This window comes from Salinispora sp. CH2A1_6 (genome assembly GCF_056820975.1).
This window is the reverse complement of the sequence record NZ_JBXEDG010000016.1, coordinates 507988-686979: the sequence shown is the minus strand read 5'-3', so window position 1 is coordinate 686979 and position 178992 is coordinate 507988. Positions and strand designations below refer to the sequence as shown.

Annotated in this window: 147 protein-coding genes, 1 tRNA gene and 6 pseudogenes (1 of these 154 only partly in view); 57 read left to right on the top strand and 97 right to left on the bottom strand. The window is 69.8% G+C overall.

The window, feature by feature from the left end:
• A pseudogene (locus AC1UKG_RS24185) lies at positions 1 to 735 on the top strand (hypothetical protein); the annotation flags it as partial.
• Between the two features lies 1 nt (position 736).
• Positions 737 to 1408 carry a class F sortase gene (locus AC1UKG_RS24180; protein WP_018815053.1) on the top strand — a complete coding sequence of 224 codons (672 nt, stop codon included), beginning with the start codon at positions 737 to 739 and terminating at the stop codon, positions 1406 to 1408.
• A gap of 54 nt (positions 1409 to 1462) precedes the next feature.
• Here AC1UKG_RS24180 and AC1UKG_RS24175 read toward each other — a convergent pair whose 3' ends face one another.
• From AC1UKG_RS24175 to AC1UKG_RS24150, 6 genes are all read right to left on the bottom strand, one after another.
• The gene (locus AC1UKG_RS24175; protein WP_482642354.1) at positions 1463 to 6520 is read right to left on the bottom strand and encodes an NAD-glutamate dehydrogenase; all 5058 of its coding nucleotides are present in this window, start codon (positions 6518 to 6520) and stop codon (positions 1463 to 1465) included.
• 294 nt (positions 6521 to 6814) lie between these two features.
• Entirely contained in the window at positions 6815 to 7996 is a 1182-nt protein-coding gene (locus AC1UKG_RS24170) for an arginase family protein (protein ID WP_026271651.1), read from the bottom strand.
• Between the two features lie 63 nt (positions 7997 to 8059).
• Positions 8060 to 8962 (bottom strand): tetratricopeptide repeat protein, encoded by a 903-nt coding sequence (locus tag AC1UKG_RS24165; protein WP_018745753.1) that lies wholly within the window; start codon positions 8960 to 8962, stop codon positions 8060 to 8062.
• A 113-nt stretch (positions 8963 to 9075) separates the two neighbouring features.
• Positions 9076 to 10764, bottom strand: a complete 1689-nt coding sequence (icmA, locus tag AC1UKG_RS24160) for a coenzyme B12-dependent isobutyryl-CoA mutase large subunit (RefSeq protein WP_018745754.1) — start codon at positions 10762 to 10764, stop codon at positions 9076 to 9078.
• Between the two features lie 63 nt (positions 10765 to 10827).
• Positions 10828 to 11865, bottom strand: coding sequence for a methylmalonyl Co-A mutase-associated GTPase MeaB (gene meaB / locus AC1UKG_RS24155; protein WP_018745755.1), 1038 nt, complete (start codon positions 11863 to 11865; stop codon positions 10828 to 10830).
• Positions 11866 to 11905: 40 nt separating this feature from the next.
• Entirely contained in the window at positions 11906 to 13105 is a 1200-nt protein-coding gene (locus AC1UKG_RS24150) for an acetyl-CoA C-acetyltransferase (protein ID WP_018745756.1), read from the bottom strand.
• A gap of 416 nt (positions 13106 to 13521) precedes the next feature.
• Between AC1UKG_RS24150 and mce the strand changes: the two genes are divergently transcribed.
• The 5 genes from mce to AC1UKG_RS24125 all read left to right on the top strand — a co-directional run bounded on the left by mce (position 13522) and on the right by AC1UKG_RS24125 (position 20793).
• Positions 13522 to 13995: a methylmalonyl-CoA epimerase gene (gene mce / locus AC1UKG_RS24145; RefSeq protein WP_018815055.1), complete on the top strand. Its 474-nt coding sequence runs from the start codon at positions 13522 to 13524 to the stop codon at positions 13993 to 13995.
• Positions 13996 to 14225: 230 nt separating this feature from the next.
• Positions 14226 to 15581 (top strand): crotonyl-CoA carboxylase/reductase, encoded by a 1356-nt coding sequence (gene ccrA, locus AC1UKG_RS24140; protein ID WP_018815056.1) that lies wholly within the window; start codon positions 14226 to 14228, stop codon positions 15579 to 15581.
• 298 nt (positions 15582 to 15879) lie between these two features.
• A complete protein-coding gene (locus tag AC1UKG_RS24135; RefSeq protein WP_018745759.1) occupies positions 15880 to 17166 on the top strand; it encodes a DivIVA domain-containing protein in 1287 nt (428 codons plus the stop codon).
• 161 nt (positions 17167 to 17327) lie between these two features.
• Complete coding sequence (locus AC1UKG_RS24130) at positions 17328 to 19592, top strand: coiled-coil domain-containing protein (RefSeq protein ID WP_482642355.1); 2265 nt, start codon at positions 17328 to 17330, stop codon at positions 19590 to 19592.
• Between the two features lie 103 nt (positions 19593 to 19695).
• Positions 19696 to 20793 carry an AI-2E family transporter gene (locus AC1UKG_RS24125; RefSeq protein WP_018745761.1) on the top strand — a complete coding sequence of 366 codons (1098 nt, stop codon included), beginning with the start codon at positions 19696 to 19698 and terminating at the stop codon, positions 20791 to 20793.
• Here AC1UKG_RS24125 and AC1UKG_RS24120 read toward each other — a convergent pair.
• The 3 genes from AC1UKG_RS24120 to AC1UKG_RS24110 all read right to left on the bottom strand — a co-directional run bounded on the left by AC1UKG_RS24120 (position 20790) and on the right by AC1UKG_RS24110 (position 23858).
• The gene (locus tag AC1UKG_RS24120) at positions 20790 to 21590 is read right to left on the bottom strand and encodes an alpha/beta hydrolase (RefSeq protein WP_029124122.1); all 801 of its coding nucleotides are present in this window, start codon (positions 21588 to 21590) and stop codon (positions 20790 to 20792) included. The two genes, AC1UKG_RS24125 and AC1UKG_RS24120, sit on opposite strands and share 4 nt — an antisense overlap.
• A 71-nt stretch (positions 21591 to 21661) precedes the next feature.
• Positions 21662 to 21949: a hypothetical protein gene (locus AC1UKG_RS24115; protein WP_018745763.1), complete on the bottom strand. Its 288-nt coding sequence runs from the start codon at positions 21947 to 21949 to the stop codon at positions 21662 to 21664.
• A 118-nt stretch (positions 21950 to 22067) separates the two neighbouring features.
• Complete coding sequence (locus tag AC1UKG_RS24110) at positions 22068 to 23858, bottom strand: 3-hydroxybutyryl-CoA dehydrogenase (protein ID WP_018745764.1); 1791 nt, start codon at positions 23856 to 23858, stop codon at positions 22068 to 22070.
• A 170-nt stretch (positions 23859 to 24028) separates the two neighbouring features.
• Here AC1UKG_RS24110 and AC1UKG_RS24105 point away from each other — a divergent pair, with 170 nt between their 5' ends.
• Positions 24029 to 25525, top strand: coding sequence for an aldehyde dehydrogenase family protein (locus AC1UKG_RS24105; protein WP_026271652.1), 1497 nt, complete (start codon positions 24029 to 24031; stop codon positions 25523 to 25525).
• Between the two features lie 69 nt (positions 25526 to 25594).
• Here the strand turns inward: AC1UKG_RS24105 and nucS are convergent, their stop codons facing one another.
• Together nucS and AC1UKG_RS24095 are read right to left on the bottom strand one after the other, a co-directional pair.
• Positions 25595 to 26254, bottom strand: coding sequence for an endonuclease NucS (nucS, locus tag AC1UKG_RS24100; RefSeq protein WP_018815061.1), 660 nt, complete (start codon positions 26252 to 26254; stop codon positions 25595 to 25597).
• A gap of 18 nt (positions 26255 to 26272) precedes the next feature.
• Entirely contained in the window at positions 26273 to 28285 is a 2013-nt protein-coding gene (locus AC1UKG_RS24095) for a protein meaA (RefSeq protein WP_482642356.1), read from the bottom strand.
• A gap of 106 nt (positions 28286 to 28391) precedes the next feature.
• Between AC1UKG_RS24095 and AC1UKG_RS24090 the strand changes: the two genes are divergently transcribed.
• Both AC1UKG_RS24090 and AC1UKG_RS24085 read left to right on the top strand, forming a co-directional pair.
• Positions 28392 to 29240, top strand: coding sequence for an ABC transporter ATP-binding protein (locus AC1UKG_RS24090; protein WP_018745768.1), 849 nt, complete (start codon positions 28392 to 28394; stop codon positions 29238 to 29240).
• A complete protein-coding gene (locus tag AC1UKG_RS24085) occupies positions 29237 to 30079 on the top strand; it encodes an ABC transporter permease (RefSeq protein ID WP_018745769.1) in 843 nt (280 codons plus the stop codon). Before AC1UKG_RS24090 ends, AC1UKG_RS24085 begins: the two co-directional genes overlap by 4 nt.
• 92 nt (positions 30080 to 30171) lie before the next feature.
• Here AC1UKG_RS24085 and AC1UKG_RS24080 read toward each other — a convergent pair whose 3' ends face one another.
• Both AC1UKG_RS24080 and murA read right to left on the bottom strand, forming a co-directional pair.
• Positions 30172 to 31023 carry a 3-hydroxyacyl-CoA dehydrogenase family protein gene (locus AC1UKG_RS24080; protein ID WP_018815062.1) on the bottom strand — a complete coding sequence of 284 codons (852 nt, stop codon included), beginning with the start codon at positions 31021 to 31023 and terminating at the stop codon, positions 30172 to 30174.
• A 112-nt stretch (positions 31024 to 31135) separates the two neighbouring features.
• The gene (murA, locus tag AC1UKG_RS24075; RefSeq protein WP_482642357.1) at positions 31136 to 32563 is read right to left on the bottom strand and encodes a UDP-N-acetylglucosamine 1-carboxyvinyltransferase; all 1428 of its coding nucleotides are present in this window, start codon (positions 32561 to 32563) and stop codon (positions 31136 to 31138) included.
• Between murA and AC1UKG_RS24070 the strand changes: the two genes are divergently transcribed.
• Positions 32562 to 33134: a cob(I)yrinic acid a,c-diamide adenosyltransferase gene (locus AC1UKG_RS24070; protein WP_018745772.1), complete on the top strand. Its 573-nt coding sequence runs from the start codon at positions 32562 to 32564 to the stop codon at positions 33132 to 33134. The genes murA and AC1UKG_RS24070 overlap by 2 nt on opposite strands.
• Before the next feature lie 196 nt (positions 33135 to 33330).
• On the opposite strand, the gene AC1UKG_RS24065 is transcribed toward AC1UKG_RS24070, so the two are convergent.
• From AC1UKG_RS24065 to prmC, 16 genes are all read right to left on the bottom strand, one after another.
• Positions 33331 to 33786: a DUF2550 domain-containing protein gene (locus AC1UKG_RS24065; protein WP_018745774.1), complete on the bottom strand. Its 456-nt coding sequence runs from the start codon at positions 33784 to 33786 to the stop codon at positions 33331 to 33333.
• A gap of 13 nt (positions 33787 to 33799) precedes the next feature.
• On the bottom strand, positions 33800 to 34084 hold the full coding sequence (locus tag AC1UKG_RS24060; protein ID WP_018745775.1) for a F0F1 ATP synthase subunit epsilon: 285 nt from the start codon (positions 34082 to 34084) through the stop codon (positions 33800 to 33802).
• 114 nt (positions 34085 to 34198) lie between these two features.
• Positions 34199 to 35341: an LCP family protein gene (locus AC1UKG_RS24055; protein WP_018745776.1), complete on the bottom strand. Its 1143-nt coding sequence runs from the start codon at positions 35339 to 35341 to the stop codon at positions 34199 to 34201.
• Positions 35342 to 35582: 241 nt separating this feature from the next.
• On the bottom strand, positions 35583 to 37040 hold the full coding sequence (gene atpD / locus AC1UKG_RS24050) for a F0F1 ATP synthase subunit beta (RefSeq protein WP_018745777.1): 1458 nt from the start codon (positions 37038 to 37040) through the stop codon (positions 35583 to 35585).
• On the bottom strand, positions 37040 to 37969 hold the full coding sequence (locus AC1UKG_RS24045; RefSeq protein ID WP_018745778.1) for a F0F1 ATP synthase subunit gamma: 930 nt from the start codon (positions 37967 to 37969) through the stop codon (positions 37040 to 37042). Before AC1UKG_RS24045 ends, atpD begins: the two co-directional genes overlap by 1 nt.
• 3 nt (positions 37970 to 37972) lie before the next feature.
• Positions 37973 to 39625, bottom strand: coding sequence for a F0F1 ATP synthase subunit alpha (gene atpA / locus AC1UKG_RS24040; RefSeq protein ID WP_018745779.1), 1653 nt, complete (start codon positions 39623 to 39625; stop codon positions 37973 to 37975).
• Positions 39626 to 39716: 91 nt separating this feature from the next.
• The gene (locus AC1UKG_RS24035; RefSeq protein WP_482643233.1) at positions 39717 to 40541 is read right to left on the bottom strand and encodes a F0F1 ATP synthase subunit delta; all 825 of its coding nucleotides are present in this window, start codon (positions 40539 to 40541) and stop codon (positions 39717 to 39719) included.
• Complete coding sequence (locus AC1UKG_RS24030) at positions 40541 to 41068, bottom strand: F0F1 ATP synthase subunit B (RefSeq protein ID WP_018815064.1); 528 nt, start codon at positions 41066 to 41068, stop codon at positions 40541 to 40543. The genes AC1UKG_RS24035 and AC1UKG_RS24030 overlap by 1 nt, the downstream gene beginning before the upstream one ends.
• Before the next feature lie 31 nt (positions 41069 to 41099).
• Complete coding sequence (gene atpE / locus AC1UKG_RS24025; protein ID WP_018815065.1) at positions 41100 to 41321, bottom strand: ATP synthase F0 subunit C; 222 nt, start codon at positions 41319 to 41321, stop codon at positions 41100 to 41102.
• Positions 41322 to 41416: 95 nt separating this feature from the next.
• Positions 41417 to 42238, bottom strand: a complete 822-nt coding sequence (gene atpB, locus AC1UKG_RS24020; protein WP_482642358.1) for a F0F1 ATP synthase subunit A — start codon at positions 42236 to 42238, stop codon at positions 41417 to 41419.
• A complete protein-coding gene (locus AC1UKG_RS24015; RefSeq protein ID WP_018216786.1) occupies positions 42239 to 42460 on the bottom strand; it encodes an MATE family efflux transporter in 222 nt (73 codons plus the stop codon).
• A 188-nt stretch (positions 42461 to 42648) separates the two neighbouring features.
• Complete coding sequence (locus AC1UKG_RS24010) at positions 42649 to 43137, bottom strand: hypothetical protein (protein WP_018745784.1); 489 nt, start codon at positions 43135 to 43137, stop codon at positions 42649 to 42651.
• A gap of 123 nt (positions 43138 to 43260) precedes the next feature.
• Complete coding sequence (locus tag AC1UKG_RS24005; protein WP_018745785.1) at positions 43261 to 45372, bottom strand: transglycosylase domain-containing protein; 2112 nt, start codon at positions 45370 to 45372, stop codon at positions 43261 to 43263.
• Between the two features lie 93 nt (positions 45373 to 45465).
• Positions 45466 to 46080, bottom strand: a complete 615-nt coding sequence (locus AC1UKG_RS24000) for an arsenate reductase/protein-tyrosine-phosphatase family protein (protein WP_482642359.1) — start codon at positions 46078 to 46080, stop codon at positions 45466 to 45468.
• 1 nt (position 46081) lies between these two features.
• Positions 46082 to 46726: an L-threonylcarbamoyladenylate synthase gene (locus tag AC1UKG_RS23995; protein ID WP_018745787.1), complete on the bottom strand. Its 645-nt coding sequence runs from the start codon at positions 46724 to 46726 to the stop codon at positions 46082 to 46084.
• Positions 46727 to 46832: 106 nt separating this feature from the next.
• Entirely contained in the window at positions 46833 to 47771 is a 939-nt protein-coding gene (prmC, locus tag AC1UKG_RS23990; protein WP_482642360.1) for a peptide chain release factor N(5)-glutamine methyltransferase, read from the bottom strand.
• Positions 47772 to 47844: 73 nt separating this feature from the next.
• Here prmC and AC1UKG_RS23985 point away from each other — a divergent pair, with 73 nt between their 5' ends.
• Complete coding sequence (locus AC1UKG_RS23985; protein WP_018745789.1) at positions 47845 to 49395, top strand: GGDEF domain-containing protein; 1551 nt, start codon at positions 47845 to 47847, stop codon at positions 49393 to 49395.
• A gap of 49 nt (positions 49396 to 49444) precedes the next feature.
• Here the strand turns inward: AC1UKG_RS23985 and prfA are convergent, their stop codons facing one another.
• From prfA to argS, 10 genes are all read right to left on the bottom strand, one after another.
• A complete protein-coding gene (gene prfA / locus AC1UKG_RS23980; protein ID WP_018745790.1) occupies positions 49445 to 50533 on the bottom strand; it encodes a peptide chain release factor 1 in 1089 nt (362 codons plus the stop codon).
• A gap of 111 nt (positions 50534 to 50644) precedes the next feature.
• Positions 50645 to 50869, bottom strand: coding sequence for a 50S ribosomal protein L31 (gene rpmE, locus AC1UKG_RS23975; protein ID WP_018745791.1), 225 nt, complete (start codon positions 50867 to 50869; stop codon positions 50645 to 50647).
• Between the two features lie 307 nt (positions 50870 to 51176).
• Positions 51177 to 53291: a transcription termination factor Rho gene (gene rho, locus AC1UKG_RS23970; RefSeq protein WP_482642361.1), complete on the bottom strand. Its 2115-nt coding sequence runs from the start codon at positions 53289 to 53291 to the stop codon at positions 51177 to 51179.
• Between the two features lie 293 nt (positions 53292 to 53584).
• Positions 53585 to 54529 (bottom strand): homoserine kinase, encoded by a 945-nt coding sequence (thrB, locus tag AC1UKG_RS23965; protein ID WP_482642362.1) that lies wholly within the window; start codon positions 54527 to 54529, stop codon positions 53585 to 53587.
• An 89-nt stretch (positions 54530 to 54618) separates the two neighbouring features.
• Positions 54619 to 55860: an MFS transporter gene (locus tag AC1UKG_RS23960; RefSeq protein ID WP_018745794.1), complete on the bottom strand. Its 1242-nt coding sequence runs from the start codon at positions 55858 to 55860 to the stop codon at positions 54619 to 54621.
• A gap of 113 nt (positions 55861 to 55973) precedes the next feature.
• The gene (locus AC1UKG_RS23955) at positions 55974 to 59288 is read right to left on the bottom strand and encodes an efflux RND transporter permease subunit (RefSeq protein WP_018815069.1); all 3315 of its coding nucleotides are present in this window, start codon (positions 59286 to 59288) and stop codon (positions 55974 to 55976) included.
• A gap of 122 nt (positions 59289 to 59410) precedes the next feature.
• Positions 59411 to 60460 carry a threonine synthase gene (gene thrC / locus AC1UKG_RS23950; RefSeq protein WP_018745796.1) on the bottom strand — a complete coding sequence of 350 codons (1050 nt, stop codon included), beginning with the start codon at positions 60458 to 60460 and terminating at the stop codon, positions 59411 to 59413.
• Positions 60461 to 60643: 183 nt separating this feature from the next.
• Entirely contained in the window at positions 60644 to 61957 is a 1314-nt protein-coding gene (locus tag AC1UKG_RS23945; protein ID WP_018815071.1) for a homoserine dehydrogenase, read from the bottom strand.
• 8 nt (positions 61958 to 61965) lie between these two features.
• The gene (gene lysA, locus AC1UKG_RS23940) at positions 61966 to 63378 is read right to left on the bottom strand and encodes a diaminopimelate decarboxylase (protein WP_482642363.1); all 1413 of its coding nucleotides are present in this window, start codon (positions 63376 to 63378) and stop codon (positions 61966 to 61968) included.
• Between the two features lie 110 nt (positions 63379 to 63488).
• On the bottom strand, positions 63489 to 65153 hold the full coding sequence (gene argS / locus AC1UKG_RS23935; RefSeq protein ID WP_018815072.1) for an arginine--tRNA ligase: 1665 nt from the start codon (positions 65151 to 65153) through the stop codon (positions 63489 to 63491).
• Between the two features lie 100 nt (positions 65154 to 65253).
• Between argS and AC1UKG_RS23930 the strand changes: the two genes are divergently transcribed.
• The 4 genes from AC1UKG_RS23930 to AC1UKG_RS23915 all read left to right on the top strand — a co-directional run bounded on the left by AC1UKG_RS23930 (position 65254) and on the right by AC1UKG_RS23915 (position 67871).
• Entirely contained in the window at positions 65254 to 66075 is an 822-nt protein-coding gene (locus AC1UKG_RS23930; protein ID WP_018745800.1) for a DUF3105 domain-containing protein, read from the top strand.
• A 13-nt stretch (positions 66076 to 66088) separates the two neighbouring features.
• On the top strand, positions 66089 to 66754 hold the full coding sequence (locus AC1UKG_RS23925) for a DUF305 domain-containing protein (RefSeq protein WP_475889046.1): 666 nt from the start codon (positions 66089 to 66091) through the stop codon (positions 66752 to 66754).
• Positions 66755 to 67011: 257 nt separating this feature from the next.
• Positions 67012 to 67704: a winged helix-turn-helix domain-containing protein gene (locus tag AC1UKG_RS23920; protein WP_033662927.1), complete on the top strand. Its 693-nt coding sequence runs from the start codon at positions 67012 to 67014 to the stop codon at positions 67702 to 67704.
• A 95-nt stretch (positions 67705 to 67799) separates the two neighbouring features.
• Positions 67800 to 67871: transfer RNA gene (locus tag AC1UKG_RS23915), tRNA-Arg, on the top strand.
• Between the two features lie 150 nt (positions 67872 to 68021).
• On the opposite strand, the gene AC1UKG_RS23910 is transcribed toward AC1UKG_RS23915, so the two are convergent.
• From AC1UKG_RS23910 to AC1UKG_RS23855, 12 genes are all read right to left on the bottom strand, one after another.
• Positions 68022 to 69389 (bottom strand): tyrosine-type recombinase/integrase, encoded by a 1368-nt coding sequence (locus AC1UKG_RS23910; protein ID WP_482642364.1) that lies wholly within the window; start codon positions 69387 to 69389, stop codon positions 68022 to 68024.
• Positions 69386 to 69607: a helix-turn-helix transcriptional regulator gene (locus tag AC1UKG_RS23905; RefSeq protein WP_482642365.1), complete on the bottom strand. Its 222-nt coding sequence runs from the start codon at positions 69605 to 69607 to the stop codon at positions 69386 to 69388. Before AC1UKG_RS23905 ends, AC1UKG_RS23910 begins: the two co-directional genes overlap by 4 nt.
• Positions 69608 to 70115: 508 nt before the next feature.
• The gene (locus AC1UKG_RS23900; protein ID WP_482642366.1) at positions 70116 to 71714 is read right to left on the bottom strand and encodes a DUF3987 domain-containing protein; all 1599 of its coding nucleotides are present in this window, start codon (positions 71712 to 71714) and stop codon (positions 70116 to 70118) included.
• The gene (locus tag AC1UKG_RS23895) at positions 71711 to 72622 is read right to left on the bottom strand and encodes a bifunctional DNA primase/polymerase (protein WP_482642367.1); all 912 of its coding nucleotides are present in this window, start codon (positions 72620 to 72622) and stop codon (positions 71711 to 71713) included. Before AC1UKG_RS23895 ends, AC1UKG_RS23900 begins: the two co-directional genes overlap by 4 nt.
• Positions 72623 to 72801: 179 nt before the next feature.
• Positions 72802 to 73095: a hypothetical protein gene (locus tag AC1UKG_RS23890; RefSeq protein ID WP_482642368.1), complete on the bottom strand. Its 294-nt coding sequence runs from the start codon at positions 73093 to 73095 to the stop codon at positions 72802 to 72804.
• Positions 73092 to 73340 (bottom strand): hypothetical protein, encoded by a 249-nt coding sequence (locus tag AC1UKG_RS23885; RefSeq protein ID WP_482642369.1) that lies wholly within the window; start codon positions 73338 to 73340, stop codon positions 73092 to 73094. The genes AC1UKG_RS23890 and AC1UKG_RS23885 overlap by 4 nt, the downstream gene beginning before the upstream one ends.
• 141 nt (positions 73341 to 73481) lie before the next feature.
• Positions 73482 to 75701 (bottom strand): P-loop NTPase family protein, encoded by a 2220-nt coding sequence (locus AC1UKG_RS23880; protein WP_482642370.1) that lies wholly within the window; start codon positions 75699 to 75701, stop codon positions 73482 to 73484.
• On the bottom strand, positions 75698 to 76027 hold the full coding sequence (locus AC1UKG_RS23875; RefSeq protein ID WP_482642371.1) for a hypothetical protein: 330 nt from the start codon (positions 76025 to 76027) through the stop codon (positions 75698 to 75700). The genes AC1UKG_RS23880 and AC1UKG_RS23875 overlap by 4 nt, the downstream gene beginning before the upstream one ends.
• 89 nt (positions 76028 to 76116) lie before the next feature.
• Entirely contained in the window at positions 76117 to 77004 is an 888-nt protein-coding gene (locus tag AC1UKG_RS23870) for an ABC transporter permease (protein ID WP_482642372.1), read from the bottom strand.
• Positions 77001 to 77675: an NUDIX domain-containing protein gene (locus AC1UKG_RS23865; protein ID WP_482642373.1), complete on the bottom strand. Its 675-nt coding sequence runs from the start codon at positions 77673 to 77675 to the stop codon at positions 77001 to 77003. Before AC1UKG_RS23865 ends, AC1UKG_RS23870 begins: the two co-directional genes overlap by 4 nt.
• Positions 77672 to 78046 carry an RRQRL motif-containing zinc-binding protein gene (locus AC1UKG_RS23860; RefSeq protein WP_482642374.1) on the bottom strand — a complete coding sequence of 125 codons (375 nt, stop codon included), beginning with the start codon at positions 78044 to 78046 and terminating at the stop codon, positions 77672 to 77674. The genes AC1UKG_RS23865 and AC1UKG_RS23860 overlap by 4 nt, the downstream gene beginning before the upstream one ends.
• Positions 78046 to 78297 carry a DUF6284 family protein gene (locus tag AC1UKG_RS23855; protein WP_482642375.1) on the bottom strand — a complete coding sequence of 84 codons (252 nt, stop codon included), beginning with the start codon at positions 78295 to 78297 and terminating at the stop codon, positions 78046 to 78048. Before AC1UKG_RS23855 ends, AC1UKG_RS23860 begins: the two co-directional genes overlap by 1 nt.
• A 355-nt stretch (positions 78298 to 78652) precedes the next feature.
• On the opposite strand from AC1UKG_RS23855, the gene AC1UKG_RS23850 reads away from it, so the two are divergent.
• Positions 78653 to 79531: a GntR family transcriptional regulator gene (locus tag AC1UKG_RS23850; protein ID WP_482642376.1), complete on the top strand. Its 879-nt coding sequence runs from the start codon at positions 78653 to 78655 to the stop codon at positions 79529 to 79531.
• Positions 79532 to 80055: 524 nt separating this feature from the next.
• Here AC1UKG_RS23850 and AC1UKG_RS23845 read toward each other — a convergent pair.
• A complete protein-coding gene (locus AC1UKG_RS23845) occupies positions 80056 to 80577 on the bottom strand; it encodes a hypothetical protein (protein WP_482642377.1) in 522 nt (173 codons plus the stop codon).
• A gap of 730 nt (positions 80578 to 81307) precedes the next feature.
• Between AC1UKG_RS23845 and AC1UKG_RS23840 the strand changes: the two genes are divergently transcribed.
• The 6 genes from AC1UKG_RS23840 to AC1UKG_RS23815 are packed head-to-tail and all read left to right on the top strand — an operon-like array spanning position 81308 to position 96758.
• Positions 81308 to 86473: a DEAD/DEAH box helicase gene (locus AC1UKG_RS23840; protein ID WP_482642378.1), complete on the top strand. Its 5166-nt coding sequence runs from the start codon at positions 81308 to 81310 to the stop codon at positions 86471 to 86473.
• The gene (locus AC1UKG_RS23835; protein ID WP_482642379.1) at positions 86470 to 89361 is read left to right on the top strand and encodes a helicase-related protein; all 2892 of its coding nucleotides are present in this window, start codon (positions 86470 to 86472) and stop codon (positions 89359 to 89361) included. The genes AC1UKG_RS23840 and AC1UKG_RS23835 overlap by 4 nt, the downstream gene beginning before the upstream one ends.
• Positions 89358 to 91028 (top strand): hypothetical protein, encoded by a 1671-nt coding sequence (locus AC1UKG_RS23830; RefSeq protein ID WP_482642380.1) that lies wholly within the window; start codon positions 89358 to 89360, stop codon positions 91026 to 91028. The genes AC1UKG_RS23835 and AC1UKG_RS23830 overlap by 4 nt, the downstream gene beginning before the upstream one ends.
• On the top strand, positions 90929 to 93301 hold the full coding sequence (locus tag AC1UKG_RS23825; RefSeq protein ID WP_482642421.1) for a hypothetical protein: 2373 nt from the start codon (positions 90929 to 90931) through the stop codon (positions 93299 to 93301). The genes AC1UKG_RS23830 and AC1UKG_RS23825 overlap by 100 nt, the downstream gene beginning before the upstream one ends.
• Positions 93298 to 95553, top strand: a complete 2256-nt coding sequence (locus tag AC1UKG_RS23820; RefSeq protein ID WP_482642381.1) for an McrB family protein — start codon at positions 93298 to 93300, stop codon at positions 95551 to 95553. Before AC1UKG_RS23825 ends, AC1UKG_RS23820 begins: the two co-directional genes overlap by 4 nt.
• Positions 95550 to 96758 (top strand): McrC family protein, encoded by a 1209-nt coding sequence (locus AC1UKG_RS23815; protein ID WP_482642382.1) that lies wholly within the window; start codon positions 95550 to 95552, stop codon positions 96756 to 96758. Before AC1UKG_RS23820 ends, AC1UKG_RS23815 begins: the two co-directional genes overlap by 4 nt.
• Before the next feature lie 206 nt (positions 96759 to 96964).
• Here the strand turns inward: AC1UKG_RS23815 and AC1UKG_RS23810 are convergent, their stop codons facing one another.
• From AC1UKG_RS23810 to AC1UKG_RS23740, 15 genes are all read right to left on the bottom strand, one after another.
• Positions 96965 to 97336, bottom strand: coding sequence for a hypothetical protein (locus AC1UKG_RS23810; RefSeq protein ID WP_482642383.1), 372 nt, complete (start codon positions 97334 to 97336; stop codon positions 96965 to 96967).
• A 21-nt stretch (positions 97337 to 97357) separates the two neighbouring features.
• The gene (locus tag AC1UKG_RS23805; protein ID WP_482642384.1) at positions 97358 to 98695 is read right to left on the bottom strand and encodes an NsdA family TPR-like regulatory protein; all 1338 of its coding nucleotides are present in this window, start codon (positions 98693 to 98695) and stop codon (positions 97358 to 97360) included.
• Between the two features lie 321 nt (positions 98696 to 99016).
• The gene (locus tag AC1UKG_RS23800) at positions 99017 to 99790 is read right to left on the bottom strand and encodes a thiopeptide-type bacteriocin biosynthesis protein (protein WP_482642385.1); all 774 of its coding nucleotides are present in this window, start codon (positions 99788 to 99790) and stop codon (positions 99017 to 99019) included.
• A 14-nt stretch (positions 99791 to 99804) separates the two neighbouring features.
• Positions 99805 to 100881 carry a lanthionine synthetase C family protein gene (locus AC1UKG_RS23795; protein WP_482642386.1) on the bottom strand — a complete coding sequence of 359 codons (1077 nt, stop codon included), beginning with the start codon at positions 100879 to 100881 and terminating at the stop codon, positions 99805 to 99807.
• The gene (locus AC1UKG_RS23790; protein WP_482643232.1) at positions 100878 to 103628 is read right to left on the bottom strand and encodes a lantibiotic dehydratase; all 2751 of its coding nucleotides are present in this window, start codon (positions 103626 to 103628) and stop codon (positions 100878 to 100880) included. Before AC1UKG_RS23790 ends, AC1UKG_RS23795 begins: the two co-directional genes overlap by 4 nt.
• Positions 103629 to 103697: 69 nt before the next feature.
• Positions 103698 to 103853, bottom strand: coding sequence for an FxLD family lanthipeptide (locus tag AC1UKG_RS23785; protein ID WP_018820508.1), 156 nt, complete (start codon positions 103851 to 103853; stop codon positions 103698 to 103700).
• 12 nt (positions 103854 to 103865) lie between these two features.
• Positions 103866 to 105107, bottom strand: coding sequence for a methyltransferase, FxLD system (gene fxlM, locus AC1UKG_RS23780; protein ID WP_018820507.1), 1242 nt, complete (start codon positions 105105 to 105107; stop codon positions 103866 to 103868).
• A 141-nt stretch (positions 105108 to 105248) separates the two neighbouring features.
• Positions 105249 to 105923: a 3'-5' exonuclease gene (locus tag AC1UKG_RS23775; protein WP_026272902.1), complete on the bottom strand. Its 675-nt coding sequence runs from the start codon at positions 105921 to 105923 to the stop codon at positions 105249 to 105251.
• Positions 105910 to 107157: a hypothetical protein gene (locus AC1UKG_RS23770; RefSeq protein ID WP_482642388.1), complete on the bottom strand. Its 1248-nt coding sequence runs from the start codon at positions 107155 to 107157 to the stop codon at positions 105910 to 105912. The genes AC1UKG_RS23775 and AC1UKG_RS23770 overlap by 14 nt, the downstream gene beginning before the upstream one ends.
• Positions 107154 to 107723, bottom strand: a complete 570-nt coding sequence (locus AC1UKG_RS23765; RefSeq protein ID WP_482642389.1) for a nucleoside-diphosphate kinase — start codon at positions 107721 to 107723, stop codon at positions 107154 to 107156. The genes AC1UKG_RS23770 and AC1UKG_RS23765 overlap by 4 nt, the downstream gene beginning before the upstream one ends.
• Positions 107675 to 108700, bottom strand: a complete 1026-nt coding sequence (locus AC1UKG_RS23760) for a thymidylate synthase (protein ID WP_482642390.1) — start codon at positions 108698 to 108700, stop codon at positions 107675 to 107677. The genes AC1UKG_RS23765 and AC1UKG_RS23760 overlap by 49 nt, the downstream gene beginning before the upstream one ends.
• Positions 108701 to 108702: 2 nt before the next feature.
• A complete protein-coding gene (locus tag AC1UKG_RS23755; protein ID WP_482642391.1) occupies positions 108703 to 109740 on the bottom strand; it encodes a CgeB family protein in 1038 nt (345 codons plus the stop codon).
• Positions 109737 to 110363 (bottom strand): GNAT family N-acetyltransferase, encoded by a 627-nt coding sequence (locus AC1UKG_RS23750; RefSeq protein ID WP_482642392.1) that lies wholly within the window; start codon positions 110361 to 110363, stop codon positions 109737 to 109739. The genes AC1UKG_RS23755 and AC1UKG_RS23750 overlap by 4 nt, the downstream gene beginning before the upstream one ends.
• Positions 110357 to 111886: an APC family permease gene (locus AC1UKG_RS23745; protein ID WP_482642393.1), complete on the bottom strand. Its 1530-nt coding sequence runs from the start codon at positions 111884 to 111886 to the stop codon at positions 110357 to 110359. Before AC1UKG_RS23745 ends, AC1UKG_RS23750 begins: the two co-directional genes overlap by 7 nt.
• A gap of 27 nt (positions 111887 to 111913) precedes the next feature.
• The gene (locus tag AC1UKG_RS23740) at positions 111914 to 112519 is read right to left on the bottom strand and encodes a GOLPH3/VPS74 family protein (RefSeq protein ID WP_482642422.1); all 606 of its coding nucleotides are present in this window, start codon (positions 112517 to 112519) and stop codon (positions 111914 to 111916) included.
• Between the two features lie 637 nt (positions 112520 to 113156).
• Here AC1UKG_RS23740 and AC1UKG_RS23735 point away from each other — a divergent pair.
• Entirely contained in the window at positions 113157 to 114008 is an 852-nt protein-coding gene (locus AC1UKG_RS23735; protein ID WP_482642394.1) for a helix-turn-helix domain-containing protein, read from the top strand.
• Between the two features lie 664 nt (positions 114009 to 114672).
• On the opposite strand, the gene AC1UKG_RS23730 is transcribed toward AC1UKG_RS23735, so the two are convergent.
• From AC1UKG_RS23730 to AC1UKG_RS23720, 3 genes are read right to left on the bottom strand one after another with little or no spacing between them, the layout of a single operon-like run.
• Positions 114673 to 116040, bottom strand: a complete 1368-nt coding sequence (locus AC1UKG_RS23730) for a hypothetical protein (RefSeq protein ID WP_482642395.1) — start codon at positions 116038 to 116040, stop codon at positions 114673 to 114675.
• A gap of 44 nt (positions 116041 to 116084) precedes the next feature.
• Entirely contained in the window at positions 116085 to 117863 is a 1779-nt protein-coding gene (locus AC1UKG_RS23725) for a VirB4 family type IV secretion system protein (RefSeq protein WP_482642396.1), read from the bottom strand.
• Positions 117860 to 118810 (bottom strand): PrgI family mobile element protein, encoded by a 951-nt coding sequence (locus tag AC1UKG_RS23720; RefSeq protein WP_482642397.1) that lies wholly within the window; start codon positions 118808 to 118810, stop codon positions 117860 to 117862. Before AC1UKG_RS23720 ends, AC1UKG_RS23725 begins: the two co-directional genes overlap by 4 nt.
• Here AC1UKG_RS23720 and AC1UKG_RS23715 point away from each other — a divergent pair.
• The 3 genes from AC1UKG_RS23715 (at position 118768) to AC1UKG_RS23705 (ending at position 121868) form a co-directional block, all read left to right on the top strand.
• On the top strand, positions 118768 to 119190 hold the full coding sequence (locus AC1UKG_RS23715; protein ID WP_420329464.1) for a DUF5372 family protein: 423 nt from the start codon (positions 118768 to 118770) through the stop codon (positions 119188 to 119190). The genes AC1UKG_RS23720 and AC1UKG_RS23715 overlap by 43 nt on opposite strands.
• On the top strand, positions 119187 to 121223 hold the full coding sequence (locus AC1UKG_RS23710; RefSeq protein WP_482642398.1) for a recombinase family protein: 2037 nt from the start codon (positions 119187 to 119189) through the stop codon (positions 121221 to 121223). Before AC1UKG_RS23715 ends, AC1UKG_RS23710 begins: the two co-directional genes overlap by 4 nt.
• A gap of 66 nt (positions 121224 to 121289) precedes the next feature.
• Positions 121290 to 121868 carry a GNAT family N-acetyltransferase gene (locus AC1UKG_RS23705; protein WP_050592854.1) on the top strand — a complete coding sequence of 193 codons (579 nt, stop codon included), beginning with the start codon at positions 121290 to 121292 and terminating at the stop codon, positions 121866 to 121868.
• Positions 121869 to 121975: 107 nt separating this feature from the next.
• Here AC1UKG_RS23705 and AC1UKG_RS23700 read toward each other — a convergent pair whose 3' ends face one another.
• The 3 genes from AC1UKG_RS23700 to AC1UKG_RS23690 all read right to left on the bottom strand — a co-directional run bounded on the left by AC1UKG_RS23700 (position 121976) and on the right by AC1UKG_RS23690 (position 125428).
• Positions 121976 to 123961: a TrbL/VirB6 family protein gene (locus AC1UKG_RS23700; RefSeq protein WP_482642399.1), complete on the bottom strand. Its 1986-nt coding sequence runs from the start codon at positions 123959 to 123961 to the stop codon at positions 121976 to 121978.
• Positions 123961 to 124356: a pilin gene (locus AC1UKG_RS23695; protein WP_482642400.1), complete on the bottom strand. Its 396-nt coding sequence runs from the start codon at positions 124354 to 124356 to the stop codon at positions 123961 to 123963. Before AC1UKG_RS23695 ends, AC1UKG_RS23700 begins: the two co-directional genes overlap by 1 nt.
• Before the next feature lie 259 nt (positions 124357 to 124615).
• On the bottom strand, positions 124616 to 125428 hold the full coding sequence (locus tag AC1UKG_RS23690) for a hypothetical protein (protein WP_482642401.1): 813 nt from the start codon (positions 125426 to 125428) through the stop codon (positions 124616 to 124618).
• A 695-nt stretch (positions 125429 to 126123) separates the two neighbouring features.
• Here AC1UKG_RS23690 and AC1UKG_RS23685 point away from each other — a divergent pair.
• The 6 genes from AC1UKG_RS23685 to AC1UKG_RS23660 all read left to right on the top strand — a co-directional run bounded on the left by AC1UKG_RS23685 (position 126124) and on the right by AC1UKG_RS23660 (position 130968).
• Positions 126124 to 126813 (top strand): hypothetical protein, encoded by a 690-nt coding sequence (locus AC1UKG_RS23685; RefSeq protein WP_482642402.1) that lies wholly within the window; start codon positions 126124 to 126126, stop codon positions 126811 to 126813.
• Entirely contained in the window at positions 126806 to 127708 is a 903-nt protein-coding gene (locus AC1UKG_RS23680; RefSeq protein WP_482642403.1) for a TRM11 family SAM-dependent methyltransferase, read from the top strand. The genes AC1UKG_RS23685 and AC1UKG_RS23680 overlap by 8 nt, the downstream gene beginning before the upstream one ends.
• Complete coding sequence (locus tag AC1UKG_RS23675; RefSeq protein ID WP_482642404.1) at positions 127701 to 127979, top strand: hypothetical protein; 279 nt, start codon at positions 127701 to 127703, stop codon at positions 127977 to 127979. Before AC1UKG_RS23680 ends, AC1UKG_RS23675 begins: the two co-directional genes overlap by 8 nt.
• Before the next feature lie 162 nt (positions 127980 to 128141).
• Positions 128142 to 128567 carry a hypothetical protein gene (locus AC1UKG_RS23670; RefSeq protein ID WP_482642405.1) on the top strand — a complete coding sequence of 142 codons (426 nt, stop codon included), beginning with the start codon at positions 128142 to 128144 and terminating at the stop codon, positions 128565 to 128567.
• Entirely contained in the window at positions 128564 to 129073 is a 510-nt protein-coding gene (locus AC1UKG_RS23665; protein ID WP_482642406.1) for a hypothetical protein, read from the top strand. The genes AC1UKG_RS23670 and AC1UKG_RS23665 overlap by 4 nt, the downstream gene beginning before the upstream one ends.
• Entirely contained in the window at positions 129070 to 130968 is a 1899-nt protein-coding gene (locus AC1UKG_RS23660; RefSeq protein WP_482642407.1) for a recombinase family protein, read from the top strand. Before AC1UKG_RS23665 ends, AC1UKG_RS23660 begins: the two co-directional genes overlap by 4 nt.
• 186 nt (positions 130969 to 131154) lie before the next feature.
• Here AC1UKG_RS23660 and AC1UKG_RS23655 read toward each other — a convergent pair whose 3' ends face one another.
• Positions 131155 to 131298 carry a hypothetical protein gene (locus tag AC1UKG_RS23655; protein ID WP_482642408.1) on the bottom strand — a complete coding sequence of 48 codons (144 nt, stop codon included), beginning with the start codon at positions 131296 to 131298 and terminating at the stop codon, positions 131155 to 131157.
• Between the two features lie 27 nt (positions 131299 to 131325).
• On the opposite strand from AC1UKG_RS23655, the pseudogene AC1UKG_RS23650 reads away from it, so the two are divergent.
• The 3 genes and pseudogenes from AC1UKG_RS23650 to AC1UKG_RS23640 form a co-directional block, all read left to right on the top strand.
• Positions 131326 to 132392: pseudogene (locus tag AC1UKG_RS23650) on the top strand (transposase); the annotation flags it as partial.
• Positions 132393 to 132696: 304 nt separating this feature from the next.
• Positions 132697 to 133593: a sigma-70 family RNA polymerase sigma factor gene (locus tag AC1UKG_RS23645; protein ID WP_018745803.1), complete on the top strand. Its 897-nt coding sequence runs from the start codon at positions 132697 to 132699 to the stop codon at positions 133591 to 133593.
• Between the two features lie 47 nt (positions 133594 to 133640).
• The gene (locus AC1UKG_RS23640; RefSeq protein ID WP_018745804.1) at positions 133641 to 134234 is read left to right on the top strand and encodes a flavodoxin family protein; all 594 of its coding nucleotides are present in this window, start codon (positions 133641 to 133643) and stop codon (positions 134232 to 134234) included.
• Positions 134235 to 134327: 93 nt separating this feature from the next.
• Here the strand turns inward: AC1UKG_RS23640 and AC1UKG_RS23635 are convergent, their stop codons facing one another.
• On the bottom strand, positions 134328 to 134618 hold the full coding sequence (locus tag AC1UKG_RS23635) for a histidine phosphatase family protein (protein ID WP_482642409.1): 291 nt from the start codon (positions 134616 to 134618) through the stop codon (positions 134328 to 134330).
• Positions 134619 to 134836: 218 nt separating this feature from the next.
• On the bottom strand, positions 134837 to 135898 hold the full coding sequence (locus AC1UKG_RS23630; RefSeq protein ID WP_482642410.1) for an FAD-dependent oxidoreductase: 1062 nt from the start codon (positions 135896 to 135898) through the stop codon (positions 134837 to 134839).
• A 54-nt stretch (positions 135899 to 135952) separates the two neighbouring features.
• Between AC1UKG_RS23630 and AC1UKG_RS23625 the strand changes: the two genes are divergently transcribed.
• From AC1UKG_RS23625 to AC1UKG_RS23615, 3 genes are all read left to right on the top strand, one after another.
• Positions 135953 to 136519: a TetR family transcriptional regulator gene (locus AC1UKG_RS23625; protein ID WP_018745806.1), complete on the top strand. Its 567-nt coding sequence runs from the start codon at positions 135953 to 135955 to the stop codon at positions 136517 to 136519.
• Between the two features lie 160 nt (positions 136520 to 136679).
• Complete coding sequence (locus AC1UKG_RS23620) at positions 136680 to 136985, top strand: hypothetical protein (RefSeq protein ID WP_482642411.1); 306 nt, start codon at positions 136680 to 136682, stop codon at positions 136983 to 136985.
• A 536-nt stretch (positions 136986 to 137521) separates the two neighbouring features.
• Positions 137522 to 138349, top strand: coding sequence for an ETX/MTX2 family pore-forming toxin (locus tag AC1UKG_RS23615; RefSeq protein ID WP_482642412.1), 828 nt, complete (start codon positions 137522 to 137524; stop codon positions 138347 to 138349).
• A 138-nt stretch (positions 138350 to 138487) separates the two neighbouring features.
• Here AC1UKG_RS23615 and AC1UKG_RS23610 read toward each other — a convergent pair.
• Positions 138488 to 138880 (bottom strand): annotated as a pseudogene (locus AC1UKG_RS23610) (WYL domain-containing protein); the annotation flags it as partial.
• Between the two features lie 396 nt (positions 138881 to 139276).
• Between AC1UKG_RS23610 and AC1UKG_RS23605 the strand changes: the two are divergent.
• Positions 139277 to 140104 (top strand): ETX/MTX2 family pore-forming toxin, encoded by an 828-nt coding sequence (locus tag AC1UKG_RS23605; protein WP_482642413.1) that lies wholly within the window; start codon positions 139277 to 139279, stop codon positions 140102 to 140104.
• A 515-nt stretch (positions 140105 to 140619) separates the two neighbouring features.
• Here AC1UKG_RS23605 and AC1UKG_RS23600 read toward each other — a convergent pair.
• Positions 140620 to 140760, bottom strand: a pseudogene (locus AC1UKG_RS23600) (transcriptional regulator); the annotation flags it as partial.
• Positions 140761 to 140763: 3 nt separating this feature from the next.
• On the opposite strand from AC1UKG_RS23600, the pseudogene AC1UKG_RS23595 reads away from it, so the two are divergent.
• Positions 140764 to 141492 (top strand): annotated as a pseudogene (locus AC1UKG_RS23595) (alpha/beta fold hydrolase); the annotation flags it as partial.
• Positions 141493 to 141516: 24 nt separating this feature from the next.
• Here the strand turns inward: AC1UKG_RS23595 and AC1UKG_RS23590 are convergent.
• Positions 141517 to 142476 (bottom strand): DNA polymerase domain-containing protein, encoded by a 960-nt coding sequence (locus tag AC1UKG_RS23590; protein ID WP_482642423.1) that lies wholly within the window; start codon positions 142474 to 142476, stop codon positions 141517 to 141519.
• A gap of 222 nt (positions 142477 to 142698) precedes the next feature.
• Between AC1UKG_RS23590 and AC1UKG_RS23585 the strand changes: the two genes are divergently transcribed.
• The gene (locus tag AC1UKG_RS23585; protein ID WP_018744061.1) at positions 142699 to 143247 is read left to right on the top strand and encodes a TetR/AcrR family transcriptional regulator; all 549 of its coding nucleotides are present in this window, start codon (positions 142699 to 142701) and stop codon (positions 143245 to 143247) included.
• Positions 143248 to 143278: 31 nt separating this feature from the next.
• Positions 143279 to 145486, top strand: a complete 2208-nt coding sequence (locus tag AC1UKG_RS23580; protein ID WP_029124683.1) for an MMPL family transporter — start codon at positions 143279 to 143281, stop codon at positions 145484 to 145486.
• A 98-nt stretch (positions 145487 to 145584) separates the two neighbouring features.
• Here AC1UKG_RS23580 and AC1UKG_RS23575 read toward each other — a convergent pair whose 3' ends face one another.
• On the bottom strand, positions 145585 to 146841 hold the full coding sequence (locus AC1UKG_RS23575) for an erythromycin esterase family protein (protein WP_018744063.1): 1257 nt from the start codon (positions 146839 to 146841) through the stop codon (positions 145585 to 145587).
• Between the two features lie 71 nt (positions 146842 to 146912).
• On the opposite strand from AC1UKG_RS23575, the gene AC1UKG_RS23570 reads away from it, so the two are divergent.
• The gene (locus AC1UKG_RS23570; protein WP_018744064.1) at positions 146913 to 147104 is read left to right on the top strand and encodes a DUF2795 domain-containing protein; all 192 of its coding nucleotides are present in this window, start codon (positions 146913 to 146915) and stop codon (positions 147102 to 147104) included.
• 134 nt (positions 147105 to 147238) lie between these two features.
• Here AC1UKG_RS23570 and erm read toward each other — a convergent pair whose 3' ends face one another.
• The gene (gene erm / locus AC1UKG_RS23565; RefSeq protein ID WP_026271313.1) at positions 147239 to 148036 is read right to left on the bottom strand and encodes an ErmE/ErmH/ErmO/ErmR family 23S rRNA (adenine(2058)-N(6))-methyltransferase; all 798 of its coding nucleotides are present in this window, start codon (positions 148034 to 148036) and stop codon (positions 147239 to 147241) included.
• Positions 148037 to 148373: 337 nt separating this feature from the next.
• Positions 148374 to 149279, bottom strand: a complete 906-nt coding sequence (locus AC1UKG_RS23560) for a Gfo/Idh/MocA family protein (RefSeq protein WP_018744067.1) — start codon at positions 149277 to 149279, stop codon at positions 148374 to 148376.
• A 105-nt stretch (positions 149280 to 149384) separates the two neighbouring features.
• On the opposite strand from AC1UKG_RS23560, the gene AC1UKG_RS23555 reads away from it, so the two are divergent.
• Both AC1UKG_RS23555 and AC1UKG_RS23550 read left to right on the top strand, forming a co-directional pair.
• Entirely contained in the window at positions 149385 to 149801 is a 417-nt protein-coding gene (locus tag AC1UKG_RS23555) for a hypothetical protein (protein WP_018813950.1), read from the top strand.
• The gene (locus AC1UKG_RS23550; RefSeq protein WP_018744069.1) at positions 149794 to 150318 is read left to right on the top strand and encodes a hypothetical protein; all 525 of its coding nucleotides are present in this window, start codon (positions 149794 to 149796) and stop codon (positions 150316 to 150318) included. The genes AC1UKG_RS23555 and AC1UKG_RS23550 overlap by 8 nt, the downstream gene beginning before the upstream one ends.
• Here AC1UKG_RS23550 and fabG read toward each other — a convergent pair.
• Positions 150291 to 151046, bottom strand: a complete 756-nt coding sequence (fabG, locus tag AC1UKG_RS23545; RefSeq protein WP_018744070.1) for a 3-oxoacyl-ACP reductase FabG — start codon at positions 151044 to 151046, stop codon at positions 150291 to 150293. The genes AC1UKG_RS23550 and fabG overlap by 28 nt on opposite strands.
• Before the next feature lie 183 nt (positions 151047 to 151229).
• The gene (locus AC1UKG_RS23540) at positions 151230 to 152669 is read right to left on the bottom strand and encodes a carbohydrate-binding protein (RefSeq protein ID WP_482642414.1); all 1440 of its coding nucleotides are present in this window, start codon (positions 152667 to 152669) and stop codon (positions 151230 to 151232) included.
• 139 nt (positions 152670 to 152808) lie between these two features.
• On the opposite strand from AC1UKG_RS23540, the gene AC1UKG_RS23535 reads away from it, so the two are divergent.
• The 3 genes from AC1UKG_RS23535 (at position 152809) to rocD (ending at position 156430) form a co-directional block, all read left to right on the top strand.
• Positions 152809 to 154179 carry an FAD-dependent oxidoreductase gene (locus AC1UKG_RS23535; RefSeq protein WP_482642415.1) on the top strand — a complete coding sequence of 457 codons (1371 nt, stop codon included), beginning with the start codon at positions 152809 to 152811 and terminating at the stop codon, positions 154177 to 154179.
• A 226-nt stretch (positions 154180 to 154405) separates the two neighbouring features.
• On the top strand, positions 154406 to 155215 hold the full coding sequence (ddaH, locus tag AC1UKG_RS23530; protein WP_026325310.1) for a dimethylargininase: 810 nt from the start codon (positions 154406 to 154408) through the stop codon (positions 155213 to 155215).
• Positions 155216 to 156430: an ornithine--oxo-acid transaminase gene (gene rocD / locus AC1UKG_RS23525; protein ID WP_018744074.1), complete on the top strand. Its 1215-nt coding sequence runs from the start codon at positions 155216 to 155218 to the stop codon at positions 156428 to 156430.
• A gap of 56 nt (positions 156431 to 156486) precedes the next feature.
• Here rocD and AC1UKG_RS23520 read toward each other — a convergent pair whose 3' ends face one another.
• The 9 genes from AC1UKG_RS23520 to AC1UKG_RS23480 all read right to left on the bottom strand — a co-directional run bounded on the left by AC1UKG_RS23520 (position 156487) and on the right by AC1UKG_RS23480 (position 166602).
• Entirely contained in the window at positions 156487 to 157638 is a 1152-nt protein-coding gene (locus AC1UKG_RS23520) for an FHA domain-containing protein (RefSeq protein ID WP_018744075.1), read from the bottom strand.
• 127 nt (positions 157639 to 157765) lie between these two features.
• The gene (locus AC1UKG_RS23515; protein WP_482642424.1) at positions 157766 to 158809 is read right to left on the bottom strand and encodes a fatty acid desaturase family protein; all 1044 of its coding nucleotides are present in this window, start codon (positions 158807 to 158809) and stop codon (positions 157766 to 157768) included.
• A gap of 130 nt (positions 158810 to 158939) precedes the next feature.
• The gene (gene cutA, locus AC1UKG_RS23510) at positions 158940 to 159257 is read right to left on the bottom strand and encodes a divalent-cation tolerance protein CutA (RefSeq protein WP_018744077.1); all 318 of its coding nucleotides are present in this window, start codon (positions 159255 to 159257) and stop codon (positions 158940 to 158942) included.
• A gap of 9 nt (positions 159258 to 159266) precedes the next feature.
• Complete coding sequence (locus AC1UKG_RS23505) at positions 159267 to 160283, bottom strand: 1-acyl-sn-glycerol-3-phosphate acyltransferase (RefSeq protein ID WP_482642416.1); 1017 nt, start codon at positions 160281 to 160283, stop codon at positions 159267 to 159269.
• Entirely contained in the window at positions 160283 to 161113 is an 831-nt protein-coding gene (locus AC1UKG_RS23500) for a patatin-like phospholipase family protein (RefSeq protein WP_018744079.1), read from the bottom strand. Before AC1UKG_RS23500 ends, AC1UKG_RS23505 begins: the two co-directional genes overlap by 1 nt.
• Positions 161114 to 161256: 143 nt before the next feature.
• Entirely contained in the window at positions 161257 to 162363 is a 1107-nt protein-coding gene (locus tag AC1UKG_RS23495) for a glycosyltransferase family 4 protein (RefSeq protein ID WP_018813955.1), read from the bottom strand.
• 321 nt (positions 162364 to 162684) lie between these two features.
• Complete coding sequence (locus AC1UKG_RS23490; RefSeq protein ID WP_018813956.1) at positions 162685 to 164292, bottom strand: trypsin-like peptidase domain-containing protein; 1608 nt, start codon at positions 164290 to 164292, stop codon at positions 162685 to 162687.
• A 61-nt stretch (positions 164293 to 164353) separates the two neighbouring features.
• Positions 164354 to 165904 (bottom strand): sensor histidine kinase, encoded by a 1551-nt coding sequence (locus AC1UKG_RS23485; protein ID WP_018744082.1) that lies wholly within the window; start codon positions 165902 to 165904, stop codon positions 164354 to 164356.
• A complete protein-coding gene (locus tag AC1UKG_RS23480; RefSeq protein ID WP_018744083.1) occupies positions 165901 to 166602 on the bottom strand; it encodes a response regulator transcription factor in 702 nt (233 codons plus the stop codon). Before AC1UKG_RS23480 ends, AC1UKG_RS23485 begins: the two co-directional genes overlap by 4 nt.
• 158 nt (positions 166603 to 166760) lie before the next feature.
• On the opposite strand from AC1UKG_RS23480, the gene AC1UKG_RS23475 reads away from it, so the two are divergent.
• The 6 genes and pseudogenes from AC1UKG_RS23475 (at position 166761) to AC1UKG_RS23450 (ending at position 175147) form a co-directional block, all read left to right on the top strand.
• Positions 166761 to 167459 carry a hypothetical protein gene (locus tag AC1UKG_RS23475; RefSeq protein ID WP_018744084.1) on the top strand — a complete coding sequence of 233 codons (699 nt, stop codon included), beginning with the start codon at positions 166761 to 166763 and terminating at the stop codon, positions 167457 to 167459.
• Positions 167460 to 167554: 95 nt separating this feature from the next.
• Positions 167555 to 167682: pseudogene (locus AC1UKG_RS23470) on the top strand (ABC transporter ATP-binding protein); the annotation flags it as partial.
• 180 nt (positions 167683 to 167862) lie between these two features.
• Complete coding sequence (locus tag AC1UKG_RS23465; protein ID WP_018744085.1) at positions 167863 to 171612, top strand: multifunctional oxoglutarate decarboxylase/oxoglutarate dehydrogenase thiamine pyrophosphate-binding subunit/dihydrolipoyllysine-residue succinyltransferase subunit; 3750 nt, start codon at positions 167863 to 167865, stop codon at positions 171610 to 171612.
• A gap of 62 nt (positions 171613 to 171674) precedes the next feature.
• Positions 171675 to 171869: a DUF6104 family protein gene (locus tag AC1UKG_RS23460; protein WP_018726034.1), complete on the top strand. Its 195-nt coding sequence runs from the start codon at positions 171675 to 171677 to the stop codon at positions 171867 to 171869.
• Between the two features lie 90 nt (positions 171870 to 171959).
• On the top strand, positions 171960 to 174035 hold the full coding sequence (pta, locus tag AC1UKG_RS23455) for a phosphate acetyltransferase (protein WP_018744086.1): 2076 nt from the start codon (positions 171960 to 171962) through the stop codon (positions 174033 to 174035).
• Positions 174032 to 175147 carry an acetate/propionate family kinase gene (locus AC1UKG_RS23450; RefSeq protein ID WP_482643019.1) on the top strand — a complete coding sequence of 372 codons (1116 nt, stop codon included), beginning with the start codon at positions 174032 to 174034 and terminating at the stop codon, positions 175145 to 175147. The genes pta and AC1UKG_RS23450 overlap by 4 nt, the downstream gene beginning before the upstream one ends.
• A gap of 6 nt (positions 175148 to 175153) precedes the next feature.
• Here AC1UKG_RS23450 and AC1UKG_RS23445 read toward each other — a convergent pair whose 3' ends face one another.
• The 3 genes from AC1UKG_RS23445 to AC1UKG_RS23435 form a co-directional block, all read right to left on the bottom strand.
• Positions 175154 to 176116, bottom strand: a complete 963-nt coding sequence (locus AC1UKG_RS23445; RefSeq protein ID WP_018813959.1) for a zinc-binding dehydrogenase — start codon at positions 176114 to 176116, stop codon at positions 175154 to 175156.
• 94 nt (positions 176117 to 176210) lie between these two features.
• On the bottom strand, positions 176211 to 177386 hold the full coding sequence (locus AC1UKG_RS23440; RefSeq protein ID WP_482643020.1) for an NAD(P)-dependent malic enzyme: 1176 nt from the start codon (positions 177384 to 177386) through the stop codon (positions 176211 to 176213).
• 142 nt (positions 177387 to 177528) lie between these two features.
• The gene (locus tag AC1UKG_RS23435) at positions 177529 to 177918 is read right to left on the bottom strand and encodes a S24/S26 family peptidase (RefSeq protein ID WP_018744090.1); all 390 of its coding nucleotides are present in this window, start codon (positions 177916 to 177918) and stop codon (positions 177529 to 177531) included.
• A 24-nt stretch (positions 177919 to 177942) separates the two neighbouring features.
• Between AC1UKG_RS23435 and sodN the strand changes: the two genes are divergently transcribed.
• Both sodN and AC1UKG_RS23425 read left to right on the top strand, forming a co-directional pair.
• The gene (sodN, locus tag AC1UKG_RS23430) at positions 177943 to 178347 is read left to right on the top strand and encodes a superoxide dismutase, Ni (protein WP_018216841.1); all 405 of its coding nucleotides are present in this window, start codon (positions 177943 to 177945) and stop codon (positions 178345 to 178347) included.
• 139 nt (positions 178348 to 178486) lie between these two features.
• Positions 178487 to 178888, top strand: a complete 402-nt coding sequence (locus AC1UKG_RS23425; protein ID WP_018744092.1) for an ATP-binding protein — start codon at positions 178487 to 178489, stop codon at positions 178886 to 178888.
• Positions 178889 to 178936: 48 nt separating this feature from the next.
• Here the strand turns inward: AC1UKG_RS23425 and AC1UKG_RS23420 are convergent, their stop codons facing one another.
• Positions 178937 to 178992, bottom strand: the final stretch of a protein-coding gene (locus AC1UKG_RS23420; RefSeq protein ID WP_018744093.1) for a hypothetical protein. It continues 334 nt past the right edge of the window; the window shows 56 of its 390 coding nt (coding positions 335-390); the start codon falls outside the window, past its right edge; the stop codon is at positions 178937 to 178939.

Genomic DNA, 178992 nt, shown 5'->3' with positions numbered 1-178992 from the left:
GTGACGCCCGGCGATGAACGATTCGCAGCTCGGCTGCAAGGGAGCAGCGAAGGCCACGACTACAAGCGCCACGAGTCAAAGGGCCACGACTACAAGGGCCACGACTACAAGCGCCACGACTACAAGGGCCACGAGTCCGAAGGCGGCTGGGGCAGCGAAGCCCGCGAAGGCAGCGAGTCCGAAGGCGGCTGGGGCAGCGAAGGCCACGACTACAAGCGCCACGAGTCAAAGGGCCACGACTACAAGGGCTACGACTACAAGCGCCACGACTACAAGGGCCACGACTACAAGGGCCACGAGTCCGAAGGCGGCTGGGGCAGCGAAGGCCACGACTACAAGCGCCACGAGTCAAAGGGCCACGACTACAAGGGCTACGACTACAAGCGCCACGAGTCAAAGGGCCACGACTACAAGGGCTACGACTACAAGAGCAACCAGGCGGCCGGAGACCACGGTGACCGGGGCGGGGACCGCTGGGAGCACAAGCGGGACTACGTCTACTACGGCGAAGCCATGGTTGACAGGAACGCCAAGCCGGGCACCTACAAACTTGAGGGCTCGTGTGGCGAGGGTGAACTGGTCGTCCTGCCGCGGGGTGGTGTCGACGGTGGTGACGGCGGCGTGAGCGCCGGCACCAACCTGGGCCTCGCCGCAGGTGGGGCTGGCCTGGTCGGCGCGGCCGCCTTGGGCGGTCTGGTACTGCTTCGCCGTCGGACCAATGGTTCCCTGGTCTGAGGTGACGACGACCCGGGCCGGTGGCCGCCACGGACTCCCGTGGCGCGCCGCCGGCTCCGTCGTCGTTCTGCTCGCCCTGGCCGGCTTCGGCCTGATCGGGGCAGCGTTTACGGAGAGTCCCACGGCCCCTCCTCCGCAGCCTCCCCCGCTGGCCGAATCTCCAGTCGGGGCAGCGGCCACCAGCCCGAAAGTCGCCCAGCCTGCCCTCTCCGGCCGCCCCCGCTCCGCTCCAAGCCAGATCGTCATCCCCAAGATCGGTGTTCACGCATCGATCATGAAGATCGGGACAAATCCGGACGGAACAGTCGAGGTACCCCCGCTCGATCAGGCGCAGCTGGCCGGCTGGTACGAGCCGGGAGCGAGCCCAGGCGAAGTCGGTAACGCCGTGATTGTCGGACACGTCGACTCGGCGGAACTCGGTCCCGCGGTCTTCTTCTCCCTCGGTGACCTGCGACCCGGCGACACTGTTGGCGTGCTCCGGGAGGACGGTGAGCAGGTCGACTTCACCGTCGAGTCGGTGAAGTCCTATCCGAAGACCGAATTCCCGACCGAACTGGTCTACGGCCCCACGGACGAGATCGCACTACGGGTGGTGACCTGTGGCGGCGTCTTCGACGAGGCGGCCGGCGACTACCCGGACAACATCGTCGTGTTTGCCACCCAGGCCCGATGACTCCGGGATCGGATGTCCCGGCGGCCGAATCCTGGCCGCCGGGACACCCCCGGGTCAGGACGCCGCCGAGGTCCGCACCAGGGTTCGGATCTGACGCAGCAGCACCGACAGGGCGGCCAGGTCGGCCCGGGACTCGTCGAACTCCCCCATCGCCCGCTGCGCACGATGAATCGAGGTGGCGTTCGACTGCTCCCACTGCTGTACCCGTTCCACCGGTGGCAGGTTACCTGGGGTACCCCCCAACACCTCGGTGGTCAGCGCGGCGAGAGCGGCGTACAGGTCGTACCGCAACGCCATCCGGGCCAGTGTCTGCCACCGGTCCTCTCGCGGCAGCAGCGAGATCTTCGACAGCAACGAGTCCACCCGGAACCGGTCCGACAGGACGAAGTAGACCGATGCCACTTCGGACACGTCCCGCCCGCTACTCGCCGCAGTCTCGACCACATCGAGCAGGCCGAAGCTGTACATCAACCGGACCGTCTGCTGTGCCAGGTCCCGCGGCAGTCCCTTGGCGACCATCGACTCGATGTGCGCCGCGATCGCCTCCCGCTCGCTGCCGTAGAAGAGCGTCTCCATCTGCGGTAGGAGGTGGGCGACACCGTCGCGCAGCCGCGCGACCTCCGCCGGCACGTCGATCGGAGAGCGGCGGTTGGTCACCAGCCACCGCACCGCCCGGTCCAGCAGGCGCCGGAAGTCCAGGTAGACGTCGGTCTGCAGGTCAGGGGCGACTCGATTGTCCAACTCCTCGACGGCGTTCCAGATCTGACGCAGCCCGAACACCTCGCGGACCACCACGTACGCGCGGAGCACGTCGGCGGCGCTCGCCCCGGTCTCCTCGACCACCCGGTAGACGAACGAGATACCGCCCCGGTTGATCGTCTCGTTCACCAGCATGGTGGTGACGATGTCCCGACGCAGCCGGTGGCGGGACATCCGGTCGGCGAACCGCTCCCGCATCGGCGTCGGGAAGTAGTTGACCAGCAGTTCGGTCGTCCACTCCTCGTCGGCCAGGCCTTCCGCCAGGATCTCCTTCTCAAGCACGATCTTGACGTACGCGAGAAGCACCGCGAACTCCGGCGCCGTCATCCCGGACTCCATCCGGACGGCCAGTTCCTCGTCCGGTGGCAGCGCCTCCAACGCCCGGTCCAGGGCACCGGAGCGCTCCAGGTCAACGATCATCCGCCGGTGCACCGGCAACAGCGACGGCGCCTGGGCCTGTGCGTTGCTGATCGCCCGCGCCTGGTCGTAGTTGTCCCGCAGTACCAACTCGGCGACCTCGTCGGTCATCTCGGCGAGCAACTCGTCCCGCTCACCAACGGTCAGTTCTCCGTCGGCGACCGCCGTGTTGAGCAGGATCTTGATGTTCACCTCGTGGTCCGAGCAGTCCACCCCGGCCGCGTTGTCGATGAAGTCGGTGTAGATCCGACCACCCGCCTCGGCGTACTCGATCCGGCCGAGCTGGGTGCAACCCAGGTTGCCCCCCTCACCGACAACCCGGCAGCGCAGGTCCTTGCCGTCAACCCGGATCGCGTCGTTGGACTTGTCCCCCACCTCGACGTTGGTCTGACTCGAGGCCTTGATGTACGTGCCGATGCCGCCGTTCCAGAACAGGTCGACCGAGGCGGTGAGGATCGCCTTCATCAACTCCTGCGGGCTGAGCTGGGACACGCCGTCCTCGATGCCGAGCGCCGCCCGCACCTCAGGCGAGATCGGCACCGACTTCGCGGTACGGAGGAACACGCCGCCTCCCTCGGAGATCAACTCCGGGTTGTACTCCTCCCACGTCGAACGGGACAGGTCGAACAGCCGCTTTCGCTCCACCCAGGAGGTGGCGGCGTCCGGATTCGGATCGAGGAAGATGTGCCGGTGGTCGAAGGCGGCCACGAGCCGGATGTGCCGCGACAGCAACATCCCGTTGCCGAAGACGTCACCGGACATGTCGCCGACGCCGACCACCGTGAATTCCTGGGTCTGGGTGTCGTGCCCCAACTCACGGAAATGCCGTTTCACCGATTCCCAGGCGCCGCGGGCGGTGATCCCCATCTTCTTGTGGTCGTAGCCCGCCGATCCACCGGAGGCGAACGCGTCGCCGAGCCAGAAGTTGTGGGCCGTGGAGATCTCGTTGGCGATGTCGGAGAAGGTGGCGGTGCCCTTGTCCGCCGCGACAACCATGTACGGGTCGTCCCCGTCGTGGCGAACCACATCCGGCGGCGGCACGATCTCGCCGCTGACAATGTTGTCGGTAGCGTCCAGCAGCGCGGAGATGAACTCCTTGTAACAGGCCACGGCTTCGTCCCGGTCGCCCGGCTTCTGCTTGAGCACGAAGCCGCCCTTAGCGCCGACCGGGACGATCACGGCGTTCTTCACCATCTGCGCCTTGACCAGACCGAGCACTTCGGTACGGAAATCCTCCCGCCGGTCGGACCAGCGCAACCCGCCGCGGGCCACCGGCCCGAAACGCAGGTGCACACCCTCAAACCGGGGCGAGTACACGAAAATCTCGAACCGGGGCCGCGGCGCCGGCAGGTCCGGTATCGCCTGCGGATCCAGCTTCAGGGCAACATACGGCTTCGGTCGCCCGTCAACGCGCTTCTGGTAGAAGCTCGTCCGCAGGGTGGCCTGGATCAGGGTCAGGTAGGACCGGAGGATCCGATCCTGGTCCAGGCTGGCCACGTCGTCGAGTGCGGCACGTAGCTCGGCGACCAGCTCCCGGCTCTGCTGCTGGCGTTGCTCGGAGCTCGTTGAGCCCGGCGCGAACCGGGCCTCGAAGAGCCGCACCAGCAGGGCCGCGATCCGCGGGTACGCGATGAACGTCGACTCCATGTAGTCCTGGGAGAAGACCGTGCCCGCCTGACGCAGGTACTTGGCGTACGCCCGCAACACGACCACCTGCCGCCAGGTGAGGCCGGCACGCAGGACCAGCGCGTTGAAGCCGTCCACCTCAGCCTCGCCCCGCCACGCGGCCGCGAAGGCGTTCTCCACGTGCGGGCGAACCTCGACCAGCTCCTGGTGCCCCTCCGGCAACCGCAGGCCGAAGTCGTACAGCCAGATCCGACCGTCAATACGCTCTACCTCGTACGGGTGCTCGTCGACCGCCTTCACCCCGAGCGAGTGCAGCACCGGCAACACCGCCGAGAGCATCATTGGCTCGCCGTACCGGTAGACCTTGAACCGGACGTCCATCGACTCGTCGCCGCCGGCCACCCGGTTCGCCGCACGAGGCGCCAGCTGCTTCCGGAACAGGTGCATCTCCAGCTGCCCGGGCTCCTCCAGCAGCTCCAGCTTCGCCAGGTCCTTCATCGCCTCGTACGGCGTGTGCCCGTCCTTGTACCCCTCCGGGAAGGCGTCGGCGTACCGGGAGAAGAGGTGCTTGGCCTGCTCGTCGCCGAGCTTACGCTCCAGCACCAGCCGGTAGTCGTCGTCCCAGAGGCGGGTGGCGTCGGCCAGCTCCTCGGCGAGCAGGTCGGCGTCGATCTCCCCCGGCGGCTTGGTCGGGTCGGTACGCACGATGAAGTGCACCCGGGCCAACATCGACTCGGTGACCCGGGTGGTGTAGTCGACCCCGACCCCGTTCAGCTCCCGCAGCAGGATGTCCTGCATCCGCAGCCGGTTCTGGGTGGTGAACCGGTCCCGCGGCAGATAGATCAGGCAGGAGATGAAGCGTCCGTACGCGTCCCGGCGCAGAAACACCCGCAGTTGCCGGCGGCCCGCCATCCGCAGTACACCGATCACCGCGTGGTACAGGTCATCGGTCTTGATCTGGAACAGTTCGTCGCGCGGATAGGTCTCCAGGATCTGGAGTAGATCCTTGCCGGAGTGGCTGCGCAGGCTCAGACCGGACCGGTCGACCACCTCCGCCACCTTGCGCCGCACCACCGGCAGCTCCTGCACGCTGGTGCGGTACGCGGCGGTGGCGAACAGCCCAATGAACCGACGTTCCCCGACCACCTCGCCGGCCTCGTTGAAGACCTTGAAGCCGATGTAGTCCAGGTACGCGGACCGGTGCACGGTAGCCCGTGAGTTCGCCTTGGTGATGACCAGCAGGCGCTTCTCGGTGACCCGCTCGTGCGCCTCGGGCGTCATCGACGACAACGCCCGGGACTCCGTGGAATCCGAGCGCAGAATCCCGAGACCGGTGCCGAGCACCGCACGCAGGGCCTTGCCGCCCGCCTCTCCCTCGGCGTCCACCAGGCGATACTCCCGGTAGCCGAGGAAGGTGAAGTGGTCGTGGGCGAGCCAGCGCAGCAGCTCGACCGAGTCGGTGATGTCCTTCTCCGGCACCGGCGGCCGACTCTCGCTGTTCCGCGCGGCCGCCAGCTCGTCGGCGAGCGTCAGCGCCTGCTGGCGCATTCTGGGCCAGTCCTCGACCGCCTCCCGCACGTCGGTGAGCACCCGTTGCAGCTCCCGACGCAGGTTGTCCCGGTCCGCCGCGTCCCGGACCGGGTCGATCTCGATCCGCATCCAGCTCTCGATCAGACCACCGGTGGTCACCTCGTCCGGCTCCACATCGGCGGCCACCTCGATCAGCCGGCCGAGCGGCTCACGCCGAATCACCAACAACGGATGGACCAGTAGGTGCACATCCAGGTGATGCGAATTGAGCAGGGCGGTCACCGAGTCCACCAGGAAGGGCATGTCGTCGGTGACGATCTCGACCACCGAGTGGTGCTGGTCGGCATCCGGCTCCTGGATGCGCAGTTTGAGTTCGCCCGGTACCCGCTGCTCGGCCAACTCCCGGTGGGTACGCACGGAGTCGAGCATCTCCTCGGCGGTGAAGCCGATCAGCTCCTCATCTGGTGCGAACCGCCAGTAGCGGCGAACCAGCGACGCCGAGTCGCGGTCGTCGCTGGCGAGCGCGATGGCCTGCGCCACCAAGCGCTCCGCGTTGGGTACCGTCTCGTCGAGGTCCGAATCCTCGGCGTCCTCCCCCAAAGCGTTGGCGGGTAGGCCCAAGTCGTAGATCGAGTCGATGCTCGAACCGGTCAGGCCGGTCACACCAGTCTCGACGTCACCGAACCCGTCGGAATCGGTCGCCGAATCGAAGTTGTCGTCCCGGCCGGTATCAACCTGCCGGAGGTCGGGTCCCGGTTTGGTAGCCGGACGCCGGTCCATCGGTGCCACTCCCCTCGACCCACCGCGTCGTGGGTCACTCTGCGCCCAGCCTAGGCCTGCCTATCCGCGCCTTGGTCGGCGGACCATCATCCGGACGTCCGGTTCGGGACTGCCGTCGTTCACCTGCTGCGATGGGGGTCGACCCACCCCGGTTTACCCCGCCTCCGGATGTTCATCACCCAGTCGGGGCCTGTCTTCGGCGTCTCGACCTCCAGCCGGGCGACAAACGGGCCGACACAGCTGTATTACGGTGCAGAAAGGCCAGGAATATGGGGCACTGACGACCAACCGGCGTCAGCTGACTGGTCGCCTCCGGCTGGACGGGGGCCGGGCGTCCGAGGGCTCCACCGCCTCAGCGGGCTTCCCGGTCGGCGGCTCCGGGGGCTGCTCCACACCGGCCGACCCGCCCTCGTTGACGAGGAGGACCGGCGGCTCCGGGAGTTGCGCCACGCCGGCCGCCCCGCCCTGGTTGACGAGGAGGACCGGTTGCTCCCGGCTCCGGCGGCGCTCCGGCCCACGGCGCGGCGGGGCAGCGGTCGGCAGCCGAGGTGGGACCGATCCCGGCGCAGTGACCGGGCGGAGGCCCCCGACCAGAGTGTTAACGATCTCGGCGGCGTATGACCCGTCGGGGTCGTAGTCCGGGTCAAAGACGGTCAGCTCGACGCCGAGGCAGTGCGGGGTATCGACCAGTCCGGCGAGCAGACTCTCCAACTCGGCAAAGGCGATTCCGCCCGGGTCGGGAGCGTCAACGGCGGGCATCACGGCCGGGTCCAGCACGTCCACGTCAACATGCAGCCAGTAGCCGGCGCAGTGGGTGAGCTGGTCATGCGCCCACTGCGCGGTCCGTGCCGCACCCTCCGCGCGCAACGCCGGCACCGGTCGGGTGGTAATCCCGGCGGCCTGGAGGTCGAGCCGATAGTTGTCCTGCGCCCGGATCCCCAGCACTACCACGTCGATATCCCGAAAGTACGGCCGCCGACCCTCAATCGCGGTCAGGTCGAGCTGACCGCGGCCGGTGACCAGGGCCAGCCCCTCACCGGCCGCCGCGCCCACGTAAGAGGCGTTACCGGGGTGCCGGAAATCCGAGTGCCCGTCCACGAAGACGAGCCCGACCCGACCACCCACCGCCGCACCGAGCCGGTGCATGGCCAGTGCCGAGCCGAGCACAACCGAGCAGTCCCCGCCGAGCACCAGCGGAAACTCGCCTCGGTCAATAACCGCTCCGATTCGGTCGGCGAGCGCCACCGAGTAGTTGGCGATCTCATACGCGTGACATACGCCATCGCCAGGTCGCCAGTCGCCCGGGTCATACCGGGACGGGGTCAGACAGCCGGCGTCCCGGGCCTGAAGCCGGCCGAGCAGGCCCTGGTCGCGCAGGGCACCAGGAGCCTTCCCGCAGCCCGGCACCGAGGTGGCGGTGGGCGGGCGCAGCCCGAGGTTGGTGGGCGCGTCGAGGACGGCGATCCGGCGCATCAGGGGCTCCCGTCCTCAAGCTCGTGCGGGCCGGTCGGCACACCGGCCCGCACCGATGTGACTGGATCAGAACAGGGCGCTGGCCAGTGCCCGACGGGCCAGCGCCACCGCGGAATCGTCGGGACCGGCGATGGTGAAGAGGCCGACCAGGTGCTGACGCACCTTCTCGCGGTCCTCACCGGCGGTACGGCGAACCAGCCCGACCAGACGTTGGTAGGCCTCCTCCGCCATCCCGCCGAGCACCTCGACATCGGCGGCGAGCAGCTGGGCGTCGATGTCGTCGGCGGCTGCGGCCGCCGCGGCGAGCACCGCCTGCGGGTCGGCACCGGCGACCCGACGGGCAAGCCCGACCTGCGCCAGCCCCGCCTCCGCCGCGGCGTCCGACGGCGCCTCGGCCAGGATCTTGCGGTACGCCTGCTCCGCCGCGTCCAGGTCCCCACTGAGCAGGGACTCGTCGGCCTCGTCCAACCGTGGGTCGGCCGTCTCGGCCACGCTCGCGCCACCAGCCTTGAGAACCGCCTGGATCCACTGCCGCAGCTGCGCCTCGGGCACCACGCCGGAGAAGGCGTCGACCGGCTGGCCGCCGACCACCGCGTAGACCATCGGGATGCCCTGCACCCGGAACATCTGCGCCAGCCGAGGGTTGGCGTCCACGTCGACCTTGGCCAGGACCCAGGCACCGCCGCCCTCGACGGCGAGCCGCTCCAACACTGGCGAAAGCTGCTTACAGGGCTCGCACCACTCGGCCCAGAAGTCGACGACCACCGGCGTGCTGAGCGACCGTTCAAGGACCTCGGCCTGGAAGGTCGCCTCGGTGACTTCAATGACGGCGGCTGCGCTCCCGGCGCCGTCATCGGACGGGCCGGTCTGGGCAGGCGCGGGGGCCGGGGAGGGTGCGGGGGTGCGCAGCGCGCTGAGGTCTACCGCGCCGCGGGTAAAGATCGACGGGGTGATCCGTGGGTCGCTCATGGTTACCTAGTCTCGCACGGGTGACGCCAATCTCCGCCCTTCGGCGACGCCGAAGGTCACGGTTCTCACGCAGGTCACCACACCTCCCCGCCGCGTCTGCGGGTTACCGGCGGTCAGAAGCGGGCCGGTTCGCGGTAGACGCCCCACTCGAGGCGCAGCACGTCACAGATCTCGCCCAGGGTCGCCTCGGCACGGACCGCGTCGAGCATCGCCGGGATCATGTTCCCGCCGGTCCGGCTGACCTCGACCATCCGCTCCAACGCCGCACGGACCTCGGCGTCATCCCGGGCTGCCTTCCGCTCGCCGAGCGTGCGCCGCTGTTCCAGCTCGACCTCGTGCGAGATCCGCAGGATCTCCAGGTCCTTGGCGACCGTACCGGTGTGGCAGTTGACCCCGACGATCTTCTTTTCGCCCTTCTCCAGCGCCCGCTGGTAGGCGAACGCCGCCTCGGCGATGTGCCCGGTGAACCAGCCGTCCTCAATGCCCCGCAGGATTCCCGAGGTCATCGGGCCGATCTCGTGCGGCCCCTCGCCACCGAGCTGCCGGATCCGGGCGAAGATCTCCTCTGCCTCGGCCTCGATCTTGTCGGTGAGCGCCTCGACGTACCAGGAGCCGCCCAGCGGGTCGGCCACGTTGGTCACCCCGGTCTCCTCCATCAACACCTGCTGGGTGCGCAGGGCGATCTCGGCCGACTCGTCGGTGGGCAACGCAAGCGTCTCGTCGAGGGCGTTGGTGTGCAGCGAGTTGGTGCCACCGAGCACGGCCGCCAGGGCCTCCACCGCCGTCCGGACCACGTTGTTGACCGGCTGCTGTGCAGTCAGCGAGACCCCGGCGGTCTGGGTGTGGAAGCGCAGCCACTGCGCCTTCTCACTGGTGGCGCCGTAGACGTCGCGCATCCATCGGGCCCAGATCCGGCGGGCGGCACGGAACTTCGCGACCTCCTCGAAAAAATCCACATGGGAGTCGAAGAAGAAGCTGAGACCCGGGGCGAAGACGTTCACGTCGAGGCCGCGGGAGAGACCCAGCTCGACGTAGCCGAAGCCGTCAGCGAGGGTGTACGCCAGCTCCTGCGCGGCCGTCGAGCCCGCCTCCCGGATGTGGTAGCCGGAGACGGAGAGTGGTTTGTACCGAGGAATCTCCCGGGCGCAGTACTCCATCAGATCGCCGATGAGACGTAGGTGCGGCTCCGGGTCGAAGAGCCACTCCTTCTGCGCGATGTACTCCTTGAAGATGTCCGTCTGCAGGGTGCCGTCCAGGTGGGAGAGGTCCGCGCCCTGCCGCTCGGCGGCGATCAGATACATGCAGAAGACTGGCACAGCCGGGCCGGAGATGGTCATGCTCGTCGTCACACCAGCCAGGTCGATGCCGTCGAAGAGCACCTCCATGTCGGCGGCGCTGTCCACCGCGACCCCGCAGTGGCCGACCTCGCCGAGCGACTGTGGGTCATCCGAGTCACGGCCCATCAGCGTGGGCATGTCGAAGGCGACGGAGAGCCCGCCACCCCCCGCGCCCAGAATCATCTTGTAGCGCTCGTTGGTCTGCCGGGCGTTGCCGAAGCCGGCGAACTGCCGAATGGTCCAGGCCCGTCCCCGGTAACCGGTCGGATGTAGACCACGGGTGTACGGGAACTCCCCCGGCCAGCCGATCCGCTCAAAGCCGGGGTGGTCCGCCCCCTCCGGCGGCCCGTACACCGGGGCGACAGACATCCCGGAGAGCGTGGTGAAGTCGGCGTCCCGTTTGCGCGCGGCATCGTAGCGGTCCTGCCAGCGTCTGCGTCCAGCGGCGATCTCGTCGGCGTTCATCCGCGGGCTCCTCCTCGGGTCTGCGACTCCACCTCCGAGTGTAGATCCTGGCCTGAACGATCGCTAAGGACGTTCGTACCGGTCGGTAGGGGTTGCGGCGCTGTCGCCGGCGATCTGGGCGAGGAGCTGATCAGCCGCCGCGTACGGGTCAAGGGAACCGGCGGCCACCCGGGCAGCGAGCGTCGACAGCTCGGTACCATCCCGCAGCGAACCGATTCGGGCCCGAAGTGCGCCCAGCGCGATCGCCTCCACTTCAGCGGCGGCCCGTACCTCCTGCCGACGGCGGAGTTCACCCCGCTCGACCAGCCAACCCCGATGCTTGTCGATGGCCGCGGCGACGTCGTCGATCCCCTCGCCACGTACGGCGACCGCGCGTACCACGGCTGGCCGCCACTGCCCCGGCCCCCGTTCGCCCAGCGCGATCATGCCCTGGATGTCCCGGACCGTGGCATCGGCACCGTCCCGGTCGGCCTTGTTGACCACGAACACGTCGGCGATCTCCAGGATGCCGGCCTTGACCGCCTGGATCGCGTCCCCCATCCCGGGCGCGAGCAGCACGAGCGTGGTGTCCGCGAGCGAGGCGACCTCCACCTCCGCCTGCCCCACACCGACGGTCTCCACCAGAACCACGTCGCAGCCGGCGCCCTCCAGCACCCGGACCGCCTGCGGCGTTGCCGCGGAAAGGCCGCCGAGGTGCCCACGACTGGACATGGAGCGGATATAGACGCCGGGGTCGGTGGCGTGATCCTGCATCCGGACCCGATCGCCGAGGATCGCCCCACCGGTGAAGGGGCTGGACGGGTCGATGGCCAGCACACCGACCCGGCGCCCCCGGGAACGCAGCGCTCGCACCAGCTCGTTGGTGGTGGTCGACTTGCCCACTCCGGGCGACCCGGTCAGGCCGACCACCTGGGCCTGGCCGGCGTACGGGGCGAAAGCCGCCGCGATCCGGGGCAGTGTCTCATCCCCGGATTCGACCAACGTGATGAGCCGGGCGACCGCGCGGGGGTCACCCGCACGGGCCCGCTCGACGAGCATGGGAATGTCCCGGCTGCGGCGCACCGGCGGCGCGGCCGGGACATTGTTGACGGCGTCAGTCATGGTGCCCTTCGTTCCCGACCACGGGACTCGCCGATCTGGCTCACCCCTGACTCTCGGCCTCCGCTGGGACGTGGATGATCAGCGCGTCGCCCTGGCCACCACCGCCGCAGAGCGCCGCCGCACCGGTGCCGCCACCGCGCCGCTTGAGCTCCAGCGCCAGGGTCAGGACCAGCCGGGCACCGGACATACCGATCGGATGTCCCAGGGCGATCGCACCGCCATTGACGTTGACCTTGTCCGGGCTGATCCCGAGGTCACGGGTTGACTGAATGCCCACCTGCGCAAACGCCTCGTTGATCTCGATTAGATCCAGATCATTGATGGTGAGGCCCGCCTTCCGGAGCGCGTGGCCGATCGCATTGGACGGCTGCGAGTGCAGCGAGTTGTCCGGACCGGCGACGTTGCCGTGCGCACCGATCTCGGCCAGCCAGGTCAGCCCCAGTTCCTTGGCCTTGGCCTTACTCATCACCACGACGGCGGCAGCCCCGTCGGAGATCGGCGACGAACTGCCGGCGGTGATACTGCCCTGCGGGGCGAAGGCCGGGCGCAGCTTCGCCAGCGATTCCGCGGTGGCGTCCGGACGAATGCCCTCGTCCTCACTGATCACCAGCGGCTCGCCCTTGCGCTGCGGGAGAACGACCGGGGCGATCTCTTCGGTGAAGTGCCCATTCTTCTGGGCTGCGGCGGCCCGCTGGTGGCTTCCCGCGGCGAAGGCGTCCTGCTCTGCGCGGCTGATCCCCTTGGTACTGCCGTGCCGCTCGGTCGACTCCCCCATCGAGCAGCAGTCCCAGGCGTCGGTGAGCCCGTCGAGGGCCATGTGATCCTTGATCACCACGTCGCCGTACTTGTAGCCACCCCGCTGGCCCAACAGCAGATGCGGGGCGTTGGTCATCGACTCCATGCCGCCAGCCACGACGATGTCGAACTCCCCAGCCCTGATCAACTGGTCAGCCAGGGCGATCGCGTCCAGCCCGGAGAGGCAGACCTTGTTGATGGTCAGCGCCGGAACGGAGAGCGGGATGCCCGCCTCGGCGGCTGCCTGCCGGGCCGGAATCTGACCGGCGCCCGCCTGAAGCACCTGCCCCATGATCACGTACTGGACCTGGTCCGGGGCGACCTCGGCACGCTCCAGCGCCGCCTTGATCGCCACGCCACCAAGCCGGGTCGCGGAAAGATCCTTGAGATTTCCCAGCAGTCGCCCCATCGGGGTTCGAGCGCCGCTGACGATCACCGAAGCCATACCTGCCTCCGAGGGTCCCGACCTGTACGCCTTAACGATTGTTAGGACGCACCTTAGCTTCTGGGAACAGATCGGCGACGGTGACCCCGCGCACATCGACGACGCGCGGTGGGGCCAGCCCGGTGCACGGCCACTCGTCGCCCGCCGGTTGCGGGGAACGACACTTCTCAGCGACCGCCCGGACAGCGTAGCGGTTCGCGCCCAGTCACGCGCGCACCGACCGCCACCCCGGCACCCCGGGCCCCGCCGCCACCGGTCCACCGGCACGGGTGACCGCGGGACGGCCCTCCCGCGGCGTGGGGTCGACACCTGCTGGCGGTGGGCCCGCTGCCGAACCGGCCGAAGAAGTTCTCGCCTTCCGTGAGATAGCCAACCGGCCACGCTCCCCGCGCACGCGTTTCGGCCAGACTGACCTCATGGCCGAGAATCCACCCGTCGAGTCCGCTGCGGACTACGGCACAGACATCGGACTACGTCGCATCGACCACGTCGGTATCGCCGTACCCGACCTGGACGAGGCGATCGACTTCTACCAGCGCGCCTTCGGCATGCGGTGCGTACACACCGAGACCAACGAGGAGCAGGGCGTCCGCGAGGCGATGCTGGCGGTCGGCCCGACCGCCGCCGGCGGCTGCGTGCAGTTGCTCGCCCCACTCTCGCCGGCGTCCACAATCGCGCGGTTCCTCGACCGACAGGGTCCGGGCGTGCAGCAGGTCGCGTACACGGTCGCCGACATCGACGTAGCTTGCGCGAAGCTGCGCGAGCGGGGTCTCCGCCTGCTGTTTGAGCAGCCGAGGCGGGGCACCGCGAACTCCCGGATCAATTTCGTCCACCCGAAGGACGCCGGTGGCGTCCTGGTCGAACTGGTCGAGCCCGCGGCGGACCACTGAGCCCGGGTGGGCCCGCCCCTGCTCCCCGCCGGGAGGGCCCACCCCGCCAATCGATGCACTTTTTCACAGAGCACTTCCGAGCATAGCTACCGTTCAGTAACGTCCGCCTCCACAACAGCGCGGTCGATGTCGGATGCGTCGATACCGAGACGGGTGACCGACACGCCGGGCGCCGACGATGGCACACACCCCTGCCGGCGACGGGCGGGGCAGACGAACGGGAGGTCGAAGTGCAGGACATCCTCGAAACGATCATGGCCGCGGAGGGTTCGGCGCAGCCCGAACGTGAACTCACTGGTGTTGCCCGGCTCCCGATTCCAGAGTCCTACCGAGGCGTCGTCGTACGCGCCGAAGAAACACAGATCTTCGACGGAATGGCCACCCGGGACAAAGACCCGCGCAAGGCGCTACACGTCCAGGAGGTGCCGACCCCGCAACCTGGTCCGGGCGAGGCACTGGTCGCGGTGATGGCCAGCGCCATCAACTACAACACGGTGTGGACGAGCATTTTCGAACCACTGCCGACCTTCAAGTTCCTCCAGCGCTACGGCCGACTCTCCGAGGAGACCAGGCGACACGACCTGCCGTACCACGTGGTCGGTTCGGATGCGGCCGGCGTCGTGCTGCGCACCGGCCCCGGGGTTACCCGGTGGCAGGCCGGTGACGAGGTCGTCGCCCACTGCCTCTCGGTGGAACTGGAGGAGGCCGCCGGTCACGACGACACCATGCTCGACCCACAGCAGCGGATCTGGGGCTTCGAGACCAACTTCGGCGGTCTGGCCGAGCTGGCGATCGTCAAGGCCAACCAGCTCATGCCGAAGCCCCGCCACCTCAGCTGGGAGGAGGCGGCGAGCCCGGGGCTGGTCAACTCCACCGCGTACCGACAGCTCGTCTCCCACCACGGCGCCAACATGAAGCAGGGGGATGTCGTGCTGATCTGGGGGGCCTCCGGGGGCCTGGGCAGCTACGCCACCCAGATGGCACTCACCGGCGGAGCGATTCCGGTCTGCGTGGTCTCCTCGCCGGAAAAGGCGGAGCTGTGCCGACGGATGGGCGCGGAGCTGGTGATCGACCGAGCCGCCGAAGGCTTTCGGTTCTGGCAGGACGAGCAGACTCAGGACCCGGGCGAGTGGCGCCGCTTCGGTGAGCGCATTCGCGAGCTGACCGGCGGCGAGGACCCCGACATCGTCTTCGAGCACCCGGGGCGGGAGACCTTCGGAGCGAGCGTCTTCGTCACCAAACGCGGTGGCACCGTGGTCACCTGCGCCTCGACGAGCGGCTACCAACACCAGTACGACAACCGCTACCTCTGGATGCACCTCAAGCGGATCGTCGGCAGCCACTTCGCGAACTACCGCGAGGCGTGGGAAGCGAACCGGCTGATCGCGCTCGGCAAGATCCACCCAACCGTGTCAAAGACCTACAGCCTGGAGCAGACCGGCCAGGCCGCGTATGAGGTGCACCGGAATGCGCACCAGGGAAAGGTCGGGGTCCGCTGCCTTGCTCCGGCCGACGGCCTCGGTGTGCGCGACCCCGAGTTCCGCGGGCGGCACGAGGCAGCGATCAACCGGTTCCGCGGTCACTGATCAGACGGGCAAGGGTCGCCACCAATGTGGCGGCTGGATTGCCTTTCCTTTCGCTGGCCTGGACGCCCATTCGAACGATACCGGATACCCCGATACCGGCTCAGAACGGAATGGGGCCGCGGATCCTTGCTCACGGCCCCATTTCCAGAGCCCACTTCAGACTGTCACGGCGCCGGGAGCTGCCAAGATCGCCGATTGCTCCGGTGACTGTGCCCCACCCGGGCTGACCCTGTAATGAGGATGGCAAAGGTCGGGGCGCTCTTGCGAAGGCCCCCAGGTCGTCTGCCAGTATGTCCCAATGCCCCAGCAGCAGTCCTCCCCTCTTGCGTTCTTCGATAACGCGAACACCCAGCCGGACTTCACGGTCGGCCTACGCGGCTACAACACCGGGCAGGTTGACGACTTCCTTGGTCGGATGAGCGCCGCGCTGACCCAGTCCGAGCAGGCCCGCGCCGAGGCCGAGCAGCGGATGAACGACGCGCAGCGCCGGCTCCGCCAGGCCGAGCAGCGGATGACCGCCCTCGAGCAGAAGCTCTCCGAGGCCAGCAAGCAACTCGAAGAGAACAATCGGCCGACCCTCTCCGGCATCGGCACCCGCGTTGAGCAGATCCTCCGGCTCGCCGAGGAGCACGCCAACGACCACCGCAACGAGGCGAAGCGGGAGTCCGAGGGCATTCTCTCCGCCGCCCGCCTCGAGGCACGGGAGATCACTGACAAGGCTCGGGCCGAGGTGGCGGCGATGAAGGCCACCGCGGAGCGGGAGGCGGGCAACGTCCGGACCGCCGCGGAGCGGGAGGCGGCCGAGGTCCGGGTCCAGGCCCGCCGCGAGGCCGACACGCTGCGGGCCGATGCCGACCGGGAGACCAAGCAGCTGCGCACGGTCACCGCGCACGAGGTCGCCGAGCTGAAATCCACCGTCGAGCGGGAGGTGTCCACCCTCCGCGCGACCGCGGAGCGGGAGATCACCCAACAGCGGGCGAAGGCCGCCCGCGAAGCCGAGGAGAAGCGCGCCGAGGCGACGAAGCTCCTCACCGACGCGCGGGACAAGCGCGACAAGGACCTGCAGGCCCTTGAGCTGCAGCTGGCCGAGCGGCGGGAGAAGGCCGAGCGCGAGGAGTCGGAGCGGCACGCCACCCAGGTCGCCCAGACCCAGAAGCTGGTCAATGAGGCCGAGGAGCGGGCCCGGGCCGCCCAGGAGCGGGCCAAGGAGATCGAGCAGCGCGCCGAAGCGCGGCGGGTCGAGTCGGAACGCACCGCCCACGACACGGTCGAAGAAGCCAAGTCGGTCGCCGAGAAGAGCCTGAACGAGGCGAAGACCGAGGCAGAGCGCCTGCTCACCGAGGCCCGCACCGAGGCCGACCTGGCTACTCAGACGGCCCGCCGCGAGGTCGAGGATCTGACCCGCCAGAAGGACGCGGTCACCTCCCAGCTCGGCCAGATGCTCTCCGGGCTCGCCGGCATCGTCCCGGGTACCGGCCCGGACGCCGCGGCGGCGGCGGCCTCCGCTGTGGCCGCCGCCACGGAGGCAAAGTCGGAGGCCACCGTGGAGGCGAAGCAGAGCGAGAGCACCGAATCCTCCAGCTGACCAACTCAGCTGGGGCCTGTTCCACCGCGCGGGGCGACGCTGGACATCCGGTGTCGCCCCGCGCCGTACGTCGTTCCAAGTCCGGATCGCACCGGTTAAACCGCTGCATCCGACGAGTCCGTATCGCCCCAAGAGGGCCAATTGCGTGTGAGGATGGGGGCATGTCGAACGGCGAGGAACTGTTCGCTCTCGGCGGGGATGTGACCACGGAGCCCAGCTTCGAGGCCGGCCTGCGGGGGTACGTGAAGGGGCAGGTCGATCGGTACGTCGCTCGCGCCGAGCACGAGATCGCCACCCTGACCGCCGAGCGAGAGCAGGCCTACACCCAAATCCATAAGCTGGCCGGCCAGGTGGAGGTGCTCCAGCGGGATCTCGCCCAGGTGCGCAAGCAGGTTGGCTTGGTGGACCGCGCCTCCTTCCGGCACCTTGGACCCCGCGTCGAGCAGGTCCTCACCCTCGCCGAGGAACAGGCCGAAGAGATCCTCGCCGCGGCGAACAAGGAGATCGACTCCCGTCGAGCAGTCGCCGAGCACCTCATCGACGAGGCGCGGGCGGAGGCAGCCAAAGCCCTCGAGGACTTCAAGCTGGCGCTGGCCGCTCGCCGCGCCGAGGAGGAGCGGCACACCGCGGCTCGGAAGGCGGAGGCAGACGCCGCCGTCAAAGCCGCGACCGCGCAGGCCGATGCGGCGGTAAAGGCCGCGACCGAGGAGGCCGACGCCCGGGTCAAGGCCGCAGCCGAACAGGCAGACGTCACGGTCAAAACCGCAACCGAGCAGGCAGACGCCGCGGTCAGAGCCGCGACCGAGGAGGCCGCCCGGCTACGCGAGACCGCGCAGGAGGCGCTGACGAAGGCCCAGCAGGAAGCTACCCAGTTGCGGGACACCGCGAAAGAGGTGCACACGCGGGCCCAGCAGGAGGCGACGAAGCTGCGCGAGGCGGCCCGCGAGGCGCAGGCCAAGGCTCAGCAGGACGCGACCGAGCTGCGGGAGGCCGCCAAGGAGGTGCAAGCCAAGGCGCAGGAGGAGGCCGGACGCCTCGTGGAGCAGGCGACCGAGGCGAGCCGGGTTACCCACGCCAAGGCCCAGCAGGAGGCCAAGCAGATCCTCGACGACGCCAGCACCGCCGGCCGCGCCACCCACACAAAGGCCCGTCAGGAGGCGGAGCTGCTCGCCAAACAGGCCGCCGACGCGGCGAAGCGGCAGCGGACCGAGGCCGAGGCATTCGCGCAGCAGACGCGCACCGAGACCGAGGAGTATGCCCGGCAAACCCGAGCCCAGACACAGCAGGAGCTGGGAGCCTGGCGGGCGGGGGTGGAGAAGGAGGTCAACAACCGCCGGGCGGCGGCAGACCGCGAGTTGGCCCAGCGCCGGGCCGCCGATGACCAGGAGTTCGCCAGCCGCCGCGACGAGTTGGAGCAGCGGCACGAGTCCCGGCATGCCGAGTTGGAGCAGCAGTACACGAGCCGACAGCAGGAGCTGGAGTCCGGGTTCACGACCCGACAGCAGGAGCTGGAAACCGAGTTCACGACCCGACAGCAGGAGCTGGAAACCGAGTTCACGACCCGACAGCAGGAGCTGGAAACCGAGTTCACCTCGCGCAAAACCGAGTTGGAGTCCACGTACACGGCCCGCCGAGACGAGATCGAGGGTGCCGCCGAGCGCATCCGGCGGACCGCCGAGCAGGATGCCCAGGCCCTACGCGAGCGTGCGGACCAGGAAGCATCGGCGCTGCTGAGCCAGGCCGAGGAGGCGGCGGCCGAGCAACGCCGTACCGCCGACGAGTACGCCGCCACCTCCCGACGCCAGTTCGAGGAGTACGCCGCTACCACCCAGCAGGCCCTGGCCACCACCCAACAGCACCTGGCGGCGACGCAGCAGGAGGCGGCGACCGGCCGGCAGCAGCTCGCCCAGGTGATGCTGGAAATCGCGCAGGCGCAGCAGCAGCTCGCTGATCTGCGGCAGGAGACCTGGCGATCCCGCCAGGAGTCCGACGACCTGCAGCGACAGGTGGCAGAACTGCGGCTGGAGTTGACCGGTGCGGCGAAGCCCACGCCGGTCGGACCCGCCGGCAGCGAATCCGACAACGGTCGGGCCCCCACGGCCGCACCGGCGCCACCCGCCGGCGCCCGGGCCGGAGTGGGGAAGGTCGAACCGGCGGACGCCGGTCAGCCGGCCCACGGGCGGATCGAGCCGGCTGGTGACGAGTCCGCGAAGGGTAGCGTGAAGTCGGTCACCACGAAGGACGGTGATGAGGCCAGCGCCGGGGTGGACGGTGAGCCGACCGTCGCGGCCGTGCCGGGGGAAGGGGGTCGGGCAGCCTCCCCCACAAAGATCACCAGCACCGGCGAGAACAACAACCGACCGGCGAAGCCCACCACCGACGAGCGCAGTTCCAAGCCGAGCAAGGTCGTCGTTGACAAGGACTGAGCCGGCCGGCTGGAGGGCGCTTCCGGGCCAGGCTCGCCGCTGTCGACGACGGAGCGAGCCGTGGCGGGCCGGCCACGGCGCTGGGCGGGCGGCCTGACCTCCGGTGGCACCGGGCGAGCCGGAGTCGCAGCAGCACCGCGCCGACCAGGGGTCCGGGCGGTTCGGCGTGCCGGGGCTGCCCCTGCGGCGCAGCAGCTTCCTCGTCGGCTTCACCGGCGGGCTCGGCGCGCTGCTGGCCTACGCCCTCTTCCTCGGCCTGCGCAACGGTGCCGGCCTCCTCGTCCCCGTCGTGATCGCGCTCTTCCTCGCCGTCGGGCTCTATCCGGCGGTGGCGCGGCTACGCCGACTCGGGCTGCCCCACGGGCTGGCGGTCGCGGTCGTCATGCTGACCCTGTTCCTCCTGCTGTGCAGCGGCGCGGTCGCCCTGGTGCCACCGATCATCACGCAGTCCAACGAGTTCATCGAGCAGTTCCCCGGCTACCTGGAGACGCTGCGGCGCAATGAGACCATCAACGAGCTGGTCGAGCGGTACGACCTGGTGGAAAGGGCACAGCAGGTCGCGGAGAGCGGCACCCTCGGCTCGGCACTCGGCGGAGTACTCGGCGGCGCCCAGCTCATCTTCGGCACCGCCTTCCGGACCCTGACCGTGCTCGTACTCACCATCTACTTCCTGGCGTACTTCAACCAGCTGCGGTCGCTCGGGTACGCGCTCGTCCCCCGGTCCCGTCGGGATCGGGTACGCCTCATCGGCGACGAAATCATCGCCAAGGTCGGCGCGTACATCGTCGGAGCGCTCATCATCGCCCTCCTCGCCGGTACCACCACCTTCGTCTTCGCGTTGATCACCGAGTTGCCGTACCCGTTCGCCCTGGCCGTCGTGGTGGCGGTGACCGACCTGATCCCGCAGATCGGTGCCACGCTCGGGGCGGTGATCGTGAGCCTGGTCGGCTTCGCCACCGACCTACCGGTGGGGATCGCCTGCGTGCTGTTCTTCCTCATCTACCAGCAGGTGGAGAACTACCTGATCTACCCCAAGGTGATGCGCCGATCGGTGCAGGTCAACGAGGTAGCCGCCTTGGTGGCGGCGCTGCTCGGAGTTGCCCTGATCGGCGTGGTGGGCGCCCTCATCGCGATCCCCACCGTCGCGGCGTTCCAGCTGATCCTGCGCGAGGTGGTTATCCCGCGCCAGGACTCCCGCTAGTCGGCTGCGGGGCCCGGCACCGGCCGGTCGGCGAAGGCCGCCACCGTGCGATCGGCGTAGGCGCTGGCATCGCCGGTCTCCACCGGGCCGTCCCAGGTGCTCGGCAGCGGCACGGAGACGGTGGGATTGACCCGCCGGACAATCTCGTCGAGGACGGTCTCGGCGTCACCGACCCAGAGGTGTTTGGCGCCCGGCACCCCGACCACCTCCGCCTGCGGCACGGCCGCGAAGCGCTCCCGCGCCGCCTCGGGCCGCAGGTAGTCGTCGAACTCCGGCACCAGCGCCGTGATCGGCTTACCGGCGGCGGCCCAACTCGCCAGGTCCTCGGGCCCGGAGAACCGCAGCGGCGGGGAGAGCAGGAGGGCACCCGCCACCGCCGGGTCGCAGCCGTACCGCAGGGCCAGGTCAGTGCCGAACGACCAACCCAGCAGCCAGATCTCCGGCAGCTCCTCGAACTCCGCGTACTCGATGGCGGCGGCGACGTCGTACCGCTCGCCGACCGCGTTGTCGAACGTCCCCGCGCTGGTACCGCGCATGCTGGTCGTGCCCCGGGTGTTGAAACGCAGCACCGCCAGGTCCGCCAGGGCCGGCAGGCGCCAGGCGGCCTTGCGGAACACGTGGCTGTCCATCATCCCGCCGTGGGTGGGCAGCGGATGCAGGCAAACCAGCGTGGCGACCGGCGCACGGTCGGCCGGGCGGGCCAGCTCACCGACGAGCCGCAGCCCGTCAGCGGTGTGTAGCTCGATCTCCTCCCGGCGACCGGGCAGAATCGACGAGGCGCGGATGGGTGTGCTCACCCGCCCAGTCTCCCCCGTCACCGGGCCGACAACCCGGGCGGGGTCAGGAAGACGGCGATCCAGATCACGCCTCAGCCGTGGCGGGGCGCACCGCGGCCCCGTTGCACGATCGGTGCCCGCCGGTCCCGGGCCCGCCAACAGCCGCTGTGCCAGTGCCGGCGGTCGGTCAGGTCCCCCCACCCCTGGGCGGGCCACGCCACGACGTGCGCCACACCGGGCCGGATCTCCTGGTCACAGCCGGGGCAACGGTAGGTCTTCACCGACGCGCCGCCGCTGATCAACCGCACCTGCCAGTCGCCGTCCCGCCACTGCTGCACCGACTCGACCCCCTGCCGGAGCCGCGCGGAATCAGGCTGCACGCTCTCATCCCGGCGGGATCGGTTACGACGAGGGCTCACACCCTCCAGCGTACGGCGGGACGACGCCCTACGGCGTCGGCGGGCCGGCGACCCGGCCCGCCCGCGCCTGCCCCGCCGCTCAGCGGCGAGTGTGATCGCGGAAGCCGCGGCCCGTCTTCCGGCCCAGATAGCCGGCGGTGACCAGGTGCTCCAGCAGCGGCGCGGGAGCGAACCCCGGCTCGCGCAGTTCCAGGTACAACTCCCGCTGAATAGCCAGGGACACGTCGAGGCCGACCACGTCCAGCAGGTCGAACGGACCCATCGGGTATCCGCAGCCGAGCTTCATCGCATGATCGATGTCGTCGGCGGTCGAGTAGCTCGCCTCCAGCATCTTCACCGCGTCGTTGAGGTAGGGGAAGAGCAGCGCATTGACGATGAAACCGGAGCGGTCACCGCAGACCACACCAGTCTTGCCCAGCTCCCCGCAGACCGCCTTCGCGGTCGCGGTGGTCTCCACCGACGTGCGGATGGTCTGCACGATCTCCACCAGCGACATGACCGGCGCCGGGTTGAAGAAGTGCAGGCCGACCACGTCCGCCGGACGCTGGGTGGCCATCGCAACATCGATCACCGGCAGCGACGAGGTGGTGGTGGCGAGAACGACACCGGGCTTGCAGATCTCGTCGAGGCTGGCGAAGAGCGCCTTCTTGACACTCAGCTCCTCAACGACCGCCTCGACCACCAGGTCGACGTCGGCGAGGTGCTCCAACGTCGCGGACCAGGTGATTCGGCCCAGCGTGGCGTCCCGGTCGGCCTCGCCCAGCTTGCCCCGCACCACGCCCTTGTTGAGCGAGGTCTTGACCGCCTCGAAGAGTTTGGCGGACTTCTCCGCCCCACGGGTCACCGAGACCACCTCGTAGCCAGCCTTGGCGAAGACTTCGATGATGCCGGTCGCCATCGTCCCGGAACCGACCACCCCCACCTTCGCGATGCCCCGCGCGCGGGCCTCGAGCGTCGACTCCTCACTCACCGGCGTCTGGTCGTCCGGTACGACCACCGGCGAACCGGGCCGCTCGTAGGTGTAGAAGCCGCGCCCCGACTTCCGACCGAGCAACCCGGCGGTGACCATCTGTTTGATCAGCGGCACCGGGGCGTGTCGCCGGTCCCGGCCGCCCCGCCGGTACATCGTGTCCAGAATCTCGTACGCGGTGTCCAGGCCGATCAGATCCATCAACGCCAACGGGCCCATCGGCAGACCGCAGCCGAGTTTCATCGCCGCGTCGATGTCCTCCCGGCTGGCGTACCGCGTCTCGAGCAGGCTGACCGCATGGTTGAGGTAGCCGAAGAGGAGGGCGTTGGCGATGAAGCCAGCTCGGTCGCTGATCGTCACATCGACCTTGCCCAACCGTGCGCAGAGCCCTTCCACGTCGGCAACGACCTCGGCCGAGGTGACCACCGTCCGGACGATCTCCACCAGCTTCATGACCGGCGCCGGGTTGAAGAAGTGGATGCCGATGACCTGGTTGGGGCGGGTCGTGGCCACCGAGATCTCGGTAACCGACAGCGACGAGGTATTGGTGGCCAGAACCGTCTCGGGCTTGCAGACCCGATCCAGCTCCGCAAAGATTCGCTGCTTCAGTTCGAGCTGCTCGGGAACGGCCTCGATCACCAGGTCGACCGCGTGCAGGGCCGCCAGCCCGACCTGCCAGTCAACGCGGGCCAGGAGCGCGTCCCGGTCGGCCGCCGCGAGCTTGCCCTTGGCGACCGCCCGGTCGGTCGAGCCGGTCAGGGTGGCCCGGCCGCGCTCCAGCGCTGTCTCGGTCACCTCGACGGCGACGACATCGATGCCGTTTCGGGCGAAGACTTCGACGATGCCGGCACCCATGGTGCCCAGACCCACCACACCCACACTGGCGAACTCGCGCGTCACGCCAAGCCTCCCTGGTCAGCTCCATGCAGCCGGCGTTAACGGCCGCTAAGGTATGCGCGCGAGTCTGCCACGTGCCGCAGGGTTGTCGAGATGCCGTGGGGTATGTCACGACAGTAAGCGGGCACCGCCTGCCCTACCGGCGAGTAGCAAGCCGGGTCTAAACTTCCGCCATGACGGCTGTACATGTTCCGGGCACGCCGGTGATCGAGGACGGTCGACTCGTGTCGACGAACCCGGCGACCGGCGCGGAGGCCGGGCGCCTGCTGGTCGCGTCCCCCGCCGATGTCGAAGCAACCGTCGCCCAGGCCCGTGCCGCCGGCGGGTGGTGGGCCGGGCTCGGCGTCGCCGGCCGACGGGAGCGGCTGCTTCGCTGGCGGAGCCGGCTGGCGTCCCGGATCGAGGAACTCGCCGAGCTGGTGCACGCCGAGGGCGGCAAGCCGGTTGCCGAGGCCGTCGTCGAGGTGGTCACCGCCGTCGAACACATCGACTGGGCCGCGCGCAACGCCAAGCGGGTGCTCGGCCCCCGCCGGGTACGGTCCCGGCTGATGCTGGCCGAGTTCTCCGCCCACCTGGAATACCAGCCGTACGGGGTGGTCGGCGTGATCGGCCCGTGGAACTACCCCGTGTTCACCCCGATCGGCTCCATCGCCTACGCCCTCGCCGCGGGCAACGCCGTAGTCCTCAAGCCCAGCGAGTACACCCCGGCCGTCGGCCAATGGCTGGTGGACAGCTTCGCCGAGGTCGTCACCGAGGAGCCGGTGTTCGCCGCGGTGCACGGCCTCGGTGACGTCGGCGCGGCGCTGTGCCGATCCGGGGTCGACAAGGTGGCCTTCACCGGGTCCACCGCTACTGGTCGAAAGGTGATGGCCGCCTGCGCCGAGTCCCTGACCCCCGTGCTCATCGAGGCCGGCGGGAAGGACGCGATGATCGTCGACAGCGACGCCGACCTGGACGCCGCGGCCGCGGCAGCGGTCTGGGGCGGTCTCACCAACGCCGGCCAAACCTGCATCGGCATCGAGCGGGTCTACGCCGTCGAGGGGGTCTTCGACCGCTTCGTTGACCGGGTGGTCGAGCGGGCCGGACGACTCACCGTGGGCACCGACGGCACCGATATCGGCCCGATCACCATGCCGAGCCAGCTGGAGGTGATCCGTCGGCACATCGACGACGCGCTGGCGCGCGGCGGCCGGGCGGTGCTCGGCGGGGCAGACGCGGTGCAGCCGCCGTACGTACGACCGACCGTGCTGGTGGACGTGCCGGAGGACTCCGCCGCCGTACGTGAGGAGACCTTCGGCCCGACCCTGACTATCAACCGGGTCCGCGACGTGGACGAGGCGGTCGCCCGGACCAACGCGCTGCGCTACGGGCTCGGGGGCTCGGTCTTCGGCCGGCGTCGGGCCATGGCGGTCGCGCGGCGGCTGCGTTCCGGAATGGCCTCGGTGAACTCGGCCCTGACCTTCGCCGGGATGTCCACCCTGCCCTTCGGCGGCGTGGGCGACTCCGGTTTCGGACGGATCCACGGCGCGGACGGGCTGCGGGAGTTCGCCCGCCCCAAGGCCATCACCCGGCGCCGGGCCCGGTCGCTGCTGCCCGCAACGACCTTCGACCGCACCGACGCGGACGTCGCCCGGGTGGTCAAGCTCACCAAGCGCTTCTACGGCCGCTGACCCGCCCCCGGCCGCCCTGCCTTCGCGCTGGGCGCAGCCCCTGCCCTCGGGCCGTGAGCTGCGGACGACTCAGAACAGGGTCAGCTCGTCCCGCTCGATGCCGCGCAGCTTGTCGTAGTCCACGACCACGCAGCGGATCCCCCGGTCGGTGGCGAGCACCCGCGCCTGCGGCTTGATCTCCTGCGCGGCGAAGACGCCCCGCACCGGCGCGAGCAGTGGGTCCCGATTGAGCAGTTCCAGGTAGCGGGTGAGCTGCTCCACACCGTCGATCTCACCGCGGCGCTTCACCTCGACCGCCACGGCGCCCTGCGCCGCGTCCCGGCACAACAGGTCCACCGGACCGATCGCCGTCATGTACTCCCGGCGCACCAGCGTGAAACCCTCACCCAACGTCTCCGGGCTCGCCGCCAGTAGCTCCTGAAGGTGCGCCTCCACGCCGTCCTTCCGCAGGCCCGGGTCGACACCCAGCTCGTACGCGGTGTCCTGGAAGACCTCCTCCAGGGTGATCCGCAGCTCCTCACCGGCCTTGTTGACCACCCGCCAGACGCCCGGGGCCTCCTCCAGCCGGCACGGGGGGCTCATCCAGTTCAGCGGCTTGTAGGCCCGGTCGTCGGCGTGGATCGACACCGACCCGTCCGCCTTCACCATCACCAGACGGGTGGCTGGCGGCAGGTGGGCCGAGAGCCGTCCAACATAGTCCACAGAGCACTTCGCAATCACCAACCGCACCCGACGAGGGTAGCGGAGCTACTGCTCCGGTAGGCCGTTGGCGTGGCGAACCACGGTCACCAACTCGTTGATCACCCCGGTGAGCGCGAAATCCTTCGGCGTGAAGACCCGGACGACCCCGGCATCCCGAAGGGTCTGCGTGTCCGCCTCCGGGATGATGCCGCCGACCACGACGGGCAGATCGCCTCGACCGGCGGCGCGCAGCCCTGCCAGGACGGCTGGCACAGCCGCCAGGTGCGAGCCGGAGAGGACCGAGAGGCCGACCAGGTCCACGTCCTCCTCCACGGCGGCGGCCACGATCTGCCCGGCGGTCAGCCGGATGCCTTGATAGACCACCTCGAAGCCAGCGTCTCGGGCCCGGACCGCGATCTGCTCGGCACCGTTGGAGTGCCCGTCCAGACCGGGCTTGCCGACCAGCAGCCGCAGCCGTCCACTGCCCAGTTGCCGCGCGGTGGCGGCGACCCGGGCCCGGACCGCCGACAGCGGGCCGTCCGCGCCGGAACCGACCGCCGCGGACAGGCCGGTGGGGGCCCGATACTCCCCGAAGACCTCCCGCAGCGCGCCCGCCCACTCACCGGTGGTCACGCCGACGCCTACGCAGTCAAGCGTGGCCGACATCAGGTTCGTGGTGGACGCGGCGTCCGCGCGGAGCCGGGCGAGCGCGGCGTCCACGGCCGCGGCGTCCCGGTTGGCCCGCCAGTGACGTACGGCCGTCGTGGCGGCTGCCTCCACCGCCGGGTCGACCTGTTCGATCGCCGTGGCGCCGGCCGCGGTCAGTGGGGAGGGCTCGGTCTCGGTGAACCGGTTGACGCCGACCACCACATCGGTGCCGGCCTCCATCCGGCGACGCCGGTCGGCGAGCGAGGCGACCAGGGCGCTCTTCAGGTAGCCGGTCTCGACCGCGGCGACCACTCCCCCCATCTCCAGCACCTTCTCCAGCTCGGTCCGGGCTCCGGAGACGATGTCGTCAACCAGTGCCGTCATCAGGTGCGAGCCGTCGAACAGGTCGGGGTACTCCAGCAGGTCCGACTCGTACGCGAGCACCTGCTGCATTCGCAGCGACCACTGCTGGTCCCACGGGCGGGGCAGGCCAAGGGCCTCGTTCCAGGCGGGGAGCTGCACCGCCCGGGCCCGGGCACTCTGGGAGAGGGTCACGCCGAGCATCTCCAGCACGATGCGTGGGACGTTGTTCTCCGGCTGCGCCTCGGTCAGCCCCAGCGAGTTGACCTGGACGCCGTAGCGGAACCGGCGCTGCTTCGGGTTCGCCACGCCGTACCGATCGCGGGTTATCTCGTCCCAGAGCGCACCGAAGGCACGCATCTTGGCGATCTCCTCGACGAAGCGCACCCCGGCGTTGACGAAGAAGCTGATCCGCTGGACCACATCTCCCATCCGCTCGGCTGGTACCTGGGCCGAGTCACGGACGGCATCAAGGACAGCGACCGCGGTGGCGAGCGCGAAGCCGACCTCCTGGACCGGGGTGGCGCCGGCCTCCTGAAGGTGGTAGGAGCAGATGTTGACCGGATTCCACCGGGGCATCTCCCCGAGCGTGTACGCGACGAGGTCGGCGGTCAGCCGCAGGGACGCTGCCGGCGGGAAGATGTACGTCCCGCGGGACAGGTACTCCTTGATGATGTCGTTCTGGGTCGTGCCGGCGCAGCGGTCGAGTCGCGCCCCCTGCTCGGTGGCGACGGTGCTGTAGAGGCCGAGCAGCCACATCGCGGGCGCGTTGATGGTCATCGAGGTATTCATCTCGGCCAGGGGAATGCCCTGGAAGAGAGCCCGCAGGTCGTCGAGGTGCGCCACCGGCACCCCCACCCGGCCGACCTCTCCGGCGGCGAGTTCGTGATCGGGGTCGTACCCGGTCTGGGTCGGCAGGTCGAAGGCGACCGAGAGCCCGGTCTGCCCCTTCGCCAGGTTGCGGCGAAAGAGCGCGTTGGTCGCCGCGGCCGAGCTGTGCCCGGCATAGGTTCGCATCACCCACGGACGGTCCCGCTCGGGCAGCCGACCTGGGGGGGCCTTCTCGTCCATGGCGGGAGTCTAAGTTACTGACGGGTAGAGCGGGCTGTGGAAAATTCCACAGCGACCACCACACCCCGGAGCTCGACCGGTTGCGCGGGGGCAGCACACTTGTTGCATGGACAACGAGCTCGCGATCGTCGCGCGGGGGCTACGCAAGGCGTACGGAAAGAACGTGGCCGTGGCCGGGGTGGACCTGGAGGTCCGCCGGGGTGAGGTGTTCGCCCTCCTCGGCCCGAACGGCGCCGGCAAGACGACCACCGTGGAAATCCTGGAGGGCTACCGGCGACGTGACGCCGGGGAGGTCTCGGTGCTCGGCAGCGACCCGGCGACCCCCGCCGCGGACTGGCGCAACCGGATCGGCATCGTCCTCCAGGGCGTCGGTGAGTTCGACGAGCTCAGCGTCTCCGAACTGGTCCACCACTTCGCCGGCTTCTACGCCGACGCCGACGATCCGGAGAAGGTGATCGCCCGGGTCGGGCTGGCCGGCAAGGCCCAGGCCCGCACCCACACCCTCTCCGGCGGGCAGAAGCGCCGCCTGGACGTGGCGCTCGGCATCATCGGCCGACCTGAGTTGCTCTTCCTCGACGAACCGACCACCGGCTTCGACCCGGAGGCGCGGCGCGAGTTCTGGCAGCTGATTCGGGATCTGGCGGCGGCCGGGACGACGATCGTGCTGACCACGCACTACCTCGATGAAGCGGAGGCGCTCGCCGACCGGGTGGGGGTGATCGCCGGCGGCCGACTGGTCGAGGTAGCCGCCCCCGAACACCTGGGCGACCGGCAGCAGGCGCACGCGACCGTCTCCTGGCGTACGCCCGAGGGGATCACCGAGAGCGCGGAGAGCGCGACGCCCACCGAGCTGGTGACGGAGTTGGCCGCACGCTTCGACGGTGAGGTGCCCGGGCTCACGGTTACCCGGCCAACCCTCGAGGACATCTACCTGCAGATGATCGGACACCGATGACCACGACGTTGAAGCCCGCCACGGCCGCCCGAGCAGCCGGCCACCAGCCCGGCCCACTCGCCCTCGCGCTGCGGCAGGGCCGGCTGGAGCTCACCCAGTTTCTGCGCAGCCGGGAGTCCGTCGTGTTCACGATGGGATTCCCGATCATCATGATCCTGATCTTCGCCGCGGTCTTCGACGGCGAGATCGCGCCCGGAGTGAGCTTTCCCCAGTACTTCATCACCGGCATGATCGCCGCCGGTCTGATGACGGTGAGCTTCCAGAACCTCGGCATCTGGATTCCGATCGAACGAGACCGCGGCGTGCTCAAGCGCTACCGCGGCACGCCGATGCCGAAGTGGGTGTATTTCGCCGGCAAGGTGATCATGGTCGTGGTGATCGGCGTCATCGAGACCGCGCTGCTGCTCGCCGTCTCGGTCGCCGCGTTCGACCTACAACTGCCGGGCACCGCCACGAAGTGGCTGACCTTCGGCTGGGTCTCCGTCCTCGGCATCACCGCCTGCACGCTCTGCGGCATCGCGATCTCCTCGTTGGCGCGGACGGCCCGCAGCGGTTCGGCGGTGGTCACCCCGGTCGCCCTCATCCTCCAGTTCACCTCCGGGGTGTTCTTCGTCTTCACCCAGTTGCCGAGCTGGATGCAGCAGGTGGCCGCGCTCTTCCCGCTCAAGTGGATGTGTCAGGGGCTCCGCTCGGTCTTCCTGCCGGAGACCTTCGCCGGGCAGGAGCCGGGGGGCTCGTACGAGCTGGGTCGGGTCGCCCTGGTGCTGGCCGCCTGGTGTGTGATCGGGCTTCTGCTCTGCCTCGGCACCTTCCGCTGGACGACCCGCCGCGACGGTTGAGGGGCGCCCACAAGACCAGGTCAGCCCTGCGATGGTGAAGGGCTCCTTCGGACCGCTGTCTCGAAGGGGCCCTTCACTGCCGGTCGGGCGGGCTAGTCGTACGAGTAGAAGCCCTGGCCGGTCTTGCGGCCCAGGTCACCGGCGGTGGCCATCCGCTGGAGCAGCTCCGGGGGGAAGAACTTCTCGTCGGCGGTGTCGGTGTAGATGTTGCGGGTGGCGTTGAGCAGCACATCCACCCCGGTCAGATCCACCGTCGCCAACGGGCCCATGGCGTGGCCGAAGCCCAGCTTGCAGGCGTTGTCCAGATCCTCGGCGGAGATCACGCCGGATTCGACCAGGCTGACCGCCTCCATCGCCAACGCGCAGATCAGCCGGGTGGTCACGAAGCCGGCGGTGTCCCGGTTGACGACCACGACCGTCTTGCCGATCTCCTCGGCAAATGCCCTCGCCGTGGCGATGGCGGCATCGCTGGTCTTGTAGCCGCGGACCAACTCGCACAGCTTCATCATCGGCACCGGAGAGAAGAAGTGGGTACCGACCACCGACTCGGGACGGTCGGTGGCGGTGGCGATCTGGGTGACCGGGATCGCCGAGGTGTTGGTGGCGAGCACCGCATCCGCCTTGCAGATCTTGTCCAACGCGCGGAAGACCTCGTGCTTGAGCTCGAGCTTCTCAAAGACCGCCTCGACGACGATGTCCGCGTCGGCGGCAGCCGCAAGGTCGGTGGTGGGGGTGATCCGGCCGAGTGCCGCCTCGGCGTCGGCCGACGAGATCTTCCCCTTCTCGGCGAACTTCTCCAGCGACCGCTGGATGCCCGCCAGGCCCCGCTTCGTGGCTGTGTCGTCCAGGTCCCGCAACGTCACCTGCCAGCCCGCCTGCGCCGCGACCTGGGCGATTCCCGAGCCCATCAGGCCAGCACCGACGACCGCGAGTCGACCCGCCATCTGTTTACTCCCTCACTGCGATTGGTGTCTGCCTGCACCCTAGTCGGCAGACCTGAACGCAGCTTAAGGGCAGGGCGACGGCCGGTGAGGGCCCGCGAGCCCACCGACGCCCTCACCGGCCGAGGGAGATACCCCCGTCGGCAGTTCCACCCCGCTCCACCTCGACGCCGAGGGCCCGCAGGTCCGCCACGAAGTCCGGGTAGCCCCGGTCCACATGGTGCACCTGGGAGACCTCGGTGACCCCTTCAGCGCAGAGCCCCGCGATCAGGAGACCCGCTCCGGCGCGGATGTCGGTTGCCCGCACCAGCGCCCCGGAGAGCCGCTGTCGCCCCCGGACCACGGCGTGATGGCCGTCGGTCTGAATGTCCGCGCCGAGTCGCATCATCTCGTTGGCGAACATGAACCGGCCGTCGAAGATGTTCTCGGTGATCAGGGAGGCACCGTCGCTGACCGCTGCCAGCCCGATCGCCATCGGTAGCAGATCGGTGGCGAAACCGGGGTAGGGCAGGGTGACCACGTCCACCGCACGGGGTCGGTCCACCATCCGGATCCGGAAGGCGTCCCGCCGTGTCTCCACCAGCGCACCGGCGGAGACCAGCTTGTCCAGGGCGATGTCGAGGAAGGTCGGGGAGGCGCCGGTCACCGTCACGTCGCCCCGAGTCATCGCCGCGCCGAACGCCCACGTACCTGCAACGATCCGGTCCCCCACCGTGGCGTGCCGCACCGGATGCAGCCCGGGCACGCCGACGACGGTCAACGTCGAGGTACCGGCACCGTCGATGAGCGCACCCATCTGCTGGAGCATCGTGCAGATGTCCACGATCTCCGGTTCGCGGGCGGCGTTGTCGATGACCGTGGTGCCCTGGGCGAGCACCGCCGCCATCACCAGGTTCTCGGTGGCGCCGACGCTCGGGAAGTCCAACACGATCTCGGTGCCGCGCAGCCCGTGTGGGGCCGTGGCGACCACGCAGCCGCGCTCACCGGAGATCTCGGCGCCCATCCGGGTGAGCCCGGCGATGTGCATGTCCAACCCACGCGAGCCGATCGCGTCGCCGCCCGGATGGGCCACCCGAACAGATCCCCGACGCGCCAGCAGGGGGCCGAGCACGCAGATCGACGCCCGCAGCCGGCGCACCAGATCGCAGTCCGCGTCGATGCCGGGGTTCTCCGGCACATCAATGGTCACCGACCGGGAGCGGGGAACCCCGCCGTACGCCACCATCGGGTCCACCGGTTCGTCCGCGTCGAACCGAACCCCGCACCCGAGTCGGCGCAGCACCTCTCCCATGATCGCGATATCGGTGATTCGTGGGACGTTGGTGATGACGCTACGGCCCGGCGCCAGCAGCGCCGCCGCCATGAGCTTCAGGGCTGAGTTCTTGGCGCCCACCACATGCACGGTGCCGGTCATCCGGGTGCCACCCCGTACCCGAATAGCGTCGTCAACCTCCGCGCCGCCGGCATCGCCCGGACTGCTCAGCCAGGCGGGATCCGGCCGGTCCGGGATCATCAGATCCGGTGTCCGTAGGCTGTGCGTCATGGCCGTCCACCTCACGCGCATCTACACCAAGGCCGGCGACGCCGGCACGACCAGGCTGAGCAACAACGAGCAGGTTCCGAAGACCGATCCCCGGATCGCCGCGTACGCGGACGTAGACGAGTGCAACGCGGCGATTGGCGTGGCGCTTGCTCTCGGGCAACTCGACGAAGAGCTGCGCACGATACTGGGGTCGATCCAGAACGATATGTTCGACGTGGGGGCCGACCTGGCCACGCCGGTCGAGCCGAACCCGAAGTACCCGCCGCTGCGGGTCACCGAGGCATACATCGAGCGCCTTGAGGCCTGGTGCGACACGTACAACGCACGCCTGAGCAAGCTCGACTCCTTCACCCTCCCCGGCGGCACCGCTGGCGCGGCGCTCCTGCACGTTGCGCGGACGGTAGCCCGGCGCGCCGAGCGTGCGGCCTGGGCCCTGATCACCCACGACCCCGACCGCACCAGCACGCTCCCGGCAAAGTATCTCAACCGGCTCTCCGATCTACTCTTTATCCTGTCAAGGACGGCAAATCCGGCCGGAGATGTGCTATGGGTACCCGGCGGCAAGCACTGACCGATCGACCATCCGGTGCGCCGGTGTGGGAACCGGCGCGCCGCACCACGCCGAGGTCTGCATACCCGACCTGCCGGCTACCATCCGCGTCTACGAGCAGCAGCTCGGCGAGGTGAAGCAGCAGGATTGATGGGCGGGGGGTTCCTCAGACCACTGGGCCGACGGGCCCGCGCCAGCCCGCGACTGGCCGGCGGCCTCAGGCCGCCGGCCAGTCCTGGGCGGTCAGATTCGGCGAGGCCACCCCCGGAGGGGCGGCCTCAAGCCAGGAGAGAAACCCGGTGACGGTCGCGCGCGCCATAGCTATCTCGACCGGGGCGTGGTGACTGGTACAGCGGAGGATGATCCAGTCGGCGGGCATCGAGAACCGTTCCTGCCCTTCGGGCAGCCGACGGCGTTCCACTGCGAGGCCCTTACGGGAGAGCGTCCGCCGTGGGCGGAGGGCGAAACTGAACATTCGGTAGAGGCGAAGCTCGTCCCCTACGAAACGGCCGAAGCCGGGCGCCCAACCCCGGCCGTCGAGGATCGTGGAGGTCCGGACGTTGAGCCGGATAATTCCTCCGCTGCGAGTGACCAAACCCCGCCGGACAAAGAGAGCTAGAAGCACGCCAACGACGACGGCAATGCCGATCCCGACCCCTTCGACGATCCCCATCGCCGGATGGCGCTCAGCTACCCTGCGCGGCCGGGACCGGGCTGGCGCTCTCGGCCAGGACGGTGACACCCTTGTCGCTCACGGAGAGGAAACCGCCAGCCACCTCGTAGGAGAGCTGGTCACCTCCGGCAACCTTGATCCGAACCTGGCCGGACTCCGCGAGCTGGCCGAGCAGAGGGGCGTGCCCTGGCATCACGCCAAGCTCACCCTCGGTCGTCCGGGCCATGACCATCTCGGCCTCGCCGGACCATACCGTCTCGTCGACGGCTACGAGCTCGACGTGAAGCTGCTGTGCCACGCTGTCTCCTTGCTGCGGCGGCGGATTGCCAAAATTCTAGTCTCGCTATCGGAGCGCCGGTAACGCGGGTGGCGAGAGGTACGCCACTCGGGTCGGGATTCAACCCCCGACCGGTCAGAGCTCGTTCTGGAAGTCGGGATGCTCCAGCAGGAACGCATCGAGCTGCTCGTCCCGCAGCGCCCGGAAGAAGTCCTGAACGGCCGGCTCGAAGCGCTCGCCGCGGTATTTCCCGCCGTCCGTGATGCCGCCACCCGGCAACTTGATCATCTGGATGTTGCCCGGCCGAAGGTCCTTCAGGGCGAGGCCGAAGTCAATCACACTGTGCCCCCGGCCGTTGAAGACCAACGACTCACCGGCCGCCCGAAGCACCGAGTCCAGCTTGAGTGGGTTAGTCACCACGTCAGCGCTGAGGGCCTGACTCGCCATCGCCTTGACGAACTGCTGCTGGTGCCGCTGGCGGCCGTAGTCACCGTCCGGCACACCGTTCCTGGGGTAACGCTGACGGACATAGTCCAGCGCCTGCCATCCCTCGAGGAGTTGCTCCCCCTCCGGGTAGACCGCCTGCTCACCGAGGTACCCCCCACCGCCGGGGCGAAGCTCACGGTGGGTGCCGTCGGGGTGGCGATGCTCCGAGCGCACCTCACGCTCGATGTCCATCGTGACGCCACCCATCGCGTCCACGATGTTGATGAAGCCACCGAAGTTGATGATCGCCCCGGCGTCGAACCGCGGGATCCCGGTGATCGACTGGACCGTCTTGGCGAGCAGTTCGAAGCCCTGCGCCGCGCTGGGGTTCTCGCCCTGCACCCGGCTGCCGTAGGACATCGCCGCGTTGAGCTTGTCCGCACCGCCATTGAACCCGGCCTTGTCGAAAGCGGGAATCTCGACGTAAAGATCCCGGGGCATCGAGAAGAGGTAGGCCTGGTCGAGCCCTTCCGGCACGTGCAACACCATGATCGAGTCAGCCAGCGGTAACTGCTCCTCCTTGCGGGGGTCAACGCCGACGAGCAGGATGTTGAGCGGGCCCTTGATGTCGCTCGTGCGCTCACTGGCTCCCGCCGCCTGGTCCCCGAACAGGTCCGCCTTGCCCACTGCGCCCTCGTACCGTGCCACCAGCGCCTCGACGCCAACCAAGGCCACGCCGCTGACGAACATCAAGACAGCGCCGAAGACGGTGCACACCTGGGCCCACCGCGGCACGCCCGCCCACACCGACGGCTTCTTCTTGCCGCCTTTGCCGGCCTTACCCACGATCATCTCCGTTCGTCAACGTCTATCGGGACGGGCGTACGTCAGCGAATGATTACACGAACGCGCGCACAGTCAGCGCGACGCGCGTGAAACGGTACCTCGCCACCTGTCAAGATCACCGACCGGCGAAAGGGAGCCCGCGACCCGAGTGGCGTCGACGGATGCACGGAAAGGCCGCCCCGGCGTACACCAGGACGGCCTTTCGTCGCTGCTTGCGCGGCCTGCGGCGGTAGCCGCAGCGGGGCACTCAGCCCTCCGCCATCAGCTCCTTGGCCTTGTTCTCCAGGTCGTCCAGGCCACCGCACATGAAGAAGGCCTGCTCGGGGAAGTGGTCGTACTCACCCTCACTGATCTTCTTGAACGCCTCGATGGTCTCCTTGATCGGGACCGTCGAGCCCTTCATGCCGGTGAACTGCTCAGCGGCGTAGGTGTTCTGCGACAGGAAGCGCTCGATCCGGCGCGCCCGGCCGACCGTGAGCTTGTCCTCCTCGGAAAGCTCCTCAATACCCAGGATCGCGATGATGTCCTGCAGGTCCTTGTACCGCTGCAGGATCCGCTTCACCTCGGTGGCCACCGTGAAGTGCTCCTGGCCAACGAACTCCGGGGCGAGGATCCGAGACGAGGACGCCAGCGGGTCCACCGCCGGGTAGATGCCCTTGTCGGAGATCGAACGCTCCAGGTTGGTGGTCGCGTCCAGGTGGGCGAAGGTGGTGGCCGGCGCCGGGTCGGTGTAGTCGTCGGCGGGCACGTAGATCGCCTGCAGCGAGGTGATCGCCTGGCCCCGGACCGAGGTGATCCGCTCCTGGAGCTCACCCATCTCGTCGGCGAGCGTCGGCTGGTAACCCACGGCGCTCGGCATCCGGCCGAGCAGCGTGGAGACCTCGGAACCGGCCTGGGTGAACCGGAAGATGTTGTCGATGAAGAGCAACACCTCCTGCTTCTGCACGTCCCGGAAGTACTCCGCCATGGTCAGCGCGGAGAGGGCGACGCGGAGACGGGTGCCCGGCGGCTCGTCCATCTGGCCGTAGACCAGCGCGGTCTTGTCGATCACGCCGGACTCGGTCATCTCGGCGATCAGGTCGTTACCCTCGCGGGTACGCTCACCCACCCCGGCGAAGACCGAGGTACCACCGAAGTTCCGGGCGACCCGGGTGATCATCTCCTGGATCAGGACCGTCTTACCCACGCCGGCGCCGCCGAACAGACCGATCTTGCCGCCCTTGACGTACGGGGCGAGCAGGTCGATGACCTTGATGCCGGTCTCCAGCATCTCCGTCTTCGGCTCCAGGTCCGCGAAGGCCGGGGCCTTGCGGTGGATCTGCCAGTGGTCGTCCGGGCTGAGCGTCTCGCCCGGCTCCAGGTTGAGGCACTCGCCGATCGCGTTGAACACGTGGCCCTTGACCGTGTCACCGACGGGCACCGTGATCGGCGATCCGGTGTCCCGCACCTCCACCCCGCGGACCAGGCCGTCGGTCGGCTGCATGGAGATGGCACGGACCAGGTTGTCCCCCAGGTGCTGGGCGACCTCCAGGGTCAGCGTCTTCTCGCCGCCGGAGAGGGTCACGTCAACGTGCATGGCGCTGAACAGGTCCGGCATCGCGTCGCGCGGGAACTCGGCGTCGACGACCGGGCCGATGACCCGGACCACGCGACCGGTGGCCGCGTTGGTGCCGGCCGGCCCATCAGCAGTAGCGGAAACAGTCATCACACTTCACTTCCCGACGCGGCCAGCGCGTTCGCGCCGCCGACGATCTCGCTGATCTCCTGGGTGATCCCGGCCTGGCGGGCCGAGTTCATCTCGCGGGTGTACTTCTCGATCATCTCTTCGGCGTTGTCGGTGGCGCTCTTCATCGCCCGCCGCCGCGACGCCGACTCGCTCGCCGCCGACTCGACCAACGCCGCGTAGATCCGCGTGTTGATGTACTTCGGCAGCAGCGCGTCGAGGAGCGCCTCCGCCTCCGGCTCGAATTCGTAGGCCGGCAGCGCACCCTCGGAACGGGGCCGGTCCTCGATCTCCATCGGTCCGAGGATCCGCGGTACCGGCACCTGGGTCATCAGAGACTTGAACTCGGTGGAGACGATGTGCAGCTCGTCCACACCGAAGACCCCGTCCGGCCCCGGGTCCCCGTCGCTGTCGTCCACGCCGGCGGTGAACGCCTTGATCAGCGTCTCACCCACCTCCCGGGCGTCGGCGAAGGTCGGCTGCTCCGAGAAGCCCGTCCAGCACGCCGTCATCGGCCGGTTGCGGAACCGGTAGTACTGCACGCCCTTGCGACCGATGACGTAGAGCGAGGGCTCCTTGCCGTCGGCGCGCAGCCGGGCGAGCAGTGACTCCGCCGTCTTGATGGCGTTGGAGCTGTAGCCGCCGGCCAGGCCCCGGTCACTGGTGACCAGCAGCACACCGGCCCGCCGCACCCGCTCCCGGGGAGTGAGGAGCGGGTGGTCGATCCGCGTGTTGGACGCCAGTGCCGTGAGCACCTCGGTGATAGCCCGGGAGTAGGGCAGGGAGGCCGCCACCTGCTCCTGGGCCTTGGCGATGCGGCTCGTCGCGACGAGCTCCATCGCCTTGGTGATCTTCTTCATCGACTTCGCCGCGCGGATGCGTTGGCGGAGTACGCGTACCTGGGCGGCCATCGGTCAGCTTCCAGCCGGACGGTCGGTCGGCTCGTCCTGGAACCGGGTAACCGTCTCCCGGTCCTCCGCACCAGCCAGCGGCTCGGCGGCCGGCTCGTTGATCCGCCGCTCGTCCTCCTTGCCCAGGAAGAGCTTCTTGAAGTCGCTGATCGCCGCGTCCAGGGAGGCGATGACGTCGTCGCCCCAGGTGCCGCCCGCGATCTGCGCGAGGATCCCCTCGTGCTTGTGCCGCAGGTACTGCAGGAACTCCGACTCGAAGCGACGGATCTCGCCGACCGGGATGTCGTCCAGCTTGCCCTCGACACCGGCCCAGACCGAGACGACCTGATCCTGCACCGGGAAGGGCGAGTAGTTCGACTGCTTGAGCAGCTCGACCAGGCGGGAGCCCCGCTCCAGCTGGGCGCGGGAGGCCTTGTCCAGGTCCGAGGCGAAGGCGGCGAACGCCTCCAGCTCACGGAACTGGGCCAGGCTCAGCCGCAGCGAGCCGGCGACCTTCTTCATCGGCTTCACCTGCGCGGCGCCGCCGACCCGGGAGACCGAGGTGCCGACGTTGATCGCCGGCCGGACGCCCTGGTTGAACAGGTCCGTCTCCAGGAAGATCTGGCCGTCGGTGATGGAGATGACGTTGGTCGGGATGAACGCCGAGATGTCGTTCGCCTTGGTCTCGATGATCGGCAGACCGGTCATCGAGCCGCCGCCCATCTCGTCGGAGAGCTTCGCGCAGCGCTCCAGCAGCCGGGAGTGCAGGTAGAAGACGTCACCCGGGTACGCCTCGCGGCCCGGCGGGCGACGCAGCAGCAGCGACACCGCTCGGTAGGCCTCGGCCTGCTTGCTCAGGTCGTCGAAGACGATGAGGACGTGCTTGCCGCCGTACATCCAGTGCTGCCCGATCGACGAGCCGGTGTACGGGGCGAGGTACTTGAAGCCGGCCGGGTCGGAGGCCGGGGAGGCCACGATGGTGGTGTACTCCATCGCGCCCGCCTCCTCCAGCACGCCCTTGATCGAGGCGATCGTGGAGGCCTTCTGGCCGACGGCGACGTAGATGCAGCGGACCTGCTTCTGCGGGTCGCCGGAGCGCCAGTTGTCCCGCTGGTTGAGGATGGTGTCCAGGGCGACGGTGGTCTTACCGGTCTTCCGGTCACCGATGATCAGCTGGCGCTGGCCCCGGCCGATCGGCGTCATCGCGTCGATGGCCTTGATACCGGTCTGCAGCGGCTCGTCAACCGACTTCCGGGACATCACGTTCGGGGCCTGGAGCTCCAGCTCCCGGAAGCCCTCGTTCGGGATGTCGCCGAGGCCGTCGATCGGCTCGCCGAGCGCGTTGACCACCCGGCCGAGGAAGGCGTCGCCGACCGGGGCCGAGAGCACCCGGCCGGTGCGCTTGACGCGCTGCCCCTCCTCGATGCCGGCGAAGTCGCCGAGGACGACGACACCGATCTCCCGGACGTCGAGGTTCAGCGCCACCCCGATCGTGCCGTCTTCGAACTCGAGCAGCTCGTTGGTCATGGTCGAGGGCAGGCCCTCGACGTGGGCGATGCCGTCGCCGGCGTCAGCGACGGTGCCGACCTCCTCGCGGGACACGTCGGCGCGGTAGGAGGAGACGTAGCGCTCCAGCGCGCCGCGGATCTCCTCCGTCGAGATGGTCAGCTCGGCCATCCTCTGCTTCCTTAAGTATCAGGGGCCCGGGATACCTAGTACCGACCGGTCCGAATGACGTCTGGTCAGGCGCTGGCGCGGCGGTTCCGGCTCAGCGCTTAGCGAGCGCGTTACGGGATTCGTTGAGGCGACGCAGGACGGTGCCGTCGTACAGGTCGGAGCCGACCTGGACGCTGACCCCACCGAGGACCTCGGGGTTGACCGACTGCTTGACGGTCACCTCGCGACCGTAGATGGCAGAGAGGCGGGCGACCAGGCGCTGCTCCTCCTCCGCACCCAACGGGGCCGCGACGGTCACGTACGCCACCTGCCGGTCCCGCTGGTCGGCGGCGAGCTCGACCAACCGGGTGAGCGCCCCGACAAAGGAGCGCCCGCCGAACCCGCCGAGCGCCACCTCGACCAGCCGGACGGTGACCGGGCGGGCCTTACCGGCGAGCAGCTCACCGGCGAGGGTGGCCCGCTGCGCGGTCGGGGCCGCCGGGTCCGACAGTATGTTGGAGAGCGCCGACTGACCGGCCACGACCTGACCGAAACGGAACAGCTCGTCCTCGACCTCGCCGAGGTCGCCCGCCTTGTCGGCGGCGGCCAGCAGCGCGGCCACGCCGAGCCGCTCGGCACCGTCGAGGAGTTCCGACGGGGCCGACCAGCGGTGGGAGACCAGGCTGGTCAGTAGGTCGAGCGCGTCCCCGCCGACCTTCCCGCGGAGGATTCCGGCGAGCAGGTCGGCCCGGTCCGCACCGGAGCGGGCCGGGTCAACGAGGGCCCGGCGCAGCCGTGGCTCGCGCCGGAGCAGGTCGGCGACGGAGAGAAGGTCCTCGGCGGTGGCGGCCACCGCCGAAGACTCCGCGCCCCGGACGTACGCGTCGAGGCGGTCGGCCGCGATCTTGTACGACTCCCGGCTGGTGGCGGCCTGCATCAGCGGGCCCCCGCGCTCTCGAGACCGTCCAGGAACCGGTCGACCGTGCCGGCGCGGCGCGCCTCGTCGGCGAGCGACTCACCGACAATCTTGCCGGCCAGGTCCACCGCGAGCGTGCCGACCTCGGTACGCAGCTCGCGCACGATCGTGGTCCGCTCGGCGACGAGCTGCTCCTTGCCCGCGGCGATGATCCGGTCGGACTCCTCCCGCGCCTTGGCGAGGATGTCCTGCCGGATGCCCTCCGCGTCGGCCCGGGCGTCGTCGCGGATCCGGGCCGCCTCGGTGCGCACCTCGGCCAGCTGGGCCCGGTACTGCTCGAGCAGCTGGTTGGCCTCGGCCTGGGCCGCCTCGGCGCGCTTGAGGCCACCCTCGATCGCGTCCACCCGCGCCTGGTACATCGCCTCCATGCGCGGCATGACGAACTTCAGCAGCACGAAGACGAGTAGGGCGAAGGCGATGGTCCCGACGACAAGCTCCTGCCAGATCGGCAGGATCGGATTGTGCCCACCTTCGGCGGCGAGATACATGTCAGACCTCCGGGTCGGGGAAGGGTACTCGTCAGCCGATGGCGAAGGCGAGCACCAGGCCGAAGAGGGCGAGCGCCTCGACCAGGGCGAAGCCCAGGACCAGCCAGGTGCGGTTGAAGCCGGCGGACTCCGGCTGACGGGCGCTGGCCTGGATGTAGGCCGCGAAGACCAGCGCGACACCGATACCGGGGCCAATGGCGGCGAGGCCGTAGCCGACGGTGTTGATGCTGCCTTCGAGGGCGAGAACGTCCATTGCGGGTATTCCTCCTAGCTCACACGTGCGGTTTCACGTGTTCGGGGTTTGTACCAGAAAGCTTGGTCGGGCCGGGCAGCCCGCCGAGCGGGATCTCAGTGCTCCTCGGCGAGCGAGGTGCCGACGTAGTTGGCGGTCAGCGTGACGAAGACGTACGCCTGCAGCACGGCCACCAGCGCCTCGAAGAAGGCCATCACGATCGCCATCGCGAAGGAGAAGACCGAGGTCACCTGAACGAAGAGGTTGTCCGCGGACAGCATCACGAAGCCACCGACGGTGAAGACCAGCAGGAGCAGGTGACCGGCGAACATGTTGGCGAAGAGTCGGAGGGCCAGGGTAACCGGCCGCACGACGAAGTTCTGCAGGAACTCGATCGGGACCAGCAGGAAGTGCATCGGCCACGGCACGCCCGGCAGGACCAGGCTCATCTTGAGGTACTTGACGAGACCGTGCTTGCGGATCCCGACAGCGAGGTAGAGCACGTAGGAGATCGCGGAGAGCACGATCGGGAAGGCGATGTGCGAGTTCGGCGAGATCTGCAGCCCGGGAACGATACTGAAGATATTGGTGATCAGAATGAAGCTGAACAGCACCGTGAAGTAGGGGGCGAACCGGATGCCGGCATTACCCATCTGTTCCCGGGCGATGTTGTCCCGCACCAGCCCGTAGACCGACTCGGCCAGCCACTGCCCCTTGCTGGGGACCAGCTTCGGGTTCCGGTAGGCGGCCATGTAGAAGATGATCACCAGCCCGACGGCCAGCCAGACCATGAGGGTGAACTTCGTGACCCACGGGCCAGCCACCGCTGGGGGGTAGAAGTCATTGACGCTGGGGGGCCAGGGAAGGTCCTGGGCGACGACCAGCTGTCCGCTCACCGTGTCATCCTCCACACTCGACAGACCGGCGCGTGCCGACACTCAGGCACCGAGCCTCTTCATGATCAGGTAGATCGCTGCGGCTGCGCCGAGCATCATGCCGACGGCGATCCCCACGCCGGCCGGCACGCCGAGGAAGCCCTCTGCCAACCAGCCGAGAAATCCCCAGACCAGGATGCCGGCGAGGAGGTAGCCAAGCACGGCACCCGCCACACCCTCCGACGAGTGCGCGTCGGACGGTTCGCGGTCTGGGTTGTCGGCCATTACGACGCGTACATTAGCAGCCGGAACACGCAGGAGTGTGCGGCACCCCCCGCACTGCAGGACGGCGTGCGGGCGGCGGCTGGCGCATCAATCCGGGCCAGCCTACTCCTGTCCGACACGCGGCACCGGACATCAAAGGTGGGGTAGCCGCCAGTCATCCGCCGAGGGCGGTCCGACCGCCCGCCTCCTCAGTTCCGCGACGACGGGCCGACTGTGGGTAATGGAGCGCGGAGCGCCCAGGTCAGGTGGGCCGCCGTCCAGACCACCACAGCGACGATGATGGCCACCCCCAGGTCCGGTAGCCCGGCCCAGCCGGTCGCGGCGACCGCCGCCATCACCACGCCCAGCACGACGATCTTCGTGACGTAGGTGACCAGCCCAACCGACATGATCAGCTGCGGGCTGACCGCGTCCGCCCAGGCCACCGAGAGACCGGAGACCAGATAGCTCACGACAACGAGCGCGATCCCCGCCGCCACCGCGATCGCGGAGGTGCTACCCCGGACGGCCGCGGCGACCGGTACCGCGGCGACCGCGAGGAGGGCACACGAGGCCAGGGGCAGCCGCAGGTACGGCAGCCGCGCGCGAATCGCGCCCGGCTCGCCCGCGGCCGGATCGGTCCGCCGCGGTTGGTCCTCGTCCCGCCCCTGGGAGGTCGGCGTCGTCTCGGTGTTCACAACACCACAGTCTATTGGTCGGCGTGCCGGTGGCCGCGCGGCGCCAGGTAGCCGGTGCGACGGGGCACACCGGCCGGTATCTCCCGCCCCACCGGCGAGAACGCCCGCGCCCGGTGCGGGCCGCTACTCTCCGGTCCGGGCACGGGTGACGGTGAAGGCGGTTACCTCGCTCGGCGGGACGAAGTCCCGAACCGGCTGCCCCCGCAGCGCGGCGGACATCAGCTCCGCCACCCCGTCGGCCATCCGCGCCTGGACCGCGTGCCCCACCGCATCGCGCGGGTCATCCGGGTTGGTAGCGATCGCCGCCACCGCGAGCTGCGGCGTGACCGCGACGAAGGACTCCGTGCCGTACCCCTCCGAGCTACCAGTCTTGCCGGCGACCGGACGTCCCAGCTGGGAGCGAAACTCCTCTGCGGTCCCCCCCTCGCAGCCCCGGTACATCGACTGATCCCCGACCGGGCACCGCGCGGCGTCCACCGCGGCCCGGGCCACATCCCGGGCCACGACCTGCCGGCAGTCCGGCGAGCCGGCCGCGACCACCCGCCCGGCCGCATCGGTGATCCGCACCACCGGTAGCGGCGCGCACCACCGCCCGTCGGCCGCGATGGTGGCGTAGGCGTTCGCCAGATCCAACGGAGTCGTGGCCGACACACCCAGCGTGAACGGGCCCCACGCCTGAGCACCGTGCCGGGCCAACCGCTCGTCGCTGGGGGCACGGAACACGATGCCCAGCCGCTCGGCCATCTCCACCACGCGATCCGCGCCGACCTCCTGGGTCAACCAGGCGAAGTACGTGTTGACCGACTTACCGAACGCGCCCCACATGGTGTGCTCGCCCTTGACCAGCGGGCTGGCGTTGCGGGGGCACCACTTCCCGTCGCAGCTCACCGGACCGCTGACCGGGAAACCGGTAACGATCCGGTCGGGCGCGTCAAACACGGTGTTCAACGGCAGCCCCGCCTCCACCGCGGCCAGCACGGTGAACAGTTTGAACGTGCTCCCGCCCTGGTAGCCCTGGATCGTGCCGCCGCCGGCGACCAGCTGGTTGACCGTGTTCGGGCGGTTCTTCCACCCGTCCGGGTTCGACTGCACGCCGTAGGTGCGGTTGACCGCCATGGCGAGCACCCGGCCGGTACCGGGCTGGACCACGGCGGTCGGCAGTGCGTGCGGATGGTTCGCCGAGTAGATCTGCCGCACCTGCTCGGTCGCGGCCTGCTGCACCGCCGGGTCCAGGGAGGCCACAATCTCGTAGCCGCCCCGACGCAGGGCGAGCTGCCGCTCGTCAACCGTCGACCCGAACGCCTCCTGGGAATTCCACCAGCGGGTGAACCAGTCGCAGAAGAAGCCCCAGTCGTTCTGCTTTGCCGGCACCGCCGCGCAGTCGTTCGGCGTCTCGGTGGGGCGCAGCCGCAGTGGTTCGGCCGCCACCCGGGCCGCCTCATCCGCCGCGAGCTGGCCGGCCTCGACCATCTGCTCCAGCACATACGCCCGACGTTGCCACGCGGCATCGGCGTCCCCGTTGAGCGGATCGTCCGTGTGTGGGGACTGGACCAGCCCGGCGAGCAACGCCGCCTCGGCCAGGGTCAGGTCCGCCGGCGATTTGGTGAAGTAGCGCTTACTCGCGGCCGCCACCCCATACGCGCCGGCACCGAAGTACGCGATGTTGAGGTAGCGGGCGAGGATCTCGTCCTTGCTCAGCTCCCGCTCCAGCGCCAACGCGTACCGCACCTCCTGCACCTTGCGCGCGGAGGTGACCTCGGTGGCGGCCCGACGCTGCTCCTCGGTCAGGCGCGGGTCGCTGGACAGAACGTTGCGGACGTACTGCATGGTCAGTGTGGAGGCCCCCTGCCGAACCTCACCGCCACGCTGGTTGGCGGTGAACGCCCGGACCACGCCGCGCAGGTCCACCCCCCGGTGCTGGTAGAAGCGGGCGTCCTCGGCAGCGAGGATCGCCTGACGCATCACCGGGGCCACCTCGTGCAGCGGCACATCCACCCGGTCCTCCTGGTAGAAGGAGGTGATCAACGTACTGCCGTCGTTGGCGTACAGGTTGGACCGCTGCGGGGTTGGCGGCGTCCGCAGGGTGTTCGGCAGCTCCGTGTAGGGCGCGGCGAGCGCCGAGAAGCCGACTCCGTACACCAGCGCGGCGGGCAAGGCCGCCACCGCGAGCCCGAGACCGGCCAGCAGGCCGGCGAGCAGGACTGTCATTAGCTTGTTCAGGTGTGCCCGGGTCATCAGCTCTCCCCGCAGGAGCCGGCAAGACCCGTCCAGAATGACCCGAATGCGCCTCTTGTCCGCCTCGTTCCGCTGATGGGTAACCCGGGTGGGTTACGGCAACAACACCGCCGCCAGCGGACGCACCGTCTCCTCGACTTCGTCCGCGACCCGGCCGAAACACTGGTCGCCCCGGCCCCACGGGTCGTCGAGGTCGTCCCCGGGGAGCGGGCCGCCCCCCGCCCGCACGGCGTCAACCGCCTCAACCAGCGCCACACCGCGCGCGTACACGGCGGTGGGGCTCACTCCAGCCGCCGGCAGACCTGCCAGGTCCACCGCCGGCAGCAGGCGGCCGAACTCACCCAACACGAAGGTGCGGGAACCCGCGTCCGGACGCAACACCGACACGAACTCCTGCTGGTCGGCGGTCGCCGTGAGCACCAGGTCAGCGCCGTCGATGTGCTCCGAACGCAGCTTGCGGGCCGCGAAACCGTCGATGCCACCGCCCCGCCTGGTCACCTGTCGGGCCGCCGGCGGATTCATCTCCTCACCGGCGTGCCAGCCACCGGTGCCGGCGCTGTGACTGTGCAGCAGCTCGTCGGCGACCCCCGGTGCGGCCTCGCCGCGCCGGGCCAACTGCTCCTGGACAGCCAGGACCAGCAGCCGCTCCGCCATCGGAGAACGACAGATGTTGCCCATACAAACGTGGAGAACGGTAAACGGCGGCACTTCAGGCCACCCGGTTCGCGACGATGTCCGGCACCACATCCCGCAGTCGGTCCAGCGCGATCGCACCGGCGCGGAGCAGCTGGGGCACCGCCCCGGTCAGGTCCACGATCGTGCTCGGCACCGGATCAACCGCCGGCCCCGCCTCCAGGTACGTGCGCACCGAGTAGGCGAGCTGCCCCCGGGCCGCCTCCGCGGTGGTGGCCGCCGGCAAACCAGCCGTGTTCGCCGACGCCACCGCCATCGGGCCGGTCTCCCGGAGGACCTCCAGCGCGACCGGATGCAACGGCATCCGCACCGCGACCCGACCCGAGGTCTCCCCCAGATCCCAGCGAAGGCTGGGCGAGTGCTCCACCACGATGGTCAGCGCGCCCGGCCAGAAGGCCGCCACCAGGTCGCGGGCCGCGCTGGGCAACGAGAAGACCAGACCATCCAGGGTGTGCCGGGAGCCGATCAGCACCGGTGGCGGCACCGGCTGGCCGCCCTTGGCGTCGAGCAGGGCCTTGACCGCGTGCGGAGTGAACGCGTCCGCCCCGATCCCATAGACCGTGTCGGTCGGCAGGACGACCAACTCGCCGTCGCGGATCGCCTTGATGGCTGCCGCGATGCCGCGGTCCCGGTCGGCGGGCGACCGGCAGTCGTAGAGCATCACGAGCAGCAGTCTGCCACGCCCGAGTCCGGGCGGTGTGCCGGCCGTACCCGGGCGGCGGACACGCGCGCCCCGCCCCCGCCCCGGAGGTGGGCGAGTTCACCGGCTACTCGCCAACGCCACCGGGCTCTCCCGGGTCCACGGCGTCCCGACGCCGGACCGCCGTAGCGAATCGGGGCCGGCCAGCGAGGTCGGCGTGTTCGGCGATCACGTCGAACCGGCCGTCCCCGGCCAGCAGCCCGGGTACCGCCGCGCCCTGGGTGTCGTCGTGCTCGATCCCGAGCCGCCCCCCGGACCGTAACAGCAGCGCGGCCCGCGGCACCACCGGCCGGATCACGGCCAACCCGTCCGCGCCGGCGAAGACCGCAGGCGCCGGATCGTGCCGGCCGACCTCCGGCGGCACCACCACATCCGCCGGCACGTACGGCGGATTGCACAGCAGCACGTCCACCCGGCCCAGAAGGTCGTCGAGCAGATCCGGCGCCGTGACGTCGGCGACCACCACCTCAACCGGCCGATCACCGGCGGCGGCCCGGCTGGCGACGTTGCGCCGCAGCCACGACAGCGCCGCCGGGGAACGCTCCACCGCGACCACCCGGGCCGCCGGGACCTCCTGCGCCACCGCCAGGGCGATCGCACCCGAGCCGCTGCACAGATCCACGACCAACGGCGCCGCCTCCCGGCGTGCCTGCTCGACGCCCCACCCGGCGAGCAGCTCCGTCTCCGGACGAGGCACGAAGACACCCGGGCCGACCGCCAGGTCGAGATGCCGAAAGGGGGCGCTGCCGGTGAGATGCTGCAACGGTTCCCGGCCGGCCCGCCGGGCCACCAACGCGTCGAACCGGCGACGCTGGTCCGGGCTTAGCCCGTCAGCCAGCGCCAGCCGTCCCCGCGGCACCCCCAGCACGTACGCGGCCAGCACCTCCGCCTCCCCCCGGGGCCCCGCCACCCCGGCGTCGGCCAGCACCCGGGCGGCCCGGACGACCGCCCGGGTAGGTCGCTCCCGATTCGTTCCTTCGGACGGCTGTTGCGACAAAGTGCTCACGCCATAATCATGAGGCGTCGCGTCACCGGCCACGAGCCGGTGCGGTCAGGCGCACACAGACAGGAGGTCGTGGGTGGGTTGGTTGGACCAAGTCGGCGACCAGGTTGACACCCTGACCCGGGCCCGCGGGCTACAGGAGTCGAGCCGCTCCGCCGAGGCGTACCGCATCCTCTCGGAGGTGCTCGCCACCACCAACGACCGGTACGCCCGGGCCGACGCCCTGGTGCAACGTCTCTCCGCGGTGGTCAACCTGGGCCGCACCGCGGAGTACACCCGGGCCATCGAGGAGGCCACCACCGCCGTCCGGGACCTCGCCGAGCCGTACCCGCATGGGCACCTCCACGCGCTCGCCGCGCTCGCCGCCCACCACCAGGGTGCCCAGGACCGCTGCGTCATGCACCTGGTACGCGCCGCTCGCGCGCTGGGTGCCGTCGAGGACCCCGACCGGGACACCGCCTGGGGCTGGCACGACCTCGCGATGGCCTACTCCTACCTCAGCTTCCACGGGTACGCGCTGGGCGCGATCGAGCGGGCACGACAGCTCGGGCTCGCCGCCGGGATCCCGGCGGAGACCTTCGCCACCCCCGGCATCCGACTGCGCAACGCCGTCGCGCTGGACCACACCGGCGACAGCGACGGCTGTCTGCGGGTGCTCCGCGACATCGCCAGCGACCTGGCACAGTTCCTGCACGCCGGACACGCCGGGCGGCTCCGCCCGAGCAGCCTCGCCGCGTACGGCTACGCCGCAGCGCGGCAGGCCGCCCTGGGTGACCGGCTGGAGGTGGAAACAGACGCCGCCCCGGCCCGGCTGCTGGGTCATGGCGGCGACAGTGCCCGGGCGCGAGACATGCGCCAACTCGGCGAGGTCTGCCTGGCCATCGCGGCCGACCGTCCGATCGAGGCGGTCGCCCGACTGGACACCATCCAGGTCTCCACCGAGACCCTGGGCGCGGCCGAGCCCGATCGGCTCCGCAGTATCGCGCTCGGGCGGGCCGGTGAACACGTCGCCGCGCACCGGGTCGACCGGCGAGCGTTCCGGCTCGCCGCGCAGCGCAACGATCGACTTCGGGACGTCTACATCGACGGAATCGCCGCCCGGATCGACCACGAGGAGATGCGCCGCGAGGCGGCCCGCTTCGAGGGAGAGGCACTCACCGACCCGTTGACCGGGCTACCCAACCGCCGCCGGCTGGAACGGCACATCGCCACCGTGATGGCACAGGGAACACGGGTGGTGATCGGCGTCTGCGACCTGGACGGGTTCAAGGCGGTGAACACGTACCACGGGCACCACTCCGGCGACCTGGTCCTGCAGCGCGTCGCCGGGGTGGTCAACCGGGTGATGCGGCGCAACGACTTCGTGGCCCGCTACGGCGGCGACGAGTTCGTCGTGGTGCTACCCGGGACGAACATGGCCGAGGCGGAGGAGGTGGCGCGCCGGATCAGGTCCGCCGTCCGGACCGAGGACTGGGAGTCCCTCGTCCCCGGCACTCCGGTCGGGGTCAGCATCGGCTTCGCCGAGGTAGCCGCCACCGGCCCCGACGTACAGGATGCCCTGAGCGTCGCCTTCGAGACCGCCGACCGGGAGATGCTGCGCGCCAAGATCCGCCCCCGCGCCTCCTGACGGCCTCGGGGCCGGGCCCGCAGACCGTCTACCCGGGCGAGCCGGGGTGTCAGCGGCGGCCCAGATCCGTGTTGCCCGCCAACCGGGCTGCCCGGTCGGCCTCAGCGAGCGCCACCAGCACGCCGTCCAACTCGCCGGCGAGGGCCAGGTCCAGGTTGTACGCCGTGTACCCGATTCGGTGGTCGGTGATCCGGTTCTGCGGAAAGTTGTAGGTGCGGATCCGCTCCGAACGGTCCACCGTCCGTACCTGCGCCTTACGCGCGTCGGAGGCGGCGGCGTCGGCCTGCTCCTGCGCCACCGCCAAGAGTCGGGCCCGCAGGATCCGCATCGCCTGCTCGCGGTTCTGTAGCTGGGACTTCTCGTTCTGGCAGGAGACGACGATGCCGGTCGGCAGGTGGGTGATCCGGACCGCGGAATCGGTGGTGTTCACCGACTGACCACCGGGACCGGACGACCGGAACACATCGATCCGAAGCTCGTTCGGATCGATCGTCACATCGATCTCCTCGGCCTCCGGCAGCATCAGCACGCCGGCCGCGCTGGTGTGGATGCGTCCCTGCGACTCGGTGACCGGCACCCGCTGCACGCGGTGCACACCGCCCTCCCACTTGAGTCGGGACCACACCCCGTTGCCGCCTTCCGGCACTCCCTTGCTCTTGATGGCCAGCGAGACGTCCTTCACCCCGCCCAGGTCGGAATCCTGCGCATCGATCACCTCGACCAGCCAGCCACAGCGCTCGGCGTACCGGGTGTACATCCGCAGCAGATCACCGGCGAAGAGCGCCGACTCCTCGCCCCCCTCCCCCGCCTTGATCTCGACGATGACGTCCTTGGCGTCGTGCGGGTCCCGCGGGATCAACAACTCAGCGAGGCACTCCTCCAGCGCCGGCAGGGTCACCGCGATCGCCTCAGCCTCGGCGGCGAAGGCAGGGTCCTCGGCCGCCAGCTCCTTCGCTGCCGACAGGTCGGCTCGGGCCTGCGCCAGCTCCGTGGCGGCCTTGTGCAGCGGTGCCAGCTCCGCGTACCGGCGACCGACTCGGCGAGCCAGGTTCTGGTCGGCGTGAATCGCCGGGTCGGCCAGCCGCTCTTCCAACTCCGCGTACTCGTCCAGAAGGGTGGCCAGACGCTCGCTACTCATGGACAGCTACTCCTTCGACAACGGCGCTGGGCGGCTTGCCCCGAAGCGGGGCGGAATACGGACGGCGCCCGCGCCCGGACAGGAAACCGGACACGGGCGCCGAGTGGGGCGTTACTTGCCCTTCTTGGCCTGAACCTTGGCGTACTTCTGCTGGAACTTGGCCACCCGGCCGGCAGTGTCCAGAACGCGCTGCTTACCGGTGTAGAACGGGTGGCAGGCGCTGCACGTCTCTACGTGGATGGAACCGCCCTTGGCGGTGCTGCGGGTGGTGAAGGTGTTACCACAGGAGCAGACGACCTCCGTGGTCGAGTACTCCGGGTGGGCGTTGGGCTTCATGTCGCCTCGGTCCTCTCGTTGGTGGTCGCCGGGTCGCCCAGCCGCGTGTGCAACGGATTGGGCGTGAACCGGAACCGGTGGCCGACTAACCAGTCTGCCACGGGGGTGGGTTGGCGCGGCAGGCGGGCCATACCGCGGCACTGCCAGCGCAAACGTCGGCCCGTACCACCGCATTCCCCGATCCGCCGCCGAGCATTCGCCCCCGGCGGCTCCGTTTCCGGCGCGGGGACGGTCCGCCGCGGTGTGCCGAGTTACCCGGCGCCGGGGCACGACAAGACGCGGCCGTGCCCCGGGCCGAGCTGGGGGCTCACTCCCCCGGCGTCGACTTCGCAATCTGCATCAGGAACTCGATGTTGGTCCGCGACTGCTTGAGCCGGTCCAGCAGCAGGTCCAGCGCGGCCTGCGAGTCCAGCGCGTGCAGCACCTTCCGGAGCTTGTGGACAATGGCCAGCTCCTCCGGCGCAAGCAGGATCTCCTCCTTACGCGTGCCGGACGGGTGGATGTCGATAGCCGGGAAGGTCCGCTTGTCGGCGATCTTCCGGTCCAGCTTCAACTCCGCGTTGCCGGTGCCCTTGAACTCCTCGAAAATGACCGTGTCCGCTGTCGAACCGGTCTCCACCAGCGCGGTGGCGAGGATGGTCAGCGAACCGCCGTTCTCGATGTTGCGGGCCGCACCGAGGAACCGCTTGGGCGGGTACAGCGCGGTGGAGTCGATACCACCCGACATGATCCGGCCGCTGGCCGGCGCGGCCAGGTTGTACGACCGGCCGAGCCGCGTCACCGAGTCCAGCAGCACGACCACGTCGTGGCCCAACTCGACCAGCCGCTTCGCCCGCTCGATCGCCAACTCGGCGACGGTGGTGTGGTCCTGCGGCGGGCGGTCGAAGGTGGCCGCGACGACCTCACCCTTCACCGACCGCTGCATGTCGGTGACCTCTTCTGGGCGCTCGTCCACCAACACCACCATCAGGTGGCACTCCGGATTGTTATGGGTGATCGCATTAGCGATCGCCTGCAACACCATCGTCTTACCGGCCTTGGGCGGCGAAACGATGAGTGCCCGCTGCCCCTTGCCGATCGGCATCACCAGGTCGATCACCCGAGTGGTGAGGATGTGCGGCTCGCTCTCCAACCGCAGTCGCTCCTGCGGGTAGAGCGGGGTCAGGCGATAGAACTCCGGCCGGCGCTTCGCCTCCTCCGGCTCCATCCCGTTGATGGTGTCCAGCCGGACCAGCGGGTTGTACTTGTCCCGCCGCTGCTCGCCCTCCCGCGTCGCACGGACGGCGCCAGTGATCGCGTCACCGCGCCGCAGACCGTACCGCTTGATCTGGGACATAGAGACGTAAACATCGTTCGGCCCGGCCAGATAGCCGGTAGTCCGGACGAAAGCGTAATTGTCGAGCACATCGATGATGCCGGCCACCGGGACAAGGACGTCGTCCTCGGTAACCTGGGGCTCCCGGCCGCCATCGCCGTCCCGGTCGCCACGGCCGCGCCGACGGTCCCGGAAACGGCTGCGCCGGCCACGCCGACCGCCGCCCTCGTTCTCCTCCTCGCCGTCGTTGTCACGCTGGCCCCGCTCGTTCCGGTCGCCCCGGTCGTTCCGCTCCGCACGGTCACCACGCTCGGCCCGCTCCGCACGGTCGTTCCGGTCGCCCCGCTCAGCCCGGTCGTTCCGGTCGCTCCGCTCGGCACGGTCGCTCCGCTCGGCACGCTCGCCCCGCTCGGCACGCTCGCCCCGCTCGGCACGGTCGCCCCGCTCGGCACGCTCGCCCCGCTCGCCCCGCTCGGCACGGTCGCCCCGCTCGGCACGCTCGGCACGGTCGCCCCGCTCGGCACGCTCGGCACGCTCGGCACGCTCGCCCCGCTCGGCACGCTCGCCCCGCTCGGCACGCTCGCCCCGCTCGGCACGCTCAGCGCGGTCCCGGGCACCGCGGCCCTCACCCCGCTCCCGGCGTTCGCCGGCCTCGGCCCCCTCCGGTCGCGTCTCGGCGCGGGCCTCACCGGCCTCGCTGACCGCCCGGCCACGTCGGCCACGGGCGCGGCCGGTGGTCGCCGTGGTCGGCGTGGTTGTAGACGGCTCGGCGGGACGCGACTCGGTCTCCGGCCGCTCACCCGACTCCCGAACCTCCGCGTGAACCTCCCCCCGGGCGGGGGCCGCAGCAGCCGCAACCTCGGCCCGCGGTCGAGGGGTTCCGGTGGCTGCCCCGCCACTCTGGCGCTCGGTGATGGCGCTGATCAGCTCACCCTTGCGCATGCGAGCCGTGCCCGAGATGCCGAGCGACGCGGCCAGGCTCTGAAGCTCCGGCAGCAGCATCGCCGACAGGCCTGTGCCGCTACGCCGACGACGGGTGGGAGCAGCGGTCGTGGCATCGCCAGCGACGTTGGAAACATCCGACGTCACGTCGGTGGTGTCGCTCAATGGAATCCTTCCCTCGATAGGCCGGGACTGCCCGGGATCGACATACAGGTGGCCGGGCGGCCTCGGTGCACCCGCCTCGCATTGACGCGTCGCGGGAGATGGTGACACAGCAGCCGGTCGCCTTCCCGACTCACCGAGGTGATGAGGACAGGCTCGCCGTCTGCCGCGACCGGTGCGCACTGCGGTGCGGCGTGTCTAGGCAGGGGTGACGGGCAGACCGCCGATAGCTTCGGGGGTGCGCCGACCCGCAGGAAAATCGCGTGCTTCGCGGCTGTGCTAAGTCTAGAGCGTAATCAACTCTTCCGACCTGCGGCAACAGGATCCCGCTCCGCGTGTCCCAGTCTACCCCGCCCGATCCGGGCGCCGTGCACCTCTACCGGCAAAGACCAAACCTGCCAGTCCGGCCCCGCTACCAGGCCGGCCGGGGGATCGCGCAGCGCCAACACGGTCGGGCCGGCCCCAGACACCACCGCTGGCACATCCGCCGCGCGTAGCTCGGCAACCAGCGCGGCCGTCGCCGGCATGCTCTCGGCCCGATAGTCCTGGTGCAACCGGTCAACCGTGGCCGGCAGCAACAGCTCCGGCGCGACGCTGAGCGCATGGACCAGCAGTGCGGCCCGGCCAGCGTTGTGCGCCGCATCCTGGTGCGGCACGGTAGCCGGCAGGGCGGCCCGGGCGGCAGCCGTGAGCCCCCGCTTCGTCGGCACGAACACCGTCGGCCGAACCTCGGTGGCGACCGGAAGCGACACCGCACGGGCGCCCTCCGGCTCGGTCCACGCGACGGTGAACCCACCCAGCAGGCAGGGCGCCACGTTGTCCGGGTGGCCCTCGAGCCGGGCCGCGAGACGGAGCACGGCTGCGTCGTCCAGCCGCTGCTGCCCGTCGAGCACCAACGCGCGGGCCAACAGCACCCCGGCTACGATCGCCGCCGAGGACGAACCGAGGCCACGCGCCTGGGGGATCCGGTTGACGCACTCCACCGCCAGCCCCGCCGGTTGGCCGCCACACTCGGCGAAGGTGGCCCGCATCGCGCCCACCACGAGGTGCCGCTCGTCGCTCGGTAGGTCACCGGCGCCCTCGCCGACCACCTGCACCGTGACACCGCCATCGGTAACCTCGGCGCAGACATCGTCATAGAGTCCGAGGGCGAGCCCGACGGCGTCGAAACCGGGCCCCAGATTGGCGCTCGTGGCAGCGACTCGCACCCGAACGGGGCCGGGCATGAAGTTGGTGGACACGCGCTCATGCTAGGACCGCGCACCGATGTTGCGAACCACCGCCCCCGTCCGACTGCCGGTGAGATAGCGGGCGGGGTGCCCCCGGCAGGTCAGCGCAGCGCGGACTCCGACTCGGCGGCCGGTCCGGTCAGCGAGAGGCGGCGGGTCGCCACCCGCCAGCCGATCGCGTAGACCAGGGTGACCAGACCGCCACCGGCCAGCACCACCCGTTCGTCCACCACGTCGATCACCGATGCCACCACCAACTGGCTCACCGAGATGGCGAGGGTCGCCAGCATCATGTCGGTGGCGAAGACCCGCCCCCGTAACCGGTCCGGGACCTCGCCCTGGAGGGCGTAGTTGGACATGACCCAGTTACTACCCCCGGCGAAGTGCGCCACAAAGACCAACACGAGCACCAGCGGGAACCAGTTCACCGCCGAGGTGCCCAGATAGGCCAGCCCATACAGCGACATCGACAGGGCCAGGCCCGGCAGCAGCCAGGCGCGGTTACCCAGAACCCGTCGCATCAGGATCGGACCGACCAGGGCCCCCGCCCCACGTACCGCGAAGAGCAGACCGGCGCCGATCGGGCCGACCCCATAGGTCACTGCCAACAGGGGAAAGACCGTCAACACACCGTTGCCGAGACCGACCGCCGACTTCACCGTCACCAACGCCAGCACCCGGGGCCGGTGGCCGATGTAGCCAAGCGCCTCCCGGACAGCTGCCCACGTGGGCTGTACCGGCCGGTCCCGCTCGCGGGGAGCCTGCAGGGGCCGACGGATCAGCCCGGCCAGGACCGCTGCCAGGACCAAGCCACCGGCGGCTACCCAGAAGGCGACGTACGGTCCGGTGGCGCTGCTCAGCACCCCGCCCAGCGACGCCCCGACAATCGTCATCGTGCCCCACGCCGAACCCGCGACCGCATTACCCGCTGCCAACTCGTCCCGGTCCAGCACGTTCGGCAGGGCGGCCTGCGCAGCCGGCGAGTAGAACGCCTTGGCTACCGCCACCACCCCGATCCCGACCAACGCCAGCCAGGCGGTGCCGGCATCGCGTACGCCGAGGAGCAGCAGGACGCCGACCAGCGCGGCGATGTTGGCCCCGATCATGATCCGGCGACGGTCGAACCGGTCCGCCACCGCCCCGGCGTACGGCAGCAGCAGCGCCACGATGCCGGTCTCCATGGCCAGCAGCAGCGCACCCCACACGCCGCTGCCGGTCAACGCCGGCAGGAGCACCAGCAACGGCACCATGACGAACCAGTCGACCCCGAAGACCATCAGCTCGGCCAAGAGCAGTTTGCGGAAGTTCTGGTTACGACGCAGGACCGAGAGGACGGACGGCATCACCGAACCCTATCCACCGCGATGCCGACCTTGGGTCGTCGTGCGGACAGCCGGGTCCGGAAACGGCGCGGACGCCCTCGACCAGCCGTCGAGGACGTCCGCGGGCCCGGGTCCTACTCCGTCGGTGGAAGCGGCGAGGTACGACTCCTGGGCAGTCGCAACACCTCGAACTGGTCAGTTCCCTCCACCAGCGCCGGCGGGGGCGTCGGTTGGTCGGACGCCTTCCCGGTGGCGGTGGCGGTGGTGGTGGCGCCCGGACCCGCAGGCTCGGCCGCACCGGGCTCGGTGGCCGCGGCAGAGGCCGCACCGGGCCCGCTGGCCGCCGGCTCGGCCGAGGTGGACGTGGCGACCGAGGTCTCGGCCACGGCCGGCGTCCCCCGCCGACCGGCCCGCCAGTCCCGGATCGACTCCTTGGCGTGCTCGACCATGACGTACAGGGTCGGAACCAGCACCAGGGTGAGCAACGTCGAGCTGAGCAGACCACCAATCACCACGATCGCCAGCGGCTCCGAGATGAATCCGCCCTCGCCGGTGAGGCCAAGGGCCATCGGCAACAGCGCGAAGATGGTCGCGACCGCGGTCATCAGAATCGGGCGCAGCCGGCGCCGGCCGCCCTCCACAACCGCCTCCCGGGCCCCCAGGCCCTGCGCCCGGTACTGGTTGACCAGGTCGAGCAGGACGATCGCGTTCGTCACCACGATGCCGACCAGCATGAGAACACCGATCAACGCCGGCACGCCCAGTGGGGTACCGGTAGCCAGCAGCAGCCCGATTGCGCCGGTCGCCGCGAACGGCACAGAGACCAGCAGGATCAGCGCCTGAGACAGGCTACGGAACGTCACAACCATGATCAGGAAGACGATCGCGATCGCGGCGAGCACCGCCAGACCCAGATCAGCGAAGGCCTCCTCCTGGTCCGCGCTGACCCCGCCGATGACGAAGGTGGCGCCGGGGACGTCGATCGCGTCCAGCCGCTCCTGCAGCTCCTGGCTGGTCGCACCGAGGTCGGAGCCGGTGGCCGTGCCGGTCACCGAGACGCTGCGCTCACCGTCGATCCGAGTGATCTGCTGGGGGCCGAGAACCTCACTGACCTCAGCGATGGCGCCCAGCGTGACCGCGCCGACCGGCAGCGCCCGTAGCTGCTCGGTCGACAGCGGAGGCGGGGCGGTTCGCAGCACCACGTCCCGCTGCTGGCCCTCGATCGTCAACTGCCCCAGCGGAGCGCCCCGGAATGCCTGCGCGACCAACTGCCCGACCGTCGCCTCGGTGAGCCCGACCGCCGCGGCCTTAGCCCGATCGACCGTGACCGCGACCTGCCCGATCTGGGTGGCCACGCTGGTGGTCACGTCTTCAACGCCGGGCAGCCCAGCCATCGCCGCCGACGCCTCGTCGATCGCCTGGGTCCGGGTCGCCGAATCGGTGGCCTGAACGATCACCTCAAGCTGGTTCGCGGCAGCGCCGCCCTGCCCGGCCCCGAACCGGAACTCTCCCGCCTCGGCGCCGAACTCGTCGAACTTCTCCCGCAGAGTGGCCCGCATCTGCTCGGCGTCAGTGTCCACCAGGGTGAGTGACCAGGTCGCCATGTTGTTGCCGCCGGCACCGGCCCACGGGTTACCCCCCGCCCCGGCCGTCACCTGATAGGTCTCGATGCCCTCGGTGTCGGCCAGCACCTCCTCGACCCGCTGCGCGGCCGCGTCCGTGCCGGCCAGGCCGGTGCCCGCCGGTAGTTCCTGGGTGATGGTCATCGTGTCCTGGCCGGAGTCGTCGAGGAAGTTCGTCTCCAGCTGGCGAGACAGGCCGAACGTGCCGAAGAGGACCAGGACACCGAGGCCGAGGGTGATCCACCGGGTGGACCGTTCCCGGGTGGCGAAACCGATGACCGGCAGGTACGCGCGCTGCAGCGGGTTACGCAGCTCCTTCTGCTCCGCCGCCCGGCGCACCGCCGCCTCGTCCGCCGGCTGACCGGCCGGCTGGAGGAACCAGTACGCCAGCACCGGAATGAGAGTCAGCGACACCAGCAGCGAGGCGAGCAACGCCACCGTCACGGTGATCGCGAACGGCGCGAAGAGCTGCCCGATAAATCCACCGACCAGCGCGATCGGGGCGAAGACGGCGACCGTGGTGAGGGTGGAGGCGGTCACCGCCCCGGCGACCTCGCGGACCGCGGTCCGGATGGCGTCCTGCTTGGACTCACCGTACTCGAGATGTCGTTTGATGTTCTCCAGCACCACGATCGAGTCGTCGACGACGCGCCCGACCGCGATGGTCAACGCGCCGAGGGTGAGCAGGTTGAGCGAGTAGTCACCGATCCAGAGCGCGATGAGCGCTACCAGCACCGACAACGGGATGGAGACCGCGGTAACAACGGTGGAGCGCACCGAGAGGAGGAAGACCAGGATCACCAACGCGGCCATCACGAGGCCGATCAGGCCCTTGGTGGCGAGGCCTTTGATCGACTTCTCGACGAAGGGAGCCTGGTCGAAGACGACGGTCAACTCCGCGCCCGAGGCGGCGCGCAGCTCCGCCAGCCGCTCCCGGATCTCCTGGGAGATCTCCACCGCGTTCCCGTCCGGGGTCGCGGTCACGGCGATACCCAGGCTCTCCTGGCCGTTGGTACGCGTGATCGCGGTGACCGGCGTGAGCTGCTCCTCAACCGTCGCCACGTCGCCGAGGCGTACCGGGGCCGCCGGCGCCACCTTGAGGATGACGTCACGTAGTTCGTCAAGGGTGCCCAGCGGGGTGCCGACCTGCACCGGAAGCGTCTGCTCGCCATCGGCGACCGCGCCGGCCGGGATGGCCACGCCATTGGCCCGCAACGCCCCGCCGAAAGCACTGGGCTGAATCCCCGCGGCGGTGAGTTTCGCCACATCTGGGGTGATGACCAGTACCTCGTCCCGGGTGCCCGTCAGATCGACCGTACGGACGCCCTCGATCGCGGCCAGCTCCGGCAGGACCGTGCCGCGCAACTGCTCACCGAGCACCCGCTGATCGTCGCCACCGGAGGCGGCGAGCACCACCGCTGGGAGGTCATCCGTGCCACCGGCGATGACCTGAGGGTCGACCCCCTCTGGCAGTCCGGCGATCCGGTTGAGCGCGGCCTGCATCTGGTTGACCGCGTCGTCCACATCGGTGCCGAACTCGTACTCGACCTGGATGGTCGCCGCTCCCTCACGCGAGGTTGAGGTGATCTTCTCCAGTCCGGCGATGCCCTGCAGGCTGTTCTCGATCGGCTCGGTGACCTGCGACTCGACCGCCTCCGGACCGGCACCCGGATAGGGCGCCACGATGAAGGCGGCCGGGAACTCCAGCGACGGGAGGAGTTGCTGCTTCAGCGACGGTACGGCGAACGCTCCGAACACCGTGGTGACCACCGCGACAAGGGCTATCAGCCCTCTATTGGCGAGACTGAATCTGGCGAGCAGCGACATCAGCTGGGCTCACTCCTGAAACGGGAGACTTGGGTACGGGTGAGTCGAGTGTCCCGTACTGTTTCCACGCCGGTGCGCCGGGGTTGACTCGTCGGCGTGGCGGGGGAGACCTGTCCCGGCGCTCAGGCCAGATCAAGAGAACGGGCCGCGGCCAAGGGGTCATTGGCGATGGTCTCCGGCGCGGGGGCGGTCGAGATCGCCCACTCGGGATCCTTCAGACCATGCCCGGTAACCGTGCAAACAACCGTCGAACCCGCCGGCACCGTACCCGCGGCGGCCTGCTGGAGCAGTCCCGCGACGCTCGCGGCGCTGCCCAACTCGACGAAGACCCCGACATCGCGAGCGAGCAGCCGGTACGCGGTCAGGATCTCCCGGTCGGTGACTGCGGCGATCAGGCCCCCCGATGCGTCCCGGGCGTCCAACGCTCTCGACCAGCTCGCCGGATTGCCGATCCGGATCGCGGTGGCGATCGTGGCTGGTTCTCGCACCGCCTGGCCGGTTACGATCGGCGCGGCGCCAGCGGCCTGGAAACCGTAGAGTTTCGGTGCCCGGGTGATGTTTCCGGCCGCCTGTTCCTCCGAGTAGCCGAGCCAGTAGGCGGAGATGTTTCCCGCGTTACCGACCGGCATGCAGTGGATATCCGGTGCCGCGCCGAGGGCCTCGACAATCTCGAACGCGGCGGTCTTCTGGCCGTGCAGACGATCGGTGTTCACCGAGTTCACCAGGGCGACCGGATAGTCCTGGGCGAGCTTGGCCGCCAACGAGAGGCAGTCGTCGAAATTGCCGCTGACCTGGAGCAGGCGGGCGCCGTGCACCAACGCCTGGGCGAGCTTGCCCAACGCGATCTTGCCCTGTGGCACCAGCACCGCGCAGATCAGGCCGGCGCGCGCCGCATAGGCTGCGGCCGAGGCGCTGGTGTTGCCGGTCGAGGCGCAGATGATCACCTTGTTTCCGGCCTCGACTGCTCTGGAGACCGCGACAGTCATCCCCCGGTCCTTGAAGGAACCGGTCGGGTTAGCGCCCTCAACCTTCAGAAAGACCTCGCACCCGGTCCGCGCCGACAGCACCGGCGCCGGCAGCAGCGGGGTGTTCCCCTCGTGCAGGGTGACGACCGGGGTGGTCGCCGTGACCGGCAGCCGATCTCGGTACGCGTCGATAAGACCCCGCCACATATCGTCTCCTCCGCCTCTCCTGGCCCCGACTCTCCGGCCTCCGCCGCCTGGCCCGGGCCCAATCCGCCGGGGTCCAGCCTGGACCAGCCGGCCAATCGGACTACAGCGCACCCGGCCCGCGACCCACCAGGCGAGACGCGATCCGGAGCACGCCGGACCGGGCCTGGTTGAACCCGGCCTGAGCTATGCGCTGCCCTCGACCCGCAGCACGCTGGCTACTGACCGGACCGCGTCCAGCCCCCGCAACGCCTGGACCGTCGCGGCGAGCGCGGCGTCCGGCGCGACATGGGTGACGATCACCAGGTCGGCGTCCTCGTCCCGGCCGGCCACGCCGCTGCCCGCAGCGCCCTGCCGAACGGTGGCGATCGAAACCTCGTGCTGCGCGAACACTCCGGCCACCGCCGCCAACACCCCGGGACGGTCGGTCACGTCGAGGCTGATGTGGTAGCGGGTGAGCGCCTCCCCCATCGGCCGCACCGGCAGATCGGCGTAGGCGGACTCACTGGCCGCCCGGACCCCGGCGAGCCGGTTACGGGAGACGGCCACCACGTCGCCGAGCACCGCGCTGGCGGTCGGCGCCCCGCCCGCGCCCGGCCCGTAGAACATCAACTGCCCCGCCGCCTCGGCCTCCACGAACACCGCGTTGAAGGCGTCACCCACGCTGGCGAGGGGATGGGCGAGCGGAATCATCGCCGGATGGACCCGCACGCTGACGGTCTCCCGACCATCCGCGGCGGTGCCCCGCGCCGCGATGCAGAGCAGCTTGATGGTGCAGCCCATCGCCTTGGCGCTGGCGACATCGGCAGCGGTCACCTCGGTGATGCCCTCCCGATGCACATCCGCCGCGCCGACCCGGGTGTGGAACGCCAGTGAGGCGAGGATCGCCGCCTTGGCCGCCGCGTCGAACCCCTCCACGTCGGCCGTCGGATCAGCCTCGGCGTACCCGAGATCAGTCGCCTCGGCCAACGCCTCGGCGAAGCCGGCACCAGTGCTGTCCATGGCAGAGAGGATGAAGTTGGTGGTGCCGTTCACGATGCCGGTCACCTGGGTTACCCGGTCCCCGTGCAGCGACTCCCGCAGCGGGCGCAGCAGCGGGATCGCACCGGCCACGGCCGCCTCGTAGTAGAGGTCGCCCCCGCCCTGCGCCGCCGCGTCGTGCAGCGCCCCGCCGTCCTCGGCGAGCAGCGCCTTGTTCGCCGTTACCACGCTCTTACCCGTCCGCAGCGCCTCCACCAGCCAGCTCCGGGCCGGTTCGATACCGCCGACACACTCGACCACCACGTCGATGTCGTCCCGTTTGACCAGGTCGAGCGGGTCAGAGGTGAAGACGGCCGGATCGACCGGCAGCTCACCCCGGTCCCGGCCGATCCGGCGGACGGCGATGCCGGCGATCTCCAGCGGGGCACCGATCCGGGCGGCGAGATCGGCGGACTGCGAGTGCAGCAGCCGAACCACCTCGCTGCCGACCGTGCCACAGCCGAGCAGCGCCACGCGCACAGGTGATGTCATCCCACATCCAAAGCGAGCAGGTCCTCTTCGGTCTCCCGGCGGACGATCAGGCGAGCCCGGCCGTCGCGCACCGCGACCACCGGGGGGCGCGGCACGTGGTTGTAGTTGCTGGCCATGCTTCGGCAGTACGCACCCGTGCCGGGCACGGCGACAAGATCTCCAGGCTGCACGTCGGCGGGCAGGAATTCATCCTTCACCACGATGTCCCCGGACTCACAGTGCTTTCCCACAACGCGGGCAAGCACCGGCTCGGCAACGCTCGCCCGAGACGCCAGGGTCGCCGAGTACGACGCGTCGTAGAGCGCGGTTCGGATGTTGTCGCTCATGCCGCCGTCCACACTCACATAACAACGACGCGCGTCGGCCGCGTCACCACCGGCGCCGACCGGCACCGACTTGACCGTGCCCACCTCGTAGAGCGTGAACATGGCCGGGCCGACGATCGCCCGGCCCGGCTCGATCGACAGGTGCGGCACCGTCAGCCGCTCGGCGGCACACTCCCCGTCAACAATCTTGCGCAGCCGCTTCGCCAGGTCGGCCGGCGTGGCCGGGTCGTCCTGCGAGGTGTACGCGATGCCGAAACCGCCGCCCAGATCCAGCTCCGGTAACTGCACCCCCCGCGCGTCGCGGATCTGCGCCTGGAGCGCCAGCACCCGGCGGGCGGAGACCTCGAAACCGCTCGCATCGAAGATCTGCGAACCGATGTGCGAGTGCAGACCGCGCAGCTCCAGCACGTCCTCGTCGAGGATGCGCAGCACGGCGGCGATCGCCGCGCCATCCGCCAGCGAGAAGCCGAACTTTTGGTCCTCGTGCGCGGTGGCGATGAACTCGTGGGTGTGCGCCTCCACGCCGACAGTGACCCGCACCAGCACACGCGGGCGGACGCCCCGCTCGCGGGCCAACGCGGTGAGCCGGTCGATCTCGTGGGATGAGTCGACGATAATCCGCCCTACCCCCGCCTCCAACGCCCGGCTCAGCTCGGCGGTCGACTTGTTGTTGCCGTGGAAGCCGATCCGCTCCGGCGGCATCCCGGCCGCCAGCGCGGTAGCCAACTCGCCACCGCTGCACACATCCAGGTGCAGGCCCTCCTCGGCGACCATTCGGACGACCGCCCGGCAGAGGAACGCCTTACCGGCGTAGTAGACATCCTCGGTCGGGAAGGCGGCCCGGAAATCTCGACAGCGGCTTCGCAGGTCCTCCTCGTCCAGGAGGTACACCGCGGTGCCGAACTCGGCCGCGAGATCCCGCACCGAACAGCCCGCGACAGCGAGCGCGCCATCCGCCGCCCGGCTGACGCTACGCGGCCACAGCGCGGGTATCAGGGCGTTCACGTCCCGCGGGGCACGTAGCCACGCCGCCCCCTGGCTGCCGATCTCCCCGTGCAGGGCACCGGCCTCATGTGCTCGCATTACTTACCGCTTCCCGACTGCGGGGCTCGCAAGCTCACTCCTCGCGCTCGCACTACTGGTCTCCGCTTCCCGACTGCGGGGCTCGCAAGCTCACTCCTCGCGCTCGCATGTCACATCCGTTCCGGGGCCGTGACACCGAGCAGCCGCAGGCCGTTGGCGATGACCACCCGGGTGGCGTCGTTGAGCCAGAGCCGGGCGCGGTGCAGGTCGGTGATCTCCTCATCGCCCCGCGGCAGCACCCGGCAGTTGTCATAGAAGCGGTGGTACGCCCCGGCCAGATCCTCCAGGTACCGAGCGATCCGGTGCGGCTCCCGCAGCTCGGCGGCGGTGGCCACCACAGCGGGGAACTCGGCCAGCGCCTTCAACAGCTCGTTTTCCTTGTCGTGGTCGAGCAGCTCGGGGTGGAAGTCCGCCGAGCCGCCCCGGGCCAATCCGACCTCCGCGGCATTGCGCCCGACATTCGCCGTACGCGCCGCCACGTACTGCACGTAGTAGACCGGGTTGTCGCGGCTGGCCCGGGTCCACAGCTCGATGTCGATGTCGATCGGGGAGTCGGTGGAGTAGCGCGCCAGCGCGTACCGGGCGGCGTCCACACCGACCGCGTCAACCAGGTCCTCCAGGCTCACCACCGTGCCGGCCCGCTTACTCATCCGCACCGGGGCCCCATCGCGGACCAGGTTGACCATCTGCCCGATCAGGATCTCCAGGTTGCGGCTCGGGTCGTCGCCGAAGCAGGCGACCATCGCCCTCATCCGACCCAGGTAGCCGTGGTGATCCGCGCCGAGCATCAGCACGACCCGCTCGAAGCCGCGCTCCCGCTTGTCCAGGTAGTAGGCGCAGTCCGCGGCGAAGTACGTCCACTCGCCGTCGGACTTGCGCAGCACCCGGTCCTTGTCGTCGCCGAAGTCGGTGGTGCGCAGCCAGGTGGCGCCATCGGCTTCGAAGATGTGGCCCTGCTGCCGTAGCCGCTGCAGGGCGAGCTCCAACTCACCCCGGTCGTGCAGGTCCTTCTCGTTGAAATAGGTGTCGAACACCACGCCGAAGTCACGCAACGACGACTTGATCTCAGCGAACATCAGCTCGACGCCCTCGACCCGGAACACCTCCTGGGCGGCGGCGTCGTCGAGCGCCAGCACGTCCGGCCGCCGGGACTGGACCTGCTGCGCGATCTCCGCGAGGTACGCGCCGGCGTACCCGTCCTCCGGTGGCGGCTCCCCCTTCGCCGCGGCCAGCAGGGAGCGGGCGAACCGGTCGATCTGCGAACCGGCATCGTTGAAGTAGTACTCGGTGGCGACCGCAGCCCCGGTGGCGCGCAGCAACCGGCTCAACGCGTCACCGACTGCCGCCCACCGGACGCCACCGATGTGCACCGGGCCGGTCGGATTGGCCGACACGAACTCGAGGTTGATCGACTGACCGGCGAGCCGGCCACTACGGCCGTACTCCGCGCCGGTCTCAACGATCACCTGGGCCAGTTGGCCCGCGGCGGCCGCGTCGAGGCGGATGTTCAGGAAGCCCGGGCCGGCGATCTCCACCGACTTGACCCCCACGGCCTGGCCGAGCTGCTCGGCCAGCGCAGCGGCGAGCTCCCGAGGCGGGACCCCCACCTTCTTGCTGAGTTGCAGGGCCAGCGTCGAGGCGTAGTCCCCGTGCTCGACGTTGCGGGGTCGCTCCACCGCGGTCTGCTCCGGAAGCGTGGAGCGGTCCAGGCCCCGCTCGGTGAAAACGGCGTGGGCTGCGGTGAGGACGACCTCGGCGAGTTCTGCGGGAGTCACCGAACCATGCTATCGGGGGTAGACTCAGTCCCCGCGGCGGCGACCCAGCATGTGACCCCGGCCCGCCAGATCCCCCGACCGACCGACCTGACGAGGCACGATGAGCATCAGCACCCCGGGCGGCCCGGAGCGCCACCCGACCGTCGCCAGCACCACGAAGAAGTCAGCCGGGGGCAGGCCGGCCAGCGGCAAGCCCGGTTCCGGCAAGCCAGCGGGAGGCAGACCGGGGTCCGGCAAACCAGCGGGCAGCCCGCGCGGCGGCAAGAAGTCACGCAAGCCGATTACCCCGGTCAAGGTAAGCCAGGAGCGCAACTGGGGGCCGATCGCCCTCTTCGTCGCCGTCGGCGTGCTCGCTGTCGCGATCGTCGGCTACGGCGGCTGGGCAACATTCCAGGGCTCCAAGCCGTGGGACGAGCGGGCGAACGAGATCGCCGACCTCGTCAACTTCCGCGAGCAGGACCCGGAGCTGGTCGCGGGCGGCAACCACCAGCAGGGCTCGATCGAGTACTCCGTCCTGCCCCCGGTCGCCGGCCCGCACAACGACGCCTGGCAGAACTGCATGGGCGACATCTACGACGCCCCGATCGCCAACGAGCACGCCGTGCACAGCCTGGAGCACGGCGCGGTGTGGATCACTTACCAGCCGGACCTCGCCGCCGGCCAGGTCGAGAAGCTGGCCGAGCGGGTACGCGGCAACGAGAAGCTCTTCCTCAGCCCGTACGAAGGCCTGGACCAGCCGATCTCGCTCCAGGCCTGGGGCTACCAGCTCAAGGTCAACAACGCCGATGACGGCCGGATCGACGATTTCATTAAGACGCTGAGGGTCAACGCCTCCATCGAGGGCCCCACCGCCCTCTGCGCCCAGGGCGTCACCGCCGTCGGCACCACGCCGCGGGACCTCGGCCCGCAGATGCCACAGTAGTTAAGGAGCCGGGATGTCCGCCCGCACGACCCTCGAAGACAAGCCCGACGGGGCTCCGCCCGTCGACAGCGCCCGTCGCCCCGCTGCCCAGTTCGGCACGGCGGTAGTGGCGATCGCCATCGTGATCGGCCTCCTGCTCGGCTACGCGGGCGGCCTACTCACCCCCGACCTCAATCGGCCGGGGGATACCTCCGCCGAGGCGGGCTTCGCGCGGGACATGACCACCCACCACGCCCAGGCGGTGGAGATGGGGTTGATCGCCTTCAAGCACGGCACGGACCGGGAGGTCCAGACGATCGGTAACGACATCGCTCTTGGCCAGCAGGGTGACATCGGCATCATGCAGGGCTGGCTGCGATCATGGGAGCTGGATCCGACCGGCTCGGAGCCCCGGATGGCGTGGCTGCCGGACGGCACCGAGATGATCCGCGACGGGCTGATGCCGGGGATGGCCACCGCGGAGCAGATGACCCAGCTTCGGGAGGCCCGGGGCACGGAGTTGGATGTCCTCTTCCTCGAGCTCATGATCACGCATCACATCGGTGGCATCCACATGGTTGATGCGCTGCTCGACCAGAGCGACGAGAAGGATGTGGTCGAGACCGCGCAGACGATGAAGAACACCCAGCAGACAGATCTGACCAACCTGCGCAACGCACTCGAGCGCATCAAGGGCTGATCAGGCGGCTGGGCCGTCCCACGACCCGCGCCACCACCGGGTGGTGCGGGTCGTTTGTCTTGGTCAGAGGCGCATTCGGCGGCCTCGCGCCCACCGGGTTCGCTTCCACCCAACGGTCCGACAGCAGGACCGACCCACCCAGTCGAGGCGATAAGTCCGATTCGGGCAGTTGATGACACTCCGGGCGAATACATCTCAAAGAGAAGTTTCTCCGCACATATCGTGACCAGTTGCGATTCGTGCTCGTTGCGTAAGACGTGGGTGTTGCACTGAGAGACGCACGGCGTTCCGTCACCAGCTGGTGCCGGCGCCACACAATCGGCGGTGACGGGGCGGTGGCGGCCGTCCGTCGCGGAGTGCGGCAGAGCGAGCCAGGAGCGCTTAGCCGCGAACAGGAACTCGAGCTGATCGACACCTTGCGGGGCAGCTACCCCGACGCGTTCGGCTTGGAGGAGGGGCTCTGGACACGACAGGGCCTGCACACCATCATCCAGAACCGGTTCGGGTTGCCGCTCGACCCCGGCGCCGTCGGGGCATACCTGCGGGCATGGGGACTCGGCCCCCGGGAGCCACGCGAGCGCGCCTGCGGGCTCTGCGTCGGCGCGGTGGAGCGTTGGGTACGCACCGAGTACCCAGCGATCATCCGGGCCGCTCAGGAGCACCTGGCCGACGTGCACTGGATCGGCCGGATCCGGCTCCGCGGCACGATGCCCGCGGCGGACATCATCTCCGCGGTCTCGTCTCGGGGGCGCGTCCAATTCATGATCACTACGCCATCGGTGGACCCCCCACTCCCCCGCGACTTCGTACTCCGACTCAGCGGGGCGGAGCAACGCACCGTCCACCTGATCGTGGACGGCTCATGGCCCCGCAATGAGTGGCCACGTCGGCTACCCCGCCGCATCGCGCTACACCCGCTGCCCAGCTGCGGTCGCGCCGTCGCCGCGTGACCACAGACCCGGCCGGGTACGGGCGGTTGGAGCGCATCCGTGCGTACCGATTCGGTGATCAGGGGAAGGGTTTGCTACTCTTCTCCGGTCGCTGAGCCCCCGTAGCTCAGGGGATAGAGCACCGCCCTCCGGAGGCGGGGGCGCAGGTTCGAATCCTGCCGGGGGCACACTTGCTAAGGAAGCTTTGACCAGCACGAAAAGGCCCCTGACCAGGCATAACCCGGTCAGGGGCCTTCATCGTGTGTCCGGCTGTGTCCGGCCGTCAGCGGCCCGTGGCGGGTGTCTGTGCCAAATACGTGCCAAAGTTCCGGCGCGGGTCAGTCGTGGCCTAGCGCTCTCTCGATGCGCTGCCGCAGAGCCGCGTCACCGCCGTCTAGGCACTTGGCGTAGATCCTCAGCAGCACCTCTACCGACTGTCCGGCCCACTCTGCTACCTGGGTCGGCGGCACTCCCCCGTTGAGCCAGGTCGACACGGCGGCGTGCCGCAGGTCGTACGGGGTTCGTGCCAGGAGCGAGGCGTGCGCCTCGGGCGTGAACACGGCGGCCCGCGCCCATCGCCACACGCGGTTTATCGTGCCTTTCGGTAATTCCTCCTTGTTGCGCTCTCCCACGAACAGGCGGTCATTCGGTCCGTAGCCGAACTGTTCGATGTGGGCGTTGATGATTGCGGTTAGTTCGGGTGGGCATGGAACCGTTCGCGTCTCTCCCCGTGCTCGCTGTTTGAGTTGGCGGCTGTCCCGGTTCTTTCCGCTGTCGGTCCATTCGCGGCCCGCGTGCGGGTCCGCTCCGTCAAGCGTGAATTCTCCCCACCCTTTTTCGGGTAAATGCAGGTTCGACTTTGCAAGCCGCACGGCTTCCTCCGGTCGCAATGCCGCGTAGTACAGACACGCGTAGAACGCGACCATGCGCGGCCCGATACGCCCCTGATGCCGCACGCCTTCCAGCAGGGTCCGCACCTGCACCGGGTTCGCTACCGATCGCCGGTCGATCGTGGTGACGGTTTTCGGGGGCTTCCATTTCAACTGCGGTAGCGGGTTGGCCGGCAGTAGCCGCTTTTCTACCGCGTATTCAATCGCGGTATTGAGAATCTTTCGGCGGCGGCTAATGACGCTCGGTGCGGCCGGCGCTCCGTCGAGTCGAACGGTAAGGCCGTCCAGGACCGGGCGTAGCACTTCGGCACGGCTGAGGCTAGCTACGTTGCGGGTGTGCCGCTTCGCCCAATCGAGCGTGGTCCGCACCTGCTCGGGCATGTCGTTGCCCATGCGACGCGGGGTGTTGAAGGCCCAGCGGCCCAGCGCGTAGCGGAGTAGCTTGCCGTCCGGGCGGCCTTTGGCGTTGGTCAGCATGAGCACGGTAAGCGCGGTCAGGGCCTCGGCGTGGGTGCGCCTAGTCGTAGCGGCCACATGGGGCCATTTCATGTCGGCGAACTCACATGCCAAGTCATACCAAGACACGACGGCCGTATCGCGGCGGGCTGAAACTGGACAGCCGGTTTCGATATCGAACGCCTCACCCTTGCGAGACGCGGTGACGAGTTCCGAGCGGAAGCTTTCCGCTAGAGCCTTTGTCTTAAACACCCTCTTCTGCGGACGCTCGGCGACTCGCCAGCGGACACGATAGGTGCGGCCGTTCTTCCCTTCGTACGTTTCGATTGACCAGATACGCACGTCGTAGGTGGTGTTCAAGCGGCCTCCTCATAGAGCGATTCAAGCCAGGATTCGTAGTCGCGGCGTTCGATTCGGATTTCGCCGTTCGGCAGCTTGCGGGCCGGCGGACCCTTTCGCTTTGCTCGCCAGTCGTAGAAGGTTGACCGGCTGATTCCGAGGTCGTCGCAGACGTCGGCAATGGTGAGGTGGCGATTCGGGCGGGGTACCGCCTTTTCACGGCGGGCCGGGGTGGTCATGGGCGGGTGTCCTCCCTCGGGGTGGCGTCGAGGTAGATGCGCTGGAACATCGGGGATCGGCCGGGCGGCGGTGCGGATTCGCAGCACTCGGGCGACGGGGGCGAGCGCTGCGGCTGTTTCAGCGGGGTTGCCGTGCAGTCTGATTCGCACGGTGAGGGCCTTTTGGTCGGCGGGGGTCACTTGTGGAGGGATAGGGAGGCATCGCCACAGAACGGCATAGAACGGCCCGCTGAGAGCGCCGTAGACGCAAGATCCGGCGTAGGTCGGGGTAAGGCATAGGGCCGACCCGTCTCCGTGGCTCTCAGCGGGCCGTTTTCGGGGTGCCGGCGGACCGCCCAGTGGCCGGCGAGGGGCCGGGAAGCGTTGACACGTTGACAATCGGCCAACACGCGGGCGTTTTCGCAGGTGAGAGCGGGTGTCGGGGTGTCAACGCCCTCCGTTGACAGGCGTTGACACCCGTTGACACCGGGCGGGCCGGCGGCGGGTTGTCAACGCCTGTCAACGGCTGTCAGCGCCCCCCGTTGACACCCTCGCGGGCGTCCTGAGCTGCGGAAACGTCGCCGTCCGGGGGCGTTGTCAACGTGTCAACGCTTCCGGGTACCTCCGCCACGGCGCGGGGGTGCAGTTCGTACCGGCCGTCCGGCCCGTGGCGGACCCATCCGAGGGCGGCCAGCTCGGCGAGCACCGCCGACACCTCTTCGGACTTGGGTAGGCGGCGAGAGACGCGGCGGTGCAGTTCCCGGCGGGTGAACGTGGTCATGCCCTTGCTGGTGAGCACGCCGAGCACGTAGCGGGCGTTCTCGATCGCGGCGTCGCTGCCGATAGCGGTGAGCGCGGCCCGGTAGTGCGCGGCGAAGAACTCCGCCAGCCGCACGGCGTCGGCCATGCGGTCGGCCTCGATCGGGCGGCGCCAGGCGTCGGCGGGGTGGTGTGCAACGTGCAGTAGCCCGGCGAGGCGCAGCGTTGCGCCGGACAGCTTGTTGCCCCACTCGCGCATGTCGTAGAGGCTGCCGCCGGGCCGTAGCTCGGTCTCGACCTGCTCGGCGGCGGCCCGCCGGACGCGGCCGGCGTCGTCGGTGAGGGTGACCACCGCCGGGTCGGTCCATTCGGCGAGGGTGGCGGCCAGGTCGTGCACGCGGTGGGCGTAGCCGGCGGTCACCTGCTCGGGCACCGGCTCGGTGTCGACCGCCCGATACCCGGCCAGCGACCGGGGCAGGGCGAACAGGAACCGGGCCGGTAGCCCTCGGCCGGCGAGGTCGGCATTGCCCCCGAACTTGCGCAGCACGGTCGGTTGCGCCATCACGCACACGGTCAGCGCGGGCTTCTCGACCGAGGCACCCTCGCGGGTCTGCCGCTCGTTGCTCATCGGCTGTCCCGCGTGCCCCTTCAAGTAGGGATCAAGGTTCGGGGCACCGGAGTAGCGCCCGGCGAGGGTGTCGAAGATGCCGCCCTCATCGCTGATGATCGCCATACGCCCGCCGTTGGCAGCCATAAGGCCGATCAACGCTTCCGGGGTGGCGTCGTCCACGATCAGTTTCGGCAGGGCCGGCACGGTGATCGCCTCGGCCGCGATGGCGGCGGCTACCGCCTCGGCGGATGCCTCATCGCGCTTGTGCGGGTCGGTGGCCTTGGCTGCCTGGGTCTTGGCTTGCTCGGCCTGCCGGTCGGCGATGTCGCGCAGCGCGGCGGCCTCGGCGATCCTCGGGCGCATCGCCTCGGCGAGCGTCGACTGTGCCGCGAACAGCGGCGCGGTCATCGCGCGGTGAACCGGGCTCTTGCGTTCGCCGGGGCCGGCGATGACGGCGGCGAACACGTTCACCGGCTCCCGCCACCCGGCGACCGGCTCCACCTCCAGGCGGCCACCCGCACATGCGGACAGCACCGCCACGGCGAGCGTGCCGGCCATGGCCGGGTCGGTCTGGGTGAACCGGGCGACGCCGGTCACCATGTCGCCGAGCCAGCGGGGGAACACGTCGGCCGGGAACGGCGGCGGCGCGGTGTTCGGGCCGGTCAAGGGCACTGGAACATCCCACAGCGGGCCGCCCGCGGATTGCTGCCCGGTGGTGTCGGTCGGGTCGGTGACGAGGTGCAGGCGGGCGGCGGTCATGCGGCCACCTTTCGGGGACGGTGGGAGCCAGCGGCTAGCCCGGATCGGATGGTGCGTGCCGTCTCGACGTGGCCCAGCCCGGCGCGCGCTGCGGCTTGTTCCAGCACTGCTCGGGCGTCGTCCTCGGCGAGCGCCCCACCGGCCGCGAGTTGGCCGAGGGCCACGGCGGCGATGTAGAGCGACCGATTGCGCTCTCCGTCCGGCGCGGTGGTCACCCGCTCGGCCTCCCGGCCGAGCGCGGCCCGTACGTACGCCCCAGTGCGGTCGGTGGGCAGCTCCACCACCACCGGACGCTGCGGCGGCAACTGGGCCGGGGCGAGCAGCCCGGCCAGCCACGCGGGCAGTGGGGCCGGGTCGGTGTCCAGGTCGACGACGTAGGGGCGGCCGGCGACCGTCGAGCCGGCGGCGACGACGTAGCCGCCGTGCGCGCGGGTGTCGACCATCGGGCCGAGGGTGCCGGCGGTGTTGCGCAGCGCCGGCCCGTCGTCGGGGTGCCAGTAGTAGAGGTGCGTGCCGCCTCGCCCGGTGGTGACGGTGTACGTGGCGTCGATGCCGGCGGCGTGCGCGGCGGCCAGCTCGGCGAGCACGGCCAAGCCGTCACGCCCGCTCGGCGCGCCGTTCTTCGGGGTGTCGAGGTCGACCACCACGAGCCGGGACGGGCCGCAGGCGATGCCGACGCCGTAGGGGCGGTGCGACCACGCTCGGCGGATTCGGTCGGGGTCGGTGGTGGCGCGGGGTTCCCATCCGAGGTGCCGGCCGGCGGCACGGCAGCGCGGGTCGCGGCCCGTGCAGTCGTCGGCCGCGTGGTCGGGAAACGCCGGTCGCTTGTCGTCGGGGCGTAGCGGGAAGACGTGCCAGCCGCGTGCGGCGTGCGCGAGCGCGGCGGCGAGCAGGTCAGCGTCAGGCATGGTGCTCCCTTCCGGTGGGGTCGGGGTGTGCAGTGGTGTCGACGGGGGCTCGGGCCGCCCGGCCACCGCCGAGGGCGTATGGGCGGGGCAGCGCAGCCCTTGCAGGTAGGGCCGTAGGGCTTCGGCCTTGTGGCAGTAGCGGCCGGCGGTGCCGATCCAGTGGCCGCACCGCCCGGCGGTCACCGCTCGGCCCGCCTCGGCCGGGGCCGGGCCGCGATGGCGGCGCGGGTCACGGCCTGCCGCATGTCGCCGAGCAGCCCGACCAACTGGCGGCGGGCGGCCAGTTCGCCGGGGGCGAGGGCGACCCTGACGCGTACCTCGGCGTGCTCGCGGCCGGCGGCGGTGCGCACGCGCACGAGGACGGCGCGGGCGTGGCCGGCGTTGACCACGATTTCGTCGGAGCGGTGTTCGCCGAGGCCGCATCGGTGGTCGCGTCCGCACCAGTCGGTGTGGCCGGCGGCGCGGCGGTTCATCGGGTCGCCTCGGCGCGTAGGCGGTGAAAGTAGTTGAAGACGCGCCGTCCGGTGCGTAGGCGGTGGCCTCGGTCGCAGCGGCGGCAGGCACGCGGGCGGCGCAGGATGCGGGTGGTGGTGCGGCCGGTGCCGGCGCACCGTCGGCAGGTGGTGAACGGCTTGACCCAGCACAGCCCGGCGTAACCGAGCGTGACCAGGGTGGATGGTGTGGCGACGGCGATAGCGGCGGTGAGCAGGGGATCCACAAGTGCCTCCCAGGCCGGTTTTTGGGTGTGTGAGGCCGTGAGCTGCTATCTGCTAGACGGCAGCTCATGATTCGGATGGGGTGCTAGCGGGGGTGCTAGCGCTAGCAGCGCGGGCCGCTAGCGCTAGCACCCTCAGCCGGGCTAGCCGGCGGACCGCTTGCGATCACGCTCCGCAATGGCCTTGAGAAGATCGGCGTGCTTGATGCCCCGCCGGGTGGTCGACTTGCCGTCGATGCGCTTGCCCACGTCGCCGACCTTCACGGCCGGGTGTGGCTTGAGCGCGGTGGTGAGCTGCGCGGCCTCCCACCCGCCGTAGGTGTCGGGTCGCAGCTCGGCCAGCAGACCGCACAGCGTCTCGTTCCACGCGGCCTTGTCGTCGCCCGGCCACACCCGCGCCAGGTCGCCGAGCACGTCGGCTACCGGGGCGATGTCGCGGGTCTGCTCGTCCGGCTTGGGCAGCGTGCCGGCGGTGGTGCGCAGAGCGACGGCGCGGGCGACGATGCGGGCGGCGGCGGTGGTGTCGACGTAGAACGATCGCACCGCCGACGCCTTCGGACCGAACCCGCGCAGGATGCCCCACCCGGCCTCAAGGACGGGCTGAAACACCGTGGCGCGGTAGCCGTTCTTGTACGCCGACGTGCCGAGGATCATGTCGTTAGCCGTCTGATCGGCCACCGACAGGCAGAAGCGGCTGTTGACGTTGCGGGTGATGCCGGTCGGCAAGCTGTCCTTGTCGGGGATCTGCGTGCCGATCATGATGATGACGCCTAGCGCGCGACCGAGCTTGATGACCTTCTCCAGCAGTTCCCCGGCGTCCTTGCCGTACTTGCTGGTCATCAGCTCTTGCAGCTCATCGAACCACGCCACCAGCGGGTGAAGCCCCGACCCCTTGAGCGACGCCAGTTCCGGCGTGACTTTGTTCTCCGGGGCCTTGCCCAACCTGGCGTAGTGCTCGATGCGCTTGGAGCGGCGGCGGCACTCTTCGTACAGCCACTCGATGAACGCGAAGCAGCGGGCGAGGGTGTCGTCATCGAAGCCGTTGCCGTACTCCGCCATGACCGGCTCAAGCACGGCGAAGTCGCCGACGCCCTTGAGTTCGTAGCCCCGGATCTCGGTGCGGGGGTCGAGGGCTGCGGCCAGGATCAGATCCCGTAGCGCGAACGTCTTGCCGCTGCCGGGCTGACCGCCGAACAGGAAGTTGCGGAACATCAGGTCAACCGCGACGGTGTCCAGGCGCGGGGTGGTGGCGAACGGGAACGCCTTGAACACGTCCACCTTCGCCGAGGCGGACAGCAGCGGCCACGGCGGCTGGGTCATCTGCGACGCCGGCTCATACCCGACCCACAACGCCAGGCGGCCGGTGTGACCGGGCGCGGGTTCGGGCCACACCTGATCCAGCGGCAGCCGCATCGCCGAGGCGAGCTTGCCCCGCCGGGCGACCACCTCGGCGGCCTCCACCCCATACGGCAGGTCGACTACGGCCAGGTGGCCGGGGCCGTCGCGGTGGATGTCGACCGGGAAGCTGATCGCCTTCGGGTCCTTGGCAACCGCCGAGTTGATGGCCGGCATTTGCAGCGACGTGAGCGCCCGGCGCACCAGCTCGGCGGTGAGCTTGCGGTACCGATTGCCCTCGGTCACCCGGTCGGTGATCGGCTTGTCCGCCGGCCGTCCGAGCGTGGCCAGCAGCGGCACCACCGCCGCGAGAGCAGCCCACCGCCACACGGCCGGCATGACCGCCACCACGATCCCACCCGCGACGACCGCCCCGGCGCCCGTGGCGAGTACCCACCAACGCCACACCGACTGGCGCTGCCGGCGAGCGTCGAGCTTGAGCCAGGTGTCGGCGTCACCACGCGACGCGGCGGCCTGCCGCAGGTCCCAATTGCCTTCCTCGGCGCTGGCCCAGTGCAGCGCGCGGCCGACGCCGCGGAACAGCCCGACCGGTGCCCACACGGCCGTTTTCGCCGCGTACTTCGGCAACCGCACCCCGTGGTAGGCGCTCACGTAGCCGGCGTCCTTCACCTGGTGCCGCACGGCGGCACACAGGCCGCGCCACGACCGCGCCCACTCGGCCAGGATCGGCCGGCGCTCACCCTGCCGAGCTAACGCCTCCGGCGGGATGTCGTCGGCCGTGTCGACCGGTCCGCCGAGGCGTGTCGGCCCGTCGTCGATGCTCTCGGCGTCCTCGCCGTCGTCCGGGCCGCCGTCGTCGTCGGCCTCGGCCGGCGGGCGCGGGCGGGGCAGCCGGCGGGCGCGAGCGTCGTCCAGGTCGACCACCTCGGCGTCGGGGCCGGCGGTGATGTCGGCCTCTGCGGCCTGCCAGTCGAAACGGTCGCCGGGGTCGGTGTTCGGCTCGGTCATCGGGACTCCTTCCCGGGGCGGATGGCAGCGATGGGGGCGCAGAGGCGGCCGTAGGCGTCGATCTGCCACGACGTGGTGCGGGTCAGGCCGCGCGCGGCGAGGGCGGCGGCGACGGCGGTGAACTCGCGTTCGTCGGGCCGGTCGTATTCCTCCATGCGGAGCGGCAGGTCGACCCGCTCGACGCCCTGGTTGTAGTGCAGGAGCAGGGTGTAGCCGCCGCACGCGGCGGCGGCGATCGTGGCTCGCAGCGGCGTGCCGAGCCAGAGCCGGCGGCGGGGCCGCGAGCGGATCACTGCTCGCCGCAGTGCGCGCAAGGGTGACAACATCAGAGGTCTCTCCTGACGGTTGAAGCCGGATGGGGAGCCGGCGGCGCGGCCGGGTTGTCGAGGCCGTGAGGCCGCGCCGCCGGGCATAGCTAGTCGTGGGTGCGCACGAGGTGCGCGAGGGCGGCACCCATGCCGAGCACCGCGACCGGGAGACACGCCACGGCGGTGGTGATCCACCACGGGGCCGAGGTGACGCCGGCCGCGACGAGCAGGTGATAGGCGACCTGGCCGAGCGCGCCGACGGCGAGGGAGCCGAGGGCGGACCACTTGGCGAACCGTCGCGCCGCGTCCGGCACCCGACCGGACAGCCACACGTACAGGGCATAAGCGCCGTACGTCTCGACCCCGATCGGCAGGGTGATCGCGGTGTTCAGGCTGAACCCGTCCGCGATGCCGGGCAGCGGGTGCACCACGCCGAACCCGGTGAGTCCGCCGAGGCCAACCCACCCGGACCAGATCGCCACGAACGCGGGCAGCGCCAGCAGCACCACCGGCCACACCACCGCCGGTCGAGCCGGCTTCGGCGGGGTGGGCGTGTCCGGGTGACCGACCACCGTGACCTGCGCGACCTGCTCGGCGGGCGTGATCTTCGGCGGGGTGGCCGGCGCGGCGTCGGCCGGTGGGGTGTGCTCGGGTGCGACCGGGGCCGGGGCCGGGCGCGGGCCGATCGGCTCGGCGTAGTCCAGCGGCACCGCAGCCGGCGCGGCGAGGTCGGCCGAGGCGTCGTCGAGGGGCAGCAGAGCACCCCGGACGATCATCGCCGTACGGATCTGCTCGGTCCGGGTGCGCTGGGCGTGCTCGGCCTTGAGCCGGGCGAGCAGGTCGTCAGCCTTCGGCGCACCGATGTGGAACTCCCGCATCAGCCGGTTACGCGACGGCAACTGCTGACCGTCGGGCAGGTCCAGGGCGCGGGCGGCCGGCAGGAGGGCGTCTACCGGCTGCGGGTAGCGGGTGCCGTTGAGGGTGGGGGCGGTCATCGGGTCACCTCGTCCAGGTTGTCGGCGAGCAGGTCACGGTGGGCGGGGAACACCTGGCCGTCGTAGGCGTCGGCCAGGTAGTCGGCGAGCACGTCGTAGTCGTCGGCGGGCAGCCACAACGCCCGGCGGGCGTCGTCCGCGCCGGTGACCGGCGGGAAGTCGTCGCGGCGGTGGTGGCCGATCCAGGTGCGGGCAAGGACGGTGACCATCCATGCCTCGTCCGAGGCGCGGGGGTCGGGCACGTAGCGCGGTGCCGACACGTCCCAGCGGGCATCGGGAAGGGTCAGGCCGGTTTCCTCGGCCAGCTCCCGCACGGCGGCGTCGGCCGGCGTCTCGCCGGGGTCGACGTAGCCGCCCGGCAGCGCCCAACCGTGGCCGTCGCCGCGCTCCACCATCACGATCCAGCGGTGCCGGTTCTCGTCCCAGAGCGACACCAGCGCGTCGGCGCAGACCTGCTCGCCCCAGTGGCCGAGCTGGTTGCGGCCGTAACGGATGCCCGTCGGCGCGTACGGGTTCACCGGCCGACCGTCGACCAACGGGAACGGAAGCGCGGCGGCGGCCCGGCGGGCGGTCCAATCGATGGCGGTGGGGTCCATGATCGGGTCAGCCCACGACGCCCCGGCGGCGATGCCGTCCAGAACGCTCGGGTCGGTGTAGGTACGGGGGATCATGCGGCGGCCTCCATCGGATGGGCGCATTCAAGGCACTCGCCGAGCGAGCGCGGGATGTAGTAGCTGCGCACCTGGCCGCAGATGCGGCAGGTACGGCGGGCAGTCAGCGCGGCGCGGACCGCCCGAAGCTGGGCGGGGGTGGCAGTGCGCTTCGGTCGGGCCAGATCGACCCGGTACAGGTAGGCGGCGCGGGTACCGCCGACCCCTTGCCAGAGCACCTGAGCGGCGATCGGCTGACCACCGGGCCGCAGGCCGGCGGCGCGTAGTTGGCGGCGGGTGGCGTAGCCGGCGGGGGCACCGCGCCACCAGTAGGTGGGGATGCCGTACCGCGTGCCGTCCGGGTCGTAGTAGGCGGCGCGAATGCGCGACATCAGGCCGCGCGGTGCGGGCCGGCGAGGGTGCCGGCGGCCAGCTCGGCGGCGGCGCGGGTGACGCGGGCCTCGGCCCGGCGCAGCCGCCGCCAGTCCAGCGCGGTCGGGCCGCCGTGGTCCTCGGCGTAGATCAGGGTGATTTCGGCGTCGAGTACGTCCAGTTCGGCCGCGATCAGCGGCCACTCCGTGTCGATCGCGGCCAGGTCGGCGGCGGTCGGCTCGGTGGTGACGGGGGCGAGGTGCTTCCTCACGGAAACCTCCGGTAGTCGATGTGACAGGGGAAGCGCGGTGGCGCGGACCGAAGCCCGCACCACCGCGCGAATCAGGAGATGAGCTGCACGGACCTCAGCCGTGCGCGGCGACCTTTTCGGTGGGAGGTGCGGCCCGATGTAGTTGTCACGGAACGGCCAGACACGGCGGCTCGTAGGCGTGCAGCGACGGATCGCTGCCTTCCCCGGTGGGCCACCGGCTGTGACACAGGCAACCTAACAACTGGTATGTACTCCGGTCAACTGTTATCCCCCCGTCGCGCCGGAACAGGGGCCTGACCAGGAGTGATGGCCCTATCACTTGTTAGGTGGCTGATAGGCTGGTGGGGTTCGCCGCATGACCGGCCAGAGAGAGGGATCGATGGTCAACCCAGTCCCGCTGAACCGATCCGACTCACTACACGTGCAAGTAGCCCGCAATATCCGAAACGACATTGAATCCGGCGCCCTACGCGACGGATCAGTTCTGCCGTCCACGCGAGAACTGGCGGAGCAATGGGGCGTCAGCGTGTTCACGATTTCGGAGGCGATGAAGATCCTTGCAAGTGAGGGGCTCATCGAAAGTAAGTCGAGGTCAAAAAGGACCGTGCGCTCCGCAAACCAACGGATCGCAGATGAGGTCAGACTAAAAAGACCGAATGTGATTCTTGTTGGGGGATACCCCGGAAGCGGCAAAACTGAACTGGGGCGAATCCTCGCAAGGGAAACCGGCTGGCCGATGCTAGATAAGGACACTCTGACTCGGCCGGTCGTAGAAGCTGCCCTAGAATTCTTAGGTCACTCGCCTAACGACCGAGAATCGAGCGAGTACCTCAATCAAGTCAGACCGCGCGAGTATGAATCACTGGCAGCAGCCATCCATGAAAACCTACTTTGCGGCAATAGCGTCATCGCAACAGCCCCCTTTATACGCGAGTTCGGCGATGAGGCTTGGATAAGTCGAACTGAAGCCGCCTACCGAGACATGGGCGCAAAGACAGCGCTTATTTGGCTGTACTGCGACAAGGAGGTTATGCATACCTATGTCCGGCGGCGTGGGGCCGCACGGGACGCCGCGAAACTAGCCAACTGGCCGCAGTACATCTCGGGAATCGACGTCAGCTTTCGGCCACCGCGGCCGCATTATCTCGTAGACAACTGCGCCTCTGGCCGCCCTCTACAAGAACAGGCCAGGAATCTCCTGGAGAAGATCCTAGAGGGAGAGGAGCGAAAGTGATCGGGGTGATCCTGTACGGGCCGCCAGCAGCGGGAAAGGACACCGTCACGTCTGCGCTTAGCAACCTTGACCCCCGGTTCACCCTCTTTCGGCGGCTAAAGGCTGGAGGTGGGCGGACGACAGGATACCGAGTCACCAACGCTGAACACCTTGCAGACCTTCGCGCCCGCAATGAAATTGTATGGGAGAACGCCAGATACGGATCCCTATATGCAGTCGATCGACCGGGGCTGCTTGAAGCGCTCAAAAACGGGGTGCCCGTCGTTCACCTTGGACAGGTAGCAGCGGTGACGGCGGTAAAGTCTGCACTCATGCACGCTCGCTGGCTAGCCGTATCCCTCTCTTGCTCACGACAGACCGCGATTCAGAGAATTAGAGAACGTGGAACAGGCGACGACGAGGCCCGCATTCGAGCATGGGACGAAACAGAGCCACTTTCCAGCGCGGATGTCACACTAGACACGGATCGCCTCAATCCACAGGAATCGGCATCGCTTATTGCCGCCGAAGTCAGCAGCCGATTGTCAACAGCGTAGATGCGTTCCACATAGGGGCGGGGCATCGACGCGGCAGATTTTCCAGCCGCCATCGACGCCCCGCTCCTTTGTTGCTCGGAAACGCCATTCATGCTGACTTCCCTTTATGAAGGTTACGCGACCTGTTGACGGGTCGACCTGCGTAAACCGAAAGGAAATGAGCGCAGAGACCTCGCCGTCTGAATCGAGCGACTTCCAATCGGCGGATTCGACTTTGGCGTCTGTCTTCACTTTGGTAAGTTCGGCGCGTAAAGCGCGTGCCTCCGTAAGAAGTTCGGCCTGCCGACCGTCGCACAGGCATCGTCGGATGCCCAGCTCGTCAGCGCCGTCGAAGACGGCCAGGAGGTAGGCGTTCGCGGCAGCGACCGGCGTTGCCTCTCCCCGATCCGCTACGGCGGTTTGGACAGCAGCCCATCCGACGGGCACGGCGAGGCAGGCCGTCAAGACGGCTGCGACGGCCACAGCGGCGCGAAGTCGCCATGAACGCGAGGCAAGGGGCGGCGCGATCATGGGCCGAGACTAGCGATCTGATCATGAGCCACTGAGGACGGATCCGGGGTCCATGACGGGGCTCTGTGCCAAATACGTGCCAAAGTGGCGCTGCCTCTCATGCCCGGCTTGGCGTTTGCCCAGGTCAGGAACATATGCCGTGCGGGTAGGGCACAGCCCTCCGGAGGCGGGAGCGCAGGTTCGAATCCTGCCGGGGGCACCATGAACAACTGCGACACGTCCGGTCGGGTGCTGGTCGTGACCGCCACCCTTTCCCTGCCTGCACCGCGTCGCCACAACTGGGGCGCCCCAGGGCGCTAGTTGGCGAGGCTCCCTGGGGTGCGCCCGCATCCGGCGAGTTGCAGCATCCCAGCATGATCGATCGACAACCCGCAGCTGCGCGTCTCTCGTCTGGTTAGCCTGTATCACGAACGCGACCTCGGCTCAACCGAGGTCGCGTTCGTCGCTGAGATCTTGGCGTGGCTGTCGGGAGCAAGGCGGCCTGCCCGGTGGCTCGATATTGATCTCCTTGGCAACGTCGCACGCCCAGGCATGCAGATCGGACCTCGAGAAGTCCCAGATCGGAGCATCGGATGTATCGACTGCGGAGGCGTATCGGCCCCGTAGGCCCGCAGGTCGTTCGGACGGCTGGGCGCACACTCGGCGCGTATCACCCGCTACCCTTTGCCACGGTCGCTGGGCCTTGTTTGATCCAATGGGCTGTCGGCTCGGTGCGGACGGAAGGTGAGCGATGGACGCGTTCGAGGTGCATCGGCGGCTGATCGACGACTATCGCACCTTCACCGAGGGGTTCGTGGACGTCCACGACGATCGGATTCGGGCTCGGGTAGAGGCGGAGAGCGCTCGGGGGGCGCAGTGGCCGGCGCCGTGGTCGTCGTTGAACCCGTCGTTCGAGCCTGGCGGGCGGGTTGATGATCTGGTTCGTGAGGGCCTGTTGCAGCAGGAGTGCGCGCAGATCTTTCGGGTGAAGAAGGCTCCGGACGATGCCGGCACGACGCCGATCACGCTGCACCGGCACCAGAGCGACGCGGTGCGGGTTGCCCGTACCGGCGCGTCGTACGTGCTGACCACGGGAACAGGCTCCGGTAAGTCGCTGGCGTACATGGTGCCGATCGTCGACCGCGTGCTGCGGGAGGGATCCGGACAGGGCGTCCGGGCGATCGTCGTGTACCCGATGAACGCGTTGGCGAACAGCCAGCAGGAGGAGATGCGGAAGTTCCTGGAGTTCGGCTACAGCGGTCAGCCTCCGGTGACGTTCGCCCGGTACACGGGTCAGGAGAGCGAGGAGGAGCGGCGGGCGATCCTGAAACATCCGCCGGACATCCTGCTGACGAACTACGTGATGCTGGAGTTGGTGCTGACCCGCCCAGACGAGCGGCGTCCGTTGGTGGAGGCGGCGCACGGGCTGCGGTTCCTGGTGCTGGACGAGCTGCACACCTACCGGGGCAGGCAGGGCGCGGATGTGGCGATGCTGGTGCGCCGGGTCCGGGACGCGTGCGGCGCCGGGAAGACGTTGCAGTGCGTGGGGACGTCGGCGACGATGGCCAACGCGGGCACCGTGGCGCAGCAGCAGGTCGAGGTCGCCGACGTCGCGTGCCGGATCTTCGGCGTGGACGTGATACCGGAGCACGTCATCACCGAGACCCTGGTCCGTGCGACCACGGCTCGGAATGTCGAGACGGCACGGCTGGCGGCGATTGTCGCCGCGCGTGGTGACGCCGAGGCGGACGACCCCGCATTGCATGCGGGCTACGCGCAGCTCAGCGCGGATCCGCTGGCGTCGTGGATCGAGGACACGTTCGGGGTCGTGGCCGAGCCTGATCGCGGCCGGCTGGTACGGCAGCGACCGACGAAGGTCAGCGATGCGGCGATGAGGCTGGCCGCGGTGACCGGGCGCTCGGTGGACGAGTGTGCGACGGCGATCCGGGCGACGCTGTTGGCGGGTTCTCGGGCCCGCGACGAGGAGACCGGGCGGCCGTTGTTCGCGTTTCGCCTGCATCAGTTCTTGTCCAAGGGCGGCACCGTCTACAGCACCTTGGAGCCCGTGGCGTCTCGGGCGATCGAGACGACGTTCCAGGTCGTGCTGCCCGGTCAGCCGGAGCGGCGGCTTTACCCGTTGGCGTTCTGCCGGGAGTGCGGCCAGGAGTATCTGATCGCCCGCCGGGAGAACCACGTGCAGACGGCGGTGTTCCGGGCGCGTCACGGGCTGCGGATCACCGACAGCGATGACGGTTACCTGTTCGTCTCGGCGGACCGGGAGTGGCCGGCTGATCCGGTTGCCGAGGGCCGCCTGCCAGGCTCATGGTTGTCGGCCGACGGCGCCGGTCACCAGGTGGTGCCGGCCAGACGTCGCGATGTCCCGATCCGCTATCGCGCAGCGCCGGACGGCACCGCCACCGTGATGGGCGCGGCGGGTGAGCCTGTCGACGGTGGCGTGGTCGCGGCGTGGATCCCGGGCACGTTCCGGTTCTGCCTGCGGTGCGGGGTGTCCTACGAGCAGGTCCGCAGCAACGAGTTCAGCAAGCTGGTCACGCTGGATCGCGAGGGCCGCAGCAGCGCCATGACGGTGGTGGCGTCCAGCATTGTGCGGGCGTTGCGGAGCCAGCCGGAGGTGGCGCTGGGCGCGGACGCCCGCAAGCTGTTGACGTTCGTCGACAACCGGCAGGATGCCAGCTTGCAGGCGGGGCACTTCAACGACTTCGCCTTGGTGGTGCAACTGCGCGCGGCGTTGTACCGGGCCACCCTGGACGCGCAGGCGGACGGTGCCGACGGGTTGGATCCCCTCGACATCGGCCAGGCCGTGAGCCGCCGGCTCGGTTTGCAGCCCCGCGACTTCGCGCAGGCGCCAAAGGCGCTAGACCTGCGGGCGGCGGAGCGTGCAGTGCGGGGTGTGGTCGAGTTCCGAGTGCTGCGGGACCTGCAACGCGGCTGGCGAGTCACGCTGCCCAACCTCGAACAGTCCGGGCTGATGGTGGTCGACTACCCCCTTCTGGTGACGCTGTCCCAGCGCGATGAGGAGTGGAGCGGTACGCACAAGCTGCTGGTCGATGCAGAGCCGGGCCAACGGTACGAGATCACTCGGGTGCTGTTGGACGAGATGCGGCGTGTCCTGGCGGTCGACGCGGAGGCGCTGACGCCGGAGTTCGTGGACCGGCTACGCCGGCTGAGCCGGGAGCACCTGACCGGGCTGTGGACCGTCCCGGAGACCGAGCCCGATCCGGTGATCGGATTGGCCATCGCGGGTCGTGGTGGTCAGTACCGGCCTCGGCATGCGCTGTACCTGTCCGGGCTGGGCAGTTTCGGGCGGTGGCTGCGGCACCGGGACCGGTTTGGGCGGTCGTTGTCGCCCGCCGAGGCGGACGACGTCATCGGCGTCCTGGTGAAGCTGCTGGAAACGCACGGTGTGCTGGCGAAGGTGGTGGAGAAGGGCGAGACGGGCTATCGGGTGAAGTCGTCGGCGATGCTGCTACGGGCTGGCGATGGTACGGCGGGCGCACCGGATCCGGTACGTCGCCGGTTCGAAGCCGATCAGCGCCCACGGGTGGTGCCGTTCTTCCGCGACCTGTACTTGGACGTCGGGTCGCAGCTGGCGGGGCTGCGGGCCGCCGAGCACACCGCGCAGGTGCGCGCGGAGGAGCGGAAGGAGCGCGAGCAGGCGTTCCGGGAGGGGACCCAGCTGCCGCTGCTGTTCTGCTCGCCCACCATGGAGTTGGGGGTGGACATCTCCTCGCTGAACGCGGTGGGGATGCGGAACGTGCCGCCGACCCCGGCGAACTACGCGCAACGCAGCGGACGTGCGGGCCGTTCCGGGCAGCCGGCGTTGGTCGTGACCTACTGCGCCAGCGGCAACAGCCACGACTCGTACTACTTCGAGCGGTCGCAGCTGATGGTGTCCGGCCAGGTGCAGGCGCCCCGGCTCGACCTGGCCAACGAGGACCTGGTTCGCTCGCACATCCACGCCGTGTGGCTGGCGGAGACGGGTGTCCGGTTGGAGCGCTCGATGGCCGACGTGTTGGCGTTGAACCTGCCCGGCCAGCCGGTGCAGCCAGAGCTGGCCGAGAAGCTGCGACGCCCGGAGGCAGCCGCGGTGGCGACCCGGGCGGCGCGGGCGCTGCTTCGGCCGCTGCACCCGGTGCTGGAAGGCTCGGCCTGGTGGACGCCGCAATGGGTGACCGGCGTGGTGGACACGGCCTTCGAGACCTTTGACCTCGCGTGTGGCCGCTGGCGCGACCTGTACACCACCGCCGACGCCGAGCGGCAGGCGGCGGCGGATCTGGCAGCCGACGCGACGGTCGGGCGGCAGAACCGGGAGGACGCCGACCAGCGGTACCGTGGGGCGCGGCAGCGCATCGAGTTGCTGCTCAACCAGTCCGACGACGCCGGGCAGAGCGACTTCTACACTTACCGATACCTGGCATCCGAGGGGTTCCTGCCGGGCTATTCGTTCCCCCGGCTGCCGCTGGCCGCATACGTGCCGGGCAGCAGGGGGCGGGGCAATACCTGGTTGCAGCGGCCCCGGTTTCTGGCCATTTCCGAGTTCGGCCCGGGGGCGCTGATCTATCACGAGGGCGCCCGATACCAGGTGACCCGGATCAGTCTGCCGCGCAGCAGCGACGAGCAGGCCAGCGGCGAGGTGGTCCGCACCTCGGCGCGGGTGTGTGAGGCGTGCGGGTACCACCACCCTCGGCAGGTCGGTGTTGATGTCTGTGAGAACTGTGGGCAGCGGCTCGACACCACCTGGAAGAACCTGTTGCAGATGCAGACGGTGATCACCAGGCGGCGGGAGCGGATCAGCGCCGACGAGGAGGAGCGCAACCGGATCGGTTTCGAGTTGCGCACCACGTATCGGTTCGTACCTCGCGGTGGTCGGCGGGGCCGGTTCCTCGCCGAGGTGCTCGCCGCCGACGGGGCGTCGCTGGCCGGGATCGCGTACGGCGACGCCGCCGAAATCCGCGTGACCAACCTTGGCCGCCGCACACGCAAGAACAAGGACACGCACGGCTTCTGGCTCGACCTGGTGAAGGGACGCTGGCTGTCGGAGAAAGAAGGCAAGGAAGGCGCCGGCACCGACGATGGGGCAGACGAGGATCTTGAGGCCAGGTTCGAGGACGTGAACCGCAAGGACCTAGTCACGCCATACGTGGAGGACCGCCGCAATATCCTGGTCCTGCGCTGGGCCGAGCAGGTCAGCCAGGAGGAGGCGACCACGCTCCAGTACGCCATCGAGCGGGGCATCGAGGCCGTGTTCCAGCTGGAGGACTCCGAACTGTCCAGCGAGCTGCTTCCTGACGGCGACGGCCGCGGCCGGGTTCTGCTGGTGGAGGCAGCCGAGGGCGGGGCGGGTGTGCTGCGCCGGTTGCAGTCTGAGCATGACGCGCTGGCGAGGGTCGCCGCCGAGGCGCTACGGATCATTCACATCGATCCGGACAGCGGCGAGGAGGATGACACAGCCTGCGTGCGCGGCTGCTACCGATGCCTGCTGTCTTACGGTAACCAGCTCGTGCACGAGCTGATCGACCGCCGGCTGGTTGCGCCGGCCCTTCAGGAACTCGCCACGGCAACAACCCACCCCGTGAACGACCCGGCACCGCAGGGCGGCCATGACGAACACCTGAAAGCGTCCGGCCCCACCGCCACCCTGCTGGAGCTGCTGCGCGAGCACGGCCACCGGCTGCCCAGTCGGACCGGCGTTGAGGTCGAGGGCATCCGCATCGACCTGGTCTACGACAATGCCGATGTGCCCACGCTCGTCCTCATCGACCTCGACGGCAGCCACAAGCAGGACACCACACCACTGATCTTCGGAGGCTGGAACGTGATTCAGATCGGCGCCACCGAGGACATGCTTACCGCAGTGGCCGCGCACCCCGGCGTCTTCGGCGAGGCCACCCGATGACCGCTCCGACACAACAGTCTCGACCGGTCTTCCCGGTTGGGTCCTTGGTCACCGCCCGGGGCCGGGAATGGGTCGTCCTGCCCGGCAGCGACACCGACTTCCTGGTGCTGCGACCACTGGCCGGCGGCGATGAGGACGTAGCCGGGGTGTTCATCGACGAAGGCGTCACCCACGCCACCTTCACCACGCCCAACCCGGACGACCTCGGCGACGACCGCAGCGCCCGGCTGCTGCGCGACGCGCTCCGGATCGGTTTCCGAGCCAGCGGTGGCCCGTTCCGCAGCCTCGCTGGCCTGGCCGTCGACCCGCGTCCCTACCAGCTCGTGCCGCTGCTGCTCGCGTTGCGCCAGGAGACCACGCGTCTGTTGATCGCCGACGACGTTGGCATCGGCAAGACCGTCGAAGCCAGCCTGGTCGCCGCCGAACTGCTCGCACAGGGCAGCGCCCAGCGGCTGACCGTGCTGTGCCCGCCGAGCCTCGCCGAACAGTGGCAGACGGAGCTACAGGCGAAGTTCGGTATCCAAGCCGAACCGGTGCTCCCCGGCACCGTGCGCCGCCTGGAACGTGGCCTGGAGTACGGCCAGTCGATCTTCGAACGGTACCCGTTCACCATCGTGTCGACCGACTACATCAAGTCCGACATGCGCCGCGACGACTTCCTCCGCGCCGCACCAGAACTGGTCATCGTCGACGAGGCACACGCATGCGTCAGCGACGAGACCGGCGCCGGCGGCCGAGGCCGTACCCAGCGTTACCGGCTCCTCAAAGACCTCGCCGCCGACACCGAACGGCATCTGATCCTCGTCACCGCGACCCCACACAGCGGAAAAGAAGAAACCTTCCGCAACCTGATCGGTCTGCTCGACCCGAGCCTGCGCGACACGAACCTCGCCACCGAAGCCGGCCGCCGACGATTGGCCACCCACCTGGTGCAACGCCGCCGCGCCGACATCCGCGACTACCTGGGCGCCGACACAAAGTTCCCCTCCGACCGGGCCACCGACGAACGGACCTACCAACTGTCCTCGGCCTACCGTGGCCTACTCGACGATGTCCTCGCCTACGTTCAGGGCCAGATCACCGACCGCAGCGGCAGCCGCGTCCAGCAACGCGTCCGGTGGTGGTCGGCGCTGTCGCTGCTACGCTCACTCGCCTCCTCGCCCGCCGCCGCCGCGGCGACCCTCGCCACCCGAGCCGCATCGGCGGGCGCCGCATCGGAGCAGGCAGCCGACACCGCCGGCGCCGCCGGAGTCCTCGACCTCGTTGACGACGACGCATTGGACACCGCGGACGCGGTGCCCGGAGCGCTGTTCGACGACGAGTCCGCGATGAGCGGCAGTGACGCGGCAAGGCTGTACGAGCTACGCCGACGCGCCCTGGCCATCGCTCAGGATCCGGATGCCAAACAGCGCACCGCACACGACACCAAACTGGCCCTGGTCACGACCACCGTGCAGCGGCTCCTGAAGGACGGCTTCCACCCGATCGTGTTCTGCCGCTTCATCCCGACCGCGCACTACCTCGCCGACCACCTCGCCGCCGCCTTTCCCAAGGCGGTCGTGGAAGTGGTCACCGGTGAACTACCGCCGGAAGACCGGGCCGCCCGGGTCCGCGACCTCGCCGAACGCGCAGGCACCACCAACAAGATCCTCGTCGCCACCGACTGCCTCTCCGAAGGCGTCAACCTTCAGCACGACTTCCAGGCGGTGGTCCACTACGACCTGGCCTGGAACCCGACCCGACACGAACAGCGCGAAGGCCGCGTCGACCGCTTCGGCCAGCCCCGCGACGTCGTCCGCGCGGTCACCCTCTACGGCTCCGACAACGTCATCGACCGCATCGTCATGGACGTCCTGATCCGCAAGCACGAAGCGATCCGACGCGACCTCGGCATCAGCGTCCCCGTGCCGGCCACCAGCGACCAAGTCCTCACCGCCCTCATGGACGGGGTCATGAAACGGGGCAGCACCTACGTGCAGGAAACCCTCGAAATCGGGCTTCCCGAACAGGCTCAGCAACTGGAATTCGACTGGCAGAGCACCGCCGAAGCCGAACGACGCAGCCGCAGCCGCTACGCCCACCACACCATCCGCCCCGACGAGGTACGCCGCGAGGTCGAGGCCATGCGGACCGCGCTCGGCAGCCCCGACGACGTCGCCAGATTCGTCGCCACCGCCCTGCAGGAATGCGGCGGCATCCTGACCAACGAACCGTACGGCTTTACCGTCGAAGCCGTCGGCTTGCCCGTCGGACTCCGCGACGCCATCGGCAATCCGACCAAACCCCTCGCCTTCCACCGAGACCTTCCCGCGCCACGCGGCGCGGCGGTCCTAGCCCGCACCGACACCACCTCAGCCTCGGTCGCCCGCTACGTCCTCGACGCCGCACTCGACCAAGCCCTGCCCACCGCCGCCCGGCCAGCCCGGCGTTGCGGGGTCATCGTCACCAACGCCGTGACCACAGCGACCGTGCTGCTGCTGACCCGAGTCCGCGCCAACCTCACCCTCCCCGGACGGTACGGCCCCCACGCCCAAGTCGCCGAAGAAGCCCGACCTCTCGCATTCACCGGCACCCCAGCGAACCCGCAGTGGCTGGAAACCGACGCCGTCGAAGCTCTCCTGGCAGCACAACCCGACCGCAACCTCAGCGCGGACATCGCCCGCAACATCATGAAGGGAGTCCTCGGCGCGATGCCCGCCATCACCAGCCACCTCGACCGCTTCGCCCACGAACTCGCCGAGTCACTACGCGACGCCCACGTCCGCGTCCGCACCGCCGCGCGAGGCGACCGCGCAGGCGCACTCGGCATCCGCGGGCTCACCGTCGAACCACAGCTACCTGTCGACGTACTCGGCGTCTACCTCTACCGACCGGCGACCCAGGCATGAGCGGCCCCGGACTCCAAGGCATCCACGCCGTCGGCGGCGTCGTACCACCCGGCCTGCTCGCCCGCATCCAAGCCGGCGAACTCAAGGACCCCGCCGGGCTCGCACCAGCCTCCTACCACCTCGTCGGCCGCGAAACCGTCCGCGACGCGGCCAGCCGAGCCTGGTCCTATCTGCGCGGCGCCTGGACCGCCTGGCGCGAGCACACCGCCACCCAACCACCCGGCACGCACGGGATCGCCGCAGCCCGGGAACGGTGGCTGCTGGTCCTGCTCCGCGAACTCGGCTACGGACAGGTCCCAGCACTACCCGCTGGCTACACCATCGACGAGCGGCACTACCCCGTCTCCCACGCCTGGCAACACGTACCGATCCATCTGCTCGGCCCTGGCGTCGACCTCAACCACCGCAACGCTGACATCCCCGGCGCCGCCCGCGCCCCGCAGGCCATGCTGCAAGAGCTGCTCAACCGTAGCGACGCCCACCTGTGGGGCATCCTGTCCAACGGGCTACGCTTACGGCTTCTCCGCGACTCCACCGCCCTCGCCGGCTCCGCCTACCTCGAATTCGACCTCGAAACGATCTTCGACGGCGAACTGTACCCCGAGTTCCTCCTCATGTGGCAGCTCTGCCACGTCTCGCGTCTGGAACAACGCCCCGGCGCCGACGACAAGGATGTAGCGACCCTCGCCGGTTGCTGGCTGGAAGTCTGGCGCGGCGAAGCCGCCGAAGCCGGCACCCGGATGCTCGACCGGCTGCGCGACGGTGTCGCCGACGCCATCGCCGCGCTCGGCACCGGATTCATCCGGCACCCCGCGAACCGGCCCCTCGTCGAGGCGCTGCGTGGCGGCACCCTCAGCACCGCCCAGTACCACCGTGCGCTGCTACGACTGGTCTACCGACTGCTGTTCTGCTTCGTTGCCGAAGACCGCGCGGCGCTGCTCCACCCCGATGCCACCCCTCAGGCCCGGGACCGATACAGCCGTTACTTCTCCACCGCGCGGCTGCGCAAGCTCTCCCGCAGCCGCGCCGGCAGCCCACACCGCGACCTCTGGCAGGCACAAACTCTTGTCCTACGTGCTCTCGGTGGCCACGGCCATTCCGGCCTTGGACTACCACCACTGGCCGGACTCTTCGACCCCGACCCGCACCTACCGACCGTCGACCGGCTCCCCGCAGATCCGCTGCTCGGCTGCGAGCTGACCAACGAAGACCTGCTCACCGCCGTCCGTAAACTCGCGTGGGTAGCTCTGCCGGGGCAGCGGGTGCAGCCCGTCGACTACCGCAACCTCGGCGCCGAAGAACTCGGCAGCGTCTACGAGTCGCTCCTCGAACTCGTACCCCGCATCGACCTGATCGACCGCACCTTCCGCCTCGACACCGTCTCCGGCAACGACCGCAAGACCACCGGTTCCTATTCCTCGTCGCCGCCGCCCGACGCATCGCACGCCGGCTCGCGCAAGTCCGCTCCGGCGACGACGAACCCACCCCCGCACAAATCCAACACGCCCTGCGCGACGTCGTGGGGCACTGCATCTACGGCGCCGACCTCAACGACCTCGCCGCCGAACTGGCCAAGGTATCGCTCTGGATGGAGGCGCTGGAACCGGGCAAGCCTCTCGGCTTCCTCGACGCCCGCATCCGCATCGGCAACTCCCTGCTCGGCGTGACTCCCGCGCTGCTGCACGGTCCACTGCCTGACGAGGCATTCAGAGAGCTGGAAGGCGACGACAAGAAGACCGCCGCCGCAGTCCGCAAGCGCAACAAGGCCCAAGCCGTCGGCAAAGACGGGTTCGCACAGGACCTATTGTTCGTCGGCGGCCCGGCGATTTCCAACGCTGACCTCGCCGTACAGCGCGCCGGGCTGCTGGATTTGCCCGACGACGTCGATTTGATCCGTGCGCAAGCCGACCGGTGGGAAAAGCACGAGCAGTCGGCCGAATACCGCGCACAGCGTCTCCACGCTGACACCTGGTGCGCCGCATTCGTCTGGCCCATGCCCTCAGCAGGGACGGATTCGGTACCAGAGCCACCCACCAACGCGATAATGCGAGCCATCGCAGACCCACTGAACGAGGCGCACGTCCACCTGACCGAGTTTGCTGCGCAAATCGCAGCCCAGTACAGATTCTTCCACTGGCACCTGGAATTCCCCGAAATCTTTCACGTCGACCACGCAACGGTCGACGCAATGCCGCAGGGCTGGAGCGGCGGCTTCTCATGCGTGCTCGGAAACCCGCCCTGGGAAAGGGTAAAGCTCCAAGAGAAGGAGTTCTTCGCCGCCCGCCACCCCGAAATCGCAACGGCCGCCACGGCAGCCGCCAGGAAGAAGCTTATCGCGGCTCTCCAGCACTCCGAAAACACCGCCGACCGCGCACTGCACAGGGAATGGGCAGCAGCCTTACGGATGTCCGACGGCATCAGCGCGCTAATCCGCGAGTCGGGCCGCTATCCACTGACCGCCACCGGCGACATCAACACCTACGCGATCTTCGCCGAGACCGCCCAGTCCATCATAAATCCGGCCGGACGGCTTGGCATCATCGTCCCGACCGGCATCGCCACCGACTCGACCACCCAGCGTTTCTTCCGCAATCTTGTCGAACGCCAAAGCCTGGTGGCACTGCATGACTTCGAGAACGAGGACAAGGTCTTCCCGAACGTTCACAACCAGTACAGATTTGCGCTTCTCGCGCTGTCCGGACGGCGCTCGAAAGAAGTCTCTCTAGTTTTCCGCGTGCGCCAAGCCGCACAGATCGCCGACCGCGCCTACACAATCACGCCAGATGAGATTCTACTTCTGAACCCTAACACCGGCACATGCCCCGTCTTTGTGTCCCGTCGCGACGCCGAGATCACCATCGGTATCTACCGCCGAATCCCAGTGCTGTGGCGAGACGGCGGAGCGGCAGGAAATCCGTGGGAACTGTCATTCATGGCCATGCTCCACATGGCCAACGACTCAGGACACTTCATAACCGCCGACAAGGCAGATGTGGACGGCTGGTCTCGGCAAAGGAACCGCTACTACCGCAGTCGGGAGCAGTTGCTGCCGCTGTACGAGGCCAAGATGGCGCACCACTTCGACCACCGCTTTTCGACTTATGAAGGTGCAACCCAGGAGCAACTCAACAAAGGCACACTGCCTCGGCTTGACGATGTAGCGCATGGCGATCCGGCGCTCGGCGTACAGCCGCGCTACTGGGTACCGGACGCCCTCGTCGAAGAGAAGTTGGCCGGTGATCCTGATCGAGGCAAAGCCGATTGGCCATACGACTGGTTGCTCGGTTGGCGAGACATTGCCCGTACCGTAGATGAGCGAACCGTCATTACCACCGTCATCCCTCGTGTTGGTGTTGGTGACAAGTTCCTGCTTGCTCTTGCGCGGCAGCGGCCCGTGGCCGCACTCCAGGCTAACCTATGCGCTTTCGTACTCGACTACACAGCCCGCCAGAAGGCAACCGGCGCCTCTTTCAAGTATTTCCTTATGAAGCAGTTGCCAGTTCTGCCACCAGCAACATATGAGAACAATGCATCCTGGCTCTTGAATGCAAGCTTGGCCGAGTGGATTACCGTCCGGGTACTAGAGCTGAGCTATACGGCGTATGACTTGGTGGGCTACGCTCGGGATCTGGGAGATGACGGTCCGCCGTTCGTATGGGACCGCACCCGACGCGCCCTGCTTCGCGCCGAGTTGGACGCTGCATACTTCCACCTCTATGGCGTCGTTCGTGACGACGTGGACTACATCATGGACACCTTCAAGGTGGTCCGTGAGCGTGACGAAAAGACCTTCGGTGAGTACCGCACCAAGCGGATGATCCTGGAGGTCTACGACGCTATGCAGCAAGCGATCGACACCAGCAAGGCGTACACCACCATCCTGGATCCGCCGCCCGGCCACGGTGCCCGCCACCCGGCACGAGATGAGGCGCTTGCATGAGTGACAACCAGGTGATTATCCCGTGGCGCAATGACGAGTTGGTCCGTCAGGTCGGACGGGAAACCATCGAGCAGGGCCTTCAGCGCGGTCGGTCGCTGTTCACACCCGAGCGGTCGGTGTGGAACCCTGACACGGCAGGAGAGCTGCACCGCCGCTACAACGAGCAGCCGGACCCTGGTGGGGACCCGTTCCTTACCAAGCTGCAGCGTCAGCTCGACTCTGCCTCCGATGGTGCCATCCAGCTCGCGGCCGAATTGTTAACGCTACAGGGGCTTCCGCTGACCAACCTGACGGCCGCGACGCTTCGTACGCGTATCACCACGGTGTTGAGCTGGATGCGCCAACCGGTCACGGTTCCCGACCATGTCCTTGCCGCCTTCAGTCAGGGCACTTGGAACGGCGGCACCGGCGCACACACCATGCTGTGGAAGTGGCTGGTGGACGCGGTCGAGTTTGTCTGCGGCTGGTGGTCGCTGCGGCAGGATCAGCGGGAGCACGCGTTCACCGACCCGCGGGCGTGGCAGGACGCCATCTACCAGTCCAGGCTCATGCCGTCGCTGCGTGAAGAGCTGCTGTACCTGGGATTCCCTTCGCATTTCCTGCCGATCCTGAACATGGCACACAAAAAAGCGATCCGCGACGCATTCGCCGATCCGGCCACGCCGTCGACCGGTGACCTCAACCGGGATCTGTTCGCGACCACCGTCAGGATTCAAGGTCAGGTCGGGCAGCCGGTCGACTTCTACCAGCAGCCGTTCGTGGCGCAGTGGCGTAAGCAAGCCGAGAGGCCACCCGGCGAGCGCCGGGCCTGGCTGGTCCGGCCCCGGCAAGGCGGCCATGACCTGGTGGAGCGCTGGAGAACAGAGTCGTTCGTCTCGCTCGCCGCCTCCCACCTGGGCGAGGTCTCACCTGGCGCGTCCAGGGCTGAGGTCCGGGCCGCGGTCGAGGCTGGCTACCAGCATCTGGACTACGCCCAGCGGGTGAGCCTGGCCAACGAGTACCACGCGTTCCTGTCTCAGATGGACGGCGACGACATCGTCGTCACGCTCGTCGACGACCAGCTGTATGTCGGGGTCCTCGACGGCGACCCGGAGTACAGTCCGACCGATGGTGGCGCGCGCCTGCGTCGGCCCACTGGATGGCTGGCGAGCGCACCGATCGAGGTGGACGCGCTGCCGGCGCCGTTGCCGGCCGAGCTGGATCAGCAGGGCACGTTGGTCGACCTGACGGGCGCGTTAGACGTGTTGGCCGCCCTCGTCGAGGTGGACACGGAGACACCGCAGGCGCCGAGCGCGCCGGACCGGGTGCAGCCGACCGTGCGCGTTGTCCCGAAGCTGCCGCCGGTAACGGATGCCCTGGCCACGCGGCTATACATCAACCGACCCTGGTTGCAGGACCTCCTGGAGTTGTGGCAGGAACGTTCACAAATCGTCCTCTACGGGCCGCCGGGCACAGGCAAGACCTACCTCGCGCGGGCACTCGCGGCGCACGTCGCCGAGCGCGACGCGGTCCGCCTGGTGCAGTTCCACCCGTCGTACGCCTACGAGGACTTCTTCGAGGGGTTCCGTCCGATCGAAGGCGCCGACGGCGGGCCGGTGAGCTTCGCCAAGACACCCGGTCCGCTGCGGGAGATCGCCGCCGAGGCCAGGAACAACCCTGAGAAGCCGTACGTCCTGATCGTCGACGAGATCAACCGGGCGAACCTGGCCAAGGTCTTCGGCGAGCTGTACTTCCTGCTGGAGTACCGCGAGGCCACCATTCGCCTGCAATACTCCCCATCCGAGGCGTTCAACCTGCCGCCCAACGTGTTCATCATCGGCACGATGAACACAGCCGACCGTTCGATCGCGTTGGTGGACGCCGCGATCCGGCGCCGGTTCGCGTTCATCGAGCTGCATCCCGACGATCCGCCCGTGCGTGACGTGCTGGGCAACTGGTTAACGGCGAACGGCAAGGACGGCGATGAACGGGCCGTGCTGCTGGCGGCGCTCAACGAGTCGATCGGTGAGGAGGACCACGACTTCAAGATCGGCCCGTCGTACCTGATGAAACCGAACCTTGACAGCGACGCCGCGCTCGACCGGGTATGGCGGTACGACCTGATGCCGCTGCTGGAGGAGCACTACTACGGCCGGCTCACACGGACCCAGATCCGCAATCGATTCGGGCTCGCGGCCATCCGCGCCCGGATTACCCCAGCGGATAGCGGCGCCTCCCCGAGTACTCCCGACGAAGCGCCGCCGAGAGAATGAGCGGGCTGCCGGTCAACCTCGCCGAACTCGACAAGACCGGCGCTCGTCGGCAGCTCGACGACGATACCGCGAGCGCGCTGAGCAGCACCGGGCTCGTCGAGGTGCGTCCCGAGGGCGGTGGTTGGTGGCACCTGCTACCGGCCGGCAAGGTCGGCGCGGTCCGGATCGGCGGACTCGACGTCCAGGTACAGCCGAAGGTGGGGATCGCCCGACTGCTCTTCCTACTCGGCTACGCCCTGGACCCGGGGTTCCGGCCAGAAGACGTCACCGCGATACCCGAACCGGACCTGTGGCCAGCGTTGGCCGAGTCATTGATCCGGCAGGCCGAACGCGCGCTCGCTCCCGGAGTTCTACAGGGGTACGTGTCGATCGATGAGTCACTGCCATTGGTTCGCGGCCGGATCCGTTTCGCCGACCAGTTCGCCCGCCGTCCCGGCATACCGCTGCCGATCGAGGTCCGCTTCGACGAGTACGCCGCGGATATCGCCGAGAACCAGATCCTTCGTACTGCCTTGCGACGCATGATGGCGGTTCCTCGGTTGCCAGCCGGCGCGCGGGCTCGCCTCGCCCACCTTGACGGCCGGCTCGACAGCGTACGGGTGCTACCACATGGAGCGCCCCTGCCGGCCTGGCGCACGAGTCGGCTGAACGCCCGGTACGCCCCGGCGCTCAGGTTGGCCCAGCTGGTCCTCCGCTACCAGTCCGCAGAGCCCGGGCCTGGCGACGTCACCGTGGCCGCGTTCGTCGTGAACATGGCCAAGGTCTTCGAGGACTTCGTCACCACCGCTCTGCGCGAGGCGCTGGCCCCGTATCCCGGACACACCGACGGCCAGTACCCGGCTCACCTCGACGTTGACCGGACCATCCCCATCCGGCCCGATGTGGTCCACGTCGTCAACGGCCAGCCGGTCGCGGTCTTCGACGCGAAGTACAAACTTGAAGGCGCCAGCTCCGGCTACCCCAACGCCGACGACTACCAAATGCTCGCGTACTGCACGGCGCTGAAGCTGCACCTCGGGTGGCTCATCTACGCTCAGGGCACGTCGGAGCCCGGCCGCCGCCGGATCCGCAACACTGAAATCGACGTCGTACATCACCCGCTCGACCTGGCCGCGCCGCCGCGACAGATTCTCGTGGATGTCGGCGTCCTAGCCCACAAGGCTATGCACGAGCACACGGAAGCGCAGCTCCGGCGTCATCCATGACGACTTGCACGGAACAGTCAACAGCTGCTCGCGGCCGTTCTGCGACCACCGCGCCGCCGCCACACCGGGGCCCGACCGACGGGATGCCCATGCCGCAGCGCCTACGCCGCGTAGGCGACTGTTCATACGGCCGTGCATCATTCGTTCTACCGGACCAGGCGGCCAGGCCCACGGGCGCAGGACTGACTCGATGATGCCGGCTCCGGTCAATGCGTGGTGGCGAGCTGCCTCTCGATTTGTTCGAAGATGTCAGCGTTGGTTTCACGCTGCCACGGGGGCAGGTCGGCCCAGTCCGCGACGTAGGACGGCTTCGGGTCCGGGAAGTGCTTGAATATCTGGCCGACCCAGCACAGCGCGACGAAGCGACCCTTCTGCTCACGGCTCAGCTTCGTCGCTGCGCCGTCGGTCGTCTCGATGAACGCGCGGACCTGGTCGTAGACGGCGCCGGCGCTGGCCCGTTCCCACTGGGGCGTCTCTTCCCAGGGCGCAACGTAGCCGGGCTTCGGTTCACCGGGGTAGTGCTTGCGCACTCCGGCAATCCACGCCTCGCGGAACGCCCGTGCCGACTCCTCGTTCACTGTTCGGTCTCCTCACGCCGTTCAGTTTGTGGCCGGCGTACCGGCCAGGGCCTTGATTTGGGTGTCGAGGTAGCGCACGTGGCTGTCGTTTGCGAAGGGCGCCAGATGACGTCGTAGCCCGTGCAGCTTGCTGCTCACCACTCCCGAACCGCTCTGGCGTGCGATGTCCAGTGCGGCGTCGCCGTACATGACAATCTTGTGCACGTCTCGCTGCAGGATGCCGACCATAGCGAGGTCGGTGAGGGTGGCGCCGCGCCGTCGCGGCGAGAGTCTTCGCGAGAGGGCGGTCTTCAGGACGGGCTCAGCCTTGTCTGGCCGCTTCAGTTCGACGTAGCAGGTTCCGCGCTCCTCGGCGAGCCGCGAACCGTCGAAGCGAAGCCAGCCGCCGTTGTGAGCAGGTCCGGTGAGCCCGTGAACCTCGTCGGCGGCGTCGAGGGCCTTCCGGCAGCCGTCGAAATCGCCCATTCCGGCCAGCGCCTGCGCCCGGACGGCCTGCACCCAGTGGCGGGTGGATAGCGCACGGTCGCCTCGTATGGCAAGTGATGCTGCCAGGTCGAGCATGGGGGCGGCCTGACGCGGTTCCCTCTCGTAGAGGCTGATGAAGGCGTGCCGTGTCATCGTGCATGCCCAGAGGTCATAGGCCGCCGCCTCCTTGCTTGCGGTCGCGGCAAGCGAGTAGCAGTGGGCGGCATCGACGTAGCGGCAGGCATCGAAAGCTATCTCTCCAGCGAGCTGTAGCAGGTCAGCGGTGACAGCGCAGAGGCGCTCGTGGACGTTCCTGCGATGTGACCGTCGCAGGCTCGTCATCAGCGCCGCGAGCTGCTGATCGACCAGCGTCGCCACGGCCGCCTTGACGTCGGCCTCGCCAAACGCCGCCCACAAGCGCGTGTTGACGGCCGCCAGCTCCTCCACCGCTGTCTGATCCAGCAGGTGGCGGCCCTGGCCGAGGGACCCGACTCGGTCCCAGTCGACGGTGCCGTCGTCCGGGGGCATGCACAGGAGGACGCCCGACATGTTGAGCAGGCGGAGCAGCTCCCGGCGCTTCATGTCGCTAGTGTCCGCGATCTCGTCATACGTTGCGACGCCTGATGAGCAGTCACCTCGTCCGCCGTCGTCCGCGCCCGCTCGGACTACCAGGTCATCGTCTTGCTTGGGGGGTCTCCGAGTGATGAAGAACCCAAGATCCGCGTCCCGGTCGACGCGCAGGACTGAACGCAACGCCTCCCGGTACTCAGCGCTGGGCCAGCGGTGGTCGCCGCGCTCCAGCTTGCCGATGTAGCCACCGTCGAGGCTGACCCGGCGCCGATACGTTGTCCACAGATAGGAGTTGACAGCCTCGGCCAACTCCTGACGCGACATCGCCCGACCAGAACCGCTTGGGGAGACATGGCGGCGTCGGGCTTCGCTGAGCAGCGAGTTGGGCCGCGCTCCCCGTAGCGACCGCCCCGGCATCAGCTGACCTCCGCGCCTGAGACCGAGCGTCCGCCATTTTCGGGCGCGGATCTTGCCACGCTGATGTGTTGATCGTGCACTACCACAGGTGCCCGCCTGGTTGCGTACCGATGACTGCCAGCATGACAGTGCCGACGATCGGGAACAAGCCGGATCCACCCGGCGGCGCTGGCGCCATGGAGTCGGTTCGGCGTGCTGGCGATCTCAGTCGCCCGCCGCTGTCGAGTGCTAACCCGATGGCGCGGGCGCGGTGCCGAAGATGGCTTCGGTGGCGGCTTGCGCGAGCGTGGCCTGGGTGGTGGCGGGCAGTCCGAGCCGGTTCCAGTGGAAGATCACGTGTAGGGCGATCACGGCACGGAGACCCCGGGTGAGTTGGCCGGTTTCGCGTAGGCGTCGGAGTTCCATACCGGCTTTGGCGAACGCGGCGTGCCAGTCGTCGGTAGTACGGGCGGTGCCGGTGAGCAGGTGGCGGACGTTGTCGGTGAAGCCCTCCCATGTCTGGGTGTTGGGACCGGGTGGCTGCTTGAGGTGTTCGGCGCGGTGCTGGACGACCAGTGCCCAGACGTCGCCTTGTTCGTTGAGGTCGAGCGTCGCCGCGCGCATGAGCGCGGTGCACAGGACGAGCGAGCGTTCCCGGCGGTCGGCGGGGTGCTGGTGGAGGTAGCTGAGGAGGTCGCGGCTGTCGTCATGAAACAGGGTATGCGACGCGGTCATGGCGTCGACCCCGCCGAAGGCGTACGTCTCTGGTTCGTAGATGTCGCCGGTCCAGCTCACCCCATCGGTGATCAGCTCGTGTGCCCGCTCTCGGCTGCGCTGCTGGTACGTGGGTAGGTAGCGGACGCGCCAGGCGCCTTTGCGGATGAACCACCACGAGGTGATCAGCCCGGCGGCCTGCGCGGCGGGAAGCACTTGGCCGAGGTGGTCGACCGCGCGCTCCTCGCGTTCCTGCGAGGTCTGTCCGGGGTAGCTGACGTTGATCTGTTGCCAGGGCTTGTCGTCCACGGCGGACCCTTTCGTCAGGCGAGCAGGAGGCAGGCGTCCCACGAGGTTGCGGTGGTGGCGACGGCGGCAAGGTCTGCGCCGGTGGTGCCGACGAGCAGCCCCTCGGGTTCGTCGGTGTCCGGGGCGGCGTGCCGATGGAGGTCCTCGATGGGGGCGAGGAGGGTCGGGGTGTGCGCGTCGGCGGCGATGCGCCGGGCGGTGGCTAGAAGCCCGGCGGTGCCGTGACACAGGCTGCGGTCAATGAATCGGGAAATCTGTGCGGGGTCGGTGATGCAGCCAGCGAAGGCGGCTTCGGCGAGGCGTTGCCGTTCGGTGTCACGCAGGGCTTTCGCGGCGAGCTGCTGGGCGCGGGCGATGCCGGGGGTGCCGTAGCACCAGGACGGCCGTAACGGGGTCTGCTGATCCGGGGCACCCCGGCGTAGGTCGGTGAGGGTGACGGTCTGCGGCCACCAAGTCGTACCGTCGGTGTCCTGCTGCCAGGTGTCCAGCCATCGGCAGATTCGCCCGATTGCCTCGGCGTGTCCGTCGACGGTGATGCCGTCGCGCAGGGTGAGGGCGAGCAATGCCAGCGGGCCGGTGATGCCGTGGGCCATCCCGAGGTTCGCGTGGCCGCCAGCCGGCGGCGGCTGCTCGCGCTCGGGGCCGTTCCAGCACCACCAGCCAGGGACGGCGCCTCGCGGTTCGGTGAGCCGGACGAGGTAGTCCAGGACTCGACGGAGCAGGTCGTGATTGCCGAGCCTGCGCAGCGCGACGCCGAGGCCGGTCAGCCCGCGGATCAGGTCGTACTCGGCGAAGTGTGGCTGCTCGTCGCGGTCGATGCGGCGGTGCGCGGTGTCGAGCCGGTGGCGGGTCACCGTGGCGGTGCCCTTCGCGGTGATCGCTCGGGCCGGAGCGAGCCCCGGCTGGTCGGTGGCGGCGAGGACGAACGCGAGCGCGGGGGCGCCGTAGAAGAGGCTGGCACCGGCGGCGATGCTGACGCCGTCGGCGGTGGCCTGGCGCAGTGCCTCGCACGCTGCGGGCCAGTTCCCGGTCTCGAGGTGCAGCAGGGCGACCCCGGCCGCGCCGTCGGCGAGGGACTGTCCCGCGCTCACGACGCCTGCCGGGCGTGCGCGGTGCGGGCGACGGTGCGGGCCAGCCGCAGACAGTGCCGTTCGGAAGCGGCGTCGACGCCGATCATCCGGGCGTGGTGCAGGTGCAGCAGGTCGCCGAGGATCTGGTCGGGGTCGAGCCCGTCCTCCTCGGCCAAGGTCCGGTAGGCGGCCAACGTTGCGGCCAGTTGCTCGTCGCGGAACGGCCTCCGGGCGAGGTCTAGCTGCGCGGGGTGCAGGCGGGGACCGGTGAGCTGGGGAACATGGGCGGCAAGCCAACCCAAGCCGTCGCCGGTGAACCCGTCGGCAATGGCGATCATGCCGGCGGCGGTGGTGGCCTGCCGGTCGCCGGCCAGCCGGCGCAGCGCGGCGCGGGAGTCGGCGGCGAACACCGCTTCGGCAGCGGCTAGGGTCGCCCCGGCGCCGTGGCGAGTTTCTGGCCGGTAGGGGTGCAGGCTGTAGTCGTGCACGAGGGCGCGGTCGTGGAGGTCCCCTACCCAGGCGGCGAGGTCGCGGGCGGTGTCGGCGAACCGGTCAACGTCCGGAAGCGGGATGCGCAGCCGCAGGTGGGGTTCGGGTTCGGGGTCGGGGTAGCGCACGAACCACCAGCCGGCCGGTAGGTGGTCGGCGGGGCGGCCAGCGAGGTCGGTCAGGATGGCGTCGAGCCGGCCGTATAGGCGTGCCTCCAGCCACCGCGACCGGCCGGGCCGGTGCTGGATGGTGCAGACGGGTCGGGTCGGTCGAGCTGGCCGGGTGGCCGGCGTCGGGTGGGTGAGGGTGAGCAGCAGCTCGGCGGGTCGGTTGTCGATCCAGCCCGCCGGGCCGGGCGCCTCGGTGATTACGGTGTGGGCGTGCCGATCGAGGTGCTCGCGCAGGACCGCCAGGTGCGCGTGGTTGTCCAGGTCCAGGCGCAGCCGTACGTCGTCGCCGCCGAGGAGGACGTGCTGCGGAAGATGCCGCTGGTGGTGGTGCCGCTGCCAGGTGTCGCGCCACTGCGACCAGCCGGCGGTTCGGTCGGGCAGGGCGGCGCGCTCGATGATCCAGCGGGCCGGGTGCACGATGGTGCGTCCGCGCCGGAGGCGGGGTAGGAACGGCAGACCGGCCGCGTGGCCCCACTCAAACCGGCTGCACGGCGCACTCCACGCGGTCCAGATCTCGGCGAGGAACCGCATCAGCGGTTGCTGCAGGGAGGGCAGCAGGACGCTGTTGCACAACAGCGGCTCGACGGGCTGGCCGCTGCTCTGCGACACCAGCCACAACCGCTCGCCGGCGCCGGTCACTGCCAGGTCCTCCACCGTCCACGGTGGGGCGGGGTGAAAGTCGCCGAGCGGAAGTACCGGCAGCAGCTCGGGCGCGCGGGCCACCGCCGTGAGGCGGGCGTCCAGCGGAGGGCCGGACAGTTGCACGGTGGCCGCACCCGGTTGGGCGGTCGGCAACTCCTGGTAGACCCGCTGGAACGAGGCGAACTCGGCCGGGGTCAGAAGGTGCAGGAACCGAGCGGCGGAGACCCCGGCGTGCCGTGACCCGCTGAGCACCGTCAGGGTGAACGCACCCCGGTCCAGATCCCCCAGCGTGTCGGCGGCGAGGATGAACCGTAGTTCGGTGTGCGGGACCGGCGGCCGGTCGTCATCGGCGCGCAGCCGGCCGATCAGCGCGTCGTCGAGGACCACCTCGGCGCACCCATCCAGCGCGGACTGCTGCGCGAGCTGCCCGAGCAGCCGATCCCGGCCGGTGAACCCCGCCGGGGCGCGGCGGGTCGATCCCCGGTAGCCGGCAGGGAACCCCAGCACGTTCAGCACGTCGCGGACCGGCACGGCCGCTCCCGGACCCCACCGCTCGATGAACGCGCGGTGGTACTCACCCCATCCAGGCAGCGGCGGCGCCACTGCCACCAGGGTCGCCGCTGCTCGACCCGCTTCGCGCAGCACCGCCGGGGGAAGCGTCACCGCGACGTCGGCGCGCAGGTCGACCGCGATCCGATGACCGGGTTGCGATAGGGCGCAGTGGGCCGCCACGTGCGCGGCCGGGTCGGTGACCGTCATTGCCGGCCGCAGCGCCGACAGCAGCACTCCGACCTGCACCAGGCCGGCCAGCAGTCGCTCGGCGGCGGCCACGTCGGCGGGACCGGCGATCTTCGCGGCGAGTTCGGCGAACCCGACCGGCGACCGTGCCGCCTGGATCGCCGCCTCGACGGGGCCGGTCAGGCGTATCTCAACGTCCCACCGCCGGTCGCCCTCGGCGCGGGCACACGGCAGCACCCACCTGCCGTCGCGCTGAAATCCTAGGGAGTTCGTTACCACGGCGACGGTGCGCAGGGTGGCGAGGTCTTGTTCGGCCCGCGCGGTGTGCTCGGCGATGAACTCACCGTCCGGGCGGGCGACCGCGTGGTGAGCCTCGCCCAGCCGGACCGCTGCGTGAGCACCGAACTGGATCGGAGCGACCCCGGCGAAGGTGCCGAACGGGGTCGCGCGGGTGGTCCACCGCAGCAGGTACTTGACCGCTGCTCCTACGAGCCGGCGTAGCCGCTGCTCCGCGATCCGCTCGCCGGCTACCGCCCGAGCGATCTGCCCGGCCAGCTCGGGCGCTGCCGAGGTGACGGCCGCCGCGAAACGCGGCAATTCCCACGCCGTAGCCAGCCACCTGCGCCACTGTTCGGGTTCGTTGGATGCCAAGTTGGGCCAGCCGGGCAGGTGGAGATCGCTCGGGTACGCGGCGACTCTGATCAGCGCCGCACCAGGCGCGGGAACCATATGCACCACCGAGGGGGTCGGCAGGCCCGGCGCCGTGCGACGCCGGGCCTGGCGGTGAAGGGCGGTCGGTCAGTTGCCGGCGTCGCAGCGGGTCGTGCAGGCGTTGGAGCCCGTGTTGCCCGAGCCGCAGTTGTCGTCGGTACCGGTGGCGTAGCCGTTCGCGGCAGGGCCGGCGTCGACCAGGCTGACGTCCAGGGTGAACTCGGGGACGACCGTTTCGTTCATGTGCTTGCCTTCCTACGAGGGGTTGAAGGTGAGGACGACGCGGCTGTGCCGCTTGTCCAGCACCGTCCCGGCCGGCAGATCGCCGTCGGGAGTTCCAGCGGGCAGGACGTGCAGCACCGGCGAGGGGCTGCCTGCGTCCAGCCAGGCACGCATGTGCTCGACCATCTGCTCGGCCGCCGCGCCTGCGTCGCGGCCGTGCGCGCGGGCGCCCACGTCGAACAGGTCGTCGGTCCAGCGCAGCGCCGAGCGGTAGCAAAAGCTGCCGCCGTGCAGGGCGGCGGGCGTGCCGTAGCGCCACGCCGGGGTGACGAGGCCGGCGTCGATGGCCTCCTGCTGGGCGGTGAGCACCACGAACTGCTGCCCCGCATCCGTGATACGGGCCGCGAGCCACAGGTCGAGATCGGCCAGGACGGTGCGCGGCGGCAGGCTCGCCCCGGCCCACTCCTGCGCCGGTGGCTGTGACAGCAGCTCACCGACGGCCTCCGGGTCGACCTGCTTGTGGAGTTCGTCCAGCCGCAGGTGGACGCCGGCCGCGATGTCGACGTAGCGCATCTCGTGCGCGCCGGAGCCCTGCATGGACACGAAGCCGCACAGGCGTTGGCTGTGGCTGGTCAGCCGGTCACCGGCCCGACGCAGCGCCCACGAGCGGGTCATCCCGAACGTGCGCAGCGGCACGACCAGAGTGCCGGTCTCGGTGAGCTGCCCGGTCCACGCCGGGGGGATGTCCCACGCCCCGACCGTCACGATGATCAGGTCGTAGGAGCGGCCGTGGCCGATCTGCTGCTCCGCGTCGGCACACACCACCGTCACGTCGTCGTAGCCGGCCGCCGCCAGGCACGCCGTGGCCCGGTCGGTCACGTCGCTGTCGATGTCCACCGTCGTGACCGAGCCCGCCGGACCGACCAGCTCGCGCAGCAGCGCCGCGTTGTAGCCGCCGGAGCCGATCTCCAACACGTGCCGGACGAGCAGTCCGCCGTCGATGGCGTCGGCCGCCTGACCGAGCATCTCCGCGATCAGCCACGGCGCCGACACCGAGCTGACGGCCTCGTCGCCGCGCCGCTTGGTGACCACGGCCTGGTCGGCGCGGTACGCCTCCTCCAGCGGCGCATCAGGGGTGAACAGGTGGCGGGGAACGGCGCGCAGCGCCGCCTCCACCTCGGGCCGCATCGTCAGTCCCTTGTCCGCGTGATCAGCGACGAGCTGATCGACCATGGCGGCATGTAGGCCCTCGGCGCTCACCGTGTCGACACTCACTGGTTGCACTCTCCTTTTCATCTGGACCGCCCGGTTGGATGGCCCGGCCTTCTCGCTGTTCAGATCCAACACCGCGGCTAGCGACTCGACTCGCCACGTCACGGTTGGATCATTTCGGCTGACCCATGTACTGAGCTGGGGTCAGAACAACGTCTCCGGTGCCTGCGCCGGTGCGAGGTCCGGTAGGGCGGCCACCGCGCACAGGCCGGCAAGTGCGACACCGGCAGGCCACCGTCGGGTGACGAGGCCGCCGAGGAGGATGGCCGCCCCGGTGGCGTCCCACAGGGCTCGGTGTGGCTGGCCGTCGGGCACCGCCCGGGTCACTGTGGCGGTCATTCCGAGGTGGTCGAGCAGCGTGGTGAGGCTTTTCCCACCAGCGTCGATGCGGCAGGCGCGGGCGAGGCGCAGGGTGTCGATGAGCCCGGCCGGCGCGATGGAAGGGCACCGTCGGTGCAGCAGGCGCCAGTCGACGGCGATGTTGTGCCCGACGAGCCACCGACCGGTGATGCGGTCGGCCAGCTCGGGCTCGATCGCGGTCAACGGCCGAGCGCGGCTGAGTACGTCGTTAGTCAGTCCGGGCGCGATCCATGGCCGGGCGGGGACGGGGCGGCCCGGGTTGACCAGGGTGGCGTACGCCTCGGCGAGGGCCGGCTGCCCGGCGGCGAGCGGGACGAGCGCGATCTCCAGGATGGCCTCGTGGTCGCGGTCCTGGGCGCCGCTGCCTTCCAGGTCCAGGGCGACGAGGTCGGCCTGGTGCCAGGCGTCGGTGCCGGTCATGGGTCTGTCCTGCCGGGTGTCGGGGTCAGTCATCTTCATACCGCGCCTCCTGCTCGAACTGCCGGCGCACCGCCGTGAACGCCTCGACCTGCGCGGCGTCGGTACCGTGTCCGGTGAGGGACCGGCCGTGGGCGTGCAGGTGGTGGGGCTGGTCGAGTTCCCAGATCTGGTACCGCAGGCCGTGCTGGATGGCGTAGCGGCGCTGCTCGCCGAGGCCATGGGTCCACACATGCCCGTCCTCGATGACGTACTGCGTCTGGTAGCCGAGCTGGCCGAGGATGTGGTCCATGCTGGCCGGCGTCGGCTGGATGTGGTCGTCGGCGCAGCGCTTTCGCTGGGCGGCCGGACAGATGTCGCACAGCTCCCGCACACCCCAGTGGCCGTTGTAGTCGGCCACCTCGTGCGCGTAGGCGACCCCGCAGCTCGTCTTGCGAAACAGCGGCGTACTGATCCCGGAGGCGCGCCAGGCGGCGACCACGGCGGCGTCGAGGTCGGCGGGCATGGTCTTGCGCCGGTGGTAATCCTCCCCGAACGGCACCTCGACGCCCAGGCCGCACAGGTAGTCGGCGTTCTCTGACTTGTGGTAATAGCCGGTGAAAACGATCGCATCGGCGTCTCGGCCGACGTCGAGCACTCGGGCCATCGTCTCCGAGGCGTCGTTCCAGCCGGGCACGATCGGCCGCCAGTACAGCACCACCCCGGTACGGCGCTTGTGCGCGGCGGCGGTGCGGATCGACGTCACCGTGATCTCGCTCTTGGCGATCGGCTCCACGCGCGGGTCGCTGATCCCGGAGTAGGTGAACAGCAGCGTGACCCGCAGGTGCTGCAGGCGTTCCAACGCGGCCATGTCCGCCTCGGTGACCTTGAACCGGGTGATCAGCAGGACGTGGTTGGTGAAGCCGCTCGCGTCCAAGGCGCGAAGCACCTGGAACAGGTGCGGTTTGACGCCGGGCAGGAACGGGTCGGTGGCCTTGTTGAACAGTTGCATCGGGGTCACGTCGGGGCGGAACGCCTCGTGTCCAACGAGCCGGTCGATCGCCTCGTCAGTGGGCATAAGCAGGTGCGGGACCTTGACCTCGAAGTTGCCCCAGAAGTGGCGCACGCAGTAGCCGCACTCCAGCGGGCAGCCGATGATGTGGTTGAGGCTCAGCCCGGACTTGCGGTAGCCCACAACCTGCGCCATGTACGGGTCCAGGTCGGCCTGCTGGTCGGCGGACATGATCGGCAGCAGCCGAGGGCCGGAGCTGAAGGTGGGTGCGGGGGTGCTGGTCACCGGGTACCTCCGGAAGGGGTCGCAGGGGCGCGGAGCAGGTGCGCGGCGTCGGGGCCGTACCAGATGTCGAAGTCACGCGGGACGACCTCGACGGTGTCTGAGCTGTGGATCAGGTTGTCCACGAGGCGACCGTCCGCCATCGCGGCGCGCAGACTGTCGATGCCGAACCAGCCCCGGATGGTGTCGGCCGGCGCGGTGGCCGGGTCGGTGGGGCCGAGGCGTTCGCGCAGCAGGGGTGCGGCGTTGGGACCGTAGGCCAGCGCAAGGCCCGTGGGTTGGCCGACGAAGATGCGCCGCAACTCGGCGGGCACGTCACGGCCGATCTGCGCGGACAGCGGAAGCATGTCGGAGTAGTGGACGAAGATCTGCTCCTCGGTGGGCCACACCGTGCGAACGTCGACCACCTGGACCTCGCGTTGGACCCAGACCAGGACCGGTTCGCGCAGGCCCCGGGCCAGGCAGTCGGGCTTGAGCAGGATGACGGTCCAGTCCGACCAGTCCACCCCGGGCGGCGTGGTCACGACGGCCACCCGGCCCGGATGGTGGCGGGCACCCGGTCCGGCCACCGCACGGCGACCAGCCACCGGTGGCCGGGATGCAACGCGGCCATGGCGTCCGGGCCGACGGTGCCGTCGGGGTCGTGGACGATCTGCCGGTACACCTCGAACAGGGCGAGTACCTGCTGCCAGTACAGCGGCAGCGGGACGCGGTCCAGGCGCACCGGGTCGAGGCGCCGCGTGTTGGTGCGCAGGCCCTCCTCCCACGCCATGACCAGGGCCAAGTCGTCGTGGCTGGTGGCCGGCATCGGCGGAACCGGGAACCTCGGCCGGGCGGTCGGCCCGGCGGCCTCGGCGAGGATCGCATCGACGCGGTCCAGGTCGAGCAGGTTGACGTGCATAGAACCGACGTGGTGGGCGTAGGTGCCGACCTCGACGCCGAGGCGGCGGGCCGCGTACTCCTGGAGGAAGGTGAACGAGAACGTGTCGCACAGCAGCCCGATCACCGCGTCGTTGCCGCGCATGTAGGCGGCAGCGTGCAGCCGCCCGTCGCGGAGCAGGAACTGCAGGCCGAGGGTGCACGCCACGTCCGGGTGCGTCGGGTCGGTCAGCTCGTCCGGCCGCATGATGACCATGGCGGCCCGCTTGGTGTCCGGGTCCTCGCGCAGCAGGGACACGACCCGGTCGAACTGGCTGCGCCCATCCTCGCCGGTCGGGGTGAACAGCCTCGGCCCGTAGGCAGTGCCGGTGAGCCGGCCCTCGACGGCGAGGTCGCGCAGCCGGGGCGCGTAGTAGCCGATCATGTCGACGTCGTCGCGGCCGGTCAGGTACCACAGCGCCTCCGCGTGGTTGAACACGATGTTCGTGCGGCGGGCGGCCAGGTAGGGGCTGCGGTCGACCGGGTCGGTGATCGTGAAACTACTGTTAATGATCTCCCGGGCCTTCTTGCCGCGCCCGTCCGTCTCGTACTGGTAGCGCCGGGCGACGGTGCGCAGCACCGCGAGGTACGCCTGCTGGAAGCTATCGTAGGTGGGACCGTAGACCATGGCTACCTCCGGGGGGTCAGGCTGGTCAGGGCGGTGAAGACGTCGGCGAGGACGGCGACCTGCCGGGACAGCCGCATCGGCTCGAGAAAGCTCAAACACGCCGCGATCAGGTCCGCGTGCTCGGCGGTGCCGGCCATGCGTTGCAGGTGCTCGACCCGCTGCACCACGTCCGCCCCGTCGGCGACGCGCAGCACCGGCGGCACGAACGCCTCCCCGCCGACGAACTCGGCGGGAAGCAGGGGAAGGCAGCCGGCGAGCAGCGCCTCGAACAGCCGGGACGTCATATGCCCGACCGCGTTGTAGCGCTCGGGCAGCAGCAGCACCGTCGCGAGGGCCTGCCGGTGGATAGCCTCGACCTCGGCGAAGGGGCAGCGGCCAGTGAAGTAGACGTGCGGCCACCGCTCGGTGCGCGGCCACTTGCCGGCCACCCGGTGCCCGACCTGCCGCGCGGCCGGGGCGAAGTAGCGGTCGAAGGCATCGTCGCGGTCGTACTGGTTGCCGACGTACACCAGCGACACCGTCCGGGCCAGCCCGCCGAGGGCGGCCGGGTCGGCGGCGTCCAGCGCCGCGTCCGGCACCGGGCACAGCAGCGTAGTGGCCCCCGGGGTCGGGTGCAGGGCGAACTCGCACACTGTCACGTTGGGCAGCGCCCGGAGGGCGTCGTCGGCGGGGAGCTGCCGGTCGAGGTCCCAGATCACCGTCGGAGTGCCGCACGCGCGGGTGTAGTGCTCCAGCAGCTCGGCTTGCCGGTGCAGGTCGCAGGCGTGTCCCGGGGTGCCGCACGGGGTGGTGTTGCGGCCAGGCAGCGGCCACCGCCACTCCAACATCAACACGTCGAGGTCGGGCAGCCCGCCGAACGTGTACTGGCATCGCAGATCCAGGCCCGCCTCGGCTAGGTCCCGGTTGCGCTGGACGAGCACCACCTCGTGACCGGCGGCGGTAAGTCCGTCGATCAGCGGGCGGCGGTATGCCCGCGACCCGTCCGGCGTGTCCACCACCCCGGGACCGAGGAACCCCCAGCAGCTATACCCGACCCTCATTCCGCCTCCCCGGTCGGGCGCGGGCGCCGCCACATCGGGTACAGCTCCGGTCCCTTCGATAGCCGGTATCCCGGGCGGGGTAGGTAGCCGTGGCGGCGGTACAGGACGCCGTGGCGGCTACTGGTGGCCTCCAGGTAGGCGGGCATTCCCATAGCGTCGAGCTGGTTGCGGTGGTGCTCCAGCAGGGCGCTGCCGAGCCCGTGGCGTTGCCGGTCCGGGTGCACGCCGAGGTGGGCGAGGTAGTGGTGCGGTATGCCGGTGGGGTGGTGTTCGTTCATGGCCTGGTCGAGGGCGACGAACCGGTGCAGGTGTTGGCCACACGCCTGCGCGAGGCGGGTGTCGTAGTTCGGGATCCCGACGTCGAACCGGTCGCCGACCGGGTACCAGAGTGCGACGGCGGCGAGGTCGTCGGTGATGTCGATCCAGCCGGCGGCTTGCGCGCCCTCGGCGAGGAGCCGGAAGTACGGCCAGTACACCTTCTCGCGGGTGTCGACGTTGGGGACCAGCCAGGGGCCGAGGTCGCCGTGCAGGAACGCCTCGGTGAGCACGGCGGCGACGGTGTCGGTCTCGGCCGGAGTGGCGCGGCGAATGGTCGGAGAGAACGCGGCCACGGTCGTCACCACCCGCTAGCGATCGGCGTGGGGTTCGGCTGGCCGAGCGGGGTGGCCGGCTCGGTGGTGACGCTGTTCGCGCCCCTGCCGATGCCGGCATACACGTCCGGTTTGGCGACCCTCAGCACCAGCGCCCACAGCACGCCGAGCACGGCCGCGACCGCGAACGCTCCGGGGAAGATCCACCGCAGCGGGTTGGTGGCCTCGACACCGAGCAGCGTGTGGAACTGGTCGATGGTGGCCCACAGGATCCACAGCAGCGCGGCAGCCGCGAGGGCGGGGGCGATCAGCCATCGCCACCCGCTGATGCCGTCGCGGTTCGCCGGGCGGGCGAAGTACGCGATGACCGCGACCGAGGTACCGGCCATCAGGATCAGCACGCCGAGACCACCGACGACGGTGAGCCAAAAGAACAGGTGAACGATCGGATCCCAGCCCATCGCCGCATAGACGGCGAGGACGATCGCGGCCAGTCCTGACTGCACGAGCGAGCCGACCTTCGGGGCGCGGGTCCGGGTGCTGGTCCGTCCAAGGACCGGGGGCAGGACTCGCTCGCGGCCGAGGGCGAACAGGTACCTGGCCACGGTGTTGTGAAAGGCCAGCAGCGCGGCGAACAGGCTCGTGACGAACAGCAGGTGCCCGAGATCCACGACGAACGAGCCCACGTACGGGGCGACCAGGTTGAAGATCAGCTCGGTGCCGTCGGCCTTCGCTGCCTCCACGATGCGGTCCGGTCCGGTCGCGACCGACATCGCCCAGGCGCAGGCGGCGTAGAGCAGGCCGATGATCGCCAGGGCGCGATAGGTGGCCTTGGCGACGGTGCGCTGCGGGTCCTTGGACTCCTCGGAGAAGACCGCGGTGCCCTCGAAGCCGACGAACCCGGCCACGGCCGTCACCAGCGCCGCGCCGATCCCGGCGCCGATCAGGTTGCTCGGCGCGAGGGTGTCGAAGGTGACCCTGCCGTCGGCCGGGTGGGCGAGTTGCACCATGGCGAACACCACCGCGACGGCGATCTCGACCAGCAGGATTACCGCGAGGACCCGGCCGTTGAGGTCGATGCGGCGCACCCCGAGGACCGCCACGACCGCCCAGCCGGCGAACGCGCACACCGCCCACGGCACCGACCAGCCGAGCCAGTCCTCCAGTCGGGCGGCGAGCACCGCACCGAACCCGCCGTAGAGGCCGATTTGCATGGTGTTGTAGGCCGCGACCGCGACGAACGAGGCCCCGACGCCGGACACCTTGCCCAGCCCGCGCGAGACGTAGGTGTAGAAGGCGCCGGAGTTCACGACGCGGCGGGACATGGCGACGTAGCCGACGGAGAACAGGCCGAGGGCCACCGCAACGGCGAGGTAGGCGATCGGGATACCGGTCACGCCGGTCACGGCGTAACCCGTGGTCGCGCCGCCGGCCACCACGGTCAACGGAGCGGCGGCGGCCATCACGATGAACACCACCGGCCACACGCCGAGACGGGAGCGGGCCAGAGCCAGCGAAACGTTGCTGGCGGGCGTCCGGGGGCCGGGTACGGACATGGTGAAGGCTCCTCGTATGGGATCGGGTTAGTGACCGGTGAGGACGGCGTCGCCGACGGCGGCCTCGGTGTGGTGCAGCAGCAGGCGCATGGACGGCGGCGTGGTGTCGATGAGCTGACGAAGGCTCGTGACGACGGGGCCGCCCACACCGTCGAGGACGTGTCGGTGCAGATCGGTGGCGAGCACCAACCCAGCGAGGACGGCGTCAAAGGCACCCAACGGCTGCGCGTTGCGCAGCCGGGTGCACAGCCGCGCCCACGGCCACGCCGCCACGTTGGCGTCGGTGGGTACGAAGGTCGTGGTCTTGGTCAGCAGTCGGCGGCTGGTCTCGGCGCGGACGTGTCCCGAGCGCAGCAGCCGCGACGCCACCTGCTCGTAGGAGGTCTGCGACAGGAATGCCAGCCAGGTCCGCACGGTGTGCGCGGTCGTCTCTCCGGCGAGCTGATCTAGCACGGTGTGCGCGAGCGCGTCGCTCGGCGGCCTACGGCCGACAATGACCACCTGATTGCGCTCGATCACGATCGTGTCGGTGAAGGCCAACTCGGCCAGCAGCGCCGCGGCCAACCCAAGTCCCACCACCGAGGCGTGCAGCAACGGACGGCCCGTCGTGTCGTGGTGCGCCAGCCGAAACAGGTCATCAGCCAGGAGCGGCCATCGAGTACGAGACGGGGCCGTTGACCGCGCGGGCGGGTTTGGGTGCGCGGGTGGCTGGGGCGGCGGCGTTACCGGGCGTCCGTGCGGTTCAGCGGCGGCGTGCCGGGCCACAGTCGGGGCAGTGGCCCGGGAGGGTTGCGGCGCTGGCGCCCGGCCCGCCGCCGGCCCGGGGGCGGCAGCAGCGGCGGGCCGGGGATCCGGGTACGGCACGCCGGCATCACCGCGCGGAACGTGGGGCGGCTGGGCAGGAACGGGCGTCGCCTGCGCCACCAACGGATACGGTGCCTGCATCGGTCCCCTCCTGCCTGGCCTTTCGTGCCGTCGCTAATCGGGTCGCCTTCATCGATGAGGACGCAGCCCCGGGGGCTGCCACAGCCATCGATGTATGGCGTGTCGTGAGTCCACGATCACGGACCGCCCGCCAGGCCGGAATCCCGTTCTATGGGGAGACTTAGGGGGAGATTTGCGGGGTGACCCGGCGTTGACCTGCGGTTCTACGGGTTCACCCTGATCTACTAGTGATCAACAATGGCGGATGCGGGGTTACGCTCTTGGCGCGCTGACAGTCCACGGAGACGGTCGGTGAGCTGATTGGCCGTTACCGCTGGAGGACGTGATGATGGTCAGCCCGTATGTACGGCGGCGTCGGCTCGCCATGGAGATCCTGCGACTGCGCGACGAGTACGGGTACTCCGCTGACCGGCTTGCCAGTGCGGTCGGAGTGAAGCGGCAGACCATCAGCCGGATCGAGAACGGCCACGTCCGGCCCGACCCCGACCTGATCATGCGGATCCTCGCGGTGTTCAACGTCGGCGAGAAGCGTTGGGCGCAGATTATGACGATCGCGCGCGAGGCCCAGGAGCGTGGCTGGTGGGAGCGTTACGCCGACCAGATGGGGCCTCGGCAGGCGCTCTCGGCGAGCCTTGAGTCGGGCGCGCACCGGATTTCCGAGTATCAGATGACCTTGCTGCCGGGGTTACTACAGACCCCGGCGTTCAGCCAATCCCGGGTCCACGCCGACCCGTCCGCGCACAGCGAGGGGTTCGACTCTGCCCGCGCCTTGGAGGCGCGCATCACGCGGCAACGGCTCCTGGAGCGAGGTGGTCCCGTCTACGAGGTAGTCATTGACGAGTTGGCCATCCGTAGGTTCGCCGCGCCCGCGCACGTCGTCGGAGGGCAACTCCGGCATCTTGCTGACCTCGCCCGTACCCAGGAGCGGGTTACCATCCGGGTGCTGCCGATCGCCGCACCGATCGCGGGCCATGCCGTACCCCGCTCGGCCTTCTCGATCTACCGCTACCCGGTGGCCGCCTCGGTCACCGCGAACATCCTGCACGCCCGGCCGCACCCGGTCTCGCAGGCCATCGCCGCATGGGTGGCCGGAACCCCGAACAGCGAGTTCGCCATCGGGTGCGCCAGCACCAGCCGCAGCCGCGACAGCAACGGCGCGGTCAGCCCGGCGCGCTGACCCGCCGGGAGACCGTCGAAGCCCTCCCAGAACTCGCCCAGAGTGTTGCCTTCCCACGCCTTCAAGGCGTTGGTCACGGCCTTGACCCGCGCTGAGCGCCACGCCGTGTCCGACAACAGTCGCGGCAATTGCGCGAGGGTGGACCCTTCGAGGTGGGCCAGGGTGAGCAGGGCGTGGTAGCAGAGGTCGGCGGAGCGGTGGCCCCACCAGCGCGCCCACACCTTGCTCATGACGGAGGTGAGGTTGGCGGCCACGTCGTGCGGGGTGCCGCCGTGCACGGCCGGGTCCAGCAGGTTTATCGCCGGTGGTGCGTGCCGCTCGTCCGGGTCGATTAGCACCAGCCGGTCACCGGCCGCTTTTGGCATCCGGTCGAGCAGGTCGCGGATCAGGTCGCCCTTGGCCGGGTCGAACGCCGCGACGCCCCGTCCCGCCTCGATGTCGGCGAGGATCATGTTCATTAGCAGGGTGGTCTTGCCGGTGCCGGTAGGGCCGAGCACGTTCAGGTGGTAGCGGCAGTCGTTGAGGGAGATGCCAATCCTCGTGGCGTGGCCGGCGTTGGCAGCACCGATCACCTTGCCGCCCAGGCCGTGCCGCTGGTCAAGCGGCACCAGGTTAAGCCGGCGGCCCTGCGAGGCGGACGCGGTGCCGTGGTGGTGAGTGGTGGTCACGGGATGCTCCAAACGGTCGGCTTGTCGCCGGGGTCGTCGGCGGGTTTCGGCGGTGCGGGGTGGCGGGTGGCGGGGCCGGTCCGGAAGACGTCGCGGCCCCCGGGGCGGCGGCGTGAGGCGGCGGCGGGCAGGCCGTAGGCGGCCGGTTCGGCGGGCAGCCCGGCCAGCGCGGCGGCCTCGCCGACGGCGGCCAGACTCATTCGGGTCTCGGGCACCCACCGCTGCGCCGCCGCGGTGGTGCCGCCTCGCAGCCGGCGGCGGGTGAAGTGCGCTGACAGGAGTCCGAACCCGCTGGTGATGTCGGCGGCTGCGGACAGGGCGGCGGCCTTGGTCGGACCGGCCCCGGTGGCGTAGACGGCGACGAGTAGGTGCGGGGCGGCGCTGAGCTTGCCGCGCGCCTGCCGCGCCAGCTCGGCAAGGTACGGGTCATGCGTGGTCCGCCGCGAGCTGCCGCTGCCCGACGGGCCGGGGGTGACCGCCTTGAGTACGCCGAGGATCAGCGCCCGCAGCCCGTCGGCCAGCAGCCCCACCGCCCGCGACGCACCCCGGGTCTTGCGGGCACGTTCGGGGTGGGTGCTCGCGCGGCGCAGTGCCCGCATCCGGTGCGCCGGTGCCCGGCTGATGTGGACCTGGAGCAAGCCACCGCCGGTACGCCCGGCCGAGGCGAGCCCGTCGAACACCGCCCGCAGCCGGTCGTCCTCCGGACGGGAGCCTTCGAACCGGGTGGTGATCGGGCTGGGCGGGTCGTCCACGAGGGGCAGCCAGTCCGGCTGCGTCGGCAGGAGCGCGAGGGTAGTGGCGGTGCCGCCCGCCACGGCCGGCGGCGGGGCCTGCCCGACGCGTACCCCGGGCCAGCCGCGCTGCAGCAGCCGCAGGACGGCGGTCGGGTTCACCCCGGGCGGCAGCCACAGTCCGGCGCGCATCCCGTTCGGGTCGGCCTGGACCTCCCACACGATCCGGGCCGGGCGCAGCGACCACCGGCCCGGAGCGGGCAACGCGGTGGCAAGGAGCCGCCACAGCCCGGCGGTGGCGGCCGGGGTGGCGGTGACCGGCGGAACGATCTGCAACCACCGCGCCTGCGCAGCGTGAGAGCGCCACACCCGGCGGCGCCACACCCGCCACGCCACGACGAGGACGACCAGGACGGCGAGGGCGGCGAGCAGCAGCGGCCACCGGGTACGGACGAACTCGGCCACCGCTGTCGGGGCCTTCGGCCCCCAGGTGCCGCACAGCAGTTCCCCGAGCAGCCCGTCGGGCATCTCGTCCCGACCGGGCACACACCCGTGCGGGGACGGGGACGATGGCGGGGACGGCGCGGCCAGCAGCGGGGACGAGGGGTGTGACAACCTGCCGAAAAAGGACATGAGGAGTGCTCCTGACGAAAGGTGGTCGAGGGGAACTGCGGGGTCTACCGGCGCCCGGCAACAGACTCTGGACCGGTCACGACCAGGTCGTGCTCCACGTCGGAGGCGAGGGAGTGGAACGCCACCCGTGAAGATCCATTTGCGAGGAGGGCGTCGCCGCGTGCGCTGGACAGCAGGAGCGCGCGCTCGCCGTCGGTGAGCCCGAACGCCTCGGTGACGGCGTCGATGGCCTGCGGTGCCTGTCGCAGCAGCACCTGCGTGGCCGCGTTGGAGACCACCGCCCGGCCGACCTCGGTGGCCAGGACGTCGGCGGCGTCCTGCGTGATCACCGAAAGGCCGGCGCCGTACTTGCGCGCGGACTTGGACAGTCGGAACAGGAACTGGGCGCCGAGGCCCTGGCGCAGCATTAGCCACGCCTCGTCTATCAGCACCAGCCGCCGAGTTGGCGTCCCCCGGCGGTTGGCGGTGCTGACCGTCTTCCAGATCGCGTCGAGGATGAGCAGCGTCCCGACGGGCTTCAGCTCCTCGGGTAGGTCCTTGATCGCGTAGACGACGAGGTGCCCGTCCGCTGCCGTGGTGGTCGACCCGTCGAACAGGCCCTTGAACGAACCGGCCACGTACGGGTGCAGCCGCGCGGCCAAGGTCCGGCCCGCGTCCCCGGCGTCGGTGAGCGCCTCGGCGACGTCGGCCAACAGCGGCGCCGGCCGCCGCCACGTACGCGGATCGGTGGTGATGCCTTTGCCCCGGTACGCGGCGAGGACGGCCACGTCGAGGGAGGCGGCCTCCTGCGGCGACACCCCACCGGCGCCGGTGGTGCCGTCCCCGGTGGTCAGGACGGCAACGAAGGTCTGCATGAACAGCGCCCGCCGCACGAGCGCGTCGTCACCGTCGGCCAGGGACAGGTCGAGCGGGTTGATCCGCACCCCGGGCGTGCCGGGACGGATGATTGTCCCGCCGACCGCTTCCGCGAGGCGGACGTACTCGTCTTCGGGGTCGATGACGAACGCCTCGACCCCCAGGTAGAGGTTGCGCAGCAGGTCCAGCTTGGCGAAGTAGGACTTGCCCTCACCCGAGCGGGCCAGGACGACGGAGTTGTAGTTCGACTGCGCCCACCGGTCCCAGACCACCACTCCCGGGGAGTGCAGGTTCAGGCCGTAGAGAACACCCATGCCGTTGTCCCCGGCCGTGGTGGGCAGGTCCGGGCTGGTGAACGGGAAGCTCGCGGCGAGGGCGTCGGTGTCGAACACCCGCTTCATCCCCAGCGCGTCGAAGGCCAGGGGCAGGCCGGTGATCCAGCCCTGCAACTGCCGCCAGGTAGCCGGGGCGACATCGAGCAACAGCGACGACGCCAAGGCCCGGACCTCGGTCACCCGGTCGGCCAACTCGGCCTCGGTGTCGGCGTGCACCGTCAGGTACAGACCGAGGCGGAACAGCCGCGCCTCGCCCCGGGCGACGCGGGAGGCCAGCTCGGCGGCATCCGCCGCTGCGGCGTCCAGCTCCGGGTCATCCAGGCGCCCCTTGGCGGCGTCCTGGCGACGGGACGCCTCGAACCGGCCGCGCTGCTTGCGCAGCCGCTGCGAGGCGACCACGGGCGGGACGGGTTCGATGTGCAGCGACACGTCCACCCGTCCCGGGTAGGCCAGCAGCGGCTCCAGCCAGCCGGGGCCGACCTCGGCCGGGTAGCCGGTGACCGCGAGGGCGGCGGTGTAGCCGTCGCCGACCCGGATCGACCGGCCGGCGACCTCGACGGCGTCCGGGCTGCCGGGGACGACCGTCCCCGCCTCGGGGACGGCGTTCTTGCGCTGGCGCGACAGCAGGTTCACAGCTCCTCATCTCCATGGGTGTCGGGGACGGGCCGTCCCGGCGCCGGGGACGACGGGGACGGCGCGGCGGGGTTGAGAGCGCCAGCGAGGGTGGCGGCGGCGTCGACCGGGTCGAGGACCCGTGCGGCGACCTCGCAGCCGGACAGCGCCCGCACGGTCTCGGCGGCCTGATGGCTCGTGTGGCCGGGGCTGCGCTTGCTGCGCACGGAGACGGTGACGTGCCGGTGCAGCAGCTCGCGGCGGCTGGCCAGGTCGTCGAGGAACTCGGCGTGCGAGCGGGCCGCCTGCTCCAGTGCGGCGTCCGGCAGGCCCGGCGCCTGCGCGATGATCCGGTCGGCCACGTGGGTCAGGTCGACCCGCTGCGCCCGGACAAGGATCTGCGCCGGCCCATCGAGACTGTGCAGCCAGCGGGCGAACCCGGCCACGAGGCCGTTCTGCTCGCCCGGAGTGCGCAGCCCGAATGCCACCGTCGAGGCGGCGACCAGGCCGGTGGTGCCGTCGGGGCCGAGGTCGACCAGGCCGTCGGCGGTGATGCCCTTGGCCGGAAGCCGCAGCGGTGCGGGCAGGGGGAGCCGGTCACCCGGCCCCCGCGTGGTGGACACCCAGGCCGGGGCCGGCGTGATCGGGCCCTCGGACGGCACCAGCCGGCCCGGGGCGCGGCAGTGGCGCAGCGCGGCGCGCAGCCACACATCGAGGCTGATCCCGTCTCGGCGGCCGACGGCCAGGTAGAACGCCGCGCCGAGGATCGGCACGCAGCAGGAGGCGAAGACCAGCGGCGGCACCACCGTCGCGAGGGCGGTCCACGCCGCGTACAGCACCAGGCCGGTGACGGTCAGGATGACCAACTGCCGCCCGGTCATGTTGACCGCGATGCGATCGGCCCGCTCGACGTCGGCGGGAACCCGTGTCCTATAAGGCTCGTCCGTCCAGGTACTCTTCGGACTCATTGACGATCACCCACCCTTTTCATCCTCTGAATGGTCGGTGCCTTACGGTGTTGATCACGATGCGTAAACGCACCGGGTTGTGGTTCATGTGCGAGGTCGACGGGAGGCGGCGGGTCACGGTGCGTCAGGAGTGGACGGATCGTGGTGTGCCGGCGTCGTCGGATCGGCTTGCTGTTGAGGGGCTGGTTGCCGCGCGGGCGTTGGTCGACGCCATCGACGTGGCGCGGACAGGCAGTACTCATGAGGTGGCTCCTGAGCGGGACTGGGATGGCTCGGACGAGCCGGAGACGAGGGTGGTTGAGCGGGCCGGACCTGCGTCAAGCGGTGATGGCGGTGGCGAACATGCTCGAGGCGCTGCTGAACGCGGGTGCGGCTGGTGAAGCCGTCGCCGAAGGTCATGTCGTCGCATCTGAGCCGGCAGGCGATCGTGTATGTGCGTCAGTCGACCCTCGCCCAGGTGCGGGAGAACACCGAGTCGACGACTCGGCAGTACGGGTTGACGGCGATCGCCGCGGAGCTCGGCTGGCTGGCCGAGCAGATCGTCGTGATCGACGCCGATCTGGGGATGTCCGGGCGGTTCGGCTCCGAACGCGATGGCTTCCGCGACATCGTGGCGCGGATTTGCATGGGCGAGGTCGGCGCGGTGTTCGGGTTGGAGGTGTCCCGGTTCGGCCGTTCGAACGCCGACCTGACCCGGTTGATGGAGCTGGCCCGTCTCACCGACACCCTGCTGATCGACGCCGACGGCGTCTACGACCTGGGTAACGTCAACGACCGGTTGCTGCTCGGCCTCAAGGGTCAGATGAGTGAGATTGAACTGCACTTTCTGATGGGCCGGCTGCACGGCGCGAAGCTGGCGGCAGCGCAGCGCGGTGAGCTGCGGCACCCGCTGCCGGTCGGCCTCGTGTACGACGCTGACGGAGACGTCGTCAAGGACCCCGACGAGCAGATCCAGGGCGCGGTCACGGACCTGTTCGCTGAGTTCCACCGCGGCGGTTCCGCGCTCGCGGTGATGCGCGCCTTCGACGCCGCGGGCCGGCTGTTCCCGCAACGCACTTGGGGCGGAGCATGGGCAGGCAACCTCAAGTGGGGCAAGCTGACCCACGCCCGGGTGCTGCAGGCGTTGAAGAACCCGGCCTACGCCGGCGCCTACACTTTCGGCCGTTCCACCGAGAGACGCCGGGTGCAACCCGACGGGACAGTGCGCAGCTCGCGCCGTAAACGCGCCCGCGAGGACTGGACGGTCACCATCCAAGACCACCATGAGGGCTACATCAGCTGGCAGGAATACCTTGACATCGAGGTGAAACTCGCCGCGAACAACACCCAACGCGGTGCCCGCCCGGCCCGGGAAGGGACCGCGCTGTGTCAGGGCATCATCAGTTGCGGTGTCTGCGGCGGCCGGGTCGGCACCCGCTACGACCGCGGCGACGCCCGCGCGACCTACACCTGCCAGGTCAAAGACTCGATCCGCACCCCGCAGTGCCGGACCGTGGTCGCGACCACCGTCGACGCGGCCGTCAGCGCCCTGTTCCTCGACACCATCACCGAACAACACATCTCGATCGCGCTGGCCGCCAGCGACGAAGTCACCGACCGCCGCGTGCGCACCCACCGGGCCGCCGAGCTGGCCGTGCAACGCGCCCGCTACGAAGCCGACCGCGCCGAACGAGCGTTCACCAACGTCGAGCCAGAAAATCGCCTGGTAGCCCGAAGCCTGGAGAGCCGATGGGAAGCCAAGCTGGCCCAACTCGCTGACGCCGAAGCGGCGCTGGCCACCGCACACGCCACCAGCGCCCCCGCGCCCCAGCGCAACGCGCTGCAAGCCTTGGCTGCTGACCTGCCACGGTTGTGGGACAGCCCCACCACCAGCCACCGCGACCGCAAACGGCTGCTGCGCAGCCTGATCGCCGACATCACCCTGCTGCCCGCCACCGACGACGACAGCGTCCGCATCGGTGTCCGCTGGCACACCGGCGCCACCGACGAACTCACCGCGCTGCGGCACGGGCCCGGCCGCACTCCGGCCGGCGCTCTCGAGCTGGTCCGCCGCTACGGCGCCACGCACACCAGCGAACAACTCGCCGAACGGCTCAACGCCGCCGGCCTGCTCACCGGCAAAGGCAAACCCTTCACCGCCGCAGGCGTCGCCCGTGTCCGCGACGCCTACAAGATCTGGGCACCCCGAACCGTGGCCATCCAAGATGGCGAGGTCAGCGTCAAACACGCCGCCGCCCAACTCGGCATTCCCGCCGACGCCATCTACAACTGGCTCATCAAAGGTCAAGTACCAGCCCGCCGGGCACCCGGCGGACGCTGGTGCATCCCCTGGGACCCCGCAACACAGCAGATCTACCGGCAGAAAGTCGCTCGATCGTTCCGGCTCACGCCCAAGAACCCATCCCGAAGCTGACCTGAGCAGCCCGAGCGTTGCAACGTCGGGCAGGAACCGAAGGAACGCCATGAAAGGACCACCACCATGGGCGATGATCAGCTCGGTCACAACGAACTGCTGACCACGCGATTGGCCCTGCGGCGACCCACCCGGGCGGCCATCGACACGATCTACCGCATCCACCACGACCCGGCGGCATGCGCCCACAACCCGGCCGACATGCTCGCCACCCGCGCCGACGCCGAAGACCGCTACCACCGGTGGGACCAGCACGGCTTCGGCTACTGGGTCATCCACCCTCGTGAGGCCGACGCCCAGCACGGCATCTTCGGCTTCTGCGGACTCAAGCTCATGCACCTGCAGGACCAGCAGGTCCTCAACCTCTTCTACCGCCTGGACCCGGCCGCCTGGGGAAACGGCATCGCTACCGAAGCCGCGACCGCAGTCGTCACCTGGGCAACCACCAACCTGCCAGACCGTCGGATCATCGCTCGCGTCCGCCCGGACAACATCGCTTCCGCCACAGTCGCCGGCCGAACAGGACTGCGCCGCGCCGAACATCTCGACACCGCCGGAGAGGACGGCCTCGACTGGATCTTCACCAAGAACTGGACACCGACCCGGACGCAGTCGCCCGGCTCGCCCATCAGGGCGCGAGACTGACCGCAGCAGCGATCCAAACCCATCCCACAAGCACACCCAGAGAAGGCAGTATGAAGCGCCCGTCGGTACTCGGGCGCGCAGCGGCGCCTCATCGTCACGGCGGGGCATCAGTTACCTGCCTTTCGGGGACGGCGCGGCGGGGACTGCGGGGACGGTCGCGGCGCAGGCGGGGACGGCGGCGGCTGGGCCGCCGGTGCCGGCCGCGCGGCCGGGGACGAACCGGCCGCCGGTGCCGGACGCGGGGACGGCCGAGCCGCTGACGACGGTGCCGATGCCGGCGGCGTGGTGGCCGCCGGTCGGCCGCCTGCGCTGGCCGGGCGAGGTGCGGCGGTCGGCCGCCGGGCCGCCGTCAGCCGCCCTGCCGAGGTGCCCTTCGGCGCGGAGGAGAACACGGGCGTGACGGGAGCCGGCGGCCGGCGCGGCGCGCTGTGTGCCGCTGGCGGGTTGGAGAACGTCGCCGCAGGTGCCGGCCCCGCCGGGGTCGGGCTCGCCGGCGAGGGCGCCGTGCCGCTGAACGCCGCCGGTGCCGGGCGTCCACCCGGTCGAGGCGTGGCCGGCTGTGGAGCGTTGGGCTGCGAAAACGACGCGGACGGGGCCGGGCCGGTCGGGGCCGCAGTCGGGGTACCCGGCTGCGCCGGGTGGCTGAACGACGGTGCCCCAGCGGTGCCAGCGGGCGCCGATAGTGGCCTCTGGTGGGTCGGGGCGTTACTGAACGCCACCGGTCCGGCCGGGGACGGCCGGGACGGCGCCGGTCGCGGGGCACCCCGGCCGCCCCGGGTTCCGGGGACGGCCCGAGCGGTCCTCCCCGTGGCCGCGCTGCGGGTGTCCTGCCGGGCAGCGTTAGTGGTGCTGGCGGCGCGGCTGCCTCCGCCGAGGGCTCCGGCGGCGGCGCCGAGGGTCTTCACCATCACGTACGCCTGGACGAGCTGGGAGATCAGGCCGCGGCCCCCGCCGAGCGGGCCGAGGATGAACTGCTTGCTCCAGCCGGGCATCTTCACCAGCGCCCACAGCATCGTCAGGCAGACCAGAATCCCGATCAGGCCGCTTCCAGAGGCTGGGATGCCGAGCACGGTCGGCCCGGCCGGGGTGAGGAAGATCTTCACCGTGCCGAGGACGATCACCGCCTGACCGATCTGCAGCCCCAGGCAGACACCGAAGGCGCGCCACCACGCGAAGGCGATGCCTTCGGTGTAGGGGGTGGCGTGACAGACAAGGGCGAGCGGGGCGATGCCGAGGAGCAGGACGAGCATCGCCACCCGCAGCACGAAGGTCAGCTCGACCAACAGGATCATCACGATCACGGCAATGACCAGCAGCGACATCAGGAAGTTGGTGCCCTGCAGGACGTTGGTGATGATCTGCCGGAACGCCTCGGTGGTGGTCTTGGTGTCCACGCCTTGGCCGGTGATGGCGACGGTGAGGGCGTTGGTGAACTCGATCGCCATGCCGCACACGATGAGGCTGGTGTTCGCCGCGACCGCACCGACGACCAGGCGCGGCAGGAGTTGCTTGAGGCCGTGGCTGGTCTGCAACGTCTGGTGCGAGGCGACGATGAACCCGGCCATGACGATGAACAGCACGAAGACGGCGTTGACCGTGATCAGGCTGGTCTGCCACATCGCCCGGACCTTGTCGTTGCCGGTCAGGTCCGGGGTGGACAGCCAGGACAGGGCGAAGGCTTCCAACACCGGGTTGACGGCCTTGGCGGCGGCGTCGGCGATGAACTCGGTGATCGCCTTGCGGATCTGGCCCGGGATGTCGAACATGCCGGGGTCGTCGTCGGCGTCCCCGGCCTCGCCGCCGGGCGGGGCCGGCGCCGGGGACGGCACGACCAGTGGCGGGGACGGGTTCGCCCCCGGGGGACGATCGCCCAGGTCCGGCACCCCCGGGGTCGGGGACGACCCCGGCGCGGCCGGCGGCGGGCCGGGGGCCGGAGACGGGTCGGCCCACGCCGGCCCCGCCAGCACGGCGGCCAGACCGACGCCGAGAACGGCGAGCACGAGCAGACGGACACGGCGGTGGGACAGCCGGGGACGGCGGGGACGGCGATTCGGGACGAGGGGACGAAGGTTCGGGCCGGCGGGACGGAACATCACGCCACCCACTTGCCGACGATGGTGACGAACAGCGGGGCGAGCAGCGCCAGGCCGTAGCCGATGGCGGCGGACTTCAGCGTCAGCTTGGCCTTCTCGACCTCGCCGGGGTCGCCGTTGGCGGCGACGTAGCGCAGCCCACCGACGGTGAGGAACAGGGTGGCGGCGGCGACGAGAATGCCTACCAGCCAGTTGCGGATGTTGTTGACCACGGCCTGGATGGACTCGGCCGCGAGGGCGCCGTCCGGGGTGCCGGCGATACCGACGAGGGCGGCGACGGTGACCGCGACAGCCAGGGCGAGAACGCGGACGGTGCGGGTCAGCCGCCGGCCGCGCCGGTCGGCGACCGGGCGGGGCGGACTCGGCGTGGGGCGGTGCAGAGGGCGGTGGTTCATGGGACGTGGGCACCTTCCAGATCAGCCCAGCCCCACACCCACAAGGTGTGTGGGGCTGGGCGAACGGGCGAGGGGACAGGTGGTGACCTGCGACCGGCCGTGTTGGCCGTCCTCCTTCGAAGGGTTCGGCGGGGCCGTTGCGGGGTGTCAGCGCCGTCAGCGGGGCCGATCGAGGAAGGTCACCTTAGTGCGGGAAGGTCCCGCACTAAGAGATACAGATTTCGGCCCTCGTTTGGACATCGGACCGTGAACCCGCAGGTCAGCCGTCGTGCGGCCGGTCGGCCGCGAGGGTCGTCGTGGCCTCGGCGATCGCCTGTGCGTCCTCGTCGGACAGCACGCCTGCGCGGATCGCCGCGACGAGGCGCTCCTCGGCCCGCGAGCGCTCCTTGGCCACCGCCCAGTAGCCGCGCCCGGCGCGCTGCGCGTAGTCGGCCACCGACACGCCCTCCAGCCGGGTAGCCCCGATCAGCTCCGCTTCGGCAGCCGTGATGACCCCGGCTGCCACCGCGCGGGCCAGCACGAAATCCGGGTGCCCACCGGCCGCCACCGGCAGTTCCACCGGCGCGTTCGTGCGGATCGGCTCGGCGGCGCGCAGCGCTGCACGGGCAGCGGTGAACGTGGCGCTGAGCAGGCGCTGCACCACCTTGGCCCCACCGAGCTTCACGCTGCGCAGCGCGGCGACGAAGGCGGTCAGCAGCTCGGCCTGCACGTCGCCGGAGAAGCCGCGCAGCCGGTAGGCGGCCTGGCGCAGCCCCGGCAGGGCCACCCCGACCGCGCCGACCACCCAGGCCGGGCCGTCGGTGCGGGCGCGGCCGATGAGCTGCCGCCACACCCGGTCACTGGTGGCGTGGTCGCAGGACGGGTGCATCAGGATCGAGGCCAGTTCCGACAGCGCAATCCGCCGACGCGGCAGGCCCCCGCCGAGGGCAGCGCCGTCCACCGACAGCGGCTCCGGACCGGTCGTGAGCAGGCGAAGCGAGTTCGCGGCGACGTCGAAGGGCTGCGCGCCGAGCACCAGACGCGGCGCGTCGAGACCGGCGGCGGGCAGCACGGAACGAACGAACTGAGACATGGAAGATCCCCGAGATGTGGGTGTGGGATGCCGGTGCCTCGGTGGGCCATCCGGCGGGACTGCACCCATCCCGCCACTCGGGCGTAACAGATCATGAACACTGTGGATCTTGTTCAAGGAACACATCACGTGTTCAACCCCTGTGCTAGCGCGTCGGCCGCCGCCCCCATCCAGCACGGGCCGAGGCGCGCCGCCGGGGCCGATGAGCTGCGTGTTCAACCCCCGTCACACCGACTCGCGGCGCCCGCCGTCACAGGCGGCAGATATGCCTTGAACATCAATATCCGACCGGGCGTCGATCGCCCCTTGACGGCGCCGGGCGCGACTGCTCGGCGAGGCGTGTCACACCGCCCGGAGGCCGTTGATGATTTTGTTCAACCTTCGGTCGATCTCGTTGTGGGCGTCGACGATCTTGCTCAACCTCGCCGGTGATCTTGTTACAGAGCTTCGTGATCTTGTTATAGGTGGCCGCGATCACCGAACGCCTCCCTCGGCCGCTCGCCACCCCGGCGATACCCTCGCCCCAGGGTCCTGACCTGCGTGTTCAACCCTGAGCTGATCTTGTTATAGGCGCCTCGGCTGCGGTGTTACACCGGCGCGGCGGGCCGGCGCGCGCGGGGCCGATGTCCAAACCGGCCTCGAAATCTGTATCTCTATGTGTCAGCGCTCGTCGGCGGACATGGCCCACACACCCCATGTCGCAGACCCGCACTCCCGACACCCGCCAGCCGGCGCCCGTCGGACTGCTCCTCCGCCCCTGCCACACCCACCGCCCGGCCGACGCGGCCGGGCGTCCGTTGCCCGACTGGTACGGCATCCACCCCGACCACCTCGCGCTCCTTATCGCCCGCTACACCCGCGACGGCGACACCGTTCTCGACACCGACGCCCACCCGACCGTGGCGGCTGCCGCCCAGCACCTGAACCGCCGCCCCGGCGTCGCCGTCACCGACGGTGAGACCCCGTACGTGTGGCCGGAGCCGCTCGACGGCCGGTCGGCGGCCACCGCGCGGAAAGGCGCCGGGCTGGTCCTGGCGACCCTGCCGCGCGTGGACGTCGACAGCCGCGACCCCCACGCGATCGGTCACGCGCTCGGCGCGTGGCAGGCGCTGCTGCGCCCCGGCGGGTTCCTCGTCCTGCTGCTGACCGCCGGACCCGGCGGCGGTGCGCTCGGGCACCGCTCGACGGTCATCGCCGCCGCCCGGACCGCCGGGCTGATCTACCACCAGCACATCCCGGCCCTGCTCGTGCCGCTGCCTGAGGCCGAGCCGCGTACCGAGCCGGCCGTCGTCCTGCATCCCTCGCTGCCTGCCGGTCGGCATGTGCCGGCGCACCGGGACCTCCTCGTGTTCGCGTCGGTGACCCCGGAGGCCACCGATGTCTGAGTTCCGCTCGCCCGCCGCCCTGCTCGCCGCCGGTTACCCCGGCTCGGTGTGGCTGACCGGCCAGCAGCCCTCCCGGGAGTTGCGCAAGGGCCGCTACGCCGCCGAGTCGATCACGCACCCGGGCAAGATGCTGCCCACCATCGCCCGTTACGCGATCAACACCTACACCGACCCGGGCGATGTCGTGTTCGACCCGATGGCCGGCATCGGGACCACCGTGGTCGAGGCCATGCACCTCGGTCGTGAAGGCGTCGGTGTCGAATGCGAAGACCGATGGGCGGCCCTCGCGGCGGTCAACATCGCCCTCGCGGAGAAGCAGGGCGCCATCGGGGCCGGGGAGGTCTACACCGGCGACTCCCGGCAGCTCCCCGTGCTGCTGCCGCCGCAGGTGCGCGGCAAGGTGGCCCTCGTCGTGACCTCGCCGCCGTATGGGCCGTCCACGCACGGCCACGTCCGCACCCCCGGCCCCCGACGCGGCAAGGTCCGCAAAATTCACCACCGCTACGGCGGCAGTGACAACCTCGCCTACCGCGACCACGACACCCTCGCCGCCGGCTTCACCGACATCCTCGCCGGCTGCCGAACCGTCCTGCGCCCCGGCGGACACGTCGTGGTCACCGCCCGGCCGTACCGGCGCCACGGCGAACTCGTGGACATCCCCGGCATGGTCGTCGCCGCCGGACAGGCCGCCGGACTGGAACTGGTCGAGGAATGCGTGGCGCTGATGGCCGGCGTCCGCAACGGGGTGCTCGTGCCCCGTGCCTCGTTCTTCCAGATCAAGAACGTCGGAGACGCCATCGACCGCGGCGACCCGCAGTGGCTTTCCCAGCATGAGGACGTGCTGGTCCTGCGCCGCCCGACCGCCAGCCACGAGGGCGAGGGCACCCATGGTTGACCGTCCGCCGGCACTGGACGCCGAGAACGCCGACCAGGACCCGCCGACGGAGGCTGCCAACCCACCGCCCTCGGCGCCGGATGGCACCGGTGGGCCGCCAGCCAGGGCTTCGCGCATCAGCCGCCCGGACGCGGACCTGGACGTGCAGTTCGACGTCACCGTCATCGACGGCGAGGCCGGGCGACGCCTGGCGGCGCTGCAAGCCGACGCGATCCTCGACGTCCTTACCTGGCTGCACGAGCAGCAGCGGCCCTCTAGCTCGGCGGCCTGACCGAGCCGGACGCCTCGGGAGCGGGCGGCGGCGGTATCGACCATCGCCAGCCTTGATCCCTTCACCGAGTTGAGCGGTGATCGATGCCCACGGGCCGACCGCCACCCCGGCGGTCGGCCCGTGCCGCCCCACACCGCATCCCTATATAGGAGGCATCGGTTCATGTACGTCACCGTCACCCCTGACGGCACCGGCCGACTGGCGGTCCACGGCCCCGTACCGCCACCCGCCGTCCCGGCGTCCGCGACCGCGCACGGTGTCGCCGTCACTGTGGCGGTCTGCCCCGTCCCGGCGGTGGATCGCGCCACCGGCACCCTGGCCCACCCCTACAAGTTCGCCGTCGCCGGGCCGGGCATCGCCGCCTCGCCGGTACTCCCGCCGGTCACCAGCTCAGTCGGCGACCTCAACGCCGTCACCGTTGCGGTCTGCGTGCACCCGCTGAGTCACCGCATGTTCGTCGTCGGTCCGTTTACCGGACCCGACCGCGCCGAGCAGTGGTGGGCCGTCCGCATCAACCGCTTCGCAGACAGCGGCGCCCGGTGCCACATCCTCGCCCTGACCGCCCCGCCCGCCGGAGGACCGGCATGACCCCCCTCGCCCCCGCCGAGCACCGAGCGCCGTTGTCCGTGGCGTTCTACGGACGCACCGGCTCCCACCGACCTGAGCCGATTGTCGAGGCCATCCTCGCCATTCAGTACGAGCGGTGCCGCTCGGTGCTGCCCCCGTCCGCGCTCACCGCAGCGTTCTACGACGTCGGCAGCCCCAACCGGCCGTGTCCGGCGCCCGCCGCTCTCGACATCGACGGTCAACCCGTTAGCCGCAGCGGCAACCTTCACGACCTGCTCGCTGAAGCGGCTCGCACGGCACGCCGGTTCGACTTCGTGATCGCCAGCGACCTCGACCGGCTCCCGCGTCACCTGCCAACCAGAGAGCACACGTTGCGGGCGCTCGCCGCCAGCGGAGTGGAGTTCCTCATCGCGCCTGTCCGGCGCTCAGACGACCCGGCCGACGGACCACTTCCCATGCAGCGGCTGCGCAGCGCCGACTACCTCGTCGCCCTCGCCGGGACCATCACGGAAGGAGCTATCCGATGACAGCCACCCTGCCGGAGTGGCTGAGCGCCGCATCGAGCGGTCCCAGGCCCGAGCGCACCGTGCGCCTGGCGTTCCTCGCCCGCACCTCCACCGACGAACAGCAGGACCCAACGCTGTCCATCCCCCGGCAGTTGGGCAACGCCCAGCGAGCACTGCTTCCGGGCATGGTGATCGTCGCCCACTTCTACGACGTGGAGTCCTCCCGCAAGGAACTCAGCCAGCGCGGCCGAAGCACCGCATGGCAGAAGTACGACATCGGCATCCCGCGCGACGGCGGCCTCGCCGACCTGCTAGCCGAAGCCGCCTCTCCCAACCGCCGATTCGACGCGGTCATCTGCGAGTCCATCGACCGCATCGCCCGCTGGACCCACCAGGGCACCAAGATCGAGCACGACCTGGAACTGCTCGGCGTACCGCTGCTCGCCGCCGACGAGCCGATCATCCTCAACGGCCAGAACAACGGCCGCAAGCGCAAGCGCGCCAGCCAGGTGCTCCTGCGCCGCACCAAGCAGGGCGTTGCCGAGTGGTACATCCTCGAAATGCTGGAGAAGTCCTGGGACGGCTTCGAGGTCCACACCGAGCAGGGATGGAACACCGGCAAGCCGCCCTACGGCTACCTCGCCGAGAAGCACAAGCACCCCGTGCCCGCCAAGCGCGCCCAGGGCAAACACAAGACCAAACTCGCCATCGACCCGGTACGCGGACCGGTCGTCGCCCGCATCTACTCCTGGCGGGCCGACGAACAACTCTCCTACCGGGCCATCGCCGATCGGCTCAACACCGACCTCGACCGGTACCCGCCACCGCAGCCCGTCGACCCCGAGCGCGCTGTCGGCCGGTGGACCGATTCGGCCGTCCGCGAGGTCCTCATCAATCCGAAGTACACCGGGCACATGGTGTGGAACCGCCGCTCGACCAAGGACAAGCGGCACCCCGGCAAGGTCAACCGCCGCGAAGAGTGGATCGTCTCCCAGGCCCCGACTCACCCCGCTGTGGTGTCGCTGGACGTCTTCCTCGCCGTCCAGCAGGTCGCCCGCTCGCGGCACGGCTCCCGGTCCGAACCCGGCGCCGCCACCCCGAACCCACACCCAGAGACGAAACAGGTCTACCGGCTGCGCTCCTACGTCCACTGCACGATGTGCGAACGACGAATGCACGGCAAGACGAAGAGAAGTCGCACCTACTACTATTGCCAACCCCGAGGCCGCGATCGTCCCGAAGGTCACCCGCCTTCGATCTGGCTGCCCGAGGTCGACCTGCTCGACGGCATCCTCCACTTCTTCAACACATGGGTGTTCGGCACCGAGCGCGTCGCCCTCGCCGCGCGAAGCATTACCAGCGCCGAGGTCCGCGCGGCCGAGGAACACGAAGAAAAGGTCGACGCAGCACGGCGGGCCATCGCCGACACCGAGGGGCGCCTCGACCGGCTCACCACCATCCTGGAAGAGCGCGACGATCCCGACGGTGCAATGTTCCAGCGCATCCAACGACGCCTCACCGACCTGGAAGACCAACTCGCCACCCGACGCGCCGAACTCGCCCACCTCCTCGCCAACGCACCCGCGAACGCACCCGGGCCGGTGGAACTCCTCGAACACCTGCCCACCATGGAGATCAACATCGTCGACCTGCCGCCGGACCGCCTGCGGCGGCTACTCGACGCCTTCGCCGTCCAGATCCACTACGACCGGCGCCACCACCGCGCCACCTACAAAGCGCACATCAGCGCCGCCGCCCTACCCCACGTCACCGACGTGACCGGGCACCTACCCGGACCCCGGCAACGCCCCGCACGCGAACGCCACAGCCGCCGATCGGTCGGCCCCGCCACCAGCGGGGCCGACCCCGCCCCATCCCGTCGCAGTTCTTCTGTGTGCCCTGCCGGGGGCACCTAGAACATGGAAACGGGTTTGACTGACAGGGGCGGACGCCAGCGCGTCCACCCCTTCTGCTTTGCGTTCGGGCTGCCGCTGCCTCGGAACCTTCGGGGCCCTGCCCGTGGCGTCGGCAGCAGCCTGGCTGATGACGTCGATCATCTCAGCGCGCAGTGTGATCCGCTGGAGGTGTCGGTCGTACCGGATCTACAGCTGGAAGGCGTCGAACAGCTGCCTCCGCATCTCGTCGGGCAGGTCGAGCACGTTCAGATCAACGTGCGGTAGTTGGTCCACCAGTTCGCGGGTTCCCGCCGCCTTCGGTTGTGAGCGCTTGCGTCGGTTCCAGACCATGTATCCGGTGTACTTGGGGTTGTTGAGGCGGTGCTGCGCGACCAGCCGGGGTTGTTCGGGCCGGTCGCCTCTGACCCGACCACCTGGCGGCTGTTGTCGCGGCTGGACGAGAGCCTACTGGCCGGGTTGCGGGCCGCCCGTGCCCGAGCCCGCGAAATCGCCTGGGCCCGTCATGCCATGCCAAGGTCCGCGGTGACCTGCCGCACCCGATGGTGACCTGCCGCACCCGATGGTGGCCGGCTGGCACGTCGAGGGTCTGGTCCTGGACATCTACGCGACGATCGTGATCTGCCACTCCGAGAAAGAACCGGCGACCCGCGCCTGGAAGAAGACCTTCAGCTACCACCCGCTGCTGTGCTTCCTGGACAACACCGGCGAAGCCCTCGCCGGCCTGCTGCGCGAAAGCCGAGCCGGGTCAAACACCACCGCCAACCACATCACCGTCCTCGATGAGGCCCAGATCCCCGACGCCCACCGGCACGGCACCCCAATCCTGCTGCGCAGTGATTCGGCCGGGCTCCAGCCACGGCTTCCTCGCCCACATCCGATCCCTACGCGAGCAGCACCACCTGGACATCCGGTTCTCGACGCCGCCGGATGGCCTACCGGCACCCGATTCCTGGTCCGCCGCGAACGCCCGCACCCCGGCGCCCAACTGACCTTGTTCGACACCGTCGAAGGCTGGCGGCACCAGGTCGTCGCCACCGACAACCGACACCCCCATCGGCGCGGGATCGATCCAGTACCTGGAGGCCCGCCACCGCGCTCACGCCCACGTCGAGGACCGCATCCGCTGCGGCAAGAACACCGGCTTCGGCCGATTCCCGTCCCGCGTCTTCGCGATCAACCAAGCCTGGCTCCACCTCGCGCTGACCGGCATCGACCTGATCGCCTGGACCCAAACCCTGTTCCTGCACGGTGACCTCGCCCGCACGGAGCCGAAGAAGCTGCGCTACCGGCTCCTGCATGTCGCGGCACGCCTCACCCGCACCGCCCGCCGGACCCGACTCGCCACTACCGCCGACTGGTCGTGGACCGACGCCCTAACCAGGGCATTCAACCGGATCGCCGCACTACCCCAACCCGCCGGCTGACCCCGAAATCTCACGCCTCGACCCGCAGCACGGAGGAACCCGGCCCAGCACCGGGCCATCAGCATGCCAGCGAACCGGCCGACCAGCCCCGAACCAACTCATCGACCAGCAGCTACGACAGATCCCCCAGATGAATGACCGAGGCCAGCGTTGCGTAGCCGGCCCCGGCCCCGGCCCCACCAGATCATCCGCGACCGTGGCCTGTGAGCCCGAAATGTTATGGTTGTCGGATCGCCTCCTCGTCTTCATGGCGTACCTGTCTCCTCAATCAGATATGACGCTCAGACGAAGCCAAAGGTGACCGATGAACGACCAGCGTCAGCTTGCCGATGAGTTCCATCGGCTCCGTGGCCACCTGCGCGGTGTCGCGTCGCGCATACTGGGCTCCTCGGACGAGGCGGACGACGCGATCCAGGAGGCGTGGCTGCGCGCGAACCGCAGCGACGTTGGCGTTGTTGCGAACGTGCCGGGGTGGCTGACCACGATCGTCGGCCGGGTGTGTCTCGACATGGTCCGTTCTCGCCTGCGCCGGCCCGAGGTCCCGATCGATGTGGGCGCTCCAGACCCGCCTGCCGGTGACACCGCGAGCAGTGACCCGGCCGAGGCAGCCGAGCTGGCCGACTCGGTCGGGCTGGCCCTACTGGTAGTTCTGGATCGGTTGACACCTGCCGAACGTGTCGCGTTCGTGCTTCATGACCTGTTCGCCGTGCCCTTCGCCGAAATCGCAGAGGTGGTGGAACGGTCGCCGGACGCCACGAAGAAGCTGGCCAGCCGCGCCCGTCAACGCGTGCGCGGGGCGCCGAAGCTGCCTGCCTGCGACGTCGAACGGCACCGCAGGGTCGTCGAAGCGTTCCTCGCCGCGACTCGGGCCGGCGACCTGTACGGCCTCATCGCAGTGTTGTCACCCGACGTCGAGCGGCGGGCGGATCGAGTTGCACTGCGGCGGTACGCCCGTGCGCACGTTCGAGGCGCTGGCGAGGTCGCGCAAGAGACGCTTACCAACAGCCAGCAGGCTCGCTTCGCTGAGCCCGCGCTCATCGAGGGTGAAGTGGGCGCAGTCGTGGCGCCAAGGGGGCGGCTGCGGTTCGTCCTGCAGTTCGTGGTCCACGACGATCGGATCGCTGCGATTGAGGTCGTCGGTGACCCACTCCGGCTCCGGCAACTGGACATTGCCCTATGCGCGCCGGTCACCTCCGCCTGACCGCAGACGTCAGATGGGTGGCAGGTTCACCGCAGGGGAGGTTGCACATGAGCACCAAAATCGCCATCGTCTACCACAGCGGATACGGCCACACTCGGCGGCAGGCCGAGGCGGTTAAAACAGGGGTTGAACTGGTATCTGACGTCGAAGCACTCATGCTGACCGTCGAGGAGGCCAAAGACCAGTGGGTCGAACTGGCGTGCGCCGACGCGATCATCTTCGGTGCGCCGACGTACGTCGGCGGTCCCTCGGCCGCTTTCAAGGAGTTCCAGGAGGCCAGTTCCGCCGCAGTGATGCGCAACGGCTACCTGTGGCGTGACAAGATCGCAGCGGGATTCACCAACTCGGGCACACAGGCGGGCGACAAGCTGGCGACGCTAACACAGATGGTGATCTTCGCCGCCCAGCACGGCATGCACTGGGTGTCGCTCGATCTACCGCCGGCGAACTGCTCGGCAACCGGCTCGGAGCACGATCTCAACCGGCTTGGGTTCTGGCTGGGCGCCGCCGCTCAGTCGAACGTCGACGCCGGGCCTGAGCAGGCGCCCCCGAAAGCCGACCTGCTCACCGCCGAGCACCTCGGTCGACGCGTTGCCGAGATCACACTGCGGTTCGTACAGGGGGTCGCCCTCGACCGTTAGCGGATGTTGAGGGGCTCGCAGGGACGCCGCGGCTTCGGCGACCGGCTGATCCTGCAGGCCCTGCACCGTGACCCGGCGTGATGGCCGACCTTCTCATCGACACCATTCGCGCAGCAGGCTCGCCAACCTGGGGTTTTCAGGATCGGTGATCTTGGGGTGGGCCAGAAACAGATCGGTTGGAATAGCGGGCGACGATGTCGGCGGTTTTGGGCCGCCCGGGCCAGTGGGGCTGTGGTGGACGGCCGAGAACGGCACTGTGCGGAGCCGTCGGCCCAGCCGGTCGGCCTGGTCGCGGCCGAGCTGCGACAGACCTTCGTCCGGCTCGTGGTCGGAGGCCGAACCCTGTTCGCCGTGGCGAACGAGGTACAGCTGTGTACGAGCCATCGTGGGCGACCCTCCGGGTCCTTGTGCGACGAGGAGCACAAGGACCCGGAGGCACGGACGACCCGGTCGAGAGCACTGCCAGGTGCACTCTTCTGGCACCCCTCCCTACACCGCATCACCTTCACATCGGGTTGCCGGGCGCGCGGTCGCGTCGTAAGCGCGAACCCGCGCATGTCTGGGCGTACCAAGGCCGCCTCGGGCCCATGCCGATGATCGTCTTAAGTCGGCGGGCCGGCGAGCGTGGCGGCCCGCAACAGCGGGTCTCGCAGCCACAGTGGCCGCAGGCGGGTCAGTCCGGCCGCCGCGCCGGCGATGCTCGCCAGCCGTTGCACAGTACGGCGGCGCTGCCGGTCGTACCGCTGGAGCCCGTCCGCGACCGTCGGCGCCCGTTCCAACGCCTCGGCGAGTGCGACGGCGTCGATGAGCGCCTCGCAGGCGCCCCGGCCCAGATCGGGCCGCATGCCGTGCGCCGCGTCGCCGATCAGCGCGACGTTGTGCCGCACGAAAGACGCCAGTCGCGGCACCGCGTACAGATCGTGGCGCAGGATGTCGTCCTCACGGATCGCGTCGAGAACCGGCCGTACCGGGGCCGCCCAGTCCCCGAAACGGGAACGCAGCTCGGCGAGCTCGGCTCCGGGCGAGAACGCACCCTCCGGTGCCGTGGTCATGGCGTACCAGTTCGTCCGGCCGCCCTCCTGCGGCGTCACGCCGAACTTCGCACCCGCCCCCCAGGTTTCGGTGACCGCCTCGGTAACCATGCCGTCGAGCCAGCCACGCCACGCAGTACTTCCCGTGTGCCGCGCGCGCGAGTCGGCGCCGAACAGTCCCATCCTGACCCGGCTGAAGATCCCGTCCGCCGCGACGACGAGGTCATGCTCCCGACGCAGCGGATCGAGGTCGCGCACCGGTGTCGCGAACCGCAGCACCGACGGATCGACCGCCTCGCGCAACAGGCTAAGCAACGCCGGCCGGGACAGCAGGATGACCGGGTCGCCGGTGCGCCGCTCAAGCTTGACGACGTCGATGGCGGCGATGCGTCCACCGTCGGGCCGCTGGAATGTGCCGGCACGCTGGGCCTCCCCCAGTGTACGGACCCGGTCACCGAGGCCGACTTGGTCCAGTGCTCGCAGCGCCGCAGGCCAGATCGCCAGCGCGGTGCCGGCACCCGACAGGTCGGGCTCTCGCTCGTACACGGTGGGGCGCCAGCCACGCCGGTCCAACGCGATGGCGGCGGCGAGCCCGCCGATGCCACCTCCGATGATCGCCACGGTTCCCTTCATGTCCTCAATGTACTACAGATGTAGTCTGTGGACTACCCATGTAGTGTATGGAACATGCCGACCCGTCAAGAGCAACTGCTCGACGCCGCCATCGCGGTCCTCGGCGACCAGGGCGTCCGCCACCTCACGCACCGCGCCGTCGACGCCGCGGCCGGGCTGCCAGCCGGCTCCACGTCGAACTACTTCAAGACCCGCGACGCGCTCATCGAGGCCATCGTCGACCGCTTCGCCACGCGCGAACAGGCCGTATGGGAAACGATCGCCGGACTGGTGCGCCCCAACACGCCGGATGAGCTCGCCAGCGCGCTCGCCGCGTTCGTACGCCGGGTCACCGGCCAAGAACGGACGATGATGCTGGCGCGGTACAGCCTGTTCGTGGAGGCCGCGCTCCGGCCGACGCTGCGCGAGAAGCTCGCCGAGACCGCCGAGGCGATCCGGGGTTGGGCAGCGCAGTGGCTGCGCGACCTGGGCTCGGCCGACCCGCACGCAGACTCCCGGCTGATCCTCGACCAGCTCGACGGGATCATGCTGCACCGCCTGGCATTCCCGGACCCGGCGGCGGACCCGACCCAGCAAATCACCAAGCTGACACGCGCAGTGCTCGGCCCCGCAGCCTCCTGATCGAGGCCACCAGCCGCCTCCCTCGGAGACACGCGGTCGCCAGCCAGCGATAACCACACTCCGCCGCCTGTCGGGCCGCGTGCACCATCGACAGCATCCTCATCTAGCCACCCCGTTCGCACCGGAGGTCATGGTCCCCACCGGGGCGACCGAGGTTCTGATGTGCAGCTACCCCACGCTGCGGCCCGGACCGTGGAGTCTCGGCAGTACCAGGCGCAACACCAGCGACGTCAGCAAGCTGACCGGCTACGTCAACGGGCTGGCGATCTCGTCCGAAGACGACGACGCCCGCCTGATGCACATCCCGTCTCGGCGGCGCAGCGTCGTGTTCGGCCACGCTGGGCAGCGCGTGGTGACGACCCACCTGGGCTGCCCCTTCCGGCAACGCGACGGCGGCACGTCCCGCCACGGTGGCGACCAGCGGAAGATCCTCACGTACTGGGGCCTGAGCTGGAACCAGCACTGAACGGTCCTGCTCCGCAACAGCCAGTCGGCGCGTGCTCTACGCCGATTTCTTTCCACCAGGCCCGCGCCGACCGGGACGTCACCGACCACCCGGCGCGGCTTGCCCCAACTCGACCAGGCCCACTCGCGCCCGAGTCCGAGTCCGGCTACACGGTCGGCACCGTCTCGACTGCGCCCAGGCCCTGACCCTCTGTCGCAGTGGTATGTCAGTTCCGTTTACTAGTGTCTCAGCTACATAAACCCAGATAACGATTCGGCAATGAGGGATAGACACCTACGCATCTGCCAAGTAGCTGACAAGCTGGAATAGTTTGCATATAAGCCGAGGTCAGAGCTGGTTTCGCGTGGCACGGTGAAGGCTGCAGGTGCCAACAGGATGTGCCGGGGCATAATTGTGTGTAAGATTCATCGACGTCAGCATCGACTCCCAGATCTGATCGACCAAGCCCACAGGAGGGGCATGGTCGAGCGAGCTGGCCGCACCATGAACAGTCGATGCCATCTAACTTACTGGCATCACATGGAAAGGGAAGCAGTATGAGGTTAAAGAGGACGCGAGCGCTCCTGGCGATGTCGATCGGCACCGCGGCTGCGGTGTTGATGACCGCCTCACCCGCACAGGCGGCGACCATCACCGACATCACCGCACTGATCGAAGATCATTCGAGGTACGTCGTCTGGAATGGTCTTGATCTCATCGGCTCGCCGACTTTGATCTCGGAGACCGATGCGGTTCCGGTGGGCACGGCGAAGGTCCTGTCAAGTGCTCCGTTCTACCTGGGGTGCGCGAGTTTGACGAACTCCACAAGTTTGGATCAGACCCTGACGAGCCACTCGTTCAGCAAGGGCTACTGGAACACGGTGTCGACGACCGTCACCACCGGTGTGTCGTCCACCACAAAGATTTCGGGTAGCTTCGCCCTCTCAAAAGTAGTCGGCCTTGACCTCGAAGAGTCAGTTACGGTGTCGTACCAAAATTCGAACACGCAGTCGGAGACGATCAGGGAGACCCACACCGCGCCGTCCCAGAAGGTGCTGGTGCCCGCAAAACAAACCCGGTACGTCGTGTCGTCGCTGACACAAAACACCTACAGTGGCTCGTTGGCACTCAATGGCAGTTTCCACGGCTCATTTGTGGCTTCCAGCGCTCTTTTCCCCCTCCCCCACCCATACAATATGTATGAAGTCTTGGCTAAGGCTAAAGATGCCGGCGCCAAGCTTCCTGCGGGATTCTCGCTGAACAGCTCCACCAGAAGGTTGGACTTCCAAGGAGCCGGGACCTACACGGTGAAGGCCGGGGTTCACTTCAAGGTTGAGGTCCTGGAAACGTTGCCGAGTGGGTTGCCGGCAACACAATGCGCCTGAGTTAGAGCGGGACCAGGTGGCCGCCGAGGGCGCAGCCACCGGAGGTGTCCCACCGACACCCACCACAACGGTGCCCCGCCCGACCACGAGGTCAGGCGGGGCACCGTGACAAGCTGCCCCGGTGTCCATGCCCCTCGCAAGCGTCACGGCTGAGCGCGGCAGTCGGCGGGCGACCTCGTCCAACGGCCCGTGGATGAGAACTTCGGCCTCCCAACGGTACGGAACACGAGCAAGCGCCGACGTCAGATGGGTGACGGGGTCAAAGCCGTCCGGCACCGTGAAGGTCTGCGTACCAGTCGTCAGCGAAGCGATCCGGTCGATCCGGAAGGTTCTCAGGCTGTCGTGCCGATGGTCGCGTCCGACCACATACCAGCGGCCGCGATGGAAGACGACACCGTACGGATCAAGGTCACGTTCGGTCTGCTCCTGTCGCCAGGATCGGTAGCTCATGCGGACGGCTGTGCGGGCGCGCGACGCCTGGGCCAGGGCCAGCAGCACACCCGCCTCGGGCGCCTGCGCGGTCACCGTGTCCGGCTACACGGTCGGCACCGTCTCGACTGTGCCAAGGCCCTGACCCGCTGTGACGGTGGTATATCAGTTCCGTTTACCAGTGTCTCAGATACATAAACCCAGATAACGATTCGGCAATGAGGGATAGACACCTAAAGCATCTGCCAAGTAGCTAACAAGCTGGAATAGCTTGCATACAAGCCGAGGTCAGAGCTGGTTTCCAATGACACGGTGAAGACTGCGGGTGCCGCCAGGATGCGCCTGGGCGTAATTGTGTGTAAGATTCATCGACGTCAGCATCGACTCCCAGATCGGACCGACCAAGCCCGCAGGAGAGGGCGTGGTTGAGCGAGCTTGCCGCATCATGGCTCAGTCGATGCAATCAATTTACTGGCATCACATGGAAAGGAAGGCAGTATGAGGTTAAAGAGGACGCGAGCGCTCCTGGCGATGTCGATCGGCACCGCGGCTGCGGTGTTGATGACCGCCTCACCCGCACAGGCGGCGACCATCACCGACATCACCGCACTGATCGAAGATCATTCGAGGTACGTCGTCTGGAATGGTCTTGATCTCATCGGCCCGCCGATGTTAATCTCGGAGACCGATGCGGTTCCGGTGGGTACGGCGAAGGTCGTGTCAGGTGCTCCGTTCTACCTGGGATGCGCGAGTTTGACGAACTCCACAAGTTCGGATCAGACCCTGACAAGCCACTCGTTCAGCAAGGGCTACTGGAACACGGTGTCGACGACCGTCACCACCGGCGTGTCGTCCACCACAAAGATTTCGGGTAGCTTCGCCCTCTCAAAAGTAGTCGGCCTTGACCTCGAAGAGTCAGTAACGGTGTCGTACCAAAATTCGAACACGCAGTCGGAGACGATCAGGGAGACCCACACCGCGCCGTCCCAGAAGGTGCTGGTGCCCGCAAACGAAACCCGGTACGTCGTGTCGTCGCTAACACAAAACACCTACAGTGGCTCGCTGGCGCTGAATGGCAGTTTCCACGGCTCATTTGTGGCTTCCGGCTTCCCTTTCTACTTTCCCGAACCGTACAATATGTATGAAGTCTTGGCTAAGGCTAAAGATGCCGGCGCCAAGCTTCCTGCGGGATTCTCGCTGAACAGCTCCACCAGAAGGTTGGACTTCCAAGGAGCCGGGACCTACACGGTGAAGGCCGGGGTTCACTTCAAGGTTGAGGTCCTGGAAACGCTGCCGAGTGGGTTTTCGGCAACACAATGCGCCTGAGTTAGAGCGGGACCAGGTGGCCACCAAGGGCACAGCCACCGGAGGTGTCCCACCGACACCCACCACAACGGTGCCCCGCCCGACCACGAGGTCAGGCGGGGCACCGTGACAAGCCGCCCAGGCTTCCATGCCCCTCGCTCACGGTCATGGCCAGCAAGGATCACGGCCGCCGCTTTGCCTGGGCGGGCAACCCGGGCAGGACTCGCGTGACCGTCACGGCACGCGCCAGGCGAAACTCTTCGCCACCAGTGATGGCCCTCAGTCGGAAGTTCGGCACCTGCACCAGGACAGCTGCCGCGCATCTGGTCCGCCGTTCGGTGCCGCAGCGTCGGCGAGGACTCGCGGCAGACGCACCCGAGGCCGTGCGGCGCTACGGGAGCGGGCTGACGCTCATGGAGGTTGGGCCGCGGTTCGGTGTCAGTGCACAGGCGGTAAGAGGGGCGGTGGTCGCAGCGGGCATCGAGAACGGAACGGACGATGCCGGCGGCATCGCGACGGGGCGCGCTGTCCCGCTTAGACGACTTGTTCGGTGCCCGGTCTGCGGCTGCTCTGAGCTGGTCAGCCAGATTTCTCAGCGCCGGCCGCAGTTGATCGGGTCGGCGGATGATGAAGGGCCACTCCAGTGCGGCCAGCAGGCGGGCCATGCCGTCCAGACGTCAGCCACCTTCGTACTCGTTCCCGGCGCTTGGCTCGGCGCATGGGCTTGGCACGACACCGCGCACGCGCTTGCCGGGCGCGGACACACGGCGCTTCCGCTGACGCTGACCGGCCTCGGCGAGTACGCCGACCGTGGCACTCCGGCGACGAACCTGGAGACCCGCATCGCCGACATAATCGACTTCATCACGCGACGTGACCTGCACGACGTCACCCTGGTCGCCCACAGCTACGCGGGTGCTCCCGTCACCGGAGCGGCCGCACAACTCGATGAACGGCTGAAGCGGGTGGTGTACGTGGACAGCGCTCCGTTCACCACCGGCATGTGCATGCTCGACCTCATGCCACCGGAGGCTGCCGACCAGCTGCGCCAGCAGATCGCCGAGGATGGCGAGGGGTGGCGACTACCGATGCCCCCCTTTGCCGTCCCGGGGATGTCCAGCAGCCTCGACGGACTCGACCAGAACAAGCGGGAGCTGCTGCGAGCGCATGCCAGCGCCCAACCATTCGGGACCTACGAGCAGCGGCTGGCGGGCCCGACCGAACCCCACCACGATGTCGGCCATGTCCTGGTCACGTGCGATGACTTCGGGGACCTGCTGGATGCCGGAATACCGATCCTGGCGTCCCTACACGAGCCGCCGTGGCGGCGCTTCGACCTGCACACGGGGCACTGGCCGATGTTGTCTGCCCCGATTGCGCTCGCCGACGTCCTCAGTGCGGCCGTCAGCTGGCCGCGGCGCAACGGGTGCATTTCAGCCGGTGGCCCGCCGAGCGCGGGCCCGACGCTTCCCCTCCTGCATCGCCTGCACCCGAGCCACCGGGATGGTGTGCCCCTCGGCGATCAGGTCGGCCGGGAGCCGCTGGGCCGTGGGCATGCCGTCCGCCCACGGGTCTGCCGCGGCGACCAGGGCGGGCGCGGTCTGAATCGTGAAATCGGTAGGTGTGACCGATGGCAGGATGTCCCAGGACACCGGGAACGACACCGGCACGCCGGGTCGCAGCCGTGGGCTGTAGGCGGCCACCACCGTCGCCCCACCGGCTCGGGTGGAGTCGATGAAGACCCTGCCACTGCGGTCCTCCCGGATGAAGGCGGTCGTCGCGAGGTCCGGGTCGAGGCGTGCCGCCCGAAGCGCGAGCGCTCGGGTGGCGGCGGCCAGCTCCTCCGCCGTCGCCTCCGCCGTCACCGGCACGAACACGTGCACCCCCTTGGCGCCGCTGGTCTTCACCGCCCCGGCGAGACCGGCACCGGTGAGAGCCCGTCGGACCAGGAGGGCCGCCGCCACCGCCACCTCGAACGGGGCGCCCTCCGGCGGGTCCAGGTCGAGCACGAGGTGGGTCGGGCACTGCGGGGCGGCGACCGTGGCGAGAGTGGGGTGGAACTCCACCGCCCGCTGGTTGGCGAGCCAGAGCAGCGTACGTCGGTCGCCGCAGAGGGCGTACGAGATCTCGCGGTGCGACGCTGCCGCCCACACCCCCGTACGAGGAACCCAGTCCGGGGTGTACTTCGGCAGGTTCTTCTGCATGAACGGGGGCTGCCCGGGGCGCACCCGCATGACCGACAGCGGCCTTTCCCGCAGGTGCGGCAGGATTCGGTCGCGCACCGCGTCCAGGTAGTTCACCAGGTCGTGCTTTGTCGCACCCGCCCCGTCGAACAACGGCTGACTCAGGTTGGTCAGTGCCACCCCGTCCCGGGTCTCCTCGGCCTTGCCCATCTGATCACCCTGCCGGGCGCCGAGACGGCGGTCAACACCACCGGCCGTAGACACGAACACGTCGGCCTGCCGCGTGCCGAAACCGGCGGTGCCCGAAGCACCCTCGCCGGCCGTCACTATGCCCGGCCGAGCCCACGAGAGTGTGGCGAACACCACTGGATGGCCCACCAGTCGTCATCTGACCGATCGGTCAGGCATGCTGTTCGAGGAGGTGGGACCGACATGACACGGGCAGCGCCCGAGCGGCACGCCGATATTCTCACGGCGGCGGGGCGACGGTTTGCGCAATCCGGCTACCGGGGCACGTCGTTGCAGGACATCGCGGCAGACGTGGGCTGTTCGAAGGCGGCGGTGCTCTACCACTTCGCCGACAAGAAGGCCATTCTCGCCGAACTGGTGGCCCGGCCGATCGACCAGCTACGGGAACTCGATGAGCGCATCGCCGCCGCGAGCAGCCCGGCGGAGGCGCAACAGATGGCGGCCGAGGGCTTCGTCGATCTGGCGGTCCGGTTCCGCCGCGAGACCGCGTTCCTGCGCGGTGAGTTCCCCGGCCTGTTCCAGCAACCCCCCTTCAGCCACCTACAACACATCCCGGATCGGCTCGTCCATGCCTTCGCCGGACATTCCGACCGCCCGGCCGCCCGGGTCGCGGCGCTGGTGATCCTCGCGGGCATCGCCGAGACGTGCGGCGAATTCATCGATCTCCCCGAGGCGGAGCTACGTCCGGCGCTGCTAGCGCTGGTCCGCCGGGCACTCGAACCGGTCACCTGACCCCACCAATAACGACGGAGGACTCCGACCCATGTCGACCCTGCTCTATCGGCTCGGCCGCGGTGCGATGCGCAGACGACGCCTCGTCGCCGCGATCTGGCTAGTCGTGCTCGTCGGTCTCGGCCTGGCGGCCCTGAACCTGCGTGGCCCAACGGCGAGCGACTTCAGCATGCCCGGCACCGAGTCGCAGCAGGCGAGGGATCTGCTCGAGGAGCAGTTCCCGGCGGCCAGCGGCGCCACCGGCACAATCGCGCTCAAAGCCCCGCAGCCGGGCCTGCTTGGCACGCCACAGGGCCAGGCGGTAGCCACCGAGGTCACCCAGGAGGCCGCGACGCTGCCCGGCGTGACCGCCGCGGTGGACCCACTCACAGCCCAGGCCATCAGCCCGGACGGCCAGTTCGGGCTGATCCAGGTCCAGTTCACCGAGGGTGCGGACAAGGTCACCGACGAAGAGCGGGAGGCGTACGAGCAGGTCGGCGCCGCGGCCAAGGCGCAGGGCTGGCAGGTAGCCCCCGGCGGTGAGGTACTCAACGCCGAGCCGCAGGCCGGCTCCTCCGAGGCGATCGGCGTCGCCGTCGCGGCGATCGTCCTGGTCATCACCTTCGGCTCGCTGGTAGCAGCGGGAATGACCATGCTCAACGCGCTGATCGGGGTCGGCGTCGGCATGGCCGGTCTCTACGCGCTCAGCGGCACGGTGGAGTTGACCAGCACCGCGCCGATCCTCGCCCTGATGCTTGGTCTCGCGGTCGGCATCGACTACTCACTCTTCATCACCTCCCGCTACCGGCAGAACCTGCTCGAGGGGCTGCCACCGGACGAGGCGGTCGGCCGGGCGGTCGGCACCGCCGGCTCGGCCGTGCTCTTCGCCGGCGCCACCGTGGTCATCGCGCTGTCCGGTCTGGCGGTGGTGAACATCCCGTTCCTGACCGTCATGGGTCTGGCCGCCGCCGGAACGGTCGTCATCGCCGTGCTGGTCGCCCTCACCCTGCAGCCGGCGCTGCTCGGCTTCGCCGGCCGGCGGGTGCTCCGCCGCAAGCAGCGGCACCACTACCGGACCACCCCGGCCGAGCCGGGAACCGACGCATCCGAGCCGACCGTGCCGGCCGAGGACCGCTCCACCTTCGGCTTCCGCTGGGCCCGGCTGGTCATCCGGTTCCGGGTGCCGGTGATCCTGGTCGCCCTGCTCGGGCTGGGCGTGCTCGCGCTGCCCACCTCCGACATGCGGCTGGCCCTCCCGGACCAGGGGACCGCACCGGTCGGCTCACCGGCCCGGGTCTCCAACGACCTGATCAGCGAGGGCTTCGGGCCGGGCTTCACCGGTCGGCTGGCGATCGTGGTGGCCGGGGACAGCCCGCAGGCGACGGCGGCAGCCGTACCGCAGGTCGCGGCCCTGGTTCAGGACACCAGCAACGTCCTGGCCGTGGCGCCACCACAGCTGAGTCCGGACGGGCGGACCGCCCTGCTCGGCGTGATCCCGGAGACCGGGCCCACCGACCCGGCGACCGAGCAGGTGGTGGATGACATCCGCGGCTCGGTCGGCGGCATCCAGGGAGCCGACGTGCTGCTCACCGGGGTGACGGCGATCGGTATCGACGTCTCGGAGAAGCTCACCGACGCCCTGCCGATCTATCTGCTCCTGGTGGTCGGGCTGTCGATCGTGCTGCTGATGCTGGTGTTCCGCTCACTGCTGGTGCCGGTGAAGGCCGCGCTGGGCTTCCTACTCACCGTGGCGGCCACCTTCGGGCTGACCGTCGCGGTCTTCCAGCAGGGCCACCTCGCCGACCTGGTCGGTCTGGACACACCGGGGCCGCTGATCAGCTTCCTGCCGATCCTGCTCATCGGTATCCTCTTCGGACTGGCGATGGACTACGAGGTCTTCCTCGTCTCCCGGATGCGGGAGGACTTCGTCCACGGCGACACCGCCCAGCAGGCCACCATCAGCGGAATGGGTCACGGTGCCCGGGTGGTCACCGCGGCCGCGCTCATCATGATCTCCGTCTTCGGTGGCTTCATCTTCATGGAGGACCCGGTCATCAAGTCGATGGGCTTCGCGCTGGCGGTCGGCGTCGCCATCGACGCGTTCGTGGTCCGGATGACGATCGTGCCGGCGGTCATGTCCCTGCTCGGCGACGCCGGTTGGTGGCTGCCGCGCTGGCTGAACCGGGTCCTGCCCAACGTGGACGTGGAGGGTGAGGGACTGCGGAACCACCTGGCGGAGCAGGAACCCGCCCGCACCTGAGGTCACCGAAGCGGCCCCCTGTCCAGCGCGTGCTGCGCCGGGCAGGGGGCCCTTCCCGTACTGCGCCGGACCAGGGGCCCCACCTCGGGCACCGCCCGCTACACCCCAGCCGGGTACGTCTCCAGCTCCCCGTGGGTGCCTCGGGTGGGGAGCGGGTCCAGGGCGGTCGCCTCATCGCACCAGACGAACCCGTCGTATCGCTCCCCCAGTCGGGTCGGCTGATAGTTGCCCCAGGATTCGAACGAGGGATTGTAGACCACCCCGATCGCCCGGTGGTCCAACGGCTCGGTCACCCAGCTGGGCTGGTCGGCGCCGCCGAAGATCAACACTGCCTGTTCCGGCAGCAGCTCGTGTAGCCGCCGTTCCACCGACCCCTCCCGGGCCGGCGGAACGGCCATTCTCTCGGCCGGCGAGCCCCAGTGCGGCGCGGCGACCACTGTGCCCCGATGGCTGCCGAACCCGACCAGGACGACATCGTCCCGGCCGTGCCGCTCCCGGGCCAACTGGCCGAGGCTGACCATGCCGTCCGCGACCATGTCGGTTGCCCGCGCGTCCCCGACGTGAGTGTTGTGGGCCCACACCACCCCGCGCGCCCCCGGGCCGTAGCGCTCCAGCAGCCGGTCCAGCGTGTCGGCCATGTGATTGTCCCGGATGTTCCACGACTCCGGTCCACCGCCAATCATGGCGCGGTAGTACCGCTCCGCGCCGGAGACGACCTCCGCGTTCTGCCAGGCCGAGAAGGCGTCCGCACCGTCGGTCGCCGAGTGCTCCCGCATCCGCGCCAGCAGGCAGACCACCTCGTCCTCGCAGCGCGCGGAGACGAACCGGCTCGCCGCGCCGTACTCCTCGATCCGCCGTCCGTACGGCTCGAAGCACCGGTAGGCGTCCTGGGCGGCGTCCAGCGCCCCGGGCGCCTCCTCCCCCAGATAGTCGAAGATGGCCTGCATCGACTCCCACAAGCTGTAGACGTCCAGCCCGTGGAAACCGACCCGTTCCGGCTCGGGCCGTTGCCCGTTCCACTCCCGCAGCCAGCGGCAGAAGCGGGCCACCTCCGCGTTCGCCCACATCCAGGTGGGCCACCGCTCGAACCGTTCGAGGGCGGCCTGCGGTTCGACGGCGGCGTCGGGGGCGGCCGTGACCGAGCGATGCACCCGGTCGCAGTCTGGCCAGTCCCCCTCCACCGCGACGAACGAGAATCCCCCCTCGACGATCAACCGCCGGGTCAGCTCCCCCCGCAGCCGGTAGTAGTCATGGCTGCCGTGGGTCGCCTCCCCCAACATCACGATCTGGGCGTCCCGGGCGCGCTCCAGCAACGGGTCAAAATCGCTCGGGGCGCCGAGCCGCTGCACCAGCATGCCGGGCGGCTACCCTGCCCAGCGGGTGGGCAAACCCGGTGTGCCGGCAGGCGGAGCGGGTATCCGTACGCATGACCGTCTCGGACGCACAGTTGCAGGACCACATCGCCACCCTCGACTACCCCGTATCCCGTGCGAACCTGATCCGGTGGGGCCAGGAGAACGGGCTGAGCACGGAGATGTTGCAGGTACTGCGGCTGTTGCCGGAGGCGAGCTTCGACTCCCCGGCCGAGCTGTCCGAGGCGCTGAACCCTCTCGTCTAGGGACGTTGTCGACAACCCGGGCGTTGGTCAACGTCATGGTGTTGTTCGTACCGTTGTAGATGCCACCACCCGTGGCGCCCGCCCAGGTGCCGTCGCCCCGGTCGCCACACCCTGCCCCAGGAAGGGAGCCCGGGCTACGAAGACCCCAACAGACGGAACAGCACCAGCCACTGCTCCGGCCAGACCTGACCGACCGGGGTCGCCGGATCGAGTCGGGTCGCGCGCAGCGCCGCCGCCAGCCGCGCCCGCGAGTGGTGGCGGGCCAGCGACGCCGCGAGCGAGCCGCCGACGCCGTCGAAGCCCAACTCCACCATCCGGCGGTACGCGGGCAGCGCCGCCACCGGCAGCAGCGGCTCCCGGCGGCGCTCGATGCGCAGGATGCCGGCGTCCACCCGCGGGATCGGACGGAACGCCGTCCTGGGCACCCGCCCGGCCAGCCGCCAGCTGAACTCCGGCCAGCTGCGCACGGTCAACCGCGTCCACCGCCCGTAGTCACCGCTGCGCTTGCGGGCGTACTCGAGTTGGGTGAGCAGGGTGGCCGCGCGTAGGCCCGGCGCGGCCAGGCACCAGCGGACCACGGCGGAGGTCAGCGACCACGGAATGTTGCCGACCACGTCGAACGGCGCCCGCGGCGGCGGGGCGGTCAGGAAGTCGGCCTGCCGACAGGTCACAGTGGGCAGATCCGCGCAGCTTCGGAGCAGTTCGGCAGCGGCGACCGGGTCTACCTCGTAGGCGATGAGGCGACGGCTGCGGGCGGCGAGCAGTCGGGTCAGCTGGCCACGTCCGGCACCCACCTCCAGTAGGAGGCGGTCCGGGTCGGGCTGGGCCGCCCGGGTCAGCCGGCTGATCGCGGCCGGATCAACAAGAAAGTTCTGGGATAGCACGCGACGGGACCGGTCGCGTGCGGTTGCTCGGGTACGGCGGGGCGCCATGGATCGTCGTCCTGTCTGTCGCCGGTGGCGACGCAGGACAGGCAGCCGGAATCGGGGCCTGTCCGGGTGGGTCGAGACTCGGACGGCCCTCGGCGCGGGCGCGCGGTGCGCGGTTGGTCAGACGCGGCGGGCGCCGGCCGGGGCCGGACGCCGAACGCGCGGACGGGCCACCAACAGCAGCCCGTGGGCAGCCGGTGCGGCAGCCCACTCGGTCAGGGTGTACGCGAACATGGCCCGGACTGTAGTCGCCCAGGCCACCCCGCTCAACAGATTTTCGCCGTACCAGCGTCAGTACAGGTCGTCGCCGCACCGGCCCCGGTCGGGACGTGCTGGGCGGCTACGCGGGCACCTCAACGGTGCGGGCCTCGGCGCGGGCCGTCTCCGCCGCCGCCAGGATGGCCACCACCTCACGACCGAACCGGACGTCGAGGAGGTGATCCCGGGTCCCCGAGTCGATCTCCGCCAGGAGCTGGTCGATCGCCGTCCCGAACGCCCCGGCCAGGGTGCCGTTGCCGTGGGGAGCAGCCTCGATGCCACTCTCGCCGTAGAAGACGACGTCCTGACGGACCACTCCGCTGGGAGCGTCCAGGGTGAGCGACAGCCTGCTGGTGGCGCCGTTGTCGTGGTGGAGCAGCAGGTGCACCAGCCCTCGGGGGCCGTTCATCGCCGCGACCCGGGTGACCCGCCCCATGACCGGCAGGATCAGTGACAGCGCGTGCGGACCGATGTCCCAGAGCCCGCCGTGCTCACGCCGCCAGGTGGAGCCCATGTACGGGCTGCCCGGCTGGAAGATCGAGCTGAAGAGGGTCGCCTCGGCGTGCTGCCAGCCGCCGTCCGCGGCGGTCGCGGCGAGGAAGTTGGTGACGTTCTGGTGATAGCGCTGGGTGAAGAAGACCAGCGAGGCGACGTCGGCGGCCCGGGCCGTGGCGACCAGGCGGTCGGCGTCGGCGAGGGTCAACGCGAGCGGCTTGTCGAGCAGCAGGTGCCGTCCCGCCGCAGCGGCCCGGGTCGCCAGGTCGACCTGCACATCAGGTGGCAGGGCGATCGCCACAGCCTCGCACGCCTCGATCAGCGCGTCAGCGTCGTCGAACGCCGGCACGCCGTACCGCTCGGCGAGCGCGGCGGCCTTGGCCGGATCCCGCCCCCAGACACCGACCAGCTCGGTACGAGGATGAGCGGCCAGGCCCGCTCCGTGTGCCTCGCCCGCCCAGTGCCCGGTACCGAACAACCCAAACCGCACCACGAACCTCCAGCCAGTCGGCGCCGCGACCCACCGCGGTGTCGCAGACAACGCTATCCCGCGGGGCAAGGACGCCACCGGCAGGTGTACTCCCCGGATGAGTAGAGTGTGCCGGTGACCGAAGCGAGCGCGACCACCAGCGCTGCTGGCGACCTTCCAGTCGACGGGCTCCTCGCCGCCGTCCCGATCGCGCTCTCCCTCCTCGTCGCAGGTTGGGCCCTCGTGGCGACCCTGCGGCACCGCGCCCCGGACCGGGCGCAGTTCGCCGGCCTGGCCGTGCTGGAAGTGGCGCTGCTCGTGCTCACCGTCGTCACCCTGATCGCCCTCGGTGGGGGCCAGCGGCCGGATGAGCCGGGGTCCTTCTTCGGCTACCTGGCCACCCTGGTCTGCCTACCCCCGCTGGCCTGGGTGCTGGCGCGAATGGAGCCCACCCGGTGGGGGTCGGCCATCGTCTGCACGATCTGCCTGGTCACCCCGGTGGTTCTGGTCCGACTCCAGCAGACCTGGACGGTGCTCGGTGGCTGACCGGCAACCCACCGAACGCCCGCAACCCGCCGATCGGAGGCGACCCGCCGATCGGACGCGGACCAACTCCGGTCCCGGCCGCCTCCTGATCGCGGTCTACCTGCTCTTCGCCATCGCCGCCACCAGCCGGGCCGGCCTCCAGATCGCCACCCGGTTCGAGGCGGCGCCGATGGCGTACCTCCTCTCCGCCTTCGCCGCGGCGGTCTACATCGTGGCGGCGGTGGGGCTGGGCCGGGCCGGTCGCACCGGCCGCCTGATCGCACTGGCCTGCTGCACGGTCGAGTTGGTCGGGGTGGTGGGTGTCGGTGCGGTCAGCCAGGCCCGGCCGGAGTGGTTCCCGGACGAGACGGTCTGGTCCGGCTTCGGCAGCGGGTACGGCTACATCCCGCTGGTGCTGCCGGTGCTCGGTCTGCTCTGGCTCTGGCGTACCCGCCACGACCTCGGCCTGGCTCTGGCCAGCCGGCCGAGGCCGTCCCGGGTCGCGCCGGATCAGTCCTTCGGCCCGCCGGCGACATAGAGGACCTGCCCGGAGACGAACGACGCGCCCGCACTGGCCAGGAACGAGATCGTGTGCGCGATGTCCTCCGGGCGGCCCACCCGACGGACCGGAATCTCCGCCTCAGCGTGCTTCTGCAGCGTCTCGAAGTCAATCTTCATCCGGGCGGCCGTCGCCGCGGTCATGTCGGTGACGATGAAACCTGGAGCGACCGCGTTGACCGTCACCCCGAACGGGCCCAACTCGATCGCGAGGGTCTTCGTGAAGCCCTGCAGACCGGCCTTCGCCGCGGCGTAGTTCGCCTGCCCCCGATTGCCGAGCGCGGAGGTGCTGGAGAGGTTGACGATCCGGCCCCACCGCTGCTCGACCATGTGCTGCTGGGTGGCCTGGCTGAACAGGAAGGCACCCCGCAGGTGCACGCCCAGCACCGTGTCCCAGTCAGCGTCGGACATCTTGAACAGCAGATTGTCCCGCAGCACACCGGCGTTGTTCACCAGGACGGTGGGCGCGCCGAGATCGGCGGCGACCCGCTCGACGGCCGCCTCCACCTGGGCCCGGTCCGACACGTCCGCACCGACGCCGAGCGCCCGTCCACCCGCCTCGGCGATGGCGGCGACGGTCGCATCGGTCGCGGACTTGTCGATGTCCACCACCGCTACGGCCAACCCGTCGGCGGCCAACCGTCGGGCGGTGGCCGCTCCGATGCCCCGCGCCGCGCCGGTCACGATCGCGACCCGCTGCTCCGACATGCTACCTCCCAGTAACCTCGATCGATCGAAGGAGCTTAACCCACTCGACTCGACCCGGTACCCGGCCAGGAAGCGGTCGCCGCTCGGGGGCTCGACGGGTTGTCCGCCGCGCTACCGAGGGTAAGAGCCGGCGAGCGGCCCTGGTTGACGCCGACAGGAAGCCGACCAGGGCCGCTCGCACCGCTAGCGGCGGAAGGTGAACCAGGTGACGTTGACGAAGTCGTTCGGCTGGCCGCTGGTGAAGGTCAGGTAGACCGTGTGGCGACCGGTGGGGCCGGCGACGTTGCCGGGTACCGAACGCCAGCTCTGCCAGCCGCCGGTGCTGCCGATCGCGAAGCTGCCGATCGGTGGGCTGGTCGGGCTGTCCAGGCGCACCTCGACCAACCCGCTCACCCCACTACCGGCGCCGGAGGCGACCCGGGCGACGAAGTCCCGGGGTCCGGTGGCGCCGAACTCGACGTTGTCGTACCGGGCCCAGTCACCGTTGCGCAGATAGCCGATGTTCTCCCCGCCCTCGGTGGCGTCCTCCACCTGTACGCCGTACTGGCCGTCGAACGACTCGGCCTCGATCGTCGCGTACGCGTCCCGCGCCCCGCCCGGCGGTGGGGTGGTCGGTGGCGCGGTGGTGGGCGGGGCGGTGGTCGGCGGAGCGGTGCCAGCGCCTCGGCTGTAGACCGCGACGTAGTCAACGAGCATCGGCCGACCCGGCACCGTCGCGGCGGTCGGAGTGGTCCCCCCGGCGACACCATTCGGGAAGGCACCACCCATCGCCACGTTGAGCAGCAGGAAGTAACCGTCGTGACTGGTCATCTGGGACCAGGCCGGCTCACCGACCCGGGTCTGCGTCACCGTGTGGTACTGCTCGCCGTCGACGTACCAACGCAGCTCCTGCGGGCTGACCGAGGCGTCCCACTCGAACCGGTAGGTGTGGAACGCCGACTGACAGGTGGCTCCCGGGCAGGTTCGGGCGGCCCCGATGCCGTTGAACTCGTCGCACGGCCCACCCGGCGCGTAGCCGCAGTGCAGCACGCCCCACACCGAGTTGATCCCGTTGACGTTCTCCATCACGTCGAACTCGCCGACGCTCGGCCAGTTCTGGAAGTTACCCCGGTACGGCGAGCCGAGCGCCCAGAACGCCGGCCAGTAGCCGGCCGCCGGAGCCCCGGTCACGTTCGGCACCTGGAGCCGGCCCTCGATCGCGAGGACGCCGCCAGCCGGCGGCTTGAAGTCGGTCCGTACGGTCTCGATCCGGGCCGAGGTCCACCCGCCGGCCGAGTCGCGCAAGGGGGTGATTCGTAGGTTGCCCGCACCGTCGTGACTGAGGTTGGCGGTGCTGTCGGTATACGTCTGGATCTCGCCGGTGCCCCAGTTGGGCGGGCCGCCGGGGTAGCTGGTGCCGAGATCGATGATCCAGTTGGCCGAGGAGGGCAGGGTGCCGGCCGCACCGTCGAAGTCGTCGCTCCAGACCAGACTCCAGCCGGGGGCGGGCGTGGGCACGGCGGCGCTGGCGGTGACCGCGACACCGGCCAGGGCGGCGGTGGTGAGGGCAGTGAACAGCGCCAACGCCAGTCGCTTCCGGCGTCTCGCGGGCAGGGCGGCAGACGCCCCGGGTGGGTTGTGCATGAACGTGCCTCTCTGGGGGACGGGTCGAGAGAGCGCTCTCACCGAGTTGTACGTGCCTGCCACGCAGTTGTCAATGTCGATCTCCCCCAGCTCCACGCAGCACACTCGGTCCGGGGTCGATCCATGGCAGGATGAGCTGATGGCAGAACGGTTGATCGTCATCGGCGGCGATGCCGCCGGGATGGCCGCGGCATCCCAGGCCCGCCGCCGCCGCGGCCCGGACGACCTGGAGATCATTGCCTTCGAGCGGGGCGGATTCACGTCCTACTCGGCCTGCGGCATCCCGTACTGGATAAGCGGCCTGGTGCCGCAACGCGACCAGCTGGTCGCCCGCGATCCGACGACATTCCGCAAACGGTTCAACATCGGAGTCCGGCTACGGCACGAGGTCACCGCGGTCGACCTCGACCGGCGCGAGGTGGTCGCCCGGGACCTGACCAACGGCGGCGAGGTCCGCGAGCGATTCGACACCCTGGTCTACGCCACCGGCGCCCACCCGCTGCGGCCCGGCTGGGCACGCACCGGGGTGAAGGGCGTCTTCGGCGTGCAGACCCTCGACGACGGCGCCGCCCTGCGGGACTGGCTGGACACCGATCCGCGCCCTCGCCAGGCGGTCGTGGTCGGCGGTGGCTACATCGGAGTCGAGATGGCCGAGGCGCTGATCCAGCGTGGACTGGAGGTCACCCTGGTCGAGAAGGCCAGTCAACCGATGTCGACCGTGGACCCGGACATGGCCAAGCTGGTCAACGACGCCATGCACGGGGTGGGGGTGCAGATCCGCACCGGCCTGGAGGTGACCGGTCTACAGGAACGAGACGGGCGGGTCTGCGCGGTGCTCACCTCCGACGGGCCGATCCCCGCCGACCTGGTCGTGCTCGGGCTCGGCGTCCGCCCCAACGTCGCGCTCGCCGAGGCCGCCGGGCTGCCGATCGGGCCCAGCGGGGCCCTGCGGGTGGACCGGCGCATGCGGGTGCCCGGAGTTGACGACGTGTGGGCCGCCGGGGACTGCGTGGAGTGCCTGCACCGAGTCAGCGGGATGCCCGTACACATCCCACTGGGCACGCACGCCAACAAGCAGGGCCGGGTCGCTGGCATCAACATCGGTGGTGGGTACGCGACCTTCCCCGGGGTGATCGGCACCGCGGTGATCAAGGTCTGTGACCTGGAGGTCGGCCGCACCGGGCTCCGGGAGCAGGACGCCGCGGCGGCGGGTTTCGAGTTCGTCTCGGTGATCACCGAGTCCACCAACCGGGCCGGCTACTTCCCCGGCTCCCGCCCGATGACCGTCAAACTCATCGCCGAACGGCCCACCGGGCGGCTCCTCGGCGCCCAGATCGTGGGCTGGTCGGAGGCAGCGAAGCGGATCGATGCCCTGGCCGTGGCGCTCTGGAACGGCATGACCGTGGATGACATGACCGCCCTCGACCTCGGGTACGCCCCGCCGTACTCCCCCGTCTGGGACCCGGTGCTGATCGCCGCGCGTAAGGCCGTTGACGCCCTCGGGCGGTGACGCGGGTCCGCCTCCCCCTCCGGGCCGGAGCAGCCGGGGACTCCCCCTCCGGAGAGCACCTGCAATGAAACGCTGCAAACAAGCTGTCAAACGCAATGATCCGACGGCCGAAGCAACTTCCTACGGTGGATTCTGCTGACCTGCCCCACATACCGTGGAGCAACGGCGCCAGCCCGCGGGCCACGGTGGCCGGGGCGCGCCCAACCCTGGGAGCAGGACAATGCCGATGGACGCCACTCGCCAGCGCTTCCTCATGTGCCGGCCGACACACTTCGCCGTCGACTATGCGATCAATCCGTGGATGGATCCGGCCACACCAGTCGACGTCGACCTGGCGATCCGGCAGTGGGAACAACTACGCCAGACCTACCGGGACCTTGGCCACACCGTCGAGGAGATCACCCCGCTACCGGGCCTGCCCGACATGGTCTTCGCCGCGAACGGCGGCACGGTTCTCGGCGACCGGGCCATGGCGGTGCAGTTCCGGGACCCGCAGCGTGCCGACGAGGCGCCCGCCTACCGGGCCTGGTTCGAAGCCGCCGGCCTTGAGGTACACGACCCGAAGCACGTCAACGAGGGGGAAGGCGACATCCTGCTCGCCGGTGGCCACCTCCTCGCCGGCACCGGGTTCCGGACCGCGCACGCCGCCCACGCGCAGCTGCAGGAGGTGTTCGGCTACCCGGTCCTCACCATGCAGCTGGTGGACCCCCGCTTCTACCACCTGGACACCGCGTTGACCGTGCTGGACGAGCACACCATCGCGTACCTCCCCGAGGCGTTCTCCCCCGGCAGCCAAGCGGTGCTGCGCCGGCTCTTCCCGGACGCCGTAACCGCCAGCATGGCCGACGCCGCGGTCCTGGGCCTCAACGCGGTCAGCGACGGCCAGCACGTCGTCCTGCCGGCGCAGGCCACCGGCTTGGCGGCGAAGCTGCGGGAGCGGGGCTACCAGACGATCGGGATCGACCTGTCCGAGCTGCGTAAGGCCGGCGGTGGCCCGAAGTGCTGCACGTTGCGACTCCGACAGGGAGGCGAGTGAATGATCAAAGAAGAGGTACGGACGCCGGCGGCCGTCCGCGATGCGCAACGGTGGACAGCGCACAACTACCATCCGCTGCCGGTGGTCATCTCCTCGGCCGAGGGCGCCTGGGTGACCGACGTGGACGGCCGCCGCTACCTGGACTGCCTGGCCGGCTACTCGGCGCTCAACTTCGGACACCGTCACCCGAAGCTGGTCGAGGCCGCCCACGCCCAGTTGGACCGACTCACCCTGACCAGCCGCGCCTTCATCCACGACCAGTTCGCCGACTTCTGCCGGGAACTGTCCCAGCTCTGCGGCAAGGAGCTGGTGCTGCCGATGAACACCGGGGCCGAGGCCGTCGAGACCGGCATCAAGGTGGCCCGCAAGTGGGGCTACCAGGTCAAGGGAGTCGCGGCGGAACAGGCGAACATCGTGGTGGCCGAGGGCAACTTCCACGGCCGCACCACCACCATCGTCAGCTTCTCCACCGACGAGGACGCGCGCGCCGACTTCGGGCCGTACACCCCGGGCTTCCGCCTCGTCGCCTACGGCGACCTGACGGCGCTGACCGCCGCCATCGACGAGAACACCGTCGCGGTGCTGCTCGAACCGATCCAGGGCGAGCAGGGGGTCATCGTGCCGCCGCCCGGCTACCTGCCCGGCGTACGGCGGGTCTGTACCGACCGGAACGTGCTCCTCCTCGCCGACGAGATCCAGTCCGGTCTTGGCCGGACCGGCACCACGTTCGCCTGCGAACACGAAGCTGTCGTGCCGGACATGTACCTGCTCGGTAAGGCTCTCGGCGGCGGAATCGTGCCGGTCTCGGCCGTCGCGGCGGATGCCGGCGTTCTCGGCGTGCTCCAACCAGGCCAGCACGGCTCCACCTTCGGCGGGAACCCCCTTGCCGCCGCGGTCGCCACCGAGGTTGTCCGACTCCTGGCCACCGGCGAGTTCCAGCGCCGCTCCGCCGAACTCGGCGCCCGCTTGCACACCGGGCTCCAGGCGTTGGTCGGCAAGGGCCTGCTCGCGGTCCGGGGCCGCGGGCTCTGGGCCGGCCTGGACATCGACCCGACCCTGATGAGCGGGCGGGAGGCGAGCGAACGGCTGATGAGCCGCGGTGTCCTCGCCAAGGACACCCACGGCTCCACCCTCCGCCTGGCCCCGCCCCTGGTCATCACCGAGGAAGAGACCGACTACGCGGTGGCGCAGCTCGCGGCGATCCTCACCGAATAGCCCTCGTACCACCGCGGGGGAGCCGGGTCACGGCCCGGCACCCTGCGGTGGCCGGGTCAACGCGGCAGGCGCATCGCCATCGTCGGCGCCTCGGCCATCACCGAGGCCGGGGTGTACGGCGCGCCAGCCGGCAGTTCGTCCGGGCGCCCAACCTGCACGCCCGGGTACAGCTCCACCATCTCCCCCTCGGCCAGCACCCGAGACTGCTGCGGCGCCAGCGGGACACGCTCCGCCTCCACCATCGACCCGTTCGGCCGGATCCCCGAACCGTTGGTACTCACGTCGGTGACGATGATCTCGCCGACGCGCAGCTCCAGTCGCAGGTGGCTGCGGCTGATCCACCGGCGGGCCTCGTCGTTGAGCCACTGGCCGAGGACAATCCCGTCGTCCGCCTCCGGAGCACGCCCGACCAGTACCGGCTCGGAGTCGGTGAGCACGAACCGGCGCCGGATCAAACCACCGACCCGGACCGCCAACACCGCCGACCGAGGACGCGGACCCGCGTCGCTGAGCCGAGCGCCATGCCGGGGGCAGGTCGGCACTGCGCCGCGCAGGCTGGGCGGTGGCTGCGTCACCGGACTGCGATCGCTGACCGCGGCGAGATCGGCGAAGGCCCCACCCCCACCGCCCTGACCGAAGAGCGCACACGGGGACTCGGGGCACCGCCAGTGCCGCGCCAACAGCTTGTTGCCGGCCACCGAGCGGTCCCCGGCGGCGGGGGCGCCCCCGCCACCGACATGCGCGACGAAGGTCGGCCCGCTCTGGGCGGGTACCGGGGCTACCACCCGACCGGGCTGGTCGGCCACCCAGGGATAGCGTCCCCGCAACCCGTCGAACCGGGCCCGGCTCAGCACCGGAAGCCCGAGCAGGTCGGCGACCTCCAGCATTCGACCACCGGGATTGTCGAGCACCTCCACCAGGCCGTCGTCGGCCCAGCGCCGCACCACCATCCGCTCGTTCGACGTCAGGTCGGCGTCGGAGAGCACGCCCCGGTGCACCACCGCGTAGACCGGGACGCTGTCCTCCTCCAGGTGCCGCGCCAGGGCGTCAATCACCATGCCGAGGCGGAGCAGACTGGCCGGCCGGCCGCCGTCAATATCCTGGTAGCGGATCACCTCGGCCAGGTCGAGCACCGCGCGGGTCAGCCAGGGGTCGGTGGATACCCGGCCCTCAATGGCGTCCAGCACCTTACTGATCTCGAATCTCATCGGATCTCCCCCACGAAGGTCGCCCTCCGCCCGGTGCGCACGTCTGCCATGAGCAGACCCTACCGGCACCGCCGACCTGGAGCTGACCAGCGGTGTCGGCACCTCACCACCGCGACCCGCTGCTCACCTAACGTAGAGGTTGGCCAACTGCGTGCAGGTGCGCGAGCGCCTGCCGGTACGACTCCACCAGCCCCACCTCGACGTACGGAACACCCCGCTGCGCGCAGTAGGACCGGACGATCGGTTGGGCCCGGCGCAGGTTGCCCCGCGGCATGTTCGGGAACAGGTGGTGCTCGATCTGCTGGTTCAATCCGCCCAACGCGACATCGACGAGCCGACCGCCTCGCACGTTGCGCGCAGTGACCACCTGCTTACGCAGGAAGTCCAGCTGGTCAGCGGCGGTCGGCATCGGCATGCCCTTGTGATTCGGAGCGAACGAACACCCCATGTACAGCCCCCACAGCCCCTGGTGGACAACCGCGAAGACCAACGCCTTCGCCGGTGACATCACCAGCAGCAGGCCACCAACGTAGCCGACGGTGTGCGCGGCGATGAGCAACGCCTCGGCACCCCGGTGCCGCATCGGTGTCTGGAACCGCCCGTCCGGCCCCCGCCCAGCGATGGCTCGCAGGCTCGACAGATGCAGGTTCAGCCCTTCCAGCAGCAGCATCGGGAAGAAGAGGAACGCCTGCCGGCGAGCCAGCCACCGAGCGAACCCTCGGGTCGCCCGGGCCTGCTCCACCGACCAGACCAACGCGCCCGCCCCCACGTCCGGGTCCTCGTCGGCGTGGTTGGGGTTGGCGTGGTGCCGGTTGTGCTTCTCCACCCACCACCCGTAGCTGAGCCCGACCGCCAGGTTCCCGGCGAGCAGGCCGACCAGTTCGCTCGGTCCCCGCCGCCGGAACATCTGCCGGTGCCCGGCGTCGTGGCCGAGGAAGGCCACCTGGGTGCTGGCGACCGCCATCAGCACCGCGACCACCGCCTGCCCCCAGGAGTCACCAAGGAGAATGACCAGAGCCCAGACCGCGCCGAAGAACGCGCTGGTTGACGCGATCCGCACCGCGTACCGCCCAGGACGGCGTTCCAGAAGTCCCGCCGCCCGAATCCGCCGGGACAACTCGGCGTAGTCACTGCCCCGTACCGGCGGATCCGCCACCAGCTGCCGCATTATCGCCCACCCCCTCCTCGGCTCCGGTCGCGCCGGTCAGCTCGACCACCGGAACCGAGTCTGCCGAGGTCAGGTGCGCCGAGTAAGCCGGCTTGCCCCCAGGTTGGCGGTGGGGTAGGCCCTACCGGGCGGGTTACGGACGGGTCTGCTCGTGGATCCAGGCGGCGTAGTCGGAGTTGCTCTCCACCCGGTTCACCAGGATCTCCGGTACGTCGTACGGGTGGTTGGCCCGGATCTGCTCGACCAACGCGCCGACGCGGTCCGGGGCGGTCTTGAACTGCACGGACCATTCGGAGTTGGTCTCGACGCGCTGTTGCCACCAGTACGTGCTGTCCACCTGGCCGCCCAGCTGCGCGCAGGCCGCCAGGCGGGCGGCCACCGCCGCGTCCGCGAGCCCCCCGGCGGCCGAGCGCTCGTCCACCACCGTCGTCACCACACAGATCTCCTCCACATAGTCACCCTACGGGGACCCGTTCTGATGCTTGGCGATCCATGCGTCCATCCGCCCCCACCAGTCGAAGAGCCAGTCGATCCGCGCCTGCGCACCGACCGGCACGTCCTCCGGGGGCACCGACCAGAACCGCATCACAATTCGTTTGTCCATGGGAAGTTCCCGCCACACATCGGCAATGGTCACCATCCGGTCCAGGCCGGTGTGGGCGACGAAGATGACGCCGGCTTCGGGGGCGGCGTCCAACGCTGCCAGCAGCCCGCCCGGCTGCGGGGCAAGCACGTGGCGCATCCGCTCGGCCCGCGACGCCATCAACTCGTGGCCCAGTTCCCGCAGCCGGGTGATCGCCCGCAGGCGACGCTTCGGCGTGAAGTTACCGCCCTCGGGAAAGAGCACGAAGGCACTGTCATCATCCAGGCCCGCGGCGAGCTGACCGATCTGTTCGGGCAACGCCGCGCGGCCGTCCGGTCCAGGCGCGAGAAATCGATTCGGTAGCCGGTTGAGCAACACGTCAATTGCCGGATCCCACTGCAGGGTGTGCTTGAGCACGATCCGCGGCTCCCGACGGAACCAGTTGACCAGGGCATGGATCAGGATGAACGAGTCGCCCGGGCCGGCGTGCCGGCACAACACCAGCTCCGGCCGTCCGGCCAGAGCCGTGTCCGGATCGGCGCCGGCCACCTCAATGGAGAGCCGCAGGGTCCACCGGGCCTGCCAGAACAGCACCCGCAGAAACCAGCCGGCGAGCCGGTAGTGCGCCTGCTCGAACGCCGGGGACCGGACCCGCCAGCCGAAACCGGAGGCGACCCAGAGCACGAAGAGCGCGATCAGCGCTGCCGCGTCCCACATCAGATAGACCAGACCGATCCAGAGCAGTCGCAGCGGACGCAGCCGACCCGGCACGAACGGCGAGGCGGCCAGGGCGAGCAGGGCCCACACCGGCACTGTCGTCACCACGGTGACCGCCAGCACCACCACACCCGGAGCCAGGAGCAGCCGGCGCAGCCACCGGGGTGGTAGGCGCATCAGCGGTCCAGCTGGGCCAGGTAGCGCCGCGAGGCCGTGTAGGCCCGGCTGATCCGCCGCCCCACCGCCGCCAGGTCGCGGTACGCCCACGGCGAGTCCTCCCGGGGCTGGGCTCCTCCGGTCGGCAGCACGTGCACCTGGACCCCGTCGGGCACGGCGGCCAACTCGCGGGCGAACCGATGTCGGCGGGCGATCTCGAACGCGACCTGGGCAATCTCCCAGGGGCGCCGCGGTGGGCTGAGCTCGCGTTCGATCCGTCCCACCTGAAGCACGAAGATCTGGGTGGCTCCGGCGGCTACCGCCTCGCCGATCGGGATCGAGTTGACCACACCCCCGTCGATGTAGTGCTGGCCATCGATCTGGGCTGGGGGGAGAAGGCCCGGCACGGAGGCGCTGGCGAGGACGGCCGGCACCACCGGCCCGGTGTCGAACCAGTGCTCGGCGGCCCGTTCGATATTCGCCGCGCAGCAGCGGAAGGGCACCCGCAGGTCCGCGAAGGTGGTGTCGGCGCCGAGTTCCCGCTCCAACAGTTTGCGCAGTGGCCGCGGTGAGTGCAGATGGGTCCGCGCGGCGAACCGGCGTAGCTGCCGGGCCACCGAGTCGCCGTACACCTCGCTCGCCTCGGGGGAGGCCCAGAGCCGGACCAGCCGGTCGGTGACCGTAGTGGACGGGTCGGCGGCCACCAGCACCCCGTTGACCGCACCAATCGAGGTACCGAACACCAGGTCGGGCTGGATGTCGGCGCGGAACAGAGCGCGCAGCATGCCGACCTCGACCGCACCGAGGATGCCGCCGCCACCGAGCACGAACGCCACCGGACCCCGAGCCATAGCTGCCATCCTGGCATGGCTGTGCCGCCCGCCCGCCGGCCCGTCACCCACCTCCCCCGCGCGGACTGATCCGGCGTCAGCAAGTGCCGCGGGTTGTCCGGGTTCGTGCCACCTCCCCGCGCGGACTGATCCGGCCGCGGCCCTCAGCGGAAGGTGATGGGGGCAGGCTCTCGCGCGGGTACCACCGCCGAGACGAACCGCCGCAGCACCGCCTCGTAGCCGTCAACCAGCCTTGTGGTGGAGAAGTTCTCCGCCACGTGCGCGACGCAGAGCGCGGGGTCCAGTTCGCCCACCTTTCGCAGCGCCGCCGGCAGCTCCTCCCCGGTCGCGCAGATCAGACCGGTACGACCCGGAACGATCAACTCCGGCACAGCACCGCGACGTAGCGCCACCACCGGGGTCCCGGTGGCCATCGCCTCCAGCATGACGATCCCGAACGGCTCCTCCCACTGGATCGGCAGCACCAGACAGCGGGCGTCGAGGAGCAGGCGGAACGAGTCCTCCCGGTCGACATCGAGGATGACGGTGACATCGTCGTCCAGCATCGGCCGGACCACCTCGTCGAAGTAGCGACGTTCGGCTGGCTCGTTGCACTTGCCGGCGAGGATCAGTGGCAGGCCGGCCGCCCGGCAGGCCCGGATGGCGAGATCGGGTCCCTTGTCCGGACTGAACCGGGCCAGCCAGAGCACCGGCCCCCGGCCCGGCTGCGACTTGTGCGGGATACCTTCGGTGTCCAGCGCGTTGTGCACCGTGCCGATCCAGGGCAGCCGCAGGTTGAGCCGCCGTTGGGCGTGGGAGATGGCCACCAGACCGACACCCCGGTCGATCTCCTCGAGGACGGTGCCATACTCCCCGACCGGGTTGCCGTGCACGGTCGCAATGGTGGGCACTGACCGGCGTCCGGCCAACAGGGGTCCGATCGTGGTGTGGTCGTGGACCACGTCGAAGTGTTCCGGCGTGACGCGCTGATTCACCTGAACGAGGTGGGCCAGCTCGGGCAACGCCTCGCCCATCCGGTGAAACTTCAGCTCGGCGTCGGTCGAGACGTAACGGGCGGCGGTCCCGGTTTGCTCCCCCGCACCGAAGAGGGTCACCGGGTGCCCCCGGGCGATCAGCCCGTCCACCAGGGCGGCTACGACGTGCTCCAGGCCGCCGTAGCCGGCTGGCGGCACCGACAGCCACGGCGGGACCACCATCGCGATCCGTAGTGGCCGCCCCGCCACACCGCCGTCCCCGCGGTTGCGCGCCACGAGTCCCCCCCTCCGGCCCCTGGTGGGGCATGGGCACCGCCATGCCCACCCCCAGCACGGCACGGCTGCCAGTCGGGGACGGATTCCCGGTTGCCACCCGAGTAAACCGGACACGACGGACACACGCCCCCGCCACCCCGGCCGGTCCTGGTTCACCCAACGGCGCCTGGAGAGGGTGCCGGTGGTTCACCCGCGCGGGGGTGAACCACCGGCACCACGGACGCGGCGGGTGGTGGAGCCAACCCCCTTGGCTCCACCACCCGCCGCAGGAGGGAGGAGGAAAGTCCCGATCGCAGTGATGCCCTGGGCGGGCATCACTTCTTAGGACGCTTCGGCGAGCGTCACGGTTGCCGTCGCTTCAACATTGTTTCGCTTGTACGTCACATCCACCCGGTCGCCCACCTTTCCGGCCTGGACCACCGCGACCAGATCTTCGGAGTCGCCGATCACCTTGTCCCCGAACCGAATGATGACGTCGCCCTGCTGGAAGCCCGCCCGGTCGGCAGCACTGTCGGGCGTGACCGCGGCCACCAGGGCACCACCGCCCTCAGCGGGGGTGACGCTGACGCCGAGGGTGGGGTGGCTGACCTTCTCCCCCCGTTGCAGCTTCTCGGCGACATCCTTTGCCTTGTTGCTGGGGATGGCGAAGCCGACCCCGATGTTGCCGGTGCTGCCCTGGCCGCTGGTGGCGATCGCGGTGTTGATCCCGATCACCTCGCCCCGGGTGTTGACCAGCGCCCCACCGGAGTTGCCCGGGTTGATCGGCGCGTCGGTCTGCAACAGCCCCGAGATCGAGGTGGCGCCCGCCGTCGGGTCCTGCTCCGCACCGCCGGCCTGGATGGTGCGGTCGCGCGCACTGAGGATGCCGGCGGTCACCGACCCCTGCAGGCCCAGTGGGCTACCGAGGGCGAGAACCTGATCGCCGACCTGCATCGCGTCGCTGTCGCCGAACTCCGCCGGCGTCAGGTCGCTCACCCCGGCGGCCTTCACCACCGCCAGATCGGTCTTGGGGTCGGTGCCGGTGATCTCCGCCGACACCGTCTCGCCGTCGGCGAAGGTCACCAGCACGGTGCCGCCGCTGGCGGTGGCGATCACGTGGTTGTTGGTCAGCACGAATCCGTCGGCGGTGAGGATCACACCCGAGCCCCCGCCAGTGTCGGTGCCGATCGACACCACGCTGGGCTGCACCGCGGCGGCGATCCGCGGCAGGTCGGCGCTATCGATGATCGGGGCCGCGGAGTAGGTGCGCGTGATGCCGGAGCCATCGCCCAGGGCGAGTGCGAGCGCACCGCCAGCGACACCGGAGCCGAACATCAGGGCCAGCACCGCGACGCCCGCGCCGATGAACTTCGCGACCCGGCTGCCCGGATTCGGGCCGGTCCGCGGCGCCACCCACGGTGGCATGGGCTGCCCGGCCAGATGCGCTGGCTGACCCGGGTAGAACGGGGCTCCGTACCCGCCCGGCTGCCCCCCACTCCCGGCGATGGACTGCGGCCCGTACCAGGGAGCGCCGGGGTGTGGTGGCGAGTAGCCGGGTGGATAGGGGTGCCCTCCGGGCGGCCCGGTGACGGGCGCGGCGCCGGGCCCCGGGGCGAACGGCACAACCGGGTCGGCCGACGGCGGGCCGCCCGAAGCCGAGGTCGGCAACACGTCCGCGCGGTCAGCCGACGACGAGAAATTCGGGACCGCGGGCGGCAACACCTCCGTGCGGTCAGCCGACGACGGAACGTCCGGGACCGAGGCCGGCAACGCCTCAGTGTGGTCGGTCGAGGTGTCGGCGGGCAGTGTGGCGCTGCTGTCCGCACCGGGGGTAGCGGCCGAAGAGTCGGACTGGGTGCGCTCGAGGCGGGACAGATCGACCGTGGGGTGCGACGGCTCGGCGTCCCCGGGGGTCTGCCGACGCTGCGGGTCGGACTCGTAGTCGGTCATGGAACCACCTTCTCCCCTACCACTTCGATCAGCCTGAAGACCAGCTGTGGATTGGCTGAAATTACACCTCGTCACCGTCCGGCGCCGGCGCCAGGGGCAGCCGGACCCGAAATGTCGCGCCTCCGCCCGGAGTCTGCGCCACCTCCACCGTGCCCTGATGGGCGGCGACCAGGGCGGCGACGATTGCCAGTCCCAGCCCGGTCCCGGTGTTGCCACTGGTCTGGCGGGTCCGGGCCACATCCGCCCGGTAGAAGCGCTCGAACACCCGCTCAGCCTGCTCACCGGAGAGCCCCGGTCCGGTGTCGGCGACCTCCACCACCGCCAGCGCACCGGCCTCGGACCGCAGCCGGAGCGTCACCGACGCCACCGGTGGGGTGTGCGTCAGGGCGTTGGTCATCAGATTGCCGATCACCTGCCGCAGTCGCGCGTCATCGCCATACACCACCAGGGGTCCGGAGCCCGGGACGATGTCCAAATCGATCCGTCGGTCCGGTGCCACCGCTCGGGCCGCCGCCACCGCGTCCGTGGCCAGCACCGGCAGCTCGACCGGGGCCGGCGACAGCGGACGCTCCCGGTCCAGCCGGGCGAGCAGCAGCAGATCCTCCACCAGTAGCCCCATCCGGGCTGCCTCGTCCTCGATCCGGCGCAGCAGGTCACCGGTCTGCTCGGGGTCCCGCGCAGCGCCCTGCCGGTACAGCTCGGCGAAGCCCCGGATGGTGGTCAGCGGAGTACGCAGCTCGTGCGAGGCGTCCGCGACGAACTGCCGCATCCGTTCCTCAGAGCTCCGAGCGCGGGACTCGGACGCCTGCGCGTGCGCGGCGGCGTCCCGAGCTGTCGCTTCGGCAGCGCGGGCGGCGGTCTCCGAGGCGGCGCGGGCGGTGAAGGCCGCCTCGATCTGGGTGAGCATCATGTTGAGCGCCCGGGACAGCCGCCCCAGCTCCGAGGTCGGCTGAGGGTTACCCGCCTCGGGATCCGGCACCCGACGGGTCAGGTCACCGCCGGCGATCGCGGCGGCGGTCTGCTCGATCTCGTCGAGGGGCTTCAGGCTGGCGCGGACGATGCCCGCGCCGATCGAGGCGAGTAGGAGCAGCACCGACGTGCCCACCAGCAGGTCGATCCAGACCAGCCGCTTGACGGCCTGATCCACCTCGATCAGGTGCTGCCCGACGGCGAGCCACACTCCGCCCGGCAGCTCTATGTAGAGCATTCGCCAGTGCACATCGCTGCCCTCCGCGCGGACAGTGAACGGCTCACCGGCCAGGCGCCGAAACCCCGCGGGGTCCGCCGGCACCGGGGGCAGGTCCCGACTCTCGAACCGATTCCGGTCGTACACCACGTCTTCGACCACCCCGGTTCTGGGGTTTGTCAACACGATCACGTAGTCGAACGGGACGGCAAACTCCGTTGGGCGGTAAGCGCTGGCTTCGAGGTTGCCGGCCGAGCCCTCCAGCTCCCGGTCAACCTGGCCGATGAGGTAGCTCCGGAGGAAGACGGTGGTCATCGTGCTGATCACCAGGAGCGCGACCGCCACCAGGGTGAGGACCGCGGCGATCAGCTTGACCCGGAGCGGAATCCGGCGCAGCCCGGCCTTCGCCTGCGAAACGGCGTTCACGCTGCCGGCTTGCGGAGCACGTACCCGACCCCGCGGAGAGTGTGGATCAACCGGGGCTGGGTGTTGTCGACCTTGCGCCGAAGATACGAGATGTACGACTCAACGATGTTGTCGTCGCCCCGGAAGTCGTAGTTCCAGACGTGATCGAGGATCTGCGCCTTGGAGAGCACCCGGTTGGCGTTGAGCATCAGGTACCGCAGCAGCTTGAACTCCGTCGGGGAGAGCTGCACCCGCTGCCCCGCCCGGTGCACCTCGTGGGCCTCCTCGTCGAGTTCGAGGTCGGCGAAGGTGAGCCGGGCCGGGGCCTGCTCACCGCTGGCGCTGCGGCGCAGTACCGCCCGGATCCGCGCCGTCAACTCCTCCAGGCTGAAGGGCTTGGTCACGTAGTCGTCGCCGCCCAGGGTCAGACCGCGGATCTTGTCGTCGGTGGCGTCCCGCGCGGTCAGGAAGACGACCGGAGTGCGGGTGCCTCCCTCGCGCAGCAACCGAATAACCTCGAACCCGTCCAGGTCCGGCAGCATGATGTCCAACACGACCAGATCGGGGCGGTGGGCCTTCGCCGCGCTCAGCGCGGCGCTGCCGCTGGTCGCGGTCGCCACGTCGAAGCCCGCGAAGCGCAGGCTCGCGGAGAGCAGCTCGAGAATGTTTGGATCGTCCTCGACGACGAGCAGTCGGGCCTCGGTCTGGGTAGCCGCCATGCCGCCATCATCCGTGTCCCGGCTGCGACGTGCCTGGGGGGTTCCTGAGAAAGCCCTGTGAGCGGAGGATCAGGCCGCCTCTGGCAGCTGCGGCATGACCATGGGAGGCTGCCCGGCGGATCCGGCGACCGGGCCGGCGTCGACCGGAGGAGGACAGCGTGATCATCGACTCGCGGTACAACGGCCCGCCGGGCTCGGCGAACGGCGGGTGGAGCGCGGGTACGTTCGCGGCGGCGGCTCAGGGCACCCCGCTACCGGCACCTGGCACTCGCGCCCCCGACCGTCCTCGACCCGACGTGGAGCCGGTGGAGGTGACCCTGCGCCGGCCGCCGCCGCTGGAGACGCCGTTGACCCTCGAGGCGGGCGAGGTCCGCGATCCAGCCGGCCACCTCATCGCCGAGATCGCGACGGTTGCCGCCTTCGACCCGGTGGCGGAGCCGGTGGATCTGGCGACCGCCCGGGCTGCCGCAGCCGACTACCCCGGGCTGGTCAACCACCCGTTTCCCCGCTGCTACGTGTGCGGCCCGGAGCACGCCGACGGGCTGCGGATCTTTCCCGGTCCGCTGTCTGCCGGGCGCACCGCCGCCCCGTTCCGGGTTCCGGCGGGAGCGGACGTGGTCACCGCCTGGGCGGCGCTGGACTGTCCCGGGGGCTGGTCGGTGCTCGCCCCCGGCCGGCCGTACCTGCTGGGCCGGATCTCCGCCGTGGTGCTGGCCACGCCGCGCCCCCACGACGAGTGCGTGGTGACCGGGGTGCTGACCCGCGCCCAGGGCCGCAAAGCCGAGGTGCACAGCAGCCTGTTCGGCCCGGACGGCGACCTCCTCGGCTACGCGCGCGCCACCTGGATCGCCGGTTGACCGACCGAACCGAGCCGGACAGCAGTTCGGCCGCAGGCGGGCTTGCGCCACCCGGCAAAGCTGAGGGTGGTGGTCCCGACACAACTTGGAGAAGAATGACGGATGGACGCTCGAGCCCGACACCACCGGCGAGATCCGGGTCTCCGGGCTGACAAAGATCTACGGCAACGTTCGCGCGGTCGACGAACTCTCCTTCCGGGTGGAGCCGGGCCGGTTACCAGGAGCTGACGGGAGCCGCAGCGATCGGCGGGCTGCTGGCATTTTCTGTGAAACCCCACACGGAGTCGAGTCGGAAACTCCTATCGGTTCGGTACGGCGTAGCCTGGAACCCGACTCGTGTGTCCGGGAGCCCCCGGCGTTCGGCGTAACCCACAAACTTGCGTGAAAGAGGCGATTACCGGCCGTGTCGACCCAGCAGACCTCGCAGGAGAACCCACTGGCGGGTTTCGGCCCAAATGAGTGGATCGTCGAAGAGATGTACCAGCGGTACCTCACCGACCCCACCAGCGTCGACCCGGCCTGGCACGACTTCTTCGCCGACTACCGGCCCACACCGGGCGCGGGAGAGACGCGGGACGGCGAGCCGGCCGCGAAGCCGGAGCCCGACGGCCGGCCGGAACCCGCCGCCGCCCCGCCCGCTGCCACCCCGGAGCACAAATCCGTGTCGACCAAGGCCGCTCCCAGCAAGGCCGCCCCCAGCAAGCCCGCTCCCAGCAAGCCCGCCGCGAAGCCGGCTGCCGCGAAGCCCGCGCCCACGAAGCCCGCGCCCCCGAAGCCGGCCGCCACGCCCGCCTCATCCGGCCCGCAGACCGCACCGCTACGCGGGGTCGCTGCCAAGATCGTCCAGAACATGGACGCCTCGTTGAGCGTGCCAACCGCGACCAGTGTGCGCGCCGTCCCGGCGAAGCTGCTGGTCGACAACCGCATCGTGATCAACAACCACCTCGCCCGCGGCCGCGGCGGGAAGGTCAGCTTCACCCACCTGGTCGGGTACGCGCTGGTCCGCGCGCTGGTGATGCACCCGGAGATGAACAACTCCTTCGCCGTCGTGGACGGCAAGCCGACGCTGGTCCGCCCCGAGCACATCAACCTCGGAATCGCGATCGACCTGGTGAAGCCGGACGGCAGCCGCAACCTGGTGGTGCCCTCCATCAAGGCCTGTGAGCAGCTGGACTTCCGCCAGTTCTGGCAGGCGTACGAGGACGTGGTCCGGCGGGCTCGGAAGAACGAGCTGACTATGGAGGACTACGGCGGCACCACCATCTCGCTGACCAACCCCGGCGGCATCGGCACCGTGCACTCGATGCCACGGCTCATGACCGGCCAGAGCGCGATCATCGGCGTCGGCGCGATGGAGTACCCGGCGCCGTACCAAGGCATGAGCGAGGGCACCCTCGCCGAGTTGGCGGTCAGTAAGGTCATCACGCTGACCAGCACCTACGACCACCGGATCATCCAGGGCGCACAGTCCGGCGAGTTCCTCAAGGTGATGCACGAGGTCCTCCTCGGCGAGCACGGCTTCTACGACGAGATCTTCACCTCGCTCCGCATCCCGTACGAGCCGGTGCGCTGGATGCGCGATGTCGCGATCGACGGCGAGGGTCAGATCAACAAGACTGCCCGGGTCCACGAGCTGATCCATGCCTACCGGGTGCGGGGCCATCTGATGGCCGACACCGACCCGCTGGAGTTCAAGATCCGCAAGCACCCGGATCTGGACGTCCTCCAGCACGGGCTCACCCTGTGGGACCTGGACCGTCAATTCCCGGTGAACGGATTCGCCAACCGGCAGCGGATGAAGTTGCGCGATGTCCTCGGCGTGCTCCGCGACACCTACTGCCGCCGGGTCGGCATCGAGTACATGCACATCCAGGACCCGGAGGAGCGGCGCTGGATCCAGCAGCGGGTTGAGCGCAAGTACGAGAAGCCGGCGGTCGACGAGCAGAAGCACGTCCTCAACCGGCTGAACGCCGCGGAGGCCTTCGAGACCTTCCTCCAGACCAAGTACGTCGGCCAGAAGCGCTTCTCGTTGGAGGGGGGCGAGTCGCTGATTCCGCTGCTCGGTGAGGTCCTGGAGGCCTCCGCCGAGGATGGGCTGGACGAGGTCGTCATCGGCATGGCGCACCGGGGCCGGCTGAACGTGTTGGCCAACATCGTCGGCAAGCCGTACGAGAAGATCTTCTCCGAGTTCGAGGGGCACCTGGACCCGCGCTCGACGCAGGGCTCCGGCGACGTGAAGTACCACCTCGGGCAGAACGGCAAGTTCACCACTCCGGACGGCGAGCACTCGGTCAAGGTCTCGGTGGTGGCGAACCCGTCGCACCTGGAGGCCGTCGACCCGGTGCTGGAGGGCATCGTCCGGGCCAAGCAGGACCGGATCGACCTCAAGCTGGAGGGCTACACCGTACTGCCGCTGGCGGTGCACGGGGACGCGGCCTTCGCCGGCCAGGGAGTCGTCGCCGAGACGCTGAACCTGTCCCAGCTACGCGGCTACCGCACCGGCGGCACGGTGCACGTGGTGGTCAACAACCAGGTTGGCTTCACCACCGCACCGGAGTACAGCCGCTCCAGCCTCTACAGCACCGACGTGGCCCGGATGATCCAGGCGCCGATCTTCCACGTCAACGGCGACGACCCGGAGGCCGTGGTGCGGGTCGCCCAGCTGGCCTTCGAGTACCGGCAGACGTTCAACAAGGACGTCGTCATCGACCTGGTCTGCTACCGGCGCCGTGGGCACAACGAGGGCGACGACCCGTCGATGTCGAACCCGGAGATGTACCGGATCATCGACTCGAAGCGGTCGGTTCGCAAGCTCTACACCGAGGAGCTGATCGGTCGGGGCGACATCACCGTGGAGGACGCGGAGGAGCTGCTGCGCGACTATCAGGCGCAGCTGGAGCGGGTCTTCAAGGCCACCCGAGACGCGGCCACCGCACCCCGCCAGCTCAGCCGCCCGAAGCGGGAGGATGAGCCGGAGCCACCGGTGGAGACCGCCACCGACGCCGATGTGATCCGGACGATCGGCGAGGCGCATCGCAACCTGCCGGAGGCCTTCACCCCGCACAAGCGGATCCAGCAGCTGCTCGACCGGCGGGCCAAGATGGCCAGCGAGGGCAACATCGACTGGGGCTTCGGCGAGATCATTGCCTTCGGCGCGCTGCTGCACGACGGGGTCACCATCCGGCTCGCCGGCCAGGACTCGCGCCGCGGCACCTTCGTACAGCGGCATGCCTCCGTCGTTGACGCCGAGACCGGCGACGACCACCTGCCCCTGGCGGCGCTCACCGTCGGCGGTGAGCGGTCCCGGTTCTTCGTGCACGACTCGCTCCTGTCCGAGTACGCGGCGATGGGCTTCGAGTACGGCTACTCGGTGGAGAACGTCAACGCGCTGGTCTGCTGGGAGGCCCAGTTCGGGGACTTCGTCAACGGCGCCCAGTCGGTGATCGACGAGTTCATCTCCTCCGGAGAGGTGAAGTGGGGTCAGCGCTCCGCGGTCACGCTGCTGCTGCCGCACGGCCACGAAGGCCAGGGCCCGGACCACACCTCCGGCCGCCCGGAACGGTTCCTCCAGCTCTGCGCCGAGGACAACATGCGGGTGGCCATCCCGACGACCCCGGCGAACTACTTCCACCTGCTGCGTCGCCAGGCCCTGTCGCCGAAGCGCAAGCCCCTCATCGTCTTCACGCCGAAGTCCCTGCTGCGGCACCGGCTCTGCGTCTCGCAGGTCGAGGACTTCACCAACGGCACCTTCCAGCCGGTGCTGCCGGACGGGGGCGCCCCCGCCCCGGAGCAGGTGAAGCGGGTGTTGCTCTGCTCGGGCAAGGTCTACTACGACCTGTTCCAGGCCCGGCAGGATCGCGGTATCACCGACACCGCGATCATCCGGGTCGAGCAGCTCTACCCGATGCCGATCGAGGAAATTCGGGCCGCGCTCGCGGCGTACCCGAACGCGGTGGACTTCGCCTGGGTCCAGGAGGAGCCGGCCAACCAGGGCGCCTGGTCGTTCGTCGCGCTCAACATGCTGGAACACCTGGACGGGGTACGACTGCGCCGCATCTCCCGCCCAGCGGCCGCCGCCCCGGCGGTCGGCTCGGCCAAGATGCACGACGTCGAGCTCTCCGCCCTGCTCGACGCCGCACTCCCCCGCCCGTAGACACCACCCCACCCGTATTGGTGGGGGGCCGGGACAACCGTCCCGGCCCCCCACATCACGACGTGACCGAGGAACGCATGTACTTCACCGACCGAGGGATCGAGGAACTGACCGAGCGTCGCGGCGACGAGCAGGTCAGCATCGAATGGCTCGCCGAGCGCCTACGCGACTTCGTCGACCAGAACCCCGAATTCGAGACCCCGATCGAGCGCTTCGCCACCTACCTGGCTCGGCTGGACGACGAGGACGACGAGTAGAACCGCGAACTCCCGTGGGCTGAACACTCGGGCCCCGGGCCGGATGACCCGGCCGAAGGACCCGGGCGGACCGCCCGGCGAGCTCCTAGAGTGGATCTCGTGGCACGAAGCGTGTATCTGACCAGCGTGAGTTCCGGCGGCGGCAAGTCCACGGTCGCCCTGGGACTGGCGGAGCTGTTGTCCCGGCAGGTTGGCCGGATCGGTGTCTTCCGGCCGTTGGTCCGGGGCGACCAGCCGGACCCGATCCTCGCCCTACTCAGCGAGCGCTACCGGGTCGAACTGCCGATCGAGGACCTCACCGGCACGACCTACACCGAGGCCACCGGGATGGTCGCCGAAGGCCGGCGGGAGCAACTCGTCTCCCGCATCGTCGAACGGTACCGCGCGGTCGAGCGGCAGTTCTCCGCAGTAGTCGTGGTGGGCAGCGACTTCGCCGATGGCGGCGACGGAGCCGGCCCCCGCGAGCTGGCCTTCAATGCCCGGCTCGCGACCGAGTTCGGCAGCGTCGTGGTCCCCGTGGTGGACGGGTACGAGCAGGAGACCGCCACCATCGCGGCGGCGGCCCGGGGGGCTTACCACGACCTGGCGGACCTCGGCGCGACGGTGCTGGCGATCGTCGCGAATCGGGTAACCGGTCCGCTCACCCTCCCCGAGCTGCCGGTACCCGCGTACCTGATCCCCGAGGTGCCCAGCGTGTCGGCGCCGACCGTCGCCGAGGTCGCGACGGCGCTCGGTGCCACCCAGCTCGGTGGAGACGACGCCGCGCTCAGCCGCGACGTACTCGACTATGTCGTCGGCGCGGCCCACGTGCCCACGCTGCTCGACCACCTGACCGAAGGTGCCTTGGTGATCATGCCGGGCGATCGGGACGATCTCCTGGTCGCCACCAACGCCGCGCACGTGGCGGGGCAGATCGCGCTCTCCGGGCTGGTCCTCACTCTCGGCGAAATGCCGGACCCGCGCACAATGCGGCTGGTCGAGCGGCTACGGCCGGGCCTCGCCGTGCTCTCCGTGTCCAGCGACAGCTACGACACGGTGGCCGCCTGCAACCGAATCGAGGGCCGGCTGAGCGCCGGCAACCCGCGCAAGGTGGAGGCCGCGCTGGGCGCCTTCGAACGCTGCGTGGACACCGACGATCTCTCCCGGCGGCTGCAGGTCACCCGATCGCAACGGGTAACCCCACTGATGTTCGAGTACGACCTGATCGACCGTGCCCGGACCCAGCGCCGGCATGTGGTGCTGCCCGAGGGGAACGAGGAGCGGATCCTGCGGGCCGCCGAGATCCTGCTGCGCCGGGGGGTAGCCGAGCTGACCCTGCTCGGTCGGCCCGACGATGTCGCCCGGCGGACCCGGGAGTTGGGCGTCGACATCGCCGGTGCACAGGTTGTCGATCCGTTCACCAGTGAGTGGCGCGACGAGTTCGCTGCCGGGTACGCCCGGCTCCGCGCCCACCGGGGTGTCACCCCGGACCTCGCCCACGACATCGTGCCCCAGCCGAACTACTTCGGCACGATGATGGTGTGGGCCGGGTACGCCGACGGCATGGTCTCCGGCGCCACCCACACCACCGCCGCCACCATCCGTCCCGCCTTCGAGATCATCCGCAATCTGCCCGACGTCTCCATCGCCTCCAGCGTCTTCTTCATGCTGCTCGCCGACCGGGTACTCGTCTACGGCGACTGCGCGGTCAATCCCGACCCGGACGCCGCCCAACTCGCCGACATCGCAATCTCGTCCGCCGACACCGCCGTCCGGTTCGGCATCGAACCGCGGGTGGCGATGCTGTCGTACTCGACCGGCAGCTCGGGCGCCGGCGCCGACGTGGAGAAGGTCGCGGAGGCCACCCGACGGGTTCGGGAGCGCCGACCGGATCTGCTGGTCGAGGGGCCGATCCAGTACGACGCGGCGATCGACCCGACGGTGGCGGCGACGAAGCTGCCGGGCAGTACGGTCGCCGGGCGGGCGACGGTCTTCGTCTTTCCGGACCTGAACACGGGCAACAACACGTACAAGGCGGTGCAGCGGTCTGCCCGGGCGGTGGCGGTCGGGCCGGTAATGCAGGGGCTACGCCGGCCGGTGAACGACCTCTCCCGGGGTGCGACCGTCCCGGACATCGTCAACACGGTGGCGATCACCGCGATCCAGGCCGGAGAGGCAGGCAAATGAGCCGGGTGCTGGTACTCAACTGTGGGTCGTCGTCGGTCAAGTGGCGGCTCTACGACGGCGACGACGTCCTCGACCGGGGCGCCGTCGAGCGGATCGGTGAACCCGGGGGCGGGCCGGCGGACCACGGCACCGCCATCCGGGGGATCCTCGCCGAGCTCGACCTGACCGGACTCACCGCCATCGGCCACCGGGTGGTGCACGGTGGTCGCCGCTTCGGCGAGCCGGTCCTGATCGACGACGCGGTGCTCACCGCGATCCAGGAGCTGGTGCCACTCGCCCCGTTACACAACCCCGCCAACCTGACCGGCATCGAGGTCGCCCGGGCAGCGCTGCCCAGGGTTCCCCAGGTCGCCGTCTTCGACACCGCCTTCCACACCACGCTGCCCGAGTCCGCCGCCACCTACGCGATCGACCGGGCGACAGCCGACCAGTACGGCATCCGGCGGTACGGCTTCCACGGCACCTCCCACGCGTACGTCTCCCGGCGCACGGCGGAGCTGCTGGGTCGTCCGTACGCCGACACCAACACCATCACCCTGCACCTGGGCAACGGCGCGAGCGCTGCGGCCGTGGCCGGCGGACGCAGCGTGGCCACCTCGATGGGGATGTCCCCGCTCGAGGGCCTGGTCATGGGCACCCGGAGCGGCGACCTGGACCCAACGGTGATCTTTCACCTGCGGCGGGAGGGTGGGCTGGGCGTAGACGACATCGACGACCTGCTCAACCACCGCAGCGGCCTGTACGGGCTCACCGGCGCCAATGACATGCGCGAGGTACTCGCCCGCCGGGCGGACGGCGACCAGGCCGCCCTCCTCGCCTTCGACGTGTACTGCCGCCGGATCACCAGCTACGTCGGGGCGTACTACGCGCTGCTCGGCCAAGTGGACGCGGTGACCTTCACGGCCGGTGTCGGCGAGCACGCCGCCCCGGTCCGCGCGGCGGCCCTGGCCGGACTGGAACGACTCGGCATCACGATCGATCCGGAGCGCAACGCCGGCAGTGGCGACCGAATCATCTCGCGGGACGGGGGCGAGGTGGCGGTCTGCGTCATCAGCACCGACGAGGAGCGGGAGATCGCCCGGGCCGCCCGGGAGGTGGCGGGCCGACGCTGACGTCGCTCAGGCCGCGTGGTCAACGACCACCTTGCCGAAGACGTCGCCGGAGTGCAGGCGGGCGAATGCCTCCTCAACCGCGGTGAACGGCACCACCCGGTCCACCACCGGGCGCAGCCCCCGCTCGGCGCAGAAGGCCAGCAACGCGGCCAGCTCGTCCGGGGTGCCCATGGAGGTGCCGAGGATCTCCAGCTGCATGGCGAAGACACGGCGCAGGTTGACTTGTGGTTCGTGCCCGGCGGTAGCGCCGGAGACCACGATCCGGGCCATGGGCGCGGCTGACTTCAGCGAGTGGTCGAAGGTCGCGGCACCGACCGTCTCGATCACCAGGTCCACCCGCTCCGGCAACCGGGCACCCGGTTCGACGGCAGTCGCGCCGAGCGCCGCTACCTGCTCCCGCTTGGCGGCGTCCCGGCTGGTGGCGTAGACCCGCTTACCCATCGCGGCGGCGAGCGCGACGGCCGCGGTGGCCACACCTCCACCCGCCCCCTGCACCAGCACGGCGCCGGCCTCGTCCACCCGGCCCCGAGTGGTGAGCATCCGCCACGCGGTCAGCCAGGCGGTGGGCAGGCAGGCGGCGTCCGTCGCCGCCAGGCCCGCCGGCAGCGGCAGCAGGTTCGCCCGGGGTACGGCGACCCGTTCGGCCAGCGTGCCCGGGAAGTGCTCGGAGAGGATCGAGACCCGGCGTGGATCACTCGGCGTGGGGATCACCGGGTAGACGACCACCGGGTTGCCGTCCGGGTCAACGCCGGCCGCGTCGCAGCCCAGGATCATTGGCAGCTGCTCCGCGCGCAGTCCGACGCCGCGCAGCGACCAGAGATCGTGGTGGTTGAGCGCGCTGGCGGTGACCTGGACAGTCACCCAGTCGTCGCCGTGGTGCACGGGTTCAGGCCGCTCGCCGACGGTGAGCGCGGCGAGCGGGTTGGCGTCGTCGAAGCGGGAGGCGAAGGCAGCACGCATGATCGGCACGGTAACAACCCGGGCGGGTGACGAGAAGGCCCGTTGGCGTGTGCGAGGCGGTACGTCGGTACACCGCCGCGCCGCACGACCCCCGCCGCCGCCCCTACCGGGATACGCCGTCGCGCCGCGCGGCCTCCGCGACCGCCTCGGCCACCGCGGGGGCGACCCGCGGGTCGAGTGGTGACGGAACGATCGCCTCGGGTGCAAGCGAGTCGGCCACCACCCCGGCGATCGCGTCCGCCGCGGCCACCTTCATGCCATCGGTGACCCGGGTGGCCCGGGCGTCCAGCGCGCCGCGGAAGACACCAGGGAAGGCGAGCACGTTGTTGATCTGGTTGGGGTGGTCGCTTCGGCCGGTGGCGACCACCGCGACGTGCCGGGCAGCCACCTCCGGCTGCACCTCGGGGGTGGGGTTGGCCAGCGCGAAGACGATCCCGTTCGGAGCCATGCCGGCCACCGCCGCCTCGGGGATCTGGCCACCAGAGACCCCGATCAGCACATCGGCGCCGCGCAGCGCCTCGGCCACGTCGCCCCGCCGGCCGTCACCGTTGGTCAGCTCTGCCAGCTCGGCCTTGGCACTGGTGAGACCGTCACGGTGCGGCCCGATGATGCCCCGGGAGTCGCAGACCACCACCTGTTCCGGGTTTACTCCGCCGGCGACGAGCATCTTGGTCACCGCCACTCCGGCGGCACCCGCACCACTGATCACCACCCGAAGGTCGCCGAGTTTTCGGGTGAGCAACGCCGCCGCATTGCGTAGCGCAGCGAGCACGACGATCGCGGTGCCGTGCTGGTCGTCGTGGAAAACGGGGATGTCCAGCGCCTCGTCGAGGCGCCGCTCGACCTCGAAGCAGCGCGGGGCGCTGATGTCTTCCAGGTTGATGCCGCCGAAGGAGGGGGCGAGGGCCCGTACCGCCGCCACGATCTCGTCCACGTCTTGCGTGTTCAGGCAGATCGGCACCGCGTCCACCCCGCCGAACTGCTTGAAGAGCACGGCCTTGCCCTCCATGACCGGCAACGCGGCGTGTGGGCCGATGTTGCCGAGCCCCAGCACGGCGGAGCCGTCGGTGACGACCGCGACGGTGTGCCCGGCCCAGGTGTAGTCATCAGCGAGCCCGGGGTCGGCGGCGATGGCCGCGCAGACCCGGGCCACCCCGGGGGTGTACGCGAGGGAGAGGTCTTCCCGGCTGGTCAGCGGGACGGTCGAGGCGACGGCAAGCTTGCCGCCCCGATGCAGTCGGAAGACCGGGTCCGCGTTGTCCACAGTGGACGATGACATTGGTGACTCCAGGATCTGTCGATACAGATGGACCAGCCGGTCCGGGCGCGAGGTGGGCGCTGACCGGCGGCGCGAGGTATGGGGGTCACCCGGGACACCTGCCGAGCATAGTGCGGCGCACGCCGCCCGGATGTGAGTAGGGTCATACTTCACGGCGACGCAGCAGCCGAGGCCGCGGCCAGTAGCGCGCCACCACCCGCCCCCAGATGTCCGCCCCACCGTACGCCCGTGAGTCGTCAGTGATCAACGGATTGTCGCCCACGATCCACCAGCCCCCCGCGGTCGGACCGACCGCGCGCTTGACCACCAGCAGGTCGGGACGGCTCCGAAAGACCGCGACCACCACGTCACCGGCCCGGATTCCGCCGTCCCCACGGCGCACCAGTACCGCGTCGCCGTGCCGCAGGGTCGGCGCCATCGAGGGACCCGTCACCAGAACGGCGGAGAGCGACCACCGGGGGCACGGCGGGGGCGGGGGCATGCCGTTCACCTCCACCAGGTACAGCGTCCAAGTAATGTCGTGCTCGATCATCGCAAACTTCCCAGGAGGCTCCTGATGCGACTTCCACGCATCCTCACCCCCCGAGTGACCGCCAGCGCCCACTGCGACCTGCCCTGCGGCGTCTACGACCCGGCACAGGCCCGGATCGAGGCCGAGTCGGTGAAAATGATCTGCGAGAAGTACCAGGCCAACACCGACCCGGAGTTCCGCACCCGGGCCATCCTGATCAAGGAGCAGCGGGCCGAACTGGTGAAGCACCACCTGTGGGTGCTGTGGACCGACTACTTCAAGCCGGCCCACTTCGAGAAGTACCCGCACCTGCACCAGCTCTTCAACGAGGCCACCAAGCTGGCCGGCGCGGCCGGCGCCAAGGGCGCGACCGACCCGGCGAAGGCCGACGAGTTGCTGCAGAAGATCGACGAGATCTCGAAGATCTTCTGGGAGACCAAGAAGGCCTAGGCGAAACGTCAACGACGACGGCCGGCGCGTCCGTGGCGGCGCCGGCCGTCGCCGTGGTAACTGAGTCGGGGGCACCGGGTAGAGTTCCTTGACGGGCCGCCACCCCGATCCGGGTAGCGGGCGCCCGGGGGGATGACGCGTGACTCCGACGACCAGCCAACCCGCCAGCGACGACGTGGTGCACCTGACCGTGCCTGCAGACGGTGGCTATCTGAGTGTGCTCCGCACCGCCACGGCCGGGCTCGCGGCTCGGCTACAGTTCGCCCTCGACGAGATCGAAGATCTCCGCATCGCCGTGGACGAGGCGTGCGCCATGCTGCTTTCGATCGCCACCCAGCACGCGGAACTGGAGTGCCGGTTCTCCGTGACCGACGATGCACTCGCCGTTGAGGTCACGGTGCCAACCTCCCGCGGTGCGCGACTGCCGGCCGAGTCCTCCTTCGCCTGGAAGGTACTCACCGCGTTGACCACCTCGGCCGCCGCCACCGCTGAGAACGACCGCGCGACCATCTCCCTGCTGACCCGTCGCGTCGGCGGCTAGGTCGAACCGGTGGCACCCCACCGGTCAGGACCGAAGGGACCAGCGCCCTCACTCGAAGCCGAGGGCACGGGTCGTCGGCGTACTGAGCAACAGTGCGGTGACGC

What these genes read in the sequence shown, in the direction of transcription:
- prfA (WP_018745790.1), bottom strand. Translation starts at nt 50,533, where the DNA reads ATGAGTAGCGAGCGTCTGGCCACCCTTCTGGACGAGTACGCGGAGTTG.
- AC1UKG_RS23785 (WP_018820508.1), bottom strand. Translation starts at nt 103,853, where the DNA reads ATGAACGAAACGGTCGTCCCCGAGTTCACCCTGGACGTCAGCCTGGTC.
- AC1UKG_RS23585 (WP_018744061.1), top strand. Translation starts at nt 142,699, where the DNA reads ATGACACGGGCAGCGCCCGAGCGGCACGCCGATATTCTCACGGCGGCG.
- AC1UKG_RS23685 (WP_482642402.1), top strand. Translation starts at nt 126,124, where the DNA reads ATGTCGCAGACCCGCACTCCCGACACCCGCCAGCCGGCGCCCGTCGGA.
- ddaH (WP_026325310.1), top strand. Translation starts at nt 154,406, where the DNA reads ATGGACGCCACTCGCCAGCGCTTCCTCATGTGCCGGCCGACACACTTC.
- AC1UKG_RS23450 (WP_482643019.1), top strand. Translation starts at nt 174,032, where the DNA reads ATGAGCCGGGTGCTGGTACTCAACTGTGGGTCGTCGTCGGTCAAGTGG.
- AC1UKG_RS24005 (WP_018745785.1), bottom strand. Translation starts at nt 45,372, where the DNA reads ATGACCCGGGCACACCTGAACAAGCTAATGACAGTCCTGCTCGCCGGC.
- AC1UKG_RS23590 (WP_482642423.1), bottom strand. Translation starts at nt 142,476, where the DNA reads ATGGGCAAGGCCGAGGAGACCCGGGACGGGGTGGCACTGACCAACCTG.
- AC1UKG_RS23870 (WP_482642372.1), bottom strand. Translation starts at nt 77,004, where the DNA reads ATGACCGCCCCCACCCTCAACGGCACCCGCTACCCGCAGCCGGTAGAC.
- AC1UKG_RS23815 (WP_482642382.1), top strand. Translation starts at nt 95,550, where the DNA reads ATGAGCGGGCTGCCGGTCAACCTCGCCGAACTCGACAAGACCGGCGCT.
- AC1UKG_RS24090 (WP_018745768.1), top strand. Translation starts at nt 28,392, where the DNA reads ATGGACAACGAGCTCGCGATCGTCGCGCGGGGGCTACGCAAGGCGTAC.
- AC1UKG_RS23745 (WP_482642393.1), bottom strand. Translation starts at nt 111,886, where the DNA reads ATGTCCGTACCCGGCCCCCGGACGCCCGCCAGCAACGTTTCGCTGGCT.
- AC1UKG_RS24035 (WP_482643233.1), bottom strand. Translation starts at nt 40,541, where the DNA reads ATGCAGGCCGCCACCAGCCGGGAGTCGTACAAGATCGCGGCCGACCGC.
- AC1UKG_RS23880 (WP_482642370.1), bottom strand. Translation starts at nt 75,701, where the DNA reads ATGACCGAGCCGAACACCGACCCCGGCGACCGTTTCGACTGGCAGGCC.
- atpE (WP_018815065.1), bottom strand. Translation starts at nt 41,321, where the DNA reads ATGGACGTTCTCGCCCTCGAAGGCAGCATCAACACCGTCGGCTACGGC.
- AC1UKG_RS23535 (WP_482642415.1), top strand. Translation starts at nt 152,809, where the DNA reads ATGGCAGAACGGTTGATCGTCATCGGCGGCGATGCCGCCGGGATGGCC.
- AC1UKG_RS23440 (WP_482643020.1), bottom strand. Translation starts at nt 177,386, where the DNA reads ATGTCATCGTCCACTGTGGACAACGCGGACCCGGTCTTCCGACTGCAT.
- AC1UKG_RS23570 (WP_018744064.1), top strand. Translation starts at nt 146,913, where the DNA reads ATGACCGTCTCGGACGCACAGTTGCAGGACCACATCGCCACCCTCGAC.
- AC1UKG_RS23835 (WP_482642379.1), top strand. Translation starts at nt 86,470, where the DNA reads ATGACCGCTCCGACACAACAGTCTCGACCGGTCTTCCCGGTTGGGTCC.
- AC1UKG_RS23655 (WP_482642408.1), bottom strand. Translation starts at nt 131,298, where the DNA reads ATGGTCTGGAACCGACGCAAGCGCTCACAACCGAAGGCGGCGGGAACC.
- rpmE (WP_018745791.1), bottom strand. Translation starts at nt 50,869, where the DNA reads ATGAAGCCCAACGCCCACCCGGAGTACTCGACCACGGAGGTCGTCTGC.
- AC1UKG_RS23790 (WP_482643232.1), bottom strand. Translation starts at nt 103,628, where the DNA reads ATGGTTCCCGCGCCTGGTGCGGCGCTGATCAGAGTCGCCGCGTACCCG.
- lysA (WP_482642363.1), bottom strand. Translation starts at nt 63,378, where the DNA reads ATGCGAGCACATGAGGCCGGTGCCCTGCACGGGGAGATCGGCAGCCAG.
- AC1UKG_RS23705 (WP_050592854.1), top strand. Translation starts at nt 121,290, where the DNA reads ATGGGCGATGATCAGCTCGGTCACAACGAACTGCTGACCACGCGATTG.
- mce (WP_018815055.1), top strand. Translation starts at nt 13,522, where the DNA reads ATGGCCGAGAATCCACCCGTCGAGTCCGCTGCGGACTACGGCACAGAC.
- AC1UKG_RS24175 (WP_482642354.1), bottom strand. Translation starts at nt 6,520, where the DNA reads ATGGACCGGCGTCCGGCTACCAAACCGGGACCCGACCTCCGGCAGGTT.
- AC1UKG_RS24150 (WP_018745756.1), bottom strand. Translation starts at nt 13,105, where the DNA reads ATGGCTTCGGTGATCGTCAGCGGCGCTCGAACCCCGATGGGGCGACTG.
- AC1UKG_RS23955 (WP_018815069.1), bottom strand. Translation starts at nt 59,288, where the DNA reads ATGTCGCTGCTCGCCAGATTCAGTCTCGCCAATAGAGGGCTGATAGCC.
- AC1UKG_RS24135 (WP_018745759.1), top strand. Translation starts at nt 15,880, where the DNA reads ATGCCCCAGCAGCAGTCCTCCCCTCTTGCGTTCTTCGATAACGCGAAC.
- AC1UKG_RS24065 (WP_018745774.1), bottom strand. Translation starts at nt 33,786, where the DNA reads ATGGGGATCGTCGAAGGGGTCGGGATCGGCATTGCCGTCGTCGTTGGC.
- AC1UKG_RS23575 (WP_018744063.1), bottom strand. Translation starts at nt 146,841, where the DNA reads ATGCTGGTGCAGCGGCTCGGCGCCCCGAGCGATTTTGACCCGTTGCTG.
- AC1UKG_RS24165 (WP_018745753.1), bottom strand. Translation starts at nt 8,962, where the DNA reads ATGAGCGACCCACGGATCACCCCGTCGATCTTTACCCGCGGCGCGGTA.
- AC1UKG_RS23490 (WP_018813956.1), bottom strand. Translation starts at nt 164,292, where the DNA reads ATGACCGACTACGAGTCCGACCCGCAGCGTCGGCAGACCCCCGGGGAC.
- AC1UKG_RS23520 (WP_018744075.1), bottom strand. Translation starts at nt 157,638, where the DNA reads ATGAGATTCGAGATCAGTAAGGTGCTGGACGCCATTGAGGGCCGGGTA.
- AC1UKG_RS23500 (WP_018744079.1), bottom strand. Translation starts at nt 161,113, where the DNA reads ATGGCTCGGGGTCCGGTGGCGTTCGTGCTCGGTGGCGGCGGCATCCTC.
- AC1UKG_RS23830 (WP_482642380.1), top strand. Translation starts at nt 89,358, where the DNA reads ATGAGCGGCCCCGGACTCCAAGGCATCCACGCCGTCGGCGGCGTCGTA.
- atpD (WP_018745777.1), bottom strand. Translation starts at nt 37,040, where the DNA reads ATGACTGTTTCCGCTACTGCTGATGGGCCGGCCGGCACCAACGCGGCC.
- AC1UKG_RS23805 (WP_482642384.1), bottom strand. Translation starts at nt 98,695, where the DNA reads ATGTCGCGTCAGGAGTTGGCCGAGGCTGTCAACTCCTATCTGTGGACA.
- AC1UKG_RS23845 (WP_482642377.1), bottom strand. Translation starts at nt 80,577, where the DNA reads ATGATCGCGCCGCCCCTTGCCTCGCGTTCATGGCGACTTCGCGCCGCT.
- AC1UKG_RS23890 (WP_482642368.1), bottom strand. Translation starts at nt 73,095, where the DNA reads ATGAACCGCCGCGCCGCCGGCCACACCGACTGGTGCGGACGCGACCAC.
- AC1UKG_RS23695 (WP_482642400.1), bottom strand. Translation starts at nt 124,356, where the DNA reads ATGAACCACCGCCCTCTGCACCGCCCCACGCCGAGTCCGCCCCGCCCG.
- AC1UKG_RS24030 (WP_018815064.1), bottom strand. Translation starts at nt 41,068, where the DNA reads ATGTATCTCGCCGCCGAAGGTGGGCACAATCCGATCCTGCCGATCTGG.
- AC1UKG_RS23930 (WP_018745800.1), top strand. Translation starts at nt 65,254, where the DNA reads ATGAGCATCAGCACCCCGGGCGGCCCGGAGCGCCACCCGACCGTCGCC.
- AC1UKG_RS23775 (WP_026272902.1), bottom strand. Translation starts at nt 105,923, where the DNA reads ATGAAGATGACTGACCCCGACACCCGGCAGGACAGACCCATGACCGGC.
- AC1UKG_RS24055 (WP_018745776.1), bottom strand. Translation starts at nt 35,341, where the DNA reads ATGATCGTGGGTAAGGCCGGCAAAGGCGGCAAGAAGAAGCCGTCGGTG.
- AC1UKG_RS24015 (WP_018216786.1), bottom strand. Translation starts at nt 42,460, where the DNA reads ATGGCCGACAACCCAGACCGCGAACCGTCCGACGCGCACTCGTCGGAG.
- AC1UKG_RS23690 (WP_482642401.1), bottom strand. Translation starts at nt 125,428, where the DNA reads ATGTCTCAGTTCGTTCGTTCCGTGCTGCCCGCCGCCGGTCTCGACGCG.
- AC1UKG_RS23735 (WP_482642394.1), top strand. Translation starts at nt 113,157, where the DNA reads ATGATGGTCAGCCCGTATGTACGGCGGCGTCGGCTCGCCATGGAGATC.
- AC1UKG_RS23850 (WP_482642376.1), top strand. Translation starts at nt 78,653, where the DNA reads ATGACCGGCCAGAGAGAGGGATCGATGGTCAACCCAGTCCCGCTGAAC.
- AC1UKG_RS24095 (WP_482642356.1), bottom strand. Translation starts at nt 28,285, where the DNA reads ATGGACGAGAAGGCCCCCCCAGGTCGGCTGCCCGAGCGGGACCGTCCG.
- AC1UKG_RS23635 (WP_482642409.1), bottom strand. Translation starts at nt 134,618, where the DNA reads ATGGCTCGTACACAGCTGTACCTCGTTCGCCACGGCGAACAGGGTTCG.
- AC1UKG_RS23660 (WP_482642407.1), top strand. Translation starts at nt 129,070, where the DNA reads ATGACAGCCACCCTGCCGGAGTGGCTGAGCGCCGCATCGAGCGGTCCC.
- meaB (WP_018745755.1), bottom strand. Translation starts at nt 11,865, where the DNA reads ATGACTGACGCCGTCAACAATGTCCCGGCCGCGCCGCCGGTGCGCCGC.
- AC1UKG_RS23645 (WP_018745803.1), top strand. Translation starts at nt 132,697, where the DNA reads ATGAACGACCAGCGTCAGCTTGCCGATGAGTTCCATCGGCTCCGTGGC.
- AC1UKG_RS23675 (WP_482642404.1), top strand. Translation starts at nt 127,701, where the DNA reads ATGGTTGACCGTCCGCCGGCACTGGACGCCGAGAACGCCGACCAGGAC.
- icmA (WP_018745754.1), bottom strand. Translation starts at nt 10,764, where the DNA reads ATGAACGCCGACGAGATCGCCGCTGGACGCAGACGCTGGCAGGACCGC.
- AC1UKG_RS24130 (WP_482642355.1), top strand. Translation starts at nt 17,328, where the DNA reads ATGTCGAACGGCGAGGAACTGTTCGCTCTCGGCGGGGATGTGACCACG.
- AC1UKG_RS23605 (WP_482642413.1), top strand. Translation starts at nt 139,277, where the DNA reads ATGAGGTTAAAGAGGACGCGAGCGCTCCTGGCGATGTCGATCGGCACC.
- AC1UKG_RS23505 (WP_482642416.1), bottom strand. Translation starts at nt 160,283, where the DNA reads ATGCGCCTACCACCCCGGTGGCTGCGCCGGCTGCTCCTGGCTCCGGGT.
- AC1UKG_RS23580 (WP_029124683.1), top strand. Translation starts at nt 143,279, where the DNA reads ATGTCGACCCTGCTCTATCGGCTCGGCCGCGGTGCGATGCGCAGACGA.
- AC1UKG_RS24085 (WP_018745769.1), top strand. Translation starts at nt 29,237, where the DNA reads ATGACCACGACGTTGAAGCCCGCCACGGCCGCCCGAGCAGCCGGCCAC.
- AC1UKG_RS23665 (WP_482642406.1), top strand. Translation starts at nt 128,564, where the DNA reads ATGACCCCCCTCGCCCCCGCCGAGCACCGAGCGCCGTTGTCCGTGGCG.
- AC1UKG_RS23755 (WP_482642391.1), bottom strand. Translation starts at nt 109,740, where the DNA reads ATGAGGGTCGGGTATAGCTGCTGGGGGTTCCTCGGTCCCGGGGTGGTG.
- rocD (WP_018744074.1), top strand. Translation starts at nt 155,216, where the DNA reads ATGATCAAAGAAGAGGTACGGACGCCGGCGGCCGTCCGCGATGCGCAA.
- AC1UKG_RS23680 (WP_482642403.1), top strand. Translation starts at nt 126,806, where the DNA reads ATGTCTGAGTTCCGCTCGCCCGCCGCCCTGCTCGCCGCCGGTTACCCC.
- AC1UKG_RS23615 (WP_482642412.1), top strand. Translation starts at nt 137,522, where the DNA reads ATGAGGTTAAAGAGGACGCGAGCGCTCCTGGCGATGTCGATCGGCACC.
- AC1UKG_RS23905 (WP_482642365.1), bottom strand. Translation starts at nt 69,607, where the DNA reads ATGACCACCCCGGCCCGCCGTGAAAAGGCGGTACCCCGCCCGAATCGC.
- thrC (WP_018745796.1), bottom strand. Translation starts at nt 60,460, where the DNA reads ATGTGGCGGGGTCTTATCGACGCGTACCGAGATCGGCTGCCGGTCACG.
- atpA (WP_018745779.1), bottom strand. Translation starts at nt 39,625, where the DNA reads ATGGCCGAGCTGACCATCTCGACGGAGGAGATCCGCGGCGCGCTGGAG.
- AC1UKG_RS24105 (WP_026271652.1), top strand. Translation starts at nt 24,029, where the DNA reads ATGACGGCTGTACATGTTCCGGGCACGCCGGTGATCGAGGACGGTCGA.
- AC1UKG_RS23865 (WP_482642373.1), bottom strand. Translation starts at nt 77,675, where the DNA reads ATGATCCCCCGTACCTACACCGACCCGAGCGTTCTGGACGGCATCGCC.
- AC1UKG_RS23625 (WP_018745806.1), top strand. Translation starts at nt 135,953, where the DNA reads ATGCCGACCCGTCAAGAGCAACTGCTCGACGCCGCCATCGCGGTCCTC.
- sodN (WP_018216841.1), top strand. Translation starts at nt 177,943, where the DNA reads ATGCGACTTCCACGCATCCTCACCCCCCGAGTGACCGCCAGCGCCCAC.
- AC1UKG_RS23670 (WP_482642405.1), top strand. Translation starts at nt 128,142, where the DNA reads ATGTACGTCACCGTCACCCCTGACGGCACCGGCCGACTGGCGGTCCAC.
- erm (WP_026271313.1), bottom strand. Translation starts at nt 148,036, where the DNA reads ATGGCGCCCCGCCGTACCCGAGCAACCGCACGCGACCGGTCCCGTCGC.
- AC1UKG_RS23900 (WP_482642366.1), bottom strand. Translation starts at nt 71,714, where the DNA reads ATGACCGCCGCCCGCCTGCACCTCGTCACCGACCCGACCGACACCACC.
- AC1UKG_RS23540 (WP_482642414.1), bottom strand. Translation starts at nt 152,669, where the DNA reads ATGCACAACCCACCCGGGGCGTCTGCCGCCCTGCCCGCGAGACGCCGG.
- AC1UKG_RS23620 (WP_482642411.1), top strand. Translation starts at nt 136,680, where the DNA reads ATGTGCAGCTACCCCACGCTGCGGCCCGGACCGTGGAGTCTCGGCAGT.
- AC1UKG_RS24070 (WP_018745772.1), top strand. Translation starts at nt 32,562, where the DNA reads ATGGCCGTCCACCTCACGCGCATCTACACCAAGGCCGGCGACGCCGGC.
- AC1UKG_RS23875 (WP_482642371.1), bottom strand. Translation starts at nt 76,027, where the DNA reads ATGTTGTCACCCTTGCGCGCACTGCGGCGAGCAGTGATCCGCTCGCGG.
- AC1UKG_RS23730 (WP_482642395.1), bottom strand. Translation starts at nt 116,040, where the DNA reads ATGTCCTTTTTCGGCAGGTTGTCACACCCCTCGTCCCCGCTGCTGGCC.
- AC1UKG_RS23860 (WP_482642374.1), bottom strand. Translation starts at nt 78,046, where the DNA reads ATGTCGCGCATTCGCGCCGCCTACTACGACCCGGACGGCACGCGGTAC.
- AC1UKG_RS23480 (WP_018744083.1), bottom strand. Translation starts at nt 166,602, where the DNA reads ATGGCGGCTACCCAGACCGAGGCCCGACTGCTCGTCGTCGAGGACGAT.
- AC1UKG_RS23820 (WP_482642381.1), top strand. Translation starts at nt 93,298, where the DNA reads ATGAGTGACAACCAGGTGATTATCCCGTGGCGCAATGACGAGTTGGTC.
- AC1UKG_RS23640 (WP_018745804.1), top strand. Translation starts at nt 133,641, where the DNA reads ATGAGCACCAAAATCGCCATCGTCTACCACAGCGGATACGGCCACACT.
- AC1UKG_RS23720 (WP_482642397.1), bottom strand. Translation starts at nt 118,810, where the DNA reads ATGAGTCCGAAGAGTACCTGGACGGACGAGCCTTATAGGACACGGGTT.
- AC1UKG_RS23435 (WP_018744090.1), bottom strand. Translation starts at nt 177,918, where the DNA reads ATGATCGAGCACGACATTACTTGGACGCTGTACCTGGTGGAGGTGAAC.
- AC1UKG_RS23840 (WP_482642378.1), top strand. Translation starts at nt 81,308, where the DNA reads ATGGACGCGTTCGAGGTGCATCGGCGGCTGATCGACGACTATCGCACC.
- fabG (WP_018744070.1), bottom strand. Translation starts at nt 151,046, where the DNA reads ATGTCGGAGCAGCGGGTCGCGATCGTGACCGGCGCGGCGCGGGGCATC.
- AC1UKG_RS23925 (WP_475889046.1), top strand. Translation starts at nt 66,089, where the DNA reads ATGTCCGCCCGCACGACCCTCGAAGACAAGCCCGACGGGGCTCCGCCC.
- AC1UKG_RS24045 (WP_018745778.1), bottom strand. Translation starts at nt 37,969, where the DNA reads ATGGCCGCCCAGGTACGCGTACTCCGCCAACGCATCCGCGCGGCGAAG.
- AC1UKG_RS23700 (WP_482642399.1), bottom strand. Translation starts at nt 123,961, where the DNA reads ATGTTCCGTCCCGCCGGCCCGAACCTTCGTCCCCTCGTCCCGAATCGC.
- AC1UKG_RS24080 (WP_018815062.1), bottom strand. Translation starts at nt 31,023, where the DNA reads ATGGCGGGTCGACTCGCGGTCGTCGGTGCTGGCCTGATGGGCTCGGGA.
- AC1UKG_RS23895 (WP_482642367.1), bottom strand. Translation starts at nt 72,622, where the DNA reads ATGCCTGACGCTGACCTGCTCGCCGCCGCGCTCGCGCACGCCGCACGC.
- murA (WP_482642357.1), bottom strand. Translation starts at nt 32,563, where the DNA reads ATGACGCACAGCCTACGGACACCGGATCTGATGATCCCGGACCGGCCG.
- AC1UKG_RS23960 (WP_018745794.1), bottom strand. Translation starts at nt 55,860, where the DNA reads ATGCCGTCCGTCCTCTCGGTCCTGCGTCGTAACCAGAACTTCCGCAAA.
- AC1UKG_RS23630 (WP_482642410.1), bottom strand. Translation starts at nt 135,898, where the DNA reads ATGAAGGGAACCGTGGCGATCATCGGAGGTGGCATCGGCGGGCTCGCC.
- AC1UKG_RS23760 (WP_482642390.1), bottom strand. Translation starts at nt 108,700, where the DNA reads ATGGTCTACGGTCCCACCTACGATAGCTTCCAGCAGGCGTACCTCGCG.
- AC1UKG_RS23995 (WP_018745787.1), bottom strand. Translation starts at nt 46,726, where the DNA reads ATGCTCTACGACTGCCGGTCGCCCGCCGACCGGGACCGCGGCATCGCG.